The organism is Chitinophaga caeni, from assembly GCF_002557795.1.
GTDB lineage: Bacteria > Bacteroidota > Bacteroidia > Chitinophagales > Chitinophagaceae > Chitinophaga > Chitinophaga caeni.
This window is the reverse complement of record NZ_CP023777.1, coordinates 576715-807400: the sequence shown is the minus strand read 5'-3', so window position 1 is coordinate 807400 and position 230686 is coordinate 576715. Positions and strand designations below refer to the sequence as shown.

187 protein-coding genes, 2 tRNA genes and 1 riboswitch (2 of these 190 running past the window's edge) are annotated in these 230686 nt (G+C 42.3%); of the genes, 99 read left to right on the top strand and 90 right to left on the bottom strand.

Going from position 1 to position 230686, the window contains the following annotated elements:
• On the bottom strand, positions 1-1663 hold the 5' portion of the coding sequence (gene ligA, locus COR50_RS03280; protein WP_098192659.1) for an NAD-dependent DNA ligase LigA. 452 nt of this gene lie to the left of the window's left edge; 1663 of the gene's 2115 nt are visible here — the first part of the coding sequence; its start codon is at positions 1661-1663; its stop codon lies beyond the left edge, outside the window.
• Positions 1664-1731: 68 nt separating this feature from the next.
• Between ligA and COR50_RS03275 the strand changes: the two genes are divergently transcribed.
• The 6 genes from COR50_RS03275 (at position 1732) to COR50_RS03250 (ending at position 12587) form a co-directional block, all read left to right on the top strand.
• A complete protein-coding gene (locus tag COR50_RS03275) occupies positions 1732-3375 on the top strand; it encodes an amidohydrolase (RefSeq protein WP_098192658.1) in 1644 nt (547 codons plus the stop codon).
• 443 nt (positions 3376-3818) lie between these two features.
• Entirely contained in the window at positions 3819-4535 is a 717-nt protein-coding gene (locus tag COR50_RS03270; protein ID WP_098192657.1) for an NUDIX hydrolase, read from the top strand.
• Positions 4536-5246: 711 nt separating this feature from the next.
• The gene (locus tag COR50_RS03265) at positions 5247-8579 is read left to right on the top strand and encodes a methylmalonyl-CoA mutase family protein (RefSeq protein ID WP_098192656.1); all 3333 of its coding nucleotides are present in this window, start codon (positions 5247-5249) and stop codon (positions 8577-8579) included.
• Positions 8580-8824: 245 nt separating this feature from the next.
• A complete protein-coding gene (locus COR50_RS03260) occupies positions 8825-10600 on the top strand; it encodes a MutS-related protein (RefSeq protein ID WP_098192655.1) in 1776 nt (591 codons plus the stop codon).
• Positions 10601-10660: 60 nt separating this feature from the next.
• On the top strand, positions 10661-11740 hold the full coding sequence (locus tag COR50_RS03255; RefSeq protein WP_098192654.1) for a PA0069 family radical SAM protein: 1080 nt from the start codon (positions 10661-10663) through the stop codon (positions 11738-11740).
• 118 nt (positions 11741-11858) lie between these two features.
• Positions 11859-12587, top strand: a complete 729-nt coding sequence (locus COR50_RS03250) for a DUF2490 domain-containing protein (protein ID WP_098192653.1) — start codon at positions 11859-11861, stop codon at positions 12585-12587.
• Between the two features lie 88 nt (positions 12588-12675).
• Here the strand turns inward: COR50_RS03250 and COR50_RS03245 are convergent, their stop codons facing one another.
• Complete coding sequence (locus COR50_RS03245) at positions 12676-13257, bottom strand: helix-turn-helix domain-containing protein (RefSeq protein WP_098192652.1); 582 nt, start codon at positions 13255-13257, stop codon at positions 12676-12678.
• Positions 13258-13394: 137 nt separating this feature from the next.
• Here COR50_RS03245 and COR50_RS03240 point away from each other — a divergent pair, with 137 nt between their 5' ends.
• The 5 genes from COR50_RS03240 to COR50_RS03220 all read left to right on the top strand — a co-directional run bounded on the left by COR50_RS03240 (position 13395) and on the right by COR50_RS03220 (position 17617).
• On the top strand, positions 13395-13964 hold the full coding sequence (locus COR50_RS03240; RefSeq protein WP_098192651.1) for a MarC family protein: 570 nt from the start codon (positions 13395-13397) through the stop codon (positions 13962-13964).
• Positions 13965-14009: 45 nt separating this feature from the next.
• Positions 14010-14081, top strand: a tRNA-Arg gene (locus tag COR50_RS03235).
• Positions 14082-14791: 710 nt separating this feature from the next.
• Positions 14792-15637 (top strand): COG1470 family protein, encoded by an 846-nt coding sequence (locus COR50_RS03230; RefSeq protein ID WP_098192650.1) that lies wholly within the window; start codon positions 14792-14794, stop codon positions 15635-15637.
• Positions 15638-15642: 5 nt separating this feature from the next.
• Positions 15643-16596, top strand: coding sequence for an ABC transporter ATP-binding protein (locus COR50_RS03225; RefSeq protein ID WP_098192649.1), 954 nt, complete (start codon positions 15643-15645; stop codon positions 16594-16596).
• A gap of 7 nt (positions 16597-16603) precedes the next feature.
• Positions 16604-17617 (top strand): ABC transporter permease, encoded by a 1014-nt coding sequence (locus tag COR50_RS03220; RefSeq protein WP_098192648.1) that lies wholly within the window; start codon positions 16604-16606, stop codon positions 17615-17617.
• A gap of 138 nt (positions 17618-17755) precedes the next feature.
• On the opposite strand, the gene COR50_RS03215 is transcribed toward COR50_RS03220, so the two are convergent.
• The gene (locus COR50_RS03215; RefSeq protein WP_232516259.1) at positions 17756-18970 is read right to left on the bottom strand and encodes a glycoside hydrolase family 130 protein; all 1215 of its coding nucleotides are present in this window, start codon (positions 18968-18970) and stop codon (positions 17756-17758) included.
• Positions 18971-19146: 176 nt separating this feature from the next.
• Here COR50_RS03215 and COR50_RS03210 point away from each other — a divergent pair, with 176 nt between their 5' ends.
• On the top strand, positions 19147-19986 hold the full coding sequence (locus COR50_RS03210) for an ester cyclase (RefSeq protein WP_098192647.1): 840 nt from the start codon (positions 19147-19149) through the stop codon (positions 19984-19986).
• Positions 19987-20049: 63 nt separating this feature from the next.
• On the opposite strand, the gene idi is transcribed toward COR50_RS03210, so the two are convergent.
• Both idi and COR50_RS03195 read right to left on the bottom strand, forming a co-directional pair.
• The gene (idi, locus tag COR50_RS03205) at positions 20050-20583 is read right to left on the bottom strand and encodes an isopentenyl-diphosphate Delta-isomerase (protein WP_098192646.1); all 534 of its coding nucleotides are present in this window, start codon (positions 20581-20583) and stop codon (positions 20050-20052) included.
• Positions 20584-21332: 749 nt separating this feature from the next.
• Positions 21333-21833 carry an RNA polymerase sigma factor gene (locus tag COR50_RS03195; protein ID WP_098192644.1) on the bottom strand — a complete coding sequence of 167 codons (501 nt, stop codon included), beginning with the start codon at positions 21831-21833 and terminating at the stop codon, positions 21333-21335.
• A gap of 457 nt (positions 21834-22290) precedes the next feature.
• Between COR50_RS03195 and COR50_RS03190 the strand changes: the two genes are divergently transcribed.
• The 16 genes from COR50_RS03190 (at position 22291) to COR50_RS03115 (ending at position 44238) form a co-directional block, all read left to right on the top strand.
• Entirely contained in the window at positions 22291-24744 is a 2454-nt protein-coding gene (locus COR50_RS03190; RefSeq protein WP_098192643.1) for an SLBB domain-containing protein, read from the top strand.
• A 16-nt stretch (positions 24745-24760) separates the two neighbouring features.
• Positions 24761-25828 carry a GumC domain-containing protein gene (locus COR50_RS03185; RefSeq protein ID WP_098192642.1) on the top strand — a complete coding sequence of 356 codons (1068 nt, stop codon included), beginning with the start codon at positions 24761-24763 and terminating at the stop codon, positions 25826-25828.
• 31 nt (positions 25829-25859) lie between these two features.
• Positions 25860-27155, top strand: a complete 1296-nt coding sequence (locus tag COR50_RS03180) for a nucleotide sugar dehydrogenase (protein ID WP_098192641.1) — start codon at positions 25860-25862, stop codon at positions 27153-27155.
• Between the two features lie 10 nt (positions 27156-27165).
• Entirely contained in the window at positions 27166-28299 is a 1134-nt protein-coding gene (locus tag COR50_RS03175) for a DegT/DnrJ/EryC1/StrS family aminotransferase (protein ID WP_098192640.1), read from the top strand.
• A gap of 1 nt (position 28300) precedes the next feature.
• Positions 28301-28879, top strand: a complete 579-nt coding sequence (locus COR50_RS03170) for an acyltransferase (protein WP_098192639.1) — start codon at positions 28301-28303, stop codon at positions 28877-28879.
• 5 nt (positions 28880-28884) lie between these two features.
• Positions 28885-29904, top strand: a complete 1020-nt coding sequence (locus tag COR50_RS03165; RefSeq protein WP_098192638.1) for a Gfo/Idh/MocA family protein — start codon at positions 28885-28887, stop codon at positions 29902-29904.
• A complete protein-coding gene (locus COR50_RS03160) occupies positions 29901-31211 on the top strand; it encodes an oligosaccharide flippase family protein (RefSeq protein WP_098192637.1) in 1311 nt (436 codons plus the stop codon). The genes COR50_RS03165 and COR50_RS03160 overlap by 4 nt, the downstream gene beginning before the upstream one ends.
• Positions 31211-32869: a glycosyl hydrolase family 28-related protein gene (locus COR50_RS03155; RefSeq protein WP_098192636.1), complete on the top strand. Its 1659-nt coding sequence runs from the start codon at positions 31211-31213 to the stop codon at positions 32867-32869. The genes COR50_RS03160 and COR50_RS03155 overlap by 1 nt, the downstream gene beginning before the upstream one ends.
• Before the next feature lie 36 nt (positions 32870-32905).
• Entirely contained in the window at positions 32906-34066 is a 1161-nt protein-coding gene (wecB, locus tag COR50_RS03150) for a non-hydrolyzing UDP-N-acetylglucosamine 2-epimerase (protein WP_098192635.1), read from the top strand.
• 41 nt (positions 34067-34107) lie between these two features.
• Positions 34108-35310: a glycosyltransferase family 4 protein gene (locus COR50_RS03145; protein ID WP_098192634.1), complete on the top strand. Its 1203-nt coding sequence runs from the start codon at positions 34108-34110 to the stop codon at positions 35308-35310.
• The gene (locus COR50_RS03140; RefSeq protein ID WP_157760602.1) at positions 35307-36560 is read left to right on the top strand and encodes an O-antigen ligase family protein; all 1254 of its coding nucleotides are present in this window, start codon (positions 35307-35309) and stop codon (positions 36558-36560) included. Before COR50_RS03145 ends, COR50_RS03140 begins: the two co-directional genes overlap by 4 nt.
• Positions 36535-37638: a glycosyltransferase family 4 protein gene (locus COR50_RS03135; RefSeq protein ID WP_098192632.1), complete on the top strand. Its 1104-nt coding sequence runs from the start codon at positions 36535-36537 to the stop codon at positions 37636-37638. The genes COR50_RS03140 and COR50_RS03135 overlap by 26 nt, the downstream gene beginning before the upstream one ends.
• A 164-nt stretch (positions 37639-37802) precedes the next feature.
• Positions 37803-38873 (top strand): DUF1972 domain-containing protein, encoded by a 1071-nt coding sequence (locus tag COR50_RS03130; RefSeq protein ID WP_098192631.1) that lies wholly within the window; start codon positions 37803-37805, stop codon positions 38871-38873.
• Between the two features lie 161 nt (positions 38874-39034).
• Positions 39035-40600, top strand: coding sequence for a hypothetical protein (locus tag COR50_RS03125; protein WP_098192630.1), 1566 nt, complete (start codon positions 39035-39037; stop codon positions 40598-40600).
• Positions 40601-41079: 479 nt separating this feature from the next.
• Positions 41080-42978: an ABC-F family ATP-binding cassette domain-containing protein gene (locus tag COR50_RS03120; protein WP_098192629.1), complete on the top strand. Its 1899-nt coding sequence runs from the start codon at positions 41080-41082 to the stop codon at positions 42976-42978.
• Between the two features lie 129 nt (positions 42979-43107).
• Entirely contained in the window at positions 43108-44238 is a 1131-nt protein-coding gene (locus COR50_RS03115; protein ID WP_098192628.1) for an acyltransferase family protein, read from the top strand.
• Between the two features lie 117 nt (positions 44239-44355).
• Here COR50_RS03115 and COR50_RS03110 read toward each other — a convergent pair whose 3' ends face one another.
• Together COR50_RS03110 and COR50_RS03105 are read right to left on the bottom strand one after the other, a co-directional pair.
• Positions 44356-45762, bottom strand: coding sequence for an RtcB family protein (locus COR50_RS03110; RefSeq protein ID WP_098192627.1), 1407 nt, complete (start codon positions 45760-45762; stop codon positions 44356-44358).
• Positions 45763-45766: 4 nt separating this feature from the next.
• A complete protein-coding gene (locus COR50_RS03105) occupies positions 45767-46846 on the bottom strand; it encodes an AAA family ATPase (protein WP_098192626.1) in 1080 nt (359 codons plus the stop codon).
• A 754-nt stretch (positions 46847-47600) separates the two neighbouring features.
• Between COR50_RS03105 and COR50_RS03095 the strand changes: the two genes are divergently transcribed.
• Positions 47601-47828 carry a hypothetical protein gene (locus COR50_RS03095; protein WP_098192624.1) on the top strand — a complete coding sequence of 76 codons (228 nt, stop codon included), beginning with the start codon at positions 47601-47603 and terminating at the stop codon, positions 47826-47828.
• Between the two features lie 57 nt (positions 47829-47885).
• Here COR50_RS03095 and COR50_RS03090 read toward each other — a convergent pair whose 3' ends face one another.
• The 10 genes from COR50_RS03090 to COR50_RS03045 form a co-directional block, all read right to left on the bottom strand.
• Positions 47886-48452 (bottom strand): DinB family protein, encoded by a 567-nt coding sequence (locus tag COR50_RS03090; RefSeq protein ID WP_157760601.1) that lies wholly within the window; start codon positions 48450-48452, stop codon positions 47886-47888.
• Positions 48453-48977: 525 nt separating this feature from the next.
• Positions 48978-51218: a DUF3857 domain-containing protein gene (locus COR50_RS03085; RefSeq protein WP_098192622.1), complete on the bottom strand. Its 2241-nt coding sequence runs from the start codon at positions 51216-51218 to the stop codon at positions 48978-48980.
• Between the two features lie 11 nt (positions 51219-51229).
• Complete coding sequence (locus COR50_RS03080; RefSeq protein ID WP_098192621.1) at positions 51230-53110, bottom strand: transglutaminase-like domain-containing protein; 1881 nt, start codon at positions 53108-53110, stop codon at positions 51230-51232.
• A 113-nt stretch (positions 53111-53223) separates the two neighbouring features.
• Positions 53224-53781, bottom strand: coding sequence for an alpha-ribazole phosphatase (gene cobC / locus COR50_RS03075; protein WP_098192620.1), 558 nt, complete (start codon positions 53779-53781; stop codon positions 53224-53226).
• Positions 53763-54542: an adenosylcobinamide-GDP ribazoletransferase gene (locus COR50_RS03070; RefSeq protein WP_098192619.1), complete on the bottom strand. Its 780-nt coding sequence runs from the start codon at positions 54540-54542 to the stop codon at positions 53763-53765. The genes cobC and COR50_RS03070 overlap by 19 nt, the downstream gene beginning before the upstream one ends.
• On the bottom strand, positions 54539-55579 hold the full coding sequence (gene cobT, locus COR50_RS03065) for a nicotinate-nucleotide--dimethylbenzimidazole phosphoribosyltransferase (protein WP_098192618.1): 1041 nt from the start codon (positions 55577-55579) through the stop codon (positions 54539-54541). The genes COR50_RS03070 and cobT overlap by 4 nt, the downstream gene beginning before the upstream one ends.
• A gap of 25 nt (positions 55580-55604) precedes the next feature.
• The gene (gene cobU / locus COR50_RS03060) at positions 55605-56114 is read right to left on the bottom strand and encodes a bifunctional adenosylcobinamide kinase/adenosylcobinamide-phosphate guanylyltransferase (RefSeq protein ID WP_098192617.1); all 510 of its coding nucleotides are present in this window, start codon (positions 56112-56114) and stop codon (positions 55605-55607) included.
• Positions 56111-57046, bottom strand: a complete 936-nt coding sequence (locus COR50_RS03055; protein ID WP_198405766.1) for an ABC transporter substrate-binding protein — start codon at positions 57044-57046, stop codon at positions 56111-56113. The genes cobU and COR50_RS03055 overlap by 4 nt, the downstream gene beginning before the upstream one ends.
• 129 nt (positions 57047-57175) lie before the next feature.
• Positions 57176-57775, bottom strand: coding sequence for a DUF6580 family putative transport protein (locus COR50_RS03050; RefSeq protein WP_098192616.1), 600 nt, complete (start codon positions 57773-57775; stop codon positions 57176-57178).
• Between the two features lie 20 nt (positions 57776-57795).
• The gene (locus tag COR50_RS03045; protein ID WP_098192615.1) at positions 57796-59727 is read right to left on the bottom strand and encodes a TonB-dependent receptor plug domain-containing protein; all 1932 of its coding nucleotides are present in this window, start codon (positions 59725-59727) and stop codon (positions 57796-57798) included.
• 96 nt (positions 59728-59823) lie between these two features.
• Positions 59824-60042, bottom strand: a riboswitch (cobalamin riboswitch).
• Between the two features lie 63 nt (positions 60043-60105).
• Here COR50_RS03045 and COR50_RS03040 point away from each other — a divergent pair.
• Both COR50_RS03040 and COR50_RS03035 read left to right on the top strand, forming a co-directional pair.
• Positions 60106-61446: an APC family permease gene (locus tag COR50_RS03040; protein WP_098192614.1), complete on the top strand. Its 1341-nt coding sequence runs from the start codon at positions 60106-60108 to the stop codon at positions 61444-61446.
• Positions 61447-61515: 69 nt separating this feature from the next.
• Positions 61516-62688, top strand: coding sequence for a trans-sulfuration enzyme family protein (locus COR50_RS03035; protein WP_098192613.1), 1173 nt, complete (start codon positions 61516-61518; stop codon positions 62686-62688).
• A 132-nt stretch (positions 62689-62820) separates the two neighbouring features.
• On the opposite strand, the gene COR50_RS03030 is transcribed toward COR50_RS03035, so the two are convergent.
• Both COR50_RS03030 and COR50_RS03025 read right to left on the bottom strand, forming a co-directional pair.
• Positions 62821-63471 (bottom strand): tetratricopeptide repeat protein, encoded by a 651-nt coding sequence (locus tag COR50_RS03030; protein WP_098192612.1) that lies wholly within the window; start codon positions 63469-63471, stop codon positions 62821-62823.
• A gap of 336 nt (positions 63472-63807) precedes the next feature.
• Positions 63808-64302, bottom strand: a complete 495-nt coding sequence (locus COR50_RS03025) for a lipocalin family protein (protein WP_157760599.1) — start codon at positions 64300-64302, stop codon at positions 63808-63810.
• A gap of 184 nt (positions 64303-64486) precedes the next feature.
• On the opposite strand from COR50_RS03025, the gene COR50_RS03020 reads away from it, so the two are divergent.
• Positions 64487-65140, top strand: coding sequence for a helix-turn-helix domain-containing protein (locus COR50_RS03020; protein ID WP_098192610.1), 654 nt, complete (start codon positions 64487-64489; stop codon positions 65138-65140).
• A 230-nt stretch (positions 65141-65370) separates the two neighbouring features.
• On the opposite strand, the gene COR50_RS03015 is transcribed toward COR50_RS03020, so the two are convergent.
• On the bottom strand, positions 65371-66603 hold the full coding sequence (locus tag COR50_RS03015; protein ID WP_098192609.1) for an MFS transporter: 1233 nt from the start codon (positions 66601-66603) through the stop codon (positions 65371-65373).
• A gap of 21 nt (positions 66604-66624) precedes the next feature.
• The gene (locus tag COR50_RS03010) at positions 66625-67317 is read right to left on the bottom strand and encodes a FadR/GntR family transcriptional regulator (protein ID WP_098192608.1); all 693 of its coding nucleotides are present in this window, start codon (positions 67315-67317) and stop codon (positions 66625-66627) included.
• Positions 67318-67437: 120 nt separating this feature from the next.
• Between COR50_RS03010 and COR50_RS03005 the strand changes: the two genes are divergently transcribed.
• Positions 67438-68079: a DUF4241 domain-containing protein gene (locus COR50_RS03005; RefSeq protein ID WP_098192607.1), complete on the top strand. Its 642-nt coding sequence runs from the start codon at positions 67438-67440 to the stop codon at positions 68077-68079.
• A 53-nt stretch (positions 68080-68132) separates the two neighbouring features.
• Here the strand turns inward: COR50_RS03005 and COR50_RS03000 are convergent, their stop codons facing one another.
• Both COR50_RS03000 and COR50_RS02990 read right to left on the bottom strand, forming a co-directional pair.
• Entirely contained in the window at positions 68133-70511 is a 2379-nt protein-coding gene (locus COR50_RS03000) for an ABC transporter permease (protein WP_098192606.1), read from the bottom strand.
• A gap of 559 nt (positions 70512-71070) precedes the next feature.
• Complete coding sequence (locus COR50_RS02990) at positions 71071-71682, bottom strand: hypothetical protein (protein ID WP_098192604.1); 612 nt, start codon at positions 71680-71682, stop codon at positions 71071-71073.
• A gap of 549 nt (positions 71683-72231) precedes the next feature.
• On the opposite strand from COR50_RS02990, the gene COR50_RS02985 reads away from it, so the two are divergent.
• Positions 72232-73335 carry a glycoside hydrolase family 76 protein gene (locus COR50_RS02985; RefSeq protein ID WP_098192603.1) on the top strand — a complete coding sequence of 368 codons (1104 nt, stop codon included), beginning with the start codon at positions 72232-72234 and terminating at the stop codon, positions 73333-73335.
• Positions 73336-73477: 142 nt separating this feature from the next.
• Here the strand turns inward: COR50_RS02985 and COR50_RS02980 are convergent, their stop codons facing one another.
• From COR50_RS02980 to porU, 7 genes are all read right to left on the bottom strand, one after another.
• A complete protein-coding gene (locus tag COR50_RS02980; RefSeq protein ID WP_098192602.1) occupies positions 73478-74890 on the bottom strand; it encodes a murein hydrolase activator EnvC family protein in 1413 nt (470 codons plus the stop codon).
• Positions 74891-74985: 95 nt separating this feature from the next.
• On the bottom strand, positions 74986-75825 hold the full coding sequence (locus COR50_RS02975) for a DUF4292 domain-containing protein (RefSeq protein WP_098192601.1): 840 nt from the start codon (positions 75823-75825) through the stop codon (positions 74986-74988).
• 39 nt (positions 75826-75864) lie between these two features.
• Positions 75865-77625 carry a tetratricopeptide repeat protein gene (locus tag COR50_RS02970; RefSeq protein WP_098192600.1) on the bottom strand — a complete coding sequence of 587 codons (1761 nt, stop codon included), beginning with the start codon at positions 77623-77625 and terminating at the stop codon, positions 75865-75867.
• Positions 77626-77632: 7 nt separating this feature from the next.
• On the bottom strand, positions 77633-78076 hold the full coding sequence (gene dut, locus COR50_RS02965) for a dUTP diphosphatase (protein ID WP_198405765.1): 444 nt from the start codon (positions 78074-78076) through the stop codon (positions 77633-77635).
• A 70-nt stretch (positions 78077-78146) separates the two neighbouring features.
• Entirely contained in the window at positions 78147-78629 is a 483-nt protein-coding gene (gene ispF, locus COR50_RS02960; protein ID WP_098192599.1) for a 2-C-methyl-D-erythritol 2,4-cyclodiphosphate synthase, read from the bottom strand.
• 131 nt (positions 78630-78760) lie between these two features.
• Positions 78761-79912, bottom strand: a complete 1152-nt coding sequence (gene porV, locus COR50_RS02955; protein WP_198405764.1) for a type IX secretion system outer membrane channel protein PorV — start codon at positions 79910-79912, stop codon at positions 78761-78763.
• Positions 79913-80019: 107 nt separating this feature from the next.
• Positions 80020-83400: a type IX secretion system sortase PorU gene (porU, locus tag COR50_RS02950; RefSeq protein ID WP_157760598.1), complete on the bottom strand. Its 3381-nt coding sequence runs from the start codon at positions 83398-83400 to the stop codon at positions 80020-80022.
• A 215-nt stretch (positions 83401-83615) separates the two neighbouring features.
• Here porU and COR50_RS02945 point away from each other — a divergent pair, with 215 nt between their 5' ends.
• Positions 83616-85145 (top strand): SUMF1/EgtB/PvdO family nonheme iron enzyme, encoded by a 1530-nt coding sequence (locus COR50_RS02945; RefSeq protein WP_098192596.1) that lies wholly within the window; start codon positions 83616-83618, stop codon positions 85143-85145.
• A gap of 196 nt (positions 85146-85341) precedes the next feature.
• Here the strand turns inward: COR50_RS02945 and bcp are convergent, their stop codons facing one another.
• Positions 85342-85809: a thioredoxin-dependent thiol peroxidase gene (bcp, locus tag COR50_RS02940; protein ID WP_198405763.1), complete on the bottom strand. Its 468-nt coding sequence runs from the start codon at positions 85807-85809 to the stop codon at positions 85342-85344.
• Between the two features lie 7 nt (positions 85810-85816).
• Positions 85817-87526, bottom strand: coding sequence for a M23 family metallopeptidase (locus COR50_RS02935; protein ID WP_098192595.1), 1710 nt, complete (start codon positions 87524-87526; stop codon positions 85817-85819).
• Between the two features lie 215 nt (positions 87527-87741).
• Between COR50_RS02935 and COR50_RS02930 the strand changes: the two genes are divergently transcribed.
• From COR50_RS02930 to COR50_RS02895, 8 genes are all read left to right on the top strand, one after another.
• On the top strand, positions 87742-88149 hold the full coding sequence (locus tag COR50_RS02930; RefSeq protein WP_098192594.1) for a DUF4332 domain-containing protein: 408 nt from the start codon (positions 87742-87744) through the stop codon (positions 88147-88149).
• Positions 88150-88309: 160 nt separating this feature from the next.
• The gene (gldA, locus tag COR50_RS02925) at positions 88310-89218 is read left to right on the top strand and encodes a gliding motility-associated ABC transporter ATP-binding subunit GldA (protein ID WP_098192593.1); all 909 of its coding nucleotides are present in this window, start codon (positions 88310-88312) and stop codon (positions 89216-89218) included.
• A gap of 59 nt (positions 89219-89277) precedes the next feature.
• Positions 89278-90573, top strand: coding sequence for a phosphopyruvate hydratase (gene eno, locus COR50_RS02920; RefSeq protein ID WP_098192592.1), 1296 nt, complete (start codon positions 89278-89280; stop codon positions 90571-90573).
• 81 nt (positions 90574-90654) lie between these two features.
• The gene (locus tag COR50_RS02915; protein ID WP_098192591.1) at positions 90655-90969 is read left to right on the top strand and encodes an FtsB family cell division protein; all 315 of its coding nucleotides are present in this window, start codon (positions 90655-90657) and stop codon (positions 90967-90969) included.
• Positions 90970-91127: 158 nt separating this feature from the next.
• Complete coding sequence (locus COR50_RS02910) at positions 91128-91349, top strand: hypothetical protein (RefSeq protein ID WP_098192590.1); 222 nt, start codon at positions 91128-91130, stop codon at positions 91347-91349.
• A gap of 82 nt (positions 91350-91431) precedes the next feature.
• Complete coding sequence (gene nth, locus COR50_RS02905; protein WP_098192589.1) at positions 91432-92079, top strand: endonuclease III; 648 nt, start codon at positions 91432-91434, stop codon at positions 92077-92079.
• Positions 92080-92199: 120 nt separating this feature from the next.
• On the top strand, positions 92200-93405 hold the full coding sequence (locus COR50_RS02900) for a nucleoside permease (protein WP_098196075.1): 1206 nt from the start codon (positions 92200-92202) through the stop codon (positions 93403-93405).
• Positions 93406-93416: 11 nt separating this feature from the next.
• Positions 93417-94613 carry a Gfo/Idh/MocA family protein gene (locus COR50_RS02895; RefSeq protein WP_098192588.1) on the top strand — a complete coding sequence of 399 codons (1197 nt, stop codon included), beginning with the start codon at positions 93417-93419 and terminating at the stop codon, positions 94611-94613.
• A gap of 372 nt (positions 94614-94985) precedes the next feature.
• On the opposite strand, the gene COR50_RS02890 is transcribed toward COR50_RS02895, so the two are convergent.
• The 3 genes from COR50_RS02890 to COR50_RS02880 all read right to left on the bottom strand — a co-directional run bounded on the left by COR50_RS02890 (position 94986) and on the right by COR50_RS02880 (position 98000).
• Positions 94986-95594, bottom strand: a complete 609-nt coding sequence (locus COR50_RS02890; protein WP_098192587.1) for a DUF6134 family protein — start codon at positions 95592-95594, stop codon at positions 94986-94988.
• A 197-nt stretch (positions 95595-95791) separates the two neighbouring features.
• The gene (locus COR50_RS02885) at positions 95792-96892 is read right to left on the bottom strand and encodes an alkene reductase (RefSeq protein ID WP_098192586.1); all 1101 of its coding nucleotides are present in this window, start codon (positions 96890-96892) and stop codon (positions 95792-95794) included.
• On the bottom strand, positions 96879-98000 hold the full coding sequence (locus COR50_RS02880) for an alkene reductase (RefSeq protein WP_098192585.1): 1122 nt from the start codon (positions 97998-98000) through the stop codon (positions 96879-96881). Before COR50_RS02880 ends, COR50_RS02885 begins: the two co-directional genes overlap by 14 nt.
• Positions 98001-98136: 136 nt before the next feature.
• Here COR50_RS02880 and COR50_RS02875 point away from each other — a divergent pair, with 136 nt between their 5' ends.
• A complete protein-coding gene (locus COR50_RS02875) occupies positions 98137-99036 on the top strand; it encodes a LysR family transcriptional regulator (protein ID WP_098192584.1) in 900 nt (299 codons plus the stop codon).
• Here COR50_RS02875 and COR50_RS02870 read toward each other — a convergent pair whose 3' ends face one another.
• Positions 99037-99483 carry a winged helix-turn-helix transcriptional regulator gene (locus tag COR50_RS02870; protein WP_098192583.1) on the bottom strand — a complete coding sequence of 149 codons (447 nt, stop codon included), beginning with the start codon at positions 99481-99483 and terminating at the stop codon, positions 99037-99039.
• A 184-nt stretch (positions 99484-99667) separates the two neighbouring features.
• On the opposite strand from COR50_RS02870, the gene COR50_RS02865 reads away from it, so the two are divergent.
• Positions 99668-100582: a polyprenyl synthetase family protein gene (locus COR50_RS02865; protein ID WP_098192582.1), complete on the top strand. Its 915-nt coding sequence runs from the start codon at positions 99668-99670 to the stop codon at positions 100580-100582.
• A gap of 71 nt (positions 100583-100653) precedes the next feature.
• Here the strand turns inward: COR50_RS02865 and COR50_RS02860 are convergent, their stop codons facing one another.
• The 6 genes from COR50_RS02860 to COR50_RS02835 form a co-directional block, all read right to left on the bottom strand.
• Complete coding sequence (locus tag COR50_RS02860) at positions 100654-101781, bottom strand: efflux RND transporter periplasmic adaptor subunit (protein ID WP_098192581.1); 1128 nt, start codon at positions 101779-101781, stop codon at positions 100654-100656.
• Between the two features lie 37 nt (positions 101782-101818).
• Positions 101819-105097: an efflux RND transporter permease subunit gene (locus COR50_RS02855; protein ID WP_098192580.1), complete on the bottom strand. Its 3279-nt coding sequence runs from the start codon at positions 105095-105097 to the stop codon at positions 101819-101821.
• A gap of 18 nt (positions 105098-105115) precedes the next feature.
• Positions 105116-106507 carry a TolC family protein gene (locus tag COR50_RS02850; RefSeq protein WP_098192579.1) on the bottom strand — a complete coding sequence of 464 codons (1392 nt, stop codon included), beginning with the start codon at positions 106505-106507 and terminating at the stop codon, positions 105116-105118.
• A gap of 127 nt (positions 106508-106634) precedes the next feature.
• Positions 106635-107981 (bottom strand): sensor histidine kinase, encoded by a 1347-nt coding sequence (locus COR50_RS02845; RefSeq protein WP_098192578.1) that lies wholly within the window; start codon positions 107979-107981, stop codon positions 106635-106637.
• Between the two features lie 13 nt (positions 107982-107994).
• Positions 107995-108681: a response regulator transcription factor gene (locus COR50_RS02840; protein ID WP_098192577.1), complete on the bottom strand. Its 687-nt coding sequence runs from the start codon at positions 108679-108681 to the stop codon at positions 107995-107997.
• 41 nt (positions 108682-108722) lie between these two features.
• On the bottom strand, positions 108723-110138 hold the full coding sequence (locus COR50_RS02835) for an aminotransferase-like domain-containing protein (protein WP_098196074.1): 1416 nt from the start codon (positions 110136-110138) through the stop codon (positions 108723-108725).
• A 141-nt stretch (positions 110139-110279) separates the two neighbouring features.
• Between COR50_RS02835 and COR50_RS02830 the strand changes: the two genes are divergently transcribed.
• The 5 genes from COR50_RS02830 to COR50_RS02810 all read left to right on the top strand — a co-directional run bounded on the left by COR50_RS02830 (position 110280) and on the right by COR50_RS02810 (position 113842).
• Positions 110280-111017: a nuclear transport factor 2 family protein gene (locus COR50_RS02830; protein ID WP_098192576.1), complete on the top strand. Its 738-nt coding sequence runs from the start codon at positions 110280-110282 to the stop codon at positions 111015-111017.
• A 3-nt stretch (positions 111018-111020) separates the two neighbouring features.
• Positions 111021-111575 (top strand): DUF1572 family protein, encoded by a 555-nt coding sequence (locus tag COR50_RS02825; RefSeq protein ID WP_098192575.1) that lies wholly within the window; start codon positions 111021-111023, stop codon positions 111573-111575.
• A gap of 79 nt (positions 111576-111654) precedes the next feature.
• Entirely contained in the window at positions 111655-112482 is an 828-nt protein-coding gene (locus tag COR50_RS02820) for a 3-deoxy-manno-octulosonate cytidylyltransferase (protein WP_098192574.1), read from the top strand.
• Positions 112482-113159, top strand: coding sequence for an AAA family ATPase (locus COR50_RS02815; protein WP_098192573.1), 678 nt, complete (start codon positions 112482-112484; stop codon positions 113157-113159). The genes COR50_RS02820 and COR50_RS02815 overlap by 1 nt, the downstream gene beginning before the upstream one ends.
• A complete protein-coding gene (locus tag COR50_RS02810) occupies positions 113156-113842 on the top strand; it encodes a histidine phosphatase family protein (RefSeq protein ID WP_098192572.1) in 687 nt (228 codons plus the stop codon). The genes COR50_RS02815 and COR50_RS02810 overlap by 4 nt, the downstream gene beginning before the upstream one ends.
• Positions 113843-113861: 19 nt before the next feature.
• Here COR50_RS02810 and COR50_RS02805 read toward each other — a convergent pair whose 3' ends face one another.
• The 3 genes from COR50_RS02805 to COR50_RS02795 all read right to left on the bottom strand — a co-directional run bounded on the left by COR50_RS02805 (position 113862) and on the right by COR50_RS02795 (position 117127).
• The gene (locus tag COR50_RS02805) at positions 113862-114896 is read right to left on the bottom strand and encodes an NAD(P)H-dependent flavin oxidoreductase (RefSeq protein WP_098192571.1); all 1035 of its coding nucleotides are present in this window, start codon (positions 114894-114896) and stop codon (positions 113862-113864) included.
• Positions 114897-114907: 11 nt separating this feature from the next.
• Positions 114908-115597: a DUF1295 domain-containing protein gene (locus tag COR50_RS02800; protein ID WP_098192570.1), complete on the bottom strand. Its 690-nt coding sequence runs from the start codon at positions 115595-115597 to the stop codon at positions 114908-114910.
• An 87-nt stretch (positions 115598-115684) separates the two neighbouring features.
• On the bottom strand, positions 115685-117127 hold the full coding sequence (locus tag COR50_RS02795; RefSeq protein WP_098192569.1) for an aminotransferase-like domain-containing protein: 1443 nt from the start codon (positions 117125-117127) through the stop codon (positions 115685-115687).
• A gap of 103 nt (positions 117128-117230) precedes the next feature.
• On the opposite strand from COR50_RS02795, the gene COR50_RS02790 reads away from it, so the two are divergent.
• The 11 genes from COR50_RS02790 to COR50_RS02740 all read left to right on the top strand — a co-directional run bounded on the left by COR50_RS02790 (position 117231) and on the right by COR50_RS02740 (position 132393).
• Complete coding sequence (locus tag COR50_RS02790; protein ID WP_157760597.1) at positions 117231-118163, top strand: ketopantoate reductase family protein; 933 nt, start codon at positions 117231-117233, stop codon at positions 118161-118163.
• 43 nt (positions 118164-118206) lie between these two features.
• A complete protein-coding gene (locus COR50_RS02785; protein WP_098192567.1) occupies positions 118207-118950 on the top strand; it encodes a glucose 1-dehydrogenase in 744 nt (247 codons plus the stop codon).
• Between the two features lie 88 nt (positions 118951-119038).
• Positions 119039-119638, top strand: a complete 600-nt coding sequence (locus tag COR50_RS02780; protein ID WP_098192566.1) for a hypothetical protein — start codon at positions 119039-119041, stop codon at positions 119636-119638.
• A 398-nt stretch (positions 119639-120036) separates the two neighbouring features.
• A complete protein-coding gene (locus tag COR50_RS02775; RefSeq protein ID WP_098192565.1) occupies positions 120037-120801 on the top strand; it encodes a LuxR C-terminal-related transcriptional regulator in 765 nt (254 codons plus the stop codon).
• 177 nt (positions 120802-120978) lie between these two features.
• Positions 120979-121572 carry an RNA polymerase sigma factor gene (locus COR50_RS02770; protein WP_157760596.1) on the top strand — a complete coding sequence of 198 codons (594 nt, stop codon included), beginning with the start codon at positions 120979-120981 and terminating at the stop codon, positions 121570-121572.
• A gap of 68 nt (positions 121573-121640) precedes the next feature.
• Positions 121641-122810, top strand: coding sequence for a FecR family protein (locus COR50_RS02765; RefSeq protein ID WP_098192563.1), 1170 nt, complete (start codon positions 121641-121643; stop codon positions 122808-122810).
• A gap of 241 nt (positions 122811-123051) precedes the next feature.
• Entirely contained in the window at positions 123052-126537 is a 3486-nt protein-coding gene (locus COR50_RS02760) for a SusC/RagA family TonB-linked outer membrane protein (protein WP_157760595.1), read from the top strand.
• Positions 126538-126546: 9 nt separating this feature from the next.
• Positions 126547-127983, top strand: a complete 1437-nt coding sequence (locus COR50_RS02755) for a RagB/SusD family nutrient uptake outer membrane protein (protein ID WP_098192561.1) — start codon at positions 126547-126549, stop codon at positions 127981-127983.
• Between the two features lie 99 nt (positions 127984-128082).
• On the top strand, positions 128083-129027 hold the full coding sequence (locus COR50_RS02750; RefSeq protein ID WP_098192560.1) for an ABC transporter ATP-binding protein: 945 nt from the start codon (positions 128083-128085) through the stop codon (positions 129025-129027).
• Positions 129024-131228, top strand: a complete 2205-nt coding sequence (locus tag COR50_RS02745) for a Gldg family protein (RefSeq protein WP_098192559.1) — start codon at positions 129024-129026, stop codon at positions 131226-131228. The genes COR50_RS02750 and COR50_RS02745 overlap by 4 nt, the downstream gene beginning before the upstream one ends.
• Positions 131229-131655: 427 nt before the next feature.
• Complete coding sequence (locus tag COR50_RS02740) at positions 131656-132393, top strand: sulfite exporter TauE/SafE family protein (RefSeq protein WP_098192558.1); 738 nt, start codon at positions 131656-131658, stop codon at positions 132391-132393.
• A gap of 364 nt (positions 132394-132757) precedes the next feature.
• On the opposite strand, the gene COR50_RS02730 is transcribed toward COR50_RS02740, so the two are convergent.
• From COR50_RS02730 to COR50_RS02670, 13 genes are all read right to left on the bottom strand, one after another.
• Positions 132758-133201 carry a DUF2147 domain-containing protein gene (locus tag COR50_RS02730; protein WP_098192556.1) on the bottom strand — a complete coding sequence of 148 codons (444 nt, stop codon included), beginning with the start codon at positions 133199-133201 and terminating at the stop codon, positions 132758-132760.
• Positions 133202-133580: 379 nt separating this feature from the next.
• A complete protein-coding gene (locus COR50_RS02725; RefSeq protein ID WP_098192555.1) occupies positions 133581-134252 on the bottom strand; it encodes a hypothetical protein in 672 nt (223 codons plus the stop codon).
• A 5-nt stretch (positions 134253-134257) separates the two neighbouring features.
• Entirely contained in the window at positions 134258-134764 is a 507-nt protein-coding gene (locus COR50_RS02720; protein WP_098192554.1) for an RNA polymerase sigma factor, read from the bottom strand.
• A 663-nt stretch (positions 134765-135427) separates the two neighbouring features.
• Positions 135428-135499 (bottom strand) — tRNA-Arg (locus COR50_RS02715).
• Between the two features lie 61 nt (positions 135500-135560).
• Positions 135561-137345, bottom strand: a complete 1785-nt coding sequence (locus tag COR50_RS02710; protein WP_098192553.1) for an AMP-dependent synthetase/ligase — start codon at positions 137343-137345, stop codon at positions 135561-135563.
• Between the two features lie 42 nt (positions 137346-137387).
• A complete protein-coding gene (locus tag COR50_RS02705) occupies positions 137388-137645 on the bottom strand; it encodes a 2TM domain-containing protein (RefSeq protein ID WP_098192552.1) in 258 nt (85 codons plus the stop codon).
• Positions 137646-137775: 130 nt separating this feature from the next.
• Positions 137776-138468 (bottom strand): YceI family protein, encoded by a 693-nt coding sequence (locus COR50_RS02700; RefSeq protein WP_098192551.1) that lies wholly within the window; start codon positions 138466-138468, stop codon positions 137776-137778.
• Between the two features lie 44 nt (positions 138469-138512).
• Positions 138513-140171 carry a phenylacetic acid degradation protein PaaN gene (gene paaN, locus COR50_RS02695; protein WP_098192550.1) on the bottom strand — a complete coding sequence of 553 codons (1659 nt, stop codon included), beginning with the start codon at positions 140169-140171 and terminating at the stop codon, positions 138513-138515.
• 43 nt (positions 140172-140214) lie between these two features.
• Positions 140215-141294, bottom strand: a complete 1080-nt coding sequence (locus COR50_RS02690; RefSeq protein WP_098192549.1) for a tetratricopeptide repeat protein — start codon at positions 141292-141294, stop codon at positions 140215-140217.
• A gap of 161 nt (positions 141295-141455) precedes the next feature.
• The gene (locus COR50_RS02685) at positions 141456-142676 is read right to left on the bottom strand and encodes a DUF1015 domain-containing protein (RefSeq protein ID WP_098192548.1); all 1221 of its coding nucleotides are present in this window, start codon (positions 142674-142676) and stop codon (positions 141456-141458) included.
• 139 nt (positions 142677-142815) lie between these two features.
• Positions 142816-143925, bottom strand: a complete 1110-nt coding sequence (gene serC, locus COR50_RS02680) for a 3-phosphoserine/phosphohydroxythreonine transaminase (protein ID WP_232516258.1) — start codon at positions 143923-143925, stop codon at positions 142816-142818.
• A gap of 111 nt (positions 143926-144036) precedes the next feature.
• On the bottom strand, positions 144037-145014 hold the full coding sequence (locus COR50_RS02675; RefSeq protein WP_098192546.1) for a zinc dependent phospholipase C family protein: 978 nt from the start codon (positions 145012-145014) through the stop codon (positions 144037-144039).
• A 79-nt stretch (positions 145015-145093) separates the two neighbouring features.
• A complete protein-coding gene (locus COR50_RS02670; RefSeq protein ID WP_098192545.1) occupies positions 145094-145729 on the bottom strand; it encodes a DUF502 domain-containing protein in 636 nt (211 codons plus the stop codon).
• A gap of 304 nt (positions 145730-146033) precedes the next feature.
• On the opposite strand from COR50_RS02670, the gene COR50_RS02665 reads away from it, so the two are divergent.
• The 7 genes from COR50_RS02665 to COR50_RS22545 all read left to right on the top strand — a co-directional run bounded on the left by COR50_RS02665 (position 146034) and on the right by COR50_RS22545 (position 156747).
• Complete coding sequence (locus tag COR50_RS02665) at positions 146034-146642, top strand: TetR/AcrR family transcriptional regulator (protein WP_098192544.1); 609 nt, start codon at positions 146034-146036, stop codon at positions 146640-146642.
• 15 nt (positions 146643-146657) lie between these two features.
• The gene (locus COR50_RS02660) at positions 146658-148031 is read left to right on the top strand and encodes a TolC family protein (protein ID WP_098192543.1); all 1374 of its coding nucleotides are present in this window, start codon (positions 146658-146660) and stop codon (positions 148029-148031) included.
• A 30-nt stretch (positions 148032-148061) separates the two neighbouring features.
• Positions 148062-149171 (top strand): efflux RND transporter periplasmic adaptor subunit, encoded by a 1110-nt coding sequence (locus tag COR50_RS02655; protein WP_098192542.1) that lies wholly within the window; start codon positions 148062-148064, stop codon positions 149169-149171.
• A 45-nt stretch (positions 149172-149216) separates the two neighbouring features.
• A complete protein-coding gene (locus tag COR50_RS02650; protein WP_098192541.1) occupies positions 149217-152759 on the top strand; it encodes an efflux RND transporter permease subunit in 3543 nt (1180 codons plus the stop codon).
• Between the two features lie 510 nt (positions 152760-153269).
• Complete coding sequence (locus COR50_RS02645; RefSeq protein ID WP_098192540.1) at positions 153270-154058, top strand: TIGR00266 family protein; 789 nt, start codon at positions 153270-153272, stop codon at positions 154056-154058.
• A 237-nt stretch (positions 154059-154295) separates the two neighbouring features.
• Positions 154296-155576 (top strand): kynureninase, encoded by a 1281-nt coding sequence (gene kynU / locus COR50_RS02640; RefSeq protein WP_098192539.1) that lies wholly within the window; start codon positions 154296-154298, stop codon positions 155574-155576.
• 1 nt (position 155577) lies between these two features.
• Positions 155578-156747 carry a 2'-5' RNA ligase family protein gene (locus tag COR50_RS22545; RefSeq protein ID WP_232516257.1) on the top strand — a complete coding sequence of 390 codons (1170 nt, stop codon included), beginning with the start codon at positions 155578-155580 and terminating at the stop codon, positions 156745-156747.
• 87 nt (positions 156748-156834) lie between these two features.
• Here COR50_RS22545 and COR50_RS02630 read toward each other — a convergent pair whose 3' ends face one another.
• Positions 156835-157398, bottom strand: coding sequence for a hypothetical protein (locus COR50_RS02630; RefSeq protein WP_098192538.1), 564 nt, complete (start codon positions 157396-157398; stop codon positions 156835-156837).
• Between the two features lie 281 nt (positions 157399-157679).
• Between COR50_RS02630 and COR50_RS02625 the strand changes: the two genes are divergently transcribed.
• Complete coding sequence (locus COR50_RS02625; RefSeq protein ID WP_098192537.1) at positions 157680-157994, top strand: helix-turn-helix domain-containing protein; 315 nt, start codon at positions 157680-157682, stop codon at positions 157992-157994.
• Between the two features lie 26 nt (positions 157995-158020).
• Here COR50_RS02625 and COR50_RS02620 read toward each other — a convergent pair whose 3' ends face one another.
• The 4 genes from COR50_RS02620 to COR50_RS02600 all read right to left on the bottom strand — a co-directional run bounded on the left by COR50_RS02620 (position 158021) and on the right by COR50_RS02600 (position 161165).
• Positions 158021-159025, bottom strand: coding sequence for a FecR family protein (locus COR50_RS02620; RefSeq protein WP_098192536.1), 1005 nt, complete (start codon positions 159023-159025; stop codon positions 158021-158023).
• Between the two features lie 53 nt (positions 159026-159078).
• Positions 159079-159690 (bottom strand): RNA polymerase sigma factor, encoded by a 612-nt coding sequence (locus COR50_RS02615; protein WP_098192535.1) that lies wholly within the window; start codon positions 159688-159690, stop codon positions 159079-159081.
• A gap of 8 nt (positions 159691-159698) precedes the next feature.
• Positions 159699-160427, bottom strand: coding sequence for a head GIN domain-containing protein (locus COR50_RS02610; protein ID WP_098192534.1), 729 nt, complete (start codon positions 160425-160427; stop codon positions 159699-159701).
• Between the two features lie 420 nt (positions 160428-160847).
• Positions 160848-161165, bottom strand: coding sequence for a carboxypeptidase-like regulatory domain-containing protein (locus tag COR50_RS02600; protein ID WP_098192532.1), 318 nt, complete (start codon positions 161163-161165; stop codon positions 160848-160850).
• A gap of 545 nt (positions 161166-161710) precedes the next feature.
• On the opposite strand from COR50_RS02600, the gene COR50_RS02595 reads away from it, so the two are divergent.
• Positions 161711-163564, top strand: coding sequence for a 2-oxoacid:acceptor oxidoreductase subunit alpha (locus COR50_RS02595; protein WP_098192531.1), 1854 nt, complete (start codon positions 161711-161713; stop codon positions 163562-163564).
• Between the two features lie 385 nt (positions 163565-163949).
• Here COR50_RS02595 and COR50_RS02585 read toward each other — a convergent pair whose 3' ends face one another.
• On the bottom strand, positions 163950-166172 hold the full coding sequence (locus COR50_RS02585) for a DNA cytosine methyltransferase (RefSeq protein WP_098192529.1): 2223 nt from the start codon (positions 166170-166172) through the stop codon (positions 163950-163952).
• 200 nt (positions 166173-166372) lie between these two features.
• Here COR50_RS02585 and COR50_RS02580 point away from each other — a divergent pair, with 200 nt between their 5' ends.
• From COR50_RS02580 to COR50_RS02570, 3 genes are read left to right on the top strand one after another with little or no spacing between them, the layout of a single operon-like run.
• Positions 166373-166720, top strand: a complete 348-nt coding sequence (locus COR50_RS02580) for a hypothetical protein (RefSeq protein WP_098192528.1) — start codon at positions 166373-166375, stop codon at positions 166718-166720.
• A gap of 2 nt (positions 166721-166722) precedes the next feature.
• Positions 166723-167568: a hypothetical protein gene (locus tag COR50_RS02575; RefSeq protein WP_098192527.1), complete on the top strand. Its 846-nt coding sequence runs from the start codon at positions 166723-166725 to the stop codon at positions 167566-167568.
• Between the two features lie 6 nt (positions 167569-167574).
• Positions 167575-168705 carry an adenylosuccinate synthetase gene (locus tag COR50_RS02570; RefSeq protein WP_098192526.1) on the top strand — a complete coding sequence of 377 codons (1131 nt, stop codon included), beginning with the start codon at positions 167575-167577 and terminating at the stop codon, positions 168703-168705.
• A gap of 82 nt (positions 168706-168787) precedes the next feature.
• Here the strand turns inward: COR50_RS02570 and COR50_RS02565 are convergent, their stop codons facing one another.
• From COR50_RS02565 to COR50_RS02535, 7 genes are all read right to left on the bottom strand, one after another.
• On the bottom strand, positions 168788-170254 hold the full coding sequence (locus tag COR50_RS02565) for a glycoside hydrolase family 30 protein (RefSeq protein ID WP_098192525.1): 1467 nt from the start codon (positions 170252-170254) through the stop codon (positions 168788-168790).
• Between the two features lie 13 nt (positions 170255-170267).
• On the bottom strand, positions 170268-171677 hold the full coding sequence (locus tag COR50_RS02560; RefSeq protein ID WP_098192524.1) for a glycoside hydrolase family 30 protein: 1410 nt from the start codon (positions 171675-171677) through the stop codon (positions 170268-170270).
• A 69-nt stretch (positions 171678-171746) separates the two neighbouring features.
• Positions 171747-173162: a RagB/SusD family nutrient uptake outer membrane protein gene (locus tag COR50_RS02555; protein WP_198405762.1), complete on the bottom strand. Its 1416-nt coding sequence runs from the start codon at positions 173160-173162 to the stop codon at positions 171747-171749.
• A gap of 21 nt (positions 173163-173183) precedes the next feature.
• Complete coding sequence (locus tag COR50_RS02550) at positions 173184-176408, bottom strand: SusC/RagA family TonB-linked outer membrane protein (protein ID WP_198405761.1); 3225 nt, start codon at positions 176406-176408, stop codon at positions 173184-173186.
• 204 nt (positions 176409-176612) lie between these two features.
• A complete protein-coding gene (locus COR50_RS02545; protein WP_098192523.1) occupies positions 176613-177647 on the bottom strand; it encodes a FecR family protein in 1035 nt (344 codons plus the stop codon).
• A 32-nt stretch (positions 177648-177679) separates the two neighbouring features.
• Positions 177680-178273, bottom strand: a complete 594-nt coding sequence (locus tag COR50_RS02540) for an RNA polymerase sigma factor (protein WP_098192522.1) — start codon at positions 178271-178273, stop codon at positions 177680-177682.
• A 672-nt stretch (positions 178274-178945) separates the two neighbouring features.
• Positions 178946-179236 carry a hypothetical protein gene (locus COR50_RS02535; RefSeq protein ID WP_098192521.1) on the bottom strand — a complete coding sequence of 97 codons (291 nt, stop codon included), beginning with the start codon at positions 179234-179236 and terminating at the stop codon, positions 178946-178948.
• A 121-nt stretch (positions 179237-179357) separates the two neighbouring features.
• Here COR50_RS02535 and COR50_RS02530 point away from each other — a divergent pair, with 121 nt between their 5' ends.
• Genes COR50_RS02530 through COR50_RS02515 form a run of 4 tightly spaced genes read left to right on the top strand, consistent with a single transcriptional unit; the run spans position 179358 to position 181899 of the window.
• The gene (locus COR50_RS02530; RefSeq protein ID WP_098192520.1) at positions 179358-180071 is read left to right on the top strand and encodes a 2OG-Fe(II) oxygenase; all 714 of its coding nucleotides are present in this window, start codon (positions 179358-179360) and stop codon (positions 180069-180071) included.
• Between the two features lie 6 nt (positions 180072-180077).
• The gene (locus tag COR50_RS02525) at positions 180078-180341 is read left to right on the top strand and encodes an Ada metal-binding domain-containing protein (RefSeq protein WP_098192519.1); all 264 of its coding nucleotides are present in this window, start codon (positions 180078-180080) and stop codon (positions 180339-180341) included.
• A 5-nt stretch (positions 180342-180346) separates the two neighbouring features.
• Entirely contained in the window at positions 180347-180949 is a 603-nt protein-coding gene (locus tag COR50_RS02520) for an alpha-ketoglutarate-dependent dioxygenase AlkB family protein (RefSeq protein WP_198405760.1), read from the top strand.
• A gap of 47 nt (positions 180950-180996) precedes the next feature.
• The gene (locus COR50_RS02515; protein WP_098192518.1) at positions 180997-181899 is read left to right on the top strand and encodes a DNA-3-methyladenine glycosylase family protein; all 903 of its coding nucleotides are present in this window, start codon (positions 180997-180999) and stop codon (positions 181897-181899) included.
• A 581-nt stretch (positions 181900-182480) separates the two neighbouring features.
• Here COR50_RS02515 and COR50_RS02510 read toward each other — a convergent pair.
• The 3 genes from COR50_RS02510 to bshA all read right to left on the bottom strand — a co-directional run bounded on the left by COR50_RS02510 (position 182481) and on the right by bshA (position 184417).
• A complete protein-coding gene (locus tag COR50_RS02510; RefSeq protein ID WP_157760594.1) occupies positions 182481-182768 on the bottom strand; it encodes a hypothetical protein in 288 nt (95 codons plus the stop codon).
• Between the two features lie 58 nt (positions 182769-182826).
• The gene (locus COR50_RS02505) at positions 182827-183027 is read right to left on the bottom strand and encodes a hypothetical protein (protein ID WP_098192516.1); all 201 of its coding nucleotides are present in this window, start codon (positions 183025-183027) and stop codon (positions 182827-182829) included.
• 247 nt (positions 183028-183274) lie between these two features.
• A complete protein-coding gene (gene bshA / locus COR50_RS02500) occupies positions 183275-184417 on the bottom strand; it encodes an N-acetyl-alpha-D-glucosaminyl L-malate synthase BshA (RefSeq protein ID WP_098192515.1) in 1143 nt (380 codons plus the stop codon).
• Positions 184418-184597: 180 nt separating this feature from the next.
• Here bshA and COR50_RS02495 point away from each other — a divergent pair, with 180 nt between their 5' ends.
• Positions 184598-185965: a M20/M25/M40 family metallo-hydrolase gene (locus COR50_RS02495; RefSeq protein WP_098192514.1), complete on the top strand. Its 1368-nt coding sequence runs from the start codon at positions 184598-184600 to the stop codon at positions 185963-185965.
• A gap of 36 nt (positions 185966-186001) precedes the next feature.
• Positions 186002-186400: a hypothetical protein gene (locus COR50_RS02490; RefSeq protein WP_098192513.1), complete on the top strand. Its 399-nt coding sequence runs from the start codon at positions 186002-186004 to the stop codon at positions 186398-186400.
• Between the two features lie 78 nt (positions 186401-186478).
• Here the strand turns inward: COR50_RS02490 and COR50_RS02485 are convergent, their stop codons facing one another.
• Together COR50_RS02485 and COR50_RS02480 are read right to left on the bottom strand one after the other, a co-directional pair.
• A complete protein-coding gene (locus tag COR50_RS02485) occupies positions 186479-187192 on the bottom strand; it encodes an SAM-dependent methyltransferase (RefSeq protein WP_098192512.1) in 714 nt (237 codons plus the stop codon).
• The gene (locus tag COR50_RS02480; RefSeq protein WP_098192511.1) at positions 187189-187941 is read right to left on the bottom strand and encodes an EI24 domain-containing protein; all 753 of its coding nucleotides are present in this window, start codon (positions 187939-187941) and stop codon (positions 187189-187191) included. Before COR50_RS02480 ends, COR50_RS02485 begins: the two co-directional genes overlap by 4 nt.
• Positions 187942-188012: 71 nt before the next feature.
• On the opposite strand from COR50_RS02480, the gene COR50_RS02475 reads away from it, so the two are divergent.
• Entirely contained in the window at positions 188013-188627 is a 615-nt protein-coding gene (locus COR50_RS02475) for a DNA-3-methyladenine glycosylase (protein WP_098192510.1), read from the top strand.
• 57 nt (positions 188628-188684) lie between these two features.
• Here COR50_RS02475 and COR50_RS02470 read toward each other — a convergent pair whose 3' ends face one another.
• The 3 genes from COR50_RS02470 to COR50_RS02460 all read right to left on the bottom strand — a co-directional run bounded on the left by COR50_RS02470 (position 188685) and on the right by COR50_RS02460 (position 192603).
• Positions 188685-189701, bottom strand: a complete 1017-nt coding sequence (locus COR50_RS02470; protein ID WP_098192509.1) for a PorP/SprF family type IX secretion system membrane protein — start codon at positions 189699-189701, stop codon at positions 188685-188687.
• Positions 189702-189997: 296 nt separating this feature from the next.
• Entirely contained in the window at positions 189998-190654 is a 657-nt protein-coding gene (gene upp / locus COR50_RS02465) for a uracil phosphoribosyltransferase (RefSeq protein WP_098192508.1), read from the bottom strand.
• Between the two features lie 62 nt (positions 190655-190716).
• Positions 190717-192603 carry a YfbK domain-containing protein gene (locus COR50_RS02460; RefSeq protein WP_098192507.1) on the bottom strand — a complete coding sequence of 629 codons (1887 nt, stop codon included), beginning with the start codon at positions 192601-192603 and terminating at the stop codon, positions 190717-190719.
• Between the two features lie 135 nt (positions 192604-192738).
• Between COR50_RS02460 and COR50_RS02455 the strand changes: the two genes are divergently transcribed.
• Positions 192739-193830, top strand: coding sequence for an anhydro-N-acetylmuramic acid kinase (locus tag COR50_RS02455; RefSeq protein WP_098196069.1), 1092 nt, complete (start codon positions 192739-192741; stop codon positions 193828-193830).
• Between the two features lie 484 nt (positions 193831-194314).
• Here COR50_RS02455 and ade read toward each other — a convergent pair whose 3' ends face one another.
• A complete protein-coding gene (gene ade / locus COR50_RS02450) occupies positions 194315-195949 on the bottom strand; it encodes an adenine deaminase (protein WP_098192506.1) in 1635 nt (544 codons plus the stop codon).
• A gap of 162 nt (positions 195950-196111) precedes the next feature.
• On the opposite strand from ade, the gene COR50_RS02445 reads away from it, so the two are divergent.
• Positions 196112-196834, top strand: a complete 723-nt coding sequence (locus COR50_RS02445) for a LolA-like protein (RefSeq protein WP_098192505.1) — start codon at positions 196112-196114, stop codon at positions 196832-196834.
• Positions 196835-196920: 86 nt separating this feature from the next.
• Here the strand turns inward: COR50_RS02445 and COR50_RS02440 are convergent, their stop codons facing one another.
• The gene (locus COR50_RS02440; RefSeq protein ID WP_098192504.1) at positions 196921-197937 is read right to left on the bottom strand and encodes a helix-turn-helix transcriptional regulator; all 1017 of its coding nucleotides are present in this window, start codon (positions 197935-197937) and stop codon (positions 196921-196923) included.
• Positions 197938-198089: 152 nt separating this feature from the next.
• Between COR50_RS02440 and COR50_RS02435 the strand changes: the two genes are divergently transcribed.
• Positions 198090-198698, top strand: a complete 609-nt coding sequence (locus COR50_RS02435; RefSeq protein WP_098192503.1) for a hypothetical protein — start codon at positions 198090-198092, stop codon at positions 198696-198698.
• A gap of 166 nt (positions 198699-198864) precedes the next feature.
• Positions 198865-199500, top strand: coding sequence for a peroxiredoxin (locus COR50_RS02430; RefSeq protein WP_098192502.1), 636 nt, complete (start codon positions 198865-198867; stop codon positions 199498-199500).
• 329 nt (positions 199501-199829) lie between these two features.
• Here the strand turns inward: COR50_RS02430 and COR50_RS02425 are convergent, their stop codons facing one another.
• The 3 genes from COR50_RS02425 to rlmN form a co-directional block, all read right to left on the bottom strand.
• Positions 199830-200552: an RluA family pseudouridine synthase gene (locus tag COR50_RS02425; protein WP_098192501.1), complete on the bottom strand. Its 723-nt coding sequence runs from the start codon at positions 200550-200552 to the stop codon at positions 199830-199832.
• A gap of 65 nt (positions 200553-200617) precedes the next feature.
• Positions 200618-201718, bottom strand: coding sequence for a pseudouridine synthase (locus tag COR50_RS02420; RefSeq protein ID WP_098192500.1), 1101 nt, complete (start codon positions 201716-201718; stop codon positions 200618-200620).
• Positions 201719-201754: 36 nt separating this feature from the next.
• Positions 201755-202816 carry a 23S rRNA (adenine(2503)-C(2))-methyltransferase RlmN gene (rlmN, locus tag COR50_RS02415; RefSeq protein ID WP_098192499.1) on the bottom strand — a complete coding sequence of 354 codons (1062 nt, stop codon included), beginning with the start codon at positions 202814-202816 and terminating at the stop codon, positions 201755-201757.
• Positions 202817-202896: 80 nt separating this feature from the next.
• Here rlmN and COR50_RS02410 point away from each other — a divergent pair, with 80 nt between their 5' ends.
• Entirely contained in the window at positions 202897-204096 is a 1200-nt protein-coding gene (locus tag COR50_RS02410) for a thiolase family protein (RefSeq protein WP_098192498.1), read from the top strand.
• A 28-nt stretch (positions 204097-204124) separates the two neighbouring features.
• Here COR50_RS02410 and COR50_RS02405 read toward each other — a convergent pair whose 3' ends face one another.
• The 3 genes from COR50_RS02405 to COR50_RS02395 all read right to left on the bottom strand — a co-directional run bounded on the left by COR50_RS02405 (position 204125) and on the right by COR50_RS02395 (position 206037).
• Positions 204125-204943: a hypothetical protein gene (locus COR50_RS02405; RefSeq protein ID WP_098192497.1), complete on the bottom strand. Its 819-nt coding sequence runs from the start codon at positions 204941-204943 to the stop codon at positions 204125-204127.
• Between the two features lie 38 nt (positions 204944-204981).
• Positions 204982-205185 carry a hypothetical protein gene (locus tag COR50_RS02400; RefSeq protein ID WP_098192496.1) on the bottom strand — a complete coding sequence of 68 codons (204 nt, stop codon included), beginning with the start codon at positions 205183-205185 and terminating at the stop codon, positions 204982-204984.
• A 264-nt stretch (positions 205186-205449) separates the two neighbouring features.
• Positions 205450-206037 carry an RNA polymerase sigma factor gene (locus tag COR50_RS02395; protein WP_449384853.1) on the bottom strand — a complete coding sequence of 196 codons (588 nt, stop codon included), beginning with the start codon at positions 206035-206037 and terminating at the stop codon, positions 205450-205452.
• A 266-nt stretch (positions 206038-206303) separates the two neighbouring features.
• On the opposite strand from COR50_RS02395, the gene uvrA (COR50_RS02390) reads away from it, so the two are divergent.
• Positions 206304-209129 (top strand): excinuclease ABC subunit UvrA, encoded by a 2826-nt coding sequence (gene uvrA / locus COR50_RS02390; RefSeq protein ID WP_098192495.1) that lies wholly within the window; start codon positions 206304-206306, stop codon positions 209127-209129.
• A gap of 80 nt (positions 209130-209209) precedes the next feature.
• Here the strand turns inward: uvrA (COR50_RS02390) and COR50_RS02385 are convergent, their stop codons facing one another.
• Positions 209210-209659, bottom strand: a complete 450-nt coding sequence (locus COR50_RS02385) for a DUF4293 domain-containing protein (RefSeq protein ID WP_098192494.1) — start codon at positions 209657-209659, stop codon at positions 209210-209212.
• A 114-nt stretch (positions 209660-209773) separates the two neighbouring features.
• Here COR50_RS02385 and COR50_RS02380 point away from each other — a divergent pair, with 114 nt between their 5' ends.
• The 11 genes from COR50_RS02380 to COR50_RS02330 all read left to right on the top strand — a co-directional run bounded on the left by COR50_RS02380 (position 209774) and on the right by COR50_RS02330 (position 226051).
• Positions 209774-212086: an NADP-dependent malic enzyme gene (locus COR50_RS02380; protein WP_098192493.1), complete on the top strand. Its 2313-nt coding sequence runs from the start codon at positions 209774-209776 to the stop codon at positions 212084-212086.
• Between the two features lie 89 nt (positions 212087-212175).
• Positions 212176-213207 carry an NAD(P)/FAD-dependent oxidoreductase gene (locus COR50_RS02375; protein ID WP_098192492.1) on the top strand — a complete coding sequence of 344 codons (1032 nt, stop codon included), beginning with the start codon at positions 212176-212178 and terminating at the stop codon, positions 213205-213207.
• A 93-nt stretch (positions 213208-213300) separates the two neighbouring features.
• A complete protein-coding gene (gene aspS, locus COR50_RS02370; protein WP_098192491.1) occupies positions 213301-215052 on the top strand; it encodes an aspartate--tRNA ligase in 1752 nt (583 codons plus the stop codon).
• A 234-nt stretch (positions 215053-215286) separates the two neighbouring features.
• Entirely contained in the window at positions 215287-215826 is a 540-nt protein-coding gene (locus COR50_RS02365) for a glucosaminidase domain-containing protein (RefSeq protein ID WP_098192490.1), read from the top strand.
• A gap of 97 nt (positions 215827-215923) precedes the next feature.
• Positions 215924-217366: a GDSL-type esterase/lipase family protein gene (locus COR50_RS02360; protein ID WP_098192489.1), complete on the top strand. Its 1443-nt coding sequence runs from the start codon at positions 215924-215926 to the stop codon at positions 217364-217366.
• Entirely contained in the window at positions 217338-218711 is a 1374-nt protein-coding gene (locus COR50_RS02355; protein ID WP_098192488.1) for a GDSL-type esterase/lipase family protein, read from the top strand. Before COR50_RS02360 ends, COR50_RS02355 begins: the two co-directional genes overlap by 29 nt.
• Before the next feature lie 55 nt (positions 218712-218766).
• The gene (locus tag COR50_RS02350) at positions 218767-220254 is read left to right on the top strand and encodes an MBOAT family O-acyltransferase (RefSeq protein ID WP_098192487.1); all 1488 of its coding nucleotides are present in this window, start codon (positions 218767-218769) and stop codon (positions 220252-220254) included.
• Between the two features lie 154 nt (positions 220255-220408).
• Positions 220409-221671: a beta-ketoacyl-ACP synthase II gene (gene fabF, locus COR50_RS02345; RefSeq protein WP_098192486.1), complete on the top strand. Its 1263-nt coding sequence runs from the start codon at positions 220409-220411 to the stop codon at positions 221669-221671.
• Between the two features lie 257 nt (positions 221672-221928).
• Positions 221929-224808 (top strand): excinuclease ABC subunit UvrA, encoded by a 2880-nt coding sequence (gene uvrA / locus COR50_RS02340; protein WP_098192485.1) that lies wholly within the window; start codon positions 221929-221931, stop codon positions 224806-224808.
• Between the two features lie 48 nt (positions 224809-224856).
• The gene (locus tag COR50_RS02335) at positions 224857-225336 is read left to right on the top strand and encodes a DUF6452 family protein (protein WP_157760593.1); all 480 of its coding nucleotides are present in this window, start codon (positions 224857-224859) and stop codon (positions 225334-225336) included.
• Positions 225305-226051, top strand: a complete 747-nt coding sequence (locus tag COR50_RS02330; RefSeq protein ID WP_157760592.1) for a DUF6048 family protein — start codon at positions 225305-225307, stop codon at positions 226049-226051. Before COR50_RS02335 ends, COR50_RS02330 begins: the two co-directional genes overlap by 32 nt.
• A gap of 73 nt (positions 226052-226124) precedes the next feature.
• Here COR50_RS02330 and COR50_RS02325 read toward each other — a convergent pair whose 3' ends face one another.
• Together COR50_RS02325 and COR50_RS02320 are read right to left on the bottom strand one after the other, a co-directional pair.
• Positions 226125-226583, bottom strand: coding sequence for a GNAT family N-acetyltransferase (locus COR50_RS02325; protein WP_098192482.1), 459 nt, complete (start codon positions 226581-226583; stop codon positions 226125-226127).
• A gap of 73 nt (positions 226584-226656) precedes the next feature.
• Positions 226657-228699: a M13 family metallopeptidase gene (locus COR50_RS02320; protein WP_098192481.1), complete on the bottom strand. Its 2043-nt coding sequence runs from the start codon at positions 228697-228699 to the stop codon at positions 226657-226659.
• A 214-nt stretch (positions 228700-228913) separates the two neighbouring features.
• Between COR50_RS02320 and COR50_RS02315 the strand changes: the two genes are divergently transcribed.
• Both COR50_RS02315 and COR50_RS02310 read left to right on the top strand, forming a co-directional pair.
• Complete coding sequence (locus tag COR50_RS02315) at positions 228914-229348, top strand: hypothetical protein (RefSeq protein ID WP_157760591.1); 435 nt, start codon at positions 228914-228916, stop codon at positions 229346-229348.
• A gap of 73 nt (positions 229349-229421) precedes the next feature.
• Positions 229422-230686, top strand: the 5' portion of a protein-coding gene (locus COR50_RS02310) for a replication-associated recombination protein A (protein WP_098192479.1). The gene runs 7 nt beyond the window's last position; 1265 of the gene's 1272 nt are visible here — the first part of the coding sequence; its start codon is at positions 229422-229424; its stop codon lies off the right edge, out of view.

Sequence of the window (230686 nt, the reverse complement as noted above, 5' to 3'; positions counted from 1 at the left end):
CCCCGACGTACCTGATGCCCAAACCGAAGATTAGCCGGTGTAATGGTTGTTTTTTCGATGCTTCGATGGCGCTTTCCAGGTTGGTTATAGACTTTTTCCCGAAGCCTTCCAGTTGCGATATTTGCTCAAAGTCCAAGGTGTAAATACCGGGAATATCTTTTAGCAAACCGAGTGTATAAAATTTCCGCACATTGCTTTCTCCAAAACTTTTGATATCCATCGCGTCCTTGCTGACGAAATGTATCATCCTTTCCACCACTTGGGCTTCGCAATTAATATTGATGCATCGCCAAACACTCTCCCCTTCCGGTTTCATCAAGGGGTCATGGCATACTGGGCATTCCTTTGGAAAGATGATAGGTTTTTCGCTGCCTTTCCTCAGATCGGCCAACGATTTCACGATATATGGAATTACATCTCCGGCCCTTTCTACCAACACGGTATCCCCAATCATCAAATCCTTTTCGCGGATCACATCTTCGTTAAACAGTGAAATAGAGCCTACGGTAACGCCACCTATGGGAACTGGATCAATCTTTGCCACGGGTGTAATAGCGCCTGTTCGACCAACTTGGAATTCCACTTCTTTTAATATACTGGTGGCTTGGCGGGCTTTGAATTTATAGGCGATGGCCCAGCGCGGGTGATGCGTAGTCATGCCCAACAAATCCTGCAAAGCATAATCATTCACTTTAATAACCATCCCGTCAATCTCGTAAGGCAAAGCATCGCGGCCTTCCTCGAAGGCCAGGCAATAATCTACTACTGCTTGTATACCTTTCACTACTTTCTTTTCTTTGGCAGGACTGCGGAATCCTAAAGAAGTAAGCAGGTCCAAAGTATTACTGTGGGTGCTGATTTCCGGGCTTTCCGCTTTGCCGGGAAACATGTTATGGTAACTCATATGGTATAAAAATGCTTCCAATCCCCTTTTGGCAACTTCCTTGGGATCCACCATCCTCAATGAACCGGAAGCAGCATTCCTAGGGTTCGCCAATGGGGGAAGATTTTCAGCCGCCCTGTGCTCGTTGAATTTCTCGAATGTTTCCTTGTTGATTAATACCTCGCCACGCAACTCTATAGTTTGGATACCGTAGTCTGAAAATTTGGCTGATAAAGGAATAGACCGGATTTGCTTGATATTCGTCGTAATATCTTCACCCTCTACACCATCACCCCTTGTTGCTCCCCTTACCAGGAGATCATTTTCATAGATCAATGAAATACTGGCGCCATCAAACTTCGGCTCGATGCAATATTCTATCTCGTCGAGCTTCGTGATTTCCCTGGCTTTCCTGTCCCAATCGAATAAATCATCCGCATTGTAAGAGTTATCCAGGCTCAACATCGGTACGAGGTGCTGAACTGTAGGGAATTCCTTCGTTAAACCTTGTGCTACCCTTTGCGTGGGGGAGTCGGGTGTAACGAGCTCGGGATTTTCGGTTTCTAATTTTTTTAACCAGGTAAACAATTGGTCATATTCGTAATCGGAAACAACGGGGTCATTTTGAACATAATAACGCCAATCGTTGTACCGCAATACATCCTTTAATGTATCAACGGTTTTGTGGACGTTTTCTAAAAGTTTACCTTGGGCGAGCAAGGATAACAATTGTTTTGCCGCTTGCGACAGCGCAAGTTCAGTATCTTTATTGTAAGTCATATTTCATTTCTATGCTGTAAATTTAATCTTTACTTCCTTGTCAAACCAAAATCTCTAATTCAATTTATATGAAAAAACTCCTATGCGCTTTATCTGTTACCTGGATAATGGCCGGTTGCCAACAGGAACCCGATCAAGTTGACCTAGTGGTGCATCATGCAAGGATTTACACGGTAGACAGTATGTTCCGTACGGCAAGTGCCATGGCTATTAGGGCTGGAAAGATCATCGCGGTAGGAACGGATCAAGATATCCTGGGGCATTATAAAGGGCTTGAAGTCTTGGATGGAACAGGGCAATATATATACCCGGGTTTTAATGATGCCCATTCGCATTTTTTAGGGTATGCTTCCGGTCTCTCTGAAGCGAAATTAGTAGGAACCAAGAGTTGGGACGAAGTGTTGGAACGTGTGCAGCAACATGCCAAGCAGGATTCTTCGCCCTGGATCATCGGCCGTGGATGGGATCAGAACGATTGGAAGAATAAACAGTTTCCCAGTAAGGCAAGATTAGATGAATTGTTTCCCGCCAAGCCGGTATTTCTATACCGTGTAGACGGCCATGCCGCGATTGCGAACCAAGCGGCCTTGGATGCTGCTGGCATTAAACCCGGGCAAAGGATAAAAGGGGGCATTTTCGAAACCAAGGGAGGAAAACTTACCGGCATTTTGGTGGATAACGCGATCGCTCCCGTGGAGCGTTTCATACCTGCTAAGTCTAATTCAACAGCTAAATTGCTTGTGAAAGAAGCAATGGAAAATTGTTTCGCGGTAGGGTTAACCTCTGTAAGCGATTGCGGGGTGATGAAGCGCGATGTATTATTTTTAGATGCCTTGGAAAAGGAGCGGAAATTGCCCATAAGAATTTATATCATGCTAAGCGATGATAAGGTGAATTTTGATTGGATCTTAAGGAGAGGTGTATTTAAAACCAACCATATTAACGTGGGAGGCTTTAAATTTTATGCAGATGGCGCATTGGGTTCGAGGGGCGCTTGCCTGTTGCAAGATTATAGCGACCAACCCGGATGGAAAGGATTCCTTTTAAATGATAGCAGCTATTTCGTAGAAAGAGCCAAGATGATGATCGATAGCAAATTCCAGATGTGTACACATGCAATCGGGGATTCAGCGAACCGCGATATTTTGAGGATATATGCAGCCGTACTGGAAGGCAAGAATGATCGGCGCTGGAGAATAGAACATGCGCAGGTAGTCAATCAAGCTGACTTTCATTATTTCGGTGATTACAATATTATCCCCTCCGTGCAACCAACCCATGCAACATCGGATATGTATTGGGCAGAAGAGCGCCTGGGGAAAGCACGATTGGGAGACGCCTATGCTTTCCGGGAATTATTACATGAAAATGCATGGATGCCGCTTGGGACGGACTTTCCCGTAGAAGATATCGATCCTTTGAAAACCTTTTATGCGGCCGTTTTCCGCGTGGATAGCACAGGGTATCCCGCTGGAGGTTTCTTGGCAAAAGAGAAACTGGGCCGTGAAGAAGCATTGCGGGGTATGACAATTTGGGCCGCCAAAGCAAGTTTTGATGAGAAGTTAAAAGGTAGCCTAGAGCCTGGAAAATGGGCGGATTTCGTGGTTTTAGACCGGGATATCATGCAGGTACCGGACACGGCTATACTAAAAACAAAGGTAACCGCTACTTATATTGGAGGGGAACAGGTTTATAAAGCGCCCGGCAGGTAGATAAAAGTTTTAGATTAATGTTCATATCAAATAATATTCAAACAGTAAGGCTTGTCGGTATGAATGCATGCTTTTTAATTGAAAAATGATTAGATATTTTCAAAGTTTTAGATTCTGTGATGAATTATGAAGGATATGTATTAGCTTTAATGGTACATTTGAACGGACGAATTCTTAGCATAAAATTATCACCCTCTTCAAATGTTTACTTGTTGTAACATGTTAATAGAAAACTGATTTAGAAATTCCATGATGTAGTATCGCAACTTTAGTTGGATCCTATCCCAAGTTATCAACAGTACTTTTAGAAAGAAAACGTAGCGTATTGATTTTTTATTGATATAACAATAACCTAATTTGCGCAGTTAAAACCAAGACAAACTTGTACGGAATTTTTTTTGTAAAGAAAATTCACGTTAGGTATTATAGCAAGTTCCACGATTATGAATATGCAAACCAAGAACGTTAATACACATTTAACGGAGATCAAGGATTATTTCAAAGTAGCCATTTCGGTTGATTGCGTGATTTTTGGGTTCGACAACGATGAGCTTAAAGTACTTTTGATTGAGTCCGATTTGAAAGAGTACAGGGGCAAATGGAGCCTGCTGGGAGATATCGTTCGCCCAGACGAGGACCTGGAAAATGCCGCCTACCGCGTTTTGCTCGAAAGAACGGGACTTGAAAATGTATATATGCAGCAAGTACATGCTTTCGGCGCGCTCAACCGCCACCCGGCAGGGCGGGTCGTATCCGTAGCATATTATTCCCTCGTGAATGTTGAACATATCGAATTGAAGCTACTTAATAACGATTTGCATTGGCATCCTGTAAAAGATATACTGCAAAAGGATATGGCTTTTGACCATAAAGATATTCTCAACACCTGTTTGGAGCGGTTGCGGCAACAGATTATAGAACAACCGGTTGGGTTCAACCTGCTACCCAGGAAGTTTACGCTCAGGGATTTACAAAACCTATACGAAGCTATCCTGGATGTTAAATTAGATAGAAGGAATTTCAGAAAGAAATTCTTTGCTATGGATGTACTGATCGATCTCAATGAAGAGGAGGAAGAAGTACGTCACAGGCCGGCGAAGCTTTACGGTTTCAACGCGGAACGCTATTCACAACAGAAGAAAAAATCCTTGGGATTCTAAATTAAAATTTACAACCTTACTTATAATTTTCTGCCTCTTGCCGCCACTTGCCCCCGTGGCGGTGGTCATTTGCCTTATTTTATAATACCAGCCCGGCCTTTTCCTATTCTTATTAAAATAAATATTGAAGTTGATCTACCTTTTTAAATTATTTTTAGTGTTAACTCTACACTTATAATAATTTGAATAAAAATTGTAAAAAAAAGCGTTAAAAATTTGTTATGAAAAGAAAAAAATCCTAAGATTGTGTAAAATATACACAGTTATATTTTTAGAAAGATAGCGGCGCCTATTTTGATTATCGCAATTAGTTTAAAGGTTAGTAGGCCAGGTATTCGGAAGTTGTATAAACTTATTATTTCAAGAAGGTCATTTCATCTTATTTTATATAAACTGCATTTTTAAGTTCCACGTTGTGAATTTCATGGAGGATTTGTATCCATGAGTTACGGAAAAAAGTTTCGAGTTATTCTCCCCTGCATTTTGTATGCGGGGGTTCTTTTTTTATACTAGATATTCATCAACGTCTCACGCGTACTTTTAAATGATTTCGAAGATTCGCATTCTAACTTTTAACCTGGTCTAATTCTCATTCCTTTTGCACTTCTAGAACCCATCAGCCCTTATTTTCGTAATTTGCAACAGGCTAATAGGACACGTTGTCCGGCTTAGGAAACCAACCTGCTGCCAAGCATTAAAATATTTCCGAACATGTCTTACACTCCGACTCATAAGGTGAGAATCGTGACAGCAGCTTCCCTCTTCGATGGTCATGATGCTGCAATTAATATTATGCGCCGCATCATGCAAGGGAAAGGCGCCGAAGTGATTCACTTGGGCCACAATCGCTCCGCGGCAGAAATCGTTGATTGCGCTATTGAAGAAGATGCTCAAGGTATCGCGGTAACTTCATACCAAGGCGGGCACCTGGAATTTTTCAAGTACATGCATGACCTCCTGGCGCAAAAGGGATGTAGCCATATTAAGATTTTCGGAGGCGGTGGCGGTACCATCTTACCCTCGGAAATAGAAGAACTTCACCAATACGGTATATCGAGAATTTATTCCCCGGATGATGGTCGCCAGATGGGCTTGGAAGGGATGATCGAAGACCTGATCCGCAAATGCGATTTTGAAACCGTGAAAAAAGGTGATCTGAAAATTGAACCGCAAGTTTTGGAAGAGAAGTTTGCGCCCAAGATCGCGCAAGCCATTACCTACGCTGAAAGCTTCCAGCTCAACGGGCAGATGGAAGGTGTAAAACCAACCAAAACAATACCCGTACTTGGTATTACTGGTACTGGCGGCGCCGGTAAAAGTAGCGTGACTGATGAACTGGTCAGGCGCTACCTCAATCGCTTTCCGGATAAAACGATCGCGGTGATATCCGTGGATCCATCTAAGAAAAAAACGGGCGGCGCTTTATTGGGTGACCGTATCAGGATGAACAGCATTCACCACCCCCGCGCCTATATGCGCTCCCTGGCAACCAGGGAAAGCGATAAAGCCATCAGCAAAAATATACAGGAGGCCATCGATATATGTAAGATCGCGGGCTACGATTTTATCATCCTTGAAACTTCGGGTATCGGTCAGAGCGACACGGCTATCGTGGATTATTGCGATGTAGCCATGTATGTTATGACCCCTGAATACGGCGCTGCTTCGCAGTTGGAAAAGATCAATATGCTCGACTATGCAGATGTAATTGCCATCAACAAGTTTGATAAGGCCGGGGCTTTGGACGCTTTGCACGATGTACGTAAACAATATAAACGTAACCATAGCCTTTGGACTGCAAAAGACCAGGATTTACCGGTTGTAGGAACCATAGCTTCGCAATTCAACGATGCAGGTGTGAACCTCTTATTCGAAAAACTATTACTCGAAATACAAAAGAAAACCGGGCTGAGCTTTGGGAAAGTAGCGGTGCCGGAAGAGATGCATGATGCTTCGACCAAGTCGCAAATTATCCCGCCGGCGAGGGTACGTTACCTGGCGGAAATTTCAGAAAGTATCGAAGCGTATAGTAATTGGGTAGATGCACAATGTAAACTTGCTTCGCAATGGTACCAGGTGGAAGGTGTTCTGAAGATCACGGGGTCGCACGATGCACTGGAAGATATTTCCCGGCAGATCAAGGCATCCCTGGATCCAAGCTGTTTGAAGTTGATCGAAGATTGGCCGGAGCTGGTAGCAAAATATAAATCAGATGTATATGAATTCAAGGTTAGAGATAAGATTATAAAGTTGCCATTGGTTACCGAAAGTCTTTCCCATAGCCGAATCCCTAAGGTTAGTTTGCCCAAATACCAAGATTGGGGCGATATCCTTCGTTGGCAATTAACGGAAAATGTACCCGGCGAATTTCCTTACGCTGCCGGCGTGTTTCCATTAAAACGGGAAGGCGAAGATCCGACGCGGATGTTTGCCGGGGAAGGCGGTCCCGAAAGAACCAATAAACGTTTCCATTACGTTTCGATGGATCAACCTGCGAAGCGTTTGTCTACAGCCTTTGACAGTGTAACTTTATATGGGGAAGACCCGGCGTCGCGCCCCGATATTTACGGTAAAATCGGAAATTCCGGTGTTAGTATCGCCACTGTTGATGACGCTAAGAAGCTATACAGTGGTTTTGATCTATGCGACCCTAGAACTTCCGTTTCTATGACGATCAATGGTCCCGCTCCCATCTTATTGGCCTTTTTCATGAACGCTGCCATCGACCAGCAATGTGAAAAATATATTCAAGAGAACGGGTTGCAGGATATGGTAAGGGCTACTATCAAGGAAAAATTCCGCTCCTATCCATTGCCCTATTACAACGGCAACCTGCCAAATGGTAATGATGGTTTAGGGCTTGAGTTACTAGGCGTAGCAGGAGATCATGTTTTGGACGCGGCAACCTATCAAAAGATCAAGGCGCATGCTTTGAGTACCGTTCGGGGAACCGTTCAGGCAGATATTCTTAAAGAGGACCAGGCTCAAAATACCTGTATCTTCTCCACGGAATTTGCCTTGAAACTTATGGGTGATGTACAAGAATATTTTATTCATAATAAAGTCCGTAATTTCTACTCTGTGAGTATTTCAGGTTACCATATCGCGGAAGCCGGCGCGAACCCGATAACCCAGCTTGCCTTTACTTTGGCGAATGGTTTCACGTACGTAGAATATTATCTCGCGCGGGGAATGCATATCGATGATTTTGCACCTAACTTGTCTTTCTTCTTCAGTAACGGCATGGATCCGGAGTATTCAGTAATCGGTCGCGTAGCAAGAAGAATCTGGGCAAAAGCCATCAAGAATAAATATAAAGGCAACGAACGTTCGCAAAAGCTGAAATACCATATCCAAACTTCCGGCAGGAGCCTGCACGCACAAGAAATCGACTTCAACGATATCCGTACTACTTTGCAAGCATTGTACGCTATTTATGATAATTGTAATTCCTTGCATACGAATGCTTATGATGAAGCGATCACAACACCAACGGAAGAAAGCGTAAGAAGGGCGATGGCCATCCAGTTGATCATCAACCGCGAACTCGGTACAGCGAAAAACGAAAATCCGAATCAAGGTAGTTTCTTTATCGAGGAACTTACGGACCTGGTAGAAGAAGCGGTACTGACCGAGTTTAACCGCATTACCGAAAGAGGCGGCGTACTTGGAGCTATGGAAAGAATGTACCAAAGAAATAAGATCCAGGAAGAAAGTCTTTATTACGAGTCTTTGAAACATACCGGGGAGTACCCGATTATCGGTGTTAATACCTTCTTGAATAAAAATGGTTCTCCTACCATTATCCCGGATGAAGTGATTCGCTCAACATCGGGAGAAAAGGAATTCCAAATCACGGCTGTTAAAACTTTCCAGGAGCGGCATGAAGATCAGGCTAACCTAATGTTGGAGCGCTTGAAAGAAGTGGCTGTAAAGAATGGAAACATATTTGCCGAACTCATGGAAACGGTGAAATATTGCTCCCTCGGGCAAATTACCCATGCGCTTTACGAAGTGGGCGGACAATACCGTAGGAATATGTAAACAAGCGTTTTGAATAAGTCGAAGAGCCCGGTTGTAGCTATACAACCGGGCTTTTTTATAGCGGGGTAACATTTTGGTATTATCATTGATATATAGGTAGTCATCCCCTTTCTCTATTAACGGACAATTTGTCGAATACACTATATAAGCCCGTATATCCGCAAGGATATACGGGCATCTTTTATGCTTGGGAATCGCATTAAGAGGATGAAATTTTGTACATTTCCTGCTCTATACTAAAACTGATGGAATCATTACAACAATACCGGGAACGTATCCTGAAATATAAGAGTGAAATGCAGCTAAGTCAACAAAAGTTGAAACGGTTGAGCTTGATTAGAATCGCGTGCTTCTTAGCCTCGGGATACTTCGGGTATAAATATATTTTTAGCGAGTTTGAAGCTATTTGGTGGATACCGATTGCCATCGCCTTGATCTTATTCGGGCTCAGCCTGGTGCGCTATCAAAAGGTTAAAGAGCAATCCTTGGTCCAAGAGCAATTGCTTTGGCTGAACGAATCGGAATTAAAAGCCTTGCAAGGGGAAGATGTTAGGTTCGAGGATGGAATCGAATTTGTAAATGACCAGCATGATTTTACCGGTGATCTCGACGTGTTTGGGCAGCATTCATTATTTAACCATATCAATCGAACCGGGACATATTCCGGCAAGATGGCGTTGGCTGCAAATTTTATACAACCGGGTTTAAATGTTGAAGACATAGTAAGGCAACAGGAGGCTGTCAAGGAGTTGAGGGCAGCATTGGATTGGCGGCAAAATTTTACAGCGCAAGGGCGCTTATCAAACGAGCAAGCCGGCGATATGCCCTCTATCCAGCAGTGGTTGCAAATGCCCTTGGAGTTTCTGCATAAGAAAGGTTGGCGGATATTTTCCTTCGTGAACCCGGCTTTATTAATCGCTGCCATTATTTACGGATCGATGCCGATCATCCTGTTTTTCTTTGCCTTGAACTGGATCGCATTATTACTGAATATAGCTAATGTAAACAAGCAGCACCAATTGATCTCTAACAAGGAAAAATTGTTGAAACGTTACGGGTTGTTATTAGGGCTAATCAAAAATTTGCCGGAACAAACATCATCAGAAGTTTTGTTACAACTGAAACAATCTGCCGGGGATGCAGGCAATGCCGTAAATAAGTTGTCAAGGATCAACAGCTATATGGATCAGCGATTGAATATGCTGGTAGGAATATTTTTAAATTCTGTATTTCTATATGACCTGCATTGTATCTATGCTTTGGAAAAATGGAAACAGCAGTATGGCTCCGAATTGGAAGCATGGATGAATGTTATCAAGGATATGGAAGTATTGAATAGTTTATCAACATTCTCGTATAACAACCCGGCTTACCAGTTTCCCCTGTTTACAGCCGACGAGTTTGTAATTAAAGGTACAGCTATCGGCCACCCTTTGATAGCAGCCGAAAAATGTATAAAAAATGATTTTGAAATCGGTCAGCATAATTTATTTCATATTATAACCGGATCAAACATGTCGGGGAAAAGCACTTTCCTTAGAAGCGTCGGCGTTAACTACCTGTTGGCCATGATGGGTGCCCCGGTATGTGCCGCCCGTTTTGAGTGCAAACCATCCAGGATCATGACCAGTATGCGGATCAAGGATTCGATTGCCAACAATACTTCTTATTTCCAGGCAGAGTTGTTGCGTTTGCAGAAAATTATCCGCGTGCTGCAAGCCGGGGAGTCGATATTTATTATCCTGGACGAAATTTTAAAAGGAACCAATTCTGAAGATAAGCTGACCGGCTCACGTGAATTGGTACAACATTTCCTAGCATATAAATGCATTGGTATGATTGCCACGCATGACTTGGAACTGGGGCACCTGGAAGAGAAATTACCGGGAAAAGTCAGCAATTATTGCTTTGAAAGCAGCATTCTTGACGGGGAGCGACTTGTTTTCGATTATAAAATGAGAGCGGGCATTGCTACTAATAAGAATGCTACTTTCCTTATGAAGCAAATGGAAATCATATAAAGAATTAAAATTTGAAAGTACTAAAAATGTTAGTATTTTTACTAATAAAATTAGTATTTTATGACCTTACCTTTTCAAGAGCCGTCCGAATCCCTATACTACAAAGGTCGCGGTGCCCAGCTAAACCCGAAAAATAAATTCTTAGCCCAATGTTACGCCAAGGAACATACGGAGGGTATCGATGAATGGTGGCAATCGGATGTGCCGACGCAGGTATTGGAAGAGCACGGGAAAACATTGGTTAACCGCGTAGATAGCCCTGATTTGGGCATGGGTTATTCGATGAACCCCTACCAGGGTTGCGAGCACGGCTGCATTTATTGTTATGCAAGGAACACACACCAATTTTGGGGGTATAGTGCAGGGCTAGACTTTGAGCGTAAGATCATTTGTAAAATGAATGCACCGGAGCTTTTAAAGAAATTTTTAGAGCAGAAAAGCTGGGTTTGCAAGCCGATAGCCCTTTCGGGGAATACTGATTGTTATCAGCCCTTGGAACGAAAAATGTTCTTGACGCGGCAATTATTAGAAGTTGCCTGGCAATACAAGCAACCTATAGCGATAATCACGAAAAACTCGTTGGTATTAAGGGATAAGTATATCCTTCAACAAATGGCTAAGCATAACCTTGTATGCGTATTCGTTTCATTAACGACCCTGGATGAAGATCTGAGGCAAAAGATGGAACCCCGCACTACCACCGCCGCACAGCGCTTAAGAGTATTGAAAGAATTAAGTGATGTGGGTGTCCCGGTAGGCGTTAACGTGGCCCCGATGATTCCGGGTCTAAATGACCACGAGATGCCGAAAATGTTGGAAAAAGCTGCTGAAAATGGCGCTAGGTCGGCTGGCTATACCGTTGTAAGACTTAACGATGCCGTGAAAACAATTTTTAAAGATTGGCTATACAAAAACTTTCCAGGCAAGGCAGACAAGGTTTGGCATATGATCAGCAGCATGCATGGCGGGGAGGTTAACGATAGCCAATTTGGCCGGAGGATGCGTGGTGAAGGTAATATTGCGGATCTGATCCGCCAGCAATACAAATTGCATACGAAACGCCTGGGGATGAATATGGATAGGTTCGAGTTTAATACCACCTTGTTCGAGAGGCCCAAGATCCAGCTGAGCCTGTTTTAGTGATTGATACAGCAAGTAACAAGATGGATGAATGGCTTTTGTAAAAAATCATAATTGGCTATTTTTGTTGGCTTAGGGGCCGTTAATCGCCCATCATCCAAAAAACTGAACAGTAGTTATGATTTTAAGAAAAGTTAAGTATGTCGGCATACTGGCTGCGGTATTTTTATGTCTGCATACAAGCGTAAAAGCGCAAGTGAAACATGGATACCAACATTGGTACACCTATTTTGGAGGCTTGCAGCTCAACGAGAAATGGTCTATTCCTTTCGATGTGCAAGTTCGACTGAGGGACGCTATTAGCGACAAGGGCCAGGTTTTAACAAGAGCTGGGTTGCAGTATTCCATCAACAAGAAAGCATCCGTATTACTGGGCTATGCCTACATCACTACCTATTCTGATGCGTTAGATGCCTATTTCCCCGAGCATAGGATATTCCAGCAATTTATTTACAAGACACCTATCAAGAAATGGGATATGTTTCACCGCATCCGTTTAGAACAACGTTTCGCCGGGGTTAAGGTAATGCATACCGGGGGCGACCTAAAGGTGGATGATTGGAATTACGGGAACCGTTTCAGGTACTTCAACCGTACTACGGTGCCATTAAAGGGCGGCCCGTTCTATTTTGCCCTGCAAGACGAATTATTTATGAACCTTTGGGGGAATGATATTTCGAAAAAATTCTTCGATCAGAACCGTTTCTTAACCGCAATAGGTTATGCATTTAAGCCAAATTTGAAAGTCGATATTGGTTATATGAACCAATTTGTTCAATCACCGGCAGGAAATAAGTCGATGAACCATATATTGCAATTCTCAGTATATCAAACAATTGCTTTATAAGTTCAGGATAATGCAGTTGAAGGTGAAAGCAGCCTTTAACTGCATTTTTATTACGCAATATTTATGCGTAATAAAAATGCATTGACTATTAATCAGTTACTTGGAAGAAATATATGACTAAGATTAGGGCATCATCTTCTCCAACATTCGTAGGTTTGTGACCTAAACGCCCATCGAAGAAGATGGAATCCCCTGTTTCGAGAGTGTAGCTCTGATCCAGGACCTGGTATTCTACGGTACCCTTTATAATATATTTATATTCATAGGCGTCCGTTTTCACGAGCTGGCCCCGTTTGGCGCCTTTTTTAAGTTCCAGTACAACGATATCGATGGGGTTATTCTTCACATTGCGGGTAAGCACCCTCTTATAAAGGAATCCCTTGGCATTTTCCTTCTCAAACTCCTGGTAGCTATCCTGCTTTTTAACGATAACCTTGGCAGATTGGTTATGGTGATTAATATCGTTGAAAAACTCGTTCATATCCAGGTTTAGGGCTTGGATGATATTAACCAAGACTAGTAGGGACGGCACCGTGCGGTTATTTTCAATTTGTGAAATCAATCCCTTGCTAACATCCGCTTTATTAGCCAATTCCTGCACCGTAATCCCTTTTGCCTTTCGTTTTTCTTTGATTTTTTGACTAATTTGAATCAGGATATCCTCTTGCATAAACAAAAATTGAGGTGAAAACTATATGATATCAACCAATCCTTCACGGAATCGTTCCGCTAAAATATAATATGATTCATTATCAGCCTTAATAGTTACACGATGAAACATATACATTTGTAAAAATTTAACATAATATGTTGAGCATTGACCAAATTCTTGCTATCACTTTTACCTTGTTCGCGGTGATCGATATCTTGGGCTCCATCCCGGTTTTGATCTCTATGAAGGAGAAAATGGGCGTAATCGATGCCGGGAAAGCCACGCTGGCATCTGGTTTCCTGATGATCCTGTTCCTTTTGGTAGGGCAGCCCTTCCTGTCTTTAATGAGCGTGGATGTAAAATCCTTCGCAGTGGCTGGGTCGATCGTAATCTTCGTCATAGGTTTGGAGATGATTTTGGGGGTTGAATTTTTCAAAAGTGACAATGATGCTAAAAGCGGAAGCCTCGTCCCTATTGCATTTCCCCTGATAGCCGGATCGGGGACCCTGACCACTATTATGTCCTTGAAGGCGAACTTCAGCGATATGAACATCGCCGTGGGGATAGTTATTAACCTGGTGATCGTTTACCTGGTTTTGCGCAGCCTGACTTATATAGAGCGGATTTTAGGAAAGGCAGGTCTGATGGTGATCCGTAAGTTTTTCGGGGTGATCCTGATCGCTATCGCCGTTAAAATATTTAAGAGCAATTTCTGGAACATGTAATTTTTTATCAAATAAAGTGTAGTTTTGCCGTCCTAGAAAAAGGTTGGTCCCGTAGTACAATGGATAGTACGTAAGTCTCCGGAACTTAATATACAGGTTCGATTCCTGTCGGGACTACTAAACCGGAACTTGAAATTTAGCATTTCTGTTCCGGTTTTTTATTTAATGTTATTGGATCGTTATAGTTTAAACGGGATATGGATTTTATTTAATAGAGAAATGCTCCCTTCATTGTCTCCCGTTCATTTCTCAAGATACCATCTTACCTGCTATCTTTTCCCGTCCAATAACACTAGCCGATGCTTCTTTAATAATTTGATTTACCTGCTTTTCTCCAAGTCTAAACTATGCCCAACGCTTTTGGCTATTTACAAAATCCAGCATATTATTATTCATATCAATATTTAGAGCTAAACCATGTTTGTCAATAGAAGGATTTAAGTCGTACGCTGGGGCAATATTCATCCTTCATCATACTCAAAACTTGAAGATTTTTTCCTTCGAGAAGTACGCAGTTCTATAAGTTCAGGCGTACCTTTCCAGTGTGCATAAACATAAATGTCAAATTCGATTTTTGGTATTTTTATTTCAACCAAGCGGTGAATTTACATACAAGATATCATGATCGAAATAAGGGAGCTCCATAAACTTTCGGGGGTATTACTATTTCTTCCTTCAATCTAGCCACTCATATTCGCCCCTTTATAAACCGTTAAAAAATCCTTAAAAATTCCTTAAATGTACCCTTCGCTTCTTTACATTTTCATCCTACCACTTTATAATTGCATAGGTAAAACTTCAGTCATTTTAAAATTCGATTATTTACTATGCTAATTAAGTTTTATTATCCACGGCTAAAATTTATCGCTTTCCTCTGTTTATCATTATCTGTAACTTTTGCATTTACTGCCCATGCACAGCAGAAGGCAGCAAAAGAGCCTTCTTCCTTTACGGCGCGATTGATGAATATCGAATCGGCTACCAAGGATCCATTCAGGTATAACGCAAATTTGCATAATGGTAGTGATCAATCAAATGTTTATAACCTGTACGCTGGTATTCCACCGGGTTGGTATGCTACCTTCCGTACGCAGGGCGCTCAAGTTGCTGCGCTGAAGGTAGACGCCGGTAAATCTGCGGATATCTCGGTAGAAATCACGGCGGCGCCGCAAACAAAACCGGGTAAATACAATATCCCGGTTACTGCCATTAGCAATAAGGATACACTGAAACTCCAGTTAGAAGCTGTTGTGAAAGGTAGTTATGCTTTGGAATTAACAACACCTTCCGGGAGGTTAAGTGATGACATCACGGAAGGAAGCAGCAAGCAGATTCAATTGACTTTAAAGAATACCGGTACATTACCGCTTGAGAACTTGCAACTTTCTTCCCAAAACCCGGCAAAGTGGAGCGCCACATTCGAACCATCTAAAGTAGATCACCTGGAACCCGGGCAATCACAAGATGTCATGGCCAAATTAAATGTTCCCGATAAAACGATTGCCGGTGATTATGTAACCAACTTTACCGCGAGGAATGATTATACAAATTCCACTGCTACTTTCAGAATGACTGTCAAGACTTCCTTGTTATCAGGATGGATAGGGATCTTGGTAATCTTGGTTGCTTTGGGAATCGTTTATTACCTGGTTAGAAAATATGGGAGGAGGTAATTGATATGAATAATCCTATCATCGAACTGGAAGGACTGACAAAATACTACGGTTCTGTGAAGGCGGTAGATAATCTTTCATTGTCAGTCAACAAAGGCGAAATTTTCGGTTTGCTAGGCCCCAATGGCGCCGGTAAAACCACCACGATATTAATGATGCTGGGTTTGGCAGAGCCTTCGAAGGGCACTGCTACGGTATGCGGGATCAATGCTACCAAGAACCCGATCGCGGTGAAAAGAAAGGTCGGTTATATGCCGGATAGCGTTGGGTTTTATGACAACTTAACGGCCCTGGAAAACCTGGAATATATCGGTCGGCTGAATGGTATCGCGGAAAATGAGGTAGAAATTCGTGCCAAGGAAACTATGGAACTGGTAGGTTTAGGTTCAGAGCTTCATAAGAAAGCCGGGGCCTATTCCCGTGGAATGAAGCAGCGGTTGGGACTAGCCGATGTTTTAATCCGGCAACCGGATGTTGTTATCCTCGATGAGCCAACACTGGGTATAGACCCCAGCGGTATCAAGGAGTTTTTGTCGCTGATTCGCAAATTGAGCAGGCAGCAGGGTTTAACCGTGTTGTTGTCTTCACACCATTTACACCAGGTTCAGCAGATATGCGACAGGGTGGGAATTTTCGTCGAAGGAAAATTGTTGGTAGAAGGAAACTTGGAAACGCTGTCATTTAACCTCTTCGGCAAAGACTCTTATACAACTTTGGTAACATTCCAGGATGCTATTCCTGACGCAGGCTTGTTAGAGAAAGAGCTACGGATGATGAACGGTGTAAATAACATCTTGATCGAAGGTAATTCGATGGAATTATCTTGCGAGGTTGATATGACACCCGGCTTAGTTCGCTTCTTCGTACAGAAAGGATTGCCGATAACGGGCGTTCATAAAAAGGAATACGGTTTAGACGAGATCTATCAACGCTATTTTGAAAGCAATATTAAAAATTGAGTTTTCAATGGGAAATGCAATGGTTTATTTCAATAATATATTTTCAAGTTCAGGAAGCCTAGAAGTGAAGCCACCGGGTCCTTTCCGGGTAATGGTTCGCAAAGAGGTGGGAGATTATATACGTAGTTGGCGGTTCATTATCATGTTATTGTTGATATTATTAACCTTCCTCGGATCAATGTATGTTTCGATGGCCAACATTAAGCAGGCGGTTAGTAATGTCAATGACCCGGATCGCTTATTTGTATACCTGAAATTACTAACCACGTCTGACGGAACATTACCAACTTTCCATATTTTTATAAGTTTTCTCGGGCCCTTGCTGGGGATTGCAATGGGTTTCGATGCCATTAACTCGGAACATAATAACGGTACCTTGATCCGTTTGATGGCGCAGCCTATCTACCGTGATAATTTATTGCTAGCAAAATTTTGCGCCGCTATATTTGTGATTAGCGCTATGTTCTGTTGCTTGGTATTACTGATGCTTGGCGCCGGGATAATCATAACAGGGATCTTACCTGGAGGCGTGGAACTACTACGTATACTTGCGTTTATTATCATGAGTATCGTATACGTTGGCTTTTGGTTAAGTCTTTCGATTTGCTTGTCCGTTAAATTTAAGCATGCGGCTACATCGGCGCTTACAGCCATAGGCATATGGTTGTTCTTCACTGTTTTTTATCAAATTATAGTTAAGATGGTAGTATCAACGATGCTACCTGACCCCCGAACTTTATCCGAAGCCGGGGTTTTGCATTATAATAATTTGATACTTTCATTTTTCAGGTTAGCACCTAATCAGTTATATACAGATGCTGCTACAACTTTGTTGATGCCATCGGTGCGAAGTTTAGGCCCCTTGACAATGGAGCAGATGGCTGGGGCAATCCCTTCACCATTGCCATTTAAAGAAAGCTTAATGATAGTTTGGCCGCAGGTTACAGGCATGTTGGCCGCAACGACCGCATTTTTTGCGTTGACATATTTTCTTTTTATGAGGAAGGAAATCAGGTCTTGATATTATTTTGACGGTTTAAAATTTGGCAGGCTTTAATATATCATTCTTGAAGAATGAAGAATGGAGTTATTGAAAAAACGAAACCGGGAACGAAATTATTAGTTCCCGGTTTTTATTTATACACTGCATCGTTAATATCTACTTGGTTACAGGCAGCGCTCCGCCGGGCAAAGGATCCGCTGGAGCCGGGTTTTCCGGATCAAATACGGCAACCGCCACCCTCGAATCAGCGCAACCATAATACAGGAACCATTTCTTTTTAAAATAAACAAGTCCTTCGATGAATACAGTCCCGTCAACATATTGACCACTTTTCTCAAAAGATTCCATTGGCCTTAAAAACGGAACATCCAAGCGCTCCAGTACTTTGGTAGGATCGTTTTTGTCAAATAAAACTTGGCCAGCGCTGTAAGTGCCCTTGTTAAATCGTTTATCCCCATTTTTAGGATTGTTCTTGCCATTGTAAAGCAGGATAATGCCCTTGTCGGTCATGATTGCCGGGGGGCCGCATTCTGTTAGATCACTATCGAAGTAACCTTTCCTCGGTGAGATGAAGGCTTTCAACTTACCTGCTTCATCAACTACCGGTTCCCAATGCACCAGGTCATCGGAGGTGGCTCCGTACACGCCCCTTTCTCCCCAATATAACCAATAACGGCCGTTGATCTTGGTAATTACCTGGCGATCATTGACCAGTTTCGTGAGGATGGATGCTGATTTATGCGCCTCATTAAAAAGTTGGGGAAATGTTTTATTGTCCTTGAAAATGGGGCCATGTTTCTCCCAATTAACCAGGTCCTTAGAAGTAGCAACACCCAAGCGCGGCGTTTTACGGTTCCACTGCGTGTAGAACATAACATAGGTACCTTCTTCCGTCACGGCAACCCTAGGATCTTCCGTTCCTCCCGGCCATTCATATTCTTTTTGATCATCATCAGCCGGGTAAAAAACGGGGGTGTTTTTCCTGTCGAAATGTAGACCATCATTGCTGGAGGCATATCCCAACCTGGATGTTCTAAAACCGATACCAACACCCGACTTGTCTTCGGCACGGTATAAAACAACGATCTGGCTGTCTTTAACGGCGGCAGCGGGATTGAACGTATCATTGGACTCCCAGGCTACCAGTGAATCTTTCATTGGATCTAAAAATTGACTTTGCCCTAACGGGGAAATTACGGGGTTGATACCGGCGGGCCTTACAAATCCACCCATGGCCCAATCGGGTAACTGGTTAACCCCTGCTTTTTCTTGCTTAGCTTCTTTCTGAAAACAGCCGTTAGAGATAACGGCAATTGCCATCAATGAGAAAAATAGGATTCCTTTCGGTAATGACTTCGTGGAATAAAACATAGAAATAATTTGATGATTGAATACCAATAAAAAAAGCATTGCCTCTAAACAGGCAATAAATCTATCAAAAAACTCCCGGCTTTCATACTGTTGACTTGAAATTGCCAAATCAATGAATTTTTACAATTTCCCTGGCAAGGCCGCTGTTAGTTTTGCATAATAACAAACAAGATACTATGAAACACTTGATGATATTGCTGCTAATGCAGTTGCAGGTTATGGGCCTGGGGGCGCAAACGCAGGCTAATTATTCACCATCAGAAAAAACGACAAACAATATGGAAAACAAAGAAATTATCCGGGAACTGTATGAAGAAATTTTGAATAAAAGGGCATTTGATAAATTGGATCAAATCATCTCTCCTGGATATGCAGGCATTGATCAACAAAAAGGGGCCAAAGCATTTAAGAAGCCCATCCTACCCTTGATAGCCGCTTTCCCGGGTTTGAAATGGGAATTGGATCATATTGTTGCAGAAGGAGACCAGGTCGTAGCGTGCTGGCATGTAACTGGCACACAAGAAGGACCTTTACCAGGAATCGCTGCAACCGGTAAAACGGTTAACAGTTTCGGAATGGCAATCTACAAGCTGGAAGCCGGGCAAATCGTGGCTTCCGAGGTACATACCGATCGGTTGGATTTCTTGCAACAATTGGGTGTTTTACCAGCCGATGTAAACGCTATTCCGAAGCCAGCAACGACCGGAAGTGTGTATTTTATAGATCAGTTCAAAGTTCCCAACGAAGCATTGCCGGCTTTTGAGCAAAGGATGGCCCTTAACAGGGAAATGATTAAGAAGATGGAAGGGTTCGAAGGGGACACCATTTACAAATTCTCATCAGGCGATACAACGCAATTGATCACCGTGGCCCATTGGAGGGATGCAGCAGCCCTAGAACAGGCTAAAAACAAGGTAATTGCAAGCTACCAGGCAGAAGGCTTCGATATGCCAGCACAATTAAAAGCCTGGGGCATTCAAATGGAGCGCGGGATATACAAAGCAGTCTTGAAATAGTTTACAGCTAAGTTGGATGGCATTAAATTATACTATACCGTACCTTTCAAGGTGCGGTATTCCTTATTTGCCGCCACTTACGAAGACCCAATCCATCACTTTCGGGAATGCGATTTTAAACCAGGCTGTAAAATCTTCGGGGTTCTTTTCTAATAATCTTTGAATATCATCGACGGAGTAATAACCGAAATCTTGCACCTCTTCCTTATTCGGAACGATATCTCCTTCATAAGTGCCTACTAATACATGATCGAATTCATGCTCAACGAGGTTATTATCAAGTTCGGCTTTATAAACGAAGGAGAATATTTCTTCAAGGGGGCATTGGAAGCCCATCTCTTCTTGTAATCTTCTTTGGGCGCTTATAATAAGTTCTTCACCCGGGATGGGGTGACTACAGCAAGCATTTGTCCACAAGCCACCGCTATGATATTTTTCATCAGCCCTTTGGTGCAAGAGCATTTGACGTTTCCTATTGAATATGAATATGGAAAAAGCGCGGTGTAGCAAACCTTCGCGGTGCGCTTGCATCTTTTCCATGGTGCCGATGGGTTCGTCTGATTCGTTAACAAGTATCAGGGGAGCGGTTTGTTGCATTTGCAGGGTTTTAGAAATTTGCAGCTAGCGGCAAAAACATTGCCATAATGCTAAAGTTATAGCAAGAAGTTTGTAAATCCATCCCCTGGATAATAATTCCCCTCTTCGTGTGATTCAACACGAAAATATTAGCAATTGAAAATCATTATTGTCCGACTAAATTTTGAATGAAAAAAATTATAATCGCCATAAAAGTTCGATTCAATGTTCATCTGCTCGTTTCTTGTACTTTTTTGCTTGCCCAAAAAACGAGTATCCAAAAAGGGCACAAATTGGCCATTACGGCCGCCAATTTGATCGTGCGATCCAGCTTTTGTACTACTGTATCGCCCAACTACCGTTCGCTATCAACGGTGCGAAGTTCCACGGTTTTCTCGGTGGGGCTGAATAGCTCATCCTTCGCTTATGTCCTTGATCAGGTAAGGAATCCAAGTAAATTTAATGCAATTTTAGTCGGGCCACAATGATTGAAAATCAATAAGTACCAACAAGTTTAATATTGATACTTATTGATTTATAAAAGGAATATTTGGTTATGCCTTAAGCATAGCCGTGGATGTACACGGATGAGCATCCATTTAATAGAAGTCGAAAGGGTGTTTGCCGGGTTAATTACATGGTAAATCGGTTTAAACAAACAAATCACATGAACCCTATAAGGATGATACAGCTAGTAGGGACAGGACTATGGGATTTGTCTCGAACAAGCTAACAATAACAACAAACGACTACACATTCTAGAATTTAATTTAATGCCGGGCTACTTGTGCTTTCAGCATTTTCCGTGCAAAGTGGATACGGCTTTTAATAGTACCCAGGGGTTCATCCAGCAATTCCGCGATTTCGAAATATTTGAAACCGTCGAGATACAGGAGGAAAGGTTTTTTAAAGATTACCGGCAAACCATGTACAGCAACCTGTATGTCTTTGACCCTGAGTCCGGCCTCGGCATGATTCCCGATAATCACTTGGTTAGAGTTTAACAGGAAATCGTTGGAGGAATTGTCAAAGCAAAGGTGCTGTTTTGATTTACGCCTGTAATTGTTAATAAATATGTTCCTCATGATGGTGTACAGCCATGCCCGGATGTTGGTACCTGCCAGGTATTTTTCCTGGTTGGAAATGGCTCGGAACATTGTTTCTTGGAAGAGATCTTTAGCTGATTCGGCGTCTTTGGTAAGAGTAATAGCAAAGGGCTTGAGAAAATCAGCGTTGCTCAATAATAGGGTGTTGAATTCAGCGGATGACATATTGTTTAATTTTTGCTCTACTAATTTAAACAAATTAAATGTTCATTCCAATAATTTCACGCTTTTTTTTCAATGAAATAAAAACTTCCCGAACGCTTAACATTTTAATAATCAGTATTTAAATATACTAAAAATAAAAATCACTTGAAAATTTTTCTTTTTATATCGATCGTAATTCTGTTTAACTATTTACGTATTTATAATTAAACAAATGTTAATAAAAATGAATATCAAATGGGGCGATTGATAGAATTATTTACGAGTGATCCTAGAGTTTGGATTGAAATTTGTTCAAAAGCTGCTCATATTTATTTATATAGGAGTGTAGGTATTAAGATTTGTATCTTATTTTTAATAAATTTGCCTCTCAATTTTCAATAGCCCCTTGAAAATTGGGAATGGTGATTATTGGAATACCTTAAAAAAGTTTCGAGAAAGTTTTTATTACAAGCAATCTATGAAAAAATTATTGTTGGTTCAACTGTTGCTGCTATTCATGAGTATAACTGCTATGGCACAGGTACCTACCGTTGATCCGGAAGCACTGAAACAGGTGAATATCGACCAATTGTCTGATGCCCAAATCAAACAGATTGTGACCGAAATGCAGAAAAACGGGGTAACCTTGGATAACATCGATAGTTATGCCGAGGCTAAGGGGATACCCGCAGCACAGGTCAGCAAATTGAAACAACGCATCCGCACCCTGAACCTGGAAGGCGACCTTTCTGCCGCCAACAAGGGAAATGCTGATAATAACTTGTACGACGGTGAACGCAGTGTAGATTGGGAAGCCGGCGGTCAAACCAAGCCGTCAAAAAAGGGTGTTCAATCTAAAGTTTACGGGGCGCAGCTATTCAGCAATAAAAACTTAACCTTCGAACCGAATCTCAGGATGGCGACCCCGCCCAATTATCGCCTCGCAACCGGGGACGAACTGTTGATCGATGTTTACGGTTATAACGAAACACAGATGAGGCTGAAGGTGAACGCGGAAGGTTATATCCGTGTACCAAACCTGGGTCCTATCTACGTAAACGGCCTTACAATCGAGGATGCCACCCGCAGGATTACCAAGCAATTAGCCACAATTTATAGCGCCATCAATACCGGCAACACATCGGTACAGGTAAACCTGGGGAATATCCGCAGTATCCGCGTGCTACTGATAGGAGAAATTGAAACCCCCGGCTCCTATACCCTACCCTCGCTAGCTACTATAGCCAATGCTTTATATGTTTCCGGCGGACCTAACAACAATGGTTCTTTCAGGGATATCCAGCTCATCAGGAACGGGCAACCAGTTGTAACCTTCGATTTATACGACTTCTTAAACAAAGGGGATCTTTCCAATAACTTGGTATTACAGGATCAAGACATTATCAAGGTAAACCCTTACCAAACAAGGGTAGAGCTATCCGGCGGCGTGAAAACACCGGGTATTTTCGAAGTGAAGCCCGGCGAAACTTTGAAAGACGTCATCCGTTATGCCGGTGGGTATACCGACGCGGCATATAAAGAGTTGATCCGCGGTTTCAGGATCAATAACCGGGAACGCGAGGTGATCGATATCCCGCAGGCCGAGATAGCTACTTACGAATTACATTCGGGCGATAAATTTGAAGTTGATTCGGTGTTGAACCGCTTTTCAAACCGCGTTGTTATCAGCGGGGCGGTGTTTCATCCCGGTAATTACTCCCTTGAGAGCGGCATGACAATAAAGGATCTCATCTCAAAAGCTGATGGTGTAAGGGAAGAAGCATCCTTGACACGTGGTTTGATTCGCCGTTTTAAGGAAGACATGACCCCCCAGATGATCAATTTCAATGTGAAGGATGTATTATCCGGCGCATCGAATATTCAACTGCGAAGGGAAGACAGTGTTATCATCTATAATAAATTTGAATTACAAGAAGATTTTACAGTACATATCAGCGGGCTGGTAAATATTCCGGGCAGATTCAGCTATGCTGAAGGGATGCAGTTGGAGGACCTGATTTTATTAGCCGGGGGCTTACAGGATGCAGCTTCCTTGCAGCGCGTGGAAATCTCCCGCCGGATCCGCAGCCAGGAAAATACCGGCAACGATACTGCTTTGGCGATTATCCAGCATTTTGATATTACGCCGGGCATGGCCGTAAGCAACGAGATGACGCATTTTGAATTGCAACCGTTTGACGAGGTGATGGTACGGAAGTCGCCATCGTATACGGAACAAGCGGATGTAAATATCGGGGGGGAAGTTCTTTACCCGGGTAGTTACACGATCAATTCAAAGAAAGAGCGTATTTCGGATTTGATTAGACGCTCGGGTGGGTTAAGGCCCGATGCTTATGCGGAAGGTGCGGTGATGGTCAGGAGAACCTTTGTTAACGCGTCGGATTCGGTATTGCTGCATAACAAGCTGGAAGTATATTATAACAAGTTGGAAGACAGTGCGAGTGTCAATAGGTTTAAAAGTGATGTACAGCGTAACATGCAATTGGTGAATATCGATTTACCTGCAATATTGAAAAAACCGGGATCAAAAGATGATCTGTTTTTAGAAGAAGGTGATATTATCCGGGTACCTAAGAAATTGCAGACGGTTCAAGTATTCGGAGAGATTTATTTCCCCAAGAAGATTCGATTTACGAAAGAGAATAGCTTTAGAGATTATGTTAGAGGGGCCGGAGGGTTTACAGCGCAGGCTTTGAAGAGGAGGAGTTATATTGTATACGCGAATGGTACAGTGAAGGGAACGAAGAAAGTACTGTTTTTTAATAGTTACCCGAAGTTGAAGCCGGGAGCGGAGATTTATGTGCCGGCGAAGGCGAGCCAGCGGGGATTATCTGGGCAGGAGGTATTAGGGATCAGTACTGGGGTGGCTTCATTGGCATTAATTATTACAACTATAATCAATAATCTTTAGTATACATTAAATAATTATGGGTAGTAACGATTCTATTTCGGTAGGGGGTAAGCAGAATGGTTTGTCCTTAAAGGAAATTATCATTTCAATAAATGGATGGAGCAAATATATTCTCTCGAAATGGTTGGTGTATATTATAGTTGGCATAATAGGAGCTGGTATTGGGTTATTATTAGCTTCTATTCAGAAAGATAAATACGAAGCTAATCTTACCTTTGTGATAGAAAATAGTCAATCAGGTGATTTAAGTTCATACGCTGGTCTAGCAAGTCAATTCGGAATTGATTTGGGAGGAACAGTGAGAAGTGGAATATTTAGCGGGGACAATATTCTAGAATTTTTGAAGTCGAGAATGTTAATAGAAAAGACATTGTTATTACCTATTGAGAAGAACGGGAAAGGGTATTCAATGGCGGATTATTATCTAAATATTAGTGATCTAAAAAAGGAATCAAATAGTGCAATTAGTTTTCCATTAGAAATCCCAAGAGCGAAACTTGACAGAATGCAAGATAGCGTCCTGAATATTATTTACACGAAAATTACTGAATCCAATTTAAAAATTTCAAAATTAGACAAAAAGCTTGATTTTATACAGGTTCGATTTACATCTAAAGATGAGTTATTTAGTAAAATATTTACAGAAAACTTAGTTAAGGAAGCCATTGATTTTTACATTAACACCAAGATACAAAGGTATAATACTAATATAGATCGCTTGCAGATGAAAGCTGACTCGATTGAGAAACTATTGAATCAAAGTACAGTAGAGCTTGCGAGAATTCAAGATATAAATTTAAATGCAGTAAGAAGAGTTGCAGGAGTGTCAAATGAACTGGCGCAAAGAAATAAGACCATTTTACAAACAATGTATATAGAAGTAGTAAAAAATCTAGAACTAACTAAGATTTCCCTGGTGCAAGAAAGGCCAATTATACAAATAATTGATAAGCCTTTAATGCCTCTTAAAAATGTTAAGATAGGGAAAGTGAGGGCAACTTTTATCGGTGCATTTGTTTCTATGGTTTTAGCTTTCATGATGGTTGTCGTGATGAAGCTTTATAAAAATATAATGGCAGAATAAGTTAAACTTTAATTCCCAAAAATACAAAGTAATGAAGCTAGAAAATACCAAAATTGCTATCATCGGACTTGGATACGTTGGCCTACCGTTAGCTATTGAATTTGGTAAAAAGTATAATGTTATAGGGTTCGATATAAATAGGAAGAGGGTAGATGAATTGTCAAGAAAGGAAGATCATACTAAAGAAGCTGATTTAGAAGCTTTATCAGCTGTTGTTGATTTGTACCCTCAAACTGGTGGAAAGAAAGGGCTTAAATTTTCGTGTGAAATAAACGATATTAAAGATCAGAATGTTTTTATCGTAACTGTCCCAACTCCTATTAATGAATTCAAATCCCCCGATCTTACGCCTTTATTGAGAGCAACTGAAATGCTTGCAAAAATATTGAAAAAAGGTGATATCGTTATTTATGAATCTACTGTATATCCAGGTTGTACTGAAGAGGATTGTGTGCCACTTTTAGAAAAAATATCCGGCTTGCGGTTTAATTTGGATTTTTATTGCGGGTATTCTCCAGAAAGGATTAACCCCGGAGATAAAGTGAATACTTTGGTGAAGATAAAGAAAGTGACTTCCGGTTCTACACCGTTAATTGCCGATTTTGTTGACTCCTTATATGCAAGTATTATCTTGGCAGGCACACATAAAGCGCCAAGTTTGAAAGTGGCTGAAGCGTCTAAAGCAATTGAAAATGCACAAAGGGATGTGAATATAAGTTTTGTAAATGAGTTAGCATTGATCTTTGATAGGTTGGGAATTGATACTACGGATGTAATCGAAGCCGCAGGTACAAAATGGAATTTTTTAAAATATAAACCAGGTTTAGTTGGAGGCCATTGTATAGGGGTTGACCCGTATTATTTAGCTCACAAGGCAGAATCCTTAGGCTATCATCCCCAAGTTATACTTTCAGGGAGAAGAGTCAATGATAATATGGGTATGTTCGTTGCAAGTAAGGTTGTAAAACTATTAATCCAGAAATGCCATAAAATTAGTGGGTCAAAGTCATTGATTTTAGGAATAACATTTAAAGAAAACTGCCCAGATATAAGGAATTCCAGGGTTATTGATATCTATAATGAATTAATTCAATATGGAATTAACGTTGATGTATATGATCCACATGCAAATCCTCAACAGGTTGCAGAGGAATACGGTATAAAGTTAATTGATACAATTGAATCGCAATATGATTCAATAATCATAGCTGTAGCACACGATGATTTTTTAACTATTGACTTTAAGCTGCTTAAGAACAGCCACGAAGCGGTGATTTTTGATACAAAGTCCTGTGTTGAAAGAACTTTAGTAGATGCAAGATTATAATTGAATTTATATGCGAGAACTTCAAATGGTAGACCTAAAAAGTCAATACAATAAAATAAAGGAAGAGGTTGCTTTTTCCATTTTCGAATGCATAGAAGATGCCACTTTTATAAATGGGCCTCAAGTTAAATCGTTTGCACAGAATTTATCGGAATATCTAGGCGTAAAAAGCGTTGTTCCGTGTGGAAATGGTACAGATGCATTACAAATCGCCATGATGGCTCTTGATTTGCAACCAGGTGATGAAGTAATTGTACCTTCATTTACTTACATCGCTACTGCTGAAGTAATATGCCTTCTTGGTTTGATACCAGTGATGGTTGACGTTGATCCATTCACTTTTAATATAGACGTGAAAGAGTTGGAAAAGGCTATTACACCTAAAACTAGAGCTATAGTTCCGGTACACCTATTTGGCCAGTCAGTTCCCATGGAAGAAATTATGACTATTGCTAATAAATATGGTATCTATGTAATAGAAGATACAGCACAGGCGATTGGAGCAAAGTATACATTTTCTGATGGAAGAACAACTTCGGTTGGAAGTATTGGACATATAGGTTGTACATCATTTTTTCCTTCAAAAAACTTGGGGTGCTATGGGGATGGAGGAGCTATATTTACAAATGATCTTGAACTAGGGGCAAAGATCAGGATGATTGCCAATCATGGACAGGAAAGAAAGTATGTGCATAAGTGCATAGGTGTGAATTCCCGATTAGATTCTCTGCAAGCTGCTGTTTTGAATGTTAAATTAAAATATTTAAATGAGTATGCAGAAGCTAGGTATAGGGCAGCAGCATATTATTCAAAAAGTTTGAAAGGAATCGAAGGTATTGTTACTCCTATTGAAGTGCCTTTTTCTACCCATGTTTATCATCAATATACCTTAATTACAATGGATGGTCGAAGAGATGAATTGAAATTATTTTTGGAAAACAATAATGTACCATCTATGATATACTATCCCATTCCGCTATTTGAACAAGATGCTTTTCAAGGAAAGGGGATTAAAGTCGGGAATCTTCCTGTAACAACCGAATTATGTAAATCGGTGATTTCATTACCAATGCATACTGAACTATCGATAGATCAGCAAGACTATATTGTAGAAAGGATTAGAGATTTTTTTAAAAACACCTAAGATGAGCCCCCAGAATTTTATACATCCATCAGCAATAGTAGATGAAGGTGCGGCTATTGGAGCCGGCACAAAAATTTGGCATTTTTCCCATATTATGTCTAATTCTATAATTGGTGAAAACTGTAATATTGGGCAAAATGTGGTTGTCTCTCCGGAAGTCGTCTTAGGTAATAATGTTAAGGTTCAGAATAATGTTTCTATTTATACCGGTGTAATTTGCGAAGATGATGTTTTCCTCGGACCTTCGTGCGTATTTACAAACATTATAAATCCCAGGAGTCATATTAATAGGCGTGGAAGTTATGCACGAACAATAGTAAGAAAAGGGGCAAGCATAGGAGCGAATGCTACAATTGTCTGTGGGCATGATATTGGGGAGTTTGCATTTATAGGTGCAGGGGCTGTCGTCACTAAAACTGTAGCTCCATACGCATTGGTCGTAGGGAATCCTGCTAAACAGATTGGATGGATCAGCGAATATGGGCATAGATTAATTTTTGATGAACATAATAAAGCGATATGCCCTGAAAGTCAACAAGTGTATATATTAATTAATAATAGTGTTAAGAGAATAAAATAACATCTATGGATCGTAAAATTAAGTTTGCTGTAGTTGGTTGCGGACATATTGGAAAGCGACATGCAGAAATGATTAGCAGGAATGAAGAGGCTGAATTAGTAGCCTTGGTAGATGTAAAACCCAAAGAAAGTTTGAATTTGCAGCAGGACGCTCCTTTTTTCTCTACTTTAAGTGAGCTTTTGGAATCTGGGATTGATATTGATGTTATTAATATTGCTACACCTAATGGTTATCATGCGGAAATCGCACTAGAAGTATTAGGTTCAGGTAGGCATATTGTTGTAGAGAAACCTATTGCATTAACCAAATCGGACGCTGAGAAAATTATCTACAAAGCTTTGAATGTCCATAAGCATGTATTTGCAGTTATGCAGAATAGATATTCTCCTCCTTCGGTTTGGATTAAAGATCTCGTAGAAAGTGGGAAGTTGGGAAGAATTTATATGGTTCAATTAAATTGTTATTGGAATAGGGATGAGAGGTATTATAAATCTGGTTCCTGGCATGGTTCCAAAACACTTGACGGAGGAACATTGTTTACCCAATTTTCACATTTTATTGATATTATGTATTGGTTATTTGGCGATATTAAAAATATATCGGCAAAGTTGATGGATCATAACCATTCCGCCTTAACTGAATTTGAGGATAGCGGATTTGTAAATTTTGATTTTGTAAATGGTGGATCAGGATGTATTAATTTTTCAACGGCGGTATGGAATGCAAATTTAGAAAGCAGTATGACCATTATCGCTGAGAATGGTAGTGTAAAAATCGGGGGTCAGTATATGGACAAAGTAGAGGTTTGTCACGTTTACGATTATACAATGCCGGAGTTAGCGCCAACTAATCCTGGAAATGATTATGGGGCTTATAAAGGTTCCGCCCAGAATCATCATTATATCATTGAAAATGTTGTTAATGTGTTAAAGGGACGCTCTTCAATTACTACGAATGCATTAGAGGGACTTAAGGTTGTTGAGATCATAGAACGTATTTATCAGGCTGATAAAATATTTGAATGATCTCATTGAGGAATAAATCGGAATTTGGTAAAAATGTGCTGACATTATTTACGGGGCAAGTCCTGTCGCAAGGTATTCCTATAATTATTGCTCCCCTGTTAGCGCGTATATATTCGCCTGCCGATTTTGGTGTTGCTGATGTTGTTATGGCAATAGTTAGTATTATAGCTTCAGTTGCTTGTGGAAATTACGAACAGGCCATTTTATTACCTGAGGATAATAAAAAGGGCTTTCTTATAGCAGGAGCAGCAACAATACTTTGTTCTATCGTAAGTGGAACGGTTTTGTTAATTGTGGTGCTATTTAGACCCATTTTATCTTCATTTGTTGGTCTTGATAGCCAAAGCTCATATTATCTCTTCTTTGTACCCGTAATTGTTTGGCTCGTAAGTTTATTTATGGTGTTGCGTTATTATAACTTGAGATCGCAGCATTATAGATTGATTGCTAAGGCCATGACTATAAAATCCATCTTTTTGACCGGAGTTCAATTGTTGGTTGGCATCCTGAAAGCAAGCCCCCTGGGCCTACTGGTGGGACAGCTTTCATCCAATGTTTTTTCGAATAAAGCATTATTGAAGACAGTTAAGAATCATTGGAAAATGTATTCGAATGAAATATCACGGACTAGTATTCTTAGCCTAGCGATAGAGTATATAAATTTTCCCAAGTTTAGCGTTCCCGGAACATTAGCTAATACTCTTGTATTGTATTTACCTAGTGTATTTATATCCAAAGTATTTTCGTTGCAATTATTAGGCTTTATAGCGTTAACTAATAGAATTTTAAATGTACCATTAAATGTTATTGCATCTGCAGTGGGTGATGCATTTATGCAGAAACTCTCACGTTTGACAAATGACACGAAATCCGGGAGAGGCTTTTTTCTAAGGATATTTGGAATATTATCTTTAGTATCCGCTGTAGCTTATATATTTGGAGTATTTTTATTGAAGCCGCTTATAGTTTTCGTATTTGGTAATAATTGGGAGTATGCCGGGGAATTAGGAGGAATAATGCTTCCATTATTTGCCATTAGGTTTATTTGCATTCCTTTATCTAAGGTGTTGATCGTATTTCAAAAACAGAGGCTATTTTTATATTTAACTTCTGTTCAATTGTTAATACTTGTTTCAACGTTCTTGGTTACCTATCTTGCAAAGTTATCCTTTGAAGGTTATTTTAGAGTATATATATATGCGCAATTTATTTTTTACTGTTTTTATTTATTTATATGTTTTTGGGTTGTAAATCATAAGTCTCGAATGAAGAATAATGAAAATCTCAAAAATTATAAAATCGACTGATGATGGTAATTATAAGTAGAGCCGTTATTTTAATGTTTTATATCTTAGGGGTGATTCGGTTATCTGCTCAGCAATATATAAACATAAAATCCATGGGAGCAAGGGGTGATGGCATACATAACGATGCCCCAGCAATATTGAAGGCTTTAAATAAATCAAATTATATATATATCCCCAAAGGCAATTATCGGATTGACCAGCCAATCATAATAAGTGGTAAAAATAATATTCATATAAAGGGCGATGGAGAATCTTCAAGGTTATTCCCATCCAACCAATTAAAAAAAACGACTAAAACTGTATTTTTCTCTTCGTTAAGTTTAGATCAATGTCAAAATGCTGTAATTGAGAACTTATGTGTGGAGTCAAAAGGTGAAAATTGGGGAAATTCTGATGCAGGACATAAATTTAAGAACCCGGATGAGCGAGCAGAGTGGATTATGAAAAATGGCGGGCATGCCGTAACGGTAATTAGAAGTGAAAACGTTAGAATTTCTAATGTGATTGCACGATTCTGTGGCTCGGTAAGTGTGTTTTATGCAATTTCAGGAGATAACATATCATTTATCAATTGTTTTGCTAATGCAGCTTCATTGGGATATGCTGGTTTCTGTGTTGATAATTTTGTTACTATTATACATGATTCTAAGAGAAGGTATTACTTTAAGAATTGTCGCGTGAATAATGAAAATTTGAAATTCGGTTCGCGTTATTCGGCTAAAGCTGGAATATTATCTGAAGGAGATAGGGATATGATTATTAATCTCAATATTGAAGGTGGTGAATTTCGAAACTGTGCAAGCGGAGGAGACTCAAAATTTCTAGGAGCTGCTATTGTTGCTGTGAATACCAATTTGGTCTGTGATGGTGTGATTGGTGAGGATAATTATATAGGACTAAATATTACAAACCGTTCAGAAGTGAAGCAACAAGTTAATTGCAACATTGCTAATTCAAAATTCTTTAACAATTGGGTTGCTGGTATATTCTTGGCTTCGTTTAATAGTGGAGGAGATATTAATATAGACAGTTGTACATTCACCCAACAAAATTATTCTGCTTGGAGGTATACCAAGGATTTATTATTTAGACAGACTGCTGGAATTATTATACAGGGAAAGCAAAGTCAGAATCTAAATATTTCAAAATCTATTTTTTCAGGGGGGGAAGGATATATTTTAACCTCAGGCGAACCGAAGATTAAATTAAGTGCGTCCTCATTCGATAAAGCAAGTACATTTGCCTTTAAAACAAATTACAAGAAGATATTATTAAATAATTCTACGGTAAATTTGCCTGCATCATTGAGCAAAACAAGCAAGTACACTAAGATAAATAGCGCAAGCGCCCTTGGGAATATTGAGGGAAAGCAAGAATTATTATATACTCCATTTTCTGATTCTGTAGATAATGTACCTATCCAAGTAATTTTGACTGCTTTAGGTCTGAGTGGAAAGAATACATTCTTGGAGATACAATTAACTAAGCCCTCAAATGTCAATAATGAATATAAGATAGGTTCTGCTGATGGAAAATGGTTTAATATTGCTCATATCATTAAAATGGATAATGATAATAAGAAATTTAGGGTATTTATTTTAGAAGACCAGCGCATCCATTTTAAGAAAGGAGCGACCTTGGATATTCAAAAGAACTAATCATACCAACTATTAACATGATTGAAATAGATATAGATGAATAAAATTTTGATAATATTTGGCACCCGTCCGGAAGCAATAAAAATGGCGCCCATTGTACTAGGTTTCAAGAATGACCCCGCTTTTGATGTAAAGGTTTGTGTTACGGCTCAACATAGGGAAATGTTAGATCAAGTGTTGGAGTTTTTTAATATCGAACCGGAATTTGATCTTGATATCATGCAAACTTCGCAGAGTCTACATTCATTGACTGCCAGATTGTTGGAAGGGGTAAAAGTTGTTCTCGATGAGTATCAGCCAGATTACGTTTTTGTACACGGAGATACTACTACCTCTATGGCGGCAAGCTTAGCAGCGTTCTATTCAAGCATAAAAATCTGTCATATCGAAGCCGGACTCCGTACATATAATATCTACTCTCCTTTTCCAGAGGAGATCAATCGACGAGTTACTGGATTATTAGCAAATTACCATTTTGCGCCGACTTCGACCGCTGAAAAATACTTGGTTAGGGAAGGGGTTAACCCTTCTAACATAATCATAACTGGTAATACTGTCATTGATGCATTACTGAGTAGTGTTGAACGGATCAAAAATGGATATAGCAATGAAGAAATACTTAGTTTGGAAGAAATGATCGTGGTAGGGAAAAAAATCATTTTGGTTACAGGCCATAGAAGGGAGAACCATGGAGAGGGGTTCAGAAATATATGTGATGCGTTATCAAGCTTAGCCGAAAGGGATGATGTTCAGATTATTTATCCTGTTCATTTAAATCCCAAAGTAAAGGATGTAGTATACGAAAGGTTGTCCAATAGAGAGAATATTAAACTTATTGAACCGTTATCCTATGCAAGCTTTATATGGCTTATGAACGAGTCATATTTAATACTTACAGATAGCGGTGGAGTTCAAGAGGAGGCGCCAAGTTTAGGTAAACCTGTTTTAGTGATGCGAGATACAACCGAAAGACCTGAGGCAGTGGAAGCAGGAACTGTACTTTTGGTTGGGACAAATATGGATGAAATTCTTTCTAAATGTAATAAATTATTGTCAGATGAAAAGTTCTACGGAAGTATGAGCCAGTTAAATAATCCATATGGGGATGGGCATGCTACGGAGAGGGTTATTCATTTTATGAAAAATAATATGCATTTGGACAAAACGCCTAATAATTTAGTTGGTAAATCAAAATAACCTTCATATTAATCTTGGCATAAAAGAGATTTCAAATCTATATGAAAGAAATTGCATTCATAATATTTTCTGATTTGAATCCTGCAAATGGAGGAGTAGAAACTTGGCTCCGTTTGTTTTTAAGGGAAGTTCGAAACAATCCTAAATATAAATCCTCACATATTTCTATTTATTATTGCGATCGGGGAAACGAAACGCAATCGGAATTTATTCATGGATGCATTCCGGGGCAAATAAATTACATTCCTATAAGGAATGGCGGTAATAAGGGGCTTTTTGCAAATTTCATTACGTTATATCAATTCCATTCTGCTGTTTTAAAGAGAATAAGACAAGCTGGCATTCCGATCGTAGTTTCCCTCGGAAGTTATCCTACGGGGATTATTGTTTGGATGCTTTTGTTTCTTATGAATTATAGACGTAAATGCAATCATGTGGTTTGGTTAAGAACAACATTAAGTATGCATATAAGGAATTACAGGATAAGATCATTGTTTCCATTGATTTCAATATTTGAAGCAAAAGCATTATTGAATGCTAGCCTAGTAATTTCTAATGGCTGGGATACACAATCGAATTATAAAAAAGAGTACAGAATTGATTCTAAAGTTATACCTAATGCGATTGATTTATCGAGATATGAGTACATTCCAGAATTGCCAACTAAGAAGCCAGATAAAATTCAAATAGCCTTCATTGGCAGGTTTTTTAGTGCTAAAGGATGTGATAATTTCGTGAATGCGATCAAGATATTTAATAACAAGTATATTGATTTGGTTGATAAAGTGGATTTTCTATTTGTTGGTTGGGGAGAAGATAGAATTGAAAAATTTGCAAGTAAAACGGTCAATTGCACTTTATTAGGGCGCATTTCAAATGATTTAATGCCTAAAGTTTTAGAGAATGCCCATGTTGGCCTCGTTTTGACCAAAGCTAATAATTCTGATGCAGGAGGGAGTGGCGTTTCAAATAGTTTATTGGAGCTAATGGCATCAGGAAAAATAATTGTTGCATATGACAACATAATCTACAAGCAATTTCCAAGAAGTGATTGTATGTTGTATATAGAAGAAAATAATGATGTGGCATTAGCAAATACGTTTTATGAGATATTTTTTGATTGGGATAAAGCTAGATTGCTAGCTAAAAATGCTAGGGAATATGCACGGGAATTTTCAATTGAGAAGCATGTAAAGCTAGCTATGGAAACAATTACAATGCTTGAGGATAAAGGGATTAAATGATGCATGAAAAAGTGTTAAATAGAATATTCTTAATATCTTTCATATACCTTGTTCCATTATTCGACAGCATAACGGGATTGCTTGTTCGTGGCGATTCAATACAGGCAGGGGGAATAGGTTCTCCATCTCAATTGATACGTTTATATATTATCACTCTTTCAATTTTTATCATACGCTCGAATGTAAACTATATCTATATAACACTAGGCTCTTGCTATTTACTTTTTATTGAGATTGTTTCGTTTTGCTTTCACAAGGATGTTTCAGGGTTATTATATGGCCTCGTTTTTTCTTATAAGTTTTTTTATTCTATTTTTATTTACCTAGCACTAAAGAAAATATTTAACGAATCTAATTATTCCTTTAGCGATGTCCTTAAATTTATAAGGAATTTTTTATTTTTTTTATGTATAATAATTTTAGTTGGGAACATACTAGCCATTAAAGTAGGGATTTCTTCATCAATATTTCGATCGAAAGGACTGTTCCCATCAGGCAATGGTTTAGGTTTATTGCTCGGAGTTTTGTCTTTAATTATGAGATTAGGTGCCAATGAGAAGATATTGAATTCTTTTACTGATAAAATAGTCTACTTTTTGACTTTAGTATGTCTCGTATTGGTAGCAACGAAAGCGTCAGTTATCTTTTTGATATTAAATGCGGCTGTAATGTTTTTTGCTTTACATCCAATTGCAAGGTATATCGGCTTGTTTGTCGTAAGTATAATTATAGCTATATTCTGGACTAATATAATATATGGACTTAATTTGGCTTTTGATGTTATAATATTCAGGTTTGAAAATAAGGAATCTTGGTTGCAATTTATTTTGAGTGGAAGGGAGAATTACATCAATACTGCTGTTGATACATTTGAAAAGTCACCGTGGTATTTTCCTCGGTTCATTTTTGGTGCAGGTTCATTTCTATCTTATGAACTACCAAGCGATTTTACATTAAGTTATAAAATGTTAGAAATGGATGGGGTTGATGTTTTTTTCATGTATGGTTTAATAGGGTTAATAATATATGTATTGTTCTTTATTTACTTAACTATCAGGTCATTTGAGATATCTAGAATTTTGGGTTGGGGAGCTGTTGCTTTATTTTTACATTCACTGATGGCTGGGCATACAATATTTAATGGTTTATCAGCTACAGCAATTGTTTTTATATTATTATTAAAAAATTTTCATCCTAAGACAAACAAAAAGGAATATATAAATTATGAGAGTTCTATTTCAGTCTCGTAAAACATTATTCGATGCTCCTGGTGGGGATACCATACAATTGTTGAAAACAAAAAAGTACCTTGAAAAACTAGGTGTTGAGGTTCATGTTTCCACGGAATTGACGCCCGATGTTTCAACTTTCGACTTAGTGCATGTATTTAATTTGATGAGAGCGCAAGAATCGTTGCTTCAAGTAAAGAATGCGAAGGAATATGGGAAACCCGTGGCGCTTTCAACTATTTATGGTTTATATACCGATTTTGAAAAAAGGGGACGTGGAGGAATAGCTAGCAAATTGTTTAAGTATCTTGGCCCGTTCCAGATAGAATATGTGAAAACATTTGCCCGAACATTTATTGGCAAAGAATTACATATGGGGAGTATTAGTACTTTGCTAAGAGGAATTTATAGTACTATGAAGGAAATTGTCGATAATACAGATATATTTCTGCCAAATTCTGAATCTGAGATGTCAAGAGTTATTTCCGATTTTAATATAATTAACCCTCTTTATCAAGTTATTCCTAATGCGGTAGATGTGAACCTTTTTGATCCAAATAAAGTGGAAGTTGATTCACAGTTCCAGAAATATAAAGATTGTATATTATCTGTTGCTAGAATAGAGGGTAGAAAATGTCAATTGGATCTTGTCAAGGCTGTTGAAGGGACGAATTATAAATTAGTGTTATTAGGTAAACCAGGCGCTAATAATCTTGGTTATTATAATCGTGTTAGAGAGTTGGCTAGCGAAAACGTTCACTTTATTGATCATTTAGAACATGATAAATTACCTCAGTTTTATAAATTGGCGAAAGTTCATGCTTTAATAAGCTGGATGGAAACTCCCGGGCTATCCTCTATTGAAGCAGGTGTAATGGGGACAAATATTGTTGTTACTCCCAATGGTGATACATATGATTACTTTCAAGATTATGCATACTATTGCGATCCCGGAAATATTAGTTCAATTAGGCGGGCGCTTGATCAAGCATTTAATGCCCCCTTACCTTTAAAACTTAGAGAGAGAATTTTAGATAATTATACTTGGGAAAAGGCTGCTGAGGCGACATATAAGGCTTACCGTAAAATCGTTCTATAATGCCCGATCAATACTTTGAATGTGAATTATTTACTTCTTGGTTAGCTTAGTGTAAAACTAATTAATGATTGCCTAAATCGTTTTATATAATTATTTTTATAAAGTTATGCTTTAAGCACTTCCCAATATATAATTATATTTCTGATTTGGGTTAATTTACTATAATGAGAGAGAAAAAGAAAATCGCAATTATAGGCTCCGTAGGTATTCCTGCTAAATATGGAGGTTTCGAAACCTTAGCGCAGTATTTAGCAGAAGGGCTACAGAACGAGTTTGATATTACAGTTTATTGTAGTAGTAAGTCATATGCCATTAAAAATGAGAAGTTTGAGAATATTTCTCTTAAGTATATACCTTTTAACGCAAATGGCTGGCAAAGTATTTTATATGATGTAGCAAGTATTATACATGCATTTAGAAATAATGATAGGTTACTAATATTAGGTGTATCGGGAGCAATAATTTATCCACTTCTAAAGCAATTTTCAAAAAATAAGTTTATAGTACATATTGACGGATTGGAGTGGAAGCGTGAAAAATGGAGTAGAAAAGTAAAGAAATTTCTCAAGTACTCTGAAAAATTATCGGTAAAGTATGGAAATGCGATTATTGCTGATAATAGAGCCATTCAAGAATATGTTAAAGAAGAGTACGGTGAGGATAGTATTCTAATTGAATATGGTGGGGATCATGTAATGTTGGACGTGAAAAAACAATCAAAAGAGGTAAATTATGCTTTCTCTGTTTGCAGGATAGAACCTGAAAATAATGTCCACATTGTATTAGAGGCTTTTTCAAATATGCCGAACCGCAAACTTAAATTTGTAGGGAACTGGGAGCTAAGTTCTTATTCAAGAGCTCTAAAAAGTAAGTATAGTGAATTTGAAAATATCGACTTAATTGATCCAATCTACGAACCAGAGAAACTTGCAGTTTTAAGGAATAATTGTAATCTTTATTTACATGGCCATTCGGCCGGAGGGACTAATCCATCATTGGTCGAAGCGATGTACGCCGGTATGCCGATTTTAGCTTATGATGTTATTTATAACCGATATACTACAGAGAATAGGGCTGAATACTTTAAAGACCAAGCTGAGATTATTGCAAAAGTCAACCTATTGAGTAATGAGCGATTACAATGCATGGCAGTTGATATGAGAAATATTGCGATAGAAAGATATAAATGGAATACGATCGTTGAAAAGTATCGTAGTTTATTTCTATTAGAATAAGCCATGAGTTTTTGCGGTTCTATTAAAGGTAGTAATTATTCTCAATAGAATATATGGCCAATTCATGGGCATTATATTTGTAGGAGATAGCAAGGTCTCGTGAAAAATAATAGCCTAATTTTTTATTACATACTTTTGCACCCAGCAAGCAATTATTATCCATGAAGAAATCACTCTTAGGCCTATTCATAGCAAGTTTTCTGCTGTTATCGGCCTCTATACATGCCCAAAACCCCGGCCAACAATTTTCACTGGGTTTTTATCAAAACTCTGGAGATAGTAGCTCCTTTCACTCATCCCTTAAGGATTACAGTAAAAGGGGAACCTTCTACTGGCCGGTGAAGGATTCAACAAAGAGACGATCTTGGTTTCACCGCAAGGCTTTCCAAGAGCATTTATTGGAATACAACCATGAAGATTATTCTTTCTATGCTGATTTCTTACCGGATTTCCAAGTCGGGTATAGCAATCGTAATAGTACCACTTGGTTAAATACCCGTGGTGTCGAAGTGGGCGGCAGGCTTGGTAAAAACTTTTATTTCCGCAGCGAGTTCTACGAGAATCAAGGTAAATTTCCCGGGTATTTAGACGACTTCGGTAGAACGGAAAAGATTTTACCTGCTCAAGGTGAACTTAGGGATTACGCCGATGGCAAGGCCTTCGATTACGCATACGCCAGCGCTCTCCTCTCCTACAAAGCCGCGAAATTCCTCGATCTCGAACTCGGATATGATCGGAACTTCATCGGTGACGGCTACCGCTCGATGCTCTTAAGCGATAATCAATTTAATTATCCCTTCTTTAAAGTGATTGCAACCGTCGGTAAGATTCAATACACTACCATGTGGGCGCAATTTATCGATATGAAGTACCCCAAAGCTTCTTATGATAATGGTTACCGTAAAAAGTGGGGCATCTTCAACTACCTGGATTGGAACGTTTCAAAGAAAATCTCCCTGGGATTATTTGCATCGGTGATCTGGCAGGATTCAGACTCCACCGGCAAACGCGGATTCGATTGGAGCTACCTCAACCCTATCGTGTTCTTACGCCCGGTTGAGTTCTCCGTTGGGTCGCCGGATAACGCCCTGATGGGTTTAAATGCCAAATATGCCATCAGCAAAAACAGTACCTTGTACGGCCAATTCATGCTGGATGAGTTTAAACTAAAAGAAATCACCTCCGGAAACGGTTGGTGGGCCAATAAGTATGGCGGGCAACTTGGTTTCCGGTCCAACAATATTTTCAAAGTACCTAACTTAAATATCTTAACAGAGGTGAATGCCGCCCGGCCTTATTTATACAGCCAGCGGACTACCTTGAATAACTACGGACATTATAATCAATCCTTGGCACACCCGCTCGGAGCTAACTTCGTGGAATGGGTGAACATCGCGGATTATCAATACAAGCGCTGGTTCTTGCGGGGTGAAATTATGTATGCAAATTACGGTTTGGATACCGCCGGTATTAATTTCGGTAAGGATATCAATAAAAGCTATAACACGCGCGCCGAAGATTATGGTAACAAGATCGGGCAAGGCTTGAATACGAATTTGTTGTACGTCCAGGGAACGATCGCATTCTTGATGAACCCTAAGAATAATTTACGCCTTGAAGTGAGTGCCGCCACTAGAAGGGAGTCGAACGATACCTGGAAGAAGAATGAAACTTTCTTCTCGATCGGCTTGAGAAGCTCGTTCAGGATGTTTAATTACGATTTCTAATAGATCTCAATCACATCATTTAAATAATAAAGTCCCGGTGGTAATTCACCGGGACTTCTATTTTGATGGAAAGGGGATACAAACAAAGAAATCACAAATGGATTAAAGGCCGCTGTGGGGACTACTGTTCCAGGAATATGTAATACACCTCCACAACAACAACTTTTTGCACTGGATTACACGTTGCCTAACAACAATGATTTGATAAATAATAAGTTAATATATTGATAATTAAATATATGTAAGAGAAGGAACGCTTTACAGGTATTATTCTAAAAACTAAAGTTTTGTCTCACTTAGATCTGGGCTGTACGGGTTCTCAATAGTTGTGGCCAATTTCACTTCATACAAAAGCATTCTTCAATGAATATACGAAAAAATATTAACTAATGATACTGCTTTTGTTAAAATTTCATCAGGGGTGACCGATTATCGCGCCCCCTTGTCTTCGAATTGAAAATCATTATTAACTTCGCCCCATGCATTATGTAACGGTTGAAGGCTTAACGAAAGCCTATGGCGTAACGCCACTGTTTGAAAATATTTCTTTCCATATCGAGGAGGGCGACAAAATAGCCCTGGTGGCCCTGAATGGCTCTGGTAAATCTACTTTGTTGAAAATTTTATTGGGTAAGGAAATGCCTGATGATGGTAAGGTATGGATCCATAAAGACGTAACGGTGGTGATGCTGGAACAAAATCATGATTTTGTTCCCCACAAGTCTATACTTGAAAATATTTTTGACCAGGATAACCCGGTGTTTTCTGCCATAAAGAATTATGAACGCTTGACCGATGAAGATGCCGGCGAGCCGGATCCTGATCAATTGATGAAGGCCATCGCCCAAATGGATGAACTGAATGCCTGGCATTTTGACTCCAAGGTAAAGCAGATCCTCGGTAAATTGAATATCCATCACCTCGATCAAGAGGTAGGTACCTTATCGGGTGGCCAGCAAAAAAGGGTGGCCCTGGCCAAAGTGCTTATCGATATCGGTTTTGAACATAAGCATACCTTGTTGATCATGGATGAACCTACCAACCACCTGGATGTAAGCATGATCGAGTGGTTAGAGCATTTCCTCGATCAAGAAAAGGTGACCTTGCTGCTCGTTACCCACGATCGATATTTCCTGGATAGCGTTTGTAATGAAATTATGGAGCTGGATAAAGGACAATTGTTTATCTATAAAGGTGATTATGAAAATTACCTAGAAAGGAAGGCTACGCGCGAAGAGATGGATGTGGCCAGCATAGAAAAAGCAAGGAACACTTACCGGAAAGAACTGGAATGGATGCGTAAGCAACCAAAGGCCAGGACTACCAAATCTAAATCCCGCCAGGATAATTTCTACGAGGTAGAGAAAAAAGCGCAAACCCGTATCCAGGATCAGCAACTGGAACTGAATGTAAAAATGTCCCGTCTCGGTGGAAAGATTATCGAGATGAAGAAAGTATACAAGTCGTACGGCGACCTCCAAATCCTGAAAGGCTTTGATTATACGTTTAAGAAAGGCGAACGGATAGGTATCGTTGGGAAAAACGGTGTGGGTAAATCTACTTTCTTGAAAATGCTGCTAGGTAGCGAACAGCCGGACAGTGGCAAAATTAATGTTGGTGAAACGGTCATCTTCGGAAATTATTCGCAAGAAGGCTTGCAGGTAAAGGAAGATATGCGCGTCATTGAATTTGTAAAAGGAATCGCGGAAAATTTCCCTTTGGCTGATGGTACCAAGGTCAGCGCCGCGCAGTTCCTGGAATTATTCTTATTCCCCGCCGAAAAACAATATACTTATATCTCGAAACTTAGTGGCGGTGAAAGAAGGCGTTTGCACTTATTATCGATCCTCTTCCGGAACCCGAACTTCCTAGTGCTGGATGAACCTACGAATGACCTCGATTTGCCCACCTTGAGCATCTTGGAAGACTTTTTATTGAATTACCAAGGTTGTATCCTCATCGTGAGCCATGACCGCTATTTTATGGATAAGTTGGTAGATCACTTGTTCGTTTTTGAAGGAAAAGGTGAAGTGAGGGATTTCCCCGGCAACTATACCCAGTATAGGGAATGGGAAAAGGACCAGGAAAAGTTGAAAGATGAAGCTAGGAAGGAGAAAGAGAAGATCCAGGAAACGCCACCTAAAACGGCAAATGAGAATAAGCCGAAAAAGATGAGCTTCAAGGAAAAGATGGAAATGGAACGATTGGAAAAGGAATTGGAACAATTGGAAATTGAGAAAAAGGAATTAGATCAACAATTGGCTAATGGTAATTTGTCATACGAACAAATGGATGCCGCTTCCCGCCGTATCGGTGAAGTCATAAACCTGTTGGATGAAAAAGGACTCCGCTGGCTGGAGTTAAGCGAGTTAGCTTAAATATAGCTTAAAATACTCGGCCCGTATCTCTCAATATCAAGGAGATACGGGCTTTTTATTGCTTCTTTGTTGTAGAGTGCTTTTACTTGCTGGATTATTTTTCTATTTTACCTGTAAAGAATCCACGATATGCTCTTAAATCAACAAAAACGATTCCTCTCCCTGGACGTATTCAGAGGCTTGACTGTTGCATTGATGATATTGGTGAATAACCCCGGTAGCTGGAAATTCGTTTATCCCCCGTTCCACCATGCTGAATGGCATGGCCTGACACCTACCGACCTGGTGTTCCCTTTTTTCTTATTTGCTGTCGGGAATGCTATGAGTTTTGCATTGCCCAAATATGAAGCCCTTGGCAATTCTGCGGCGATTCAGAAAATATTGAAAAGAACTGCCCTCATTTTTATTATCGGTTTGTTATTGAACTGGTATCCTTTTATCAGTTATAATGACCAGGGTGAATTGGTTGCTAAATCCTTGGGGCATCTCCGTATTATGGGCGTTTTGCAGAGAATTGCCTTATGTTATGGAATCGCGGGATTGATTATCCATTTTGCTAAGGAAAAGGGTGCCCTGGTTGCGAGCGTAGTGCTTATGCTAGGGTATTGGTTAATACTGTCACTTTTCGGGCAAGGAGATCCTTATAGCATGCAAGGCAATGCCGGGATTTTTATTGATAAAGCAATTCTAGGTGAGAACCACATGTATCACGGCGAAGGTGTGGCCTTCGATCCGGAAGGTTTGCTAAGTACCTTACCGGCTGTTTGTAACGTGTTGATCGGGTATCTCGTAGGGGTATTTATCAAGAAAAATGGTGTTAACGGCAGTTCATTAACCAAATTGTTGCTAGCAGGTGTGGCGCTCGTCGTTGTAGGGTATTTCTGGGGAATGTTCTTCCCGGTAAATAAAAAGATATGGACCAGCTCCTATGTTCTAGTAACCGTTGGTTTGGCAATATTGTTACTCACCTTATTGATGTATGCAATAGAAATACAGCAATGGAAAAAGGGTTTTCAATTTTTCGAAGTATTTGGAAAGAACCCGTTATTCATATACGTAATGTCCGGCGTATTAGTGAAAACATATTTCCTAATAAGGCCGGAACCGGGCATGAATTTATATAGCTGGATTTATAAATACGGTTTTCAATCGTGGGCCGGAGATATGAATGGATCATTGTTTTTTGCTATTGCCCATGTATTATTGTTCTGGTTGCTGGGATATGTGTTAGATAAAAAGAAAATTTATATACGCGTATGATTATGAAAAATGGGCTCGCGAGCCCATTGCTACCAGCAAGCCCATTGCTACCAGCGAGCCCATTGCTGGCAGCGAGCCCATTGTACATTAATCTGCCGGGATCCCAACGATCCCCGTCTACGCGTCTGCCATCCGGACAATACGTGGTTTGAACGTCCCGACAATATCGACCAATTCAGACTGCGCCTGCATCACCTGGTTGATATTCTTGTAAGCAGTAGGGGCTTCATCCAACCCGGCGCCGATCAAGGTGACATTATGATCCTTCAACATGCTGCGCAGTTCATTCCAATTGTTCTTAATGAGCGCCTGTTTTCTTGACATAAGCCTACCGGCGCCGTGCGATGCAGAATCCAAGGCTGTTGCCAGCCCCCTTCCTTTCACGATAAAACCAGGAGCAGTCATAGAACCGGGAATAATTCCCAATACCCCTTTCCCGGCGGGTGTAGCACCCTTCCGATGAACAATTAAATCCTTACCGCCATGTTGTTCTTTCCATGCAAAGTTGTGATGGTTTTCAACCCGTGCCAATACTTCCGCGCCCGTGGCTTCTACCAGCCGTTGATGGATATCATGATGGCAGGCTGACGCATAATTTCCGGCTAATTCCATCGCCAACCAGTATTCCTGACCTTCTTGGCTATCCAATGACAAATAAGCCAATCTTTTGACCTCTTGTGGCAATGAACATAATTTCTCTGCCAACTTGGTATAATGCCCGGCTACCTGCGCACCCAAACCCCTGGAACCTGAATGCGATAAAATACCGACATATTTCCCGGTTGGTAAGTTCCATTCATTTTGTTCATCCTGGATTTTGACGATTCCCCATTCAACAAAATGGTTGCCACTGCCGGAGGTCCCTAACTGCATGGCCGCCTTTTCCTGGAGTTGTTTTAAAAACGGAACTTGGTCGAATGCGGGATCGTGAAGAACGGCATGATCTGCCCTGTTTTTTAACCTGGGCGCCCCGGCGCCGAAAACGGTATGTGCGATTAATTCACGCTTGAACTTAGAAGCATTTTCATCAAAATGATATAACGGGATATCCAAGATGCTTAAACACATTCTACAACCGATATCCACACCCACACCGTAGGGAATCACCGCATTATCGGTGGCCAATACGCCACCGATAGGTAAGCCGTAGCCTTGGTGTGCATCAGGCATTAGCGCGCCAGAATGCGTGATAGGCAAACGCATAGCTAGCTGCATTTGTTGCTTGGCGCCCGGCTCAATATATTCCTGGCCGAAAATATTATAAGTTCCGGATTTGCTTAGATCTTTCAGTTCAATAATTACTTTGGCGGGTTTGGATAGTAAAATTTTCGCTACATTTTTCCAAATATCGTCCTCAGTAAATGCTTGGGTATCTTCCAAGACTAATTTGAATTTTTCTAAAGCTTGCTCTTTAGGTAATGTTGATAAATGTGTTTCCAAGATGATTTTACATTCCTTCATCACCGCATTGGCGGGATATCCCAATGCTATTAAGTCATTACCATTAATCAATTCATCTTTCATAAGTTTAATTTATATAGGGTAATTGAAACCCCACTTTTCTTTGTACATGTTTTTTAGTAGCCGGTTCATTATTGAATATTTCGGCTAAGGTCATTGGGCCACTAGCAATTGTTGTTTTTTCTAAATGATTTAACAACTGCTGGGCTTTTGATTCAGGTAAAGGGCCAAAATAATATTGCGCAATTAAACGCCCTTCCCTAAGTACCGCCGGATCGATATTACAAAGATCGGTATTAAATGTGCAAACTATTTGCGTACGTAAACAATCGGCCAAAATACCGTCAGATAAGTTTAATAAATCTGAGATCGGTGAGTTTGGGTTCAATTTTCGATCCACTAGCAAGTTCTCTGCATCTTCGATCACTAAAACGGAATTAGGATAATGTATCAGTAGTTTCGCAAATTCGGGATCCGTCAATGCATGGGCAAAATTGGAAGAAAGATAAATCACCCTTTTCTTCAGCCTCGCAACCAAGTGCCTTAAGTACGTGGTTTTACCGGTGCCGGGTAAACCGTGCAATAATACGATTCCCTTATCATTTTGACGATTCAGTCGCTGGATAATGGTTTTATCAACTGCGACAAATTCATCTTCGTAATATAATTGTATTGACAAATTTGTCTTCGTGATTTCTAACTCGGTAAACTGGTATTTACCGTTGGAGATGGTAAGGATGTTGATAGCGCTTTTCTTGCTTTTGATTTTCTCCTTACAAGTCTTTAAGGCAGCAGTGATCATTTGCAAGTATTCCCCCGTGACCATTTCATCGTCAAATAAAATAGTACAATAATTATATTCAAAGTAAATCAAACATCCATTCTTCAACCAAAATCCTGCATATTCTAAAGAAAACTTTCCTTGATGATGAAGATCAGAATGATAATTAAAAGAATATTGAATATCATGATCATAAATTTTTTTAAACTTTTGAATGGCCTTGTCAATTTGTAACCTGTTAACCACGTAGATGGAAGGAATCCTTTTATTTATAGCCAAATACAGTTCCTTAGGCCTTATATAGTCAGAATCGAACAGTTGGCTGCTTTCTGTAACGAGCCGCGTTCGTTCAAATAAATTGTCCATTTTGCTGGATTTACGGCATAGGCTGCCCTGCCCGCCTTTTGCGGGCACAGGCTTATATCCTATGCGTCCTTTTTAGAAAATATTGGGATCAATAGGGGCAGCGCGATATAACGGTCTGCCTTTTTGATTGAGTTGGATAATATTTACATGTCAAATAAAATAAGCATATTTTAATTTTTAATGGGGAGAGGTGCGGCATTGCAATTTGCAATGCTGCATCATACAGTTAGGTTAAATGATACTGTGGTTGCACCTCTCCCAAGGTGATTGGGGTTAACAAAAAAATCCCGGCTTGTACGAGCCGGGATTATACATACTTGGTATATTACCAATTATATATAAATGGCTCTGACACTGTTTGGGTATGGGCTGAAGCATACCTTTCCCAGCCAGGTATCTTGATACCTGTTATGTATTTTATTACTAACCCTGTTCAATGTATCTATGTGCTGCTGAAGCTGCATAGGCTAAATAAAAAAGCCCGCTCTTGTGAGCGGGCTCTGTATTTTATTGAATTTACTTGATAGTATTTTAAATAGTATACATGAAATGGCCCGCTCGCCCATACACAAAATATCGATCCGGTGCCCCGGCGATATGTAATGTGTTTATGTTTAGTTGCGGTTTCATTTTAAATTGTTTTATTGTTTTTTGACTTAGCAAATATACGAATATTAATTCTAATATTATAATATTTTGTTAAAATATTTCTGAATCTTCCCAGATGATTGCTGTGGGCAATCTTCCCGGATGATTGGAATTTGCTGTGGGCAGGGCAATCTTCCCGGATGATTGGAATTTGCTGTGGGCAGGGCAATCTTCCCGGATGATTGAAATTTGCTGTGGGCAGGGCATCTTCCCAGATGAATGGAATTTGCTGTGGGCAGGGCAATCTTCCCGGATGATCGGAATTTGCTGTGGGCAGGGCATCTTCCCGGATGATTGGAATTTGCTGTGGGCAGGGCTCGCGAGCCCTGCCTGACAAAGCCCTGCCTGACAAAACTGGCCTGGCAAAACCGGTCTGGCAAAACCCGGTATGCTAGATCAATATTGCTTGTTGTTCGAACTGTTGTTCCAATTTTTGAATCTGGCGGATATGCCTTTCAATATGCTTGGTTAGGAAATAGATATATTGATAGATATCTAATTTACCTAAATGATGCACGCTCATCCGGATTTGTACGAGTTGTCCTTCCCCATTTTTTAACATGGAAAGGTTATACATGCATTGTGCGAACTGTTGTTTCAATTGGCGGCGGATTTCTTCGAAGGATTTCCCTCCCGTAGGTTCGAGAAAATCTGGATTGATCCAGCCGAAGGATTTGCTACCGATCACATCAATTTCTTTAAATTTCAGATGATAGCCTTCCGGTGGGTGCAGCATAATACCATCTTGCTTACGATCCAATGCCCGCCTGGTCGCTTTATTGATGATCAATAATAAAAAATAATTTGTTAGGCTGACATGTTCTAACACCTCGCGAACGTTCCAGTGTTCGCGGGATGGTTTGAAATGCAACATCACCCGATCTTTTTCAAAATATCGGTCCAGTTCCTGGAAATTGGCTACTAAGGCTTCTTTAACAATTTGTACTACATGTCTCATTGTATATTGATTATTGGGGATCATATTATATGTTGATTTATATTTTACCATTTTAAAATTGCTCTTAAAAAACAAAACCCGTTCCGGGTTGTACCGGAACGGGTTGTAAAAATGTTAAACTTCTCGCTTACATAAATACATACCGCTTCCGGTTGGGATTGTACATACAATACTTTCCCATCTTGCACTTAGAGATCTTTATCGATTGCCCTAATTGCAGCATTGGCTTATCTTTCGTTGTATATAATCTATTCATCATCAAATGAAAAAGGTCCCGAAACTTTTCGTTTGCGGGACCTTTTCGTTATATCTTTTGATAACTTATACTCGTTAACTGAGATGATAACATGCCCGCAATACACCCTTCTCCTGCTGCTTTTGCAGTTTCTTGGATGTTATCTTATATGACATACAATTGCGTAACATGAACATTCTTATATATTGCTTTGCAGCAAAGGTAAAGCATATTTTGATTTCAAGCACAAATTTCTATATAAATTTATTGTTATTAACTGCAACCTGCTTTCAGCTTTTCCTTAAAAGTAATTTTTGGTTCTGGAAATCGTTGGCTGCATCCAAAACCGATAGGTATTCGCCCCAGGTACTACTCCTGTCAAATACATTTTTGTAGATTTTTTGAACTTTTAAGTACAGCTTCCCGTTCTCAATTTTGGCGCTCGTGGTAAATGCCGCCGCGCCCTTGTCAACACTTCCATTGAGTTTATCGACTCCTTCTAACTGGTACCCCCCGGGGATGCTGATCGCGATATCATATTCAAATGTTCTTGCATATGGCTGGAAGATATCCTGGTTCCTAGATCTATCTTCATTTTTGATTTCTAATTGTCCCCCGATGATCTTACCTACCTCCAGGATATAATTATTACCTGCTTTTTTTAATAGGCCATCTACTTTGAATTGGCTTACATAGTTTAATTCACTTTCCTTACCTTTCCGATCACGCATTCCGGTAGATTTGATCTTGAAGCCGGTTACATCTTTCGGTTTGATCCCGATTTCTCCTTCCACCTCATCTGCCATCCATTCCTCCCTTTCTTTCCTCGCTTTCGAAAATGCATTTTTGTATTCTGTATAAAGTTTGATCGTTCGTTTCCCTTCCACTAATCCTGTCATGAAGCTTATTTCCTTCAAGAGTATTCGCTCGTCATCATAGATGTCTTCAAAAAGGAGAAGATCGCGTTGGGCAGATTCTTTGCCTGCACCATCAATACTGCTTACCCGGTTAAATACTAAGGATTCCATTCCGGGGTCAATACTGATATCATATTTTTCTGTCTTGATATTATCCTTATAAGTACTGAGCGGTAGTATTAGATCATCTTCTGTCGACTTTTTATAGTAAGAAAAAGTACTTGCTTTTTGTCCTTGCAAGTAGGATGGGATGCCCGGTTCGGTAAACATATTCGGGGATGAAAAGAAAACCGGGGATGGGCCGGTGCTCATCAATAAGATGCTGTAATCGCTAGCTGTATAAGTTTGATCTGCTTGTGGACCATACTTTGAAACGGCCATTACGAACTTGGTCATCACGCCGGCCTCTTCCAATAACCTGGAAAGAAAGGCCACGAAGAATACATCATCTGTAAACTGGAACTTATTTCTTTGAAAGTCTACTACGATCTTATCATTAGGATTAACGGAATATAGGAAATAAAACCTCGCCAGGTAATATGCATAGGTCGCTAATTCATCATTGTCGGCATCTCGATGTTCTTTGCGGTAAGATTTTATCTTGCGCAACATGGCCTTAAAGCTGGGAAGCGCTTTTACCATGGCGCTGCGACCTTCATGGTGCAAAACAGCATCTTTAACAATCTTCTGGAAGTTTGCGCCAGGGACAACTTTCACTATTTCACCAGCCCGTATTTCCTTGTCAACATTTACGAATGTTTTTGATGGCAGTCCAATGGAAAGCCTGATGCACGGCACTTGTTGTAGAATGGACATCCACAAGGTCAGTGGTAATTTGGGTACATCAGTAATCAAAATATCCATCTCGTGGCTGTCGCCTTTATCTTTTACTTTGAAATCCGGCGCCCCGTTCATTAAACGGTATGAGAGACCGAAGCTTTTTTGGATGTCGAAGTGTATCCTGTAATTAAGAACCGGTGTAGCAGTTCCAAAAATGATGGATTCCTGTTCCGTATTATACTGCTTGGTAAATGGTGCATTGCCGGGTGTGCCGATGCCTATAGTTTCATTCATATCCCAAATAAAATAATCTATTACATCTCCCACTTCCAACCCCGGGATGGCTAACTTTTTCTTGCTTTTACGGTTGTCTTCGTCCAATAACACGGCTTCATCAACATTCACATCTTCAATTTTTCCATCCGGTTTTATAATGCGAACTCCCAAGATGGTATTCCGCATTTTCCTACCCCTTGATTGATCTATAAACTGGGTGTAGCTAAGCTTGGAATATTCATCTAGGGCTGCCTTGTCTTGTATTTTAACCGCCTCCCTCAAGATATGATTGTAGTACGGCACAGATTTAATCCCCCCGGAACGGCGGTCCGCTTTAGCAACGATAGATCTGTACAGGATTACCGAAGACTCTTTTTCATATTTCTCAGGAACATGGTAGTTTTTGTAGATAGCATCATTCCAGGACCAAATTTCTTTCCTCGTCTTTTCAGCCAGTTCCTTGTATTTCAGCTCTTCTTTAGATTGAGAAAAGGCCAGGTGATAGGTGTTAAGGGCGCAGATTAATAGTAAAACTCCTTTAAATAATTTATTACGCATATAATAGGTTGTTATTTTTTAACTAGGGTAACTTGGTTGTTATATTGATCGGTCAATTGCTTGAGATCTGCATTCCATTGTTTCATCGCTGATATAGGAAGATGCGTATCTTTTATTTTTATGCACTTGGTGTAAATTAATTGGTTGCCGGAAGATTTATATACCGATACAAAGCTATATTGATCCCGGTCAATGTTAACTGGCGCCGGGGTATTTTGCACTTGGTAGCCCGGCGGTAGTTCTAAACTGGTTTCGTGGATTAAAATTCTTTTGAAGTTGAAAATGAAATCTGTTTCGCGCTTCGTAGTATCTATGATCAAGTTCTTAAATTCTTTCCTGAAATCAATTTCCAAGTACATCTCTTTGTCAAATTGGGTGACGGCATCTTGGTGTTTTACATCGTAGTTGATCGTTAAATCTTGATTCCAATCTTTCAAGTCGGAAGTTTTCAATTGCTTGATTTCACATTTCTTATCGCTTTCAGAAAGGAATTCTGTTAACGATTTCTCCGTGTCTTGTTTTTCAGTGCTGTGAATGCCTGTTAATAAACTCTCCATAGCTTCGCCGGTATACTCCAGGTTCACGGTTCCCACGATATCGTTGCCCTTTATTGCCAGTTGTCTTTTTTCAATGACCTGGTTTTGCTCTAAAGTCCTCAGGGGTATATGTTCTAATATATAATGATCGCCGTCTTCAATCATTACTTGCCTACCTTGGATGCGTTCGGCATACTGGTCAAAGCCGATATATGATTCCGTGCCATCGAGGAAGTGAAATTTGCCATCAATTTTTACGGCGCATATCATGTGATTATCAACCGCAAGGGAAGGGATGGAATAATCATATGCTATATGATTGGTGCCTATCCAGCAGAGGCGGGCATCTAGCCCGGAGGCCGATAATAATTCTTTCGTGAGGTTGGCCATGCCTTTACAATCGCCATATTTCTTACTCAAGACATCATGCGCGTTGTCGGGTTTGAATCCCGCGATGCCGTCTTCGAACGCGATGTAACGGATGTTATCTTGTACCCAATTCAAAACTTTTTTTGCCTTTTCCGTAGGGCTATTGGCCCCGGCCGTAATTTTTTTGGCAGCTTCTGCCACGCTGGGATCGCCTGATTTCATCATCTTGACGAGGGATCTGTACCAGGCATATTGATCGTCAGTAGAATTGAAATAATTGACTTTGCCATCTTTTGTTTCAGCAAATTGGGAGCATATGAGCAGGTGAGGGTAAATATATGAAGGACCAGGCGCATATGCTTCCGATGTCCTGGCTTTTACATTCTTCGCTGTATAAGTAATAATCTTGCTATCGTTTTTGCTATCCCTTTGTACGCTTTTGGTGATCTTGCCCTTATCAAAATTCATTTCCTTGATATCAACATGCATCCAACTAGGGATTACCAGCACAATTTGTTTTACCTTGGTGAAATAGCCTTCGCTAAAATAGATGGACGTTAAATACCGCGGATCATAAATCACCTTTGATAATTCAACGCTGCTTTCACTTCCTTTTTCATTCAACGGAAGCTCGAACAGGCAAACTTTAGCATCTGAATAAAAGAAACCATCGACAGAATAGGCTTGGTGAACCGGTTTTACACCGAACTTTTTCCCGTTAACCCTAGCTTTTATCGAAGTAATTGCACTCTGTGCATCATAAAATTCGGCATAACCAATAGAAGTTCTGAAATCATTACATTGATAGGTAACCATGTCTTCCTGGTTCACTACAACAGGTGCATTTTTGTCGCCAAAGGTAAACTGGTACTTTTCTACCTTGTTTTTAATAACAACGTTTTCATCTTTCCCCGGGGCATTTACCCTTGAAATGTTGTTCGCATAGATAGTTAGTCCAAAGACGAGCGTCTTTAAGAATACATTCATAGTATTTGGGTATAAATAATTGACTGTTGTAGTAAAGATAGGAAAATCCGGCTTGGGGTTGTAGCGGATTATATTATATTATTTAATGTGTTGATATTGATTATGTTGTCTTTTTAACAATCGGTATGTTGCCAGTAGTTATTCCCATAACTTAATTTGCAAATATGGCCATAGTTGATTTTGAAGGAGAATGAATCTTCCAGCGGGATGCTATTTATATATGCCTGTATAGCCCGGATCACCCCGCCATGGGTTATTACGAGAATGTTTTCTTGTTTGCCGAGTTGCTCTATGGATTGCCAGAAATCAATGGTTCTTTCAAATAAATTTAAATAAGATTCCCCTTTTGGTGTGGCCTGGGAAACGAAATCGTTCATCCAGGCCTGCAAATCTTGTGAAGGAACTTGGTCCCATGCCATTAACTCCCAGTCACCGAAATTCAATTCCAGTAAACGGTTATCTATAACATATTGTCCGCCTGTTAAAATACTTGCTAACTTGCGACATCTAAGCAGTGGGCTTGAATACGCAAGCACAATCTTTCCCGGTATTTTCCTTTGTATCGCTACCGCTTCTTGATCGAATGTCGCTGCCAACGGGATATCACTTTGCCCGTAGCATATTCCTTTTTCAATTTGCGGGGCCGTATGCCTTATAAAATAAATTGCCATCCTTTGTAACAAAAAAATAGGTAAATAATGGTTTCAGCCGCTTGTTGTAAAGCCCCGAGGCAATCGCCGGTATAGCCACCGATCCATTTACGCATTAACCTTACAAAATACCACCTGGCCAAGAATAAAGGCACCATGACTAGTAATAATGCAGGGCAATTAAAATAATAAATCATGGCCGCTAATGGCAAGAATGCGAAAAAAGAAGCAAAGGTAAATTCCAAGTGAGTCATTCCTTTCGCGATGGGCTTCGCTTTGCTGTCCTCATTTTCCCGGACATACTGCATGCTGTACACCACGGTTAATGCTAACCACCTGCTCAGCGGATGTGCCACAAACACAGCCATTATGACTAATTGCCAAGGCATCGATGTTAACGAAAAAAGCTTTAATAAGAGCACCAGCGATAGTCCTACCATCCCAAAGGTGCCAACCCTGCTGTCTTTCATGATATCGAGTATCTTGGACTTCGTCCAGCCCCCGCCGAAACCGTCGCAGGTGTCGGCAAAACCATCTTCATGGAAAGCGCCGGTAGCAAATATGCCGGCCGCTATTCCCAATATAATGGAGACGGTTTGTGGCAATACCAACTGGGCCAAGTAGAAAGTTGCGCCTACGATTGTAGCAATTATATAACCGATCAACGGGAAATAGCGGGTCGCTTTATTCAACATTTCTGTTCCATGCCCGATATTCAGGGGCACGGGGATGCGCGTATAGTACATCAGGGCCGTAAGGAAATAATGGAACTCTTTTTTCATGCGGGTATGTTCGAAATTTTTGCGCTTTCAAAGCTGCTCATTTGGTTTAAGAATGCCACTGCCGATTGGATTAATGGAATCGCCAAAGCAGCGCCGGTACCTTCACCTAAACGCATATTTAACTGTAATAAAGGCTCTGCCCCGAGATAATCCAATAGTACCCGGTGACCTTTTTCATCGGATGTATGCGCGTATATGCAATAATGTAATACGCCAGGGAATAATTTACTGGCTACTAATAAAGCCGTGCTGACGATAAATCCATCTATTACCAAGATCATTTTTTGTTCTGCGGCAGCTAGCATGGCGCCTACCATCATAGCAATTTCAAAGCCGCCGAAGGTAGCTAATATATCAAGCGTACCGTTTATCTCGGCATGTTTAGATTGCACTTCTTTTAACACGGTAATCTTTTGTTGTAATATCTCGCCTGTATGGCTCGTCCCTGCTCCGGTACAAGTTTCAATATCTTCATGGCAAAGCGCCGACATCAACAGGGAAGCCGCGGAAGTATTGCCGATCCCCATTTCTCCGAACCCTATGGTATTGCTGCCTTTAAGCGCCATCTCCCTGGCCAGCTCCGCTCCTTTTTGAATGGCAGATACGCATTCATCTTTGCTCATGGCAGGCTCATGCCGGTAATTCTTGGTGCCATACGCAAGCTTAGCATGCGTGATAGGTAAGCCCGGATCAAAATGATGCGCTACCCCGGCATCGATAACTTTCAGATCGATTTGATGCAAATGTGTAAATACATTGATTGCCGCACCACCCTCAATAAAATTATACACCATTTGAGCAGTTACCGACTGGGGATAAGGATTAACAACCCCTTCAGCCGCTATGCCGTGATCGGCAGCAAAGACCAAGATACAGGGTTTCCTTACCTGTGGATTTAAGCTTTGTTGAATGCACCCTACTTGCAAGGCAATATTTTCTAATTTGCCGAGAGCCCCGATAGGTTTTGTTTTCTGATTTATTTTATCCTGTAAGGCTGCTTGTATCTCTACTCCAGGTGTTGATATATTAAATAACATATTTTGTGTTTATGTTCTGCTAAAGTCATTGCCCCTTGATCTTCATAGGGATACCTGAAACCATCAATGTAACGGAAGTGGCTTTCGAAGCTACATATTGATTAGCAAACCCTTGCAGGTCCGTGAACTTTCGCCCCACTTCTGTTTCCGCGTGAACGCCCATGCCGATTTCGTTGCTTACGATGAATATATTTCCTTGATAATTTAATAATTGATCTATTTCTTTTTTAAATTCCTTCAAACAACATTCAATATCCTGTTCGTGATGTAAAAAGAAATTTGTCAACCATAAGGTAACGCAATCGATCACAACTGTTTTCCCATTTAAAGGTAACTTACTTAGATATAGTGTTTCCTCGTAGTTAGTCCATTCTTCGGTACGATCTGCTTGGTGTCTTTTGACCCTTTGTTCAAATTCTTTATCCCAAATTTTTGCTGTGGCAACGTATACGGGGTTTGTATCCAGTTCCAGGGCACAATTTTGCGCGTAACTACTTTTACCTGACCTGGCGCCACCGGTAATAAAATGTATCATATAAAAACTTCTATTTCTTGGGGAAGATGTTTAAATTTTGTTAACAGGCGATTGGGTATTTCGCATATCTCCGGGTGGAAGATATGTGATAATACGCTAATACCATCCACCAATGTGCTGGCGCTGGGTTGTGTAAACAAATCGTAATCTGCCAGGTAAACCTTATTATCCTGCACGGCTTTCAATTGCTTCCAACCATCGAGCCCGGTTAGCAGGTGAATTTCTTCCATACTCCTATCAATCATGAACCCGCAAGGAGCTATTACTAGTATCTCGGGGTTATACTTCTTTATTTTTTCCCAGGAAGTGACAATGGAATCCCCGCCGGGGTTAGACAGCATATCCACCCCGCCAGCGTAGGCAATTTGCATCGGGATCCAATGCCCGCAATTATAAACCGGGTGCATCCATTCCATCAGCATTACCCTTTTGAGCTTTGCCCGGTGCTGCCGTAATGTATCGATAATGCCATCAATTCTTGATTGCAACTTTGCAAGGTAATGAAAAGCAGCAGACTCTTCCCCAAGGGCTTGGGCGATATCAACCGCGCATTGAAAAACGTCATCGAGGTTGTCCGGTGAAAGCGTAACGATTTCTGGTTTTTGGGGTAAAGCATCTATGGCCTGTTGGGTACAGCGTGTATCGATTTGGCAAACCTCGCAGACATCTTGCGTGAAGATGATACTAGGTGCAATTTTGGCAAGAAGCGGCTCGTCTACGAAGTATAAACTTTTTCCCTGTGCTTTGGAGGCAGAAAAGATACGGTCTATCTCCGTACTTGAATATTGGAACCCTTCAAGCACGCATCTAACAATAGCAGGTTGCCCTTTTGCAACGGGTGGACATTCAAATGTAACCCCTTGCAGGTGATGGGATAATCCCATATCGTAGATCATTTGGGTAGCTGCCGGTAAAAATGAAGAGCAAATCATTTTCAAAGGATTTGTTGATATGAAAATCCCGCTATGGCAATATATGTTTGGCATAGCGGGATCAGGATTTATTAGCAATATTGGCGGGAACATAAAATACCCGGAAATATGGATGGAGACACGCTGCGCCTATGCATTCGCGTATGCCAGTGTTGGATATTTACGTTTGATGAGTTCGTAAGTTCCAAACATGATGGCCCCGTACATAATATTTCCAAGTAACATTCTTTGCAAATATGGAATCGCCAGGTCCAAGCATTGCAAATAACCGTTGAAATCCCTCGTAAATGGTTGACCGGTAAGGATGTTGGTGCCGCCTGACATCCATACACCGAAGTCAGATACGATCCAGTGAAATAATGCGGCGCCAACCGCACCCAGGATAAATTTCATGACGGTAATTTTATGTATCCATTGGCCGATAAGCACCATGCCGGCAAATGCAATATAGTTGTAATACCAGCCCCGGTATAACAATCCACTTAAATCAGATTTATAAACAAACTGCATCATTACAACATCGCTTAGCCATAAAGCCAATAAAGGAAACAGGTAAGCCTTCCATTTGTCCGAAAAATAAGCGCCGCCAAACAGGGCCATTGCACCGATCGGTGTGAAATTAGAAAAGGGGGTAAGCTCACCGCTATTAAGCACTCTCAGGGTTCCTACAATCAGGATGAAGAGTACTAATAAACCTGTTCTCGGGTTAATTTTCTTGTTTTCCATCATGTGATTATTATATGTGTATATTAAAAATTAAATTGTAATCCGCCGTTGACATTGAATTTCCTGTTATTATATCCCCAGATATCAAAATATTCTTGATCGGTGATATTGCGGGCGTCAACGAAAAGGTTGAGATGTTTATTGATTTGATAAGATGCGTATACATCTACCGTATAATAACTTTTCAATGGAACGGAAGGTGCATTATACTGCTTCTCCCAGCGCTTGCTATACCATTTACCTACCAGGGAAAGGAAAAGTTGATCATTGACCTGGTAACCTAAACCTGCATTTAATGCATGTTCCGGCCTGCGGAACAAATTGTTGTAGGTGCTGTCTTTATCAATAGTTTTACCTTTTACGTACGTGTAATTCAAGTTGAAACGCAGGTCATCCGTTATATTCCAGTTGCCTTCAATCTCGGCTCCGTATATTTCCTGTTTGTCTGCATTTACATAATAACTTGGCTCCGGATAAATCCCGGAATAGAAATCGATCCAGTTTTTAACTTCCCGGAAAAAGCCTGTAACCCTGAAATTGATCTTTTTTGAATAAAAGCCTTGGTAACCTGCTTCATAGTTTAACGAAGATTCAGGGTTTAGGTTACGGTTTCCAAACTCGGAAAATAATTGATATAAAGTGGGTGTTTTATAAGCGCTGGATATATTGGCAAAAATCTTATGCTTATCGTTGATAACATATGCAGGGTTGAACGAAATCGTTTGATTGTTTCCATAAACGGAATGGTAATTGAACCTGCCGCCGATTTCCATTGTAAAACCACCGAGATTATGCAAGAACAATGAAGCGTAATGGCTGAATTGATTCATATGCGCACTGTCAGGACCCAAGCCTGTAATGGGAAATGCCGACTTGTATTGCTCGTCCGTATTAGACGTACGGTAATCAGCGCCCACGATCAGCTGTACTTCCTTGGTCAGATCGAAGTTGACATAAGTTTCCAATTGATGTGTATTGGAGATATAATCTGCATAATAATAGTAGTCAAATTCCGTAACGGAATCTTTCATTTGGTGGCGATCATTCTTTTGATAATTGTATGTAAAGAACCAGCTACCTTTCTTGAAATTATAACGGTTGTTAATGCCTGCGAGCAAGGTATTATTATGTAGTTTATTCCGGGTTTGATCGAGGAATGCGCCGCCATCTAAGCCGGTTGTATATTTCGAATAATTGACGAATCCTTTTATTTCCCAGTTATCTCCAGGTTTAAAACCTATGCTTGCATAGCCCTGGTTGCGGGTAAAGCCATCCTTATCAAAATTTTGTTTGCCGGTGGAATCATAAGCGCTGGAAAATCCCTTGCTGGAGAGATAATTGTACCCGGCCTGGTAAGACCATTTCCCGGCTTGACCGCCGAGGTTCGCATTGGCGTTGTAAGTATCGTAACTACCGTAAGCCAACTGGCCGGATATGCCTAAAGGTTTATCGGCATTTTTCTTGGTGATAATATTAATTACCCCGGCAGTGGCATCAGAGCCGTATAAAGTTGATTGGCTGCCCTTTAGTATCTCGATTCTTTCGATCTGTGAGACAGGTAAAAAATTTATATCAAACGTATTATTAATGGTAGAGGCATCGTAAAGTGGAATACCATCGATCAGGATCAAAGTATTGCCACTGGAAGCGCCCCTGGTATAAACTTCCTGGTTGGAGCCCAGGTTGTTTTCGGCGCCGTTAACAACGATCCCAGCTTGGTTATTAAGGATGGAGCTTAAAGTTTTGCCACTGTTCCTTTTTAAATCTTCTGCTGTAATTACGGTTACAACCTTACCGGTTTCCGACAGTTGCTTGGGGAACTTGGCGGCGGTTACCACGACGGTATTAAGCTGGTTGGTTGCGGTTGAATCTTTCGGTTGGCCATGTTGCGCCAATGCTGTAGACAATCCGGCTCCCCAGAATAAGAGGGGGAGGATAATTTGCTTCTTTTGCATAATTTTTTAGCGATCCTTGAAAAATGCCACGGAACAGGAATATGAAAGATATAATGCCGGGAAGGCTTTACATCCTCGCTTTTTTCCCGAAAGCGTGGTGTGTAGTTGAAATTGGCAGGTCTTCTGGCTTACCTGATCCGGTGGCGCCTTCCCATTTTCAAAGAAAACAGTGGCTTTGAATACCAAGGATGTATTCCCCAAATGAATGGGGCAGGATTACAGCTACGGGAATAGCCCCGGTTTTGCACCGGTGTTCCCTTTTAATGTGGATGACAACTAGGGTGTTGTTCCACAACCAATAACAGGGCAAACCTACGCTATTTTGATGGATTTTAAATTTTCGATAAAAATTAATCTTTGAATATTATCTTACAATCTATGAGCATCAAGCCCAAATTAGGATTATTCGATCTCACCATGATCGTGGTGAGCCTTGTGATAGGCATGGGAATATTCCGAACACCTATTAATGTTTCCAGGGAAGTAAATGAGCCTTGGCAATTTTTACTGATTTGGGTGATCGGTGGTTTCGTAACTCTTTGCGGGGCTTTGACTTATGCAGAGATCGGCTCCCGTTATCCCAAAGCCGGTGGGTTTTACAAGGTTATGTCTTACTGTTACCACCCGGCTTACGCTTTTATGATCAACTGGACGGTATTGATCTCTAATGCAGCTTCGGTGGCCGCGGTTTGCATGATCGGGGCAGAATACATTGGCCCGGTACTATTGCCGGCATCGCTGCAAAATAATGCCGGTCTAAAATTAATTGCTTTTGGAACAGTAGCTCTACTGTACACGGTAAATATGATCGGCATACGCATGAGTGCGAGTTGGCAAAATATCCTAACCGTTATAAAGATATTAATGGTGTTGGTATTGTGTATGACGATCTTCGTCGGGGATGTCCAGGCGCCGAAAGCTGTTGAATCTATAACAGGACACAACGGTCATAACTGGTTATACATGTTTGGCGCCGCCTTGGTGCCGGTATTCTTTACCTACGGGGGGTACCAGCAAACTATTAACTTCGGAAGCGACATCAAGGAGCCGGCCAGGAATATGCCCAAGGGCATTTTTATTGGCATGGCAATCATCATTACGGCATATTTCACGATCAACTATGCATATATTAAAGTGATTGGCTTCGAGCAACTGAAAACGACCGATGCTTTAGCTTCGAGGATGATGCAGGCATTTTTCGGAGAAAGCGGCTTCAAGATTACTTCGGTATTATTGTTTATCTCGGTGATGGGCTACGCTAATGTGAACTTGATTAGCAACCCACGCATGTATTATGCAATGGCCGAAGATGGGGTTTTGCCAGCTATTTTCATGCGTGTGAACCCGGCAACACAGGTGCAGCAAGTAGCCTTAACGGTGTTTACCGCGTTGATTATCATCGTGATATTTTTCCTGGGCACCTTCGATAAAATGTTGAAATACGTGATGCTCTTCGACACGATCGGGTTAGCATCCGCCGCGGCATCAATATTCGTATTGCGAAGGAAAACCAAGTCTATGGACGGGCTTGGGATTTATAAAATGAAATCATACCCGTATACAACACTTATATTTGTATTGGTGTATTTAATGGTAACTGTAAATATTTTCATCCAAGATTGGAAAGGAGCCTTAATAGGTTTGAGCATTTTCTTTGTAGGGCTTCCATTATATTTTGGGGCTAAAAAGGTAGTCAGGGAGGAAATTACCAACAATTAATTTGAAACGGTAATTAAGGTTGCTTGTCTAATTATTCGTGACATATTGCTGAGGCAATAAAATGAGCTTATGGATTTATCATACATTATTAATGAATTGGGTGAAGATCGGGAGATGTACTTTAATGCTGTAGCCCCCCCGATCGTGCAAAGTAGCAACTTTGCATTTAAAACAGTTGAAGAGATGCGCCAGCTTATGCTGGATGAGTATAGCGGATTTTTATATTCACGGGGTATGAACCCGACCCTGGAAATCTTGAGAAAGAAATTGGCTGCCCTGGATGGCGCCGAGGATGCTTTAGTATTTAGTAGCGGCGCAGGGGCGATCTTCGCAGCGATTTTGTCACAAGTGAAACATGGAGATCATATCGTTTCGGTAAGAGATCCATATAGTTGGGCAAAGCATATGTTTGAAATCATCCTGCCCCGTTTCGGTGTACAAACAACGTTTATCGATGGTACGGATATCGAGAATTTCGAACGGGCAAGGCAATCCAATACCACCTTGGTTTACTTGGAAACGCCCAATTCTTTTACGTACGAATTGCAGGATCTAACAGCGGTAGCTAATTGGGCAAAAGAACATCATATCGTATCTATCGTAGATAACAGTCATTGTTCACCTTTATTCCAATCCCCGGTCAGTATGGGTATAGACCTGGCTTTACAATCAGCCACAAAATATATAGGGGGGCATAGTGATGTGGTAGCGGGTGTTTTAACAGGAAGTAAGCAAAAGATGGAAAAGATATTCAAGTCAGAATACCTGAATGTTGGCAGTGCGATAGCTCCCATGAATGCTTGGTTGTTGATCCGCGGGCTTAGGACCTTGGAATTAAGGTTAAAGAAATGCGATACATCTGCCCAGCTCATCTTTCCCAGGTTAAAAGAACATGCGGCCATCGAGCGGATATATTTTCCTTTCGATCCCGATTTTCCGCAGTATGATTTGGCAAAAAAACAAATGAAAGGTGCAGGCGGCCTGGTTACGATTCAGCTCAAAACAAGGGATCTTGCAAAGATCGAGTTGTTCTGTAACTCCTTGAAACATTTCTTAATGGCGGTTTCTTGGGGCGGGCATGAATCCTTGGTATTCCCTTCTTGTGCAAACGTTTTACCTAGCGAGTTTGATGGGGAAAACCCGAAACATAGAATGGTACGGATTTATTTCGGTTTAGAAGATACCGAGTATTTATGGGATGATCTAAAACAGGCCCTGGATAAATTACTCACCAGGGAATAAGTTGTTTAATTCATCCGCTACTAAACTGCATCTTGGCGATATATTTAAGAAACAGCATTGAGAATAAAAAAGGATGTTAGCTCTAATACTAACATCCTTTTAATATTTTAAAAAATGAGGTCAAGTTTTGGATCAACCGGGCATCCTGGAAAGGGACTTATCCATTTTCTTGATTTCAGCAACGATTTGCGGGGTTGTAGGCCTGCAATCCTTGGCCCGGCGTAAATAGTCCTTTGCACTCTTGAAGTCGCGGCGGCTGGCAGCAATATTACACAGTGCAAATAATGCTGCTGCTTTATTTTCCTTATCAGGCATCCCGATTTTTAGCGCGCGTTTCAAGTTTTGATCGGCGCCTTTCAAATCACCTTTTTGAGAAGCAATCATTCCCAGTTGGAAATATTGCATCCCCTCCATCTCTTTCATCGGGCTGCCGGATTTTATACTTTGGCGGATATTAGCCTCGGCCTTGTCAAAATCTTGGCTTTGCATCGCCAGGTTACTTTGCATGAAATAGTAAACCGAACGGATGGGTTTATAAAGCAAGTTAGGGAACTTGATTTTATTCATAATGGCCATGGCCGCATCAACATCACCTGACTCAACGGCTTCCTGCACCAAGCGCATCGGGCCAAACATATAATGCGTCACGATACAAACTGCTGCCAAAAATAACACGATAGAAGCTTCCCACCACCCGAGTGAAAATCCCATCGCGATCCCGGCTACCAATAAAAATATACCGATTTGTAAACGGTATTTTATAAAAAGATTAAATGCTTTCATGTGTAATTCTAATATCAATAAAGGATGGCAAAGATACACAAAAGCTCTAATTATGGACGATTTATCTGCCGGAACTTCATTATTAAATTGGCCGGCATTGGATAGAACATATCGACTGGATAGGCTTGCAGGATTCCATGGCAAACTTACATAAGGATGTTGTTTTCGTTTTCAAGGGATATTCCCGGTTTGATGCCAATGCAAAAATTGCTGTAACGCCCACCGGAACCCGGCGGTAGATGCCATTAACAAGTTCAAACCGCTTATATTAAAATGATACAGCCAACCGTGGTAAAGCGGTTGGCTGCATTGAATAAGTTTGAATATATAATAAATTTATTGCCTAGATAAATTGTAGATAACGTAGGCAGTTTGACCACTTACATTCACCGGGGCCTTCCAAGTCATGCTGGTTTCGCTCATATTGGAAATCTCCATCCGGTAACCTTCAGTTACATTTTTGGCTTTTTCGCCTTCATATATTTCTTTGAACTGCAAGAATACCGCACCGTTTTGTACCTGGTTACTCCAAACGATTTTTTGAGTCATCGGGTTACAATCGGTGGCTGTAGAGCTGATAGCATAAGAGCCGTAATAATTTGGGGGGAAAGTCCAAACACTACCTTCCAAGCATTTGTAGGGGATGCCGCTAAAAACCGTGGTCACTTTCATGTTCTGGGGCATACCTTCGAAGCTAATGTTATTTACCACCCAGGTACCTTTTAAGCTCCTTTTCACACTACCAACAGAAGGACCCTGTGATGAAGCGCATGAGGCGAAGATGACCATTATTAAACCAAAAGCCATGGCGGCATTAAAGAATCTTTTCATACAAGTCATTGTTTACTTTTTCGATTTACTTGCAAATATCTAATAATCAGTTTAACAAAAAACTAGCCAAAGTAGTTGCGCGTAAAAAAAGATTGAGTTTTATATGCTCAATATGTGAGAAATAGTTTAATATTGCGAATTAAAAATGCACAAGTATTTGTTTTAATTATTAAAAATGTAAACTATGAACATCTTGCATCAACCCGGGCCATGGGTTCATGAGGGATTGTTGTTGCGCAAGTTGCTGAAAAAGAAAAATATGTCGGTAGTGGATTTTCGGAAACTGATGGGCTTTTCTTACCAGTCGGCGCAATATCACCTAAGGAAAGAGGCCATTAAAAGAAGTACCTTGGAAAAGTTCTTGGAGAAGCTGGAAACTGATCCGAATGAATTTTACGGCTTGCAACAGGGTGGAAAACCGGTACATTATCAATTTCATCATGGAAAGCGTTTATTGGAAATGTTGGATAAGATGGGTTTCAACAAAACCCGTTTTGCCAAAAGGCTCGGTGTTACCCGGCAAAAGATTTACGAACTGTTTCAAACTACTATTTTCGAGTCGGCCATGTTGCTGCAAATCTGCGATACACTTGGTATCAGTATGGATCACTTTGAGACACCGAATGAAATGGTTGCAGAACCCAATGTGGAAGCCCCTCCCAAGGAAGTTAATTACCGGGTCAAATACTACAGGGTCATGGAGAAGAAATATGAACTGGAAGAATTATGTGATTTGTTAACCGCAGAAAAAAATTCTTTACAGCAAGCTTTACAAACCCTGCAAGTTGCAAATAAATCATTGCAACAGGAACTCTCGCAACTCCGTAAGAAAAATTAAGAATGAAAATTGTTTGTTAGGCTAAGTAATTGTTCCCGGAAGGATCTTGGATAATCAACCTTCCAGTTTTCGGGGAATTAAAAGGATCGCGGGCATTTTATGGGAGCTGTTCCTGAAATTCGGGATTAGAATTTTGTGTTGATGTTTGAGGTTAAAAAGGTTTCGAACATCATTGTTCGAAACCTTTTTGAATGATCGTTAAGATCTCTGATGGATTATGAGTTTCGTAATCAACCCTTAACCTTATGCTTTTCTAAATTGGGAAGGAACATTGTAAGTAATCCCAGTAAGGGTAAATAAGAGCATACCTTGTAAACATACTCGATACTGGTTGCATCTGCCAGTTTACCAATTACCGCGGAACCGATTCCTCCCATTCCAAAGGCTAATCCGAAAAATAATCCTGCAATCATGCCGACTTTACCGGGGATCAACTCCTGTGCATATACCAGGATCGCTGAGAAGGCCGATGATAAAATGACGCCGATGCATACGCTAAGTACTACGGTCCAGCCTAAACTTGCGTAAGGTAAGAGTAATGTAAACGGGGCAACGCCGAGTATAGAAATCCAGATAACGTATTTACGGCCGATCTTGTCGCCTACCGGGCCGCCTATAAAGGTGCCGGCGGCAATCGCGAATAAGAATACGAATAGGTATACCTGTGCTGATTGTACCGATACGCCGAATTTATCGATCAGGTAAAAGGTGTAATAACTCGTCATACTGGCCATGTAGAAATATTTCGAAAATATCAGGAATAATAAGATTCCTATCGAAATAGCCACGGTCTTCCTGGGTAGATCGTTCCCGGTTTGCAAGCTTTTTACCTTCGGTTTCGGGCGCAAATGATGGATGTTTTGTTTGTACCATTTACTTATATAGAGCATTACCCCGATGGCTATCAAGGCTGCCGCGGAAAAGAATAAAACGGAAACCTGCCCTAGTGGAACGATGATCCAAGCTGCTAACAACGGTCCTAGGGAGCTTCCCGCGTTACCTCCCACTTGGAATAAAGATTGCGCCATCCCGTGACGTCCGCCGGATGACATATATGCCAAGCGAGAGGCTTCGGGGTGGAAAACGGAAGAGCCTACCCCTACCAGGGCAACGGATAATAGCACGAATGGGAAATTATGTGCAAAAGATAAACATACTATTCCCAGCAATGTAAAGCTCATCCCTATCGCTAATGAATAGGGTTGCGGGTGCTTGTCCGTATATAAACCCACGACCGGTTGTAGGATCGAAGCAGTAAGCTGGTAAGTTAGGGTGATTAACCCTACCTGGGTAAATGACAATTGCAGGGAATCTTTCAGTATCGGGTAAATCGAAGGGATCAACGATTGGATAGTATCGTTCAATAAGTGGGTGAAACTAAGCATGATAAGGATAGAAAAAACGGTTTGCTTGGCCGCTTCTTGGGCCGCTACCTTTTGATCCTCCTGTAATGTTGTTTGCATGGTTCAGTACGGTTTAAATCATTAGTGTTCTATGTTGTTACGAAATTTATATTCTTGCATATGGCCGGTAATTTCCCTGGCACAATGCCAAGCTCTTTCCTGGTCTTGGGCAATGATGGCATCTAGTAAGGCTTGGTGCAATTGCTGGGTTTCTAAGAAAGTCGATGTATCGTGGTACAGATCCGTGAAGTTTTGTTGGATATGTTGCGCGATTGTACGGTATAGTTCCAAGGTGATAGCATTTTTTGCGGCGACCGCGATCGCGCTATGGAATTGAATATCTGCCGAAATACAGGCTTGAACCTCGCCGGCCTGGGCAAACTCCCAACGGCGTTGCAAGGCTTCCTGCATCTGGAGAATATCCTTGGGGGATCTTTCCTTGGCCGCTTTTTCCGCGATCTTTACTTCCAGCCATTGGCGCACTTCCACTAAATCTTGCAGTGCAGCGAGTTGCAAGCGTTTCGATAGGTCGTTTGGCGCCGTATTCGTTTTTACATAAGTGCCGCTACCTTGTTTTACGATGATATAACCAGTATTTACCAAGATCCTGATCGCCTCGCGGATGGAAGAGCGACCGACGCCGAAAAGATCCATCAGTTCCGGTTCGGTAGGTAGTTTTTCTCCTACCAGGTATTTCCCCGAAATGATTCTTTCCTGCAATTTTTGGGCGATCGTCTCGGCCAACGAGGCCTTATTTAAGGGTGAATATTCCATTCGTCATATCATCTGATGAATTGCAAAGATAGTCTTTTTTATAAATCCCGGGGGCATTTCTAAAAGATTCCCCGGTAACTCGTCCTTGCTTTCCTTACATTTGTTTAATAATGATATGATATGGATACCGTAAAATACCCGGTTTACTTGGAAGAAGCTTTTTCGGGGAGCTTTACTTACACGGATGAAGAGGATGATTTGTATAATTTCTATTTGCATACGGTAGGTAATATCCACGTATTTGACGGCAAGATTATCGCTTGTGATGCTTTAACACTAGAGGCTGATGAAGCTTTTACGATTACTTTTCCCAAGGGGGAATTCCCTGTAGAATTGGCTATTGCCAAGGTTTCTGATGATGAAAGGGTAGGGTTTGCCCGTATTAAATTCAATGAACAATCGCCGGTACGCTGGGAATATGCCTTGGTTGAAGGGCAAGATCCTGAAAGCATCGAGAACGGTATTATTTTCGGCTATCCTGTTGACTCGGGTGTTGGCAGTTTCATGGACACCTCCGGTCATGAAGCATTTGCCAATTTTTACGAAAATGATCCTACAGCTTTGGATACAATCAGCGATTTATTGGATAAAAACTACGCCGATACCCGTTCATGGGCCGTATGGAACAACAAGAATAATAACGTGATTTATTTCACTACTGGTTGGGGCGATGGCACTTACCAATCCTATGTCGGTTTTGATAAGGATGATAAAATATGCCGTTTAGTGACCGACTTCGGGCTGTTGGATTGGCCGGAATAGTAATCCCGGTCCGTATTTCCCGTATCGCCTAAAGAATTAATACTTCTATAATTTTATTGCGTGCGTAAACTTTTGGCAGGATTTGCTTTAGCGCTTTTAACAGCCTGGAAACCGATTGTTACGAATGCAATTATACCTGCCAAGAATCCGGATAATACAAATAGCCACCAATGGATTTTTACATGGTAAGCAAAATTTAATAGCCATGAAAACCCGCCCCACCATGCCAATGGAATTGCGATTAAAGCAGCAATGAGTACAAGTTTCAAAAAGTCTATAGACATCATCCATACGATTTGATAAGTGGTAGCGCCCAAAACTTTTCTCACGCCGATTTCTTTTGTTCGCTGTTCAGCCATAAAGGCAGCTAACCCGAACAGCCCTAAGCATGCAATGAAAACGGCTAAAAAAGTGAAAGTAAGTAATACGGATCCCTGTTGCTGTTCTTTCTTATAATGTGCCGCAAAATTTTCATTTACAAAATGCACATCCAAAGGATAAGAATCAAATTTCTTATAAACTGATTTAATATAATCAATAGCTTCCGTGGCATGCCCGGCTTCAAATTTCACGAATATATTATCCTCCATTTCCCTCGACATGGGCAGCTTCAGCGCTAATGGAATAATGCTATGTTGTAAAGAGTAAACATGGAAATCCTTTATCACCCCGGTGATCTGCCGCTGGGTCAGTGTTCCCTTAGAATCAGTTTGGTAACGGATAATTTTACCGACCGGGTCTTTGATGCCTAATTTTTTGGCAAAGGTTTCATTGATGATAATGCCATGTTCAAGATCGCCGGATTGCAGGTCGAAGTTTCTGCCCTTCAACAACTGTATATCCAGCGTTTGAAGGAAATTTTCATCTACATATAAATCATTCGCTATGATATTTGGAGAATAACTACCATCATCCAGTTGCCCCGAATAACCCATGCTGCCAAGGAAGTTGGTACCGATAGCATTGCTGGATGCAGCCACGGATTTTATAAAAGAAGCCTTGGCTAATTCGGTCTTCAATGCATCGATATTTTTCCGTACCTGCATACTTTGAATGTGGAAAACCAAGCTGCTTTCCTTGTTAAATCCCAGGTTAGTTTTATTAACATAACGCATTTGTAGCGCTACTATAGCCGAAATTGTAATTAGGATTATTGCTGTTGAAAATTGAAATACTACCAAGCTCTTACGGGTATAAGAAGAATAACTTTTGAACTTAGATATTTCTTGCAAAGCGCGTATCGCCTTTGTTTTGGCAAGTAAGAGCGCCGGGAATATGCCCGCGGTAGCGCCGACTACAACAATGAAGCCAAGCACGGCTAGCGCCAGCTTGTTGGTGGCAATATCATCTAGCCTTATGTTTTTTCCAGTTAACTGGTTAAAAGACGGCAGTACAAAATAGAGCGAAGCAATAGCCAATAAAGCGGCAAATGTTGTTACCATAAAAGATTCCAACAAAAACATTTGTGTTAATTGTAAGCTTCCTGAGCCCAGCGATTTCCTTACTCCTATTTCCTTCATCCTTACGCCTGCTTTCGCGGTGCTGATATTGATATAATTGATACATGCAATGATCAATATTAAGAATGCTATAAAGGAAAAAATATAGATCGTTTTAAAATTCCCGTTAGCGCTTAATTCATAATCCAAATGTGAATTTAAATGTATGGACGTGATCGGTTGCAGCTCGAACCGGAATGAATTTACTTCCATCTTGCCAGCTAAATACTTAGGGTAAAAACTGCTCAACTGGTTTTCAAGATGTGAACCTTCATGTAGCAATAGGTAGGTATAAATATCAAAGTATAGCCAACTGTTTGGATCATTAGTAACCGGCCAGGACCTTAGGGCTTTGAACTTCAAGTGGCTTTGCTCCGGAATGTCTTTCATAACACCGGTCACCGTTAGTTCTTGTTCATCTATTTGCAAGGTTTGATCAATGGCATGGCCGGCATTCCCGAAAAGTTGTACAGCTAATGATTCTGTAAGAACAATAGTGTTGGGTCGTGACAAAGCTGTAGCTGGATTACCATATAACAAGGGGTAGTCGAAAACCTTGAACACGCTGGAGTCTGTAAAATAAATACCATCTATGGGCACCTGGTTTTCATCAACTTTCACTATGCCTCCTCCCTCGGTTGAAAAACGGGTTGTATTTTCAACTTCGGGATAGTCTTGCATGATTGCCCCTGCAAATGGTGCTGAAGTTGTAGCAAGGTGCAGGGCTCCTTTAGGCCAAGATTGATGACTTACCAATCGGAAGATCCTGTCGGCTTTGGGATAAAATTTATCATACTTTAATTCATCATAAATATACAGGCATATACACCAACAAGCTACTAATCCAATCGTTAACCCCGCGAGATTTACAATACTATACAAACGTTGTATACGAAGTTTACGCCAAGTGATAGAAAGGTATTGTTTCCACATACTGATATTATTGAATGAATATGACTACCCAGTTATGTTTTAAAAAAGTATACCAAAATATTTCTATATTGATTTTCAATTAATTATAATATGGTTGGCTCAAAATATGTCCGGAAATGAACCGGGTATTGTTCATTATAGTACGAAATGCATTGACAAAATAATAGATAATATTAAGAATTCCGTATATAAAAAATGGCCACCGTAAGGCGACCATATAAAGATATTTTATCATTATTGTCGGACTAAATTTTAACCGGGGAGCAATTTGATCCCTCAATAGTTCGATTCAATGTTCATCTGCTCGTTTCTTGTACTTTTTTGCTTGTCCAAAAAAAGTACAAATAAAGGGCACAAATTGGCCATCACGGCCACCAATTTGATCGCTCGATCTAGCTTTTGTACTACTGTATGGCCAAGCTGCTGTTCGCTATCAACGGTGGGGTTCCAGGGTTCTCTTGGCGGGGGTGAATATATCATCCTTCGCTTATATCCTTGACCAGGTAAGGAATTCAAGTAAATTTAAAGCATTTTTAGCCGGGCAACAATTAAAAAAAAGTTAGTTAAGGTACCCGCTTAGCGTGATCGTAGTTTGATTATTAATTAAATTAAAATCGATCCCTTCGCAAACAACATTTTCTTCCCAGGAGTCATTCGCTTTTAAGTCATAATGCAGCCATTGGCCGGGTGTACTTTGAGAAAGGTCATATTCTCCCTGTGCAATGGCATTTCCAAATGCGGCTTCCAATCCGTTATCGAAAAAATTTTCGGCAACCCATTTCGCTTTTGTAAGCAGGAAGGTGGTATCGACAAATTTGTCGGGAGATGTGATATAGCTTGCACGGTATTGATAATGATCGCAACCCCCTATATGTAATTGCAAGGTATCGGTAGCATTGATGGCCACGGTTGCGACCTTGTCATCTTGATCCCAATGAATTTTCCATCCTTCGTCGTAGGTTAGGAGTTTCACCGTAGTAGGTTGATAGCTGCTCGTATCAAAACTACAATCCTGGTAAACAGCCGATGTATTGAGGGTGTCGGCATCTTCAACATGGTCAACATGATCTTGATCGTTTTGCTTTGCGGGATTATTCCGGCAATTGGAAAAAGTAAAACCCAAGGTAATAAAGCCCGCGAAGGCAATTAGTTTAAGATGTTTCGTTAGCATAGGAAAACAAATAATGCGTGTGATTCTCTAAATTTCTCTGCTGCAAATGTACTGGCTTATGATTGAAATTAATTCAAAATATTATGATTGATTCCCTGTTGCCATAGATACAATTTATCATAATTCTTCATTGTTGTCCGACTAAATTTTCAATGTGGAAGAACCACGATCCCCGTTAAAGGTTCGACTCAATGCCCGACTGCCCCTTTTTTGTACTTTTTTGCTTGCCCAAAAAAGTACAAAAAAGGGCACAAATTGGCCATTACGGCCGCCAATTAGATCGCCCGAAGGAGCTTTTGTACTACTGTATCACCAGGCTTTCGTTCGCTATCAACAGAGCGGAGCATTCTTGTTTTCTTGGGGGGAGCTACCCTGTATGTAGAACATATCACCCTTAGCTGGTATTCCATAACTGGCAAGGAATACAGCAAAGCATGAATCAATTTTAACCGGACAACAATGATAATTCTTTAAATTTTATTAATATGAATTTTTATATTAAGGGCTACTTGTCAACAGGATTCTTTCCTCCAAATTAAAATAGCGCTTATGAACTTATTCGTACAGTTTTTTTTCACAATGGCCATATTTTTTGCTGGAAAACGGCAGCCCGGGGAGTTACCCGGCAATAAAGAAAATTGGACTAAAAATGCGGATGCCGCGTATCAATCGCTGATTCAAAATTTTTATAACACCGGGGGACACTATTTTAATGAAAACAATAGCGGTGGTAAAAAATTTCATTACTGGAGGAATGCACATGCCCTGGATGTGTTGACGGACGTTTATATCCGCACCAAAAAGAAGTCCGTGAAAAAATATATGGATGAACTGGTTTCCGGGATGTATATTCAAAATGGAAATTCTTATATCATAGATTATTATGATGATATGGAATGGATGGCATTGGCTTGCATCCGTGCATTTGAAGCTACCGGGGATAAAAAATACAAGGATATAGCCGATTTATTGTGGATTGATATCAAGACCGGTTGGGATGATACTTGGGGTGGAGGATTTTTTTGGAATAAGGAAAGGAAAAATAAAAATACCCCTGCAAATGCTCCCGCCTGTATAATCGCAGCCAGGTTATACCAGCTTGATCATAATCCTGCTGAACTGGCTTGGGCAAAAAAAATATACCGGTGGCAAAAGGATCAATTAGTAGATCCCGCAACCGGCTTGGTTTGGGATGGGTTGGATGCCGGGGGAACCAATAAGGATTGGAAGTTTACTTATAACCAGGGCGTATTTATCGGCTCCGGTGTTGAACTGTATAAAATTACCGGGGATGAGGGATATATAAAGGATGCGCTGAAAACGGCCCACCATTCTTTATCTGCCGATATCACAAAAAATGGCATACTAAAAGACGAAGGTGGCGGTGATGGTGGATTATTTAAAGGAATATTGGTGAGGAACCTGGTCTTATTAATCAAGGATGGAAATATCGCTGAAGCCGACATGAAATTATTTGGAGGTTTCTTGTTACATAATGCCCTTGTACTTTGGTTGCAAGGCACATCGCAGCCGGGAGTCATATTCGGCGCAAATTGGTCTAAAAAGGTAACGAATACAGACACTAGCACCCAGCTTAGCGGCGAAATGTTGTTAGAAGCAATCGTTAGTTTGGGGAACATGGAACGGCTTTAAAGATATAAACATTCCATCGCAGTCTGCGGTAAGTTCCAGGCTCGGAACCAGCTACAACCCCGGAAAACAAGCCGGGGTTGTGCATTCATAGCAAAATTATAATGAATTTATTGAGTTTTGTATCTTAAATACTACGCCCGGATTATTTAGGTAAAATCCAAGGTTGGGGATTTTGTAAATTGATATCCCTCCAAACCTGGAACTCTATTTCCCCGGTATTATCTTCGTTTGTCAAGGCCGTGCCGAGGATGGTTCCCGTGGTAACCTTATCGCCTTTCTTAACGCGGAGCGATTGTAAGTGAACGTAGTTAGTGAAATATTTCCCGTGATTGATCAATACCGCGAAACCTACACCGGCAGCGGAATACACGTTTACGACAACACCGTTGAACACAGCTCTTACCGGCTCGTTTTTAGGAGTTGCTATAATCAATCCATCATTATTCATCCAGATAGTTTCAATAACAGGGTGGCGGTGTCTACCGAAGAAGCCTGTAATCACTCCATTAGCAACAGGCCATGGAAGTTTCCCTTTATTCGCTTCAAAGTTTTCAGACAGCGCTAATGCTTCAGGTGTAGCTTCTAATACGTTAATGCTCCTCGTGGGTTTATCATCGTCTACAGGTTTTTCCGGTGCGGCTTCTTTGGCAGGGGGATTGGCAGCCACGGTGGTATTATTGGCCTCGTTCGATTTATTATCAGCAGCTTTCTGGGCTGCCAGTTTTTTAGCTGCTTCTTCTTTGCGTTTTCTTTCTGCTTCCGCAGCTTTCTTCCTGGCAAGTTCTTCCGCGGCGGCTTTTTTCCTGGCCTCTTCAATTTCCCGGCGGATCACGGCCCTTACGGCGGCCTGAACTTTGGCCGCATCTTTTTTCTTTTTATTAAGGTCTGCCGTTAATTCTTTTTCCCTGGCTTTAAGTTTATTGAAAACAACGTCTTTCTCTTCTTTATCTTTTTCTAATGTATTCCTTTGTTCCTGCTCCGTTTTAAGTGTAAGGGAACGCTTATCCTTCTGATTTTTGAGATTTTCGATTTTTGTTTGCAATTGCTCCTGGGTTTCAACGATAGTCCCGGCCTGCCTACGGCGATATTCACGGTATTGGCGCAGGTATTCATACCTTTTCACGGCATCGTTAAAGCTTTCAGCACTGAAAACAAAGTTGAGCATCGCGTAAGAGCTCCTGTTTTTATAAGCATACACGATGAGGTCGGCATATTGTTTTTTCAATGTATCGAGATCTCTTTCAAGGGTTTTGATATCTCTTTGTGCCTTGTTGATATCCCCGTTGATAAAGTTGATTTCAGAGTTGATATTGTTTATTAGCTTGGATCTCAGCTCGATTTTATTTTTTAATACGCGGAGTTGCGCCAGGCTTTCCCTGGAAGATTTTTTAGTGTTTTTTAGCGCTTTGCTAGCTTCTTCTATTTCCAGTTGCAATTCGCGTTTCCGTTTTTCCAATTCTTCCCTTGACTGCTGGGTATTTTGAGCATAAATAGCGCCTCCCGAGCTAATGATCAGGATGAAAAGAATGGTAATCCACTTATTGAATTGCGTCATGGTATATATAAAGCCTGTTTTAGTTCAATATTATTAAAGATACAATCTAAATTATAACATTAAACGCTGTGATGCTAAATAGATTGTTAATACAACTATCCTTGTTTGAATTTATTCCTCGGAAAGTTAAAGCTTGTAGTCACCTTTTCCTTGTTCAACTCCACGCGTACGAAATTCAACGCTACTTTCACAAGGTGCTTGTCTTCAACGAAGACGCGCCTCGTAAATGGCAATTGGTAACCATCTACTTCTTTATAGTTGCCGTATGTGAGCTCGCAGGAACGCTCCGTGCCCAGGCTGTCGGTGCTGGTAACACGGCTCTGTTGCAAACCGTAATCATCGGCATAAACGTTAAAAAGGCTATTGAAGCCATTTTGAACACTATTGAAAGAGATCAGGGAGCTGGTTGTCACTATCTTGGTAATAGAATCGGATAAGAATACAGGATTCCCTACAAGTAAATCCTGGATCGTGCCGAAATCGAAAGGAATACCTAGTACATCTTGCGCATTCTCCATATCCCTCAAATACATCACCTTATGATACCTGTCAACCGCTTGCAGGCTGTCGGGTGTAATTTTAAGGCGGGCTACTTCCCCGAATATGCTGACGTTTACCGACATCCAGATTAGGCTGTCCTTGATAATATTAATATCCACGGTAAGGTTATTCATAGATTCACCTTTATCCGTTTGATAGTCCGCTTTGAGTTTTGCTGAATAAGTTTTGAAGTCGATGGCACGGCTACGGATCTTGGAGAGAATTGCTTGCGCTAATTCGGGATCTACCCATGCGCTATCGCCCGGTTTCAAGCCGGTTGAGTCTTTTGTTGGGAATCCCGTATCAGACCTGGATATTTTTTTGGATGATCGGCATGAAACAATCATCAAGCTTGCCATTGCTACGAAAAATAGTAATACTACGTTCTGCTTCATTTTCAATTATAAAATTCTCTGTCGGTATAGTGCTGTTGTTTATTCTTTTCCCAGGAAAGTAGAGGGGTGAATGTATCTTTTCTCCGCTATTTTCCTGGCAAGACCTTGAGAGTTGGCTCCCTTGGATTTCGCTAACTGCCAATATTCCACGGCCTTCTCGACTTCTTTTAAATTATACAGTATATCCCCGTAATGTTCTAATACATCTGGATCTTGTTGTGCATCCGGATGTAGTAATGCTTTTTCAATCCATGTTCTCGCTTCGCTGAATTTTCCCTGCCTAAACAATATCCATGCATATGTATCTTGATATACCGGGCTGTCCGGTTGTAATTCTAAACTTTGCCTTGATAGTTTGGCCGCCTTTTCAAGGTTCTCCCCCCGCAAGGATAAATAATAACTATAATTATTCATGACGAGGTGATCCCTTGGCCGTATGTTCAGCACCAATTCATAACAAGAATCGGATTTGACATTTTGCCCGGTAGCATGGTAGATATCTCCTAGCAAGCTGTAAACATCTGCCTTCAAACGACTTTCCACGTTGGATAAGCCCACGGACCGGTTCAATACTTGGGCGGCTGTGCCATAGTCCTGCTTGAAATAATTAGCTAATCCATTGAAATAATAACCCATAAATTCCGAAGGGAATAATTTCATCACCTGGCTACTTGTTAATAGCAAGGAGTCTGGATTGTCTTTCTTGGAATAGAGGTACATCAACTGGTACCACACCGGGAACTTGGTACTATCTAATGCTACGGCATGGTTGTATGCTGCAATAGCGTTTTCATCCATCGCCGCTTGCGTATAAATATCTCCCAGCAAGGCATATGCCTTAGCTTCCCCGGGATGTGTCCTGGCCACTAATTCCGCCAATAAGATCCCTTCGTGTAACTTCACCGTATCCTGCGTACCCATTTGTAAATATGGGTATACATAGGCTACTTTTTCATCGATATTATAATCGGGACTTAGGAAGGCACATTGCAGGTAATCCCAAAACAGGTAATGTTTCCCTTCGCGTTCTGCCATCTTGGCGAGGGCAATTAATGCCCTGGGATTGTAAGCATCCCTATCCAATACCATGTTATAATATTCCCTGGCTTCAGTATGATAGTTATTAGCTTCATACACTTCAGCCAGGAGTATATAATATCTTAATTCGAGTGGATTGCTATCAATTAATTTTTTGATTTCCTTGGTAGCATTGCCAACATCATTGACCCGGAGATACAATTTTTGCTTTTGCATAATGATCTCTTCCACGACGCCTACTTTCTTTTCGAGTGTATCGTAAACGGCAATAGCTTCCCTGGGTTTGTTGGCCTGCGCCAAAAAGATCGCTTTATTGAATAAGTAGTCCTCGTTATTCTCGTAGTTCTTACTCAGGTAATCAAATACCACGGCTGCGCTATCGTACATCTCATTCAGTACATACGCATCCGCCAATGTATTTTGGAACCAGCGGTTTTCCGGTTCCATCTTTACGGCCACCCTCGCGAAGCTAAGTGCTACCACCGGGTTTTTTATTTCCACCAAGAGCCTGGCTAACTCGTAATAAACGGTAGGATTATAACGATCCAGCTTCAGGTAATCAGAATATTGGGTAATGGCAGTCCTGTAATCGCCCAGCATCTTGGAACGTTGGGCGGCAAAAAACAAGCTATCAGCCCTTTGCGTAAGCACCGAAGGATCTTTAACCTGGTATGGTTGCACGGTAGCGGTAGGCACCTGGTTGGTTTTACAAGCAATCAGGCCCATGGCTATGGTTAATATTAAGATGGTGGTGCTACGCATGAATAAATTATGATTTCCCGGTATGGCCGAAGCCCCCGGTTCCCCTGGCAGTTTCGGAAAGTACGGTCACCCTTTCAATATCTGCCTGGATAAAAGGTGCGATAATCATCTGTGCTATCCTGTCGCCGGGTTGTATCGTTTGCGGTTCTTTGGACAAGTTTATCATGATGATCTTTACTTCACCCCTATAATCAGCATCAATCGTGCCGGGAGTATTTAACAAGGTTAATCCTTGCTTGATGGCCAAACCGCTTCTCGGGCGGATCTGCGCTTCATATCCCGAAGGTATCTCCATGAATAAGCCGGTAGGTACCAGCGTTCTTTCCATGGATTGCAAGATGATAGGCTTATCTAAATGTGCTCTTAAATCCATGCCGGCAGCCTCCGCGGTGGCATATTCCGGCATAGGGTTATTTGATTCGTTGATGATTTTCAGCGTAATTCCAGACATGGAAACAAAGATACTTTTGAAAGTTGAGAATGAATAAATTATCCTGTCAATGTTTTGATAAAATGTGGGTTCAGACTTTTTCTAAAAGCACGTTTGCGTATGCAACTACGCCTTCTTCCCGGCCCACGAAGCCCAATTTTTCGGTAGTGGTTGCCTTAATTGAAACTTCCCCGGTAGTCAGCTTGGTAAATTGTGCAATAATTGCCTGCATTTCAGGAACATAAGGCTTGATCTTTGGCGCCTGCAAACAGAGGGTGGCATCGATATTTACAACTTGGTACCCCTTGGCTTCAATGAGCGCCATCGTTTTTTGCAACAAGATTTTACTGTCGATATCTTTGAATGCCATATCCGTATCCGGAAAATGGGTGCCGATATCGCCTAGGGCCGCTGCTCCCAGCATGGCATCACAAATGGCATGTAATAAAACATCAGCATCGCTGTGCCCTAAAGCGCCCCTATCGTGCGGGATCAAGATGCCGCCTAACCAAAACTCCCTACCTTCAACCAATTGGTGAAAATCTACGCCGAGGCCAATCCTTAATTTACTCATGGTGTCAATACTAATTTTTCTAAGACAATACCCAAACTTACAGTTTATAGGGCAACAAGTAAAATATAAATCCTCCCTACTTTCTCAAGCGGGAGGATTTTATACAAAGAATTTTATTATCTAAATTGCTATTATTGGTCGTTATTACCGAGATCAAAAGTGAGGGTAAAGCGCAAGGTATTGGATAAAGGATTCCTTTGCGTTCCTCCACCCGTGGGCACCAGGTAAGAAAAGTTCAAACCGAAGATATCATATTTAACCCCTAGGCCGGTGGTAAAATATTTACGGTTACCCTTCGTGGCATGTTCATTATAATAACCACCCCTTACTGCAAACATATCATTATACCAATATTCCGCTCCGAAGGAAAACATCAATTCATGTAATTCTTCCGAGAAGGAAGCATCACCGAAAGAAGAAAACATACCTTCTAATACTGATTTGTCTAAATAACTACGGCTGGAATCAGGTGTCGGTACCAATAATTTGTTGACATCGAAAGCTCCCGTGATTTTATTCAAATCATCAATCTGATAAGTATAAGCTACGCCTACGCCGAGATTTGTCGGGATAAAGTCTTTCTGAAGAGCCGATTGCGTGTAAGATATTTTAGTGCCGATATTCGTAATGGCAGCACCGAAGTTGAACCTGTTATAATATCCATCTTCCCTTTCAAAATCCTTCGTGTAGAAGGTAGAAATATCGACCGCGAAAGATTTACCCGGGCGGATTGTTTGCCCACTGGAATTTTGCCCGCTGGCAAGGTTGGAGTAAATATAACGGGCTGTTAAACCGATCGACCAATTATCTGATAATTTCCTGGCGTACCCGGCATCTAAAGCAAATTCACGCGGGCGGTATTCCCCGGTAGATTGCCCGGTAATATCCGTAAAGTTGATATTACCCAACGAAAAATATCGAAGCGATCCACCGATAGCTTGGTACTCGTCCAGTTGTGTATACCCGCTCAAGGTTGCCAGGAACACATCGTCCACTAATTCTTTCAACCAAGGGGTATATGTTACGGAAACCCCTGCTTTTTTGGTGGCAAAAGGAAGCTTGGATAGGTTCCAGTAAACAGAATTGGCATCAGGGGAAATAGCAACCCCGACATCCCCCATGGCGCCGCTACGGGCATCTGGGGATATACGGAGAAAAGGAACGGCCGTATTGATAGTATTTACCCTGCCATCCACATCACCTGAACCGATCTGGCCATAAGTGCTCTTTCCCAGCGAAATGACCAAAATACATATCACAGCCATTGAAATCCTACGAAACATGCAAAATTGGATTTAATTGATATTATGTAAATATAATGTGTAATTTATATATAATCAAGCCATTTACATCTTAATTATATTTTAATTTTTATTAAAGTATAGAAATATTATAACACTATTATCTTACCAGTCAAACTTTTCTGCCGGCCTTGTTGCTCTTTAACCCGTATTCTATAAAAATACATCCCTGGAGATACTTTTGCTCCCGAGTTGGCGCTACCGTCCCATGGAATCAACTGATAACGTCCATCTTGTGTATTTATTGTGCTTTTAATATTTCTTATCATCCGCCCACCAATATCAAATATTGTGAGATCTAAATCCAAGCTAGTTGACAATCCTTGATAGATAAACGCTATAGTTGTTTGCTCTTCGAAAGGATTGGGGTAAACCTTTGCTCCCGAGATCGGCACATCGTCTTGCGAAATAACCTTAAAAGATACGCTATACTGGCTGGAATTATTGTATGAATCCCAGGCTTTAATAGTAAGTGTGTGCCAGCCCTCCCGCAATTGAAACAATGGGTAATTTATTGATCCACGGGTAAAACTTCCTATATCTGCTTTGAAATAATCATTCAACTGTATACTGTCTTGAGGTTCATTCAACCAAATCGTAATATTATGCCCGTTTTGCCCGCTGATATTTATCCCGCTGGTATCAAAAAGTTGAACATGTAGCATTACATCCCTACCAACATCGTCTCCCGGCTCAAAATACGGCCCGTTTAGCCAAGCTTTTATTCCCGGCCCTTCCAGGTCCCGGGCAGGGCTTGTTGAAACCATGTTAGCCAGGTGGAAACCTGCCCCTACACCCGAAGCATCCTCTAAAGAATCTTGCGCAAAGAAAATCATTTTTCCTGAACCGGCGTGCAATGCCAGGTCTTTTGGCAACACGAATGTAAAATTAAATTCTCCATTTCTGATGAATTCCCGGCCATTAAAAATAGGAATCCTCCCATCTGCGAAGCCTACCGCTAGGCTACCAACATCATTTCCAAGGGTATATTTTAATTGCAAGGGTCCTGATATTCTTATATCAACTTTCCCATTAAATTGTTGGTTTACCTGTCCATAATCACCCTCGATATATGCTTTCACGCGGTATGTTCCCAAGGCTGCCAGGCTGTCTGCCGGTTGGCCATCGCTATCAAAAATACCGCTTACCCTTACCTTGAATTTAGGCTTCGCCAAGGCTAAGGCCGGATCAGCCAACAGGGCAAATTTCGAAGTATTAACCGGCTGCACTTGCTGCCGGTAAATTTGATTCTTGGCTTGCATCGCGGCTTTCCCGATTCCATTTCCATTGGGTATACCCGATACCAAGGCGTCGAGGAAATATTGATTCAGGTTGAAGTTCGCGTTTGCAAAAACAGGTCTCGTGCTGGCCATAACGCCAATTGCCCCGTTGGGGCTCATCCTGAGTAATTCTTCGCCCAGGTTGCGGGCAGCGGGATTGTCGTAAGGGGCAACTTCACAGGTTGCCATAATCATAAACGGCCAATGCCCGCGGGTAGCCCAGGTCGTAATAGTCTGTAAGTCTACCACCGATTCCTGCGATAACTGGCTGATCCCTCCGTGCCCCGTATAGTTCCAAATTAAGCTGCCAGAAGTCATGCCGTCGGCAATGTTTCGGACTACTTGCGGATATTTTGGGACACCCGCGATAGGTTCCTGTTGGAATGCATCCAGGTAGATTTTTTCCGGGAAAAGCGCGGAATCCAGCGCCTCAACCTGTTGGGATAAGGCTTCCGCGTACTCTAAATGCAAATTTTGATCTTCGTCATCCGCAACAAAGGTAATACGGTTCTTCCAGGGGCCTATTCCTGGATGTTGAACGTATTCAATTATTTTGTCGACGAGCTGTTCTGCTTCGTTTTTACTATTTACGGGTAATCGCCCTATGGCGATATCCAAATCTTTGACGTTGTAGCCCTCAAAATTTTCGCCGGGTTCGAGTACCGCGTAAAAATCATCGCTTGCAAAACTGGAAAGGGGATTTAACGATTCTAAGCTTTCCCAGGTAGGTATGGTATTACGGGTAGCGTTGTAGTCGTAATCGGCATCTCCAAGCAAGAGAACGTATTGAAGATTTCCCCCGCTCCGCCCGTAAACATCTTTAATATAATTCCTTGTGGCGACGGGGGAGTTCGAGTTAGCCCCGTATTGATAACGGATATCCTCCAGGTTGGCAACGGCCGTTGCTAGTCCCTGTTGCCTATGAAGCCCTGCTAATCTTTGGGCGGCAGAATTAAATTCTTCCGGGCATATGATGAGGTAATCCGCGGTTGCAGGTAGTGCTTTAGTTGAAATAGTTCCAATATATCCCGGCGTTTTAACGGCTCGCGGGTCGAATATTAAATAAGTATGCAGATGATCTGTATTGGCAACAAAGGCAAATTGACCGGATTCTTCGGTCAAAGCCATTTCCACGGGATGGTTAAGGTCACTGATATCCCAAATACTGGCGCCCGGGGCTGCGGATTGAACCCTGAATTGCGTATTGCCGGTTTTCCAGGATGAAAAATCTAGGAAAACTTTAGTTTCCCCGGCCTGTTGTGTAAGTGCTGACCTGGATTGTACCCCGATATAGTCCAGCCAGAGCTTGTCGCTGTTGGCGCCTTGAAATTGTAACTTGGCGTTTCCATCGGAATTAATGGCCCCCGTTTCCCATGTAACTGTGCTGGATTGTGCGTAATTATCCAAAGCGTTTCCCGTTATGGCTTGCAAATCAACATACTGGTTAAAGTTTCCCAATTGGAACATGCATTTGGTTGCTTGCGCTGCCCTTGCCACTAAACGTAGTGTTATCTTGGCTTTGGTGATATTATGAGCCAAGCCCTCTAACTTGAAAGCCCGGTTTACAAAGGGAGCGCTGAACCATTCCCTACCGCTGCCTAACAGGTTGACAGAGTCTATCTCGATAAAATTGTAAAAATCGAAATTCGACTGGATTGATTGCCAAGTTGTTAACGCGGGAAGTTTTGATACCTGTGTTCCCCCTGTTTGTAATGAAATAAAATAGGATAATTTTTTCTGAAAGGGATTCGACCGGTGTTGGATGCTTGCATTGAAGCTGTCGATCCTGGTAGGCTGAACGCCCGGGCTGTAAAACAGGAAATAATCGCCCGGATCTAACCAACCGTCCCCGCCGTCATTTAATAGATAAGATACCGTCGGTAGCGTATTTATTTTCCCGCCGGGCACTTCTACCTGGTCCATTCCCGGGGGATTGCCAAATAAGCCCAGCAAGGAAGAGCGGGTCCTGCTAGTATAAAAGCCCGCGGCTTGCAATTGGTTAATATTGACCCGGTACACGCCCGGTTCGGTAATATTAATTTCAAACCAAGAACCGAAGTTCAATATGGAAGTATCCCTAAAAACAGTATTTTTACCTTCAAGGTGATTCGATCCGTACCCTTCTTTACCGCAGAGGACAAGAAATGAGAAAGAGAATAAATAATAAAATGCGGTAAAAGACGTTTTCATAAGGTCAGAATCCCTATAGGACCGGAATCTGGTCAGATTGATCAATAATGCATAAAATTAATATAAAAAGTATTAATTTAATCCGAAGCTAACACTTTGATTTAAAGACTGGTAGCCTTTTAAAAGCATTTAATTACAAATTAATATTTTTTGATATAAAATAAAAAATATTAAATTTGCGTTTACCTATATAATACTGTAAAAAGCCGTATCGCATGCGTAAATTAACCGCCTTTTCCCTACTTCTTGGTACGAGTGCTTTGCTATTCTCAGCATGTCATAAAAATGGGAAATATGCGAAGTCATCTGCTACCGGATGGAACTATAACGACCCTAAGATGGGTGGCTTCATGGTAGCCCAGAATAAAGAACAGAAAACTGGTCCCGGATTGGTATTTGTGCAAGGTGGTACATTCGTGATGGGAGCAACCGAACAAGATGTGATGGGTGATTGGAATAACATCCCGCGCCGCATTACCGTATCTTCTTTTTATATAGACGAAACGGAAGTATCCAATGTTCATTACCGCGAATACCTCTACTGGTTGAGCCGCGTGTACGGGGAATCATTCCCTGAAGTATACCGTCAAGCTGTACCGGATACCTTGGTTTGGCGTAGTGAACTGGCTTATAACGAGCCGCTCTTGGAATATTATTTCCGCCACCCAGCATATAATGATTACCCGGTTGTCGGTGTTACTTGGGAACAAGCTACCAAGTATTGTAAATGGCGTTCCAACCGTGTAAATGAAAAGTTATTGATGGATGCCGGCTTGATTTCCAAGGTGGATATCATGGACCAGGCAGATGACAATACTTTCGATACGAAAGCGTATATCGCCGGTTTGTACGAAGGTACCCCCGGGAAAATTTCAAAATCCAATAAAAAAGTATTTACCAATCCTGATGGCTCTCCCCGCTCGGCACAATTTGAAGATGGTATCATGTTACCGGATTACCGCCTTCCTACCGAAGCTGAATGGGAATATGCTGCCTTGGGATATATAGGTCAGAACCCAAGCCCTTCCAAGAAAGAAGGTAAACGCGGTGAGGAGTTAATCATGAATCGCCAAATCTATTCTTGGAATGTAAATAATAGTGGCCTGCGCGAACAACGACGCGGTCATTGGCAAGGACAGTTCTTGGCCAACTTCAAACGCCGCTCCGGTGATAACATGGGTATCGCGGGTGGTTTGAACGACCGCGCTTCTATCCCCGGTCCGGTGAAATCATATTATCCCAATACTTTCGGTGTATATAATATGAGTGGTAACGTGAGTGAGTGGGTAAATGATGTTTATAGGCCAATGACGCCGGTTGATGGTGATGACTTCAACTACTTCCGCGGTAACAAGTTCCAAACCGTATTTAAAAACGGGGAAGGTGAAGCGGAAAAAGATAGCTTAGGTAATATCAAGATGCGTTATGTTACCGATGAAGAAAGCGCACACCGCCTGAACTATCAAAAAGGTGATGTGATTAACTACCTGGATGGTGATAGCTTATCGCAGGTTGAATACGGCTATGGCGTTACGTCGTTGGTAAATGATAAATCCCGCGTAATTAAAGGTGGTAGCTGGAATGACCGTCCTTATTGGTTATCTCCCGGAACACGCCGCTATATGCAACAGGATATGAGTACGAATACTGTAGGTTTCCGTTGCGCGATGGATCGCGTAGGTTCTCCTGAAGGTAATGGCTTTAAAACAGGTAACTTGTTCCGTAAGCAACGCCAGAAAAGATAAAATGCCAAGATTATAATTATACAAAAAACGCCGGGAAATTAATTTTCCGGCGTTTTAGTTTATGTATGTCTTTGCTAAATTAATTCAAGGACCCTGGATTATGCTGGTTCGAGCTTTCAAGCTATCAGTGTTCGAAACCTGGGTTCGTTTTTTGAATGCATTGCCCCGATGTCCAAAATCCTTGCTCCATTATTATTTATTGTCCTTCCCAAAACTCCAATATTTCTTCGGTATGGCTCTTGGTCTTTGGCTTCGTAATTATTTTGGCAATCTTCCCTTTTTCATCAATGAGAAAAGTTGTTCTATGCGTGCCCTCGAATGTCCTGCCCATGAATTTTTTTTCACCGAACACACCGTACTGGTTCACGATTTTATGATCATCATCAGCCAGCAATGTAAAAGGTAAATCATACTTGTTGATAAACTTTTGATGTTTCTTTTCATCATCGATGCTGACGCCGATTACAACATATCCTTTTTTTGTTAATTGTGGATAATGATCCCTCAAATTACAGGCTTGCGCTGTGCATCCGGGGGTATCGTCCTTGGGGTAAAAATAAAGGATAACCTTTTTCCCTTTAAAATCCGACAAGCTAACTGTATTGCCGTCCTGGTCTTTTCCTTTGAAAACAGGCGCTTTATCACCTTCTTTTAAATGCATCATCTATTACTCACCTTTTAAATTTATACGTATAAGTGTGGCTGTTGCCCACGATATCAGTCACGGTCATTGTTAATGTATGATTCCCGGAACCTGCGGGACAATGCTCATCGAAAGTATAGGTTAATCTATTGCTCCTGCGGGAAAACATGACCCACTTCCCATCGATCTCACCCCTGTAAGCTTCTATGCCGTTATTGTCGGACATCGAAAAACTAATGCTTTTATACCTCGATAGGTTGGCCCCCTGTTTCAAGCCGCCAAGCAAGGTAATTTTGGGCGATTGGGTATCGAGTTCCAAGTGGAAATTACCCAGGTCTCTAAACCGCGCTGTAAACCAGCCGTCTGCATAGGAAGTTGCCGCGCTCCCGGTTCCATAGCTGGAACGTTTCATTACAACTTTGCTGTACAAACTGCTATCGATGATCTTGGTAGGTTTCAGGCTGACGTTAAAAAAGCGGTGAACCGGCACCCGCGCATCGTGCAAATGCTGCACGTCAGACAGTGCCTGTGATGACTTGCTGGGAACTTGGTAATACGAAAAACAGATATCATCGTATAAATCGCCTTCTGCAAGATCAAACTCCACCTGGTTGTTTTCGAAGATATTCCTGGAGTCGGGATACATCTGGTTCGCACAATCAGCTTCTTTTATGGCAGCGCCATTATATTGCAATGAGAAAGACAAGGAAGAAGTATTCCCGTATGCATCCATTACATCGATAGAAACAGGGTGGACTTTTCTATCCGATAAATCAATAACCCCCTTACCATTTAAATCGTGGTAAATGCCGAGGAAGTTACCCGGTAAAGCATACAACAGCTGTACATAGTTACCCCCTGATTTCCGCATTTTATAATCTACGTGGGCGTTCACGTACCGGGTTTCATCATAACCGATTTCATCCATCTGGAAACCGATTTGCGGGGCGCCGTCCAAGTTTAAAACCGCTTCAAAGATACCGTTCGGGTTGGGGCTGTTACTTTGACGGTCAATAGCGCCAACACCTAATACCACTTGATCCGTAGAAACATGCACAACCGGGGCCGACAAAGAGTACTTGCCGTTAGCGGTTCTTTTCGCCGCCAGTAATTTAGCCGTTTGTTCATAAATACTTTTATGATGATCGTAGATGGCGAGCCTGTAAATTTCCGGATCCCTCGTGTCGGGTATATCGAAGCCGAAAAGCATCGGGTTAAGCGGTTTTTCGCTTTCGGTATTCCTGATTTCAAAATGTAAGTGTGGGCCTTGGGAGCCGCCGGTATTACCACTCAACGCAACGAAATCCCCTTTCTTTACAGGGAATTTTCCGGGTGGTAGTTGCAGGTCAATGGCCCAGCTTTCCTGCGCGTATTGTTTTTGTTTGACGTATTCCGCCAATTCTGGATAGAACTCGTTCAGGTGGGCGTACACCGTAGTATAACCATTTGGATGCGTAATATATAGGCCGTGCCCGAAGCCGGTATGGGAGATGTTCACGCGGCTAACGTAACCATCGGCGGCGGCATGCACCCTTAAATTTTCACGTTGTTGAGTCTTGATATCGATACCTGAGTGGAAGTGATTCGGTCTTAACTCCCCGAAGTTACCTGCTAGCATGATTGGTATTTCCAAAGGATTCCTGAAATAATCCTTCGGATAATTCTCCCGGGGCATCGATTGTGCCCAAGAAAGTGCCGGCAAACAACATAAACAAATTCCAATAAATAATCGCTTCATGTTACAAATGTAAGAGTTGTACTAGGAAATATACATTCACGTATATTCGTTCACGTTATACGATAATAGGTTGCATTCTCCCAAGAGATCATCTCGGTAAGTGTTTTAAGGTAATGATTAAGTTGGTAATTTTTTTTGCATTTCTTGGCTAATTAACATTATTTTAAAGCAAAGGTTGTTCAATTTATGTATATTCAAACTATAATGTGTTTATTATGAGTTATGCAATTACTGACATTGAAGGTATCGGGGAAAATTATGCCAGCAAATTAAAAGGTGTTGGTATCGATACTGTCGAGAAATTATTAGAAGATGGGGCTACCAAGAGCGGGCGCTCCAAATTAGCAGCTACTACCGGACTCGCGGAAGGCTTCATCCTGAAGTGGGTCAACCATGCCGACCTGATGCGTATCAAGGGCGTTGGTGGCCAGTTTGCCGAATTATTGGAAGCTTCCGGCGTAGATACCGTTAAGGAGTTAAGAAATAGGGTTCCGGAAAACCTTCATAAGAAATTAGCCGAGGTGAATGCCCAGAAGAACCTGGTAGGCAGGATGCCTTCGGCCAATGAAGTAGCCGAAATGGTGGAACAGGCCAAGAGCCTACCGCCGATCGTGACTTATTAAGCCCTACAAGTAATTAAAGCCGGGTAAGCGCAGGCTGCGCTCCCGGTTTTTTATTTGCCGCCTCACTTTGTAAAGAAATTGATAAAATTCCACCTTGCCCCGGTATTAGGCTCCCATCACTGCAAATTTTGCCGTACTTTAGTGCACTCAAAAAAAGCCCATGTCTATAGAAGTAGTACAACTTACCAAGCTTTACGGGGAACAGAAAGCTATCGACAATATTTCCTTTAGCTTACAAAAAGGGGAAATTGCCGGTTTCCTTGGCCCCAACGGTGCAGGTAAATCTACTACGATGAAAATCTTATCCGGTTATCTCCCTCCATCCCATGGCAGCGCCAAGGTAGATGGTTTGGACGTAGCCGCGCAATCTATGGAAGTGAGGAAAAGGGTCGGTTACCTGCCAGAATCAAATCCCCTTTATTACGATATGTACGTGAAGGAATTCTTGGGATTTATCGCGGATATGCACCAGCTTGGTAGCCGCAAAAAGCAGCGGATCGATGAGATGATCGGGATGACGGGCTTAGGTGCGGAGCAACATAAAAAAATAGGCGCCTTGTCTAAAGGGTACAAGCAGCGGGTGGGTCTTGCCCAGGCCTTGATGCATGACCCTTCTGTACTGATCCTGGATGAACCTACATCCGGTCTTGACCCGAATCAATTGGCAGAAATCAGGAACCTGATCAAATCCCTCGGGCAGAATAAAACCGTGATGTTGTCCACCCATATCATGCAAGAGGTGGAGGCATTATGCGGGAAGGTCATTATCATAAATAAAGGTCATATTATAGCTGATGATAATATCAATAACCTGCGTAACCGGCAAAATAAAGGAGGCTACCTGGTGGTAAGTTTTGGGGACCCGGTGAAGCGGGAAGAGTTGATGGCTATAGATGGCGTCAGTGATGTGGCGGTATTTCAAGGCCAGGGTTGGCAGATTTTTGCCGGGGATATAGATAGTGTCAAGAAAAACCTGATGCAATTTGCTTTGATAAATAACAGGAACATCCTTTCTTTGCAGAGCAATTCGACATCACTGGAAGATATTTTCAGGGATATTACTAAATAGCAACCCAGCATTGCGGGGCGGATTTAGAAAAACCATAAAATTTAAACACCCAATTCATCATGAGTATTATCACACAAATTCATGCTAGGCAAATTTTGGATAGCCGTGGCAATCCTACAGTGGAAGTAGATGTAAGAACAGAAGATGGTCACTTTGGCCGTGCAGCCGTGCCTTCAGGTGCCTCTACAGGTAAACACGAAGCCGTGGAACTTCGCGACAATGACAAGAGCGTTTACATGGGCAAAGGTGTATTGGAAGCTGTAAGGAATGTTAATGAAATCATCGCCCCGGAATTGGAAGGGGAATACGATGTGACCGAGCAGGCCGGTATCGATAAAATGATGATCGAATTAGATGGTACTCCCAACAAAGCTAAATTGGGCGCTAATGCTATCCTGGCTGTAAGTATGGCCGTAGCTAAAGCTGCTGCTGATGAAAGCGGTTTGCCTTTATACCGCTACCTCGGCGGCGTAAATACTACAACCTTGCCTATTCCCTTGATGAACATCATGAACGGTGGCGTTCATGCCGATAATAAAATCGATTTCCAAGAATTTATGATCGTACCGCACGGTGCCGAAACTTTCGCGGATGGTTTACGTTGGGGCGTGGAAATTTTCCATCACCTGAAATCTGTTCTGAAGAAAAAAGGCTACAGCACGAACGTTGGCGATGAAGGTGGTTTTGCCCCGGAGATTCAAAGCAACGAAGAAGCTATCGAAACCGTATTACAAGCTATCGAAGCAGCGGGTTACAAACCGGGAGAACAAGTATCTATTGCCCTGGATGCCGCTAGTAGCGAAATGTACAACGAGGCCGACAAGACTTACAAGTTCTACAAGAGCTCTCAAAAAGTCATCAGCAGCGATGAAATGGTAGCTTACTGGGCCGATTGGTGCAATAAATACCCGATCGTATCTATAGAAGATGGAATGGCTGAAGATGATTGGGATGGTTGGAAGAAATTGACAGAAGCGATCGGTACAAAAGTGCAATTAGTAGGCGATGATTTATTCGTTACAAATGTTACCCGTTTGAAACAAGGCATCGACAATGATATCGCTAACAGTATCCTGATTAAAGTAAACCAAATCGGTACCATCACGGAAACTATCGATGCTGTAAATATGGCTCACAAAGCAGGTTACACTTCTATTATGAGCCACCGCTCCGGTGAAACGGAAGATACAACCATCGCTGACTTGGCAGTGGCTTTGAACTGTGGACAAATTAAAACAGGATCCGCTTCCCGTACCGATAGGATGGCTAAGTATAACCAATTGCTCCGTATTGAAGAAGAATTGGACAACACTGCTTTTTATCCAAAAAATACCACTAAATTTGGTAAGAAATAACCGTTTCTGACTTTATTACGTGGTCAACATATCCCGGTATTGCCACCACGCGATACCGGGAATTTTCTAAAACTTTTCCACATGGCAGCCAAGCAACCGTTCAAATTACCCCCGCTATTTAGCAATAAATATTTCATCGGAACGGTGGCATTCATCATTTGGCTCTGTTTCCTCGACAGGTATAATCTCATCGCGCAATTTGAATTAAGCGCGGAAAAAAGTAAAATGGAACATCAAAAAGAGTTTTATTTATCCGAAATCGAGAAAAATACCCGGGAACGCCAGGAGTTATTGTCCAGCCCTGAAAAATTAGAAAAGTTTGCCCGGGAAAAATACTTCATGAAAAAAGATAATGAAGATCTGTATATTATAGTACCCGAGAAATCAAGCCATTAGATCCATTATTATTATTTTTAATATACTACTTACAGACTTTCAGGGAGCACTGTATTTTTTTTGACTGAATGAAAAAAAAAATCTAATTTAACAATACTGACCGCCCATTCTCCGTTATAAAGCTGTTCAATTATTCTCCTAACTAAAACAGTTCTCGCATGAGCAATTCTACACTTCCTTTATTTAATGCTAATTCCTATGCAGCTTCTCATGGAGCAGGTAATAACGTGAGCGATATGAACGAAGAAATAAGCATACAGGCAGAGAACCAACAATTGGTATTAGTAACTCAGCAGGCTTTGGACAGTATCAAGTACAGCCCTCGCCCTGAATCACTGCAAGCCATCTTCGATTATGCCAATACGGGCGAGAAAAGATAGACTTCCCTAATTCATTTATACTAATATTCGATTCTTCGCATACCGGGCTTTGAACTTGGTGTAAACTATTTATATTTACGCCATGACAAAGAAGGAACGTTATGAATATGTCATCCGCTATTTCGAGGAACATGCCCCGGACGCGGAAACGGAATTGATATATGACAATCCCTACCAATTATTGGTAGCCGTCATCCTTTCAGCCCAGTGTACCGACAAGAGGGTGAATATGACTACGCCGGCTATATTCGAAAAATACCCTACCGTGCAAGATCTTAGTACGGCAACGGTAGAAGAATTATTTCCCTTGATTAAAAGCATTAGTTACCCCAATAATAAAACGAAGCACCTCATCGGCATGGCCAAAATGGTGACGGAAGAATATAACGGCGAAATTCCTAAAACGGTACCCGAGTTAATTAAGCTCCCCGGCGTCGGGCGTAAAACTGCCAACGTAATTACTTCCGTGATCGATCATCAACCCAATATGGCCGTGGATACCCATGTATTCAGGGTTTCGGCGCGCATCGGTTTAACAACGAACGCTAAAACGGTCTTGCAAGCTGAAAAACAATTGGTCCAAAATTTCCCGGCAGACAAAATTCACATAGCACACCATTGGTTGATATTACATGGCCGGTATGTTTGTATTGCCCGTAATCCGAAATGCGGCATTTGCGGCATCAGGCCCGCCTGTAAGTACTACCAGAAAATTACGAAACCTGCATAGTTTCCTTAAAGTTACTGCTGGTTATAATTGCGGATAGAAGGTAATGCCCGGCATTTGAATTCAGCCGATTTAAGCGTATATTAACAGGAGACTTTTCTCTTCTTAATTATTCCGATGTTTATGAAGTTCATTACCCGCTTCCAACTATCCTTCATGATGTTCCTCGAGTATTTTATCTGGGGAGCATGGTATGTTACGGTAAGTACATACCTCGCCAAGTACCTCGATGCTTCGCCGGTGCAAATCGGTGCGGCTTATACCGCCTTGGCCATTGCCACGATGATCTCCCCCGTTTTTGTCGGGACGATTGCCGATAAGTATTTCTCAGCGCAAAAGGTGATGGGCTTCTTACATATTACAGGCGCAGTATTACTTTACCTGATGACTTTCATCGGGGATGCCGATGCATTCTTCTGGGCAATACTGGTATATTCATTGTTATATATGCCTACTATTGCTTTATCAAATAATATTGCCTTTTACCAACTTAGCGATACCGGCAAACAGTTTCCCGCAATACGGGTATTCGGAACGGTGGGCTGGATTGTATCGGGCGTATTAAATAGCTGGTTGCATTTTGAAAACACGGTAGCCATTTTCTATTTAGCGGCAGGGGTTTCATTATTTCTCGGTATATTTTCATTGTCACTTCCTAATACGCCACCGAAGCCGGCCATCAAAAGTTCCGTGGCGCAATCGCTGGGTATGGATGCCCTGGTATTATTGAAAGACAGAGCATATCTCATATTTTTCATAGCAGCTGTACTCATTTGTATTCCATTATCATTTTATTATGAGCAAGCCAATTTATTTTTGAATGATGTCGGGATGCAAAACGTAAGCGCCAAGATGGTTTTAGGGCAAGCATCGGAAGCGATTTTCATCCTGGCAATACCTTTCCTGTTTTATAGGATCGGTGTGAAGAACATGCTCATCCTCGGTATGTTTGCCTGGGTATTACGCTATGTATGCTTTGCCTATGGCGATGTGGATGCAAATGTTTGGATGTTGTATGCCGGCATCGTGTTACACGGGGTATGTTATGATTTCTTTTTCGTAACCGGTTATATGTATACCGAAAATAAGGCTCATGCAAGTATTAAGAATGCGGCGCAGGGTTTATTTACATTTGCTACTTACGGCGCCGGAATGGTTATCGGCACATGGTTCTCCGGGCTGGTGGCACATTATTACATGGTGGATCAACAACATCAATGGATCAAAATTTGGATGGTGCCGGTGTATATAGCGCTCGTAGTCCTAGTGTTTTTTATTTTCTTTTTTAAAGACAAATCTGCTGCCGCAACGCAGCAACCAACGGAATAAATTTTTTGAATATGGCTAAAATTGCAATGCTCGGCTCGGGTTTTATCGGGCGTTTTTACGCGGATTCTTTACAAGGACAAAGAAGTAGGGATAAAATCGTTAGTATCTATTCCCGCCGCGAAGAGAGTGCGAAGAAGTTCGCTGAAGATTACAAAGTTCCACATTTCACGACGGCTATGCTGGAATCTATTCAACATCCTGATGTGGAAGTAGTATGTATTTCATTGCCTAACCATTTACACGAAGCGGCTGTTTTGGCTTGCTGCGATGCCAAGAAGGCGGTGATCTGTACCAAACCCCTTGGTAGAAATGCGGAAGAAGCCAAAAGAATGTTGGAAGCAGTTGAAAAAGCAGGCATCTTCCACGGGTATTTAGAGGACCTGGTGTATACTCCTAAGTTTATCAAGGCATGGGAAAGCGTGCGTGCAGGCGCCCTGGGAAAAATTCTTTGGGCCAAGTCAAGAGAAACACATCCCGGTCCACACAGTGATTGGTTCTGGGATATAGAACAAGCAGGCGGCGGCTGCATATTGGATTTGGGTTGCCACTGCGTGGAGATTGGGCGGACTTTTATCGGGAAGGATATCAAACCGGTAGAAGTCATGTGCTGGGCAGATACACAGGTAAAACCGATCGATGCCGAAGATCATGCCATCGGCTTGGTGAAATATGAAAACGGTGCCATCGGCCAGTTCGAAGTAAGCTGGACTTTCCGAGGTGGTTTGGATTTAAGGGATGAAGTAATGGGTTCGGAAGGTACGATATGGCTTAATAGTTTTTTAAGGACCGGTTTCGATATGTTCACTTCCGGTAAAGGAGCGGATTATGTAGCAGAAAAAGCAGAAAGTAATGCCGGCTGGCTCTTCCCCGTGGGCGATGAGTTGAATGAATTAGGCTACAACCATATGTTCACCGATATGTTTAATGCCATGGAAAATGATCAGCTCCCGAGGGAAACATTTTATGATGGATACGTAGTGAACGCTATCCTAGATGCCGCCTACAAATCTGCTAAGTCAAAATTATGGGAACCCGTTAAATTAGAGATATGGAGAGGGAAAGAAGGTGTTGAAAAATTGAGTTCAAGAACGGATTACGATGATCAATATTACCTCATCAAAGAAGAGATGACGCATTACGGAAGTAAAAAATTGATTTTAAAAGATAAGAAGACCGGGCAAGTAGTAGAGAAAGTGTTGTCGGAATAACTTCTTGAAGGTGGGATGAACATTTTTTTAGCGGTCCGGGTTTCTAAACCACTAGTGTTAGAAACCCGGGCTCGTTTTTTGAATAGTTTGTTGGATTCTTAATGTTGTCGAACACGGTATCCAACCAGTTGAACATTGTTATTTTACAATAGAATTCGAAGGTTAAAACAAGAAAAAACTGCTTTCAAACAGCGGTGGCTTCCAAGCTCGGACCATGTACAATAGCGCAACAGCAAGATCGCGCGATCAAATCGGGCTCTTTTCTTCGTAACTTCCTTTGGGGTCATGGAACGTTATAATGCCGGCTCCTGAAGAAAGGGGCATCCAGCAAATTAAGGAGATGGAATTAATCATAGCAGCAATCCGGCATCGTCAACCGTCAGCCAATTTAAAGACAGCTTTACCTAATAGGTGATTTACTTCTACTTCCTGCAATTTCCCTTTCGAATAGGCATAAATATTTCTTTTACCATCCGGCATAATTAGTTCATATTTACCATTTCCCAGGTGTTCTAATTCCAGGAATTGACATTGGGTTTCACTATACACTTTATGCACATTGATAGGTTCTGTAAAATATAAATCGCCTACACAATAATGAATCGCGGCGGTAGATAAAACGGACTCCTTCCCCTCGTGAATCACCTTGTAATGTTTGCCGCTTACCAACTCGGTCAAGGTAGATTTTTTATCTTTCGTTGTTTGATTGTCATTGCGCAACCTGATAGAACTGGCCTTAACAAGATTATTGTTTTTATATTCAACGGCGATTTCATTATTCACATTCCCAACTAATTTAAGTTGTAATAAACTTTTAATGTGAATAGAACGCGACACACCTGCCTGCTTTTGATGAGCTTCCACGATACCGATTTGTTTATTGCCGGAAAATACCTTGAACTTTACGGTTTGGGCTGCCGTATAAAGGATAGGGGCGCAAAGCGTCAGAAGTACAATGATGGCACATTTGATGATTCTCATACAAACTTTTTTTAGGAGCAGGGTTTCAAAGATGTAAATCAATTTACGAAAAAAACTAACATATTGATGACATAGGTAGCTTCTTTTATATAAAGACGAATAAGCCTAAGAAATGTTGCATGGATGACCATATTTATTAAAAAAGCATATCCAGTAGTAAAATGGATATGCTTTACGAGGGCTGCCCCGGTTGCCTGTCAATTATTTTCTTCGCGGTAGTACCCGTAATCAACGTAGCCGTGTTCTTGCCCGCCGTAATGTAAAGTCCTGTCCGGCGTTGTTAGCGGCCAATCATTTTCCAACCTTTTAACTAAATCGGGATTGGCAATAAAGGCTTCCCCGAAACCTACGAGGTCAATCCAACCATTATCAATATATTCTTGTCCTTTTGCCTTGGTCATACCTCCCGTTAGGATGATAATACCGGGGTAATGTTGCCTGAAAGCAGCCAAGAAGCCATCCGGCAATGCGAAGCTCCCGCGTGAATGTTGATCCATAATATCGATAAAAGCTATGTTTCTTTTATACAATTCACCGGCAATATAAAAATACGTTTCGTTGACTTCCGGATACGGTTTCATGTCGTATAAGCCACCGTGCGGAGTGAGCCTGATCGCTACTTTTGCGGCACCTATAGCGTCGATACAGGCATCGATGATTTCGAATAAAAACCTGGAGCGGTTCTCGATGTTACCGCCGTATTGATCCCGGCGAATGTTTACGTATGGGTTCAAGAATTGTTCTACCAAGTAACCGTTTGCACCGTGAATTTCGATACCATCGAAACCTGCGGCAATTGCATTTTGCGCAGCCCTGGCAAAATCTTTTACAATATCCCGTACTTCGGTAGTACTTAGCGGCCGCGGTATAGACACGGGAACGAAACCCGGTTGTCCATCCGCATCTAAACCCCAAGCCATGCTGTTTGCTGCGGGTATGTCGGAGGCGCTTACGGGCGCTATGCCGCCCGGCTGGTTGCTGGTATGAGAGACCCTGCCAACATGCCAAAGCTGGGCAAATATTTTGCTTCCCTCTGCATGCACAGCGGCCGTTACCTGCTTCCATCCTTCTACCTGGGGGTCGGTATATAAACCGGGTATATACATGACTCCCTTGGCCGTATCGGAAATAGCGATACCCTCTGTAATGATAAGACCGCTACCTGCCCGTTGTGCATAATAACGTGCATTCATCTGGTTAGGAATACCATCGGGGTTCCTGGCCCGCGTCATCGGTGCCATTACAATCCTGTTTTTTAAAGAGATTCCCTTGTCGTTATATGGATTAAATAAGTTCATGTTGCAATTCATTATAAGTTGGATAATCTGTGTAACCTTTGCCGGTACCCCCGAAAAATTTTGTGCGATCCGGTTCATTTAATGGTAGTTGGTGTTGCAAGCGGTAAGGTAGGTCCGGGTTTGCTATGAATGGCCTGCCGAACCCGATAAGGTCCGCCCACTTGCGGGATATAGCTTCTTCGGCTCTTTCAGCGGTATATTTACCAGAATAAATCAATGTATTGCTAAAAGTATCGCGGTATTGTTCTTTGAACGCAACCGGCATCACCGGGGCATCTTCCCAATCGGCTTCCGCTATATGGATATAGGCGATATCCAAATCGTTGAGAATCTTGGCGGCAGCGATATACGTTATTTCCGGGTGATCATCTTTAGCGCCCATTAACGTGGTTAATGGCGCTTGCCGGATGCCCACTTTTTCTTTACCGATGGCATCTGCAACGGCAGTTACCACTTCCCGCATGAACCGTAGTCTTTTTTCCAAGGTGCCGCCGTAAGCATCTTGCCGTAAATTGGTTTGGGAGTCGGTAAACTGCTCAATCAGGTACCCGTTGGCCCCGTGTAACTCGACGCCGTCAAAACCGGCAGTTACCGCATTTTTAGCCGCTTGAGCATAATCTTTTATAACCTGGTGAATTGCCGGGATAGTTAATTCGCGGGGCATGGAATGTTGGATCATTTCACCGGCGCCGGAAGTAGCTCCCAATCCTTCAAGGTCCGCAAAAACTTTTACCCCTTCCGCTAAGATTGCAGATGGTGCAACCGGGGGATCATTATTTAATTGAATGGATGTATGTGATATTCTTCCGACATGCCATAATTGGGCAAACATCTTACCTCCAGCGGCATGCACGGCCTCCGTAACTTTTGTCCAGCCCGCTACCTGGGCATCAGTATAAATGCCGGGCGTCCAGGCATAACCTTGCCCTTGGCGACTAATTTGCGTTCCTTCCGAAATAATTAATCCCGCGCTTGCCCTTTGCGCATAATAAGTGGCCATCAAATCGGTAGCCACATCACCTATAGCGGCCCGGGAGCGGGTCATCGGCGACATAACGATCCTGTTTTTCAATGGTATTCCTGCAAGTGTATAAGCATCAAATAACATGATTATGAATATTTATAATGATCTAAAATCGTAAAGGGACTGCTTTATTTCCCTTTTGATGACACAAAGTTCCAGCAAGTTTATCTATTATCATAATTAGAAAAATTGTAGTTTTGTATTATTAAAATGATAGTTTATGTTGATGAGTTTAGAGTGGTTACGCACTTTTAAGGCCATTTATGAAACGGGTTCCCTCACCGGGGCAGCACAGGCATTATATATTTCACAGCCGGGGGTTAGTTTGCATTTAAACTCATTGGAATCATATACCGGTTACAAGTTATTTGACCGTTCTCCCCGCAGGATGATACCAACGGAAAGGGGGAAAGTGCTGTATAATTTTATCCTGGAGCCGCTATCGAAGTTGGAATCGGCGGAGCAATTGTTTCATAAAAGTTCTAAAACAGACCGGGCAACCATTGCAATCGGCATGTGTTTCGAGACATTTCAATTTACATTGGAGCGATATATTTCAACATTACCGTTTAACGTGATCATCAAGTTCGGGGAGTACCCGGTAATGATCCAAGATCTCGATAAAGGGCTGCTCGATTTGATTATCACGCCTCAAAAGGATATGGAGAAACAGCTTGCTTTCGAACCATTTTCGAAGGAAAGGATCGTGCTGGTTGCAGGGGCAAAAACGGATTTAAAACCGCTCCAAGCTTATATTAAGAAGGGGTATTTGGAAGCTGCGCAACAATGGCTGAAAGAACAAATTTGGTACAGCACTGCTGCCGATATGGAACATTTGAAAAAATTCTGGATGGTTAATTTCAAGCATCATCCCGATTTTAAACCTAACTACATCGTACCGAATATCAGTTCTATCGTACGTTGTTTGAGTGATGATCAAGGATTTACAGTAATCCCTGATTTTCTGTGTAGGGAAGAGATCCAGGCCGGTAAATTGAAATTGGCCTGGGAAGGTAATCCATTGATTGAGAATATTCTTTATTTCGGTACAAGGAAAAAGACGATGTACGGGAAGGAGATCAAGCAGGTACAGGAAATATTTTTACAGCAACATCATTAGTTAAGATAAAATCATCTCGGGGGCTATAGGTTCGTGTTTAACCGGGCCCCGCCTTTGAATATCGTGGGTTAAATTGCGGATTAAACCGCGTTTATCGGACTTCATCTTTTTTAAGATTTTTTCTTCCCAACCATAACCGCTATGGCGTGCACCCCAAGCGCCGAGCTCAAGTATAATGGGTATCAATTCGATGCCTTTGTCGGTCAGCCAATACCCCACCTTGGCCTTGGTTTTTAATGTAAGCTTTTGAATGATACCACATGCTTCCAAGGATTTTAACCGTTCTGATAATATATTGGTAGCTATCCTTTCCTTGGAGGACAGGAACTCTTTGTAGGTAAATTTCCCTTCAAAAATCATATCCCGAATCACTAACATGGTCCATTTATCACCGAGCAGCTCAAGGCTGAAATTGATCGGGCATTCTGAACGATTCTTTGATTTCATATGATTGGGTTTATGGTTGCATATGGATAAGATCTGCTGTTGTTAACACTAACAATATACTAAATAAATCGGTTTTGTTGTAGTTAAAATGCCAATTGGAATTATGCTATAAAATTATTAAATTGTTCGTTGTGCCCCATGGGACTTGTTGTTTCGTGTGCTGATTCAATTAAGTTGATCCAATATGCTAACACCTTCTCAATTATCCTCTGCCCTGGAAGCAAGCTTTAATGAAATACCAGGGGCTACTAACCCTGAAAATTTATACGGGTATATCCGCCGGTCAAAACCTGCTCCTGCAACATTACCGGGTTCTATTATTTGCTTAATGGCACATCAATTGTTCAATTACCCAGATGCGAATGCATTTGCTGTTGCTAAAGCAGTATTCTGTATCATGCATGCCGGTAGTATACATGATGATGTGATCGCTTCCGGCCAATTGCAGGTGGAGGCCATGAACTACCAAACATCTACGGCGGTGTTGGCTGCGGATGTACTCTGGATAAAAATTTTTGAATATCTAAACGAGGTGGATGAATCTTTAAAATCAGAATTATTTACGATCTTATCTCAACTTGCTAAAGGTTATTGTGAAACCAGGCAATTACAGCTACAGTTAAGGACAGGCTTTGCATACGGGGATATAATTAATTTTTATAAAGAAAGCAGGAAGATAACATTTGCTTTCCCCGGTAAGTGCATGCAGGCGGGAGCTATCACAAGCGGAACGAGCGTTGCGCAGGGAATAAAATTATTAGAGTTGGGAACGGCGTTGGGAGCAGCGATCTATTATAAAGAATTATCCGGAGCTACCGTTGACGATGCTATTCCCGGGAACCAATTTTCAGCAAAAGAAATGGAACTATTGATGATTTCCCCCGGTATATATCAAGAACTCTGCGGTCTTAAAGCCGGGCCATTTAAACATAGGAAAAGCGGCATAGAGCATTTATATCGAAACCATTCCTTGGATGACTATTTAATGAACCAGGCCAAGCAAGCTTTTACGAATGCATTTAATATTCTTGAAAATGTTGCAACAACTACGCAAAGAAAAATTCCATTAGAAATGTTGTTGCGTTCTATTGCAGGTTAAAGAAAAAAAGGTGGCAAGTTTACACTCACCACCCTTAACATGGATAACCGTTAACACTGATTTTTATCTACCTATTCTTTTGCTAAAGCGATCTTCTCTATTTCCGATCCGTTCCTGATTTCTTCTGTTGCTGCTACTACGATCGTATCACTCGCTGAAATATCTCCAAACACTTCCGTTTTTCCATTCTCGGATCTACCTGTCGTAACCGGTATCCATACCGTCTTTTTATTAATTACCTTGATCAAGTATACGCCTAATGTTGAGTTTAACACCGCCGTGCTAGGTACAACGAAGGCACTATCATCTCCCAACAATGGTATTGATATTTCCGACACCATGCCCGGTAATAGTTCCCGGTTTTTATTGTAAACATCCATCTCGATGCGTTGCGCCCGCAACCTCGTATCGAGCGCTCCTGCCAGGCGGCTTAGGTTGGCTTTGAACTGCTCGTTCGGTAATGATCTTACGGTGAATGCTACTTCACTTCCTTGGCGTAAATTATGGATATAAGCTTCCGGTACGCTCACCACTAACCGTAAATGATCTTGTTGGTGCAAGGTAAATAAAGGTAGCTCGGATCCCTTTCCGGATGGACCGACATATGCGCCGGCGCTTACATTCCTTGCGGTAATTACCCCGCTAAATGGTGCTCTAACCTGTAAATAGTTCTTTGTGTCGGTTACTTCCCGGTAAGCCGCCTTGGCTGCTTCTAATTGTGCCAAGTCCGATTGTTGCTTGGCGAATGCCTGGTCCAAGTCGTTCGGGGAAATAGTTCCCGGGGTTTTGCTCGTTTCTAATAAGCGGTCGTAGTTCGATTTGCTAGCAAGGTAAATCGCTTCCTGGGCTTTCAATTTAGAAGCGGCGCCATTTAATTGCGCGTTCAATTCGGGCGCTTCCATCTCTGCTAATAATTGCCCTGCTTTTACTTCTGAACCTACATCCGCATACAGTTTACTTACAAAGCTGTTCACCTTTGCATACAAATCTACCTGTTGGTAAGCGACGAGCTCCCCGGGAATTTTTATCGTGGAGCTCAGGGCGCCCGCAAACGGATGTGTAGATTGTATGGCCGGGGCTTCCACTGCCGTGGAGTCTTGCTTGTTTTCATGCGCTTGATTTTCCCCGCAAGATGGAAGCAAGAACAGTCCGCCGAGACTGCATAAACTTAAAAATGATATATTGATAAAGCGACGCATAATGAAATATTATGTATATGAGTTCTGTAATTAAAATTTATGAATTCGATGGATGCAAAGCCGGTATATAATGGATGCTTTCTTCATCTTCAGGATCCAGAGATACGCTCTGGGTTGTTGTTTTACCCTGGCCCCATGCGAATGCCAATGGCAGGATAAACAAAGCTGCAAATGTGGATAATACCAAGCCGCCGATTACCGCCCTTCCCAGGGGGGAAGTTTGATCGCCCGCTTCTCCCAATCCTATGGCCATCGGTATCATACCTACTACCATCGCCAAGGCAGTCATCACGATGGGTCTTAAACGTATGGAACTGGCTTCCTTTGCAGCTAGCAATGCATTGCCGTTCTGCTTCCTGATTTGCTCGGCATTTGTAATCAACAATACCGCGTTGGAAATAGACACACCTACCGACATGATGATCCCCATGTAGGATTGTAAGTTCAATGTTGACCCCGCGAGCAGTAATAATACTAATGAGCCCAAGAGTACCGCCGGAACCGTAATTAAAACGATCGCGGAAACTTTAAATGATTGGAAATTGGCTGCCAGCATTAAAAAGATCACCACGATGGCAACCAGTAATCCTCCTTGCAAGCTGTTTAAGGTCGTGGTTAATGTGTCGCTCATCCCGATCATCTCAACGCTCAATCCCCGGGGCAATTCGCCTAAACCTTTTATCGCGGCGTTCACATCCTTTACCGCTTCAGCCAAGTCTTTATTGTTTACATTCGCGGTAACCGTCAACATGGGCATGGCGCCTAAGTTATCCAGCTCGCCGGGAACTTCTACATCGGTAAACGTAGCTACATCGCCTAAAACCGGGCGGCGGGCATCTTTCTTTAACGGGATTTCAGCCAGCTCCTGTTTCGTTGTCATCTTGTTTTCCGGTACTTGTACTTGTACACTATAGCTATAACCAACGCGCTCATCCGTCCAAGTATTTTTTTCGGTGAAGCGGGAGCTTGATGTGGAAGCGATTAATGAACGGGAAATATCGCTCATATCTACCCCTAGTTGCGCGGCCCTGATCCTGTCAATAGTAATGTTGATGGCAGGATAATTCATGGATTGACCGATTTGCACATCCCTGAGGTAAGGTATCTTTTTCAATGCCGCTACGGTTTTGTTTGCATACTCTTTGTTCAATACCTTGTTCCTGCCCGATACACGCACTTCTACAGGGGTAGGTGATCCTTGGCTTAATATTTTATCAGTCAACTCTATCGGTTCGAAAGAGAGCTTCATATCCGGTTCAATCTTGGCGGCCCTTTCGCGAATTTTCTCTTTCAATTCATCAAGATCCGTATGGAATCCTTCTTTAAGCCCTACTTGAACTACGGATTCATGGGGACCTGCCATCCACAAATAAATGGGGCTTATGGAAAAAAGTTGCGGGTGATTACCAACATATGCCGAAGTAATAGAAACATTTTCCTTACCCACGATATCTTTAATAGCATCCGTTAACTTGATAGTAGCCAATTCTGTTTGTTCAATCCTGGTGCCGTCGGGGAGCCTTGTCCTTAACTGGAACTGGTTCCCGTTTACCTTGGGTAATACATCCTTGCCGATATGGTTGATAAGAAATACAACCAAGCAAATACTTACCAATAAGTAAACGATTACTATTGGCCTGCGGTAAGGCATGATCCTTCCTATAAATCGCAGGTAACGCATTCGCAATTTTTCGAAGCGGCTTACCTTGCCGTCACGGTTGCTATCCAATGTTTCTGCGTATACAGATTTTTGCAAACCTTTATCAACCTTGCTGTGATCTTTGATCCCGCGTGATTCGAATATTTCCGCATCACTAAGGTGTTGACCTTTCTTTCCGTGTTTATGTTTCATTAACCAGTTCGACATGACCGGTACGAAAGTTTGCGCCAAGAAATACGAGGCCACCATGCTAAAACCTATCGCTAAGGCTAAAGGCAGGAATAATGATCCCGGGATGCCGCCCATGGTAAATGCAGGGGCAAATACCGCGAGAATACAGAACAGTATCAGTAATTTCGGGAAAGCAATTTCCTTACAAGCATCCCAAATAGCCAAGGCCTTCGGTTTGCCCATATCCAGGTGCTGGTGTATATTCTCTATCGTGACCGTACTTTCATCGACCAGGATACCGATCGCTAAAGCCAAACCGCTCAAGGTCATGATATTTAATGTTTGACCGAATAGGTTGAGGAAAAGTACGGAACTGATTAATGAAATCGGGATGGTTAGGATTACGATTAAAGCGCCGCGGGCATCACCCAAAAATAATAATACCATTAAACCTGTCAGGATAGCCCCGATAGTTCCTTCACTGATCAAGCTTTTAACCGAGTTAATCACGTATGTCGACTGGTCAAACTCGTAACTTAGTTTCACATCCTCCGGAAGCTGGGATTGGATTTTGGGAATCGCTTTCTTTAAATTCTGTACCACTTCCCAGGTAGAAGCATCGGCGCTTTTAGCAACGGAAATGTAAACGGATCTCCTACCATTTACCAATGCATAACCCGAAGTAACATCCGCACCATCTTCCACCGTTGCAACATCTCTCAAGTAGAGGTTCTGTACATCGCCCTTGTAGAGCGGTATATTCTCAAAATCCTTGACCGTTTTAATCGTGGTATTAGCAGGGGTAAGATAGTTTTTATTACCGATGCGCACATTTCCGGAGGGCGCCGTCTGGTTATTGATCCGCATGGCTTCAACCAGTTGGTCGGGAGTCATGTTGTGTTGCCTTAGCAATTCCGGATCAGCTTTAATTACCACGGTACGAACGTTTCCTCCGAATGGTGGCGAAGCTACGATACCGGGTATAGAAGTAAACGATGAACGTACGTATACGTTCGCAAGATCCAACAATTCATTGTTGGATCGCTTATCGCTTCGAAGCACCAACTGGCCTACCGGTAAAGTTGAAGCATCGAAACGGATAATGAAAGGCGGGTTCGAGCCCTGCGGGAAGGCAGCTTGAATACGGTTGGAGAAGGCGCTTAACTCTGCTGCGGCCTGCGCCATGTTAGTACCGGGATAAAAGCTGATCTTCATCAAGGTTAACCCTTGTATATTCTTGGTTTCAATACTCTTGATACCGTTTACGAAAAGGAAGATGTTGATATATTGCTTCGCGAAGAAGGATTCCATCTGGGCCGGTGTGTATCCACCGAATGGGTGTGATACATAGATCACCGGCAGATCAAGTTTCGGGAAGATATCGATCTTGATCGAAGTAGCGGCTTTAATACCGAAGAAGAATAACCCGGCCACCAGCACGAGGATAGTGATAGGTTTTCTTAATGCAAATCGAATCAGGTTCATATAAATTGATCTAATAAATTATAACTGGCTATCGAACAGGTCATAATTTCCTGCTGCAGCCGCTCTAAGTAGTAATGCCTGCCATACGTTGCTGTTGGCGATGTCTTGATCTGTTTCTGCCCGGATCAGCACGTACAAAGCTTGTGAAACATTGACAAGGTTTGTTAACCCGTTTTTATATAAAGCCGTTCTCTGGTTGAAAGCATCCGAGGCGGCTTTTACTTGCACGGGCGCCTGGTTATACACGTTTAGCGCGTTCCGGATTTTTGTAGAGGACAACTCTAATTGCGCCTTTATTTTTTGGCTGTACAATTCATATTCCGCTTCCAATCCTTTAGTTATATAATCTTGCGATTTTACCTGCTTGGATACGCGGAAAGGTTGCGTGATATTCCAGGTCATCCCCACACCGAATAGGTAGTTTGTTCTTGTGGGCTTTATCCCTTGCCAATAATCCCTTGTAAAATCGGTCTGATCTTGGCTATAACCGCTGTTGAATCCCGATCCCCTGGTTTGAATGATACCCACTAGGGAAAAGCTGGGATAGTACATGGATTCTAAGTAATGTTTTTGCGCTTTGCTTACAGCCAGTCTTTGTTGTTGGTATGCAAGTACCGGGTGGTTTGAAATATCTACGTCATCAGCGAAGGCCACCGGTACCCGGGTGATGAGGGTGGTATCCAGCCCGTAATTAAATTGTTCGCTGGTAATCCCTAGCAATTGCATCAAGTCGTTTTGTAATTGCTGTTCTTGGTCCCTGGAGCGGGTGTAAGAAATATAAGCATTGGCATAATCGGCATTGGCTTGTGACGAATCTACGCCGGCTACTAAGCCGTTTAGTGCGCGGGTCACCACGATCCTACGAACGGTATCGGCCCGATCAAGATTTTTTTGGTAAGAATAAGTTAATTGATGTGCCGCCAACAGGTTGAGGTAAGCAGATGCTACCTTGATTTTATGTTGGAAAATCTCCTGCTCCAAGTCTCCCTGGTCCATTTCCGCTACGGCATTTGCCACCTTAATTTTGCCCTTTGCTTTCCCGAAGGAGAAAAATTCCCAGTTCATATTGGCCAGGTACAGGGCGCCGAAAGCCGCGTTCCAATTTTGATGATCCAAGGGTAAGCCCGAAGAAGCGGCGCCTAAGCCACCGAAGCCGTACAATGGCCCGTTTTGGCCATTCACAGTGCCGTAATCCTGTTGGAATGAAAAGTTTAAATTGGGTAAATAATCCCGCTTGGCTTGTTGTTCTAATGCCTTGGAAGCGCCAGCATAGTTTTGTTTCGCTTGAATTGTTCCATAGTTCTGAACCGCTATTGCTACGGCATCTTTAAGGCTCAGTAGCTTTTGAGCATAAGAGCCGTAAAACGGCATTAAAGCCAGTAGCAACAAGGTTCGCATTTTTTTCTGCATACTCTGAATTGTTTTGAATATTCGTCGGGATAGTTTCCGGCAATACAAAACAATCGTAGTAATTTGAAGCAAATTTGAAGTTGAATAGCTGTTAGCTTTAATTTGTGATGACTGGTAAAATGTTGGGTTAAGAGAGCGCCAAGCCGGGGCTTTCCGGGAACTCATAATTTACGGGGATCATTTCCGATGCGATGACCTTGTTTTTATCGAAACAAACGATCACGCTATGCCAGCCATCATCATAATGATATGTAACATTGAATTGACTTACTTCGCAAATTTGTTTCACGATTGCCAAGCCCAACCCGATGCTGTTGATGCACTGATTGCTTTTTTTAAACCGTTTAAAAAGTTCTTCTGTCGCTATTTCCGGCGGTAGGCCGGTATTGGAAATAGAAAAGTATTCCGTTGTTAATAGAATCTTGATTTGGCCGCCTTCAATATTATGACGAATAGCATTTTGGAAGAGGTTAGACAATAATATTTCCGCTAAGGTGGGATGAATTTTGACGATAATGTTTTTATCTAACTTCGAACTGATCGCTATGTTTTTCATCGCAATACGATCGGTGAATGCCGCCAGCGTATCTTTTGTAACCCGGCAGAAACGCATATTGTTATCGTTATCGAATTCCTGGTTTTCCAACTTGGTTAATAGCACCAGGGAACGGTTGATCCGGGTAAGTTTATCGATGGCATTCTGCATATCTACGATCAGGCCCGCTTGTGATTCATCAATCGTAGTTTCGGAAAGTAACTCCAACTTGGACTGTATAATTGCAAGGGGAGTTTGTAGTTCGTGGGATGCATTTTCACTGAACTCTTTCATCGACGTATAATCATCGATGGCCTTGTTCGTCATTTTTTCCAAGAATTTATTCAATTCCCGGAACTCGTTCGTCGTGGTGGGTAAGAGCGCCAAGTTTTGATTTTTCTTTAAGCTGAAATGCCTGATATACAACATTGCTTGCTTGAATGGTTTCAATATCCGGTGGGATAAAAACCTTGCCGTTATAAAAATAAAGGCGATGATCAAGGTCATTTTCACGGTGAGGGCAGACATCATCCCTTTCAGGATCTGGTCCGTATTGGTGACGTAATCATAGGATGAAATTTTATAAACTTGATCCTTGATCACTATAAAATTATTTACCCTGATGAGGCATTCATTTTTCTTCAGGTTTAAGTTTTGTGAACTCGCTTCATTGCCGCAAGCATGAACCACCTGGCAGGTTTCGGCAGGTAATGGGCCGTTGATTTTACTGATTTCTATTGCCCTGCCTTGCGTGTATGTATCCGGTTCATTGCCCTGCTTCAATTGTTTCGCAACATGTGCATTTACATTTTTCAAACGTTGTACTTCCGCGTTATCCAAACGTTTCTTGATGTTTTTATGCGAAATATACATGCTGATTGGCGTGGTAATCAATATGATACCAATAAACCACAACGATATTTTGTTCAGTAAGTTCATTCGTGAAAACTGGTTAGCTGGTTTTGTGGATGTTGAATTTGTATCCCAAACCGTAAACGGTTTCTATATAATCGATTCCTTTTGCAGAGCTGATTTTCTTCCTCAAATTCTTCACATGCTGGTAAACGAAGTCAAAATTAGATAAATTATCCGTTTGGTCGCCCCAAAGATGATTAGCGATCGACTGCCGGGACAATACCCTGTTCTTGTTTACCAGGAAGTATAACAACAGGTCAAACTCTTTCTTGGTAACCTCTATCAATTGATCATGGATGGATACTTCCAACGTGTCGGTGTTGAGTTTGATTTCGTTGAAACTTACATGGTTGTAACCATCAAGATTTTTGCGGCGGAAAACGGCCCGCAGCCTCGCGTGTAATTCGGGTAAATGGAATGGTTTGGTTATATAATCGTCGGCCCCTTCTTCTAATCCTATCACTTTGTCATCCAACGCATTCCGCGCTGAAATGATCAGGATCCCGCTATTGATTTTCTCTTCCTTGATAAATTTCAACAATTCCAGCCCGCTCCCATCGGGAAGCATGATATCAAGCAAGATACAGTCGTAACTATTCAGGCTCAGCTTCTCCACGGCTTCCCCAATCTTGTAGGAGCATTCGCAGATATACCCTTCCCTGGACAGGAAATCGTGCATGCTGCTAGCCAGTTCCCGGTTATCTTCAACAATTAATATCTTCATGACGCACGAAACTACAGTAGAATTTTGATTCAATTTTGAACTTATAGCAAAGTTTGGGCTAAATGCCCCACCCGGATGAGCTTTTGCTCTAATTCCGGTGTCCATTTCATCCCGATGTTTAGTCTCAGGCAGTTGTTGAACTGGTCTTGCAGGCTAAACATTCGTCCCGGCGCAATGCTGATATTTTCCCGCATACAGGCATGGTATAAATCGGCCGTATTAATTTTGCCAGGCAAGGCTATCCACATGGCGTAACCACCTTGGGGTGGAACGAGTTGACTGCCTTGCGGGAAGGATGCTGAAACGGTCTTGCTGATTTGCAAATTGTTGTAATATAATTCTTTACGTAAATTGCGCAGATGTTTTTCATAGTTGTCGCTCCCTATGAAATTCCCCACTGCTTCATGTATAATCCCGGTGTTGGTCACCGTGTGATGCAATTTCAAACGGGTGATTTTCCTTAAATATTTACCTGGCGCCACCCAACCTACGCGGTAACCCGGCGCAAGTGTTTTAGACACGGAACCGCACCATAAAACGGTTCCTCCTTGGTCGAACGCCTTGCAGGGTTTGGGGCGGGCGTTACCAAAATAAATATCCCCGTATAAATCATTCTCTATCAAGGGGATGCCCTGCTCGCCCAGCATGTTTACAACAGCCATCTTATGGCTTTCCGGCATACAACTACCCAGGGGATTATTGAAATTGCTAACTAGTAAGCAGGCATTTATTTTCCCAATTACCTTTTTAAGCGCCCCCAGCTCGATGCCTGTTCCCGGGTGCGTGGGTAATTCTAACACCCGTATTCCGAGACTTTGGGCCAATTGTAGAATACCGAAATAAACAGGACTTTCGACGGCCAGAGTATCGCCTTTTTCCATCGTGGCCAGCAGGCAATAAGCAATCGCGTTCATAGCTCCGGATGTACTGACAAGGTCATCAGCGACCAACTGGCTTCCCCAGGTAAATGACCACCGCGCAATGTTATTGCGTAGCTTTTTATTTCCTTGAATGTCCTCGTAAGAAGTGCCACTGTCGGGCATTTTCCGGCTGGCTTCCAGTAAACATTTATTTAATTTGGCTACCGGCAAAAAACTCGGATCAGGCACGCCTAATGAAAATCTCGTGATACCCGGTTGGTTTAAACTGGCATATACTTCATCGATTAAATCTGCTGCATCTGCGAAACCGGGTTTTAGCGAGGGATTGCTTATCCCTGGTTCATCGAACTGCCGCCTAATCTGCACTTTAACATAAAAGCCCGATTGCGGGCGCGATTCAACCAGGTTACGTCGTTCAAGTTCCATGAAAGATTGGGTTGCCGTATTCATACTCACCCCGTACTCCTTGACTACGGTACGGATAGAAGGTAACTTATCGCCGGGAAGGAAAACCCCATCTTTTATTTTTTGCGAAATGGCATTCGCTATCTCTAAATACTTGAAAATCTTATGCATAACTGTACCCATCAATTTTTATAAAATTGTATCTGTACTCTTTGTGAATTTAATAAGATTTTTGTGAATACGGGAAGGGGAGGTAGCAGGTATCGATCCTTTTAACAATAATGTATATCAATAAAAATAATGAATTTTGTTATGTCAGATATGAGCCAATTTGCACATGAATGGATCCATGCCTGGAATGGGCATGACCTGGAAGAAATTATGAGTCATTATGCCGAAGAAATTGATTTTGTTTCCCCGGTAATACAACAAATGGGCATTGATCCGGAAGGACGCATACGATCTAAACCTGCCTTGAATGCTTATTTTGAAAAGGCCCTCGCTAAATACCCGGATCTGAAGTTCGAGTTTTACCACGAGTTAAGAGGGCCCGGATCAACTGTTCTATATTATAAAAGTATCAACAATACGCTTTCGGCTGAATATATGGAATTCAACGCTTCCGGTTTAGTGACTAAAGTAAGGGCACATTACAAACCATTGCAGGATATGCATACCTTTGTTTCCTCTTGGCTGGAAGCTTGGTCGGATACGGAAAAGCCGGGTGCAGCGGCAAGGGTGGCAAATTTTTACAGGGATGATTGCCGTTATAAAGATCCGGGAAATCCTGCTACTATCATGGGTAAAGTAGCATTGGAGAATTATTTAACTTCATTGCTGGCCCTAAACAAAGGTTGGAAATGGACGCTAAGGGAATTGATCCCGATCGATGGCGGTTGTGTTGTAAGATGGCAGGCAAAAATTCCAGTGCAGCAAGAAATAGTGTCCTTGGAAGGAATGGATTTATTGCAAATGGAAGAAGGGAAAATTAAGTATAACGAGGTGTATTTCGATAGAACGACTTGGTTGAAAGCCTTGAAAAAAATATGAGATATGGAAAGCTATTTAGAAAGTATCAAGAAACAATTTCTCTACTATAAAAAATTGGGTGAGGATGCCATGTTGCAAGTGCCCGATGAAGCCCTGTTTTGGCAATATAACCAAAACAGTAACAGCATCGCGATCATCGTCAATCATATAGCAGGAAACATGCTATCGCGCTTTACAAATTTCCTGGATAGTGATGGTGAAAAGTCTTGGAGAAACCGCGACGCGGAATTTGAAATGCCCTTGTTTGATAACCGCGAAGCATTGTTGCAGCGCTGGAACGAAGGCTGGAATTGTTTGCTCGGCACCCTGGAACTTTTAAAAGAAGAGGACTTAGGGCGTATCGTTTATATTAGGAATGATGGTCATACGGTCGTGGAAGCCTTAAACCGGCAACTGGCACATTATCCTTACCATGTAGGACAAATGGTATTTATTGCCAAGATGCTCAAAGACGATGATTGGAAATCGCTTTCTATACCCAAGAACAGGTCTTCTGAATATAACGACCTGAAGTTCTCGCGGGAGAAGGAAAAACGGCATTTTACCGATGATTTATAAGATGGCAATCATAATAAATGCATCGAAAAAACTTCATAATCTGTACATTGCAGCTAAGTAGCTAAATATGACAGCACGAATGAAGCAAGAATCAATATTGATTGTTATACCGGCAAGGTATTCCAGTACTAGGCTACCAGGTAAGCCCTTGATTAAGATTGCCGGAACCGAGATGATTAAGAGGGTCGCTAATATCGCCGCCTTTATCTCCGGTAAGTACGATAATTGTAAATATGTAGTTGCAACCGATGACGCTAGGATATTGGAATTTTGTCAACAACAACAAATACCGGCCTTGATGACTTCACCCGATTGCCAAAGTGGAACGGAACGTTGTTTTGATGCTGCTCAACAGGTGGAGGATAAACCTTCATTCGTATTGAACTTACAGGGCGATAATCCCTTATGCCCGCCCTGGTTTTTAGAAAGTATCATCGAGGCATGGAAAGTTGATAAAACTGGACAGGTATTTACTCCCTTTGTGCAATTAACCTGGGAAGAGTTGGATAGGTTCTACGAAGCAAAAAAAATAACGCCTTTTTCAGGTACTACCGTACAAGTAGATAAAAATGGTTACGCGGTTACCTTCTCAAAACTTCCCCTACCCGCCATCCGTAAAAAAGAAAAGTTGATGCAACAATTGCCATTGTCACCGGTAAGGAGGCACATCGGTTTGTATGCTTATACGTTCGATGCATTAGCCAATTATTTCCAACTGAGTCCCGGGCAATACGAAGAACCTGAAGGTTTGGAGCAGATGCGGTTTATTGAACACCGCGTACCTGTAAAAATGGTACAGGTAGATTACCGCGGCATGAAAGGAATGAGCGGCGTTGATAGCATAGAAGATGTAGGTAGGGCGGAAGCAATTATCGCGGAATTCGGAGAATTTAAATTTGATAGCTAGTGAACCGGGTTTTATTCAATATTGCCCTGGATGCCAGTTTGCCCGGAGACTTGAATAAGGCGGTAACGATCGCGGGATTTGAGAATATTATTAAGGAAAAATTATCGGGAATCAATGCGCAGGATAATCCTTTTTTATTAAATATATCGGGTATACCTGGCGCGGGTAAGTCGACTTACGCGGCAGAATTATTACAAACGGGTGAAATGCATGACCTGGTATACGTTTCTTTTGACGAGATCATGGAGTTGCATCCCGGTTATCAATCAGAAGTGAAACAAATACAGGATGGAGAGCATTCTTATGTTATCGCTTATGAAACGGTCTTTGCACGCTGGGAAATTCCGGCTAGGATTGCAGGCTATGAATTGATCCGGAGAGCGGTTTTAAATCGCCAGTCTATATTGTTCGAGCATAGTTCCGCCACGCCATACCATGTTGAATTATTCAAGGACCTAATGCTGCATCATCGGTACGCGGTACATATGCATTACCTGGAAACCAGTATCGGGATAGCTAAAAAAAGAATCAAGGAACGCGAACAATTTCAAATTGAGAACCTCGGCTATACTAGGATCATCCCCGCGATATACCTGGAACAGCGCTTGAAAACATTGGAAGAGTACCTGCCCAAATTCCAGGAAATTTGTACCAGCTTTAAAAGGATTCATACATGAACACCATGATTATAATTGCCAGGCACGGGAACACGTTTCGGAGCGATGAAATACCCCGCCGGGTTGGAAAATATACGGATTTGCCATTAGTAGAAACGGCAAAAGGCACGAAGATCGGCAGCTATCTTTCAGAACATGATATGATACCGGATGCCGTATTTGCTGCGCCCTTGAAACGCACCATGGAAACCGCTAGCCTAGCCATTGCTGCCATGGGGGGAAACATTCCGCTGATCCCTGTTGATGATTTTACCGAAGTTGATTACGGCCCGGATGAAAATCAAACGGAAGAAGCAGTGTACGAGCGTTTGGGCAATTATTTCATCAAGGAAACCGGTTCCCGGGGAAGAGCCTTTAGCCGTGATCAGATTTTAGAGCAAGGAAAAATGATCGTGCAACAATGGGATCGCGATGCCGTGGTGCCTCCGGGATGGAAGGTCGATACCGGTTCTATAATCAATAGTTGGATAAACTTCTCAGGAATGATCCTTAAGAACTATGCCGGTAAAAAAGTACTGGTGGTTTCGAGTAATGGCATTATCCGCTTTGCTCCTTACATTACAGGTGATTTTCATGGCTTTGCACAGGAACATGCGATAAAAGTTGCTACCGGCGCTCTTTGCATTTTTGAACAGGAGCTTGGTCATAATTGGGAATGTAAGGCCTGGAATGTGAAACCTTAAAATTTCAGATTAACATATTTCAATACAGCAAGCGTAAGAAAATATCTTTACAGGATCTCGTTTCTTGCAAAGGCAATGATTGGCCCGACCATAAATTGGTCATAGTATGATCATCCTTGGCTTGCGCCATTTTTCTCAAACTTGCCGTTAACGTGTTTTGGTACGGGTATGGCGGGATGTCTAAGCCCGACAGCTCTACTTCCTGCATAAATTCATTTATTATACCCCTTGCCCACCTGCCTGAAAATGCACATGTCAATTTTGTATCGGTTCCGGTAGCTTCCTCTAAACGTTTTTTATAGGAAGGAATGGCTTGGCTTTCCACCGAATTGATAAATGGCGTACCGATCTGCACACCGCTGGCGCCAAGTTCCATGGCAGCCCTGATACTTTGAGAATGATGTATCCCCCCGGCGGCAATAACGGGTATTTTACATTTTTGTAGGATATTGGAGAGTAAACTAAATAATCCTATCCGCGGTAATTCGCCATCCAGGAATGAACCGCGGTGTCCTCCCGCTTCAATGCCTTGCGCTATTATGAAGTCTATACCTGAAGATTCCAGTATTTGTGCTTCTTGCAGGCATGTCGCGGTACCCATTAAGCTCACTCCTGCGGCATGTAATTTTTTGATACTTTCGTTATCCAAATTGCCAAAAGTAAAGCTTACATGCTTTATATCTTCTTCAAGCAACATATCTACCTGGTGACGGTGATTGTAAAATTTAAATTCCGGTAAACTTGGCGAATCGAGTTGATAACCTTTGGATTTAGCAAATTCTACTAAGAATGACCACATTTTTTGCAATATATCCCGCGGTACGCTGGAAATCTCGTGGGCGAATAGGTTTACTGCAAAAGGCTTTCGCGTCAATTGCTTCGTTGCCTTAATCAATGTTCTTGCTGCGTCGGGAGATAGTCCGCCAATAGGAAGCGAGCCCAGCCCGCCTTCGTTGGAAACGGCAGCCACCATCCCCGGGCTTGTTACGCCCAACATGGGCGCCTGGATAATGGGGAATTGTATAGGTAATAGCTTCGTTAGATCTTGTTTCATAACTAAACGGCTTAATAAATAAACGGTATCAACATCTTTGTCTTTTTAGCATAATCATCATAAGCTTTCCCGTATTTAGATGCCAAGTAAGCATCCAGTTTCGGGGCATTGTAAAATGCAAAAAAACAGAATAGGAATATCGGGATTATCACTGCATAAATATTTCTAGTTAACACTGCATAGCCACAAACCCACAATATGTCACCAAAATAGTTGATGTGCCTTGAATATTTAAAGAAGCCTCCAGTGTAAATTTTTCCTTTGTGATCCGGGTTTTTCTTCCACCTATTTCTCAATACCTCCCCGCCTGTATTTAAGACGCAGCCTATGCTAAAAATGAGTATGCCAATGCCATCAATCCAATCGATGGGCTTCGCCGTTGGCAAAACGAATAATGAAAAACCGATGTAATACAAGGCAAATGCAAATGGGACGCTGAAGCTTTCTTCCCAAGGTATTTTTCTTTTCAATAAAAAGAGCATCATGTAGCCTAAGCGCAGGAATATGACAATGTTAAATGTGAATAGGATGATTCTCCTATCGAGTCCCTCCATTGCATTAGAAATCGATAACAGCCCGGATATCCAGTCACCTCCCTTGAGGAACAAAATCCAGTAGGAAAGTAACAATAGAAGTATTTCTAAAACGTGTATAATGATTTTTTGCGCGATGCTACGATCCTGTTTTCCATATAAATCCATTGTATCAATATTTTTATACTAGCGGTGCAAGTAAAGTACGGGTGAAGAAATTATCAGGTTAATCAGGTGTCAAATATAAATGATTAATCATGGACTCGGCGCAACCTTTTTAATATAGTCATTGAATAAGCTACCCAGCAATCTCAAATTTCCTTCTATAGATTCGTTCCAAGGCAAGGCCAGGTTCAGTCTTAAACAATTATGAAATTGGGATTGGAGTGTGAATATGTTACCGGGAGCAAAGTTGATACCCAGCGGCAAAGACCTTTTTAAGATGATGCGCGTATCTATGTTAGGGGGGAGTTCCAGCCAAATCACGAATCCCCCTTTCGGGTTGCTAATACGGGTGCCAGTTGGGAAGTACTCCATAATGGCAGCTGTATATTTTAACAAGTTGGTATGAAGCGTTTGCCTTAATTTCTTAAGATGATTTTCGTATCTGCCCGTTTCTAGAAAATGTGCTATCACTTCTTGCGTGATCGAAGTAGTGGAAATAGTATGATACAACTTGTTGCGTTGTACGGCTTCTTTAAATCTTCCTGCCGCAACCCATCCCACGCGGTATCCCGGAGCCAATGTTTTTGAAACGGAGCCACACCATAGAACTAAACCACTGTCATCAAAGGTTTTGCAAGATTTGGGTCTTGACGTTCCAAAATATACATCGCCATTGATGTCATTTTCTATCAATGGAATGTTGTAGCGTTGTATCAACTTTACAATATCCTTTTTATGTTCATCCGGCATGTAGCTTCCCAGGGGATTACTAAAGTTGGAGATCAATAAACATGCATTTACCGCGCCTTTCTTCAATGCTTTTTCAAGGGCGTTTATGTCTACGCCAAAGTCCGGATCGGTTGGTAATTCTAAAATCTTTAATCCTAGGGCACTGGCTATTTGCAACATCCCGAATGAGACGGGGCTTTCCATCGCCACGGTATCTCCCTTTTTCGTTACCGACATCAAGCAGTAGGAAACGGCGTTTAAGCAACCGGAAGTGGTAATAATATCTTCATGACTTAAACTGCATTCCATCGCGTACGACCAGCGTGCGATCTGCCTGCGCAGCCGCTCGTTTCCTTCCATTTTATCATATGCTACACCGCTTCCGTGCAAACTCCGCGTAGCTAATACTAAGGCTTTGTTCAGTTTTGCCACCGGCAATAATGCTAAGCTAGGCTCCGCTAATGCAAAAGGATGCTTCGATTCTTCTCCCAGGTGTTCATATACCGTTGCAACGATTTCTTCCTGCCCGGTGAAACTAGCTACATCCAATGGTTGACTAACACTCGGCTTTCCCGGTAAATGCTTATTAGAATACCTCACGTAATAACCCGATTGGGGTCTCGTCTCAATCAACATTTTACTTTCGAGCAGGTAATATGCTTTCAGGGCAGTATTTTGACTCACGCCATATTCCCTGCAAATGGTTCGTAATGATGGTAGCTTGTCGCCGGCTTGTAAAGTATTACCCAAAATCTGGTGCTCAAGAATTTCGGCTATTCTTTTGTAAATAAATCCTTTTTTCATAGTAAAAAGAGAAAACTGCTATGCTTAAAATTACAAAAACTGCAACTGCTATCATGTAAGTATTTTGTTGAATTTAGCGGCTTTCAATCATCAATCGAAAGCTATGCAGGAGCAACCGATATATATTATAGGGGCCGGTGCCGTAGGAAAAACACTTGCAGTATTCCTTACTTTAGCTGGAAGGCAAGTGTACTTGTTGAGAGGATCGGTTTTTAATGCACCGGTAACTTATGAAGAAATGACAATCTTAGCGGCCGATAACAACAAGTATGTCGCTAAGCTTGAGATTGGCTGCCTGGCAGATTTTACAAGGCTTGGTGGGTTAGTTGTACTAGCTAATAAGGCGTTTGGCAATCAAGCGCTCAGCGTCAGTTTGCGGGGAAAATTAAATGGCAACCCATTGCTCGTGTTACAAAATGGATTGAATATCGAGAAAGCTTTCTTGAAACAAAATTTCGAACATATTTACAGGTGTGTATTAATGCTAACCTGCCAGTTCGAGGACCCGCATACAATTAGGTATAAGCCTGTACGTGAATGCCCGGTTGGGATAATCCGTGGTGATGAAGAAACATTAACCCGGTTGCTACATAAGATACAAACCTTGCAATTCCGGTTCAGTAAATGTGATGAGATACAATCTTTGATATGGAAAAAAGTAATCGCCAATTGCGTATTCAACTCCATTTGTCCCTTGTTGCATATAGATAACGGCATTTTTTACAGGAATGAAGTTGCGCGTGATATGGCAAAAGAGTTGATCGTCTCCTGTATGACATTGGCACATGCCAAAGGAATTGCAATAACCCCGGAAGATGTTTTTAACAATGTGATGCAGATCAGCCAAATGTCGGATGGGCAATATATTTCTACGCTTCAAGATATTTTACATCATCGACCTACGGAAATGGATGCATTGAATATAGAACTGGCGAGGTTGGCTGATGAAATTGGTATCGGCGCTACAATGAAAGAAATAGCCCTGCTGGGTAGGTTAACTAAATTGAAAGCCGCTATCAACCTTAAAAATATGTAACGAAACGTAGGTTAATTTATTTTTTATTGATAAAGACGTTTACATGAAAACGATGTTAATTACAGGCGGCAGCCGTGGAATTGGCGCTGCCGTTGCCAAATTGGCTGCCGCTGAATCTTATGAAGTGGTTGTTAATTACTTGAATCGTAAGGATGCAGCGGAGGCCGTAGTAAAGGAAATTCAAGATGGTGGCGGTACCGCGATCGCGATTCAAGGTGATATGTCAAATGAGAAGGATATACAGCGTGTTTTCCAAGCAACAGTAGAAACATTCGGGGGTTTGGATTCCCTGGTCAATAATGCCGGGATCTTGATGCAGCAATCCAAGCTGGAAGATATCAGCATAGAACGCATGCAAAAAATTTTCTCGGTAAATATAACCGGGCCGATGATCTGTGCAAGGGAAGCCGTAAAATTAATGGCATATAAAAATGGCGGGCATGGTGGTACGATTATCAACATTTCTTCTTTGGCTGCCAAAACGGGGGCTCCCTTTGAATATATAGATTATGCCGCTTCAAAGGCCGCTATTGATGCTTTGACCTTGGGTTTGGCAAAGGAAGTGGCTAGCGAAGGTATCCGTGTAAACGGCGTAAGGCCGGCCTTTATAGAAACAGGCATCCATGCTTCCGGTGGAGATCCGGGTAGGATTGACCGGTTGAAAGAAACGATACCCTTAAAGCGTGGGGGAACGGCCACGGAAGTTGCCCAGGCGGTACTTTGGCTCGCCTCGGATAAATCCGCTTATTCCACGGGAATTTTTATCGATGTTGCCGGGGGAAAATAATGCTTCGGTAGATTGATTAAGCATTTCTATAAACATCTTTTTCAAATGAGTTTATGGAAATGCTTTTTTTATTGCATCCATCTATCGTATGAAAAAGATATTTCAAATTGCAACGCTGTTAATCGCTTTCAGCTCTTGTTCAACGCAAGCGCAAGATCCGCAGAAGGCTTGGGAAAAAATAGTCCGGCTATTACAACAGGAGGCCAATTATTTTCAAGGAAAACAAGGTTATATCAAGCTGGGAGAAAGCGCTTATAACACATTCACCTTACAGGAACTCAATATTGAACCTTTCAGGATATCCTCTGCATACCAACTGGAAGATCGCTTTAACAATGAACCTACAACTTTATTGATAGAAGAAATCTTGGTATTCGATGAGTCGCTAGGAATGCCAAAAGTTAAGCGGGCCGGACTTTGGTACGATTATGATTATTACTTCGAAGCCTTTCCAGAAGAAACATTTTTGTTAATAGAATTTTCGGATGAAAGCCCTTTTATCCAGCAAGATAAAATGTCATATACCACGATTGCAACAGGAACAATAGATACTAACGTGCAGGAATCCACCACGACCAGTATTATATTACCCATCAGGTCCAAGAAAGCGAAAAACATTTTCCAGGCTATCCAAGCCTATAATTTAATTAATCTGAAACCTTTTCTGGATAAGGATCGTATGCATTAGCAGTTATACCTGGTACTAGGGATATTTAATGTTTTTTTTCATTGTTGTCCGACTGAAAATGCTTTAAAGGTATTTGAATTCTTTACCTGGTCAAGGATATAAGCGAAGGATGATATATTCACCCCCCTTCAAGAGAACCGTGGAGCTTCGCACCGTTGATAGCGAAGGGTAGCTTTGTCATACAGTAGTAGAAAGGCCAGATCGAGCGATCAAATTGGTGGCCGTAATGGCCAATTTGTGCCTTTTTTTTGTATTTTTTTGGGTAAACAAAAAAGTACAAGAAACGAGCAGGTGGACATTGAATCGAACTATTGAGGGATCAAATTGCTCCCCGGTTAAAATTTAGTCGGACAACAATGATTTTTTTTATTTTAGTATAGCAATCAAAATCGCTAGTCATGGAGAAACTCATCCTCAACGAGGCGCAAAAAATATGGACGGAAATAGGACAGCATAAAACGCCCGGTGAATTGAAGTTAGAAGTGGAGCTGTATAAAAAGCTGATCAATTTTTTCCAAGTGGGGGATTATTACTACATGGTATTCAATCCACCGGAAATGGTGATTGAATATGCCAGTGATTCCATGACGCAACATCTTGGTTATAGCAAGGAAGAATTTAACCTTGAAAAATTAATGGAGATCATCCATCCGGATGATTTACCCAACTTTATCAATTTCGAAGCCACTGTAACCAAGTTTTGGCAACAACTACCTCCCGGAAAGGTCATGAAGTATAAAAGTCGTTACGACTACAGGATTAGGAAAAAAAACGGGGCATACATACGTATTTTACAACAAATTATTACGATTCAAAGTGATGAAGAAGGAGCAGTTTTAAGAACTTTCGTAGTGCATACCGATATTACGCACCTGAAGACAACCAATAAAATGATGCTTTCCTTTATCGGGATGGAGGGAGAACCATCTTACATCGACGTAAAGCCGGAAAAGCGTTTCTCAACAACGAAAGAATTATTAACAAAAAGAGAAAGGGAAATATTGCTATTAATATCCCGGTATCATACATCGGCAGAGATTGCAGATCTCCTGTCTATCAGCATCCTAACCGTCAGTACCCACCGTAAAAATATTTTTAAAAAGACCGGGACTAAAACGCCGTTACAGTTGATTACCCTCGCCTTAGAGAAGGGCTGGATTTAATTTCCCGGAATTTCCCGGCAGGTGAAGGGCGGAAAATTATCCCGTAGATACTTAGGCCTGCAACCTGATCTTCAAGTTGTGTAAAAGGTTGAAATAATCACCGATCAACCTCGTTTTGAATTACCATAACGGTGATTTTTTATTTACTTTAGTCCCATTAATTAAAAAGGGGGGATATTGTCATCGCAGGGTTCATACCATCAAGAAGAAGCACTATATCTACTGATTGCTGAAGGAAGCGAGCATGCCTTTAAACAGCTATATGCCATCCTGTTGCCCTCTCTGACTGCCTTTTCCTTCAAAATCCTGAAATCGGAAGAAGCCGTAAAAGAGGTGCTACAAGAAGCCTTAGTTCGTTTCTGGTTGCATCGCGACAAGCTTCCCGGCATCAGTCAACCCAAGTCTTGGTTATTTCGGATCGTAGCCAACGAGTGCTACCGCTATCTTCGCAAAAACGGCCTGCAACTACGACTCCAGCAGTGGTTGTCATCGCGGGAAGCGGCGCCTGTTTCGGAAACGGAAGCAACCATGTCATTCCGGGAAACGCAACAGCTCATTCAACAGGCAGTAGCCGGGCTTTCTTCCCGCCAACGCGAGATATACCGGCTAAGCAGGGAACAGGGGCTCAAGATACCAGAAATAGCCGCCGAACTGAATCTTTCATCTAACTATGTAAAGAAAACCCTGGTATTGTCCTTGCAAAAAATCCGTCGAAAGCTGGAGCGGGCCGGGAAGTTGCTCGTTTTTCTTCTCCTGGTGGCAGGACGTTAAAAATTTTTTTTCCAGGCAATGGGTCCTTTTTTAAAGTTCAAGGGTTTTTATAGTATATCCCGGAGTATATGAATCAGGATAGATTAACATATTTATTGGAACAATATGGCAATGACAAGGCTTCTGAAGCAGAAATACAGGAGCTATGGGCTTTCATTGAGCGGGGAGAAGACAAAGAGTTATTTGCGGAGGTAATGGCCGGTATTATGGAACAGCATCCGGCTGGCGTCACCGAAACAGCTCCTTATGCAATGTTGGCAGAAAAAGCGTTGCAGGCAGACAAGGTCGACTTTTCAGCAACGCCGCCCCGTCGTCATTTCCTGCATATTCCCGCATGGGGGCGAGCAGCCGCGGCTATATTGCTAATAGCAGGCGCCACCTTTTTCTATCGGCATTACAGTGGCGTTTCACCGGCATTGAAGCAGCAAGCTATGCTGGAAGCAATTGCACCGGGTACCAATAAAGCTGTACTGACCTTGTCAGACGGTTCACAGGTGCCATTGGATAGTACCGGGAATATGATTATTCACCAGGGCGATGTAGCGATCAGGCAGCAAGGCGGATCCTTACAGTATGACGACCAGTTACCTACAGCAACGGTAAACTATAATACCCTGACCACGCCACGCGGGGGACAGTTTCGTGTTGTACTCCCAGACGGTAGCGGTGTACTGCTCAATGCTGCCAGCTCTATCCGTTATCCCACTGCCTTCACAGGCAAAGAGCGCAAAGTGACGATTACCGGGGAAGTATATTTCGAGGTAGCCCCCCGCGCAGGGATGCCTTTCAGGGTAAATATAAATGATGAAGCAGAAATTGAGGTGCTAGGAACGAGCTTTAACATCAATGCTTATGATGATGAAGCTGCAATCAAAGCTACCCTGCTGAAAGGCAGCATCCGGGTGCGTAAAGGCAAGGAGAGCACGGTGCTCTCACCGGGACAGCAGGCGCAGCTCCAGGGGAATCATATCAATGTAATAAGGGATATAGACGCTTCCAGCGCCGTGGCCTGGAAAGACGGCATCTTTAATTTTAACGGTGCCGGAACCCGCGAAGTAATGCGGCAGATATCAAGGTGGTATGATATTGAAGTGGTTTATGAGCCCGGTACACCGGATATAGAATTTGCCGGCGAAATGAGCCGGGATGAGAAAATTTCCAGCCTTCTGAAAGGCTTTGAAAAGTTAGGAATGCACTTTCATGTGGAAAAAGGGAAGCGTATTGTCGTAACACCATAAAAATCAAATATAGAGATGATAAAATTTTTATCGGCGGAAACGCCGTAAGGACTTTTATTGGGCTTACCTAGAATAAGAACCGCCACAGATTAGGGCCTGTAGCGGATTACTTAAAGGTCGATTCCCATTAAAGCTTGACGAACTTCAATTAATTAATCAACCAAAAGCAATGTAATTTATGCAAAAACTGCGTATTCTAAAGCGGCATTTGCCTATGCCGGTCATTAAAATCCCGCTGGCCATGAAATTGACATTCTTACTCATGACAGTTGTCTTCTTGCAAGTTCATGCTGTTACAGATGCACAAACAATTACACTGAAAGGAAAAGATATCCCGTTCAGCCAGGTTATTACCACCATTAAAAAACAGACCGGCTTCCTGGTGCTTAGTACCAGGAAACTCCTGTCTGATATCAGCCCGGTCAGCGTTAGTGTGCAGAATATGCCGCTAACCGACTTTATGGATTTGGTGCTGAAAAACCAGCCTTTCAGCTACCAGGTTATGCAAAAAACGATCTTGATCTCTTCAATGCAGGCTACAGAAAACGTTACTAAAACTCCTTCCGTAGTAACCGGCAGGATAATAGACTCTGTAGGGAACCCTATCGTGGGCGCCTCTATACGGTTATCCCCGGGCAAGAAAGGCACCGCTAGCCAGGAAGACGGGTCTTTTAAGATCGAAAACGTTGCCCCGGGAAACTATATCCTGGAGATTACCCTGCTAGGCTTTAACACGGTGCAGCAAAGGATCACAGTATCTTCCGAAGGGAGCATCCTGTCATTAGGTAATATTACCCTGAAAACAATGCTATACTCCCTGGATGGTGTTTCTGTAACCTATTCCACGGGATACCAGAAGCTGCCTAAAGAGCGCGCAACCGGCGCTTTCGGTACCGTTACTGAAAAGATGCTCGGCGCCAGGATGGAAACCAACCTGGTAGATCGCCTTGAAGGTACAGTGGCAGGGATGTATGTAAACAAGGGGAATGTTACGATACGCGGGCTTTCCACTTTATATGGCAACCAGAGTCCGCTCTTCGTGGTAGATGGGTTTCCATATGAGGGCGACCTGGGCTTCATCAACCCGGCAGATGTGGTGAATGTAACAGTCATGAAAGATGCTGCCGCAGCATCAATATATGGTACCCGCGCTGCCAACGGCGTTATCTCTATCACTACGCGGCATGGAAATGCGCATAAAACAACCGTTAACGTCGGAAGCACTGTATTCATGACGCCTATTCCGGATGCAAGTTATTTCAACTATATGAGCTCCGCCCAGATGGTGGATTTCCAACAGGAGCTATTTAACATCTACCATCCGGGGTATAATGCAAACACGATGAGGTATGCTCAACCAAAAGTGCTTGAAGCCCTATACAAGCATGAGCAGAACTTGATAGACCAACAAGAGCTGGACAATACACTGAACACGCTGCGCAACTCAAACGGTATTGGACAAGTGCAGGATCTGCTGATGCAGGATGCGGTAAAACAACGTTATAATTTTTCGGTCAACGGCGGTAATGACCTGCATATTTTTAACCTGAGCATGAACTATACGGCTAACCAAGGTGATAATTTACGCAGTCGCACCGGTGAAATGAACATCAACATAAAAGACCGTATGAAGGTGTTTAAGTGGCTGACAGCAGAAGCCGGCATCGCTACCAACCTAAGCAACTATAGGTCACCATCGCGTGGAGGTACGGGTCTTTATAACTCAATGCCCTACGAAGTGATCAAAGATGCCGATGGTAACTTGGTACCCTGGAATTGGCTTAAATCCCAAACGGAGATAGATAGGTTGAAAAATGAAGGCCTCCTGGATGAGTCGTTCAACCCGCTGAATGAGCTTTATAAGACTGATAACCTCGGGCATTCCAATTATTTCCGACTTCAAGGTGGATTTACCGCTAAAATTATAGAAGGACTATCGCTGGATCTCAAGTACCAAACGGAACGCGGTAGCAACTATTTTAAAAACTTCTATTCTGCCGACTCTTATGAATCCAAGCATATGATTAATGAAGCTACGCAGATAGTAAATGGGGAAATTATAAAAAATGTACCTGACGGGGGACAGATCAGTGAACGTAGAGGCGATTCCAAATCTTATACGGCACGCCTACAGCTTAACTATGATAAAAATATTGCTGACAAACATTTTATTACTGCACTTGCCGGCGCCGAAAGAAGAGCTATAGTAACTTCTGCTACCAGGGTGTTCAAGATGGGATATAATGATAACAACCTGCAATTTATGCCGGTAGACGAAGTAGCGCTGGGAAGCCTTAAGGGTACCGAGTCCATCAACAGCACTTTTAACTTTGATTATAATAGCTATAACAACTTCACTTACTTTGAAGACCGTTACGTATCTGCCTACGGCAATGTTGGATATAATTACGATCATAAATATAATGCTACGGCCAGCGTACGTGTAGACAACTCTAACCTATTCGGTACGGATCCACGTTACAGGTATCTTCCACTGTGGTCTTTCGGCCTCGGCTGGAGGATGACTGAAGAAACATTTCTCAAGGATGCCAACTGGCTGAACAACCTAAATATTAGGGCCACCTATGGTCTTGGAGGAAACGTAGCGAAACAGGTAGGGCCTTATCTCCAAGCCTCTTCCAGCTTCTTCTCGGAAACAGGCGCCAATGCTACAAATATCGTGTACCCGCCGAATAAGTCATTGAGATGGGAGAAAACCGCCACTACTAACTTCGGTATTGACTTCGCCGTATTAAGCAACAGGATATCGGGCTCGGTAGACTATTACATCCGTAAAAGCACCGACCTCCTCGGTCAGAAAGCTACCGATCCCACCAATGCCTTCAGTACCGCGCTCATCAACTTTGGAAGCATGAATAACAAGGGCTTTGAGCTGTCATTAAAAACGGTGAACGTACAAGGAAAGAACTTCTCATGGTACTCTGCCCTCAATATGAGTATCAACAAGAATAAGATGACGGAAATCAATACCAACGATGAGTCGGTAATAGGACTCACCAGCGGTTTTGGTGTAAACCGGGTAGGCTACCCGATGGATGCCGTATTTAACTTCCGCTTTGCAGGTCTTGACCCCGGGAATGGATCAGTATTGGTGTATGATGCTGATGGCAAAGTGGTAAAAAATTATGACGATAACGGTACCATCGTGGCAAACATGACGGATATAAACGGCCTGGTCTATAGCGGTACTATGCGCCCGACCTATACCGTCGGCTTTACAAATACTTTCTCCTATAAACAGTTCGACCTGCATATTATGATGATCGGAAACGGGGGAAACGTTATGCGCGATGTAACCAAAGCCATCAACACGTTGAATTTTTCCAATAACCAGGATAAACGTACGCTCAATTTCTGGAAGCAACCGGGAGACGAAAAGATCCCGGGCATGTTGCCGGCGCCTGACCTGAAAGGTAACGGCGGGCTTTACTACAGCATAATCTGGTTTGCGGAAGATGTGAATACGATGAAAGCGGACTATATCAAGGTACGGGATATTGCACTTTCCTATCATTTCCCGGAGCGCTTGTTCAAAACTAAGAAGATCACCGCCGCGAAATTTACCCTGCAAGTGCAGAACCCGTTTCACTGGTATAGGAACGATGCAGGCATAGACCCTGAAGCCTATGCAAGCTATAGCATCTATGCTGACAGAACAATGCCGGTAATGAGAACGTATATGGCCGGATTAGATTTGACCTTTTAAAAAATCAACATGAGAAGAACATACTTAATTATACTGATCATCATCATGCTGACAGCCGGGGCTTGCTCCAAGTTCCTGGATATCGTGCCGAAGGATAAATTTATCCCCGTGTCAGTTACCGACTATGAGAATATGCTGAATTCAGCCACCATGGTTAATTATGGCGACTATTTCCAAGACCTTACGAGCGATGATGCCTTCCTGCCCCAGGATGATCCGGGCAACCTTTACGTGCCCTTGAGCCTGAGTGCAAGGAGGATATATACATTTAATCCAGATGTGCACGAACGCGGCGATTTGGATCCACTGTGGAGCGAAAGCTACAAGCGTATCTTTTATGATAACACCATCATTAATAATATCATGGATGCTACGGAAGGCTCGTTGGAGACTAAGAAAAGCGTTAGGGCCGAAGCTTATCTCGGTCGTGCCATGGAGTTTTTATCCCTCGTAAATGTGTATGCACAACATTACGACAGCGCCACGGCAGCAACGCAGCCAGGCATACCGTTGGCACTCATTGCAGACATCAGCGCCAAGTTTGAAAGAAATACGGTGCAGGAAGTGTATGACCAGGTATTAACGGATGCCAAAGCGGCTACACTGGATCTGCCCCTTGCCCATAAACTAACCAAATTCAGGGCTTCGAAAGCCGGGGGATACGCACTACAGAGCCGCGTGTACCTTTTTACCGGTGATTATACCAATGCCAAGCTTTATGCTGATTCCTCCATACAGCTACAAGGAGATCTGGCCGACATGAACGATTATAAAATCACCATTCCGGGGCCTTTTCCTAACGTACCGGGCGCTCCTTTAGGCTGGACAGACATTCCGGACGGACAATATAATGTGGAGACGATCGTGGCCCGCCATTTCCTGCGCCCCTTTGGACTGGGGATGAGTGTATGCGCTTCTCCTGAGCTGTCGGCCCTCTTCACTGATAATGATCGCCGCTGGACCCTGTATTATGCAAATGGTTGGCCTCCTGCACCTCCTTATAATTATATGAGCAGGTATAACGTGAGAATATTCCTCCGTGGCGATTATTATAGTAATTACCTGAATGTGCCCGAGCAATACCTCATCCGCGCAGAATGTAACGCGAGGAATAACCACTTGCAGGATGCACTGGATGATATCAATACATTGCGGATGAACCGGATCGTGCCAGCAGCCTACGTTGCTTACACGCCTGCCGACTTCGATAATGATGCAGAAAAAGTGTTGCGCTTTGTGTTGGAAGAAAGACGGCGCGAGCTGGCATTTACAGGTATGCGCCATATTGATCTGAAACGGTTAAATAAAGATCCGCGTTTTCAGAAAACTATCACACATACAGCGGAGAATATTGATTACCAACTGGCGCCAAATAGCAACCAGTACGTACGTCAACTATGGCCGGGAGCAACGGTATTTAACCCCGACTGGCCGCTCAACCCATAATGATCCTGTAAATATTTTTTAATGATGTCCGCCCAAAGCCGGGTTTACCTTCCGGGCTTTGGGCGGTCACTAATATTCTTTTGTTTAAACAAATAGTTCATGCAAGAACCTGTTGTTAAAATTGAAGCATTGTCGCACCGTTACAGCCGGGACTGGGCTATAAAAGACATTGCGTTTGAGATCAGTAAGCACGGTATTGTAGGGCTGCTTGGCTCTAATGGAGCCGGTAAGTCTACCACCATGAATATACTGTGCGGGGTACTGAGTCCTACCGAAGGTAAAGTGCTGGTAGACGGCATTGACATCCGTCGGAACCCTGAAGAGGCAAAGAAGCGTATCGGCTTTCTGCCCCAGAATGCGCCGCTGTACCTGGAACAAACCGTGGATGAATATCTCCGGTTTTGCGCTTACCTCAGATTTATTCCACCGGCAGATATTAAGGAAGCAGTGGATATCGTCAAGGAAAAGTGTGGTGTAGCGCATTTCAGCAAAAGATTGATCGGTAACCTTTCCGGCGGGTACCGTCAGCGAGTTGGCATTGCCCAGGCGCTTATCCATGAGCCGCTATTAGTGGTGCTGGATGAACCGACCAACGGACTTGATCCTAACCAGATCCTGGAAGTGCGCCAGTTGATCCGGGAAATAGCAGAAGACCGCTCCGTGATCTTTTCATCGCATATCCTTTCGGAAGTGGAAGCCACCTGCCAAGATATCATCATGATAGAGCAGGGGCGCATCGTCTTCAAAGATACCATGCACTCATTTAATAATTATATCGCTCCGGATAGCCTGGTAGCGACGATGGAAAACATGCCTGCCGCCAGCGACCTAACAGATATACCGGGTGTTAAGGAAGTACAGTTCCTCAGCGGTAAGTCAGTAAGGGTACGGTTTGAGCCGGGCATTAACATTGCCGAGAACATTGTTGAATCCAGTGTATTGAACAGGTGGCGCCTCAGTGAGATCACGCTAGAGCGGAGCTCCCTAGACGCCATTTTCGCCCAATTATCCAACAAGCAAAGTAAAAATAGTATCCAAGTATGAAAATCATCACCAGAATAGCGCGCCAGGAGCTGGGCATCTTATTTCACTCCCCCGTAGCTTGGCTGATCCTGATAGTATTTCCGATACAGATAGGTATAGATCATCTTACCTATATAGAAATGGTAGGGAAAGCACAGCGCATGGGGAGCCATTTTTCCCATATTACGGCCATGGTATTTGCGGGAAAAGAAACCTTTTTCGTGGGGGTAAAAAATACGCTGTACCTATATATTCCTTTACTTACGATGGGACTCATCAGCCGGGAAACACATAGCGGCTCTATCAAGCTGCTGTTGTCTTCTCCTGTTAAAGTGCGGGACATTGTACTGGGTAAATATTTAGCAATGATGCTCTATGGCCTTCTACTGTTGGCTATCATATGGCTGTATTGCATTTCCGGCGCCTTTTTTATCAAGAACATGGATTGGGGACTATTAGCATCCGGCACATTGGGCATTTACCTGCTCATTTGTGCGTATGCTGCCATAGGACTGTACATGTCATTACTAACCTCTTACCAGGTAGTGGCGGCCATCAGTACGCTGGCGGTGCTGGCGCTGCTCAACTTCGTGGGAGGGCTCTTCCAGGGCAACGATGTAATCAGGCACATCACCTATTTTATCTCGATCTCAGGTAGGACAGAACAGTTTATCTCCGGCCTGATCAGCTCGGAAGACGTTCTATATTTTATCATCATCATTACCTTCTTCCTGGCCATCACCTGCATGAAAATGGAAGACCAGCGTAATATAAAAAGCAGCCTTTTAAAAGCGTTACGCTATATAGGTGTTATTGCGGTCTGCTTCCTGGCAGGATACCTGAGCTCAAAACCTTCATTGACGGGATACATCGATATGACGGCTACCAGGCAGCACACCCTTGGACCACAGAGCCGGGCCCTTGTCAAGCAAATGGATCAACCATTGAAGATTACAACCTATGTCAATGTACTGGACAACAATTTCTACTTGGGGGCGCCCGAGAAGAAAAGCGATGATGAAAGACGGATGACACCTTACCGGCGCTTCCTACCGGATATGAAGATGGACTATGTATATTATTACGATTTTGCAAAAAACGATCATCTTTATAAACGGTATCCCGGTGAAAGTGATGTAAGCATTGCAAAGAAAGTAGCGGATATTCAGAATATGGACTTCGGCAAATTAGTGCCGCCGGAACGTATCAGGAAAATGGTCAACCTAGCGCCCGAAGAAAATAGGTTGGTAAGGCAGTTACAATATGGCGACCGCAAAACTTTCCTCCGGTTCTTCGACGATATGATGATCTATCCGAGCGAACGGGAAGTAACCGCCGCGCTGGAAAGGCTCGTAAATCCCGGTAATATTCCGCTGGTCACTTTTGTAACCGGCAATAGGGAACGTAGTATTGTGAAGTCTGATGACGGAGCCTGGAAAATGTTTGCCAAGGAGCTGAGCTTCCGTGCAGCACTTATCAACCAAGGCTTTGATGTGGACACGGTTAATGTTGCATCCCAGGATATTCCTTTGAACACTTCTGTCCTGGTCATAGCCAATCCCGGCAGCGCTATTCCCACAGCAGGAATAGAGCGTATTTCCCGCTACCTGGAAGAAGGCGGTAACCTCTTACTCGCATTGGAACCAGGTCAGTATAATGGGTTAGATACACTTTTGCAAACACTGGGAGTAAAGGTGGGAGATACACCCGTGCGGGAAGAAAGCGCAGACTATGCCCCCGATTTTATCCTGGCGCATGTGACGGACAGTGCAAGTGCCGCCATACCCGGCTTAGCGGGCTGGGAAGCCGCCGGTGCAATCATTTCTATGCCGGGAGCAGCGTCATTGGCATACGAAGGCAGCTCTTTCAATGCTACTCCATTGTTAGAAGCGGCCAATGGAAGCGCGCTCGCCATGGCACTGCAAAGGAAGGTTAATAACCATACACAGAAAATACTGCTTAGCGGCGATGCAGACTTCATGAGCACCGGGGAACTGTCGAGAAACAAGCCATCAGTAAGTAATGGCAGGCTAACCAGCACATTATTCCAATGGCTTACCGATGGGAAATTCCCGGTAAATACAGGAGCCATACCTCCCCGCGACAGCATAGACAGCAAAGACAGTGGTATTATGCTGATGCGCATCCTGTTTTTTGGGGTGCTACCCGGCTTGTTACTAGTCTACGGCGCCATCCTGCTGATCTATCGTAAACGTAGGTAGAGCGCTGTATTATAACTAACATGGACTATCCTAAAATAAGCAACAGGAAAAGTGATTTAAACGATCACTTTTCCTGTTTTGCAATCGAAACAGAAAATGATATAATAGAAGGATGCCATAGTCGCTCTCTATTTGGTTTCCCAAAATCTGTTCCCGGTAGAAGCTATCAATTACAATTTATGGCTTAACGAAATAGGATTTACACAACATTACATGTTTGAAGACAGCCAATAAAATGATGTTGTACTTGCACAAGAAAAGGGTTGGATACGAGTACAAAATTAAACAACCAATTATCGATTAATTCCTTGTCCGTATTGATTTTGAGGGTAATTAATCGTATATTTGTATGATTGTTTTTCATGCTTCATTAGCCCGGAAGATTAAGCCAATATAATAGACGGGAACTATTCAATAAATCGCAATTATGGCTGATACTGTTTTGTACGTGTTAATCATTTCTTTTATCGCAACTTTAGTAAGATCAACATTTGGTTTTGGTGAATCATTAGTCGCGGTACCGCTTTTATTAATCTTTTTACCCATTGAAATTGCGGTACCTTTATCTGTACTGATTTCTGTAGTTGTAGCGTTAACGGTAGTTGTGCAGGATAGGAAACACATACATTTTAACAGCGCAAAATGGCTGATAATTTTTGCGATCCCTGGCATCCCGATCGGTTTATTGATCTTGTTATATACAAACGAATTATTTGTTAAACTGGGATTGGGAGTTTTATTAATCCTCTATTCTTTATATTCCCTGTTCGGAAAAAACAGTTTACACTTGAGGAGCGATCAAAAATTCTGGTTGTTTACCTGTGGATTTTTGTCCGGTGTACTCGGTGGTGCATACGGGATCAATGGGCCGCCATTGGTTGTTTACGGGAACATGCGCCGTTGGGGCGCGAAGCATTTCCGTGCTACTTTACAAGCCTATTTTTTACCGGCAAGTTTTATCGGGATCATTGGTTATGCCACGAAAGGATTAATCAATTCGGAAGTGTTGAAATACTTCCTGGTATCGTTACCGGCTGTATTTCCTGCTATATTCCTAGGCCGGTATCTAAATCATCGTTTGAAAAATGCTTCATTTTTTAAATACGTTTTTGTAGGCTTGATATTGATCGGCATTTTTCTAATAGTGGAAGTAATTAATTCCTAGTAAGAAAACATTCAATTTCATTGTTGTCTGACTAAAAATGCTTTAAATGTACTTGAATTCCTTACCTGGTCAAGGATATAAGCGAAGGATGATACACCCCCGCCAAGAGAACCGTGGCACTTCGCACCGTTGATAGCGAAGGGGTAGCTTGGCCATACAGTAGTAGAAAGGCCAGGTCGAGCAATCAAATTGGTGGCCGTAATGGCCAATTTGTGCCCTTTTTTTTTTCGTGCTTTTTTGGGTAAACAAAAAAGTACAAGAAACGAGCAGATGAACATTGAATCGAACTATTGAGGGGTCAAATTGCTCCCCGGTTAAAATTTAGTCGGACAATAATGATTCAATTTAATGTTTGATATTTCCATCATTGTACCCGTTTGAATTTTATTGTTCTCCCAAATAAGGAAAGGCCGATATAGCCGCGGAACTCCAATTCATCCAGATTTTTAAGTTTGCCAGTTAAGCTGTAAGTTCTCCCATCGGCGGGATTGTATAATTTCCCATCAACATATTCACCATCATCAAAACGGAGATGAGTAATATTGACTATATTTTTTCTAAACCTGTTTCTCAAGCTTTTATCCGGGTTGTTGAAATCTTTTTTAATGCTTCCATCATCATTAAACATATCCGATGCCCATAAAAGTTTTCCGAAAAATTCATCTCCGGATTTATAGATTTCAAACTTGAGAACAACATCGGAATTGGTGCTTTCCCAAATGCCGGCTATCTTGTCGCCTGGCAGCGCTTGTGCAAATGAGAGGGTTGATAGCAATAGTATTGTGAATAGACTGAATATCTTTTTCATCCTTGATAATTTGTATGTTATAAAATTTTTCTTTTCGTTAACCGGGATCGCTTAAAGTTTATATACTGTCACTTGCCGGCTAATAGCAACAAAGTTCGATCGATCAAGGGATATCCATGTATCCAAAAGGCGGGGTGTTGTAGTCTAAAGGGACAAATTGTGATGGATGTAGTTAAGTATTGGGAATGAGTTTGGCACCTACCGGTAATTCAATTACATCAAATTATTTTATAAAAAAAGCCTGGAAGTTGATCTATAGAACGACTTCCAGGCTTCTGTTTTTTATCCTTAACGGGACTCTTTAAAGTTCGATAAATCTAAACGCTATTTGAAAGATACGTGGACATAGGGCCATCACAATTTTTCAAGGATGAAACGGTTAAGCATCGGCGCTTGGCTCTGCTGAAAAGCGGTTTATTTGATCTAATAGTTCCATTGATTTCATCAATGGCGTCCATTCTTTTCCTTTAAAGATAAGTTTAAACCATTTTTTATCCCTGTTTTCATATTTAATATTGAAAAATAACCATAGTGACAGGAAGGTAAAGGAACCCGTGATCGTTAGCGTGACAAGCCATTGCCCAATATTCCAATTTGTAAACATTGATTCATGCCACCAGAAAGTTGTCCACAGGGGAAGCTGCAAGAACAATATCCTGGCCGACCAAAGTGTAGAAATTTTAAGCTGAGCCAGTTCTCTTTGGGTTTTCAAAATTGGGTTACCGGTATCAACCCGGTATATTTTTACCAGTTGGAAGAGATAGATAAACAGTGCAGAAGCTGTCAGCAAAATTTGAAGAGCCGCGGAGAGGAGAAAGAACTTGTTCGCGTTCCACAAAGATTCCCAATTCGCACTCAAAACGATGGATCCGATAGTTACCCACAGCATTCCAATTAGGATAGTAAAAAATTTAAGCGGCTTCATCGAGCCTAAGATATTATGAACCTTTAGGCGCGTAATATTATCCGCATTTTCTTTACTTAATACAAAGTTCGCCTCCAATTTATCATTGGTCGTTTGCCAAAGTTGTTTTAATTCTAACTCGTTCATATTCTTTAATATTTTAACTGTGAGAACCGTGCTTTTAGTTTGTCTTTAATACGACCTATTTTCGTCCCGACATTACTGACTGAAATCCCTATTATCTCGGCAATCTCTGCATGGCTCTTATCTTCCAAATATAGAATAACCAATATTTTGTCCATATCCTTCAGTTCACTAATGAATTGCTCCAGTAGATTTAGTTGCCATTCATTTCCAGGTGCATCATCAGGCGGTAAATCCGCCAACTGTCCATTAAGAGATGTGTATAGCTTTGCCCGTGATGAATTTTTTCTATAAAAGGAGATCGCAACATTCAGAGAAATGCGATACAACCAAGTGGAGATTTTATATTGATCATTATATTTATGAACAGCTCGCCAGATTTGTATCATCATTTCTTGCATAAGATCTTGCCTATCCTGTTCATTTGAACAATATGCGCGGGCAACCTTGAACATGATGCCTTTATGCTGTTTAATGATTTCCCGGAAAAATTGCTGTTGATCTTGTTTGTTCATTGTAATTATAAAGACTGATTATTCATCAAGTTTAATATACTCGTCTTCTTACATCAAGAGAAATTTATTATAATAGTAATATGTGTTCCAACGAAGCGGTTCAAGTAATTTAAATCAATTCATTGTTCTAATCATCATGATTTATGCAGCGCTTTTATAACAATTATTCGCAAGCGGGGTTAAAAAATCACACTTTGGGGGGAGGGTTACTGAAAATTAATGCAATTTATTCTCTATTTACACTTGATCAAGTTGGAATATGATGTTTATAGACTGATACGGTTAACTTTGTGCTGTCGCTTTAAAATTAACAGTAACGGTCTACCCTTAGAATGCTCAATACCGTAAATTTTTGTCCCACACCCGGAACCTTTTGTGCTTGTAACCTTTCCTTTTCGTGGCCTGTACAGTTTAGGTCAATGAATTTTTAAGATAACGAGGAGGACATTAGTATGACTGCTTCATTTTCTACCTGGGATGCGAATTGAAATGTTCGTGGAAAAATGGATACTCCTGGTAAGTATTATAATGCAACACAAGCTGCACAATTGGAAATCTCCCAGTTGCCGGTTTTATGGGTATAACAAGAAGAACAGGGTACTGCAAACAAAAAGCCTGCAAACGTTTAAATTGCAGGCTTTTTGTTTGTAGCTTTAAAATTTGTAGCCCCGCCAAGAATCGAACTTGGATCTAAAGTTTAGGAAACTTCTATTCTATCCATTGAACTACAGGGCCATCTTTCTATACTCGTTTGAATATGAAAGGAGTGCAAAAATATAAAAAAAATGGAAAATTCCTACGAAGTATAAATTTGTTCAATTTCCTTGGCATATTTTTCTACGATAATCTTCCGTTTCAGCTTCAATGTAGGCGTCAACTCGCCCGTATCAACCGTCCATTCATCGGGTAATAGCGAGAATTTCTTGATCTGTTCCACATGGTTGAAAAACTGGTTATATTTTTCAACGATCTGGTCGTAATGTGCTATTATATCAGGATTTTTTAACATTTCTTCCCGGCTTCCCAAGTTTAAACCTTGCTTCTTAGCCCAATCGCGCAGGTTATGGAAGTTGGGAACGATTAATGCCGAAGTGAATTTCTGATCTTCCCCTATAACGATTAACTGCTCAATAAAAGGTGATTCCTTGAACTTATTCTCAATCGGTTGTGGCGCTACGAATTTACCCCCGGAGGTTTTGAACAACTCCTTCTTCCGATCGGTGATCTTCAGGAACTTATTATCCACCAGCATACCGATATCGCCCGTATGAAACCAGCCATCAGTAATGGCATCTCCCGTAAGATCCGGGCGTTTGTAATAACCTATGGTTACATTAGGGCCTTTGCATAGAATTTCTCCATCTTCTGCTATTTTTACTTCCACATTGCTAATGATCGGCCCCACGGTTCCAAACATCCTGTCCTTTACATCCATGCGGTTTACAGCAATTACGGGGGATGTCTCCGATAAGCCGTAGCCTTCCAAGATCGGTATCCCGGCGGCCGTGAAAATTTTTAATAACCGCATCTGGCAGGCGGCGGCCCCCACTACTACGGCTTGAATATTGCCGCCCAGGGCTTCCCGCCATTTATTGAAAATCAGTTTATTGGCGATAGATAATTGCACATTATACCACCAACCCAATTTTTTATTGATCTCGTATTTTTTACCCAGGTCAATAGCCCAGAAAAATAAGGCGCGTTTAATCCCGGTAAGGCTTAAGCCGGTGGCCATGATTTTCTCGTAAACCTTTTCCAGTAAGCGGGGTACGGTTGTAAAGATGCTTGGTTTTACTTCCTTGAGGTTATCGGCTATCGTATCCATGCTTTCGGCATAATAAATAGATACCCCGGCACCCAGGTATACGTAGCTTACCATCCGTTCAAATATGTGATTGAGGGGTAAGAAACTCAATGCACGGGCTTGCTTGTTTACCGGTAGATACGGCGAACAGGCACGCACATTGCTCATGATATTGTCGTGGCTCAACATGACCCCTTTCGGGAAACCCGTTGTTCCGGAGGTATAAATAATCGTTGCTAATTGTTTGGGAGCAATACTTTCCTTTATGGATTCAATCTTGGGATAATCCGCTTCGCTACCCATAGATAGGATTTCCGACCAATGTTTTTGTCCCGGTATATCCTTGAACGTGTAAATTTCCCGGATACTCGGAAGCCTGTCTTTTAAGGCAAGAACTTTTTCCAATATTACCTCATCGCCAATAAATAATATGCTGGCAGCGGCATCATTCAGTACGTATTCTGTTTCTTGGGGACTGATAGTCGGGTAAATTGGAACCAGGACCGTGCCTATCTGTTGGCAAGCCAAATCGGTAATGAGCCATTCCGGCTTACTACTGGAAATGATGGCTACCTTATCCAAGCGCTCCAAATCCTGGGAATTATTGCCCAATCCCAATTGTAAAAGCCCTGCACTCATCTGCATGGTCAGTTTCGCTACATCGGCAGTGCTGTACTTGATCCATTTCCCATCAACTTTCCCGCAAAGCATATCCTGTTTAGGGTAATGTTGCAATTGATGCTCAATAACGTCGAATAACCTGGTGGGTTGGTGCATGATAATATTTCATTGGTGAAAGCCTTGCAGCACTGGGCTGCATTATCCGATTTCATTTTGATCTTTAGTTTCCAGGGATGCCCTGGGGTATGCATTGCAATATCCAAATACAAGGATGACCGTCCAACCGGCACCAACCGCAGTAGGCCAAGGTAATCCCAAGATAGTATGTTCCGAGAAATACCAGGCGATCCATAAGATGGAGTTGATCAGTACGTATGCGAGGAAATGAGTTTTGAAACTTGCCCGCGCTTTTGCCAGTCTTTCAGTTGTTAAATCCTTGTTTTCGAATGTACTCATATATATAATAATAGGATCATCCCTACAAATTAAATATAAACTATTTTCTTGGTAAAATAAACAAGGAAAGCCGCGGTACTACCTACTTAAGAGGTTGTAAACCGCGGCTTTACGTTATTTTAACATACAGCTAACGTTTGGCAACGATGCTGAGGCTAATATTTACCTGGGAATTGATCAATTTGTCTTGCAAGGATTTGTCTGCCCGGTATTTCATTCCCCACTTGGTCCTATCCATATTAAAGTTTGCCTGCGCCAGCACCTGGTCCGGTGTGATGCTGATCTTGGCAGGGAACGCTATACTCCGGGTAGAATCCTTAAGGGTCAGGTTTCCTTTTACCATATGCGTGGCATCTTTCAGCAAAATCGTATTCTCATTAGCCATCGCGGGTGTGAAAGGAGTGACTTCCGTTATCACAAATGTTGATAGCGGGAACTTAGAGATATCGAAGAAGTTGGGCCCCTTTAACTCGGTTTCCAACTGGCCGCGCATATCATCTTTATCAGAAAGATCCACGTTTTGCAGGGAGCTGATGGAAATTTTTATATTTCCCCCAATAATTGTGCTGTCCTGCAATATTAGCTGTCCATCCAAGATATTAAAAGTACCCTTATGCTCGCCCGTCGGTTTCGTGCCGATCCAGACCAAGCTGCTCGTTGAAGTATCGATCTTGTAGATGGTGCCGCTTTCTTCAACGGTGGTTGTATCGGGGCTGGCTTCCGTAACTACGGCATTATCAGCCTTGGGCACTTGCTGGCAAGCGGCGCCGAAAATACCAAGGGCTAAAATGATAATAAGTATTGTACTGCTATTGCTCCTCATATATCAAATATAAATCAATTGCACGATGAAATACTTGGCAGCTTTTATGCATCGGCTAAGCTGCGGTTTCCAACCCATACGAAGCGTTTAATGATAAATTCTTCGTTGGTAAAGGATGCGTTCCCGGCTGGATTACCTCCCGTAACATGGAAATCTGAAAATGCGGCGTGCTGGTTTACCCAGATAAACCCTGTTAAGTTAAATGAAACCGGTGCAAATACTCGGTTCATCGCCGTTTCTATCTTTTCGTGCATAACGGGATCCGTTGTGTATGCCGCACAGGTAATGGCTCCATGTTGATGTGCCATTTGTTGCGCTAATTGGATTGAATGATCGGTATCATTCGTTTTTATAATCAAGGCAATAGGCCCGAATAATTCTTGCTCAAAAATATCTTGATCCGCGGCATTAACTTCTAAAATCAATGGGGATACCGTCCTTGCTTTAGGATATTCAGGGTTCTCTACCTTGCTGCTGGCCAACACTACTTTAGCTCCTTGCTTTTGGGTCTGTTCTACCCTGTTGCAAGTCACTTCGTTTTGAATTGCCCCCAAGGTGCCTGCGGCCATCTTCGGATTCGTTACGATCCCTTCCACGGCGCTTTTAAGTTTGTTCACCGCCTCATCAAAGCTCACCGTTCCAGCGGCTGTTTTGATGCCGGTAGCCGGGATGAAGAAATTTTGCGGGGCGGTACACATTTGCCCGCTATACAAGCAAACGGAGAAGGCCAGGTTTTGCATCACGGCATCCAGGTCCTTGGCGCTATCGATGATTACTGAATTTACACCTGCTTTTTCCGTGAATACAGTTTTGCCGGGCAAGGATTCTACATAATTGCCGAAACTGCTTCCCCCTGTATAATCGATGATTTTAACGGCGGGCTGCTCTGATAATGTCTTCGTAATCAAATCGCTGCTGCTATCTACCGCTAATTGGCAGAGGTATGGACTTAAACCGTTGGCTTCCAATACTTCCTGTATCAAACTAACCACGATGGCTATCGGTAATACTGCCTTCGGGTGGGGCTTCACGATTACCGGGTTCCCGGTAATGAGGTCTGCATATATCCCGGGAACGCTATTCCATATCGGGAAGGTAGAACAACCGATTACCAGTCCAATTCCCTTCGGAATCGCTTTAAAATTTTTATTGAGCTTAATGGTAAACTTGCCCATCGGTTTTTCCCAAGTTTGCGCTGAAGGGTAACGTTGCAATTCGCTATATCCCATAGCGATTGCCTCTAGCGCCCTGTCATTAGCATGTGGCCCCGAAGCCTGGAAACTCATCATGAACGATTGACCCGTTGTATGCATCGTAGCATGGGCTATCGAGAAAAAATGTTCCTTGATCCGCTCCAGGCTTTCCGTTAAAATACTGGCCCTTTCGGCCACGGGTCTTTGTTCCCAAGCTGGCGCGGCCTGTTCGGCCATCTTGATCAGCTCTTGGACATCCATGGTAGGGTAAGTAATGCCGAGCGGTTCCTGTGTGTAGGGAGAAACTTCTTCCCCTGTCCAACCGGTTATAACTTTCTGCTTTAATTTTTCGAAAGGCTGATTCAGTAAACTTTTAAACTCTTGTTCCCCTTTTGCCGGGGCATCTTCGCCATAGGCTTTAGGATGTTCGGGGTATTGCGCGAAAAAAGTTCTTTCGTGGTTGGCTTTAACCGCGTTATCGATAATGTTTTGGTGTTTTTCAACTAGCATAAGCTAACGTAGATTTATTATTGTAACGTAAATGAACCAGCTCTTACTGGCTTATCTTGGTATTGTTGTCGTCATAAAACTCATCTTTCCTAGGTTTAAAAGGATGATCCCTTTGATATTTGCTGAACCGGTTATATTCATCCTGGTGTAAGCTGGTCCAGGCTTTATATGCCGATTGGTTAGATACGGGACCGAATAACCATTGGTTGTAAGCCTCGAACATGCCATCTTTCAACAATTGTTGATGAAAGTCGAACAAGGCCAAGGGATATTTTTCATCGCTGAAATTAAACCAATCCAAGATAAACCTCGTTCTTAACATGATCAGGTTTTCAACTTCTATCCCGGTAGTGACAACACTTAATTGTTTGGCTATAGTACCTTTGTATGCTTCTAAGAAATTATTGACCGCGTTTTTCTTCGATTTCTTGTTGCTTTCTATATCAGGAATACTGCTGAATAAAGCCGGGTCATCGAACATTTTTTTATAGGCTTCGATAATTACGTTCCGCATCTCGGCAGTACGCGTGGTATAGCTTTCCAAGTTCACGAATGTTTCGCCGTAAATAATCGACCAGATGGGCGCCTTCGTATAAAAATATGAAGTGGCCGCATTATAGTAGTTTCCAGGGAATACCGGATCTACTTCAATTCCTTTCACCCAGGTATGTAATGCCCCATCGAAATTCTTCATCGTTTGAAGCAATTGTCCATAATCATTATAAAGTTCTCCCCTGTTTGGAAACTTCTTAATCCCCCTGTTGTACAGCTTTTCCGCATTTTTCCATTCCTCGCGTGCAATGTAAATATTGCCCGCTATTTGGTATAATTGGACATCGGCGCCCCTTTTGTCTAATAAAGGCTCAATCACGTTCTTAGCCCGGGCCATGTCTCCTTTCAGGTAATAAGCAAACCCTAATTCCCGCTTCAATTGCAAGTCATTCGGTTCTTGCTGTATTGCTTGGTTCAATACCAGGATCGCGTTGGCATAATCTCCGCTACGCATGAAGCTCTTAGCTGTATTATGCAATTCGCTGGCATCCTGCGCTCGAATTCCCGCCGTACTAATGATGATGATTGCTAATGTGAATAAGAATCGAAAACTAACTTTGCGCCATTCCATGAAATCAATGGGTTTTATGTAAAAATAAAGAAAAAAGACAAGCGCCGTTTAAACAGGCTTACCATGAATATCATAAAAAAACACCGTCTTCCCCAGTCCCGTGAAGCCGGGACATTCAGTATAAGGAAAGACAGTGTTTCTGTTGATATTAAGCTAATAGATTATACGACGTGTGTCAGCAACCCATCGCGTAATTTAGGCTCAAACCAGGTAGATTTGGGAGGCATAACATTTCCGCTGTCGGAAATATCGAATAGCTGTTGGATCGTAACCGGGTAAAGCGCGAATGCTACTTGCATCTCACCGCTGTCAACCCTTTTGATCAATGCTTCCAAACCCCTGATACCGCCCACGAAGTCGATACGTTTATCGGTTCGCGGATCCTTTATACCCAATAATTTATCCAGTACGTTGTTTTGTAATATCGTAACATCGAGCACGCCGATCGGATCCGTGGTATAGGTTCCCTCCCGGGCTACTAAATGATACCAGGTTTTATCAAGGTACATGCCAAATTCGTGCAGCATTGCCGGTTTTTTAGGGGAATGGCCAACTGCCTCGATCGTGAAATCGTATTCTAAAGCCGACAAAAATTCTTCTTTAGAATGACCATTTAAGTCTTTCACCACCCTGTTATAGTCTAAAATAGCTAATTGGCTGGCCGGGAAAATAGTGGTCAGGAACCACGCGGAGGCTTCAGATTGCAAAGAATTATGCACCAATGCCGCCGACGCCGCCCTGTGGTGACCATCTGCAATATAGGTGCAAGGTACCTCGGAGGCGAAGAGCTTCGTAATTTCCTGCACGGTGCCGGGTTCGTTCATCACCCAGATCGTGTGGGTAATTCCATCTTCGGCAACGAAATCGTAAACGGGGCTATGATGCTCTTGCCACGAATCGATGATGCTATTGATAGAAGGCACGTCGTTATAAGCTAGGAAAACATTCCCTGTTTGTGCCCTGGTGGCCGTTATGTGGTTGATGCGATCCTGTTCTTTTTCCGGGCGGGTAAATTCGTGTTTCTTGATGATATCATTATTATAGTCATCAACAGATGATACGCAAACTAAGCCCACCTGTGAACGGCCATGCATAATCAATTTGTAAATATAATAGCATGGCTGATTTTCTTGGATCAAGGTACCGTTTTCGCGGAGCGCTTTCAAGTTTTCCGCCGCTTTCGCATATACTTCAGGGCTATGTATATCAGTACCCGCCGGTAAATCGATCTCCGATTTGGATACATGGTAAAAGGAGTGCGGGTTGCCGGAAGCTTCCGCTTTAGCTTCATCGGAAGATAATACATCGTAAGGGCGGGCAGCTACTTTGGAAGCTACATCGACCTTGGGTCTTAATGCCGCGAAGGGTTGAATTTTAGCCATATAATTATATTTCAATTGATTTAAGCGCTGTAAAAATAAGAAATGATGCAGCCAATCAAAATAATTGTGGATTAAAATAAAAACGCCTTACCCCGGAAGGTAAGGCGCAATATGTTTACGGTAAGGGATCGTATGTAGGTTATACTTTTTTCAAGCTGAAATACTTCATCGCTTCTACCATCACTTCCACGCTTTCATATGGTAATGCATTGTAGATAGATGCCCTGAATCCACCAACGGTGCGGTGCCCACGGATGCCTACAATATCTTCTTTTTTACAGAATTTCAAGAACTCCTCTTCCAGTTCCGGCTTATCCATCACGAAGCAAACGTTCATCAAGCTACGGTCTTCCTTAACGGCAGTGCCTCGGAATAAAGGATTGTGGTCGATCTCATCATATAACAATGCGGCCTTCTTGGCATTTATTTTTTCGATACCGGCTAATCCACCTTGGCTCTTCAACCAACGGAGCGTTAGCATGGATATATACACGGCAAATACGGGAGGGGTATTCAACATGGAGCCATTCTCGATATGTTGTTGATAATCGAGCATGGTAGGTATTTTACGACCAACTTTCCCAAGCAAGCTCTTGCGAATGGCTACCATCGTAGCGCCCGCTGCACCCATGTTTTTCTGCACACCCGCAAAGATGAGCGAAAACTGGTTATAGTCCATCTGCCTGCTCAATATATCGCTGCTCATATCCACTACGATCGGTAGATCCGTCTTGGGCATTTCGTGCCACTGGGTACCGTAAATCGTATTGTTAGACGTGATATGCAAATATTTTGCTTGGCCGGGAATGTTAAATTGTTTCGGTATATAATTGTAACCACCTTCCTTGGAGCTGGCAATTACATCTACATAACCGAACAGCTTCGCTTCCTTGATGGCCTTGTTAGACCATACACCGGTATCGATGTAAGCAGCTGTTTCCCCACTATCCAGCAAGTTCATCGGGACTTGCATGAATTGTGTGCTGGCGCCGCCATGGAGGAATAATACCTCGAAGTCGTCGTCCAATTGCATTAATTCCCTTGCAAGTGAACGCGCTTCATCCATAACTGCCATAAAATATTCCGTGCGGTGACCAATTTCAAGTATCGACATCCCAGTACCATCATAATCAATCAATGCCTTGCTCGCTTTGTACAGTACTTCGTTTGGCAATACAGAAGGGCCCGCGTTAAAATTGTGCACCTTCATTGTACGATCTAGATTGAATTCGTTGTTAGCTTTTTCCACAGTTTTTATGGTTTTTCTAGGATGTTAGGCAAAAATTGACGGCTGTCAGTGAAGGATTGGTTAAAAAGATAGAGTAACAAAGATAATCGATCTTTTTTAATTATTACTCAATTACTCATGGTTCCGGCCAAATATTTTCCCTTTTCTCCAATGTTGATTTAATTTCTGTATTTCGGTTTCTTCGGCGCTTGTTGCAGTTGGACTGAAATGCTTGTCCAATACAGGTTGACCGGCATTGATCCAAGCCGTGTACCAACAACTTGCTACTGCAAAGATAGCATTCCGCATTCTTCGTTGTACCATGTCGCCTAATAATTCCTGGTAGGCACGGGTATACATTTCGGAATACTGGTAAACTAATTGGTTGCTCCGCAAGGTAAAGCTGTATTTCTGTTGCAAGGGTAAACTGTCGCTCAACTGTTTTTCTAAGCGTAAAACGGTATCCGCAGCAGCGGCGCTTTCCAATATGACTTTCCAGATAAAGCTCCCGGGATCATCGATGTAGCGGGCTTTACCGACCCAATAATTAAAGTCGGCATCGGCTACCAATTCGGGAATCTTGCTCTCCCATAAACCGTGAATCCCTTCCTGTTGCGAGAATTGCCCGTTATGATTGCTGCAAGCATGTAAAGGCACATGTGCATCCGCAACATAATGCCCCAGCTCCGTTGCAATTTTAAGTATGTAGCGAGTATCTGTAGTGTCAAAAGCTTTCGTAAGCCGGGCAAGCATCCATTCAAAATGCCAGGGCAGGATACCGCGGGACTGCAAGCTATCCCGGCCAAATTTGGCCAAGGCATCCCGGTAGTTTCTCGGGAGCTCCGGGTAAGGATAAGTGCCGTAAAGGTCAATATCTATATAATGCCTCGGGCCTTCCGCGGGGATCATATAGCGGCGTTTATCAGGGTCACAGGCATGTTCTGTAACATATTCCAATCCCGGTTTAAAAAGCACCAACATACCAGGCGGCAAACTGTAGACAGCCAGCCGGTTGATGCGTTTATGTGCAAAGAACCCCCAGGCTCCGCTTTTGAACGGGATAATAGCGATGGCAATTAGCAATATGCTAAGGCAAACAATGGATTTCATATCGATGATCTCTAGGGTTAAAAAAATCAGCCCGTCATATGGGCTGATTTAAACTAATGATTTTTATCAGCGTGGCCAACTATTTTTCGGAGCCCGCATCACCATGTATTTGTGTAACGCCCCCCGAAACGGCAAACTTCATCGCTTCCCCTGCCGATACGTTCGACAACTCTTTCACCTTGGCGCGGCGCACCATGAATACTTTGCCGGTGATGGCGTAAGCGTGCGGTACATATACGGCAATGTAGTCATTGTCCAATCCCAGGCTGGTCACATCCTGTTGCGTGATGAACCCCAGCTCCCAAACATCTTCGCCGTAAATATTAGCCAACACGGGATGATCAAATTTCTTCTTTTCCCCTACGAAGGCATCGAACACATCTTTCACGGAGGAATAGATATACTTGATAAATGGTGTTTTCTCCAACAGGTGATCAAACATATCGAAAATGCGGCTCACGATAAAAGAGGAACTCAAGTATCCAACGCCTATTATCAGGATCAGCACGAATGCAAAGCCGACACCTTTGTATTTCAGGATATTATAAGGCGCATCCACCGGGACGAGGTCCCTAGGTACCAGGTTATCAATGCTGACGAATACCCAGTAAATAGTAAAAACGGTAATCCCGATCGGAGCCAATATCAATAGTCCCTGGAAGAAATATCTGAGGATCCGGGAAAGAAAAATCTTGAAGCGAAGCTTTGGCGACATGGTATTGCTTTAACTGTTGATCAATATTTGCTATGAATAAAAGGTATCAAAGAATCCGGGCACACAGCCCTTAAAAATAGTTTAAATGTTATAACTCTTAATGAGGATGCCCCAAATTAACACTTTGGTAATCAATTCCTGTTCGTAAATCAAGATACGAACCTGGTAAAATTACTGTATAAATACCGGCTTATCTAGCAATAAAAATTTGGAAAAATTTTGATGGAAACTTTTGTAGTTTAAAAAGTTTCCATAGTTTTGTTGCGGATTTGATCATCTATGATAAAGCATCTTTAATAAAATTATGGAAGTCCAAGAGCGAATATTAGATACGGCATTCATGCTGTTCCGGCAATTTGGTACAAGGTCTATCACCATGGACGATATTGCCGTGAAGATGGGAATCTCCAAGAAAACTTTGTACGCGCATTTTGAAGATAAGGATGATCTCGTTTTTCATGCCATATCTAGGTATTTGAACGTCATGCAGGCGCAGTGTGAAGAGGGGAAAGAACAATCTAAGGATGCCCTGGAAGAAATGTTTTTAGTGATGAAGATGTTGGAAGATAAGTTGCGGAATATGAACCCTGTTGCATTGCTCGATCTTCAAAAATTTCATGCTAAATCCTACCAGAGATTTGAAGAATACAAGGATGTATATATCGTGGAAACCATCAAGGAAAACTTAAAGCGTGGAATTGCCGAAGGTTTGTACCGTGAAGATATTGATATAGAAATTATGTCACAATTCCGGGCCGCATCTTGCCTGATCTGCTTCAGACCCGACCTCTTCAATATGAGCGGGCTGGATGTTGGACGCGTGCAAAGGGTGCTGCTGGAACATTTCTTATTCGGTATCTCCAGTACAAAAGGCTATAAACTTATTGAAAAATACAAGCAAAAATTACCCTAATATAAATCTGGACTTATGCAACTAAATTGGAAGCTCCTGTGCTCATGGGTGGCCAGGATGCTGATTCTTATGAATGCCAACGCTCAAACTCAAAGTCCCAATTCGACGAGTAACTCGGCGCCAACCCCGCTGAGCATACAGGAAGCTATTGATTATGCTTTGCAAAATCAAGCTGCTGTTAAAACAGCCAAGATCGATGAATTAATCCAGCTAGCAAAAAACCGCGAAGTAAGCGGGATGGCTTTGCCGAATGTTAGCGCTACAGGCCAATTCCAGGATAACCCGGTTATCCAGAAACAATTGATCGATGCGTCTAACTTCAGTGATACCATTCCGAAAGGAACGCTGGTGCCTTTTGCTTTCGGATTAAAATATAACCTGGTAGGACAAGTGGTTTTAAACCAGGTGCTGTTCGATCCCAGTGTAATGGTGGCATTACAGGCCCGGAAAACCCTGGAAGAAATGGCACGTAAAAATGTAGCCCGCACGAAGATCGATGTAAAGGAATCGGTTTACAAATCCTATTACGGTGTGTTGGTTAACAAGAAAGCGCATGAAATCATCCTGGAAAACATTCAAAGGGTAGAAAGAACTTTATTCGAAACGAAGGAAATCTATAAAAATGGCTTTGCCGAAAAACTGGATGTTGACCGCCTAACCGTGCAGCTCACCAACCTGAAAACGGAAGAAATCCGCTTGAAAAATGCATTGGAAGTAAATACGGCCTTACTTAAGTTTCAAATCGGTATGCCGATTCAAACGCCGGTTATTTTAACCGACACCCTTAGTATTGAACAGGTGAAAGCGCAAATGCAGGATGTACAAGATTTTGACTATAAACAACGCCCGGATTACGATTACCTCGACGTTTCCAAGCAAGCCCTGGAATATGATTTAAAACGTTATAAGTTGAATGCCCTGCCTTCTTTATCATTATCCGCCGCAGGCGGCGCCTCAAGGGCCAGTAATGAATTCGATTATTTCAAATCGAGGGTTTGGTACGGCTACGCTTATTATAGCCTTAACTTGAACGTTCCGATCTTTACAGGTTTACAAAGAAGGCGGCAGGTCGACCAGGCCGCGTTGAACGTGGAAAAAGCAAATGTTAATTTAGAGAATATGCGTCTTTCAATTGACTTGGAACAGGTGCAGGCCACGGCTAATTTCAGGGATAATATCCAATCCTTAACAGCCCAGGAAGATAATATGCAGTTGGCAACGGATGTATACGAAACGACGATCGTTAAATACCGCGAAGGTGTGGGTTCCAGCACGGAAATGATTACCGCTGAAACCGGTTTATTAACGGCGCAAAATAACTATTTCACCGCTTTGTACAACGCTATCTTAGCCAAGATCAGCTACCTCAAAGCTTATGGTAAATTATAATTCAACACAACTATTCTAATCTCCTTTTATATGAACAAAAGTTATTATTTACTTCCCGTTTTAGCCTTGTCTATCGCTGCTTGTGGCGGTGGAGGCAATAATCAAAGGGCCAAGGATTCCCTCAAGCTTGTTGAACTTAAGAAGGAAGTGGCCGACCTGGAAGCTAAATTGAAAGAAGGTGATACCAGCAAGACTGTTAAAATGAAGAATGTGCAGGTCGCTAGCGTTAGCGATACCACTTTTTATCATTATATCGATGTGCAAGGTAGCGTAGATGCCAGGGAAAATGTACAGGTATCTACCCGCTCCCAAGGTGGTGTTATCACCGCGATATACGTTAAAGAAGGACAATATGTGAAGAAAGGACAAGTGTTAGCACAAATCGACGACCAGGTGCAACGTGCCGGGATAGAAGAATTGAAAACACAGTTACAATTAGCCGAAGACCTGTACCGCAAACAAGCGAACCTTTGGTCCCAGAAAATTGGTAGCGAAGTACAATACCTCAACGCGAAGAATCAAAAGGAAGCGCTGGAAAAAAAGTTAACAACCATGAAGGAACAATTGGCGTTGAACCAAATCGTTTCCCCGATTAATGGTACGGTAGATGCGGTTATTGCCAAGCTCGGTGATATCGCTTCCCCTGCTGTCCCGGCTTTCCGCGTAGTAAATACCAACGATCTCAAGGTAGTAGCCAATATTGCTGAAACTTTTGCAGCTAAAGTGAAAACAGGGGATCAAGTAGTGGTATCATTCCCCGATATCAACAAGGAAATTCATACCAAGATAGGTTTTGCTTCCAAGACAATTGATCCCATTAGCAGGACCATCAAGGTTGAAATACCGTTGGCTAATACGGCTGAACTTCGCCCGAATATGATCGCGCATATCAAGATTATCGATTATAAAGCTGCGGATGCCATCGTGATACCGGTAAATGTTATCCAATACTCCCTCGGTAAACCTTACGTGATGATCATCTACAAAGAAGGAGACAAGCTGGTTGCCGGTAGGAAAACAGTTGAGCTAGGCAGGACTTACGATGATAAAGCAGAAATTATTTCCGGCTTGAAAGTGGGTGAACAAATCGTCACAACCGGTTACCAAGGCCTGAACGAAGGCGACCAGGTACAGCTCTAACCGGCGGATCATCAAAATATTATTCCGAATTGCAAATGCAATTGTATGAAAGATACTAACAAAGAATTTAAACCCACCAGTTGGAGTATTGATAACAAGGTAAGCATTTACATCGCTACCATTATCATCTCCCTGGCCGGTATATTATCCTATATGAAACTTCCGAAGGAGCAATTCCCGGAAGTAGTCTTCCCGCAATTTATCATCAGCACCTATTATGAAGGTACTGCGCCGGAAGATATCGAAACATTGATCACTAAACCGATCGAGAAAAAGTTGAACGCCATCTCCGGTGTGAAAACCATCAAGAGTAACTCCGTGCAGGATTACTCGATGATCACGATCGAGTTTAATGCCAATGAAGATATAGAAGCGGCCCGCCAACAAGTAAGGGAAAAAGTAGATGAGGCCAAACCCGATCTGCCGAATGATATGAAAGTGGCGCCGGAAGTGATCAAGATCGACGTGTCGCAGATGCCGATCATGAACGTGAACCTTTCCGGTGATTTCGACTTGCAAACGTTGAAACGCTATGCAGATGAGATGCAGGATCGTATCGAAGCCTTGAATGAAATTACCCGTGTAGACATCGTCGGCGCCCTGGATAGGGAAATCCAGGTAAACCTCGATAAATACAAGATGGATGCCGCCAGGATTAGTTTCGATGATGTGGCGATGGCCATCAGCGCTGAAAACAAAACAATTTCCGGCGGTTTAGTTTCCGTGGACGGGCAGAAACGAACCCTGAGTATTAAAGGGGAATATAAAGATCCCAAGAAAATTGAAGATATCGTTATCCGCGGCAGCTCCGGCGCAACCGTGTACCTGAAAGATATTGCCGAAGTAAAAGACGGCTTTAAGGAGCAGGAAAGTTACGCGCGCCTGGGTGGAAAAAATGTAATCACCCTGAACGTTATCAAGCAGAGCGGTAAGAACCTGATCGATGCCTCTGATAAAATCAGGGAGATCATCAAGGAGATGAAAGAAAATTACCTGCCAACTAACCTTGAAGTTACGATCACGGCAGATCAATCTACCTCAACCCGTGTTACCTTACATGATTTGATTAATACGATCATTATCGGTTTCATACTCGTAACCGTGATCCTGATGTTCTTCATGGGCGCCGTGAACGCTTTGTTCGTAGCAGCATCCGTTCCGATCTCGATGTTCATCGCGTTTATCATGATGCCGATGTACGGGTTTACGCTCAACATGATGGTATTGTTTTCCTTCCTCTTGGCACTGGGTATCGTGGTGGATGATGCGATCGTGGTAATTGAAAACGTACACCGTATCTTTTATGAACGTAAGGATTTGGGTGTCGTGAAGGCAGCTAAATTGGCCGCTGGTGAAGTGTTTTTGCCTGTATTATCCGGCACCTTGACCGTATTGGCGCCGTTCGTACCCTTGTTATTTTGGCCGGGTATCATCGGTAAATTCATGTTCTATTTACCGGTAACCTTGATCACGACCCTGGTAGCATCGTTATTCGTTGCATATATTATCAACCCGGTATTTGCCGTTGATTTCATGGACAGGCACGAAGGTGAAAACCATCCCAAGCCGACTTGGAACAAGCGTATGTGGATCGTGACAATCGTATTCGCGGTATTAGCATTGATCGGTTATGGGAATGGATTCGGAACCGGTAACCTCGTTGTATTCATATATTTATTATTAATCTTAGAACGCTTTTGGTTGGGCAACGTGGCACGGAAATTCCAAACTAATTTCTGGCCTAAGGTACAGGAGCGTTATAAAGCTATATTGCTTTGGTGTTTGAAAGGTTGGAGACCTGTTATGATATTATTGGGAACCTTCGGTTTGCTGGTGTTTAGCTTGGTCTTAACAATGGTACGTTCACCTAAAGTAGTGTTCTTCCCACAGGCGGATCCGAACTTTGTTTATACTTACCTGGAACTGCCTATAGGAACCGATCAAAAGTATACAGACTCCATTACCCAGATCGTGGAAAAGAGAATTACCAAGGTGGTAGGAGCACATAACCCTATCGTGGAATCTATTATTTCCAACGTAGCTGTTGGCGCTGGTGATCCCAATGAAATGGATATGAGCGTGAACTCCAATAAAGGTAAAGTAACCGTTGCCTTCGTGGAATTTGGCAAAAGAAACGGTCAATCGACTGTGCAATATCTCGATAAAATACGTGAAGCGGTGAAGGGCATCCCGGGCGTAGATATTACAGTGGAGCAAGAACAAGGCGGCCCGCCAACGGGGAAACCGATCAACATTGAAATCGCCGGCGATGAATTCGAAGAATTGGCCAACACTTCCACGAAGTTGAAGAACTACCTGGACTCCTTGCAGATCGGCGGTGTGGAGGAATTGAAAAGTGATTTCAAGAGTAATAAACCGGAAATAGTAGTTAGCATCGATCGTGAAAGGGCCAACCGGGAAGGTATCTCTACCCGGGCAATAGGGGATGCCTTGAGGACAGCCTTGCTGGGTCTCGAAGTATCTAAGTTCCGCGATCCCGAAGATGATTACCCGATCATGGTAAGACTCAAGGAAGATCAACGGAATAACATCAACACCCTAATGAACCTCAATATCACTTACCGGGATATGAACATGGGTGGCGTGATCAGGCAGGTACCGTTGGCAGCCGTAGCCGATATCAGGTATTCTAATACCTATGCCGGTATCAGGCGGATCGATCAGAAAAGGGTGGTTACTTTATATTCCAATATTTTGACGGGTTATAACGCCAATGAAGTTGTGAGTCAAATCAAGACGGCAGTAGACAACTTCCCGAAACCACCTTCTGTAAGTGTTAAGATGACCGGTGAGCAGGAAGACCAGGAAGAAACGATGAACTTCTTGGGAATGGCCGCATTGGGAGCTTTCGGGTTGATTTTGATGATCATGGTAATACAGTTTAACTCCATCGGCAAGCCGTTAATTATCATGATGGAGATCTTATTCAGTATTATCGGTGTATTCTTAGGCTTCGCAATATTCGGTATGGATATTTCGGTGGTGATGACCGGTGTAGGTATTATGGCCTTGGCGGGGATCGTCGTCCGGAACGGTATCGTGCTCGTAGAATTTACGGACTTGTTGATCATGCAAAACACCCCGGTATACCCGGCGGTAGTTGAGGCCGGTAAAACCAGGATGACACCGGTACTATTGACCGCAATTGCAGCTATCCTTGGCTTGATACCATTAGCCGTGGGTTTGAATATCGACTTTGCAACCCTTTTCTCGGAATTTAACCCGCATATCTACTTCGGTGGCGATAACGTGGCATTCTGGGGGCCCTTGGCATGGACCATGGTATTCGGCTTAATCTTCGCGACCTTCTTAACCCTGATCTTGGTTCCGGTTATGTACGCGATGAACAAGAGATCTATAGACATATTAGACTTATATCATTTGCCTAGATGGTTAAAATACATTCCGTTCTTGGTATTGATCCTGAAAATATTCACGAGGAGGGAAACGGTAAGGAAGTTGCACGACTGGGATTATGTAAGTGAAAAGCCTTACGATTTTTTCCCGGTGAAAGATGATGAGGTGGTAGACAGCGATCATGAATTAAAACATATATCAGCAAATTAATAATCGAAAGGTGGAGATGGCCTGCTGATCAGCTAGGAATTATGTACTGTTTGTAAAGTTAGTAATGATCGAATCAGCAGGATGTAGTATAAAGCAGGCCCATCATCATCTTTATAGATAAAAGAAATGTAAGAGACAACAGTGTAACAGTTGTAGGTTAAAAGATCGCCGTCACGATTTCCATCGAGACGGCTTTTTTATTAAAGGTAGCCGCAAGCCAAGTTTGCAAGCTGCATTTTGAGAGAAGATAATTACCCCGTTTTGAATATTTTAAGCTACAAATTGCTATTTTCGTTGCGGGCATTTAACCCGGAAAAATCGCCATTCAGAAGATTCTTCTTGCGAAAATGAAAATAAGTTCAGAATTTGCCATGCGAAGAACCTGTTATGAAATTATAGAAACGCTGAGCACTAATTTTATATTTTTAAATATCCATATATTTTAAGTTGTTTTAAAGAAGGATATAAGCAGATATAGGTAAGAGAATAACACATTTATAGAGTAGACTTATGCCACAGAACCATGAAATAGATTACCGCATTTTCGGTGAAGAAATGCAGATCGTAGAAATAGAGTTAGACCCACAAGAAACCGTGATAGCTGAAAGCGGTAGTTTTATGATGATGAACCAAGAAATCCAAATGCAAACGATGTTTGGAGATGGTTCCCAACAAAATCAAGGTTTTTTTGGAAAATTAATGTCTGCCGGGAAGCGTTTACTTACCGGGGAGAGTCTTTTTATCACCGCTTTTACAAATTCCGGCTACGGGAAGAAAAACGTGAGCTTCGCTGCGCCATATCCGGGTAAAATCATCCCTTTAAATTTACAATTGCTCGGGGGAAAGGTTATTTGCCAGAAAGATGCTTTCCTATGTGCGGCAAAGGGAGTTAGCATCGGGATCGAGTTCCAACGTAGGTTGGGGACCGGTATATTTGGTGGTGAAGGGTTTATCATGCAGAAGTTGGAAGGAGATGGGCTGGCATTTGTTCATGCCGGGGGAATGGTAATAGAGAAGGAATTGATGCCAGGAGAAGTATTGAAAATTGATACGGGATGTATCGTGGCTTACACGCAAAACATTGATTTTGATATAGAATTCATCCGAGGTATTAAGAATATGGTATTTGGCGGAGAAGGCTTGTTCTTTGCCGTTTTAAGGGGGCCGGGTAAAGTTTGGATCCAATCTTTGCCGATCAGCCGCCTCGCCAGCCGCATAGTTTCAATGAGCGGACCGGGCGGTAGGAAAGAAGAAGGAAGTATCCTTGGAGGGCTCGGGAACCTTTTAGATGGAGATTGATAAAAATAACTTGCAAAAAATAAGAATATACTTATCTTTAAGTAATTGGAAAACCAAAGATGCAAGATTAATGTGGTTAAGGCCCCATCGAAATTAATAAGATTACCAGGTATACATACATTATAGAAGAGCGATACAATATATACGAGTTACTTTACAGTTGAAAATAGAAAACGCAGATAAGAACCAACCTATACAGGCTATATACTATGGACTTATCGTGGCCTTGAAATCATTATGAACCTTTTTGAAGCATCGTTGTCCTTCGCACGGGAACTGGATGGGCAAGACGAATTAAGAAATTTTAGAGACGAATTTTATTTTCCCGAAAGAGATGGGAAAGATGCAATATACTTTTGTGGAAATTCATTAGGCTTGCAACCGAAAGGGGTGGAAGCAGCTATAGCACAAGAATTAGCCGATTGGAGGCAACACGCGGTAGAAGGGTATTGGAATGCCAAGAATCCTTGGTTGTTTTACCAAACAGCTTTGCGTGAACCATTAGCTAAAATCATGGGTTCGAGAGAGACCGAGATTTCGGTGATGAACACCCTTACCGTGAATCTGCACTTCATGATGTTGAGTTTTTATAAGCCAACAAAATCAAGGTTTAAAGTGTTAATGGAAGAAGGAGCATTCCCCAGTGATCAATACGCCGTTGAAACCCAGGTGAAAATGCACGGATTTGACCCGGAAGAAGCTATTGTTGAAATAAAACCCAGGCCGGGAGAGCATTTGCTTCGTTCTGAGGATATTTTGCAAATAATTAACGAACATAATGATACAATTGCTGTAATATTGCTAGGAGGTATAAATTATTATACCGGTCAGCTTTATAACTTAGCAGAAATTACGAAGGCAGCCCACCAAGTGGGAGCCATTGCAGGGTTCGACCTTGCGCACGTAGCCGGAAATGTACCTATGCAGTTACACGAATGGCAAGTGGATTTTGCAGTGTGGTGTTCTTATAAATACTTGAATAGTGGCCCAGGCGCCGTAGGTGGCGCTTTTGTACATGAAAAACATGCAGCCAACAGGGGGTACCCCAGGTTAGGTGGTTGGTGGGGAAATGAAGAAAGTACCCGATTTAAAATGGAAAAAGGATTTATTCCAAAAGCAACAGCGGAAGGCTGGCAAATGAGTACCGCCCAAGTGATGAATATGGTCTCCTTAAAAGCTTCATTGGAATTGTTTGACACAGCCGGAATTCACAACCTGAGAGCTAAAAGTATCCAATTAACGAACTATTTAGAATTCCTCCTGGCACAAGTGAAAGGATTAAATTTTGAAATAATTACACCAAAAGATTGTAATGAACGTGGTGCGCAATTATCTTTGCGATTCAATGAGAAAGGCAAGGAAATTCACCAACAACTGACGAACGCTGGCATAATTGTCGATTGGAGGGAGCCCGGTGTTATTAGGGTAGCTCCAACGCCTATGTATAATTCGTATGAAGATGTTTTTCATTTTTATGAAATCATCGAAAATATTGCTTCAAAACGCTTAATTAAGTAAGATGAACTTTGAGAGAAATGAACGCCCCCGAAAGTATTCTTCTCCTGATTTTAACAGAGAAAATGTAGAACCCAACAAAGACCGGGAAGGCGGCTTTAACAGAAAATCCGAGTACGACAAGGATTATGACCGCGGTTTTAACCGTGATCGTGATGGTGACAACAGGGGTTATGGTCGAGACAGGGACCGTGATGGTGGCGGTGGCTACGGCCGCGACCGCGATGGTGGATTCAGACCTTCTGGAGGTGGCTATGGCCGCGACCGCGATGGCGGTGGTGGTTACGGCGACCGTGACCGCGGTTACAACCGTGGAGGTGGAGGTTATGGCCGTGATCGCGATGGTGGCGGTGGTTATGGTGACCGTGACCGCGGCTACAACCGTGGTGGCGGCGGTGGTTATGGTCGCGACCGCGATGGCGGTGGTGGCTATGGTGACCGTGGTGGTTACAATCGCGGCGGTGGTGGCGATCGTGGAGGTTACAACCGCGGTGGCGGTGGTGATCGCGGTGGCTACAATCGTGGTGGTGGTGACCGTGGTGGTTACAATCGCGGCGGCGGTGGTCGTCAACAACGCCCAGGTGGTGGTGGACAACGCTTCAAACGTACTCCTAAGCCGGACAACAAGATTTACTTTATTGCCTTATTGCCTACGGCAGAGGTGGGTAAAGAGATCATTAAGATCAAGCAAGAATTTGCTGAGAACTACGGCCCGGTTTACGCATTGAAAGTATTGCCGCACATCACGTTACAAGTACCATTCACAGCAGATCCTAGCCTTGAAAGAGCCTTCTGCGAAGAGTTGACTGAATTTGCGAAAGACCAAGCTCCATTTGAAGTTACTTTAAATGGTTTCGGTACATTCCCGAACAAACAGAACCGCGTGCTTTTTATCAACGTGGAAAAAAGCGAGGAAATGAGCGCATTGCATCGTCAATTGATCAATTATCTCCGCAAAGAGTTCGGTTTCAGTACCATGTTGGCCCGTACAGGTTTTACTCCTCACGTAACTGTTGCCTTTAAAGACCTTACAGACGAACAGTTTGAAAAGGCTTGGCCGGAATACGAAAACAAGGAGTACACTGCCTCCTTCAAAGTAAATAACCTCTATTTCTTGCGCCACAACGGCAAGTCTTGGGAAGTGTTACAAAAATGTAAGTTAGGCGGCGCTTAATTGTGCTCTTATTAAATATATTATTCACCCCGGTATTAATAATACCGGGGTTGAGTTGTTTTGTTAATTGTTTGAATGAGTCAAAGCTTAAGGTTCCATGCAAAATTTAGTATCAGTATCAGGATTAAAAACAGAGATTCCTGTAGAGTAATTGGGTGTTAGATGGCCTTTGATAAATGCTAATTTAGAGGTACCTACACCAACTGGAATGTACACACCGGCAACGCATTTATAAGTTGGTAGAATAGCATCATCTATAAATTCATATTTACATTGAGACAGGTCCCATATCATAGTTGGTGCTGGAGCTATATAATTCATATGCGGTAATTCTGAATACCGTAAAAAGTTGCAACTATTGTCAGCAATAATCGTATCCAATTTAGCATTTAAACTCACAAAATTTTCAGCTTTTTTGGCATCACTATAATCTACTATTGAAAGCATTTTTTCAATATACTTTTCCATTTCAGATTCAGGAAGGTTAAGTTTTTTATAAGCCTCTTCTATCCTTTGGGCATTTTCTTTCCTATCGAATGTTAATGCCACAGCCACCGAGGTAGTTTTGTCAGCAGAGTATTTCACATTTGAATTTTTCTGGCAACTGAACATCATTGATAATGTTACGAGTGCTAAAAGGTATTTTTTCATAGGATGTACTAAGATTTTAAATAAAAAAAATTTCAATTAGACGATTCCTTATTGGCCAAATGGGTATTTCTAATGGGACTAATGTATATAATAAAATAGTGAAAGAGGTAACAGAAAATTAGCCAAAGTGTCAATATTTTGAACAATTAACTGTGAATTTATAATGTCAATCTTTCAATTTGCAACTACTGTATTTCTCATATTAAATCCTTATTATTGCCATTAGTTTTTGTTACTATTTGATAGTTGATTTTTCATCATTAACCTAATGAAATTGCAGTATGAACTATGGAAGAACCTTGCAGAGATTAAGGAAACTTAAAGGTGTATCCCAATTAGAAGTTGCAGAACACATAAATGTAAGTAGAACAACTTATGTTAATCTAGAGAAGGGTATGGGGGAACTCACCTTATCAAAAATTATTACTCTAGCTGAGTACTATAAGGTTAATATTAATTATTTTATTAATATAATATTAAATACGGACAATTATACTGATTGTTTACCTACTAAAAACCAAGAGTTTTGTGATATAAAAAATATGTTAGAAGAAATCCTCTTAAAAATTCACGATTTAAATGAAGTAAATAAATAAGATAATATATTATACTGCAATAAAATTTACCTTATATAATAGATATTATCAATAATATGATACTCCGAATTTGTAGCTCCAGTTAAAATGTCTAAAATTTCTGAAACAGCATAACTGGTAGAAATAGTACCATTAAAGTTCATTTCTACGAGGGTTGAATCTTCAACAATAACCCTTATACCGAAATTCTTCTCAATATCATTGATGACATCACCCAATGACTGGTCTTGATATTTAAATGTTTTATCTCTCCATTGGGTAAATGCAACAGATTCATTAGTTGATTTACGGATCGTTATTTCCTGCATACTTGCCCGGTTGCCTCGAGTTAAAATTACAGGCTGATCCGGTGCATCCTTGAGTGAGAAGGCAACTTTACCGGTTGTGACCACAATCTCGATACTGTCTTGCTGGTAAGCTTTAATGTTGAAGCTGGTACCGAGCACTACGGTTTTGCTATTACCTGCAAATACAGTAAACGGCTGCGTGCTTTGCGGTGCCACATCGAAAAATGCTTCACCAAGTAGTTGAATCTCTCTCGCGGTTGTCCCAAAATCGGTGCTATAGGTTAACCTGCTATTTTCATTGAGTTCTATCTGTGATCCATCGGGTAATTGAACGTTCTTGATTTCATTATCGATCGTTGCAACGGTAATATTATTATTGGCAAGGTCATGTTGCGGTTGTTTCCATATAAACAAGGCTAGCCCAACAACCGGGATAAGAACAGCAGCCACTTTGAACCATGACTGTTTGTACCAAGGGATATTAATAATTGGAGTACTTCCACCTCCGGAGCCTAGATCCACCATTCCTTGAAACCGTTGCCATTGCGATTCGATATCAACACCGGGGACATTGGTTTCCCCCGCGGCTAGCTCCCAGGTTCGCAATAGTTCCTTGTAAGCCAAGTCATTTTGCGGATCGGCTTGTCTCCAGGCACGGAGTTCCCCTTGCTCCTTTTCCGTGAGCGAGCCATCCAGTTGCCTGGCGATTAAAGTTTCTATATGTTCAAGATTGTCGAGCATCATGCGTAAAATTAATTGTAGGTTAGTGGTGCGATGGGCACCTGGTAATCGATTTGCTAATTACTTATCAGTTCTTTTAGTGAAACTCTCAATTTTTTTAAGGCTGTCATAACCTGGTTCTCCACGGTTTTGACAGATATATTTAGCGTGGAAGCGATCTCTTTATAAGAAAGTTCTTCGTACCGGCTCAATATGAATACCTCCCTACATTTTTCCGGTAATTCATTGACGGCAGCATCAATCTTGGCAGCAGTCTCCCGGAGATTACCTTGCATCGGCAACACCGGAATCTGCATATTTTCTTCTTCCAGCTCCGTGTGTACACCCCTTCGTTTTTTCTTATCCAGGTAATCTAACGCGGCATTGATAGCTGATCTCTGGATATAGGCTTTAAAATATACTTCGCCCAAACCAGCCCTCTTATTCCAAATCTTGATAAATACATCCTGTGCTAAATCTTCTGCTACAGACATATCTTGGACGAACCTGTAAATAGTTTTACAAGCCGGCGTAAAATAGGATTTGAATAGGGCGGCCATAAACCGGCGCTCATCTTCCTTTAACAATACCTGCAACTGGTCATTTCCTGGCATATTGCAAATATACAGGTTGCCCGGTTGCGAGCTGCTTTTAACATTTCGTGGGTTTAGACTTTCACTAACCTTCATGGATATAGCTATAACTTAACAATCGTACCTGAACCTAAGACCTCGGTGTCTACTTTTTGAGGATTTCCTTTATAACGAACGATACCGCTACCTAAAATCTTGATATCGATATAATCACGCACCTTTACTACTTGCTCCCCTGAACCGTTTAAACGTATTTTGGCATTCCGGCAGGATAGATCCAGCGCTTTGATAGATCCACTACCGTTGATCTCGGAGCGGTAATCGCTAGCATTCCCCACCAGGTCTATATGCCCGCTCCCCTGTACATTGCTAGTTAATTCTTCTGCTGAGGCAGCAAGCTTGATGTGACCGCTACCCCATAGCTCACAATGGAGCGCATTTACTTGCAAAGTGTCTTCGCTGTAAAGGTTACCTGAACCGGCAAGATTTAGTTGGCTGTAAATATCATTACTGATATATACTTTGGGGGTAATCCAACTTTTTACGTGAATATCCGGTCTTACCCTTATTTTAAGCGTATTTCCGGAGGTATATGTCTCGATGAATTTCAATACGTTGTCCTCTGCCTCAACTTTTACGCTCCTGTTATTATCTTGGGTGATCCATACATCTAAATCACCTTCAACCGTTATGGATTCGAAGTTTGACACGCTTCTCCGCTCGGTCTTGATATTCCCGGAGCCGAAAATGTTCTCACGGGTGCATGAATAATTTAATATGTAAAGAAAACATATTAAATACACTGAAATTTTTTTGTAAGCTTTTTGCATCATGATGCAGTTTTCAATTGGGATGTAAATAAAATGGCTGACATATTAAAGACGGCGGAAAGTGCTGCTACCCCTATGTTAGCCATAAAGAAATTCTTCATCTTGTGGAAAATTGTCCACGGCTTTTTGGGGATTTGTGTCCGGGGTGTAGAATTTCGTTCGCGTATTGAACGGGTTGCAGGATTATACGGATTCGATTTCTTTAGGTTTATTTTATCGTGTAATTGGTCGTTTCCCAGTTTATGCTTTATACAATATGCATATTGTTATTTGGAAAGGGGGGATTAACTATTTTGGTACGGGGTGCTTGGTACAGGGGTATAATTTTATTTATATCAAAAATTGATATAAATAAAAAGAGAGCCAGCCATGCATATGCATGAACTGGCTCTCGGCTTTAATTAACCCCTATGAAAACTAACTTTATTCGGATAATTTAATTTCTCCAAGATCTGTTGCTTTCCCATCTTCCACTTTTACATCGTTGATGGTCGCATCTTTATAAGGTTCTTTGGCATCAATTACAACGGTGTAAGTTCCTGCCGCGGCATTTTGGAAGGAAAAAGCGCCGTTAGTAACTGCGGTTTTAAGTGTATCCGTGGCGGATACAGCCCAAGCTTCTGTTGCTGCATCACCAGGGGTAACAGTACCTCCAATGGATCCACCTTCAATAGCTTTAAATGCGAATGTACCGATGGCTATAGCAGCCAGAGCTAACATGCTAGTTTTAATCCTTTTCATAGCATACAAAATTTAAAATGGTTTTAAAATAAAGAATGGTTCGTGTAAAATTTAGCGCATCAATTAATGATAAGTGTTTAATTATTTTAAGGGTGAATGGTTTCCGTCTAATTCTGTTCGCATTCTCGTATTTCAATTTTTCAAACACTATGCCAAAAGTTCGAAATGAACCACAGCGGTTGCTTTTAACATTTTTTTATCATTTTTATATGAATATTCGTATATGCGATAACGTTATATTTTTTCTGGGTAGATAGTACCCTGGTATTATGATAAACGGTATTTCCATTTTTGGGAATGATATATTTAGGAGTACTTACGATATTTTATAAACCGGTATTCCATGAATTTTTTCGGGGGAAATTGGGTAGGAAGCATTAAGAAGCACCTAATGATCTTCCCTCTCTAAATTGCTTGCAGCTGTAAAAGTCTACTAATTTTGTGTACTTTTGCGTCATGAAACTATCAAGAAGCTAAAGGAAATGCCGATTTTTAGCGACTGAATCCCTAATTTTACAGTTCATATAATTAAAATATATACTTAAATGCCCAATACTACGATTGAACAGCTGGAAGATGTGGTCATCAAATTTGCCGGGGATAGTGGCGATGGGATGCAACTTACCGGAAGCCAGTTCACTAATAATACGGCCCTAGTGGGAAACGATTTGAGTACTTTCCCGGATTTTCCCGCTGAAATCCGTGCCCCGCAAGGAACCCTGGCCGGTGTGAGCGGTTTCCAACTTCACTTTTCTTCCAATAGAATTTTTACCCCGGGCGATGCCTGCGACGTATTGGTAGCCATGAATGCTGCCGCGCTAAAAGCCAACCTGAAAGGACTTAAAAAGGGTGGAATCATCATAGCAAATTCTGATGGTTTCGACTCTAAGAATCTTAGATTAGCGAATTACCCCGATGGAATTAATCCCCTGGAAGATGGATCATTGGTTGATTATCAATTACATACAATAGATGTTACCAAGATGACCCGCGAGGCTTTAAAAGAGACTACGTTGGGGATGAAGGAAAAAGATAGGGCTAAAAATATGTTTGTCCTGGGCTTCATTTATTGGTTATACAACCGTGATATGTCCAGCACGGAAGATTTCTTGAAGGAGAAATTCGGTAAAAAGCCTGAAATATTAGAAAGTAACCTAAAGGTTTTACATGCCGGCTACCATTTCGGGGAAACCGTTGAAGCTTTTGCTACCCGTTACAAGGTGGAAAAAGCCAGGATGGAACCCGGAACATATAGAAGCATCACCGGGAATGTGGCCCTGGCTTATGGATTGATCGCAGCCGCGCAAAAGGCGCAGTTACCTATATTTCTAGGCACTTATCCCATTACCCCTGCTTCTGATATTCTTCATGAGTTAAGCCGACATAAAAACTTTGGCGTTCGTACTTTCCAGGCGGAAGACGAGATTGCGGGTATCACATCTGCTATTGGCGCCGCTTACGGTGGTCACTTGGGTGTTACTACTACTTCTGGACCCGGCATGGCGCTGAAAGGCGAAGCTATGGGGCTGGCGGTGATGCTTGAAATCCCGCTGGTAATCGTAAATATCCAGAGAGGGGGTCCATCAACCGGTTTGCCTACCAAAACCGAACAATCGGATTTATTACAAGCTTATTACGGTCGTAATGGAGAATGCCCGATGCCTATTATCGCGGCTTCTACCCCGTCTGATTGTTTTAGCGCGATATATGAAGCATCCCGTATCGCGGTACAGCATATGACGCCCGTTATTTTCTTAAGTGATGGTTATATTGCTAATGGTGCCGAACCTTGGCGTTTCCCTCAAAGTAGCGACCTGGCTCCTATCGAGGTGAAATTCAAAAAAGGATTGGATGAGGGTGAAGAAGTGTTTTTCCCATACCAAAGGGATGAGAACCTGGTTCGCCCTTGGGCTATACCGGGAACTGCCGGCCTGGAACACCGCATCGGCGGCTTGGAGAAACAAAACATTACCGGTAATGTCAGCTACGATCCAGAGAACCATGAAGTAATGGTGAAGATCAGGCAGGAAAAAGTGGACAAGATCGCTGATTTCCTCCCCTTGCAGAAGATCGAGCTGGGGCCCGAAAAAGGAAAGGTACTGGTATTGGGATGGGGATCCACTTTCGGAGCTATCAAATCTGCCGTGTTGGAATTATTGAGTGAAGGACATGAAGTGGCACATGCACATTTACGCCATTTGCGGCCTTTCCCTAAGAATTTAGCAGAAATATTAAGTAACTATGAGCATATCCTGGTTCCTGAAATCAATAATGGGCAGTTGATAAAAATTATCCGTGACCAATTTTTGGTAGATGCCAAAGGATATAATAAGATTATGGGCGTACCCATTACCAAGTCAGAATTGGCAGTTAAAATCAGGGAGATTTTAGCACAATAATATATTTATATAAAACAATGGTCAAAAACGCCCCGGCATATTTACTGCCGGGGCGTTTTGATATTAATTCATTATTGTCCGACTAAATTTTAACCGGGGCCCTCAATAGTTCGATTCAATGTTCATCTGCTCGTTTCTTGTACTTTTTTGTTTACCCAAAAAAGCACCAAAAAAAGGCACAAATTGGCCATTACGGCCACCAATTTGATCGCTCGATCTGGCCTTTCTACTACTGTATGGCCAAGCTTCCCTTCGCTATCAACGGTGCGAAGTTCCACGGTTTTCTTGGCTGGGGGTGAATGTATCATCCTTCGCTTATATCCTTGACCAGGTAAGGAATTCAAGTACCTTTAAAGCATTTTTAGTCGGACAACAATGATATTAATTAATGAATATGTTTTAATATTTCCTGCGCCACGGCACGCGCTAACAGCGGCGGAACCGCATTGCCGACCAGGGTAAATTGCGGCACTTCCATTTTTCGTTTTATTCCACCGGTAGCTCTTTTCCCTTGGAAAACAAAAGAGTCGTCGAACGATTGCAAGCGGGCCATTTCCCGCACTGTTAATGCCCTCGGGCTGGCGTAATGGATATAATCATCGGGGATGGTGACAACGGTAGGGCTTTGTTGGTTTGGCTTTAGCACGTTATAGCTTCTTTTATCGGAAGCGAGTCCTTCGGTCCTTAATCGTTTCTTTGCCAAATCATAATCGCCTTCTTGCAAGATCACCTCCAATCTTTTTACAACGGAACTATTTTGTTTGCTGGTTTTATGATTTAGTAAAGGTGCTACAAAATGTGATTGGATATTACTCAGTTCTGTTGCATGCTTTACGAAAAAGGGATGCTTTGCATGTGGAAACCTGCCTGACAACCGTCCTTTTTTAGACCAATCGGAATAAGACAAACCGGACTTAGCATTCATACTGCCATCGAGATCACGTTTCTTAAGTAATGCGGCCATTACCTTGGAGCTTCCATTATATTTCGCTTTTAAATCCACTTCCTCGTATTGGAATTTTTCCTCGCCCATATTGATGAAATCAAGATCATGCAACGCTTCGAACACGGTGACACGTTCCTTGGCCGATACTGTTGGCGGCACTTCTTTCACCGGGGATTGATCTTTCCTACAGCCGATGAACAGCACCCTTTCCCTGTTTTGCGGCACACCGTAATCAGCGGCATGCGCTACAAACGGCTCTTCGATATTGTAAAGCCTAATTTGGTTAAGAATCTGTTCAAACTCCCGCGATGCTTTTGCTTCCTTTACATACGGCTTTAAACCTTGCATGCAATCATCAAACGTGGTAGTATATATTTTGAGACTGGCGAGCAATTCATCTACATCAGCCTTATATTCCTTGGAAGGGGATAAGAATTGGAATGCTTTCTGGATTCTTTCGATGATATACCCGGGGTCTATCGCCGTAAGAAAAGCGTTGAAATCACCGACGAACAAATCGTTATCAAGGTCACTGGACGACTTCTCATGGATCACCCTTTTCTTTAGGGCAGTAAGTTCGCGGCTCCTTTCGAGCAATTTAAATCCGTGGCGGATCGTATTGATATGGATACTTGTTTTACTTTCTTTATAGCTTACGATTTTAGGCGTAAGCTGTTTGAATTTCTTTTCAACGAGCAGGATGTATTTGCTTTTTAACTCATCCAGTTCTTTGTCGATCGCGGTTTCAAATTGCAGGCGGTCCAGGTAACAGTTGAGCAGGAATGTCGATTTTTTCGTTTGCTTCCCCAGTCGTTTAATAAAATCCAACAGGATATGAAAGTCATTCAGGTCAATGATCGAACGTATTTCCTGCAAGATCATTTCCTTGATTTTCCCCCTTTCCTTGGTCAGGATGCCTTTTACATTCTCCATTACGAAGTACTTAGGTCGTAATTGACGAATCACTTTCAGGTAATGGGCAAAAAGTTCATCTTTCTTATCAAATTTGCTGCGTTTACCTGCAAGGCTGAAGCTTTGGCAGGGCGGGCCGCCGCATACTACGTCCACCGTTTTTCCATCTAATGATTTAACCAGGTTATCCAAGAACCCCGGTTCGCTGATATCTTGCCGTAAAAAGGCTACATCCAAGCCTAGCTGGTAATTATACCGGGCAAGGTGTGTCAACTCGCAATTTTCGTTAATATCGCTAGCCAATAAGAAATCGAATATTTTGTCCTTGAATTGTGCTTGTAAAAATCCTTCGCTAAAGCCGCCGGCGCCGGCAAATAAATCCAGGAAAGTAAACTTCTGTTTACCTTTTTCGAAATCAGAAGTAGCCGGGAGGATCGTCTTATCATTATTAGCCTTTCGTCCTTTTACAAAAGACAAAATTTTCACCTTCAACTTTTTCTCCGTTAGTTGTGCCGGAGCGGCCGTGTCCATAAAATGTATTACCTGCTCTTTCAAGAAAAACAGGTACCTGTTTATTTCCTTATGATGGGGATGTTTTTCATCTACCAACTGCGACTGGGGATCCCATTCCGATTTATGGACTTTCTCCCCGGTAGCCACTTTTATTTGCACAGATTTATGGCGCAATACTAGGTGGATGGGCGCACAATCCCTTTTGTCAGCCTTATCTAAGTAAAATTTTACACTCATGGAAGCACATTCAATTACGGACAAATTTACGGACAATAGTATTAGCTTGTTAATTTTTGATTACGAATATTTATCCACCGGAATAATCATGGATACGGAGAACTTTAAAAAATTGAATTATCGTATATTCGTCATCTAATTAATATTTTACATATTTAAATACAAATAGTAGTCATCATTTAACCTTTAAAAAAGTTGAAATGCCGGATACAAACAACGGAGGCGCGTTTATAGATTCCTTGCGCCGCAATAATGCCAAAATTCGTGAAGACCGTGCTATCGCGATCGCGGAAGATGCCCAGTTAATCTACAAGCGCGAAACGGAAGACCTGTCACTGATGATTAAAAAATTGAAAAGGGAGCAGGAAAATATGCTGGATATGAGTCCCACGGATGCCAACAGCCTGGTACTCGCCTCTGATTTCGATGCCAAGTCGTTCGTGAGTAAGGATTTAGAACTAGCAGTGAAGATCAGGAACCTTGAAATTAAGTTGGAGCTGGCAGTAAGGAGATACCAGCATTTATTCGGTGGAAATTTAAATTTATAATTATGGGATCAGGAAGGTTTAGTTACGAATCGTACACACGTCTAAGAACGGTTAAGTCATATGACAATAAATCCAGGGAAGAAATTTTTACGGCAAGAGCTATTGATCCCGAAATGGATCCGAAAACGGTAATCAAGAGAGAGTCCCGCGATTCGGAAGAACACCCGGAATCCTTGTCGATCATCGTGGGATTGGATGTTACCGGTAGTATGGGTTTTATACCGGAAGATATCGTTAAGAATACATTGCCCGACCTTGTCGGCTCCCTGATGGAAGCGGGTATTCAACATCCGCAAGTATTGTTCTTAGGCATCGGGGACTTTATTTATGACCGGGCACCTTTGCAGGTAGGACAGTTTGAATCATCCGCGGAACTGTTGGATCGCTGGTTAACCAAAGTATATCTCGAAGGTGGCGGCGGTGGAAATAATGCCGAAGGTTACAACCTGGCGCATTTGATCGCTGCAAGGCATACCAGCATCGATTGTTGGGAGAAACGCCAACAGAAAGGATTCCTATTCACGATCGGGGATGAACCTTGCCTGGCAAACATACCTGCCGACGTAATCAAACGCATCACTTCTGAAACGGAAGCACGCACCATTAGCACTGCAGACATCATCCGGGAAGCTTCGAAAATGTACGAAGTATTTCACTTGCATGTAGAGCATGATGCTTATTCCGCTACAGATATGAGAAAAGGCGTTTGGAAAGAACTTTTAGGCGAACGGTTTATCGTTGTAAAAGATTATAAACAGATCGCTAAGCAAATTGCGCAACTTGTTATCAGTCAATTTAACAAGAAGAATAATAATACGGATAATATTACCGTGGAAGATATGCTATAATAAGATATGCAATTTTCAATCGTTTTAGATACTGGCTTCGGTGATGCAGGGAAAGGACTTACTATTGACTTCCTTGCATCCCGAAGTAATGAAAAAGTGCTAGTATGCCGGTTTTCAGGCGGTCATCAAGTGGGGCATACCGTTGCGCTGGATAAGCGTAGACATACATTCAGCAACTTTGGTGCAGGCACTTTTAGAGGTATTCCTACCTATTATTCAGAATATACGACCATCTTTCCTCCCGCTACAATGGTGGAATACGAACATTTACGCACATTTCAACCACAATTGTTTGTACATCCGCTTTGCATGGTGACGACTATGTACGATGTGGCTTATAACCGGGCCTCCGAACGGTTACAAAAACATGGTAGCTGCGGCGTTGGTTTTGGAGCAACCGTTGAAAGGAACGCCTGTGGCGTTACGCTTTATGCGAAGGATCTACTTTTTCCATGGATGTTTGAGCAACGGTTACAAGGTGTAAAGCATTATTATGAACAGAAAACCGGGAATACGTCGCAACCGGGTTTAGTTGATTTGTATAAAAATGAACTTGAAGATTATGATGAAGAAAAATATATAGAGTTTTGTCAACAATCCCTTCGTTTTACAAGGGTTATTCCCTTCGGGCAGTTATACAATTCTTACCAGCATATTATATTTGAAGGTAGCCAAGGGATATTATTGGATCAAGCACATGGCATCCATCCCCATACTACCTGGAGCGGTACTACTTCCCAAAATGCACTCTCCATCATACAATCCGTTAATGTTGATATAAAGGATATCGAAATCTATTATGTAAGTAGATGCTATCAGACGCGCCATGGCAATGGGCCAATGTCGAATAATGAGAAGCTAAGTCTAATAAATACGGAAGGGGAAACAAATATAGAAAATGATTTCCAAGGAGCCTTTAGGGTTTCAAAATTAGATCCCGGTTTAATAAGGTATAGTATCATGACGGACCAAGTGTATCACGGGGAACAATCGATCCGGAAAAACCTTGTTATCACTTGCTTGGATCAATTACCGGGCTTCGATATTGATGAACTGTTAAATCAATTGCCGTTTGATTTCTGCGCTGTATGGACCAGTTACGGTCCCAGTGCAACCGATGTATCGAAGTTTCGTTAACCCGTTATATGAATATTTTCCAGCAAAAAAAAATCCCCGGTCCGGGAACAGACCAGGGAGCTTTATAAGTTCCACGTACACTTTATAGTACTAAGCTTACAATAGAATGCGGCATACTTTCAGTAGCGGCAGCCCTTCCATTGATCCATAAGTTGTAAGGAATTCTTTGCGAAGTAGTATTTAATACTACTACTACAATACTTCCATCAATATTTTGAAATGCAGTTGTCTGTAATTGTGACCTGCTAGACGATGCGGCGATTCTTTTTGCACCGGGGCGAACGAATTTGCTGAAATGACCAATGTAATAATATGCATTGGTGTAGATCAACTCCCCGCTACGGGTATCTGCATGAACAGGCGCGAAGCAGAGGTTGCCCACGTGGTTAGGTCCACCGGTTTCGTCAAGAAGGATATTCCAGTCGATCCATGCCACGGTGCCATTGTTGAAATCATTGATCATAGAATTACCGTAACGTTCTCCCAGGGACCAATTATACACGCTATCCAGGTTGAACTTCTCTTTGCAACCTTCCGTAAAAACTAAATGTTTGCCCGGGAAAGCTTGATGAACCAATCTTAGGTTATCGAATTGCATATCGCCGCCGGTCCAGGTTTCGTACCAATGGAAGCCGATGCCCCAAACGTATTTGGCCGCTTCGGGATCGTTCAGGATGGTACTGGCCCTTTGGAAGATCAGGTCACGGTTATGATCCCACGCTATCAGCTTTTTATCTTGCATGCCGTTCTTTTGCAAAGTAGGTCCCAGGTAAGCCTTGATAAAGTCACGTTCGTCTTCGGCAGAATAGATGCAGGATTCCCAGCGTTGCTTGGCCATCGGTTCATTCTGCACGGTTAAACCCCAAACCGGGATACCTTCCGCTTCGTAAGCCCGGATGAACTTTACGTAATAATCAGCCCAATGTTGACGGTACCCCGGTTTTAATTTGCCACCTTCCAACATGTTGTTGTTGTCCTTCATGAATGCAGGCGGGCTCCAAGGACTTACGAGCATCCCGAGCTTCCCCCCGGCCGCGGCAATACATTGCTTGATAAATGGAATACGGTATTGTTTATCATGGGAGATATCGAAGCTGGTTAAGGCTGTATCGCCATCTTTCACATATGTATAAGAACCACTTGAAAAATCGCAACTGTTGATATGCGTGCGGGCCATGGTATAACCATTTCCCGCGGTTGTATCAAAATATGCTTTTAAAAATTCCTGTTGCTTTCCTGTTGGAAGCTTTGCGAAAGTTTCTGCTGCCGCATCGGTTAAAGCAGCGCCTATACCTGTAATAGTTTGGAATTGATTCCTTGGATCGATAAAAATGCAAGGCTGTGTTTCCAAGGGTTGCGGCATATCTACGAACGGTAAGCTTGCCGTTTTGGCAATGCGTAAACCGGCGGAATCTGCCGTGGTATAAACAGTCACGGATCCAGGATTACTTATCGGGAGCGCTTTGTTTTCCGAACCCTCCTGCTTCGCCTGTTGTTGGCAAGCAGTAAAAGCTAAAACAGCAAAAGGTAAAAGAAGCTTTTTCATCATGTAAAATTCTGGTTTACCAGTTAAAGGTAAGAATAGTTTCAGCAGGGAAAGTGTATATGATTGATTTACCTTTAAATTGTATATCAACTTTTACGGCTTCTTTGCTTTCATTCATTGCTAATAATACTTTTCCCCCGCCGGGTGTTATAAATGCCACGGTATGAATGGGGCCGTCCGAATTGGAAGCTACACGCACCGAACCAACGGGTATAAATTTGGAGGCATGTGCAATCGTATAATAAGCTACATTTCTTGTAACCTCATCACCTGTTATCGTTAAGGCACCTTTGCATTGGGAACAACCACCGGGAGTATGCGGCAGATAAGCAGAGTCGCTGGCAAGGTTCCATGCAAGGGCAATGCGGCTCCAATTGCGCAAGGTACCAATCATTACGTGCTTAGTATGCCATAATAAATCTTTACTGAACGGGGTAAGTGAACCAGTCCATTGCTCGGTGAAGTATAAATTTTTGTTTGGATAGGCCTCGTGTACTTTCGACATGGCCGATTCCTCGCCTGCATACAGATGGAAAGCAGAACCGTCTACATACTTAGCTGCCGCGGTATCGGCTAGTATAGTCACCGGGTAATCGGGCTTATCAAGATTGTGATCGTAAACAATGATTTTTGTTTTGATACCTGCCTTCTCGAAAGCCGGTCCGAGGTTATTTTTGACAAAATCTCTTTGATCTTCCGCTACCATCTTCAGGCTTGGATTATTCCCGTCATGCAAAGGTTCATTTTGGATGGTAATTGCATCGAGATGAATGCCTTCGGCCTCCATTGCCTGTAAATATTTTACGAAATAATCCGCATAAACCGGGTAGTACTCTTTTTTCAATGAACCGCCGATCGAATTACCATTATCTTTCATCCAAACCGGGGGGCTCCATGGCGAACCTAATATCTTGATACCTGGACGGATAGCAATAATTTCTTTTAACAATGGAATTAGTCCGGTACCATTGGCCATATCGGGTGCCAGGGAGAAATGTGATAACGACAAATCCGTTTGCCCGGAAGGTACATCATCGTAACTAAAGGCATGGTCATTCAGGTCGGACGCGCCGATGCTGATGCGGATATAACTTACTTGTATACCATCTTTATCACCGAAGAGCTCTTGTAAAAGTTTTTGTTTTGCAGTGGCAGACATCTGGTTAATCATCCTGGCACTACCACCTGTGACGGTATAACCGAAGCCATCAATTTCCTGGAATTTTTGAGTGGTATCAACTTTAATCACGATGCCGGAATCTTGGGTAGCAGGTTGAAAGCGGATATCTTGGTTTTGTAATTCCAGCAGGGCAGATTGATCAGCTTTGGTTATCCATACTTTTACCGGATCCCCTTGTTGCGCCGGGTTATTACAGCAAGTAAATATTAATGAGAACACGCAAGCCAATAAAGGTAAATGCTTCATGTTGTAAATGGTTTAAGTAAAAAGCCTGGTAACAAGCCCAGGCTTTTTAGAGATATAATTTAGAAGAAATTAGTTATTAATATTAGGGTTGTTGTCTATTTCAGTTTGAGACATAGGGAAGTACAATTCATCTTCTGTTACATTGTAATTCAAAGGATTGCCATCGCCGTCTTTAACCGAGTTCATGACAGTTACCGCTCTTTTAGTGCGGATCAGGTCAAACATACGGTGCCCTTCGAAAGCGAGTTCCAATTGTCTTTCTTTCTCAACAGCTAATTTCAGATCTTCTTTTGTTGTTGCGGTTGTTTTGCCCAGGTGCGCCCTTTGACGAACCATGTTAATATAGTATGCAGCGCCACCCGGGGCATCAGCAAGCTGGTTCAGTTCTACCAATGCTTCCGCTTTTAATAAGAGAATATCGGCTAAACGTAGACGGTAAGTAGTATTACGTCCTTCGGAGTCGGTATACTTACCGATAACCGGGGTTGGTATACCCCAATAATCATCTGTCCAACTTGGCGTTACATACACGATGCTTGCTTTGTAACGTACGGTATCTTTTTCATCAAGGTAAGCATTGACGATCGTATGTGAAGGAATGTTGAATTTCTTCCAATCGCCCCACATGAACGGTGTATTCATCCCGGCAATCCAGTTTTGGTGTACTACGCCATCATATTGCGTTTCCCAAATAGATTCAGGATTATTGACGGTTCCCATTGCAAACAGTTTTGCAAATTCGGGTTCCAGGATATAACCGGCATCCTCGACCTTAGTGCAGTATTCTACAACTTTATTCCAGTCAGGGTTTGGCATCGTAGCATAAACTTTGGCATACAATGCATTAACAGCCCCGGTAGAGATGGAGTCGCGACCATTGGCCAATTCAGAAGTTGAACGCACCCTGGTTGCCGCAAAATCAAGATCAGCTAGGATTCTTTTAAATACCGAGTCGGATGATTGTTTCGGCAAATACATTTCGCCTAAATTGGAAGGAACTTCAGTAGGAATTGGCATTTCTTTCCAGGACCTAACAAGGTTGAAATAATGCCAAGCCCTTAGAAAACTTGCTTCGCCCAAAATTTGTTCCCTGCGTTCCTCCGTAATATTGGGGTCTTGCATGGTTGGCACGAAGTTAAGAATCAGGTTACAATTCTTGATATCTGTATATAAATACCTCCAATCGCGCACCACGTTACCATTGGTAGAGTTTACGGTGTATTTATCTATCGAGAAGTTGGCCACATTATCGCCGCCCGCATATGCATTATCAGACATTACATCGCCGTTCACAAGGTAGTCGTTCGTGTAATATTCATCATACATGTTATTATAAGCAGCATCGAGCAAAGGTTGTGCTGTAACGTCTTCTGGTAATGCTTCCGAAATCGGTTTTTTATCCAAAAAGTCCTTGGTACATGCCGACATGCCCAGTGCCAAAATTAGGCCGGGAGCTATGATATATTTTGAGAAATGTTTCTTCATAATGGAATCTTTTAACGATTATTAAAATGCAGCGTTCACACCGAAAATAAAGGAGCGGGATTGTGGATAAGTACCATAATCGATACCCAATGCCGGTCCGTTCGGATTATTCTGACTAACTTCCGGATCAAAACCGCTATAGTTTGTAATCGTAAATAAGTTTTGAACTGTTACGTAAAATTGCAACCTGTTGAAACCTGCTTTAGTAACTAATGGATGTGTTAAGTTGTAACTTACTGTTAAGGCTTTCAAGCGTAAGTATGACCCATCTTCAATAAATCTTGTAGATACCAAGCTATTGTCGTTGGAACCTTTAGTAGCCTTAGGAATATCGGTAACCTGCCCGGGCGTTGTCCATCTTCTTAACACCGCGGTACTTTGATTTTTAGAATCATACATACCTTCCAACTCTATCCTTGAAGCGTTGAACATATCATTACCCTGCACTCCTTGGAAAAACACGTTCAATTCTAAATTTTTCCAACGAACATTATTTGTCAAACCGTAAATGAACTTAGGTTGAGCTAAACCGATATAAGTACGGTCGCCATCTGAAAGGCCCCCGCTTTTATCCAGGTCACGGTACATGATGTTTCCTGTGTTCGGATCTACCCCGTCGGAAATATAACCGTAGAAGCTACCTAAAGGCCTTCCCGGTTCAACGCGGATGGCGCTAGTTCTTTCGTAAATGCCGCCATAGTTCAGTATCTTGGTATATCTACCCAAGCTGTTTACACGGTTGCGGTTAAAGGAAATGTTACCGTTGATATCCCATCTTACTGCTTTATCGACAGCTACCGCGTTGACCCCGAATTCTAAACCTTTGTTTTGAATTTCCCCCACGTTAAATACCTGGTTGTTAAATCCTGAAGATGGTGCAGTTTGTACTGCTACTAACAGGTCCGAGGTTTTTTTCAAATAGGCGTCAGCCGTGAATGTTAACCTGCCATTTAAGATGCTGAGGTCAACACCGATATTGGTTTGTGCTGTTTTTTCCCATTTCAAGGAGTCTTTGGCGATATTGTTATAAGCTAAACCACCGGTACCATCTGGTGTAAAGCGGCCGTAGTAATCGTAATCTCCTATACCGTCATTACCTGTCTTACCCCAACCTACACGCAGTTTCAAATCGTCAACCCAAGTGGCATGGAAAAAGTCTTCCTTGTTAATTCTCCAAGCAGCGGATACTGATGGGAACCAACCGAAGCGACCGTAAGAAGGAAAACGGGAAGATCCGTCATAGCGGACGTTTGCTTGTAAAAGATACTTATCTGCATAAGCATAGTTCAACCTTGCTAGGTAAGATCTTTTAGACCATTGTGATTTGGTTGTAATGGTACCCGGTTCCTTAATAGCTGCCGCGTTAATATTACCTACTGATCCGTTAGGGTATTCGCGGGCTACGATATGACTGTAATTGTAATCGGATTCTTGCATGGTATGACCTACCAATGCTTCGATATGATGTTTTTCAATATCAGTCTTATAGTTCAAGGTGTTTTCCCACAACCAAACGAATCGCTCGATGGAAGTTGAGATGCCGTAACCATTTTTATCACGACCCAAATCAGTGGAATAAGGATCCAAGAAATAATCGTAACGGTTTCCTTGTGATTCGATACCGAAGTTAGAGCGGAAAGATAATCCTTTGGCGATCTTGAAATCAGCCGCCATATTACCGATCACGCGGTTGTCCCTGGTTTTTTGATCAGGGGCGAACGCGAATGCGATCGGGTTCATCATACTAGCTTGGTTCACGTTAGCAGAATATACACCGGGCGATTTCCAGATGCCTAAAGTTGGAGGGGTGCTTAAAGCAGACAAGATAGTACCGCCTCTTGCAACGCCGCTATTATCCGGTACATCTATGGAAACGGCACGGGAATATGCTAAATTGGTAGAAAGTGTCATCCATTCTTTCACCTTGTTTTCGAGGTTTACACGAACGGAATAGCGATCGTAATCGGCCGGGGCTACCACGCCTTGTTGCTTCTGATAACCCGCTGAAATATAGTAACGGTTTTTTTCATCGCCGCCGGAAACGCCTAATTGTAGGTTTTGCTCATGACCGGTTTTGAAAGTAACATCTTGCCAATCGGTATTTTCAGTTCCATCATCCACATAACCCATCTCATGGATCAGGTCCAGGTATTGATCACGGTTTAATACATCGATTTTTTTAGCGAAGTTGGAGAAACCGGTATAAGCATTTACCGTTACGGTAGCTTTACCTGATTTACCCTTTTTCGTAGTAATTAATACGACACCGTTAGCACCGCTAGCGCCGTAAATAGCGGCAGAGGCCGCGTCTTTCAATACGGAAAAACTGGCGATGTCGTTAGGGTTTAAGAAATCAATATTTTCAACGATCACACCATCTACTACATAAAGGGGATCATTCTTTGCATTCAAAGAAGTGGTACCGCGGATGCTTACTGTTAAACCATAACCGGGCTTACCGGAAGCTGCAAATACGTTTACCCCGGCCGCTTGTCCTTGTAAACCTGCGGCGGCGCTTACGATGGGCCTATTTTCAATTGCTTCGGAACCTACCACGGCAACTGCCCCGGTTAAGTCTTTCTTCTTTTGCGTACCGTAACCCACTACAACTACTTCGTTCAATTTGCTATCTTCTAATTTTAAGATGATATTCAAGGTAGTTTGTTCACCTACGGTAATTTCTTGCGATTGGTAACCGATATAAGATACTTCCAATACACTTTGTTTACCGGGCACAGCAAGGGTAAAATTACCGTTTGCATCGGTAGTAGTACCATTGCTGGTTCCCTTGATACGGATAGAAACCCCGGGTAATGATTCGCCCGATTCGGATTTTATGGTACCGGAAATTTTTATATCAGCTACAGCCGTTTTATTGATGACAGCGGCTTGGTATAATAATATTTGTTCATCATCGATAACTTTAAAATCGATACCGATCGGTTGGAGCACAGTTTCAAAGAATGCTTTCAACCGGGTACCGGCAAGGTTACAGGAGATTTTCCTGCCCAGGTCAACCACATCACTGCTGTAAGTAAACTTAACACCAGTTTGTTGTTTGATTTCTTTCAATACATCCCGCATAGCCATTTTATCGGCAGATAATGATATCTGTTTTTCCAGTACGGATTGAGAATGTGCCTCGTTAGCGTACAAGGAAAAAGTAAAGATAGTAGCGAGAATAAGTTGTATGCAGGTTATCCTCATAATGTGGTGAATTACGACAGACCATCGTATTTTTTTCATAACTTGTAGTGGATTTTGTTCGTTAAAGATCAGTTTCGGGCATCATCAGCCATAACCTTCCCCTAAAAGGTTATAGCATCTTTTCAAAGGTTGGTAATGCCCTACATTACCAGCCTTTTTTTGAATACTACATTACATAGGCAATCAGTTTTAACTAGTGTTCGTGGAAATATTAATATTTATAATTAATTGCTTATTTGTTTACTATTTACACCCGTTGCCATTGATATAAATCATCGTTCCTTTTATTTCGTAAGCAGCCTGTACCGACTTACAGATCACGTCCAATTTTTCGTAAAGATCCTGCTTGGAAATATCCCCGGTGAAATGACAATTTGCAAAGCCGGGATTATTTACCTCGATTTGAATTCCGTATACATCTTCCAAGGTCTCCAGTACGGTCGATAACTTCGCCTCTTCAAAAGAGAATGTTTCCTGATCAGCATGTATCTTAACCGGTTGCGGCTTTTCTACCAAGGTGGTAACGAACCGGTTATGTTCCGGTTTATAAGTCACTTTTTGATTTGGACTAAGGATTACGCTACTAGCTGTATCCCGCTCCCGGTGTCTCGAACGACCATGATGTTCATAAACGGAAACCTTTCCACTGATTACTTCAACTTCCACTTTTTTTCGTTCAGTATCCTGCAATACATAAAAGCTTGTACCCAAAACTTCGGCTATCATCCCTTCGCTAGTATATACCATAAAATGTTGATCGGGGTTAGCTGCTACCTCGAAAAAAGCATTCCCGGCCAGGAACACATCCCGGGAATTTCCATTAAATGACTGGCGGGGATAGTAGATTTTACTCCCCGGCTGTAATGAAACGGAGGAGCCATCTATCAACTGGATTGTTTTAGTTTCCTTTGAGTCGTTGGAAGTGGATGTATAGTTGGCCGGGATCGCAACATCATCGAAAGCGATTGTTGGACTGGCGTTGTGAATTTCCCTGTTTATTAAATAAGCGCCTAAGCCACTGATCAGAAGCAGGCTTGCGGCAACGCCTATCTTTTTCCAAATAGAATTAATTGCGAAGATTTTACGATCCAACCGGATATTGGAGCGGATATTTGACCAAACTTTTCTTTCTAAGCCTTCCTTTTCGGATGCAGACATGGAAATATCGCTGTCTTGGATAAAGGTTTGGTACCATTCCAAAACAGCGGCTTCCTCGGCCTGGGAACATTTTCCGGCGAGGTATTTTTCTAACAAGGAATCAAATTCGGGTTGGCTCATATACTTTAAGGACGTATAACCTTAAAGAATCCCTAAAGAAAAATTAAAAAAAATATAATGACAGTAGGTAAATAGCCCTTGAGACGCTGTTTTAGTAATTTAATTGCCTTGGTGATATGGTATTCAACCGCTTTTTCCGAAAGATCGAGGTTGCCGGCAATTTCCTTGACACTACGATTTTCATAGCGGCTTTGTTGGAATACATCCCGTGTTTTTTCGGGTAATTCTGCTAATACGGTTTCAATAGATTCAAGTAATAAGTTGCGGTTTACATCATCCTCCGTAACATTCGAAACGGGCTCACCGGGTAAGGTCGCTTTAAATTTAAGGGCAGATTGGCGCTTGCGGAATACATCCATCAAACTATTTCTAAGTGCCACGGCAAGGTAAGCCCCGATGTTTGTAACATTGACTTTCTGGCGGTTGACCCAAAGTTTTTCAAACAGCGATTGAATCAGTTCTTCTGCTTCCTGATCGTTGTCCAACTGGTTTTTGGCATAGCCGAAAAGCCTGAACCAATGCCTTTTATATATTTCTTCGAAGGCATAGATATCCGAGTGAAGCTGCATTGCGCTCACTAACATTTGGTCATCCCATGAAGTGTATTTCTTTACGTCACTTCTCATGCCTCACTAGCGGTAAATAAGTTCAGCTATTGAAATTCATAATAATAGAAATCAGTCACTTACAGATCAATAACATCTGTATGTGACTATTTGCTACCCTAACTACGTATGGCTACCTTTTATATTAAAGAATAATGTTGGCAGGTCGTTCCAAAACGATCTGGAAAATTACGATATTTTTTAAAAAGCTCCCTTTTGTAGATACAATTCTTTTCCCATGGCAATGATGCCGGTTAAGGGTTAAGATAATTATTATTTATAATATTATATGCAAAAAACGTTAATTAGGAGTATTAGGAATGCTCTTATAAATAATTTTAGTCCCATCCAAAATAGAAATGACGTCGGCCAACTATGGGAACATTATATACTCGCTGAAAGAATAAAATCCAACGGTTATAAAGGGTGTAATCCTTGATATTATTTTTGGAGAACGTACGATCAACAGGAGTTGGATCTTGTTGAAGTAAATAATAGGCAGGAAATTGCGGCTTTTAAATGTAATTGGGAAGCATCTAAAGTATACACTCCTAAAGCATTTGAAAAAGCTTATCCAAATGCGACATTTAATGTGATAGTGAAAGATAACTACGTTGATTTCATTACTTAAGTGAATAACCCGGTGGAAAAAACAAACTTTGGCAATTTGTCCTTTCCACTGGATTATAAAAACTATTCCTCTTCGAAGTCGTCGTCCTCCTCGTCATCATCTTCATCTAACCATTCCATATAAGAATAGTACCAATCTTCCAGCTCCTCGATCAAGGCAGCTTTCTTTTCCGGATCATTCTTAAAATATGCTTCCACATCATCGAGCTCATGCACGATATCGATATAGGCTGTTTCCTCGTCTTCTTCAACACGCTTGGCAAAAAAACGCGGCGCTTGAGTATGGAAAATATATTCATTTTCCGGATCGGTAACCGGATCATCAGCAATCATAAACTTTGGTAATTGCGACATGGGAGTACTTTTTATTGGTTAAATATGTATGGATTTATTTACAAAAATAAGCTTTAAAACATCATGCCAAAATAGCAAGAACCGGGTTTTTATCATGTTAATTTCCAGTTAGTTTTGTTTCATGATGCCAATTAAACACAGACTCGCGCAATATTCTTGGGAAACCTTGAGGCTGCAATTACATGAACAAGGTTTTGCCATATTACCCAGGTTATTTTATAACAACGAAACCAAGGCTCTAGTTGAACAATTTGATGCAGAAAATCTTTATAGGAAAACTGTCATCATGGAGCGTTACCGTTTTGGAAGGGGGACTTACAAATATTATAAAGATCCTTTACCTAATATTATCCACCATACCCGTGAAGCGCTTTATAGCTTCTTGGCGCCTGTAGCCAATTTGTGGATGGAGCAGCTTAAGATAGATATTAGGTACCCGCAGGAATATCAATCTTTCTATGAACTATGTCGCAAAGCCGGCCAAGAGTTGCCGGCCAGCTTGATCCTTTCTTATGAAACAGGGGGATTTAACACCCTGCATCAAGATTTATACGGGGATATTTATTTCCCGATGCAGGCTGTCGTTGGCTTGAATCAACCCGGGAAAGACTATGAAGGTGGGGAGTTTGTATTGGTTCAACAAAATCCCAGGGCGCAATCTTCCGCCAAGGTGATCCGTTTACATGAAGGGGATATGTTGATCTTTACCACGCAATTTCGTCCATATAAAGGGAAATACGGTTATGCCAAGTTGATGTTGAAGCATGGTGTTTCTGAAGTCACCTACGGCAGAAGAAGCGCATTAGGTATTATCTTTCACTTGGCAAACCAGTAAATAATTATGTTGCTTCATTCTGAACTTGGCGGCACGCGCTACGAAAGGGCTAAATGTTTATGGAAACTTACCGTGGACGGTAAAATAAAATATGCAGGTAACAAGGCTCTGAAAATTTACGGAAGTTTGCAATGTAAAAGCGGGCGCAGGATGAAAATGACTAACCGCGTATTTTTTGCCGACCAGGAGGAGGCAAGAAATGCAGGTTACCGGCCATGCGGTCATTGTATGAAGAAAGATTATCAACAATGGAAGCTCTTACAACGTTAATAAAAATGATGCAAACAAACCAGGAGAACTTGTTACCATTCCACGGGAATGTATATTTCTTTCCAAACTTTTTTGGCGATGAAGAAAGCCGTGAATTATTCGAGTCTCTCTATCATGAACTACATTGGAAACATAAACCCATAAAAATCTTCGGAAAAGAAATAATGCAACCGAGGTTGACCGCTTTTTACGGTGATCCCGGAACCAGTTATACATATTCGGGGCTACAACAAGCGGCAATACCATGGCATCCAGCATTATCAGGAATTAAACGGAAGATCGAGACGGCCTGCCCGGAACCTTTTAATTGCGTATTGGCAAATTTATACCGCGATGGACAAGATAGCATGGGCTGGCACCGCGATAATGAAGAAAGCCTCGGCGCTTGCCCTACGATTGCTTCTGTGAGCTTGGGCGCTAGCCGCAGCTTCCAAATGCGCGATTATGCGACAAAATCAACCCGTTTAAGCTTTGAACTGGGTAATGGCAGCCTACTCATCATGTCCGGGGAAACGCAGCAATATTGGGAACACCAGGTTCCTAAAAGTAAGCCAATAAGTTCGCCGCGGATCAATCTCACCTTCAGGCATATCATGGCAAATTTTTAGCATGCTCGATCTATTATCTTTGTTTAAATTAATTGTTGCTATCATCCATGCCAGTAAAAAAATCTTTTTCAATTCCCGTCCCGGCATTATTCAGCTTTGATGAATGTGCTTGGTTCTTACATCGCAATTTCGATGATTGTATGCACAAGGTTGTGGATGGGAAAGTTTACAAAGCATTAGAATATGATGGAAATGTCTTGTTATTTTCAATCGAAGGAAGAAAGGAGCATATTTATATAAAAAGCTTACTGGATGGTTGGAGCACGGATACTATTCAATTCATCCGCAGGTACATCGTGGAATGGTTTGATCTGGATCGCGACATACAGGTTTTCTATTCTTTACTGGCTAGCCAGCCTCCATTTCAGCAGATGACCGAAGATTACTTGGGTTTAAGATTAATCGGCATAAATGATCTTTTCGAAGCGCTAGCTTGGAGTATTATTGGGCAACAGATTAATTTAAAATTTGCTTACACGTTAAAAAGGCGGTTGGTAGAAAAGCTGGGGAAGTCCGTGCAGTGGCAACAACATATGTTTTATATATTCCCGCAACCATCCGCAATCTTGACTGCGGATGATCAATGGCTTCGGGAAATTCAATTATCAAGTAAGAAAATAGAATACCTGAAAATAGTAGCAGCAGCATTTATAGATGGTACGTTGTCGAAGGAAGAACTAAAATCTTTACCAACTTCCGAAGCCCGGCACCGCCATTTAATCCGTTTAAAAGGTATTGGAAAATGGACGGCCAATTACGCATTGATGAAATCAATCAAAGATCTCAATGTAATTCCGCACGGGGATATCGGTATTTATCAAGCCTTGGAAAATTTCGGGATGCTAGCTAACCGTAAGGACCAGGCTCAAATAGAAAATATCTTTGCAAATTTCGATGGTTGGGAAGCGTACTTCGTTCTTTACTTATGGCGCAGCCTGGTAAATAAATAAGGGGAGGCGATTTGAGCAATCTATAGATTCTCCTCGCTGGTTCGAGCTTCCAAGCTCGGACTCCCGTTCGAAACAATGTGCAACAGGCAGAACATCGTGTTCGGCAGCACGAGGAATCCAACAAATGGCCGTTTATGGTGCGGGCAGTACGTGTTTTTGCGTTTTCGATACAATTGTAAATACCTTCAATTGTACGTTGGTCCGAGCTTGGAAGCTCGAACCAGCAAGATTTTAAATAAGTGGATGCGATTTGAGCAATATATAGATTCTCCTTTCCGGCACTGGGCTGCAATTGCAAGTTCGAGCAGCCAAGCCACAGGGCGGGCGAAACCGTGTTTTCATGATTTTGCCTTTGGATTTTATCTAGGGATAACCTGGAATCCTCGCTAGTTCGAGCTTCCAAGCTCGGACTCCCGTTCGAAACAACGTGCAACAGGCAGAACATCGTGTTCGGCAGCAGGAGGAATCCAACAAATGGTCGTTTATGACGCGGGCAGTACGTGTTTTTGCGTTTTCGATACAATTGTAAATACCTTCAATTGTACGTTGGTCCGAGCTTGGAAGCTCGAACCAGCAAGATTTTAAATAAGTGCGATTTGAGCAATATATAGATTCTCCTTCCCGGTACCGGGCAGCCATTGCAAGTTCGAGCAGCCAAGCCAAAGGGTGGGCGAAACCAGGTTTTCATGATTTTGCCTTTGGATTTTATCTAGGGATAACCAGGAATCCTCGCTGGTTCGAGCTTCCAAGCTCGGACTCCCGTTCGAAACAACGTGCAACAGGCAGAACATCGTGTTCGGCAGCACGAGGAATCCAACAAATGGCCGTTTATGGTGCGGGCAGTACGTGTTTTTGCGTTTTCGATACAATTGTAAATACCTTCAATTGTACGTTGGTCCGAGCTTGGAAGCTCGAACCAGCAAGATTTTAAATAAGTGCGATTTGAGCAATATATAGATTCTCCTTCCCGGTACCGGGCAGCCATTGCAAGTTCGAGCAGCCAAGCCACAGGGCGGGCGAAACCAGGTTTTCATGATTTTGCCATTGGGTTTTATCTAGGGATAACCTGGAATCCTCGCTAGTTCGAGCTTCCAAGCTCGGACTCCCGTTCGAAACAACGTGCAACATGCAGAACATCGTGTTCGGCAGCACGAGGAATCCAACAAATGGCCGTGTATGGCGCGGGCAGTACGTGCATTTACGTTTTCGATACAATTGTAAATACCTTCAATTGTACGTTGGTCCGAGCTTGGAAGCTCGAACCAGCAAGATTTTTGAGGATTTAGGCAAAGCGGTCAAAAGATGCACCAAGGTTTCGAACACCAGTGGTCTCCAAGCTACAACTTGCAATTGAGTTACCTTAAATAAATTAGAATCAAGCAACGATAGGCACCCTGGGTTTGATCACCTTCTGGTATAATTTCTCGTATTCCGGGATAATATTATTGATGTGGAATCTTTGCGCCTGCTTTAAAGCGCCGGCCCTCAGTTTCGCTAAAAGTTCCGGGTTCTCTAATACTTGTATAGCGTGTTTCGCCATCGACTCAACATCGCCCACAGGGCTAGTATACCCTGTTTCACCATCGATATTAATTTCAGGTAATCCCCCGGCATTTGAAGATAAAACGGGCACTTCTGATGCCATGGCTTCCAAGGCTGCCAAACCGAAGCTTTCATACTCCGAAGGCAAAATAAACAGGTCGGAAATAGACATGACATCTTCCAATTGTTCCTGTTTGCCAACGAACCTGACATCGGGACAAATACCGTACTCCCGGCACATCGCTTCAATCACGGGTCTATCAGGACCATCCCCGACTAACAGTAATTTAGCAGGTATTTTTTCCCTAACAATTTTGAATGTATTGACAACATCCGGCACACGTTTCACCTTCCTAAAGTTGGAAACGTGTAGCAATATTTTTTCTCCATTCGGCGCGATGGCATTTCTAAAATGAGATAAATCACGCCTTTTGAAACGGGCCGTATCTACGAAATTATAAATCACTTCAATCTCCTTCTCGATGGGAAACGATTTATACGTTTCTTCCCGTAAATTTTTGGAAACGGCGGTGATGGCATCCGATTCGTTGATAGAAAAAGTTACGACGGGTTCATACGTTTTATCTTTCCCTACCAATGTTATATCAGTGCCGTGCAAAGTTGTAATAAATGGAATCCTGATGCCATGCTTCGCCGCGATCTGCTTCGCAAGGTAAGCCGTGGAAGCATGCGGTATAGCATAATGGACATGTAATAAATCCAGTTTTTGATTGAGAATAACATCCACCATGGTGCTGCTCAATGCCGATTCATAAGGAGGAAAATCAAACAGGGGATAGGTGGGAACCTGTACTTCGTGATAAAAAATATTGGCATGAAAAGCATTTAAGCGAACCGGTTGCTGGTATGTAATAAAATGTACCATATGGCCTTTGTCTGCCAAGGCTTTTCCTAATTCCGTGGCCAAAACTCCACTACCGCCATACGTGGGGTAGCATACGATCCCAATATTCATCGATCAAGTAATTTAGTGCTTTTGAATAAGTTGTTAATCAAGTGTACTTTTTATATTCAATGCTGATACTACCAAAAACCAATCGAAGGTAACGCAGTATTTTGAATTATACATCCATTCTAATATCACGAATTTGTAATAGCAAGCCTAATTAATTAGTTTTAACGGAAAAATAAAACTATGAAGAAATATCTGCTCCTCCTTTTGGGGTGCGGTTTTGTACCTGCTGCCAATGCTCAACATAACGAGGATTCCATCACGATCCGCAAGATGGCCAACGAAATCCTTTCGAATGGTAATGCTTATGAAGACCTTAGAATATTAACGAAAACCATCGGCGGAAGGTTGGCCGGATCCCCGCAAATGGTGAAAGCCGAACATTGGGGCTTTAAAACCCTAGAAAATGCCGGGGCTGACACGGTATATTACCAAGAATGCATGGTGCCGCATTGGGTGCGCGGGGAAAAGGAAGTTGTAAAGATTGTAGGCGCTAAATCATTGAATTTAAATGCGATAGCGCTCGGTAAATCCGTGGCTACTCCAGCGAAAGGCATCACTGCCCAGGTAATAGAAGTAAAAGACTTCGATGATTTAGAAGCCAAGAAAGATCAGCTGAAAGGTAAAATCGTATTTTATAATTACCATTTTAATCCAACTTTTGTCAAAACTTTTTACTCCTACGGGGATGCCGTTCGTTACCGCGGTCAAGGTCCCAGCAAAGCCGCCCAATATGGAGCCCTGGCCGTAATTATTAGGTCAATGTCGCATGCTACTGATAATCAACCACATACAGGATCTACAAATTATGATTCAAAATACCCGAAGATCGCCGCCGTGGCAGTTGGATTAGAAGATGCTGATCTTCTGAGCAAACAAATTGCCGCCAACCCGGGGACGAAAGTTTTTATAAAAACAAATTGTCAAACCTTACCTGATACGATTGGCCATAACGTAATCGGCGAGCTTAGGGGTAGCGTTTATCCGGATGAATATATCACGGTTGGCGGTCACCTCGACTCCTGGGATGTTGCCGAAGGGGCGCATGATGATGGAACGGGTTGCGTGCAATCTATCGAGATTCTCAGGACGTATAAAAAACTGGGCATCCAGCCGAAGAGGACTTTAAGAGTAGTACTTTTTGCCAACGAGGAAAACGGCGCACGCGGGGCGGAAAAATATGCGGAAGTAGCCAAAGAAAATAATGAAAAACATGTTTTCGCGTTGGAAAGTGATGCGGGCGGATTTACGCCGCGGGGATTTACTTTGAGTATGAGCACTGCGCAGAGAAATAAAATCAAATCTTGGAGCTCGCTGTTAATGCCATATGGCGCTTACGACTTCGATGAAGAAGGCGGTGGCGTGGATGTTGGATTTATACACCGTGCGCTAGGTGTTCCGATGGGTGAACTTTCCCCCGACTCCCAACGTTATTTTGATATTCATCATGCTCCATCGGATGTATTTGAAAATGTGAATAAGCGGGAATTGAATCTCGGTACCATCACGATGGGCGCATTATTATACTTGATTGATAAATATGGATTATAATTGTAAATAAATACATATTCACCTATACAAGATTGTATGCGCAAATTCTTATTTATCGTTATCAGCATCGTAGTACTGGGACTGGCTTTCTTCGTGTATTACAAGTATTACCGGGTGTTTGGAGATGGAACAAAGGCTGGAGAGCTCAATTATTTTGCCAAGAAAGGGTATGTTTTTAAGACCTACGAAGGCAGGGTGATCCAAACCGGTTTCAAAGGGCGGCAAATGAGCCAGATCCAATCAAATGAATTTACATTCTCGGTAACGAGTGAAAAGGTAGCGCAGCAATTACTGAGAAGCAGCGGCAAGCAGGTAGAGTTGCATTACAAGGAATACCTTGGCGCTTTACCCTGGAGGGGATACAGCAAGTTTATCGTTGATTCTATACTTTCCGTGACGGACCCGATTACCTTGGAAAAGAAAGTATTTGAATAAAAATAGCTGATCGCATTCAAATGAAAACGGGTGATCCCATTACCGGGAATCACCCGTTTTTATGTATAGCTTTATTATTTAAGAAGATTGTATTAAAAATATTGCAGGGCGTTTATGCAAAGCCAGTTTGTCCAGCTCTTGTCTCCATGCTTTTACCGTTTGCGTTCGGATAAACTCCGTACCAGAGGTAAGATCCGCAGCAATACAAAGCCTGGTATTATCCTTACAGTTTTGTACGATATCTTGTATCAATTGATGGTTTCTATAAGGCGTTTCTATAAAGATGATGGTTTGTTGTTTCTTGGCCGAAAGGGCTTCCAAGTCCTTTAGCGCTTGTCCCCGTGCGGGTGGCTTTATGGGTAGGTAGCCGACGAACTGAAAATTTTGTCCATTCATCCCGGAAGCCATTAAGGCTAATAAAATCGAATTAGGTCCCACCATCGGGATAACGCTGGCCTTGAGCTCGTGTGCCGCCTGCACGATGAGGTTGCCGGGATCAGCGATTGCAGGACACCCCGCCTCACTAATCACACCGATTTCCTTGCCCTCCTGTAAATATTTTTTAGCTAAAGCTAAGTCCGGCGGGTGATTTTCGTGCATCAAGTGTAAAGACAATTCATCGATGTTGATATCACGATCCAAGGATTTTAAAAACCTGCGGGCAGTGCGCTCATTTTCTACGAAGAAAATCTTCAATCTTCTCGCGACATCAGTAATATAAGCAGGTAAGGAAAATAAAGCATCTGCACTGAGGACGGTTGGTATCAAGTAAACTTTTCCTATTTGCTTCATGGAATCTTCTTTTCTTGTAAATGTATAGTAGCCGCGATGACGGCATAACAAGGTGCAATGATAGGAATAAATATAAATAGGTAATACACCAAGCCGTTTCCGATGGCCATGCCTTTATGTTGATTTATATACTTTATACTTTCCGGAATGCTTAATTGACGCCGTTCAAAGGTATAGTCCATCATGGAGAATCCCCAGTAATAGCATTCAACCAACCAGGTAAGCAATGGAGTAATTAAACCGAACAATGGTACGAAGGCCAAGATGATTAAACCGATTGTTAACAAAGTTTGATATACCATGTTCCGCAAGGAAATCTTTACACCTCTCCAAATATCCTTTAAAAACTGTGACCAGCTAAAAGGAAAATCCCGGTGCTGCATAATGGCTTCCGTTTTTTCGCTTAAGAATGCAAACAATGGAGCGCCTAAAATCAAGAAAAAATATTTAAAGAAGGAAATATACAATAATATCGTAATGACGCGGATGCAAAATCCAACCAATATAAAGAGGAAGTTTATCAAACTATTCTGTAATGAATTGACCCATTGTTTAAGATGTAATAAATTCATGAGGGAGTCCACGAGATCCCCGATATATGACCATACAAACACGATCCCTAAAAGGAATAAAATGCAATAAATGATACCGGGTATGATGATCCATTTCCACAACTTATGTTGCTTGATGAATTGGTGTGCCTTTCCGTAAGCCTGGATGGCGCCCAGAACTTCCCTGATTGAAAACAATACGATACTTTTTAATACGTGATCAATACCATTCCATACAATGGTAACTAAAAATAGTGATATTTTTGATCATGGCTAAATTGAATCGTTCCTTTTATACTAGGCCCGATGTCTTACAAGTGGCAAAAGATTTACTCGGATGTAAAATTGTTACCAAGCTACAAGGAAAGATTACCACGGGCTTGATCGTAGATACAGAGGCTTACGCAGGTATCAACGATAGGGCTTCACATGCTTATAATAACAAAAGAACACCGCGCACAGAGATCATGTATGGACAAGGCGGGGTGGCCTACGTCTATCAAATCTATGGACTCCATTTTCTACTCAATATTATTACTAATAAACCTGGTATCCCGCAAGGGGTTATGCTTCGCGCTATTCAACCATTAGAAGGTATAGATGTTATGTTGGAACGAAGGGGAAAACTTAGGCTCGATTATAGTTTGACAAATGGCCCCGGTACACTTACAAAAGCGCTGGGCATTACCAAAAACGAATTGGGGCAAGATGTATTGGGCAATAGAATCTGGGTGGAACCTAGGGAAATTGTATTGGACGATTCTGATATTGTTGAAACTACCAGGGTCGGAATAGATTATGCCGGGGATGATGCTTACCTGCCGTACAGGTTTTATATTAAGGACAACCCTTGGCGTAGTAAAGGGAAAGGTCTTAGCGTATAATAAAAAACCGCTTCCCTATGCAGAAGCGGTTCGAATATGTTTCCAGTAAATTTATTATTAGAATCTTGGGCAGAGCGTGCGGTATTGGCGATTCTGATCCGTTCTGTGAATATAAATCACGGACAACTCCATACCACCGCGATAATTAGATGCAGCCCTCAAAGTTGAAACGTTCAAATCATAACTGAGACCCACTTGAAAGTTCTTCACTTCCAGCCCAACATAAGGATTAAAAGCATCTTTATAACGGTACCAAGCTCCCAGGTAGAACATGGTCGGTTGCTCCGGAATGCCATTCACCAAAAATCCGAAGGCGCCGCCGATCGACGTTTCCGTTGCCGTATTTTGGCGCATATGGTAAGCGCTTAAATACACGCGGTTGTTTTCCATAACCGGGAATGAACCCCCTGCATGGACAGTATAGCGACTGCTTAACCGGTTGCTGCTAGATTTATCGAGAAAGGATTCAACAGGCTCTGTAAAGTGATAATACGATGCACCGATATACAAATTCGATGACTCGCCCACTAAACCGTTATATAATAAACCAACGTTATAATCCATGTACCCGATACTAGGGTTAGCTATCGTTTCACCACTTGGTAAAGACGGGTCGAAGCCGGTATTACCAATTTGATTTTCAAAGATCAATTTTGTTTGGTCGATGCGCTTGTTTACCAATGCCATTTGTACACCTAAACCCAAGGTATGGTTGCCATCTACATCCAAGCCTTTGTGGTAAGCTGTACTGATAGCTGCGTAAGTGGTAGTTAAAGCACCGGAGCCGGTTTTATCATATAAAGCTAAAATACCTACACCCCAAGTATCGGTGTACGGTATAGAATTTTTCAAGATGCCGAAATCTGCTGAAACAGTCCCGGTAACATACGGTGAAGTAACGCTACTCCATTGAGAACGATAATTCCCTGCAATCCTGAAATCACCTGAAAAGTATCCTGTAAATGCCGGATTCAAGGTAAGCGGGGAAGCAAAGAATTGTGTAAAATGAGGGTCTTGCGCTTTTGCGCAGATCGTAATAAGGATAATGGCTAAAGATAATAGAACTCGTTTCATACAACAGGTTATAGCAATATAGGATAGACACTATACAATGTGAAGGTAGCAAACATAATTCATATTTCAAATTAAATTTATATAATTATTATATATCATCGATTCAATTTGAATGATATGTCTACACATTTGTTGTAAGTGTCACTTATTGAATTGTTTATAATTCCCTTCAAGAAAATCATTGATTCCGGTTTACAAATTTGTAAGCTGCAACACTTTTATTGATCGAAAGTATAAAAAGGGAATTTAAATAACGAATCTTGTATAGCCTATCACTAATCTTCCCGGGAATCGCCTTATTGTTGCACCTTGGTGCCAAACGCGAGATCCCCGGCATCGCCTAATCCCGGAACGATATATCCTTTGGCTGTTAATTCATCATCGATATCGCCGGCCCAAATGCTGATGGTGGTTGCGTCTATATTTCTTTGTACATACTCGATCCCTACCGTGCAAGCAATAGCTGTTACAATATGGATATGAGCGGGTTTCCCAAATTCGATTAACTGTTCAATGGTGGTTACCAACGATGCCCCGGTGGCCAACATCGGATCCGAGAGAATCAACACCTTGTCATCTAGCGGTGGGCATGACACGTATTCGAGGCTGATTTCGAAAGTGCCGTCCCTCTTATGTTTCCGGTAAGCGGAAATGTATGCATGATCTGCCTTATCAAAATAATTCACCAAACCCTCATGTAACGCCAAGCCTGCCCTTAAAATTGTTCCCAAGACCGGCTGTTCTTTAAATACCTTGCAATTGGCCGAACCCAGCGGGGTTTCTACTTCTTTCTCGGTATACTTTAAAGACTTGCTGATTTCGTAAGCAGCTACCTCGCCTACCCTGGCCAAATTCCTTCGGAATCGCATCCGGTCTTGTTGGACTTTTTCATCGCGTATCTCGCTGAGCCATTCACTGACGATAGAGTTGTTCTCACTCAAGTTAATAATCATAGCATTACCGGTTTTGCACTGGCAAAATAGCACATTTTGACCGATTAACCGATGCTTATTTTCTACTTGGTGCCTACTTCATTCTTAGCGGTAGTGTTCGCCAGCAGGGCTGCTTTTTTAATCATCTGGATAAATTCCGCGCGGTAGCCTTCTTCATCATTCCCCTTGGCATTTTTCGCCAAAGTGAGCGCCATGTCGAAGCTGGCAGAGGATTTATACTTGGAATCACTCAATATCAACCCAAATGTGGCCACGGCTGCGCTGAAACGGAAATCTTCGCTGGCTTTCGCTTCGGTATTTTTGTATGCGTTCATCATGAGGACTTTACTCAGTAGCAAGCTTTGCTTTTGGCCGGGCTTTTTGTAGCGCATTTTCACGGTAAGCACTTCTTGGCTGTATTTTGATAAGCTCACAACTTCCTGGTATTTAAGATCATCTATTTTCCCTTGACGGAACACGGCATTAACGGGAACGAGTTCATACAGGGCTGTTACCGTATGGCCGGAACCCATTTCCCCCGCATCTTTTTTATCATCGTTAAAGTCTTCATCATTCAATAACCTGTTTTCATAACCTACTAACCTGTAAGCCTTTATCCACTTAGGATTGAACTCGATCTGAAGTTTCACATCATCTGCTACCGTAAACATGGTTCCACCAAACTCCGTAACGAAAGTACGGCGGGCTTCTTCGAAATTATCGATATAAGCATAGTTCCCATTTCCCTTGTCTGCCAAGGTTTCCAAGTTGTCGTCTTTCAGGTTTCCCATACCGAAACCCAGCACAGATAAGTAAATACCTTTCTCCTTCTCCTTGCTGATCAGGTCTTGCAAGGAACCGGGGTTTGATATACCGACATTAAAGTCCCCGTCCGTGGCTAATATCACGCGATTATTACCGGGCGCAATTAAATTTAGCTGCGCTATTTTATATGCCAGTTGAATCCCGGCTCCGCCCGCGGTAGATCCCCCGGCTTGCAGTTCATCGATGGCATTCAATATCTTGGATTTCTGGCTACCGGGCGTTGATTCTAATACTAACCCTGCATTGCCGGCATAAGTTACGATCGCAACGCGGTCTTGGGGCCGGAGTTGATCCACCAAAACCCTGAAAGCTTTCTTCACGAGCGGTAATTTATTCTCCGACCACATGGAACCTGAAACATCGATCAGGAATACCAGGTTGGATGATGGTAATGAAGTGGTTGGGATTTTTTCCGCCTGTACTGCTATCCTCGCCAGGAAATGTTCCTTGTTCCAAGGGCAATTCCCAAGCTCGGCGCTGATCCCGGCCGGGTTGCCGGCTTCCGGTTGCGGGTAATTATAGTCGAAATAATTGATCAATTCCTCGATTTTGACGGCATTTTTCGGCGGGAGTTGTCCGTCGTTTAAATAGCGGCGCACATTGCTATATGATGCCCGGTCAACGTCGATGGAGAAAGTGCTGAGCGCGGCATTTTTCACCCTATGAAAATCATTCTCGGTGCGGGAAGCATATTCTTCATTTTCCTGCATAGGCATCCGGCGGCTCATGTAGCTGCCGCTTCCGTCGCCGCTGATACTTATACTTTGGCTAGCAGTATAGTTTTTCTTGACAAGCGGTGCGTGCCCCACAACGGACACTTCAGCTAATAATCCCGGTGTAATGGAATCTCCTTTCCCTCCATTCAGAACAATCTTCACATTGGAGCTGTTAGCATTAAATTTTTGTACATGGTTTGTATAGCGTGGTAGCTGAAAGATGATCCTGTGGGTGGAATCTTTTACCAGGATCTCGAAGGCGCCCGTGGTAGTTGTAAGCGCGATCAACCCAACATTTTCTTCATTGATGCTGACTTGGGCCAATGGATGACCATTTTTATCAACTACGGTGCCACTCACCTTGATCGATTGTGCATTTAGTAACTGGTTGCAAAGCAAACTTAATGTTAGTAGGAATATATTTTTCATAATTGACCGATTTTGAGATTTATTGTCATGATGCAGTGGCGCTATCAAATTCCACAAGACACATTAAACTTTTTATGCCTGGCCCCAGGTTGGGCTTTTGAATTTAGGATGTTACCTTTGCCAAAATTTTTAGAGATGGTTTACCATGTAATCGGTTTAATGAGTGGCAGCTCACTGGATGGTTTGGACATTGTAAAGGTGGAGTTGACTGAAATCGGCGGCCAGTGGACTTATGAAATCCAGACAGCGGATTGTATTCCTTATAGTGAAGAATGGATTGGGAAGTTGAAAGCCGCTACCAGTTATAACGCGTTGGATTACATGAAACTACATACTGCGTATGGGCATTATATTGGTCAACAGGTTAATGCGTTCATTGCAAAACATCAATTGGAGCATAAAGTCCATTTCATAGCTTCTCACGGGCATACCGTTTTTCATGCACCGGAAGCAAAAATGACGGCGCAGTTGGGCGATGGCGCAAGTATTGCCGCTGAAACCAATCTCCCGGTTATTACAGATTTACGTTCTATGGATATCGCCTTAGGCGGACAAGGGGCACCCATTGTACCGATCGGGGAAAAATGGCTGATGCCGGGATATGATTTCTGGTTGAACCTGGGTGGAATTGCAAACATCTCTTCTATTATAGGAAAGGATTATGTTGCTTTTGATATATGCGCGGCAAACAGGCTTTTAAATACCTTGGCTAATGCCCTGGGCAAAGATTATGATGATGGAGGACAATTGGCTTCCGGTGGCATTGTTGACGCGGGGCTTTTGGGGCGATTAAATTCGGATCCTTATTTTTCTAAACCATATCCAAAGTCGCTCGATAATAGTTTCGGTATAGAAGTGATGCTGCCGCTATTGCAAGGATCTTCCTTGAGTGTACAAACGAAATTACGTACCGTGGTGCAACATATCGCGGAGCAAATTACCGCGGCGGTTCAAATGTTAATTAGTAATAACGCTAATCAATCAACCAATAAGATGCTTGTTACCGGTGGAGGTGCGCACAACCGCTTCTTACTCGAAGTGATGGATGAGATGCTCTCTCCATTAGGGATTGATATTATTGTGCCGGATGAAATGACCATCAATTATAAAGAAGCGTTGGTTATGGCCTTGATGGGCACCTTGCGTTGGCGTGAAGAAGTCAACGTATTACATTCTGTCACGGGCGCATCTAGGGATAGTATCAATGGGGCTTTGTGGCTGGCCTAATTTTCCTAAAAAAGATGAAGCGCTGGATTTAATGCTTCCGAGCCAATGGTGTTTTAGAAATCCATCCAGGTCCGGGCTTTCTAACCATAGGTGTTCGAACACTGGGTTCGGGTTTTGAATGGTTTGCCCTTATGCCCAAAATCCTAGCTGGTTCGAGCTTCCAAGCTCTGACCCATACAATAGGACGTTTGCAATTGTACCGGAAACGAAATGGTAATTACTCCTTGCACCACGAACTACCACTTATTGGATTACTATTGCTATCGAACACGATGTTCTATCAGTTGAACGTTGTTGCCCCCGCTAGTTCAAGCTTCCGAGCTTGTACTAGCGGGGGGCAGGTTATTTCAAAATAAAATTGAAGGTCAAAACAAGAAAACAGCTTTCGAATACCTACGGCTTGAAAGTTAGTGCCAGCAAGGTTTTTGGCGTATAGGTCGGGGCAAGAGAGCGGATACAACTCCCTAGCTCATACCTATTCGCGCTACACAAACTGGAAAGTATCGCCATTAAATAAGCCCAGGTCACTTAGTTTCAAATGTGGAATTACCAGCAATGCCATAAATGATAATGTCATGAATGGAGCTTCCAGTGTTGAACCCAAATCTTTTTTTACAGAACTGTCCACCTGGGTATATTGAGAAGCTATATCAAACGCATCCAAATGACTCATTAATCCTGCTACCGGGAGCGGTAGGTATTGCAGTCTGCCGGTAGTAGAAACGCTGATGCCGCCTTGACCATCAATGATAAGATTAACCGCTTCAACGATGCTTTTATCATCTACTCCAACTACGATGATATTATGACTATCATGTGCTATGCTGGAAGCGATGGCGCCTTTTTTTAATCCGAAGTTTTTTACGAACCCTACGGCAACGGGGGCATCTTGATAGCGGTTTACCACGGCTATTTTTAATACATTCTGCTGAAGATCAGCGTGAATGAGCCCATCCAGCACAGGGAGAACCGCCTTTTCCGCTAATGTTATTAACTGCCCATCCAGCGCTACAATTACCGGCACTTCCTGGTTCTTTGAAGCAGGGTCGTTTGCCCGTACTTCGAAGTCCATCAAAGATTTCATAGAAGTGTTGAATTGATTGATGGGTTGGGTATAAACGGAGCGAATGAAAGTCTTCCCGTTTTCAGCGATCAACTCACCTTTCACAAAAGTCTTTAACACGTTGAAATCCTTGGTGTTATCTACTATGATGAAATCAGCCGGGTGGCCTACTTTCAGTGTGCCGGATGCTAAGTCATAATGTTGAACCGGGTTGATACAAGCCATCTTCAGAACGTCATACAGGTCATAGCCCAGGTCCAAGGATCTTTTGACCAGCACATTAATATGTCCTTCCAGTAAACTGTCCGGGTGTTTGTCATCGCTGCAAAACATCATATTGTCGGCATGCTTTGGAATTAGCGGGGCTAGGGCATCAAAGTTCTTGGCTGCGCTTCCTTCCCGTATCAGGATTTTCATACCTAGGTCCAGCTTTTCTAGGGCTTCCCCCGCGGTAAAACATTCATGATCCGTGTTGATCCCGGCAGCTACATATTCCCTGGCGGCTTCCCCCGTTAAGCCGGGTGCATGACCATCAACCGGTTTCCCGTATTTACGGGCGGCGGCGATTTTTTGCATCACGTCGGGGTCTTTATGGAGCACACCCGGGAAATTCATCATTTCCGATAAATATTTAATATCATCCCTTTGTAGAAGGGCGTCCACATCACCGGCGGTTACTGCGGCTCCGGCGGTTTCAAAAGATGTGGCGGGCACGCAAGACGGCGCCCCGAAATTGAAGTAAAAAGGAACTTTCTTAGCGTTATCCAACATGAATTCTACCCCTTTTATCCCCAAAACATTTGCAATCTCGTGGGGATCAGAGACAGTTGCCACGGTGCCGTGGATGGAAGCCAAACGGGCAAATTCAGAAGGGATCAGCATGGAGCTTTCAATATGCACATGGGCATCGATAAAACCGGGTAAAATGAAATTTTCCACCGGTTGGTCGGTAGGAGAAATGGCGGTTATCATGCCGTTATCCACGCTAATTATGGCAGGGAATATCCTTTTGGCCTCAATATCTATGAGGTTTGCAGCAATCTCGAAACTATTCATAGTACTAAATTAAGTGAATTTTCTGCGACCCGAACGCAGTCAAATTTAATCCGTAAATTCCGCAGTTCGTAATGGGCAAAACGCTGTTGATGTAACAAATTTTTAACTTACCATATATAGCGTACCTTTAATGTAAATTTACAAACACTAACAAATTTGATTATGAAAAGAGTAAAAATGTTGGCCCTATCATTAGCTCTCATATTCACTGGAGCAGTTGCAAGCCAAGCTCAATCTGTCGATGAGATCGTGAATAGGCACCTTGCCGCAATGGGAGGCGCCGATAAACTGAATTCCATCAAAAGCTTGTATATCGAAGGGAACATGGAAATCCAGGGAATGGAAATTCCTATTAAACAATGGATCATTCAAAACAAAGCCCTGCGCCTTGAAATGGATGTTATGGGAACCAGCAATATCCAGGTGGTAAAACCAACTACAGGCTGGATGCAAATGCCCGTTAGTAATGTCCCCGATCCAACGGATATGGAGCCCGAACAAGTGAAGACCGCCGCTAAACAACTGGATATTTCCGGCGATTTGACAAATTACGCAGCTAAAGGATCTAAAGTTGAACTGAAAGGAAAGGAAACATTGGATGGCGTTGATACCTACCATCTTGTAATGACTGATAAAGACGGTAAAAAACAGGACCTGTTCCTGGATGCCAAAACTTACTATATCGTTAAGAAAGTTATGACTGCTGAGCAACAAGGCCAGGAAATGACGATCGAAACTTTAATCAGTGATTACCGTAAAGGTGATGATGGGTTTATCTCTGCTCATGCTATCGAGCAACCATTAACCGGTATGAAAATGACTTTCTCAAAAGTGAACTATAATGTGGATGTTGATAACAAATTGTTTGATAAGCCAACAAACTAATTTCATCTAGTCATATAATACTTGGGGTGATTCTTTTATAAGGATCACCCTTTTTATCGATAGAAAGGGCTGCCATCAATCTCAATCTAGTCATTATCCTTGTACAAATGAAGAACGGCCCCGGCTTCTTCCGCGAGTCTTTGGGCTAAGCTGCGCGGTTCGAGCACTTTCGCATTTTTCCCATAACTCAAAAGTAACATGATTAGCTCCGTGTTAATTACTACCTCGATTGACACGCGGCATTCTTCCACGTTATCGATTAGTACTTTCTGCGTATTGTGTATGGGTTGTGATTTAACGTACTTCCCTTGTAATGGGCTAAGGGAGATGATAATCTTTTTCGGCGCCTGGTCGTCGGATACGGTTATCCCGATAGCATGCCTGAAGTAGCTGGCATCATCGAAATTCTTTTCATCAAACTGGAGGTTGGTAGGCCATATTTTAATGATCCGGTCTAAACCGAAAGTCAACACCGAAGCATTCTTACTTTTTTGGCTTTTCCCTACCAGGTAAAACCTGTCTTGGTATTCCCTTAGATGGTAAGGCTCCACCCAATGTTCCTTCGGCTCTGTCCGGCCAAAACTTTGGTAGGCTAGGCGTATCACTTCGCGGTTCTTAATGGCATCGATAATTTCGGGGATAAACTCGGTTCCCTTGAACTGCGTAGCTTTTGAAAAGCGGATGAGCCCTTGATTTTCGAGGCTATCACGGTTTATTTTTAAACTGGTTGCTATTTTCAATATAGCATCTTCAAATTGCTGTACTACCGGCAAACTCCTGAATTGTTCCAATATGCCGATAGCAATTTCCAGGCCTTCCAGGTCGGCTTCATCGATCGGGATTTGATTAATGGAATAACTATCGTCGGAGTAGGAATAAGTCCTACTGGAACGATCGTACACGATGGGTGCGAAATAATTTAAGTTGGTATCGCTCCGCATATGTTGAATATCTTGTTGGATGGTTCGTTCCCCAACCGGTTTTTCTATTTTATCAGAAACATATTCAATGATATTCGCCAGGGTGGGTTTGGGTAACCTTTTGTTCCTTAAACGTTCATCTATCCAACGAAAGCGCGACAAGGCATCTTTATTGAAGGGCATATTTTGCTGTTTATAGGTAGGTAAAAATAAGGAAAAATAGCAGTTAGGTCACCGGAAAAATAGGTTTTACAGCGGTATGAATAGAAAAAAATTACTGCGCATATCCAATGCGTGAACAGCTAGTAATTTAGTAGTATCAAACTTTAAATGCTATGAAAAAGTTACAGGATGATTCAACTAAACTTATTACTTCAGCTATCTCCATAGGCCAAATTATATTGGACGATTCACATTATTTAACCTTTTGGGGATATATCCAATCCCCTTCCGGCGAATGGAAGCGGTGTGATTTCGTGACCAATTACGAAGTATTGAATAATATGCTTCGTTACGTGGAACAGTACCATGAATCCGTTCAGATGACGATCGTGCAAAAGCTGGAGAATATGGAACGTATCCCGGAAATGATCGATTTTGAAGCACAGACGGGTACGGCTATCCGCTTTGAAGATATTCGGTTTTACTTGGCAAAGCCGATTTATAAAAGAAAAGACGCCTGGGCTACATATTCGGTGAATAATTGTTGGTATATAGAAAAGGTAGAAGCATTACCCCGCAAACAATATTTGCAGGATCACCCGGTTATCCCGTTAGACGATTGCCTAGCTATTTTGCGGGATCACTATGAATTGTACCTCGGTTATTTGGAACTAGACTTCCTAGAAGAAGATGCGAGGAAGAAAGCTTGCTTGGATAACGATCATAAATTTACCCTGGCCTATTATGCCTGGAAAGAGCAAGTGGAAAAGAGGCGTGGCTGAATTCCATAAAATAATCTTGTTCTCCCCCGGTCGAATACCATTTTACCGCTAAAACAACCACTTATCCAAAATTATCTTAATGGTTGGTTAATCTTTAAAAAAATTGTTTTAAAGTCTATTATATTTATAGGAAATTAGTATTTTTGGCGGGTTAAAACCTTTTATTATGAGCTTAAGACTTGGAGATACAGCGCCAAATTTCAAGGCAACCACTTCACAAGGGGAAATTGACTTCTACGAATATTTAGGTGACAATTGGGGTGTTTTATTTTCTCACCCTGCCGATTATACGCCGGTTTGTACCACGGAATTAGGTAAAACAGCCTTATTGAAAGACGAATTTGCAAAGCGTGGTGTAAAGGTTTTGGCTGTAAGTGTTGATCCGGTTGACAAGCACCTGGGTTGGATCAAGGATATTAACGAGACACAACATTGCGAAGTTACCTTCCCGATTATCGCGGATGAAGATAGGACTGTCGCCAATTTATATGGAATGATTCACCCGAATGCATCAGAAACATTCACGGTGCGTTCCCTGTTTGTAATAGGGCCTGATAAAAAGGTGAAATTGACAATCACTTACCCTGCTTCTACCGGGAGAAACTTTTTCGAGGTATTGCGTGTTATAGATTCATTGCAGTTGACTGCTAATTATAGCGTGGCAACACCGGCAGACTGGAAAGATGGTGAAGATGTGATCGTGGTTCCTTCTATCAAAACGGAAGATATTCCTGCCCGTTTCCCTAAGGGTTACAAGGAAATCAAGCCATATTTAAGGACGACACCGCAGCCTAATAAATAGTTGAGTTTCAATTCAAAAAACAAATAAATGGATTTTATTTGTGATAGGCAGAAAATTGTGCTAGTTGGATAAAGAATTCGTACTATCTTTACCAGGTATATTCTATTGAATTGATTAAGATATTTATATATTTTTAGCTGGGATATAGCATGCTAAATCGTTTTTGGCATCTTGGCTAGATTTAAAGATTTTTTTTAATGGTTGGTTTTTGATTTTACGAAACGGGGATTTTTCCCCGTTTTTCTTTTAATAAACCTCCGTAAAATAAAAAAGGACGAAACTAGTGTTCCATCCTGGTAATCCCGGGTTCCCGTATCGTGATTATTACCCTACCTAACTTGTTTCCGTAATTGTTGCAGTACAGCGTTCATATCTTTCGGTAGCGGGGCTTCCAAACTGTAAATTTGCCCGTCGTAACCATTGAACTCCAACCGGTAGGAATGCAGGGCTAGCCTCCCGAGGAGTGGCCGCTCTTCTTCCACGTACTTGCCCAGTTTGAATTTTTTCTTGATATTACTAAGAAATATGGGTTTTCCGTTACCATACAGTGCATCCACGGCAACCGGGTGCCCCAACCATTTCATGTGTACCCTGATTTGGTGCATACGACCTGTATGTATTTGCATTTCAACAAGGCTATATAAATCAAACGTTTCCTTGACCTGGTAATCGGTATGCGAAGTTTTTCCCTTACTGTTCACCACCATTTTTCCCGCTTGAACAGGATGTTCCATCAAGGATTCTTTTATGGAACCCTTCTCATTAGGCAAAATACCATTTACGATACCCAGGTAGAATTTGGATACTTCCCGGCTTTCGAAGAGCTTAGAAAGATATTTATGGCTTGCGGCATGCTTTGCAAAGATGATCAAACCACTGGTGTCTTTATCTAGCCTATGCACGATGAATATCTCGTTGTATTTCTTTTTGAGCAGGCCTGATAATGAAGATAATTCAGCATTATGACGATCCGGCAAAGTCAATAATCCACTTGGTTTATTGATAGCCACCATATCGTCGTTTTCGAATATAATATAATCTTCTATGCGCATATCTATACAAAAACTGCCGCCGCCAGCTTATTTGACAGCATACAGTTCAATTAATTCTAAATTAGTTATTTGAAATGTTTTAACAGGATAACTTCCTTCTCGGAGAGCAGGCGCCATTTTCCCCGAGGTAAATTCTTCTTGGTTAAACCGGCATACATCACGCGATCCAACTTCTCAACATTGTAACCCATGTGTTCGAAAATCCTGCGTACGATCCTGTTTTTACCGCTATGGATCTCGATGCCCAGTTGTCTTTTATCTTTCGGATCGGTATATCCCAATGCATCTACATATGTGATGCCATCCTCAAGGGTGATACCATCCATGATTTTTTCACTATCAGATTTTGTCAGGGGCTTATCCAGTTCGACCTGGTAAATTTTCTTGATATTGAAACTTGGATGGGCCAATTTTTGTGCTAAATCACCATCATTGGTTAATAACAATAAGCCCGATGTATTACGATCTAACCTGCCAACGGGATACACCCTTTCGTTAGGCGCATCAACGATAAGATCCATGACGGTTTTCCTTCCTTCGGGATCATCTGTTGTTGTAATATAACCCTTTGGCTTGTTTAGCAGGATATATACCAGGTTCTTGGTAATATTGATTTTCTTGTTAGAAAGTTTTACGCTATCAGTCGGGAGTACCTTGGTAGCAGGTTCTAAAACCACGTTTCCGTTCACGGTAACTTTTCCTTCCTTGATTAATTCCACCGCTTTTCTCCTCGAACAGATTCCACTATGGGCGATGTATTTATTCAATGGCATCTCGTTCGGATCCAAAGATGCTACATCCCTAGATTTTTTCTTGTCTTCCTTTTTCAGTTGCTTGGTAGCGAACCTTTCGTTGGCAGTATCCATGAATTTTTGACGGTTAAAGCCACTCGGGGTTTCGCGGTTAGGGTTTTTATAGCCTTTCTCAAAAACAGGTTTACCGTATGCCGATTTCTTAACATGTTTCTTATCAGCTGAACGGGAACTGTTAGATACATCATCGGGAGATGATTCATTAGTATCTTTAAAATAGCGTTTCGCTTGTTTTGTTTTTTCGGGTAAGGACCTGTCGGGATATTTAGCAGATGCGTATTTTCGTTTGCCTTCGAGGGGAGATTCTTTAAATGGACTGAAGCCTTTGCTCCCGGCGGTTTTTTTGTGTTTCATTATTGAAATGTATTTGCTGCATTGCTGCAGTAATGCTTATACAGTAGTTTGTGTTGTTTTTTGTTTATTGGCCAATTGTCCGCAGGCGGCATCGATATCTTTACCGCGGCTTCTTCTTACCCTAGCATTTACTTTATGTTTGGCCAGGTAATCCATGAATATATCGGTGGCATCCATATCTGGTTTGCGGAAAAGGGCATTGTCGATCGGGTTATACTCAATCACGTTGACGAGATCCACCGGTACTTGGCGGTAAATCTTGATCAGTTCGTCTGCATCTTTCTGGGAGTCATTGAAATCTTTGAAGAGGATATACTCAAATGAAATTTCGTTCCCGGTCTTTTTATAAAAGTAATTGAGGGCATCGATCAGTTCTTTCAAACTGTTGCTGTCATTGATCGGCATGATTTCGCTTCGTTTCTTATCATTGGCAGCATGCAAGGACAAGGCCAGGTTAAAACGAACTTGATCATCTCCCAATTTCCGGATCATTTTTGCGACGCCGGCAGTAGAAACGGTGATCCTTTTAGGACTCATCGCTAGGCCATCCGGGGAAGTGATTTTCTCAATAGATTTAAGAACATTGTTATAATTCAGCAATGGTTCGCCCATCCCCATATAAACGATGTTGGTCAACTTTTTACCGGATTGAGCCAAGGCTTGTTGGTTTAAGAGCGCCACTTCATCGTAAATCTCATCGAAATCTAAATTTCTTTTGCGATCCATGTATCCTGTTGCGCAGAATTTGCAACTTAGGCTACAGCCTACTTGGCTGGATACGCAAGCTGTTTGCCGGTTATCCGTGGGAATGAGAACGCCTTCCACGATATTCCCGTCAAATAAACGGAAACTATTCTTAATAGTGCCATCAGAACTTTGCTGGGTAGTCCCGATTTGGATGGCCGGGAGTGTGAAATGATTTTCAAGGTATGCACGCAATGATTTGGACAGGTTGGTCATCTGTTCAAAACTAGTTGCATGGCGTAACCACAGCCATTCGTACACTTGTTTTGCACGGAAAGCTTTCTCGCCATTCTGGGTGAAAAAATCTTGTAACTCATTCAGGCTCAAGTGCCTAATATTTTTCTTGCTGCTCATTTCACTGCAAAGGTAACGAAAAGTAACTGCATGCTTTCTTTTCTTGTAAATTGTTGATTTTACTTATTTTCGATGTCCTTATGCAAACAGCTTATATCGTAGACGCAGCCAGGACGCCTATCGGGCGTTATGGCGGGGCACTGAGTTCCGTTCGCCCCGATGACCTGCTAACAATAGTACTCAAGGAATTAGTTGCACGCCATCCTGGCATGGATGTCAATGCCATCGAAGATGTAATTATAGGCGCGACCAACCAAGCGGGTGAAGATAACCGCGATGTGGCCCGCATGGCCGTTTTATTGGCCGGGTGGCCGGTATCTATCGGCGGTAATACGGTCAACCGGTTATGCGCCAGTGGTTTACAAGCTATAATGGACGCTTCCAGGGCTATTATGTGCGGCGAGGGCGATATTTATATTGCCGGTGGTGTAGAAAGTATGACAAGGGCGCCATTCGTGATGGGGAAAAGCGAAGGAGCATTTAGCCGTAAAACGGAGATGTACGATTCTACCATCGGGTGGAGGTTTACCAATAAAAGGCTAGCAGGGATGTATTATCCTTACTCGATGGGTGAAACAGCCGAGAACGTGGCCCGGCAGTGGAATATCAGCCGCGGGGACCAGGATCAATTTGCTTTCGACAGCCAGCGGAAATATAAACTAGCCTTGCAGGCCGGCAAATGGGCGGACGAGATCATCCCCGTACCAATTACTCCAAATAAGGAAGAAAGGGTCATTTTTTCGCAAGATGAGCATCCGCGGGATACCAGCTTGGAGAAGTTGGCCAGCCTAAGACCTGCTTTTGCTAAGGACGGATCGGTAACAGCCGGTAATTCTTCGGGGATCAATGATGGCGCTGCGGCGGTCATCATCGCTTCGGAAGCTGCCATAAAGCGTTACCAACTGGTGCCAATGGCGAGGATCGTAAGCATGGCTGTGGCAGGCGTGGACCCTTCCATTATGGGAATCGGGCCGGTTCCTGCTACCAGGAAAGCATTACAAAGGGCATCCTTGCAGGTGCAGGACCTGGATGTGATTGAATTGAACGAGGCTTTTGCCGCACAATCACTGGCTTGCTTACGGGACTTGGAACTTGATCCTTCGAAGATTAATCTCAACGGTGGTTCCATAGCTATCGGTCACCCGTTGGGATGCAGCGGGGCTAGGATCACGGCCACGTTATTGCACGAGATGAAGCGTCAACAAAACGCGAAGTACGGTTTGGCAACGATGTGCGTCGGTGTGGGACAAGGCGCCGCGATGGTGTTTGAACGGGTTTGAGATTTTGCTAGTTATTACAATAGCGCAATTATCCTTTAAAAGTTTTAATCATTGTATCTAATTGTTCATTGTCTAACGTGTGAATATGTTTATGTAAGTCACTTATACCGATAAACAATGATTCATCGAATTTAGACATATTTACAATTTCACATATTGGAATAACCATTTCATTTGGCGATTGAGTATTGATAAATTGAAGCTCCGTTATTTCATTTAAATTCGCGAAAGGTGAAGGGGGCATATTCAGGATAATCCATCTTTTAGTATTGCTATCTTGATAACCTTTCAGGCATGGAATAATGGCAATATATTTATAACCAATCGGCTCAATTAAACGTTGTATATATCCAACTATTATAAAGTTCTGCTTTGTAATGATGAAGATTAATTTATCTTTTGAATAATGATCACTTAATGAATTCCAAATTATTCTGTCGAATGAAGTGCCCCATCTTTGTACGGCAAAATTGAATGAGAAATATTTCTTAAACATCATATTCAATATAATTGCCATCGGGTAAGATATCATCAAAGTTAGGCAAGCATACTTAATACTAAGAGTTGGTTCTTTATCGAATATTAATTTTAATAAAATAGAGTAATAGTCATTTATTTTGTAGATAGGGCATACACGAAATATTACTTCATCTTTATAAGTACTTGAGAGGTGTACTAATATTTTCAAGGTTAAACAAAATACAAGTAATGCGACACCCATGATGATCGAGTTGTAGATCAGTTTTTGACGATCAACAGTTTGGTGATAATATTTAGTTAATTTGCAGGTAATTATAAATATATATCCGCCTATAACAGGAGAAATAAGTACATCTATACTGGACATACCGGGTTAACAATTTAAATTATTATTGTGAATTATTTTTAATGCGAGGATTTATACTTGAGCGTTTGATAAATTCTAGTAACTTCCTTAGCCATTGCCTTCCTCTCTTCTTCGCGGTACTTTTCATCTACATAGGCATGATCGTTAAATGTTATTTTGATGCGTTTAGGGTTAATATTTCCATTTTTAACTTCTTTTCTCCACTGGAGATAAGCCTTAAGTAGTTCTATAATAAATTGCATAATAAATATTGTTATATAGAACAAAAGTCAAATACTGAATTGGATTCAATATATGACAATGGCCAACATGTCCTGAAGTGAATATTGAGAATATTTGAATTGATTTTCAAACTTCAACAAATCTACCTACTTTTCAATTATTGAAAAAATTTCAAGCGTGTCTCTTACGTCAAATTTTACGTCACTAGCGTTAATTTGTGCAAAAAATAAACGAGCGGTCGCACATTACGTACGGCCGCCCGTCGATGGCAAGCAAAAAAGGGTTTACAAACAAATATGTTTCTCGGTCATCATCTTGCGCAGGTTTATTAAACCGTAGCGCATCCGACCTAATGCCGTGTTGATACTTACCTGCGTAAGATCTGCAATTTCTTTGAAACTTAAGTCGGCGTAATGCCTGAGAATGATTACTTCGCGCTGCTCTTCCGGCAATAAATCGAGCATTTGCCTTACCCGGTCATGGCTTTGACGGGTGATCATTTGCTCTTCGGCGCTTTTCTCGCTAAAACTCAATACGTTGAAAATATCTTTGTCATCATTCGTCTTGATGATCGGGGTTCTCTTGATTTTACGGAAATGATCCACGCACAAGTTATGTGCTATCCGCATCGCCCAAGGTAAAAACCTTCCTTTCTCGGTGTAACGATCCGCGCGGATCGTATCTATCACCTTGATAAAGGTATCCTGGAAAATATCCTCTGCTAAGAAAGGATCTTTGACCAATAATATAATCGATGTGAATAATTTGTCCTTGTGACGGTAAACAAGTTCTTCCAAAGCGGAGTTATGCCCCGATTTGAAAAGCGTGATCAATTCTTCGTCGTTGAGTTTGTTAATTACTTGCATAGACATTCTACCAAAACAGGTTAGTAAATTAAATCAACAGTATGTAGGCTGATTATTAAGCGTGTAGAAGTTTATGCAATAAGGTGTAGTGTTTGGTAATAGAATAAATTTGAAAGTCAGTTATTGCAAATATAATAGAATACTTCAATAAAACAACGAACTGTTAAATATTTTCAGGCTATTTTTTGCTAATTTTCTGTTATTCAATGCCCCCTCAAAAATGAATTTTCAGCTTTCGGGAGAACGCAACTTTTGTTTACATTTGTTGTCTTATGGCTACAAAAGCAACGAAAGTGAAAAAGAAGGCTCCTGCAAATGTTGTTGATACCCAGGACCATATCCTCATAAAAGGCGCCCGCGTACATAATTTGAAAGATGTTACCGTCGCCATCCCAAGGGAAAAGTTAGTCGTAGTTACCGGTGTTTCCGGTTCGGGAAAATCTTCCCTCACCATGGACACTCTTTATGCCGAAGGGCAACGCCGCTACGCCGAAAGTCTCAGCGCTTATGCCCGGCAATTCTTGATGCGTATGAACAAACCCGATGTGGATTACATCAAGGGTATTTGTCCTGCCATCGCCATCGAGCAGAAAGTAATTACCCGTACCCCGCGTTCCACCGTGGGCTCCATGACTGAAATATATGATTATTTACGCTTGCTTTTTGCAAGGGCAGGTAGAACGTATTCCCCTGTTTCCGGCAAGCTTGTTAAGAAAAACGAAGTGGCCGATGTGGTAGATTTTATCACCAAGCTGAAGCATGGAACGAAAGTCTTGATCCTGGTGCCTTTTAAACAACATGCCAAGAGGGATGCCAAGGAGGAATTAAACATCCTGATGCAGAAGGGGTTCTCCAGGATGTATTTTATGGATGCGGGCGACGGGAAACCTACCCGTATCGAGGAATTGTTGGAAGAGAAAAAGCCCAAAATACCGAAAGATGCTTACGTGCTCGTAGATCGTATCGTGGCGAAAGAGTTTGAAGAGGATGATTTGCACCGGATCGCGGATAGTGTGCAAACTGCGTTTTATGAAAGTGAAGGGGATTGTATCCTGGAGTTGGATGGCTCGAAATTACAAGCGTTCTCCAACAGGTTTGAACTCGATGGCATGCAGTTCGAGGAACCGGTTCCGAACTTGTTTTCTTTTAATAATCCTTACGGCGCTTGCCCCACTTGCGAGGGCTTCGGCCAAGTACTCGGAATTGATGAGGACCTGGTAATCCCGGATAAAAGGTTAAGCCTTTATGAAAATGCGGTGGCTCCTTGGCGCGGTGAAAAAATGAGTGCCTGGAAGGATCAGTTTATCAGGGTGGCCAAGAAATTTAATTTCCCTGTGCACAAGCCGATCGCGGATCTTTCTGATGAGCAGTACCGTAGCTTGTGGAAGGGAAATGAATACGTGGAAGGGATCGATGATTTTTTCCGCATGGTGGAACAGAATCTTTACAAGGTGCATTACCGTGTCATGCTCTCCCGCTACCGTGGGCGCACCGTTTGCCCAACGTGCAACGGCGGCAGGTTAAGGCAGGAAGCTTTGTATGTAAAAGTTGGGGGTAAAAATATCGCTGAATTGGTTGACATGCCGATCGATAAATTGAAGGATTGGTTCGATCATCTCGAACTGGATGAATATCAACAACAGGTTTCTAAAAGGATCATGATCGAAGTGAATCATCGCCTGAAAACTTTATTGGATGTAGGTTTAGGTTATCTTACTTTGAACCGGGTCGCCAATACGCTCAGTGGTGGTGAAAGCCAACGGATTCAACTGACCCGCACCCTGGGTAGCAATCTTACCAACTCTTTATACATTTTAGATGAACCGAGCATTGGCCTGCATGCGAGGGATACTGATCGGCTGATCGGTGTATTGAAAGAATTGAGGGACCTGGGGAATACCGTGGTAGTCGTGGAACATGATGAATTGATGATGAAGGAGGCCGATTACATTATCGATATGGGGCCGCTTGCCAGCCATTTAGGCGGTGAAGTGATCTTTGCCGGAACCTACGATGAAATACTGGAAGATCCGAAAAGTTTGACCGGTAATTACTTGAATGGTACTTTACGCATCGATCCGCCTAAACAAATCCGCAAATGGAAAAAGTCGATCAAGGTGGAAGGCGCCAGGCAGCATAACTTAAAGAATATTGATGTCGAATTTCCCCTGGGCGTACTTACCGTTATAAGCGGGGTCAGCGGTTCCGGTAAAACAACCCTCGTCAAGCAAATCCTTTATCCTGCGCTGATGAAATTGAAAGGTGAGTTTTCTGATAAAGTTGGGCGGCATAGAACTATATCAGGAAACGTTGATGACATTACGCAAATCGAGTTGATAGATCAAAATCCTATCGGTAAGTCCTCGCGTTCCAACCCGGTAACTTATATCAAGGCATACGATGAAATAAGGGATTTATTCTCGAAGCAAGCCCTTAGTAAAATGCGCGGTTTTACCCCGAAACATTTTTCTTTTAACGTGGATGGCGGGAGATGCGATTCCTGTAAAGGAGAAGGAGAAGTGGTGGTGGAAATGCAGTTTTTGGCCGATGTTCACCTCGTATGTGAAACTTGCGGTGGAAAACGCTTCAAGGAAGAGGTGCTGGAAGTGATGTACAAGGGGAAAAATATATTCGATGTACTGGAGATGGGGGTTGATGAAGCCATCGAATTTTTCAAGGACGAGAAAGATGTCGTGAATAAAATCCGTCCCTTAAGTGATGTAGGTTTAGGTTATGTCAAGTTAGGACAGTCTTCCGATACATTAAGCGGCGGTGAGGCGCAACGGGTGAAATTAGCTTCATTCCTTGGTAAAGGTCGCGCTCAAGGCCAGATTCTTTTCATATTTGATGAACCCACTACCGGTTTGCATTTCCATGATATCAAGAAATTATTAGCCTCTTTTAATGCGCTAATTGAGCAAGGTCATACCGTGTTGGTGATTGAACATAATACCGATGTTATCAAAAGCGCCGATTGGCTGATCGATCTTGGTCCTGAAGGTGGTGAAGGTGGCGGAAATTTATTGTATACCGGTATTCCTAGCGGGATATCGAAGGAAAAACAGTCTTATACAGGGAAATTTTTGGTACAACAATAACCGGAAATGATCTCTCTAAGGAAATACTCCCCCTAGGAATCCCTGCGGGTCGGGCTCGCGAGCCCGACCCGCAGGGATTGTCACCGCAATCTATCCAGTGATTTAATCAATTTTTCATCTTTATAAATCCCTCTCGCGGCTAAAATCAGCAAAATAATTAACATGATAGGCAAAAATGCTGCCGGCAAATAAGTTGATTTTTGCAAGATCATACCTTTCTCCTGCATGCTGTTCTCGTAGTTTTGCACGACAAAATATTGCAACACTAGCGCCCCGATCGATAATAATATATTAATTACTGTTAATTTGAACTGGAGTTTCCTATTTTTATATAAGAAGATGCAAACCGCAGCCAATGCCACGATTAGCATGTACAATACAAACAATGCAAAATTCGATTGGGCATTAACCCGCGTGGTATCTGCATTCGGGGCGGTACCAAAGGTGCCTTTCCAAATGTCAAAAAACCAGGTGGCTACACCGCAGGCGGCTGCCATCAGAAGATAAAGACTTTGAATACGTTGTATCATAATAATTCGGCATGTTTAATGCCGTAAAAGTAAATAAATATTGCGAATACGGGATGCAGATTTAAGGCTGTTCATGTGATAGTTTGTATATTGCACGCCCAATAACAATCTTGTATGGCTAGAAAACTGAATAAGCAAGACGCACTAGACTATCATTCCCAGGGCAGACCTGGTAAGATCGAAGTGATTCCCACCAAAGACTCAAAGACGCAATGGGATCTCTCCCTTGCTTACTCTCCCGGTGTGGCTGAGCCTTGTAAAGAAATCAAGAAAGACGTAGAAAATGTTTATAAATATACTGCCAAAGGTAACCTGGTGGCAGTCATCAGTAACGGTACCGCCGTACTAGGCCTGGGAGATATCGGTCCCGAAGCCAGCAAACCCGTGATGGAAGGAAAAGGTGTATTGTTCAAGATATTTGCCGATATAGATGTATTCGACATCGAACTAAATACCAAGGATGTAGACGAGTTCGTAAAAGTGGTGAAAGCCATGGAACCTTCTTTCGGCGGCATCAATCTCGAAGATATCAAGAGCCCGGAATGCTTCGCCATTGAAGAAAGGCTTAAAAATGAACTCCGCATCCCCGTGATGCATGATGATCAGCACGGTACGGCCATTATCTCCGGCGCTGCATTGCTCAATGCACTGGAATTGGTGAAGAAAAGGATCGATAAAGTTCGTTTCGTGGTAAATGGCGCCGGCGCTGCTGCCATGGCTTGCGTTAAATTATACGTGGCCCTAGGTGCCAAGTACGAAAACTTTACGCTGTTTGATAAAGATGGCGTGCTGAATAAATCCCGTACGGATTTAGATGATATGAAGAAATTGTTCGCCACTTCTTCCAAGGTAAGTACGCTTGCCGAGGCCATGAAAGGTGCGGATGTTTTTATAGGGTTATCGGTTGGTAACGTGGTTGCGCCGGAGATGGTCAAAAGTATGGCGAAAAACCCGGTTGTATTCGCCATGGCAAATCCTGACCCCGAAATTACTTACGAGGCCGCTACCGGCGCCCGCCCGGATGTCATCATGGCTACCGGTAGAACTGATTATCCTAACCAGGTAAACAATGTATTGGGTTTCCCTTATATCTTCCGCGGTGCGTTGGATGTTCGTGCTACGCAAATTAACGAGGAGATGAAACTTGCAGCTGTAAGGGCTTTAGCCGAATTGGCGAAGACCCCCGTTCCGGATATCGTTAACCTCGCTTACGGGGAACGCAACCTGGTTTTCGGTCCGCATTACATCATCCCTAAACCCTTGGATCCACGTTTGCTGAGCACGGTTGCCCCCGCGGTGGCCAAAGCGGCAATGGACAGCGGTGTAGCTACTTCCCCGATCGTGGAATGGGATGCTTACCGCGAAGAATTAAACAAGCGCTTGGGGCTTGATAACCAACTCTTCCGCGTCATCGGTTCCAAGGCACGTAAAGATCCGCGCAGGGTTGTGTTCAGCGAAGCTGATAACGTGAAAATATTGAAAGCGGCCCAGGTGGTGAAAGATGAAGGTATCGCCATCCCGATTTTGCTGGGAACGGAGGCCAGGATTCAAAAACTTGCACAAGAAAATAGCATTGAAATCGACGGCATCGAGATCATTGATCCGAAAAGCGACGAGATGCACGATAAAAGGCATTATTTCGGTCAATTATTTTTTGAGAAACGTAAGCGGAAAGGTTTTAACTTGTATGAAGCTAAGAAGATCATGCGCGAAAGAAACTATTTCGGTTGCATGATGGTGGAAACCGGTGAGGCAGATGCGTTAATTTCGGGCTTAACAAGGAAATATCCCGATACGATCCGCCCGGCTTTGCAGGTCATAGGGATGGAAGAAGGCGCTAAGCGCGTGGCGGGAATGTATATCATCCAAACAAAACGCGGTCCTTTATTCTTAGCTGATACAACAGTGAACTTTAATCCAACCGCCGAAGAGATTGCCGAGATCACCCTCATGGTGGCAAAAGAAGTTCGCCAATTTAATATTACGCCGAGAATTGCCATGTTGTCGTATTCTAACTTCGGCTCAAGCCAGAGCCCGGAAGCGCAAACGATGGCCAAGGCAAGGGAGCTCGTGAAGCAAATGGATCCGAGCTTACAGGTTGATGGAGAAATGCAGGCCGCGCTCGCTTTCGATAAAGAATTGATGAAAGATAATTATCCTTTCTGCGAATTAATAGAAGGCGGTGATGTGAATACCTTGATTTTCCCGAACCTTGCCGCGGGAAATATTGCTTATAACCTGTTGCAACAAGTTGCCGGGTTCGATGCCATCGGGCCGGTACTTTTGGGGATGAAAAAACCGGTGCATATATTGCAACTCGGTTCTACCGTTCGCCAAATCGTGAACATGGTATTAATCTCGGTAGTAGATGCTCAAACTAAATGTATCGCCAAACACGATGCATTGAAAAAGAAAGGTAAGAAGTAGATCAATTATTGATACCGTATAATTGAACGCTGCTCTTACGGGTAGCGTTCTTTTTATATCCTATTTACGAACTAAAAAACCTCCTGATCATGCAGTACGACTACATCATTGTTGGACAAGGTTTATCGGGTACACATACGGCCTGGCAGTTAATACAGAAAGGTTGCCATGTATTAGTGATCGATAAAGGTTTGCCCTATGCCGCTTCCATGGCTGCTGCCGGAATTATTAACCCGGTGTCGGGAAGAAGGTTTGCCCTAGCTTGGAAATTTGACGAAGTATTCCAAACCGCGAAAGATGTTTACGCCCAAATGGAAGAATTTTTACCGCATCCCGTTTTTAAAGAAACGGATATCTACTCGGTTTGGCCTTCGGAACAGATGAAAGAGGCTTTTCTTTCCCAGTTAAACAGCGGGAACCCCTATTTGAAGCCGCATGAAGGTACATTGTATCAAGACATTGGTCAACCGCTCGGTGCCGGTTGGATCAAGGGGGCGCACGTAAACATTTTTGCTTTACTCAGCGTTTTTAGGAACCTGTTGATCAAGAAAAAAGCGCTGGTTCAGGATACCCTCGGGGAGGCAGATTTGAAAGTTGACGGAAAGAATGTTCAGTTCGGTGATTTTAGTGCCAAGGCGATCGTGTTTTGCGATGGCGCCCATCAATGCGAAAAATTTGTTTTACCCGGTGTCGTACCTGCGAAAGGAGAAGCGATTATTGTTGAAATCCCGGGATGGGAAGGGAATAATATCGTTAAGAAAACCAATAGCCTGGTACCGCTTGGTAAAGGCCGCTATTGGTACGGGGCCACATTGCAACGTGAATTTGAGCATGATAAACCTACAACTGCCGCTAAGGATGAATTGGAAGATCAACTTAAATCATTGATCAGCTTGCCTTTTAAAACAGTGGATGTCATTGCCGGGGTAAGGGCCACCACCGTAGATCGAAGGCCCGTGGTCGGGAAAGATCCCCGCTTCGGGAACGTGTACCATTGTAATGGTCTCGGTACCAAGGGCAGCTCGCTCGCGCCGTTCGCTGCTTTGAACCTGGTTAAGTTCATGGAAGGAGAAGTGCCTTCAATCGACCCGGAAATGGATCTTAACAGATATTTTAATTAAAACATAAAACATCAAAACGTATCTTTGAGCCCCGCCTCGAACAAGCTAGATTGACTTGTGATAGCAGGATAGGATATTTAATTTTTTAGAATTATGTATAGAACGCACACCTGCGGTGAATTACGCATGGAACATGTTGGCCAGCCCGTAACTTTGAGTGGTTGGGTGCAAACTGTGAGAAAATTCGGTAGTATTACTTTTATCGATCTTAGGGATCGATACGGTATTACGCAATTATTACTGGGTGAAAACCTGAATGCCCAACTGGATGAAACCCCGCTGGGTCGCGAGTTCGTTATTCAAGCTAAAGGAACAGTAACGGAACGTTCCAGCAAGAATAAAAACATCCCAACCGGGGATGTGGAAATCACGGTTTCCGAATTTGCTATACTCAATGCCTCGAAAACACCTCCTTTTACCATACAAGATGATACGGATGGGGGAGATGAGCTGAGGATGAAATACCGTTACCTCGATTTACGCCGTAACGCCGTAAAACAGAACTTGGAACTTCGTTATAAAGTAAACCGCGCTGCCCGTAATTTCTTGGACAGCCAAGGTTTCATGGATATAGAAACGCCTTTCCTGATCAAATCGACACCGGAAGGCGCCCGCGATTTCGTGGTGCCCAGCCGCATGAACCCGAACGAGTTCTACGCGCTGCCGCAATCGCCGCAAACATTTAAGCAATTATTGATGATGAGTGGTTACGACCGTTACTACCAAATCGTAAAATGCTTTAGGGATGAGGATCTTAGGGCGGATCGCCAGCCGGAGTTTACCCAGATCGATTGCGAGATGAGCTTCGTTGAACAGGAGGATATTTTACAAACTTTCGAGGCCATGACCAAGTATATCTTTAAAGATATCAAGGGAAAAGAACTTGATGGCGCTTTCCCGCGTATGACTTGGGATGATGCCATGAAGTATTATGGTAATGATAAACCGGATATCCGCTTTGAAATGAAACTTGTAGACCTTACGGGAGCTGCGCAAGGTAATGGTTTCAAAGTTTTTGACGATGCCGGTTTAGTGGTGGCTATCAATGCAAAAGGTTGCGCTGAATATACCCGTAAGCAACTGGACGAGTTAACCGATTGGGTGAAACGTCCGCAAATCGGCATGACGGGCCTGATCTATATTAAATATAATACCGATGGCTCGCTGAAAAGCTCCGTGGATAAATTCTTCGATGAAAGTAAATTGAAAGGTTTCGCGGACCAATGCCAGGCAGAACCGGGCGACTTGATCCTCGTGTTGGCCGGGAAAGAGGAAAAAACGCGCAAAGCGATGAGCGAACTACGCTTAGAAATGGGCGAACGCTTGGGCCTGAGGAATAAAGAAGAATTTAAATTCTTATGGGTGATGGATTTCCCGCTGTTCGAATTCTCCGAAGAAGAAAACCGTTGGTTTGCCAGGCACCATCCTTTTACTTCTCCAAAACCGGAACATATCGGGTTATTAGCTGATACAAGCCAATATGGCAATATCAAGGCTAATGCTTACGATATCGTGTTGAACGGTACCGAAATCGGCGGCGGTTCTATCCGTATTTTCCAACGTGAATTACAGGAACAAATGTTTAAAGCCTTGGGAATGAGCGAAGAAGAATCGCAACATAAGTTCGGTTTCTTATTGGGCGCCTTCGAATTTGGCGCACCGCCGCACGGTGGTATTGCCTTTGGCTTTGACAGGCTCTGTGCCCTGTTGGGTGGCAGTGAAAGCATCCGCGATTTTATCGCCTTCCCTAAAAATAATTCCGGTAGGGACGTGATGCTGGATGCACCGAGCGAAATCGATCAGAATCAATTAGATGAGTTGAAAATCGCACTCGTAAAAGAGTAAATGATAATTGAATGCGTGGAAGCGGGTCTTGGTAGTAAAGGCCCGCTTTCGTATTTTTGCCCCGTAATTGGCATAATAATTGACAATACCCCAGGACATTTACATAGGACATATAGGACAAATAATATATAAGACAGCCGGAGAATTTTTATAACAGGACTGTCAAGGATGGAAGAAGATGTGAGATCGGATCATTATAGGAGCTAGAGTACTCCTATTTTAAATCAATTACTAATGCGCAAGTTTTTTAGAAGGAAGTTATTAGTAGGCGGATTATTTGTAGTTACCTCGGTAGCTAGTTTTGCACCTACTCAAGCAGCAACCCCTAAAAAGTTAGGCCCCAAATCGTACATAGCCAAGTACAAAGAATTATCAATTGACTTAATGAACGAAACAGGGGTGCCTGCCAGTGTTATCCTGGGAGTTGCCATGTTGGAATCCGGTTTGGGATCCAGCAAAAATGCCCAGTTGTTAAAAAATCACTTCGGTATTGTTGGACGGAATAATCTCGCGAAAAGAGGGATGACTTACCGCTCCATGTACCGCGAATACGCCAGCGTAGAAGATTCCTACAAACATTTCGTGAAGATCGTTCAACGCAAATCTTGGTTCAGCAAGGTCAGGGGAACACCCGATCACATGGTATGGTTAAAATACATGATCAAAACAGGCTATTCCAGCGCCGGGCAAACCTGGATCAACCGGGTATCCAATATTATCAAGAAATATAACTTGGAAGCGCTCGATCATCAAAATAGTGTTGCCATACATTAGTTAATTATACTAATTTCGTGTACCATTGCCCAAGCCGAGGTGCCAACCGGCCTGGGAATGTTATATTAGATAATTAACTTAACCTGGATTACACTACATGGGTACTGGAAATAAACATCGTTCCCCGTTCATCATCGTATTGGGAACCTTGATTATACTGATCTCTCTTTCTTTCGTAGATACGGTATTTTCATGGAACGGTTTTACCTTCAAACCAATGGATGTGATTGCCGAAATTAGGGAAGCTGCGCCTGCCAAAGCTAAAGCTCCCGGGAAGCGGAAACACCCCCGTAAGTTTAAAAAGGATACTGTCAATATTGCAGATAGTGCGCGCCTGAACCAAACCGACAGTACCGCTCAAGATGAAGATATCGCCCCGGTCAATCCTTTCCCATCGCGCGATTTTACAACTTATAAGGGAATCATCAATTATTTTCAACCCGATTACGAACAAAACGGCTTGCAGCATTTCCTCGATGCATTGCTGCAATTACAGCATAAAAAACGCGGTAAAGTAAGGATCGCTTATTTCGGGGATTCTATGATCGAGGGAGACCTGATCACCATGGATCTCAGGGATAGCTTGCAAACTTATTTCGGTGGAAACGGCGTTGGCTTCGTGCCTATCACCTCAGTCGTTTCTTCTTTCAGAACTTCCATCATACATACTTATTCCAGCGATTGGAAAGATTTCCATTTTAAGAATGATTGGCCCGACACCCTATTGTTAGGGATATCCGGTCATAGTTTCGAAGGCGAAGCGGGTAGCTGGGTCAAATATCGCGCGGTAAACCGTCCACACCTCAACCATTTCGAAAAAGCACAATTATTATATTCCAAGATTAATGGAAATGCCTCGGTTACGGTTAATAACGGTACCCCGTTGAAACTCTCCGGTAACTATGCTGTGAATATGCTCAATATACCGATGGCGCCTAAACAAACTTCGCTCAATATGGTTTTTGATATGGAGCCGGGAAATGAACTGTATGGCATGTGTTTCGAAGGCGATTCCGGCATCGTACTGGATAACTTCTCTTTCCGCGGTATCAGTGGCATAGAGCTGGGTAAATTACAGCCTGCCATGCTTAAATCATTACAAGCAAAACGACCTTATGATCTGATCGTGTTGCATTACGGGGCGAACGTGCTTTTCAAACCGGAGTTGACCGATTACGATTGGTTTGCCCGGCCCATGAAACGGGTTATTGCTTCCTTGCATGAAACATTCCCCGATGCCTCGTTTTTGATTGTCGGCACGGCTGATAAATCGTATAAAAAAGATGGTTTTTATGTAACGGCACCGGGTGTACAACCATTAATTACCGTGCAGAACGAAATAGCACAGGAACACGGCTTCGCATTTTGGAGCTTGTTCAACGCGATGGGCGGAAACGGCTCTATGACTAAATGGGTGGAAGCTGATACTTCCCTCGCTAATAAAGATTATACTCACTTTAACGCAAGAGGCGCCAGGAAAGTAGCGGGACTTTTGTATAAAGCAATCATGGATGAATATAAACAGGCAGAAAAATACTAAAATAGGAATTACTTTTTGTTGGATATGCTGTATGTTGCTCATCGGTAGGAATGCATGGGGAAACACTGCTGTGTCTACCGGGTACGCCGGTAAATATGTCAAAGGCACGGCAGCAATAAATAATCTTTGGAGTTGGATGAACAGGATCAAGGATCCCGTGGTTCCAGCGGCAGCGCCCAACGTGATTCAGCAAGCGGGCTCTTTGGATTCTTTTTTCGAAGCCTTAATGCTTTCTGATAGTTCTGTTATCAATATTTTACATACCGGCGATTCCCACTTACAAGCCGGGTTTTTTCCGGGCGCCGTGGCCGATAATTTGCAACAAAAATTCGGAAACGCGGGAAGAGGCTATGTATTTCCATACAACTTGGCGAAAACAAATGGGCCTTCGGATTATTTTTGGACGAGTAATATCGCTTTCAGCTCAGACAGGATTGTTGACAGGAATCTTTCCCAGGATGTTGGTCCCGGGGGAATCATGTTGAAAACCAACCACCAGCAATTCACTCTTTCTTACATTCCTAAAGGTGAACTGGCCAATGGGAGCATCGCCGGGCTGGAGTTATTCTTGGATGTAGGAGAACAAGATAACGAGCCGTCCATTACCTCTAATGGTCTTGATGCGGTGGTAAGTCCGCTGCTATTTGAAGGCGCAGGAAGTGGATTAAGAAGAGCGGGCTTAGTCTATAATGAAAACGTCAACAGGGTTGATTTACATTTTAAGTTCGGTAGCGCCGGCAGTGTTAGGTTTTTCGGCGCCAATATCATCAATGGACATAATGGTATCTTGTATAGTACCGTCGGTATAAACGGAGCACAATTTTTACATTACAACAATAATAAAAATACCTGGATCGAGCAGCTATTGCTGTTGGAGCCGCAGTTAATCATACTATCGCTCGGTACCAATGAAGCCTATGGTTTTACAAATGAAGAAGCCGTAAGAGTTGAACTTGAAAAAGCGGTTCAAACAATCAAAACCTATGCGCCTAGGGCTAGTATACTTTTTACTACCCCGCCATCGGAAGTGAGGATGAAACGCTACGTCAGCGTAAAACGAAAGTATAAAGGAAAAGTTAGGTATGTAAGGCAGGTGCGGTATATTACAAATCCTTACACGGTAAAAGTTCAATCAACAATCGTGAACTTTTGCAAAGAAAACGATTATGCTTTTTGGGACTTTTACAACATTATGAAAGGGAATCCAAAGATCAAGGCAGGTTGGAGCAAAGATCATATCCATTTCGTGGCGAGTGGTTACCAGGAAGAAGGCCGCCTTTTGGCAGAAGCCTTAGAGCAAGCCTATGAAAATTTTAAATTACAAAACGCTAATAATAACCTGTAACTAACTATTAGACCGTTTGCTTTCTTCCCGGTTAAAAAGAAGTAAATGCTAATCTATGCTGGACTTTGATAAAATATTATCGCATTTATTATACGATCCTAAAGATCCTATCCTTTTTAACAGCGCCTTTTTCCTATATTTTTTCGCGGTTTTCTTATTGTGTTACCAGCTCGTGAGTCACAACCAAAGGGGGCGCGTTTGGGTGTTTACGCTGTTTTCATTATACTTTTTCTACAAGGCTTGCAACGAATATGTATTACTCGTAATTCTTTCCGCGATCGTAGACTTTAACCTCTCCCGCTGGATTGATCGGCTGGAATCGAAAACCAAACGGAAATGGTTGCTGGTATTCAGTATCGTGATAAACGTAGGCGTATTGTTTTATTTTAAATACACGAACTTCTTCATCGGCATCATCAATGATATCGGCATGGGAAAAATTTCCTTCATGCATATCGCATTACCGATTGGAATATCATTCTATACTTTTGAAAACTTAAGTTACACGATCGATGTATACCGGAGGGAAATCAAGCCGGTAAACAAGTTCATGGATTACCTGTTTTTCCTTTCTTTCTTCCCGAAGTTGATGATGGGACCAATTGTCAGGGCGGCAGATTTTATTCCGCAGATTTACAAACCGTATCAATTGAATAATGAAGATGTGGGAAAAGGGATGTTCTTGATCCTGGGAGGTTTGTTTAAAAAAGTGGTGATATCAGATTTTATCTATCAAAATTTTGTTCAATATATTTTTGATGACCCTACCCGTCATACGGGAATAGAATGCCTGCTGGGTGTATATGGATATGCACTGGTGATTTATTGCGATTTTTCCGGCTATTCTGATATGGCCATCGGTATTGCCCGATGGATGGGGTTCACGATTCCTGCGAATTTCAAAAAGCCGTACCAAAGCAGCAGTATTACCGAATTTTGGAGAAGGTGGCATATTTCGTTGTCCTCCTGGTTGCGGGATTACATTTATATACCCTTGGGTGGAAACCGTAAAGGTAAGTTCCGCCAGCAGGTAAACTTGATGCTTACGATGCTGATCGGTGGTTTTTGGCATGGCGCCAGTTGGAATTTTATCTTTTGGGGCGGTATGCACGGGGGAGCATTGGCAATCGATAAAGTGTGGATCAAATGGCAAAAGGGGAAAACTTGGTTGAAGTCGAATGTCATTATTGCGCCCATTTGGAAACTTGCAGGTGTATTATTCACATTTCACCTGGTATGTTTTTGTTGGATATTTTTCAAGTCGGAAACATTTTCAGGTTCCTGGGCATTAATCCACCAAGTTACGCATGATTTCCAAGGCAACCTGTTCATGGACATCATCCATGCTTATCCCTGGGTATTTACCTTGATGGGAATAGGATATTTTATACATTTCTTACCCGGTAAGCTGGAGAATAAGGTAGAAGTGGGTTTAACACGTCTTCCCATTTGGGGAAGCATCGCGGTGATGGTCCTCTTCATCTGGACAATATTACAAGTGAAAACATCGGAACCGATGATCCCTATTTATTTCCAATTCTAAAATAAAATACTGTCTAAAATAGCCGTGGTTGCTATTTTGCTTTAAATTTATCTAGGAAAAAACCTGGTATGATGTATATTTAATATATATATGCATTTTCCTAACAATAAGTGAGTAAATTTGCGTCCTAACTTTTGTTTTTAAAGTCAATCTTATGCGTACTGTTACACTGAGAAGAGTAGTGATCACCGGCTTGGGAGCATTAACACCGCTCGGTAATGATGTGAACACCTTCTGGAATAATATGAAAGCTGGTATGAGTGGAGCCGCACCGATTACCAAATTTGATACTTCGGAATTTAAGACCAAATTTGCCTGTGAACTGAAGAATTTTAATATAGATAATTTCATCGACAGGAAAGAAGCAAAGAAAATGGACATGTTTACACAATATGCCATGGTGGCCGCCGATGAAGCCATGAGAAGCGCCAACTTCGATATGGAAAAAATAGACCGTTCCAAGTTCGGTGTAATTTGGGCTTCCGGTAACGGTGGAATGCAGACCTTCGAAGATCAAATCATAGAGTTTCAAAATAACAACTTCGTACCAAAGTTCAGTCCTTTCTTTATCGTGAGGCTGATTGCAGATATCGCCGCAGGACAGATTGCGATGAAATATGGCTTGATGGGTATTAACTATTGTACCGTTTCGGCCTGCGCTTCTTCTAACAGCGCCCTGGTAGATGCCTTCAATTATGTTAGGATGGGTAAAGCGAAGATGATATTAGCCGGTGGTTCGGAGTACCCGATTACCCGTGCTAGTATCGCCGGTTTCAGTGCATTAAAAGCGCTTTCTACCCGCAATGATGATCCTGCTACAGCTTCCCGCCCCTGGGATGTGGGCAGGGATGGTTTCGTTATGGGCGAAGGTGCCGGGGCAATTATCCTGGAAGATTATGAACATGCGATAGCCCGCGGTGCAACGATCTACGGTGAAATGGTAGGTGGCGCAATGACTGCCGATGCATATCACCTAACGGCTACGCATCCGGAAGGCTTAGGAGCACAGCTCGGTATGAAGGAAGCCCTCGAAGATGCAGAACTTACAGTGGCTGACGTGGATTATATCAATGCCCACGCTACTTCTACACCTTTAGGTGACGTGAGTGAGATTAAAGCTATCGCGGCCGTTTTTGGAGATCATTTATCAAGGATTAACATCAGTGGAACCAAGTCCATGACAGGTCACCTGTTAGGTGCTGCCGGTGCCGTGGAAGCGATTGCTTGTATCAAGGCTATTCAAGATGACGTGGTACCGCCTACGATTAACACCACGGAAGTTTCTCCCGAAGTGGATCCCCGTGCAAATCTGACCCTCGGCAAAGCACAGTCCCGTACGATCAATATCGCGATGAGCAATACCTTCGGTTTCGGGGGGCATAATGCTATCGCGGTATTTAAGAAGTTTAAAGGATAATTTTAGATATTTTAATATATGCAAAATCCCGGCAGCAGGACTTGTTGCCGGGATTGGCGTTTCAAATAGTTAGATATCTTAATCCGTATAGCTAGTCGAAAAAATATAGAAGATACAAAGAATAATCCCGGTATAAGAATAGCTATAATTTCAACAGTTTAATCTCCTTATTTCATCATATCGGCTGATTTATTTTATGATGCAGACTCCTACAATTTCCGTAGCTTAGTATTTCGAATCATGAGTTCGGGATAGTTATGGCAAAAATAAAAAAATTAGATCAGGTTGAACCCGCTCCTTCCAGAAGTACAGAGGATCTGATAGAAGTTTACGGCGCTAGGGAACATAATTTGAAAAACCTGGATATCCGTCTTCCAAAGAATAAATTGGTAGTCATTACCGGTATCAGCGGCAGCGGTAAATCTTCATTGGCTTTTGATACTATTTATGCCGAGGGGCAGCGTAGGTATATGGAAAGCTTTTCTGCTTATGCCCGCCAGTTTATAGGCGATATGGAAAGGCCGGATGTGGATAAGATCACCGGGCTCTCCCCCGTTATTTCTATCGAGCAAAAAACTACGAATAAAAATCCCCGTTCTACTGTAGGAACCATCACCGAAGTGTACGATTTTCTCCGCTTGTTGTATGCCAGGATCGGCCTGGCTTATTCCTACGAAACGGGAAAGAAAATGACCCGCTTTTCGGAAGATGAAATCCTTGAGCATATATACAAAAATAAGGAAAAGAAAAAGTTGATCATCTTGGCTCCCTTGGTGCGTGGCCGTAAAGGTCATTACCGCGAATTGTTTGAACAAGTGCGCAAACAGGGATATCTCAAGGTGCGTATCGATGGAGAAATTGTGGATTTGAAAGAAAGGTTGCAAGTGGATCGCTACAAGATACATGATATCGAATTAGTCGTAGACCGCGTACAGGTAACTCCTGACGCTAAGAGCAGGATCAGCCAGAGTGTTCAAAAAGCCTTGCAAATAGGTAAAGGTTTAATGTTCGTACTGGATCATGATACCAACAAATCCACGCAATACAGCAAGCAGTTAATGTGCGAAGATACGGGCTTGTCTTACGAGGAGCCTTCCCCGAATACGTTCTCTTTCAATTCGCCCTACGGCGCTTGCCCGAGATGTAAAGGCTTGGGAACCATTTACCAGGTTGATATGAACGAGGTAATTCCGGATTATTCCAAATCGATCCAGGACGGAGGTTTAGTGCCATTAGGAGAAGCCAGGGATACGTTTACTTACAAACAAGTACAACAGTTAGCGAAGAAATATAAATTCTCGTTGACAAAACCCATCTCGGAAATACCCAGGGAAGCCTTAAACCTATTGTTGTTCGGTGATGTGAACGGTAGCCTGAATACGGAAGTAGCGCTCGATGAAGAATCTACGATCAATGTATCTGCCGAGTATGAAGGCGTAGTGAACATGGTGCGCAGGTATTTTAATGATACCAGCAGTGATCATGTCCGAAACTGGGCCGAGGGTTTTATGAAACTGAGTACTTGTCCCACTTGTGATGGTGCAAGGTTGAAAAAGGAAAGTTTGTTCTTCAGGGTCGATAACAAAAATATTTCGGAACTGGGTAACATGGATCTCAGTCACCTGGCTACCTGGTTTGAAAATATTGAAGAGCGCTTAGACAATAAGCAAAATGTCATCGCCAAGGATATCCTGAAAGAAATCCGCGAAAGGGTCGGTTTTTTATTGAATGTTGGATTAACATATTTAACGCTCAATAGGCCCACCAGGACCTTGAGCGGTGGAGAATCTCAAAGGATTCGTCTGGCTACGCAAATTGGTTCCCAATTAATGGGCATCACTTATATCCTCGATGAACCGAGCATCGGTTTGCATCAGCGGGATAATATGCAGTTGATCGAAGCATTGAAAAACCTCAAAGAAATGGGGAATACGGTTATCGTCGTGGAACATGATAAAGATATCATGCTGCATGCCGATCACCTGGTGGACATCGGTCCCGGCGCAGGCAAACACGGCGGAGAAGTGGTGGCACAGGGGAAGCCTACCGATATGCTGAAAATGAAAACCGCCACGGCGGGCTATCTCAGCGGTAAAACAGGGGCGCCCATCCCGGAAGAAAGGCGGAAGGGAAACGGCAAGTTCCTGGAGCTGAAAGGCGTAACCGGGAATAATTTGAAAAATGTATCCGTCAAGTTTCCATTGGGTACTTTCATGTGTGTGACGGGTGTTTCCGGTAGCGGTAAATCCACGTTGATCAATGAAACCCTGTACCCGATTCTATCCAAGCACGCTTATAATTCCAAGAAGGAACCGATGCCGTACAAAAGCATCAAGGGCTTGGAAAATATTGATAAGGTTATTGAAATAGATCAATCACCGATCGGTAGGACGCCAAGGAGTAATCCTGCTACATATTGCGGCTTTTTTACCGATATCCGTACTTTATTTGCACAGGTGCCGGAAGCTAAGATCCGCGGGTACAATGCAGGCCGGTTTTCGTTTAATGTGAAAGGCGGTCGCTGTGATGTATGTGAAGGTGCAGGTGTCAGGGTAATTGAAATGAATTTCCTGCCGGATGTAATGGTGCATTGTGAAAAATGTAACGGAAGGAGGTATAACCGGGAAACTTTGGAGATCCGTTATAAAGGTAAATCCATTTCCGATGTGTTGGACATGACGGTAGATGAAGCCGTGGAATTTTTCCAACCGGTGCCTTACATCCACCGTAAAGTGAAAACATTGCAGGATGTCGGGCTGGGGTATATTTCATTAGGTCAATCCGCGGTGACTTTATCCGGAGGTGAGGCCCAGCGGGTAAAATTATCCACCGAATTATCGAAAAAAGATACCGGGAAAACGATCTATATTCTCGATGAACCTACTACGGGTCTGCATTTTCAAGATATCCAGATGTTGTTGAAAGTGCTGAATAAGTTGGTAGATCGCGGAAATACGGTTTTGGTGATCGAACACAACTTGGATGTCATCAAGATGGCGGATTATATCATCGACTTGGGCCCTGAAGGTGGCGAAGGTGGCGGGCAGATCCTGTGTACGGGTACGCCGGAAGTGGTGAGTAAATGCAAAGAAAGTCATACCGCTAAATTTTTAGCCCAAGAATTACGCATCAAATAGCGATTTCCCGATTTATTAGAGTGCCAGCTTTTTACTAATATTGCAGCGATGAAACGAATTTTTCGACTTGGAATCTTACTGGTGGTTATGGCTGTAGGTTTTGTTGCCTGCGATGATCAAACGGAGGTTTGCGACCAGGTATTTAATGCCGACCTCAGGGCCTTGTTTAAATATCCGCGGCCTACAGATGGGGTGATCGTAGATACAACATTACCATATGTAACAGTGGTAGCTAAGGGAACAGATACCCTGTTTAAAGGAGCTACAGGCTTGAAAAATCTCAGTTTTTCGTTAAATGGAACGGTTGATAGCACGACTTATTATATCAAGGGAGATTCTACCGTGACGGGAGATACGATTACTTTCAAATATAGCAGGAAACCGCATTTCGTATCACCGGGTTGTGGCTTTGCTACCTATTACACCTTGGATACGGTTATCTTTACCCGGTATGCCATTGATTCTATCCGTATTTTAAATAGAGAAGTTACTACGAATGATGACACGCATCTTTACCTGTTTTATTAGTTTTTTACTTTGTACGGGATTGGCTTTCGGGCAGGATTCAACCGAAGTGAAGCTGAAGCATGACACGCTCACCGTTACGCAGCAGGTTAGTGCGGGATTGAGAATCGGCCTGGACATTAGTCGTTTTGCATACCTCTACTTTCAGCCTTACCGAACCGATGTAACCTTGATGGCCGATGCGAGGTTGAATAAGAATTTATACGTAGCAGGAGAATTTGGCTATAATAGAACTTCCCATTCCGATAGTAATTATACTTATAAGGGAAATGGCGCTTTCGTGGCTTTAGGGATCGATTATAATGTACTGAAGAAGCAGACTTCGAAGCAGCGGAACATATTATACGTTGGCGCAAGGTATGGCGTCGCTTTATTTAATTATGAAATTCCTGAATACCATATTTACGATGAATATTGGGGGAATTCTTCCGGTAGCGTACCTAAACAAAGTGATAATGCGCAATGGATTGAACTGGTCGTTGGTTTGAAAGCTGAAGTGTTCAGAAATTTCTTTCTCGGGTGGAGTTTGAGACAACGTTTTTTAACTACTAGGCGTATCCCGGAGGGCGATTTCCCGCCCTTGGTAATTCCGGGGTTTGGGCCGGGGAATAAGAAATCGGTATTCGATTTTAATTATAGCATAAGTTATCAAATTCCGTTGTATAATGTGAAAATCCCGGTATTTAGTGCGAAGGCGAAACCCAAAAAGGGTCACTGATTTCACGGATTTCACTGGTTCCGGTTTTTGTTTTTTTTGGGGGGGTGTTTTTTTGGATTTTAGAGGGCGACTTTTATTGGTCGGCTTCCCGTAACATTTTAATGTGGGGGATATCATCTTCCAAGTACATGTCGCTTACTTGTTTGAAGCCAAAAGATTCATAAAATCTTTGCAGGTATAGTTGGGCGCCTATCTTGATCGCTTGCTTCCCAAAAATATTGTTGATGGCTTCTATAGATTCCCGCATCAATTCTTTCCCGATTCCTAATTTTCGAACATCGTGCGCCGTGGCTACCCTGCCAATGGCTGCTTCGTCATAGGAAATGCCTTTGTCAAAGATCCTGGTTACGGCTACCAGGTTACCTTTTTCATCGTAACCCATTACGTGGAAAGCTTCTTTATCATATCCGTCCAAGTCGAGGTAATTACAATTTTGTTCCACCACGAAAACCTTTGCCCTTAATTGCAAGATCGCGTACAACTCATCTGTACTCAACGACTGGTACGATTTTATAATCCATTTAATTTCCATAAGCCCTAAAATTACAGCACCGGGAAGCTGTAGCCAGTTCCCGGTGCAAGTATAATTAATTCTTCAGAAATGATTACCAGATTACCACGCGTTCTGATGCAGGCAATACCATTTTATCACCGGCTTTACAACCCCAGGCTTCCTGGAACTCGACCAGGTGAGGTAATGGCCCGTTGATCCTGGACCTGGCAGGGCTGTGGGGATCCGTTTGGATTTGGTTGCGTAAAGCGGCATCCGTAATATTTGCATGCCATACTTGCGCCCATCCTAAGAAGAAGCGTTGTTGCCATGTAAAACCGTCTATTAATTTCGGGGCCGGTTTACCTTCGAGGGATTTTTCCAAGGCATGGTATGCCAATGTTAATCCACCCAAATCAGCGATGTTTTCACCGATTGTTAAGGCGCCATTAATTTTGAAGCCGGGCAATACCTCAATGGAGCTGAAGTAATCGATATATTTCTTTGCCAATGCTTCGAAGTTTTTACGATCGCTTTCTGTCCACCAGTTTCTCAAATTACCTTCCGCATCAAATTGGGAACCTTGGTCGTCAAAACCGTGTGTAAATTCATGACCAATAACGGCAATGATGCCGCCGTAGTTGATAGCATCGTCCGCGTTAGCATTGAAGAATGGCGGCTGCAAGATACCTGCCGGGAATACTACCTCGTTGTTGAGCGGGTTATAGTAGGCATTTACCGTTTGCGGCGTCATCATCCATTCAGATTTGTCAACCGGTTGACCTAATTTTTTGATAGCTTCTCCATGGCGGTACATCGCAGTATTAACGATGTTTTCCAATAATTTATCGGGAGAAATCTTGATGGAGGAGTAATCTTTCCACTTGTCAGGATAACCGATTTTGTACGTGAAAGCAGCTAATTTTTTATGTGCTTCTTTCTTCGTCTCCTCGCTCATCCATGTTAATTTATCGATACGTTCGCCATAAACGGTACGAACATTTTCGATCATTTCCGAAACCTTTTGTTTAGAAGATTCGGGGAAGTATTGTTTAACGAATAACTTGCCTAGAGGCATGCCCAATGACCCGTCCGTTGCGCGGATAGCCCTTTCTACGCGGTTCTTCTGTTGCTTCGTGCCACGCATTACCGTTGAGAAGAAATGGAAATCTTCCTTATCAAATTTTCCAGGTAATACCCCGGCAAAGCGGGTCAGAACTTGCCAGCGTAAATAGTTTTTAAGCAAATCTAAATCGGTTCCGGCAACTAATTTGGCTACTTCTGTCAAGTAGGGTTTATTTTGCAGGATAATGGAATCCGTTTTAAAACCGCTGATATCCAGGTAGCTATTCCAATCAAGTTGCGGCGCCAAGGCATCCATTTCAGCAATGCTCACCTTGTTATAGGTTGCCACCGGATCGCGTAATTGTACATTGGTTAATTGTAGCTTGGCCAGTTTGGTTTCAAAATCCAAGATGGATTGGCCAATGTTGGCGGCTTTCCAGTCGGCCATGGCAAACATCTTATTGACATGTTGAACAAATTCAGCCCTTACTTTTTGCGTGCTTTCATCAGTCCTCTCGTAATAGCTTTTTTCACCTAAGCTGAGACCGTCTTGTCCGCCGTAAAGTGCATTGATCACACTATTACGGGAATCGGCTTCAACCCCGACCCCGAATACGGAAGATATACCGATTCGCGACAAGTTGGCGCAAGCTTTCCACCAATCATCCAAAGATTGGATAGACTTGATCTGTGCTAAGAAAGGATTTAACGGGCTAAGGCCTCTTTGCTCGATGGTATTTACATCGAGGTAAGATTTGTAAAAGTCAGCAATTTGCTGTTCTTCGGTGCCTTGAACCAGGTTCGTTTTTTGGGAAATATCATTGATGATCCCCTTGAGGCGAACCTCTTTATTTTCTTTATCTAACACGTTAAAGGCGCCCCAGCGACTTTCGGTACCGGGAATAGGATTGTTTTTCTTCCAGCCACCATTGGCATAATTGTCAAAATCTTGACATGGTGTGTATTGCTTATCTAAGGAAGACATTTCAAACGCAGGTATTTTCTTTTGGGCGTACAGCGAAGAAGAAGCCAGCAAGGCTGCTACGGCTCCGGTGTACAACCATTTGCCTGCCCTGGATTGTGTATGACTCATTATAAACAGGATTTAGGTTTTAAAGGTAGGGAAAAAGAACTTTATAGCCACCGTTCAAGAAGGATTCCTAAAGGAGTAAATTATTTAGTAGGTTTGTACCCGAATTATTAATAATCGCATGTCATCCTTTTTTAATTTATTCCGAATTCTGACAGCAATCGTATTGACAATTGCTATATTTTTATCATGTTTCGCGGTATTTAGCCTTTTTAAAATGCCCAGTGCAACGTCGTTATTGGTGATCATGATATTCGCTGCGCCTGTAGTGCATTCTATTTTAAGCCAGGCTTTACAAAGGCATATGATGGATCCTAATTTGCCGATGAAGCACAGCACACCTGGCGGCATCCGAGTGATGGGATACATTTGTATGGCAATCGCGATTCTTTTTCTATTATCAGGTACCGTTGTTTTAGCCAATCTGAACATGATAGAGGATATGGCGTTACGGCAAAATCCCGATTATTTTAAGGATTCAGGTGTTACCAAAGAACAATTAATCCTGTTATTCAAAGCGATGTGCATTTTTTATATCGTGTACAGCACTTTAATTATTGCCAATGTAATCTTATCTCTTCGTTTCGTCAGCAAATGGAAAGATTCGCAGGGCGATGACATGGAGATATTGGATGACGATTCCTATCAATAAATTACGCAAAGGGCTATGAGTAATAGCTTTGCTAAACTAACCCGAACCTTTTCACAGGAAAAAGCAAAGCAGTATGAACACAAATTCATCCGTACCATTAGCAGAAAGATTGCGTCCACAGGTTTTGACAGACCTGGTGGGGCAGGAGCATTTAACCGGGGAAGGTAGCATCCTCCGTAAAGCCTTGGAGCAAGGTAAAATTCCTTCCATGATTTTATGGGGACCGCCTGGCGTTGGAAAAACTACCATTGCAAACATCATCGCGCATACTTTGCAGGTGCCGTTTTACACTTTGAGCGCCATTGCGGCGGGAGTAAAGGAAGTCCGCGAAGTAATAGAAATAGCTAAGCGGCAGCAACATGCTGTATTGTTTATAGATGAAATCCACCGTTTCAATAAGTCGCAGCAAGATGCTTTGCTGGGCGCCGTAGAGAAAGGTATTATTACCTTGATAGGAGCCACGACGGAAAATCCATCCTTCGAAGTAAATGCGGCCTTACTATCGCGTAGCCAGGTGTACGTGTTAAAACCACTGGGTCCCGATGAGTTTTTGAAACTATTGCAACAGGCGATGGTGAAAGATCCTTGGCTGGCTTCGCATAACATTGAATTAGAAGAAACCTCTGCCCTCTTTAATATTGCCGGCGGCGATGCCCGTAAATTGTTGAACTTATTTGAATTGGTGGTTGATACTTTGCAAGAAGACCCTATCGTGATTACGGATAAAAAAGTGATGGAAATCGCACAACAACGGGTTGCAATCTATGACAAATCGGGCGAACAGCATTATGATATTATTTCCGCTTTTATTAAGTCAATCCGCGGCAGCGATCCTAATGCGGCAGTGTACTATCTCGCGCGGATGATAGAAGGTGGGGAAGATGTTAAATTCATTGCCCGTAGGTTGGTGATCTTGGCTTCTGAAGATATTGGAAATGCCAATCCGAACGCATTATTACTTGCCACGAACTGTTTCCAGGCTGTGAACATGATCGGTTACCCGGAAAGCCGGATTATTTTGTCCCAATGCGTAACTTACCTCGCCGCTTCACCAAAGAGCAATGCTGCCTATATGGCGATTAACACCGCGCAAAGCATCGTTTCCAAGACGGGCGATTTGCCGGTTCCAATGCAAATCCGTAATGCTCCTACCAAGTTGATGAAAGATCAAGGTTATGGGAAGGATTATAAATATGCCCATGATTACCAAGGCAATTTTGTTACGCAAGAATTTTTGCCGGACGCAATTAAAGGGACGAAGTTTTATGATCCGGGAAAGAACCCGAGGGAAGAAGATTTGAGGAAATATTTACGTTCGTTATGGAAGGATAAATATGG

What these genes read in the sequence shown, in the direction of transcription:
- COR50_RS03135 (WP_098192632.1), top strand. Translation starts at nt 36,535, where the DNA reads ATGAGAGTTCTATTTCAGTCTCGTAAAACATTATTCGATGCTCCTGGT.
- COR50_RS02870 (WP_098192583.1), bottom strand. Translation starts at nt 99,483, where the DNA reads ATGAAATCAAAGAATCGTTCAGAATGCCCGATCAATTTCAGCCTTGAG.
- COR50_RS02430 (WP_098192502.1), top strand. Translation starts at nt 198,865, where the DNA reads ATGAGCTTAAGACTTGGAGATACAGCGCCAAATTTCAAGGCAACCACT.
- COR50_RS02645 (WP_098192540.1), top strand. Translation starts at nt 153,270, where the DNA reads ATGCCACAGAACCATGAAATAGATTACCGCATTTTCGGTGAAGAAATG.
- COR50_RS02825 (WP_098192575.1), top strand. Translation starts at nt 111,021, where the DNA reads ATGGAAAGCTATTTAGAAAGTATCAAGAAACAATTTCTCTACTATAAA.
- COR50_RS02460 (WP_098192507.1), bottom strand. Translation starts at nt 192,603, where the DNA reads ATGAAAAATATATTCCTACTAACATTAAGTTTGCTTTGCAACCAGTTA.
- COR50_RS03130 (WP_098192631.1), top strand. Translation starts at nt 37,803, where the DNA reads ATGAGAGAGAAAAAGAAAATCGCAATTATAGGCTCCGTAGGTATTCCT.
- COR50_RS02565 (WP_098192525.1), bottom strand. Translation starts at nt 170,254, where the DNA reads ATGATGAAAAAGCTTCTTTTACCTTTTGCTGTTTTAGCTTTTACTGCT.
- COR50_RS03265 (WP_098192656.1), top strand. Translation starts at nt 5,247, where the DNA reads ATGTCTTACACTCCGACTCATAAGGTGAGAATCGTGACAGCAGCTTCC.
- COR50_RS02545 (WP_098192523.1), bottom strand. Translation starts at nt 177,647, where the DNA reads ATGAGCCAACCCGAATTTGATTCCTTGTTAGAAAAATACCTCGCCGGA.
- COR50_RS02810 (WP_098192572.1), top strand. Translation starts at nt 113,156, where the DNA reads ATGAACACCATGATTATAATTGCCAGGCACGGGAACACGTTTCGGAGC.
- COR50_RS02330 (WP_157760592.1), top strand. Translation starts at nt 225,305, where the DNA reads ATGATGACACGCATCTTTACCTGTTTTATTAGTTTTTTACTTTGTACG.
- COR50_RS03170 (WP_098192639.1), top strand. Translation starts at nt 28,301, where the DNA reads ATGAGCCCCCAGAATTTTATACATCCATCAGCAATAGTAGATGAAGGT.
- COR50_RS03240 (WP_098192651.1), top strand. Translation starts at nt 13,395, where the DNA reads ATGTTGAGCATTGACCAAATTCTTGCTATCACTTTTACCTTGTTCGCG.
- COR50_RS02765 (WP_098192563.1), top strand. Translation starts at nt 121,641, where the DNA reads ATGAATCAGGATAGATTAACATATTTATTGGAACAATATGGCAATGAC.
- COR50_RS02320 (WP_098192481.1), bottom strand. Translation starts at nt 228,699, where the DNA reads ATGAGTCATACACAATCCAGGGCAGGCAAATGGTTGTACACCGGAGCC.
- COR50_RS03260 (WP_098192655.1), top strand. Translation starts at nt 8,825, where the DNA reads ATGGAATCATTACAACAATACCGGGAACGTATCCTGAAATATAAGAGT.
- COR50_RS02630 (WP_098192538.1), bottom strand. Translation starts at nt 157,398, where the DNA reads ATGAAAAAATACCTTTTAGCACTCGTAACATTATCAATGATGTTCAGT.
- COR50_RS02850 (WP_098192579.1), bottom strand. Translation starts at nt 106,507, where the DNA reads ATGCAGAAAAAAATGCGAACCTTGTTGCTACTGGCTTTAATGCCGTTT.
- COR50_RS02625 (WP_098192537.1), top strand. Translation starts at nt 157,680, where the DNA reads ATGAACTATGGAAGAACCTTGCAGAGATTAAGGAAACTTAAAGGTGTA.
- COR50_RS02845 (WP_098192578.1), bottom strand. Translation starts at nt 107,981, where the DNA reads ATGAACTTACTGAACAAAATATCGTTGTGGTTTATTGGTATCATATTG.
- COR50_RS02400 (WP_098192496.1), bottom strand. Translation starts at nt 205,185, where the DNA reads ATGCAATTTATTATAGAACTACTTAAGGCTTATCTCCAGTGGAGAAAA.
- COR50_RS03010 (WP_098192608.1), bottom strand. Translation starts at nt 67,317, where the DNA reads ATGGAATATTCACCCTTAAATAAGGCCTCGTTGGCCGAGACGATCGCC.
- COR50_RS02515 (WP_098192518.1), top strand. Translation starts at nt 180,997, where the DNA reads ATGCCAGTAAAAAAATCTTTTTCAATTCCCGTCCCGGCATTATTCAGC.
- COR50_RS03125 (WP_098192630.1), top strand. Translation starts at nt 39,035, where the DNA reads ATGAAGAAATCACTCTTAGGCCTATTCATAGCAAGTTTTCTGCTGTTA.
- COR50_RS02535 (WP_098192521.1), bottom strand. Translation starts at nt 179,236, where the DNA reads ATGTCGCAATTACCAAAGTTTATGATTGCTGATGATCCGGTTACCGAT.
- uvrA (WP_098192495.1), top strand. Translation starts at nt 206,304, where the DNA reads ATGGCTACAAAAGCAACGAAAGTGAAAAAGAAGGCTCCTGCAAATGTT.
- COR50_RS02885 (WP_098192586.1), bottom strand. Translation starts at nt 96,892, where the DNA reads ATGAACTTATTTAATCCATATAACGACAAGGGAATCTCTTTAAAAAAC.
- COR50_RS03155 (WP_098192636.1), top strand. Translation starts at nt 31,211, where the DNA reads ATGATGGTAATTATAAGTAGAGCCGTTATTTTAATGTTTTATATCTTA.
- COR50_RS03255 (WP_098192654.1), top strand. Translation starts at nt 10,661, where the DNA reads ATGACCTTACCTTTTCAAGAGCCGTCCGAATCCCTATACTACAAAGGT.
- cobT (WP_098192618.1), bottom strand. Translation starts at nt 55,579, where the DNA reads ATGTTATTTAATATATCAACACCTGGAGTAGAGATACAAGCAGCCTTA.
- COR50_RS02520 (WP_198405760.1), top strand. Translation starts at nt 180,347, where the DNA reads ATGATGCAAACAAACCAGGAGAACTTGTTACCATTCCACGGGAATGTA.
- COR50_RS02525 (WP_098192519.1), top strand. Translation starts at nt 180,078, where the DNA reads ATGTTGCTTCATTCTGAACTTGGCGGCACGCGCTACGAAAGGGCTAAA.
- COR50_RS02650 (WP_098192541.1), top strand. Translation starts at nt 149,217, where the DNA reads ATGAAAGATACTAACAAAGAATTTAAACCCACCAGTTGGAGTATTGAT.
- COR50_RS02325 (WP_098192482.1), bottom strand. Translation starts at nt 226,583, where the DNA reads ATGGAAATTAAATGGATTATAAAATCGTACCAGTCGTTGAGTACAGAT.
- COR50_RS02355 (WP_098192488.1), top strand. Translation starts at nt 217,338, where the DNA reads ATGAATATAAACAGGCAGAAAAATACTAAAATAGGAATTACTTTTTGT.
- COR50_RS02670 (WP_098192545.1), bottom strand. Translation starts at nt 145,729, where the DNA reads ATGTCGCCAAAGCTTCGCTTCAAGATTTTTCTTTCCCGGATCCTCAGA.
- COR50_RS02410 (WP_098192498.1), top strand. Translation starts at nt 202,897, where the DNA reads ATGCAAACAGCTTATATCGTAGACGCAGCCAGGACGCCTATCGGGCGT.
- COR50_RS02560 (WP_098192524.1), bottom strand. Translation starts at nt 171,677, where the DNA reads ATGAAGCATTTACCTTTATTGGCTTGCGTGTTCTCATTAATATTTACT.
- ispF (WP_098192599.1), bottom strand. Translation starts at nt 78,629, where the DNA reads ATGAGTAAATTAAGGATTGGCCTCGGCGTAGATTTTCACCAATTGGTT.
- porU (WP_157760598.1), bottom strand. Translation starts at nt 83,400, where the DNA reads ATGAAAACGTCTTTTACCGCATTTTATTATTTATTCTCTTTCTCATTT.
- COR50_RS02485 (WP_098192512.1), bottom strand. Translation starts at nt 187,192, where the DNA reads ATGAAGCAAATAGGAAAAGTTTACTTGATACCAACCGTCCTCAGTGCA.
- COR50_RS02385 (WP_098192494.1), bottom strand. Translation starts at nt 209,659, where the DNA reads ATGATACAACGTATTCAAAGTCTTTATCTTCTGATGGCAGCCGCCTGC.
- COR50_RS02475 (WP_098192510.1), top strand. Translation starts at nt 188,013, where the DNA reads ATGGCTAAATTGAATCGTTCCTTTTATACTAGGCCCGATGTCTTACAA.
- COR50_RS02610 (WP_098192534.1), bottom strand. Translation starts at nt 160,427, where the DNA reads ATGATGCAAAAAGCTTACAAAAAAATTTCAGTGTATTTAATATGTTTT.
- COR50_RS02875 (WP_098192584.1), top strand. Translation starts at nt 98,137, where the DNA reads ATGTTGATGAGTTTAGAGTGGTTACGCACTTTTAAGGCCATTTATGAA.
- eno (WP_098192592.1), top strand. Translation starts at nt 89,278, where the DNA reads ATGAGTATTATCACACAAATTCATGCTAGGCAAATTTTGGATAGCCGT.
- COR50_RS03090 (WP_157760601.1), bottom strand. Translation starts at nt 48,452, where the DNA reads ATGAGACATGTAGTACAAATTGTTAAAGAAGCCTTAGTAGCCAATTTC.
- COR50_RS02380 (WP_098192493.1), top strand. Translation starts at nt 209,774, where the DNA reads ATGGCTAGAAAACTGAATAAGCAAGACGCACTAGACTATCATTCCCAG.
- COR50_RS02890 (WP_098192587.1), bottom strand. Translation starts at nt 95,594, where the DNA reads ATGAGAATCATCAAATGTGCCATCATTGTACTTCTGACGCTTTGCGCC.
- COR50_RS03145 (WP_098192634.1), top strand. Translation starts at nt 34,108, where the DNA reads ATGAAAGAAATTGCATTCATAATATTTTCTGATTTGAATCCTGCAAAT.
- COR50_RS03035 (WP_098192613.1), top strand. Translation starts at nt 61,516, where the DNA reads ATGGATTTATCATACATTATTAATGAATTGGGTGAAGATCGGGAGATG.
- COR50_RS02490 (WP_098192513.1), top strand. Translation starts at nt 186,002, where the DNA reads ATGCGCAAATTCTTATTTATCGTTATCAGCATCGTAGTACTGGGACTG.
- COR50_RS02350 (WP_098192487.1), top strand. Translation starts at nt 218,767, where the DNA reads ATGCTGGACTTTGATAAAATATTATCGCATTTATTATACGATCCTAAA.
- COR50_RS02595 (WP_098192531.1), top strand. Translation starts at nt 161,711, where the DNA reads ATGCCCAATACTACGATTGAACAGCTGGAAGATGTGGTCATCAAATTT.
- COR50_RS03185 (WP_098192642.1), top strand. Translation starts at nt 24,761, where the DNA reads ATGGGTAGTAACGATTCTATTTCGGTAGGGGGTAAGCAGAATGGTTTG.
- COR50_RS02540 (WP_098192522.1), bottom strand. Translation starts at nt 178,273, where the DNA reads ATGAGAAGTGACGTAAAGAAATACACTTCATGGGATGACCAAATGTTA.
- COR50_RS03225 (WP_098192649.1), top strand. Translation starts at nt 15,643, where the DNA reads ATGAATAATCCTATCATCGAACTGGAAGGACTGACAAAATACTACGGT.
- COR50_RS03030 (WP_098192612.1), bottom strand. Translation starts at nt 63,471, where the DNA reads ATGAAAGCATTTAATCTTTTTATAAAATACCGTTTACAAATCGGTATA.
- fabF (WP_098192486.1), top strand. Translation starts at nt 220,409, where the DNA reads ATGCGTACTGTTACACTGAGAAGAGTAGTGATCACCGGCTTGGGAGCA.
- bcp (WP_198405763.1), bottom strand. Translation starts at nt 85,809, where the DNA reads ATGATGCATTTAAAAGAAGGTGATAAAGCGCCTGTTTTCAAAGGAAAA.
- COR50_RS03120 (WP_098192629.1), top strand. Translation starts at nt 41,080, where the DNA reads ATGCATTATGTAACGGTTGAAGGCTTAACGAAAGCCTATGGCGTAACG.
- COR50_RS03270 (WP_098192657.1), top strand. Translation starts at nt 3,819, where the DNA reads ATGAATATGCAAACCAAGAACGTTAATACACATTTAACGGAGATCAAG.
- COR50_RS02975 (WP_098192601.1), bottom strand. Translation starts at nt 75,825, where the DNA reads ATGAAGCAGAACGTAGTATTACTATTTTTCGTAGCAATGGCAAGCTTG.
- COR50_RS02555 (WP_198405762.1), bottom strand. Translation starts at nt 173,162, where the DNA reads ATGAAGAAACATTTCTCAAAATATATCATAGCTCCCGGCCTAATTTTG.
- COR50_RS03210 (WP_098192647.1), top strand. Translation starts at nt 19,147, where the DNA reads ATGAAACACTTGATGATATTGCTGCTAATGCAGTTGCAGGTTATGGGC.
- COR50_RS02990 (WP_098192604.1), bottom strand. Translation starts at nt 71,682, where the DNA reads ATGCTAACGAAACATCTTAAACTAATTGCCTTCGCGGGCTTTATTACC.
- COR50_RS03195 (WP_098192644.1), bottom strand. Translation starts at nt 21,833, where the DNA reads ATGTCATCCGCTGAATTCAACACCCTATTATTGAGCAACGCTGATTTT.
- COR50_RS02335 (WP_157760593.1), top strand. Translation starts at nt 224,857, where the DNA reads ATGAAACGAATTTTTCGACTTGGAATCTTACTGGTGGTTATGGCTGTA.
- COR50_RS02440 (WP_098192504.1), bottom strand. Translation starts at nt 197,937, where the DNA reads ATGCCCTTCAATAAAGATGCCTTGTCGCGCTTTCGTTGGATAGATGAA.
- COR50_RS03050 (WP_098192616.1), bottom strand. Translation starts at nt 57,775, where the DNA reads ATGATGGAAAACAAGAAAATTAACCCGAGAACAGGTTTATTAGTACTC.
- COR50_RS02315 (WP_157760591.1), top strand. Translation starts at nt 228,914, where the DNA reads ATGCCCAGTGCAACGTCGTTATTGGTGATCATGATATTCGCTGCGCCT.
- COR50_RS02675 (WP_098192546.1), bottom strand. Translation starts at nt 145,014, where the DNA reads ATGAAATCCATTGTTTGCCTTAGCATATTGCTAATTGCCATCGCTATT.
- COR50_RS02580 (WP_098192528.1), top strand. Translation starts at nt 166,373, where the DNA reads ATGCCGGATACAAACAACGGAGGCGCGTTTATAGATTCCTTGCGCCGC.
- COR50_RS02420 (WP_098192500.1), bottom strand. Translation starts at nt 201,718, where the DNA reads ATGAAACACAAAAAAACCGCCGGGAGCAAAGGCTTCAGTCCATTTAAA.
- bshA (WP_098192515.1), bottom strand. Translation starts at nt 184,417, where the DNA reads ATGAATATTGGGATCGTATGCTACCCCACGTATGGCGGTAGTGGAGTT.
- COR50_RS02895 (WP_098192588.1), top strand. Translation starts at nt 93,417, where the DNA reads ATGGCTAAAATTGCAATGCTCGGCTCGGGTTTTATCGGGCGTTTTTAC.
- COR50_RS03165 (WP_098192638.1), top strand. Translation starts at nt 28,885, where the DNA reads ATGGATCGTAAAATTAAGTTTGCTGTAGTTGGTTGCGGACATATTGGA.
- COR50_RS02455 (WP_098196069.1), top strand. Translation starts at nt 192,739, where the DNA reads ATGGTTTACCATGTAATCGGTTTAATGAGTGGCAGCTCACTGGATGGT.
- COR50_RS02740 (WP_098192558.1), top strand. Translation starts at nt 131,656, where the DNA reads ATGGCTGATACTGTTTTGTACGTGTTAATCATTTCTTTTATCGCAACT.
- ade (WP_098192506.1), bottom strand. Translation starts at nt 195,949, where the DNA reads ATGAATAGTTTCGAGATTGCTGCAAACCTCATAGATATTGAGGCCAAA.
- COR50_RS02820 (WP_098192574.1), top strand. Translation starts at nt 111,655, where the DNA reads ATGAAGCAAGAATCAATATTGATTGTTATACCGGCAAGGTATTCCAGT.
- COR50_RS03110 (WP_098192627.1), bottom strand. Translation starts at nt 45,762, where the DNA reads ATGAAAGATGAATTGATTAATGGTAATGACTTAATAGCATTGGGATAT.
- porV (WP_198405764.1), bottom strand. Translation starts at nt 79,912, where the DNA reads ATGTTTCGTAGGATTTCAATGGCTGTGATATGTATTTTGGTCATTTCG.
- COR50_RS02830 (WP_098192576.1), top strand. Translation starts at nt 110,280, where the DNA reads ATGTCAGATATGAGCCAATTTGCACATGAATGGATCCATGCCTGGAAT.
- COR50_RS02900 (WP_098196075.1), top strand. Translation starts at nt 92,200, where the DNA reads ATGAAGTTCATTACCCGCTTCCAACTATCCTTCATGATGTTCCTCGAG.
- COR50_RS02685 (WP_098192548.1), bottom strand. Translation starts at nt 142,676, where the DNA reads ATGGCTAAAATTCAACCCTTCGCGGCATTAAGACCCAAGGTCGATGTA.
- gldA (WP_098192593.1), top strand. Translation starts at nt 88,310, where the DNA reads ATGTCTATAGAAGTAGTACAACTTACCAAGCTTTACGGGGAACAGAAA.
- COR50_RS02700 (WP_098192551.1), bottom strand. Translation starts at nt 138,468, where the DNA reads ATGAGGAGCAATAGCAGTACAATACTTATTATCATTTTAGCCCTTGGT.
- COR50_RS02860 (WP_098192581.1), bottom strand. Translation starts at nt 101,781, where the DNA reads ATGCGTCGCTTTATCAATATATCATTTTTAAGTTTATGCAGTCTCGGC.
- COR50_RS02665 (WP_098192544.1), top strand. Translation starts at nt 146,034, where the DNA reads ATGGAAGTCCAAGAGCGAATATTAGATACGGCATTCATGCTGTTCCGG.
- COR50_RS02835 (WP_098196074.1), bottom strand. Translation starts at nt 110,138, where the DNA reads ATGCATAAGATTTTCAAGTATTTAGAGATAGCGAATGCCATTTCGCAA.
- aspS (WP_098192491.1), top strand. Translation starts at nt 213,301, where the DNA reads ATGTATAGAACGCACACCTGCGGTGAATTACGCATGGAACATGTTGGC.
- COR50_RS02405 (WP_098192497.1), bottom strand. Translation starts at nt 204,943, where the DNA reads ATGTCCAGTATAGATGTACTTATTTCTCCTGTTATAGGCGGATATATA.
- COR50_RS02575 (WP_098192527.1), top strand. Translation starts at nt 166,723, where the DNA reads ATGGGATCAGGAAGGTTTAGTTACGAATCGTACACACGTCTAAGAACG.
- COR50_RS03220 (WP_098192648.1), top strand. Translation starts at nt 16,604, where the DNA reads ATGGGAAATGCAATGGTTTATTTCAATAATATATTTTCAAGTTCAGGA.
- COR50_RS22545 (WP_232516257.1), top strand. Translation starts at nt 155,578, where the DNA reads ATGAACTTTGAGAGAAATGAACGCCCCCGAAAGTATTCTTCTCCTGAT.
- COR50_RS02780 (WP_098192566.1), top strand. Translation starts at nt 119,039, where the DNA reads ATGAAAAAGATATTTCAAATTGCAACGCTGTTAATCGCTTTCAGCTCT.
- COR50_RS02980 (WP_098192602.1), bottom strand. Translation starts at nt 74,890, where the DNA reads ATGACGCAATTCAATAAGTGGATTACCATTCTTTTCATCCTGATCATT.
- COR50_RS02550 (WP_198405761.1), bottom strand. Translation starts at nt 176,408, where the DNA reads ATGAAAAAAATACGATGGTCTGTCGTAATTCACCACATTATGAGGATA.
- COR50_RS02725 (WP_098192555.1), bottom strand. Translation starts at nt 134,252, where the DNA reads ATGAACGAGTTAGAATTAAAACAACTTTGGCAAACGACCAATGATAAA.
- COR50_RS02800 (WP_098192570.1), bottom strand. Translation starts at nt 115,597, where the DNA reads ATGGATTTATATGGAAAACAGGATCGTAGCATCGCGCAAAAAATCATT.
- kynU (WP_098192539.1), top strand. Translation starts at nt 154,296, where the DNA reads ATGAACCTTTTTGAAGCATCGTTGTCCTTCGCACGGGAACTGGATGGG.
- COR50_RS02855 (WP_098192580.1), bottom strand. Translation starts at nt 105,097, where the DNA reads ATGAACCTGATTCGATTTGCATTAAGAAAACCTATCACTATCCTCGTG.
- COR50_RS02690 (WP_098192549.1), bottom strand. Translation starts at nt 141,294, where the DNA reads ATGGAATGGCGCAAAGTTAGTTTTCGATTCTTATTCACATTAGCAATC.
- COR50_RS02360 (WP_098192489.1), top strand. Translation starts at nt 215,924, where the DNA reads ATGGGTACTGGAAATAAACATCGTTCCCCGTTCATCATCGTATTGGGA.
- COR50_RS02655 (WP_098192542.1), top strand. Translation starts at nt 148,062, where the DNA reads ATGAACAAAAGTTATTATTTACTTCCCGTTTTAGCCTTGTCTATCGCT.
- nth (WP_098192589.1), top strand. Translation starts at nt 91,432, where the DNA reads ATGACAAAGAAGGAACGTTATGAATATGTCATCCGCTATTTCGAGGAA.
- COR50_RS03055 (WP_198405766.1), bottom strand. Translation starts at nt 57,046, where the DNA reads ATGATTTGCTCTTCATTTTTACCGGCAGCTACCCAAATGATCTACGAT.
- COR50_RS03250 (WP_098192653.1), top strand. Translation starts at nt 11,859, where the DNA reads ATGATTTTAAGAAAAGTTAAGTATGTCGGCATACTGGCTGCGGTATTT.
- COR50_RS02790 (WP_157760597.1), top strand. Translation starts at nt 117,231, where the DNA reads ATGCAGGAGCAACCGATATATATTATAGGGGCCGGTGCCGTAGGAAAA.
- idi (WP_098192646.1), bottom strand. Translation starts at nt 20,583, where the DNA reads ATGCAACAAACCGCTCCCCTGATACTTGTTAACGAATCAGACGAACCC.
- COR50_RS02615 (WP_098192535.1), bottom strand. Translation starts at nt 159,690, where the DNA reads ATGAAGGTTAGTGAAAGTCTAAACCCACGAAATGTTAAAAGCAGCTCG.
- COR50_RS03140 (WP_157760602.1), top strand. Translation starts at nt 35,307, where the DNA reads ATGATGCATGAAAAAGTGTTAAATAGAATATTCTTAATATCTTTCATA.
- COR50_RS02970 (WP_098192600.1), bottom strand. Translation starts at nt 77,625, where the DNA reads ATGCGTAGCACCACCATCTTAATATTAACCATAGCCATGGGCCTGATT.
- cobC (WP_098192620.1), bottom strand. Translation starts at nt 53,781, where the DNA reads ATGGCAATTTATTTTATAAGGCATACGGCCCCGCAAATTGAAAAAGGA.
- COR50_RS02915 (WP_098192591.1), top strand. Translation starts at nt 90,655, where the DNA reads ATGGCAGCCAAGCAACCGTTCAAATTACCCCCGCTATTTAGCAATAAA.
- COR50_RS02585 (WP_098192529.1), bottom strand. Translation starts at nt 166,172, where the DNA reads ATGAGTGTAAAATTTTACTTAGATAAGGCTGACAAAAGGGATTGTGCG.
- COR50_RS02705 (WP_098192552.1), bottom strand. Translation starts at nt 137,645, where the DNA reads ATGAGTACATTCGAAAACAAGGATTTAACAACTGAAAGACTGGCAAAA.
- COR50_RS03275 (WP_098192658.1), top strand. Translation starts at nt 1,732, where the DNA reads ATGAAAAAACTCCTATGCGCTTTATCTGTTACCTGGATAATGGCCGGT.
- COR50_RS03115 (WP_098192628.1), top strand. Translation starts at nt 43,108, where the DNA reads ATGCTCTTAAATCAACAAAAACGATTCCTCTCCCTGGACGTATTCAGA.
- COR50_RS02495 (WP_098192514.1), top strand. Translation starts at nt 184,598, where the DNA reads ATGAAGAAATATCTGCTCCTCCTTTTGGGGTGCGGTTTTGTACCTGCT.
- COR50_RS02945 (WP_098192596.1), top strand. Translation starts at nt 83,616, where the DNA reads ATGCGTAAATTAACCGCCTTTTCCCTACTTCTTGGTACGAGTGCTTTG.
- COR50_RS02775 (WP_098192565.1), top strand. Translation starts at nt 120,037, where the DNA reads ATGGAGAAACTCATCCTCAACGAGGCGCAAAAAATATGGACGGAAATA.
- cobU (WP_098192617.1), bottom strand. Translation starts at nt 56,114, where the DNA reads ATGATACATTTTATTACCGGTGGCGCCAGGTCAGGTAAAAGTAGTTAC.
- paaN (WP_098192550.1), bottom strand. Translation starts at nt 140,171, where the DNA reads ATGCTAGTTGAAAAACACCAAAACATTATCGATAACGCGGTTAAAGCC.
- COR50_RS02880 (WP_098192585.1), bottom strand. Translation starts at nt 98,000, where the DNA reads ATGTTATTTGATGCTTATACACTTGCAGGAATACCATTGAAAAACAGG.
- dut (WP_198405765.1), bottom strand. Translation starts at nt 78,076, where the DNA reads ATGTCTGGAATTACGCTGAAAATCATCAACGAATCAAATAACCCTATG.
- COR50_RS02395 (WP_449384853.1), bottom strand. Translation starts at nt 206,037, where the DNA reads ATGTCTATGCAAGTAATTAACAAACTCAACGACGAAGAATTGATCACG.
- COR50_RS02985 (WP_098192603.1), top strand. Translation starts at nt 72,232, where the DNA reads ATGAACTTATTCGTACAGTTTTTTTTCACAATGGCCATATTTTTTGCT.
- COR50_RS03045 (WP_098192615.1), bottom strand. Translation starts at nt 59,727, where the DNA reads ATGCAAAAGAAGCAAATTATCCTCCCCCTCTTATTCTGGGGAGCCGGA.
- COR50_RS03215 (WP_232516259.1), bottom strand. Translation starts at nt 18,970, where the DNA reads ATGTTTTATTCCACGAAGTCATTACCGAAAGGAATCCTATTTTTCTCA.
- COR50_RS02470 (WP_098192509.1), bottom strand. Translation starts at nt 189,701, where the DNA reads ATGAAACGAGTTCTATTATCTTTAGCCATTATCCTTATTACGATCTGC.
- COR50_RS03020 (WP_098192610.1), top strand. Translation starts at nt 64,487, where the DNA reads ATGAACATCTTGCATCAACCCGGGCCATGGGTTCATGAGGGATTGTTG.
- COR50_RS03085 (WP_098192622.1), bottom strand. Translation starts at nt 51,218, where the DNA reads ATGCGTAATAAATTATTTAAAGGAGTTTTACTATTAATCTGCGCCCTT.
- COR50_RS03000 (WP_098192606.1), bottom strand. Translation starts at nt 70,511, where the DNA reads ATGTGGAAACAATACCTTTCTATCACTTGGCGTAAACTTCGTATACAA.
- COR50_RS03160 (WP_098192637.1), top strand. Translation starts at nt 29,901, where the DNA reads ATGATCTCATTGAGGAATAAATCGGAATTTGGTAAAAATGTGCTGACA.
- COR50_RS03230 (WP_098192650.1), top strand. Translation starts at nt 14,792, where the DNA reads ATGCTAATTAAGTTTTATTATCCACGGCTAAAATTTATCGCTTTCCTC.
- COR50_RS02755 (WP_098192561.1), top strand. Translation starts at nt 126,547, where the DNA reads ATGAGAAGAACATACTTAATTATACTGATCATCATCATGCTGACAGCC.
- COR50_RS03105 (WP_098192626.1), bottom strand. Translation starts at nt 46,846, where the DNA reads ATGGACAATTTATTTGAACGAACGCGGCTCGTTACAGAAAGCAGCCAA.
- COR50_RS03005 (WP_098192607.1), top strand. Translation starts at nt 67,438, where the DNA reads ATGGATACCGTAAAATACCCGGTTTACTTGGAAGAAGCTTTTTCGGGG.
- COR50_RS03015 (WP_098192609.1), bottom strand. Translation starts at nt 66,603, where the DNA reads ATGCAAACAACATTACAGGAGGATCAAAAGGTAGCGGCCCAAGAAGCG.
- COR50_RS02570 (WP_098192526.1), top strand. Translation starts at nt 167,575, where the DNA reads ATGCAATTTTCAATCGTTTTAGATACTGGCTTCGGTGATGCAGGGAAA.
- COR50_RS02930 (WP_098192594.1), top strand. Translation starts at nt 87,742, where the DNA reads ATGAGTTATGCAATTACTGACATTGAAGGTATCGGGGAAAATTATGCC.
- COR50_RS02730 (WP_098192556.1), bottom strand. Translation starts at nt 133,201, where the DNA reads ATGAAAAAGATATTCAGTCTATTCACAATACTATTGCTATCAACCCTC.
- COR50_RS02935 (WP_098192595.1), bottom strand. Translation starts at nt 87,526, where the DNA reads ATGAAGCGATTATTTATTGGAATTTGTTTATGTTGTTTGCCGGCACTT.
- COR50_RS02505 (WP_098192516.1), bottom strand. Translation starts at nt 183,027, where the DNA reads ATGTTGCACGTTGTTTCGAACGGGAGTCCGAGCTTGGAAGCTCGAACT.
- COR50_RS02365 (WP_098192490.1), top strand. Translation starts at nt 215,287, where the DNA reads ATGCGCAAGTTTTTTAGAAGGAAGTTATTAGTAGGCGGATTATTTGTA.
- COR50_RS02865 (WP_098192582.1), top strand. Translation starts at nt 99,668, where the DNA reads ATGCTAACACCTTCTCAATTATCCTCTGCCCTGGAAGCAAGCTTTAAT.
- COR50_RS03040 (WP_098192614.1), top strand. Translation starts at nt 60,106, where the DNA reads ATGAGCATCAAGCCCAAATTAGGATTATTCGATCTCACCATGATCGTG.
- COR50_RS02910 (WP_098192590.1), top strand. Translation starts at nt 91,128, where the DNA reads ATGAGCAATTCTACACTTCCTTTATTTAATGCTAATTCCTATGCAGCT.
- COR50_RS03180 (WP_098192641.1), top strand. Translation starts at nt 25,860, where the DNA reads ATGAAGCTAGAAAATACCAAAATTGCTATCATCGGACTTGGATACGTT.
- COR50_RS02840 (WP_098192577.1), bottom strand. Translation starts at nt 108,681, where the DNA reads ATGAAGATATTAATTGTTGAAGATAACCGGGAACTGGCTAGCAGCATG.
- COR50_RS02600 (WP_098192532.1), bottom strand. Translation starts at nt 161,165, where the DNA reads ATGAAAAGGATTAAAACTAGCATGTTAGCTCTGGCTGCTATAGCCATC.
- COR50_RS02445 (WP_098192505.1), top strand. Translation starts at nt 196,112, where the DNA reads ATGAAAAGAGTAAAAATGTTGGCCCTATCATTAGCTCTCATATTCACT.
- COR50_RS02720 (WP_098192554.1), bottom strand. Translation starts at nt 134,764, where the DNA reads ATGAACAAACAAGATCAACAGCAATTTTTCCGGGAAATCATTAAACAG.
- COR50_RS02805 (WP_098192571.1), bottom strand. Translation starts at nt 114,896, where the DNA reads ATGAAACAAGATCTAACGAAGCTATTACCTATACAATTCCCCATTATC.
- COR50_RS02795 (WP_098192569.1), bottom strand. Translation starts at nt 117,127, where the DNA reads ATGAAAAAAGGATTTATTTACAAAAGAATAGCCGAAATTCTTGAGCAC.
- COR50_RS02750 (WP_098192560.1), top strand. Translation starts at nt 128,083, where the DNA reads ATGCAAGAACCTGTTGTTAAAATTGAAGCATTGTCGCACCGTTACAGC.
- wecB (WP_098192635.1), top strand. Translation starts at nt 32,906, where the DNA reads ATGAATAAAATTTTGATAATATTTGGCACCCGTCCGGAAGCAATAAAA.
- COR50_RS03190 (WP_098192643.1), top strand. Translation starts at nt 22,291, where the DNA reads ATGAAAAAATTATTGTTGGTTCAACTGTTGCTGCTATTCATGAGTATA.
- COR50_RS03025 (WP_157760599.1), bottom strand. Translation starts at nt 64,302, where the DNA reads ATGAAAAGATTCTTTAATGCCGCCATGGCTTTTGGTTTAATAATGGTC.
- COR50_RS02745 (WP_098192559.1), top strand. Translation starts at nt 129,024, where the DNA reads ATGAAAATCATCACCAGAATAGCGCGCCAGGAGCTGGGCATCTTATTT.
- COR50_RS02375 (WP_098192492.1), top strand. Translation starts at nt 212,176, where the DNA reads ATGCAGTACGACTACATCATTGTTGGACAAGGTTTATCGGGTACACAT.
- COR50_RS02530 (WP_098192520.1), top strand. Translation starts at nt 179,358, where the DNA reads ATGATGCCAATTAAACACAGACTCGCGCAATATTCTTGGGAAACCTTG.
- COR50_RS03080 (WP_098192621.1), bottom strand. Translation starts at nt 53,110, where the DNA reads ATGAATGTATTCTTAAAGACGCTCGTCTTTGGACTAACTATCTATGCG.
- COR50_RS02760 (WP_157760595.1), top strand. Translation starts at nt 123,052, where the DNA reads ATGAAATTGACATTCTTACTCATGACAGTTGTCTTCTTGCAAGTTCAT.
- COR50_RS03175 (WP_098192640.1), top strand. Translation starts at nt 27,166, where the DNA reads ATGCGAGAACTTCAAATGGTAGACCTAAAAAGTCAATACAATAAAATA.
- upp (WP_098192508.1), bottom strand. Translation starts at nt 190,654, where the DNA reads ATGATTATTAACTTGAGTGAGAACAACTCTATCGTCAGTGAATGGCTC.
- COR50_RS02425 (WP_098192501.1), bottom strand. Translation starts at nt 200,552, where the DNA reads ATGCGCATAGAAGATTATATTATATTCGAAAACGACGATATGGTGGCT.
- COR50_RS02435 (WP_098192503.1), top strand. Translation starts at nt 198,090, where the DNA reads ATGAAAAAGTTACAGGATGATTCAACTAAACTTATTACTTCAGCTATC.
- COR50_RS03070 (WP_098192619.1), bottom strand. Translation starts at nt 54,542, where the DNA reads ATGAAAAAAGAGTTCCATTATTTCCTTACGGCCCTGATGTACTATACG.
- COR50_RS02785 (WP_098192567.1), top strand. Translation starts at nt 118,207, where the DNA reads ATGAAAACGATGTTAATTACAGGCGGCAGCCGTGGAATTGGCGCTGCC.
- COR50_RS02620 (WP_098192536.1), bottom strand. Translation starts at nt 159,025, where the DNA reads ATGATGCTCGACAATCTTGAACATATAGAAACTTTAATCGCCAGGCAA.
- COR50_RS02710 (WP_098192553.1), bottom strand. Translation starts at nt 137,345, where the DNA reads ATGCACCAACCCACCAGGTTATTCGACGTTATTGAGCATCAATTGCAA.
- uvrA (WP_098192485.1), top strand. Translation starts at nt 221,929, where the DNA reads ATGGCAAAAATAAAAAAATTAGATCAGGTTGAACCCGCTCCTTCCAGA.
- COR50_RS02660 (WP_098192543.1), top strand. Translation starts at nt 146,658, where the DNA reads ATGCAACTAAATTGGAAGCTCCTGTGCTCATGGGTGGCCAGGATGCTG.
- rlmN (WP_098192499.1), bottom strand. Translation starts at nt 202,816, where the DNA reads ATGAGCAGCAAGAAAAATATTAGGCACTTGAGCCTGAATGAGTTACAA.
- COR50_RS03245 (WP_098192652.1), bottom strand. Translation starts at nt 13,257, where the DNA reads ATGCAAGAGGATATCCTGATTCAAATTAGTCAAAAAATCAAAGAAAAA.